This is a genomic window from Streptomyces canarius, from assembly GCF_014650735.1.
Lineage (GTDB): Bacteria > Actinomycetota > Actinomycetes > Streptomycetales > Streptomycetaceae > Streptomyces > Streptomyces olivaceoviridis.
This window is the reverse complement of sequence record NZ_BMVN01000001.1, coordinates 57672-288357: the sequence shown is the minus strand read 5'-3', so window position 1 is coordinate 288357 and position 230686 is coordinate 57672. Positions and strand designations below refer to the sequence as shown.

Here is a 230686-nt window from a genome sequence, read left to right as displayed (position 1 = left end):
GTCCAGTCGGTGAAGGACAGGTCGACGGTGCCGGTGGTGCCGTCGGTGTAGGTGACGGTCGCCTTGGTCTGCTGGTTGCCGTTGACGGCGCTGCCGATGAAGGACAGGGCGCCTGCCGGGCCGTCCAGCAGGATGGTCTGGCCGGACGCCGAGGCGTTGTCGGGGCGGCCGGCCGGTGAGGCGGGCCAGGTGAAGGCGAGACCGCCGGCCGTCGCCTGCTTGCCCGGGGTGAGGCCGGCCGCCGCGAGGGCCTGCCGGGAGTAGCTCCAGCCGCCGCCGTCGTAGTCGGCCTCGTCGTGGTCGCCGTCGTCGTCGGAGACGCCGGTGCTGTTGTAGGCGGCGAGCAGGGTGCCCGGGGCGGCCACGGTGAGCGCCACCGGCTGCTCGTAGGAGGAGTCGCCCGAGGTCACCGTGACCCGGACGTCGGCGAAGCCCTGCTCGGCGTCCCGCGCCGCCGTGAGCGTGATCTGCCGGGCGCCGTCGGTGACCGTGCCCTCGGCGGGCGTGGCCGTCACCCCGGCCGGGGTCTGGACCCGGAAGCGGACCTCGGGACCGGTGCCGCCGGTCAGTGACAGCGCGCGGATGCCGATGGTCGTGCTGTCACCGGGGGCGAGGGTGGCCGTGGTGGGCCCGACGCCGATCTGGTACGGCTGCTCGCCCTCCCGGAAGGACGGCGGCGGGCTGCTCGCGCCCCAGTCGTGGTCCGGGGTGGCGGACAGCGTGTAGTCGAGCCGGCCGCCGTCGCGGACGAAGGACGCGGGCAGCCACGGCCGGTCGCTGCTGCGGCCGTTCACCTTCAGGGACCGGACGTACGGCGCGTCGGCCGCCGCTCCCGTGGCGCGCACGGAGATGTCGTTGCCGTGCGGCCGGTCGATCTCGATCCGCTCGAACAGCGGTGAGGCGAGGACCAGTTCGGCACGGGACGGCACCTGCGGGTACATGCCGAGGGCGGAGAAGACGTACCAGGCGGACATCGCGCCGAGGTCGTCGTTGCCGGGGATGCCGCCGGGCTCGGTGGACCACAGCTGCCGCATCGCCGCGCGGACGGTCTCCTGCGTCTTGTAGGGGGCGCCGGCGTAGTCGTACAGGTAGGGGACGTTGATCGACGGCTCGTTGTCCAGTTCGGACTTGGTGCCGCCGTTGCCGGTGAAGGCCCAGCCGCCGTCGGCGTCGTGGAAGAAGTCGTCCAGCCGGGCGAGCGCCGCCTCCCGGCCGCCCAGCGCGGCGAAGAGGCCCGCCGGGTCGTGCGGGACCATCCAGGTGTACTGGGCGGCCGTGCCCTCGACGAAGCCGTTGCCGGTGTCCGGGGTGAAGCCGGTGACCCAGCTGCCGTCGGCCTTCCGGCCCGCGATATAGCCGCCGTCCGGCGCGGCGGCGACGTTGAAGTTGTTCTGCCACCACTGGGCGCGGTGGGCGAAGGTGCCCGCCGTGTCCTTCTCCCCCGCCGCGCGGGCGAGTTGGGAGATCGCGAAGTCCGCGGTGGACATCTCCAGGGTCTCGGCGGCCCCGCCCCAGGCGTTGGACACGCTCGGCATGTAGTGCAGCTTGAGGTACTTGTCGAGGGAGGGGCGCTGGCCCACCGACAGCACGGGCTTGCCGGCCGGGGACAGGTCCTGCGGTGTGGGGACGGTGGCCGCCCGCACGAGGGACTTCAGGGCGCCCTTGAGGTCGAAGTCCGTGCCGCCGAAGGCGCGGATGCCGGCGAGCGCGGCCGGCGAGGGGTCGCCGTTCATGACGTGGGTGCCGCTCGCGCCGTGCAGCCAGCGGTCCCAGACGCCGTCGTTCTGCCGGGCCAGCTCGTACAGGGACTGCGCGATGTCCGAGCCCGTGCGCGGGTCGAGCAGCGTCAGCAGCTGGACCTGGTCGCGGTAGACGTCCCAGCCGGAGAAGGTGCCGTACTGGGCGTGCCGCCGCCGGTCGACCGTGTGCACGCGTCCGTCGGCGCCCCGGTACCTGCCGTCGGCGTCGCTGATGACGTTGGGATGCAGCAGCGCGTGGTAGAGCGCGGTGTAGAAGGTGGTGCGCTCGGCGTCCGTGCCGCCGCCGACCCGGATGGCTCCCAGCCGCTCCCGCCAGGCCCGGCGGGCCGCCTCCCGGACGGCGTCGAAGGACCGCCCCCGCGGATTCTCGGCGGTCAGGTTGGCCTCGGCCGCCTCCGGGCTGACGTAGGAGATGCCGACCTTGACGTTGACCGGGCCGTCGCCGGGCGCGAACCGGACGTACCCTCCCGCGCCCTTCCCGGCGACCGGCCGCCCGCCGTGCGAGAAGCCGCCGGTGCCGCCGGACGCCTCGCGGGAGCCGGGGTCGAGCCGGTCGTCGTGCCAGGTACCGGTGGCCTGGAAGGCGCGGTCGAAGCGGGCGGTGAAGTAGAGGGTGTAGTAGGCGCGCTGGCCCTCGGGGTCGAGGTAGCCGCAGAAGTTCCCGGAGGTGACCGAGCCGGAGATGGTCCGGGTGTCCGGGTCGATCGTGACCGTCGAGTCCTGCGAGCCCACCTCGGAGTTGGCGGTGCGCACCAGCAGGGAGGCGGGCTTGCCGGCCGGGTAGGTGAAGCGGGCCGAGCCGGTGCGCGCGGTGGCGGTGAGGTCGGCGGTGACGCCGGAGGCCAGGCCGACCTTGTAGTGGCCGGGCTCGGCGGTCTCGTCGGCGTGGCGGAAGTCGGAGGCGTAGACGGCGTCCTTGGTGTCGCCCGCCGGGGAGGAGGTGACCTCGCCGGCGTACGGGAAGAACGGGATGTCCCCGCTGCCGCCGGCGCAGCCGGTGCCGGACATGTGGGTGAGGCTGAAGCCGCGGATGCGGGTGGCGTCGTACTGGTAGCCGCCCGGCGCCGCGGTTCTCGTGGCGTCGCCGCGGGTGTTCTCCGGGCTCCAGGAGAGCATGCCGAACGGCACGACGGCGCCCGGGAAGACATCACCGCCGTTCCTGGTGCCGATCAGCGGGTCGACGTACGGCGTCGGGTCCTTGACGAGGCCGGGGGGCGCGGCGGGCGCCGCCAGGGCGGGAGTTGCGGTGCCGGCGGTCGCGAGGAGCGCGGCCAGCAGCAGGGACGTGGGTCTGAAACGCATGACGCGGCCCTTCCTCCTAACGGACGGGTCGCGCACCACAGGTCGCACAAGCCGCAGGGACAGTAACGTGCGCCACCGGTACCGCGGAAGACCGCGTACGCGCCGGGAGGCGCACGCCCTCATCACCCGGCCGGACCAGCCACATGGCTTGACATCGTTGTCGGTTGGGGCGGTAGAGTCATGTGCACGACGATTGACAACGATGTCGCTCGCCATCTCGCCGCACAAGCCACGCGGTTACAGGCCATTTCCCTCCGGACAGGCAGCCCACCCCCCTCGCCTGCCCGGCTCGCGGACCCGGTGCGAACGCCACCGGGTCCGCCCAGAGCGGCTCGGCCGAGCCGGAAGGGGTTCATCGGCGTCGGCACGCCCGTGATCACGTCGACGCGGTCCGGCCTCGTGAACGCCGCGCTGTTCGAGGGAGAGGAACCGAGGCCGGGGTGCCGAGGCCGGCCCGCTCCGGACACCCGACGGAGACGAGCCCGCGGTGCGGGAGCCGGCCCGCGTCCGAGCCGCCGGGGCCGGCAGTCCCTCTCTTCCCCTCCCGCCGGGCCCGCGTCCGAGCCGTCGGAGTCGGCGGCCCCTCTCTCCCCCTCCCGCCCGCCTCGGTCAGCGGCCCGGAGCGGGGAACCCGGCGGGGAGAGAAGCACCGGAGTTCCGCTCTCGGGAGGTCTCCGTGGCACGGCTGCTGATGGACGGCGACGACCTCGTGGTGCGACTGTCCTGGGGCGAGCGGCTCCGGGCGCGCCGCCGGGAGGTCCGGCTGCCGGACGCGGTGATCAAGGACGCGTGGTCCGAGCCCGACTGGTGGCGCGCGCTGCGGGGAGTGCCGGAACACGGCCGGCTGCGGCCCGCCCGCCCCCTGGGCGAATGGCGGCATCCGCGCGGACGGGACTTCGTCGCGCTGCGGAGTGGGTACCCGGCCGTTGTCGTCGACCTGTGGCCCACCCCCTCCACCGCACACCTCTCACGGGTCGCGGTCTCGGTGCCGCCCGAGGAGGCCGGCGAGCTGCTCGGAAACCTGCGGCGGCACAGGGTGCCGGAGCGGCCGGCCCCGGCGTCCGGCCACACTTGACACAAGTCCACTCAGGTTTTATCCCGATTGATAAGGCAATTCGGCTCGAACGCGCAGCTCGCGGTGGGTGAGGAGGTGACCCGCACGGTGGAGCCGGACCTGTACGCGGTGCTCGGTGTGGCGCCGTCCGCCACGGCCGGGGCGATCGCTTCCGCCTTCCGCCGCAGGGCGTGGGAACTGCGGCCGGACACCCGGGTGGACGCGGTCACCGCGGCCCGGTTCGACGAGGTGCGTACGGCGTACGAGACGCTCCGGGACCCGGTGCGGCGCGCGGTCTACGACCGGACCCGCGAGCGGTCGTCCCGGCACCGGCACCGCGCCCCGTCCGGCGCCGCCGCGGCCGGCCCGCTGTCCCGCCTCCGGTACCTCTTCGTGCCGGGCGGCGCGGCTCCCGAGCCGCCGCTGCGCGCGGGACCGGTGCACTGGGAACCCGGTGAGCGGCCGTAGGGCACTCGGGCCGACGAGGAAGAGGGAGCACGCAGATGGCGCGTCCGGTCGGAATCGATCTCGGTACGACGAACTCGGTGGTCTCCGTCCTGGAGGGCGGCGAGCCCACCGTCATCACCAACACGGAGGGCGCACGGACCACGCCGTCGGTCGTCGCGTTCGCCAAGAACGGCGAGGTACTGGTCGGCGAGGTCGCCAAGCGGCAGGCCGTGACGAACGTGGAGCGCACCGCGCGCTCGGTCAAGCGGCACATGGGGGACCACTCGTGGCGGTTCCCCGACCAGGGGGACATCGACGGCAAGCGGTACACCGCGCAGGAGATCTCCGCGCGCGTGTTGCAGAAGCTGAAGCGGGACGCGGAGGCGTACCTCGGCGAGGACGTCACCGACGCGGTGATCACCGTGCCCGCGTACTTCGACGACGCCCAGCGGCAGGCCACCAAGGAGGCCGGTGAGATCGCGGGCCTGAACGTCCTGCGGATCATCAACGAGCCGACGGCGGCGGCGCTGGCGTACGGGCTGGACAAGGGCAACGAGCAGACCGTCCTCGTCTTCGACCTGGGCGGCGGCACCTTCGACGTGTCGCTGCTGGAGATGGGCGAGGGCGTCATCGAGGTGAAGGCCACCAACGGCGACACGCGTCTCGGCGGCGACGACTGGGACCAGCGGGTCGTGGACCACCTGGTCACGCAGTTCAGGAACAACTACGGCGTCGACCTGGCCAAGGACAAGATGGCCGTGCAGCGGCTGCGGGAGGCGGCGGAGCGGGCGAAGATCGAGCTGTCGTCGTCCAGCGAGACCTCGATCAACCTGCCGTACATCACCGCGTCCGCCGAGGGCCCGCTGCACCTGGACGAGAAGCTGACGCGCGCGCAGTTCCAGCAGCTCACCGCGGATCTGCTGGAGCGCTGCAAGGCACCGTTCCACAACGCGATCAAGGATGCCGGGATCAAGGTGTCCGACATCGACCACGTGGTCCTGGTGGGCGGTTCGACGCGGATGCCGGCCGTCACCGAGCTGGTGAAGGAGCTGACCGGCAAGGAGCCGCACAAGGGCGTGAACCCGGACGAGGTGGTGGCCGTCGGCGCCAGCCTCCAGGCCGGTGTGCTCAAGGGCGAGGTCAAGGACGTCCTGCTGCTCGACGTCACCCCGCTGTCCCTCGGCATCGAGACCAAGGGCGGCATCATGACCAAGCTGATCGAGCGGAACACGACGATCCCGACCCGGCGTGCGGAGATCTTCACGACGGCCGAGGACAACCAGCCCTCGGTGACCGTGCAGGTCTACCAGGGCGAGCGGGAGATCGCCGCGTACAACAAGAAGCTCGGCATGTTCGAGCTGACCGGCATCGCGCCCGCTCCGCGCGGGGTGCCGCAGGTCGAGGTGGCCTTCGACATCGACGCCAACGGCATCATGCACGTCTCGGCGAAGGACCTCGGCACCGGCAAGGAGCAGAAGATGACGGTGACCGGTGGTTCGGCGCTGCCCCGCGACGACATCGACCGGATGGTCCGGGAGGCGGAGCAGCACGCGGAGGAGGACCGCACCCGGCGGGAGGCCGCGGAGACGCGGAACCAGGCCGAGCAGCTCGTCTACTCCACCGAGAAGCTGATCAGGGAGAACGGCGACAAGATCCCGGCCGACGCGAAGTCCGAGACCCAGGCGGCGCTGGCCGAGCTGAAGGAGAAGCTGAAGTCGCAGGACACGGCGGCGATCCGGCAGGCCCTGGACCATGCCGCGCAGGCCGCGCAGAAGATCGGTACGGCGCTGTACGAGCGGTCGCGGAGCGAGCAGGCCGGGGGCGGGCAGGCGGGCCAGGGCGGCCAGGCCGGTGCCGGGGGTACGGCGGGCGCCGGCGGGGACGACGAGGTGGTGGACGCCGAGATCGTCGACGACGACAAGCCGGAGGCGGGCTGACGATGGACGGGGCGCGGACGCGGAGCTCGGACGAGGTGGAGCGCCTGCTGCGGGAGCGCACCGCCGATCTCCAGCGGGTGAAGGCGGAGTACGACAACTACCGCAAGCGGGTGCGGCGGGACCGCATGGCCGTGCGGGAGATCGCCGTCGCCAACGTGCTGACGGCGCTCCTGCCGGTGGTGGACGCCGTGGACCGGGCGTGCGCGCACGAGCCGCTGACCCCCGGCCTGAAGGACATCACCGACACGCTGCGGACCCAGCTGGGCTCGCTGGGGCTACGGGCGTTCGGGGAGGAGGGTGAGCCGTTCGACCCGGCGTGCCACGAGGCGATCGTGCACCGTACGGCGCCGGGCGCGCGGCGGCTGGTCTGCGCGGAGATCCTCCGCCCCGGCTACCGCCTCGGCGACCGCCTCCTACGCCCCGCCCACGTCACGGTGACCGGACCACCGTGACGCCGTTGGGCGGGCGGGGGTGAACCAGGCAACGGCGACCGGGGCCGCGGTGACCGCGTTGGACGGGGGGCGGGTACCGAACGGGTGACGGTGACCGGGGCCGCGGTGACCCCCGGGGTGGGGGCGAGGGTACCGAACGGGTGACGGCGACCGGGGCCGCGGTGACCCCGGGGATGGGGGCGGCCCGCACGCGGGGGCGACCGGGCCGCGGTGACCGCGTTGGGCGGGGGCGGGTACCGAACGGGTGACGGTGACGGGACCGTCGTGCCCCGAGGGTGGGGGCCGCCCGAGCGTGGGGGCCTGGAGGCGGGGCGGGCGGTTTGGAGGTGGGGCGGGGGTCCGGAGGCGGGGCGGGCGCCCGGAAGCGGGACGGGCGGTGCCAGAGGCGAAGCGGACCGTGCCCGAAGCGGAGCGGACGGTGCCCGAGGCGGAGCGGTGATCCGGAAGCGGGTGAGCGATCCGGCTGACGGGTGACAGCGGGCCCGCCGTGTGCACCCGGGGCGAACCCCGCTCGGCCAGCGGGACGCTGCGCCGCCGCGTTCTGCGTACGCGGATCCGGTCCGGCCGGTGGCCGTGGTGCCGCCGTGGCCGCCAGTCCGCGAGACCGGCCCGGCTGACGGACCGCCGTAGGCCCGCCTCCTCCACCGCCCACGGCCCCGGCACGGCCGACGGCATACGAACCCGCCGTAGCCAGCCGTGGACGCACCCCACTCGGCCAGCGGGACGCTGAACCGCCACATACCGCCCGTGCCGACCCGTCCGGCCGGTGGCCGTGGCGCCGCCGTGGCCGCCAGTCCGCGAGACCGGCCCGGCTGACGGACCGCCGTATGCCCGCCTCCTCCACCGCCCACGGCCCCGGCACGGCCGACGGCACACGGGGCCGCCGTAGCCATCCGGACGAACCCGCCGTAGACACACCACCTACGCCGCCCACGGCCCCCGGCCCCGTCGGCAGGCCGGAGGCCCCCGTGTCCATCTCGTGGACGGACCATAGCCACCCGGTGGAAAGCGGTGCTACAAATGCCACATGTCGGACACATCTGTCCGATTCAGGCGCTTCTCATGGCGCACTGTGATCGGCAAGAGCCCCCGCAGCGTCGCCGGACAGGTCTTCCTGCTCCAGGTGGCGCTGGTGATGCTGCTCGTGCTCTGCGCCGTCGTCGCCCTCGTGCTCCAGTCGAAACGGGACACCAGCACGGAGGCCAGGCGTCGGTCCATAGCCGTCGCGCAGACCTTCGCCCACGCCCCGGGCCTGCTGCGCGCCCTGAAGAGCCCCGACCCGGCCCGCGTCCTCCAGCCGCTGACGGAGGCGGGACGCAGATCGGCGGGCGTGGACTTCATCGTCGTCATGGACACCCACGGCAACCGCTACACCCATCCCATACCCAGCCGGATCGGCGGGCGGTTCGTCGGCGCCATAGGGCCGTCGCTGGCCGGGAAGGTCTACACCGAGAGCGTCCAGGGCCCGCTGGGCCACGAGGTCCAGGCCACCGTGCCCGTGGACGACACCCACGGCAAGGTGGTCGCCCTCGTCTCCGCCGGACTGAAGGTCAATCACGTCACCGGCGAGCTGCACCGGCAGCTGCCGATCATCCTCGCCGCCGGTGGCGGCGCGCTCCTGGTGTCGACCGGCGGCACGGCCCTGGTCGGCCGCAGGCTGCGGCGGCAGACCCGCGGCTTGGGCCCGGACGAGATGACCCGCATGTACGAGCACCACGACGCGGTCCTGCACTCGGTGCGCGAGGGCGTCCTCATCATCGGTGCCGACGGCCGGCTGCTGCTCGCCAACGACGAGGCCCGGCGCCTGCTGGAACTGCCCCCCGACGCCGAGGGCCGCACGGTGCGGGAGCTGCCGGAACTCGACCCGGCGACGGCGGAGCTGCTCGCCTCCGGGCGCGAGGCCAGCGACGAGGTGCACTTCGCCAAGGGGCGTCTGCTGGCGGTCAACCAGCGGCCCACGCAGTACGCGGGCGGCCCCCGGGGCACCGTCGTGACGCTCCGCGACTCCACCGAGCTCCAGGCGGTGTCCGGCCGCGCCGAGGCCGCCCGCGAGCGGCTGGAGCTGCTGTACGACGCGGGGCTGTGCATAGGCAGCACCCTGGACGTGGTCCGCACGGCCGACGAACTGGCGCGGGTCGCCGTCCCCCGGTTCGCCGACTTCGTCACCGTCGACCTGGCCGACGCCGTCCTGCACGGCGAGGAACCGGCGCCGACGGCGCACGACATCCGCCGGGTCGCCGTGAGCGGCATCCAGGACGACCACCCCCTCTACGAGCTGGGCCGGCTGATCGACTTCCTGCCCTCCACCCCGCAGGCGCGCGGCTACGGCGCCGGACGCTCCGAGCTGGTGACCGACCTGACCAGGGCCGAGGGCTGGAGGGCGCAGGACCCCGAGCGGGGCCGGCGGATCCTGGACTACGGCATCCACTCGCTCATCGCCGCTCCCATCCGGGCGCGCGGCGTCGTCCTGGGCATGGCCACCTTCTGGCGGTCCAAGCGGGAGCCCTTCGACGCGGAGGAGCTGACCTTGGCGGAGGAGCTGGTGGCCCGGGCCGCGGTCAGCATCGACAACGCCCGCCGGTACACCCGCGAGCACGCCCTCGCGGTCACCCTCCAGCGCAGTCTGCTGCCCCGGGCCCTGCCCGAGCAGAGCGCCCTCGACGTCGGCTACCGCTATCTGCCGGCGCAGTCCGGGGTGAGCGGGGACTGGTTCGACGTGATCCCGCTGTCGGGCAGCCGCGTGGCGCTGGCCGTCGGTGACGTGGTGGGGCACGGTCTGCACGCCGCCGCGACGATGGGCCGGCTGCGGACGGCGGTGCACAACTTCTCGACGCTCGACCTGCCGCCCGACGAGCTGCTCCAGCACGTGGACGACCTGGTCGGCCGCCTCGACCAGGACGAGCCCTGCCCGGAGAAGTCCGGCGAGATCGTCGGCGCGACCTGCCTGTACGCGATCTACGACCCGGTGACGCGCCGCTGTGTGATGGCCCGGGCCGGACATCTCGCGCCCGCGCTGGTCCGTCCCGACGGCAGCGTCACCTACCCCGATGTACCGGCCGGGCCCCCGCTGGGCCTGGGCGGCCTGCCGTTCCAGACGGCCGAGCTGGAGCTGCCCGAGGGCAGCCAGCTCGTCCTGTACACCGACGGTCTGATCGAGGACCGCAGGCGCGACCTGGACGAGGGCATGGAGCTGCTGCGCCGGGCGCTGGCGGGTCACCCCGGCCGGTCGCCGGAGGAGAGCTGCCAGGCGGTGCTGGAGCGCCTGCTGCCCGAGCGCCCCGGTGACGACGTCGCCCTGCTCGTCGCGCGCACCCGGGCCCTGCCGGCCGACCGGGTCGCCGACTGGGACGTGCCGCGCGACCCGGCCGCCGTGTCGGGGATGCGCGGGGCGGTCTCGGCCAAACTGGCCGAGTGGGGGCTGTCCGAGCTGGACTTCGGGACGGAGCTGGTGCTGAGCGAGCTGATCACCAACGCCATCCGGTACGGCTCCGACCCGATCCATGTGCGGCTCATCCATGACCGCACGCTGATCTGCGAGGTGGCCGACGGCAGCAGCACCTCACCGCATCTGCGGTACGCGGCGACGACCGACGAGGGCGGCCGGGGTCTGTTCCTGGTCTCCCGGCTGGCCGAGCGCTGGGGCACCCGCTACACGCCCCAGGGCAAGGTGATCTGGGCGGAGCTGGCGGCTCCGGACCTCACGCGGCTGATCGGGGACTTCGCGGACCTGGAGGACCTCGGGGACCTCGGGGACCTCGGGGACCTCGGGGACTGACGGTCCGGCCCGAGCCCTGCCGGGCGCCCCGGAGACCGCGCGGGAGCGAGAGGGAGCGGCACGGGTACGGCGAAGGGCCGTACCCCCGGTGCCGGGGATACGGCCCTGAACGGCCGGGGCCGTTACCGCCTACTTGCGGATCAGGTTGCGCAGCACGTACTGCATGATGCCGCCGTTGCGGTAGTAGTCGGCCTCACCGGGGGTGTCGATGCGGACGACCGCGTCGAACTCGACACCGGTGTCGGTGGTGACCTTGACCGTGCGCGGCGTACGGCCCTCGTTCAGCTCGGTGACGCCGGAGAACGAGAAGGTCTCCTCACCGGTCAGGCCGAGGGACTGGGCCGAGGCGCCCTCCGGGAACTGGAGCGGGAGCACGCCCATGCCGATGAGGTTGGAGCGGTGGATGCGCTCGTAGGACTCGGCGATGACGGCCTTGACGCCGAGCAGCGCGGTGCCCTTGGCCGCCCAGTCGCGGGACGAGCCGGAGCCGTACTCCTTGCCGGCCAGGACGACCAGCGGGATGCCGGCGGCCTGGTAGTTCTGCGAGGCGTCGTAGATGAAGGAGACCGGGGCGCCGTCCTGCGTGAAGTCGCGGGTGTAGCCGCCCTCGGTGCCCGGCGCGATCTGGTTGCGCAGGCGGATGTTGGCGAACGTACCGCGGATCATGACCTCGTGGTTGCCGCGACGGGAGCCGTAGCTGTTGAAGTCGCGGCGCTCGACGCCGTGCTCCGTGAGGTACTTGCCGGCCGGGGTGTCGGCCTTGATGGCACCGGCCGGGGAGATGTGGTCGGTGGTGACCGAGTCGCCCAGCTTGGCGAGGACGCGGGCGCCGGAGATGTCCTCGACCGGGGCCGGCTCCATGCCCATGCCCTCGAAGTACGGGGGCTTGCGGACGTAGGTGGACTGCGGGTCCCACTCGAAGGTGTTGCCCGTCGGGACCGGCAGCGACTGCCACTGGGCGTCGCCGGCGAAGACGTCCGCGTAGGACTTGGCGAACATGTCCTCGCCGATGGCGTTGGCGACGACGTCGTTGACCTCGGCCTCGGTCGGCCAGATGTCCTTCAGGTAGACCGGGTTGCCGTCCTGGTCGGTGCCGAGGGCCTCCCGGGTGATGTCCACCTTCATGGAGCCCGCGATGGCGTACGCGACGACCAGCGGCGGGGACGCCAGGTAGTTCATCTTGACGTCGGGGTTGATGCGGCCCTCGAAGTTCCGGTTGCCGGAGAGGACCGAGGTGACCGCGAGGTCGTGGTCGTTGACGGCCTTGGAGACCTCCTCCGGCAGCGGGCCGGAGTTGCCGATGCAGGTGGTGCAGCCGTAGCCGACGAGGTTGAAGCCCAGCTTGTCCAGGTACGGCGTGAGGCCGGCCTTCTCGAAGTAGTCGGTGACGACCTTCGAACCCGGGGCGAGGGTGGACTTGACCCACGGCTTGCGGGTGAGGCCCTTCTCGACCGCCTTCTTGGCGACCAGGGCGGCGCCGATCATGACGTACGGGTTGGAGGTGTTGGTGCAGGAGGTGATGGCCGCGACCGTCACCGCACCGTGGTCCAGCTCGTAGGTGGTGCCGTCGGGGGCGGTCACCGGGACCGGGTTGCTCGGGAAGCCGTTCGGGGCGACGGCCGGGGCGTCGGAGGCCGGGAAGGACTCCTTGCCCGCCTCGTCGACGTCGTCCACGTAGTTGCGGACGTCCAGCTTGAACTGCTCGGCGGCGTTCGCGAGGACGATGCGGTCCTGCGGGCGCTTCGGGCCGGCGATGGACGGGACGACGGTGGAGAGGTCCAGCTCCAGCTTCTCGGAGAAGTCGGGCTCGGCGGCCGGGTCCAGCCAGAGGCCCTGCTCCTTGGCGTAGGCCTCCACCAGGGCGACCTGCTGCGCGGAGCGGCCGGTCAGGCGCAGGTAGTTCAGGGTCTCGTCGTCGATCGGGAAGATCGCGGCGGTGGAGCCGAACTCCGGCGACATGTTGCCGATGGTGGCGCGGTTGGCGAGCGAGGTGGCGGCGACGCCCTCGCCGTAGAACTCGACGAACTTGCCGACGACGCCGTGCTTGCGCAGCATCTCGGTGATGGTGAGCACGAGGTCGGTGGCGGTGGTGCCGGGCTGGAGCTCACCGGTGAGCTTGAAGCCGACGACGCGCGGGATCAGCATGGAGACCGGCTGGCCGAGCATGGCGGCCTCGGCCTCGATGCCGCCGACGCCCCAGCCGAGGACGCCGAGGCCGTTGACCATGGTGGTGTGCGAGTCGGTGCCGACCAGGGTGTCCGGGTAGGCCTTGCCGTCGCGGACCATCACGACACGGGCCAGGTGCTCGATGTTCACCTGGTGGACGATGCCGGTGCCCGGCGGGACGACCTTGAACTCGTCGAAGGCGGTCTGGCCCCAGCGCAGGAACTGGTAGCGCTCCTTGTTGCGGCCGTACTCCAGCTCGACGTTCTGCTTGAAGGCGTCGTTCGTGCCGAACTTGTCGGCGATGACGGAGTGGTCGATGACCAGCTCGGCCGGCGCCAGCGGGTTGATCTTGGCCGGGTCGCCGCCCAGCTCCTTCACGGCCTCACGCATCGTGGCGAGGTCCACGACACAGGGCACGCCGGTGAAGTCCTGCATGATCACGCGGGCCGGCGTGAACTGGATCTCCTGGGAGGGCTGGGCCTGGGAGTCCCAGGTGCCGAGGGCGCGGATGTGGTCGGCGGTGATGTTCGCGCCGTCCTCCGTGCGGAGCAGGTTCTCCAGCAGGACCTTGAGGCTGTACGGCAGGCGGGCCGAGCCCTCCACCTTGTCCAGCCGGAAGATCTCGTACGACTCGTCGCCCACCTGCAACGTGCTGCGGGCGTCGAAGCTGTTCGCCGACACGACAGTCTCCTTCATTGATGTGCGCGTACCACCGTCAATCGTGCCGCCACGCCGACTTGGCCGAACCAGTAAGGTCAGGCTAAGTTAGGCATGCCTTACTGGAGTGGCGGCTACGGTGCGCCTCGGCAGATATCTCGATGTCGAGATAACTCTAGTACATGGGCGCGGTCCGGTCATGTCCGACCCGGCCCCGAGGCGCCGTACGTCACCCGCCGCAGCACGGTCGCGGTCCCTCCCGGCCGGCGAGTCCCCGTCGACCGAGGCGCGCACCCGCCGCACGCGGCCCGCGCCAAGCCCACTCTCAGGCGACATCGGTGGATTTGTCACGATCTTTACGGGTACACAGCGTGCGTTCGGCCCATCGGTCCTGACAGCCCGTCACCGGTGTCACCCGAATGGACCCCCTGACGGGCGCCATCTCATATCTGAGATAGCCTCAACCTCATGTCAGACGACTACCTCGTACGCATCGGCAAGCTCATCCGTGACGCCCGGCAACACCGGGGCTGGACACAGACGCAGCTCGCGGAGGCGCTCGGAACCAGCCAGAGCGCCGTCAACCGCATCGAGCGCGGCAACCAGAACATCAGCCTTGAGATGATCGCCCGAATCGGTGAAGCCCTGGACAGCGAGATCGTGTCGCTGGGCTACGCGGGTCCGATGCATCTGCGCGTGGTCGGCGGTCGCCGTCTGTCCGGCGCCATCGACGTCAAGACCAGCAAGAACGCGTGCGTGGCGCTGCTGTGCGCCTCGCTGCTGAACAAGGGACGCACGGTGCTGCGCCGGGTGGCCCGGATCGAGGAGGTGTACCGCCTGCTGGAGGTGCTCAACTCCATCGGCGTGCGCACCCGCTGGATCAACGACGGCGTCGACCTCGAACTCGTCCCGCCCGCCGAGCTGGAGATGGACGCGATCGACGCGGAGGCCGCCGTCCGCACCCGCTCGATCATCATGTTCCTGGGCCCGCTGCTGCACCGCATGGACGGCTTCAAGCTGCCGTACGCCGGCGGCTGCGACCTGGGTACGCGGACCATCGAGCCGCACATGATCGCGCTGCGCCGGTTCGGCCTGGACATCGCGGCCACCGAGGGCCAGTACCACGCCCGGGTGGACCGCTCCGTCCGTCCCGACCGGCCGATCGTACTGACCGAGCGCGGCGACACCGTGACCGAGAACGCGCTGCTGGCCGCCGCCCGGCACGACGGCGTCACGGTCATCCGCAACGCCTCCTCCAACTACATGGTCCAGGACCTGTGCTTCTTCCTGGAGGCGCTGGGCGTCAAGGTGGAGGGCATCGGCACCACCACGCTCACCGTGCACGGTGTGCCGAACATCGACGTGGACGTCGACTACTCCCCCTCCGAGGACCCGGTCGAGGCGATGAGCCTGCTGGCCGCCGCCGTGGTCACCGAGTCGGAGCTGACGGTGCGCCGGGTGCCCATCGAGTTCCTGGAGATCGAGCTGGCGGTCCTGGAGGAGATGGGCCTCGACCACGACCGGTCGCCGGAGTACTCCGCGGACAACGGCCGCACCCGCCTGGTCGACCTCACGGTCCGCCCCTCCAAGTTGGAGGCGCCGATCGACAAGATCCACCCGATGCCGTTCCCCGGCCTGAACATCGACAACGTCCCGTTCTTCGCGGCCATCGCCGCGTCGGCGCAGGGTCAGACCCTCATCCACGACTGGGTGTACGACAACCGGGCGATCTACCTGACCGACCTCAACCGCCTCGGCGGACGGCTCCAGTTGCTGGACCCGCACCGGGTGCTGGTCGAGGGCCCGACCCGCTGGCGCGCCGCCGAGATGATGTGCCCGCCGGCCCTGCGCCCCGCGGTGGTCGTACTGCTGGCGATGATGGCGGCCGAGGGCACGTCGGTGCTGCGCAACGTGTACGTCATCAACCGCGGCTACGAGGACCTGGCCGAGCGCCTGAACTCGGTCGGGGCACAGATCGAGATCTTCCGGGACATCTGAGCCTCTCGGGCGGCCCGCTCCACGTGGTCGTCAACCCACCCGGTGACGGACGGAGGGGGTCACCAAGCCGGTGCGGGCGGAACTCCCCGTACGGTGACGCCACTTGGTCCGGCGCCCGGTCCGCTCGGCGGGACAGGTCGTCTTCCTGACGGACCGTGTGAGGGGCCGGGCGGCCAGGAGCACCGGATTCCGGTGGCTCCGGCCGGCTCCGGTCACCACGCGTCGATGACCGGCGAGTCGGGTTCGTGCCGTCGCCAGGCCTCGTTGAGGCGCGCGAGCCGGTCCGCGGCGGCGATGCCGCACAGGAACGCGACCTTGCCGTCGGCAACCTCGCACGCCACGGCGCCCACGACCCGGTCGCCGAGCACGGCGAGGACGGCCGGGGAGCCGTTGACCGGCGCGATGTGGAACGCGGGCGAGCCGCCGGCCAGCCGCCGCTTCGCCGGCGTGGGCTTGAAGCCGGCCCGTACGAAGACGGCGACGCGTTCGCGCGAGGTGTACCGCAGCAGCCGCCTGGCCAGGCCGGCGCCGTCCGAGACCGCCGTCACGTCGTCGGTCAGCAGCGCCACCAGCCGTTCGGTACGCCCCGACACGGCCGCGGCGAGGAACTCCTCGACGACCCGGCGCGCGGACGCGGGGTCCACCTCGCCGCCGCCGCGACGCTCGGCGGCGACCCGGCGCCGGGCCCGGTGCACATGCTGCTGGCTCGCGGACTCGGTGATGTCGAGGATCCGCGCGATCTCGGCGTGGCCGTAGGAGAAGGCCTCGCGCAGGACGTAGGCGGCCCGCTCGACCGGCGAGAGGCGCTCCATGAGGGTCAGTACGGCCAAGGACACCGCCGCGCGCTGCTCGACGGTGTCGGCGGGGCCGAGCATCGGGTCGCCGTCGAGGAGCGGCTCGGGCAGCCAGGCACCGGCCGCGCGCTCGTGGCGGGCCCGCGCCGAGCGCAGCCGGTCGAGGCAGAGATGGGTGACGACCTTGGTCAGCCATGCTTCCGGCACCTCGATTCGGTCCCGGTCCGCGGCCTGCCAGCGCAGGAACGTGTCCTGCACGGCGTCCTCGGCGTCGGCGGCCGAGCCGAGCAGACGGTAGGCGAGCGAGGCCAGCCGGGCCCGGCCGGCCTCGAACCGGTCCACGTCTGTTCTATCCATGCCAAGCAGCCTATGCGGCGGCCCGCACTCCGGCCCGCTCGGGCGCGGTGGTCAGGCGGCGCCTGCGCCGCGGCATGCCGTAGGTCGGGTGGGCGACGCTCCACCCGGCCCCCCGGAGCACACCCGCCTTGAGCCGCGCGGCGGTCCGGCCGCCCAGGTACCAGGACGTCGACCGGGCGTCCCCGTCCACCATCTGGAAGATCGCGTCCCGCCGCCCGAGGCTGATGTGGTTGCCGTAGTACTTCAGTCCCACGGTCGGGACCCCACCGCCCGTCAGGCGCGCGACGATCGCGGCCGTTGCCTGCATGGTGGTGAAGCCGGCCGAGGCGCAGGACATCGGCAGCGGCCGGCCGTTGTCGCCGAGCGCGTAGGCGCAGTCACCGGCGGCGTAGACGTCCGGGTGCGAGACCGAGCGCATGGTGCGGTCGACGACGATCTGGCCGCTGCCGGTGACCTCCAGGCCACTGGCCGCCGCGAGGGGGTGTACGGCGAACCCGGCCGCCCACACGGTCACGTCGGCCGGGAGGGAGGTACCGTCGGCGGCGATCGCCCGGTCCGGCTCGACGGCTTCGACGCCGGTGTGCTCGTGGACGGTGATGCCGAGCCGGTCGAAGGCTCGGCGCAGATGGCGGCGGGCCTTCGGGGAGAGCCAGGCGCCCGGCTCGCCGCGGGCGGCGAGCGCGACCGAGAGGTCGGGCCGGGACTCGGCGAACTCGGTGGCGGTCTCGATCCCGGTCAGTCCCTCACCGACGACCAGCACGGTGCCGCCCTCGCCCAGGCCGGCGAGGCGCTCGCGCAGACGCAGCGCCGCGGACCGGCCGGTCACGTCGAAGGCGTACTCGGCCGCGCCGGGGACGCCATGGTGGGCCACGGAGCTGCCGAGCGCGTGCAGGAGCGTGTCGTACGCGACCTCGCCGTCGCCGTCCTCGCCCGTCACGGCGACGGTCCCGCGCTCGGGGTCGACGCCGGTGACGCGCGCCAGACGCAGCCGTACCCCGGTGCCGGCGAACACGTCGGACAGCCTGCGGAACGTGAGGTCCTGGCCGATCGCGAGCTGGTGGAGCCGCATCCGCTCGACGAAGTCCGGCTCGGCGTTGACGACGGTGATCTCGGTGTCGGCGGGGGAAAGCCGGCGGGCCAGGTTTCCGGCGGCGAAGGCCCCGGCATATCCGGCGCCGAGTACGACGATGCGGTGCTTCATGGCGTTGCTCCTCACTCGTTCGCGTGCCCCTTGAACGAGACCGCGTCCCTGTTTCTGACAGGAGCCGCGTGTGACGCGGGTCACCGCCACGGGGCAGCCCTCGGCGGCGCTCCGGAGGGTGGCCGGATCGGCCGGGGCGCCGCCGTTCGGGTGAGGTGTGACGGGGGCCGCGCCGCACGGAAACCAAGGAATACCGACGCATCGGCGCTTCGGGGCGGAGGGAATGGAACGGTGCGAAGTGGCAGCCTGCTGTCGGCCTCGCCAGACTGAAACCGGTGGTTCCTGATCAGGAACCGTCCGGCCGGCCATTGGCGATCCATACGTCCTCAGGAGATGTAATGGTGAAGCAGTCCTCCGAGGTCCCCATATCCCGGCCCGACGATCCTGCCGTCACCCTGAGCGACATCAGGTCCGACAGGGTGCGGACCGAGCGGAAACTCGCGGAAACACTGGCCGAGGTCACCGGCTGCGACGACGTTCCGGCCGAAAGTAACTTCTTCAACGACCTCGGTGCGAATTCCCTGGTGATGGCCCAGTTCTGCGCGCGGTTGCGGAAAATACCGGATCTTCCCTCGCCGTCCATGCGGGACATCTACCGGCATCCCACGATTCGGAGCCTGACGGCGGCCCTCGTACAGACCGCTCCCGTCGAAACGGCCGCGCCCTCGCCAGAACCCACGCGGTCCCCCGCTCCGGTGACGCGCACGAGCCCCGCCCACCATCTGCTGTGCGGGACGGCCCAGCTGCTGATCTTCCTGGTGTATTCCCTCGTCTGGGGATTCGTCACCGCCCGGGGGTACGAGTGGATCGCCGCCGGTTCCGGATTCGTCGGCATCTATGTGCGGGCGCTGCTGTTCGGCGGCATAGGTTTCCTCGCCCTGTGCATATTTCCGGTCATCGCGAAATGGCTGCTCGTCGGCCGCTGGAAACCGGATGAGTTCCCCATCTGGGGGCCGGCGTATCTGCGCTTCTGGTTCGTGAAGGTGCTGCTGCACGCGAATCCGATGGTGTTCTTCGTCGGGACCCCGCTGTACGTGCTGTACCTGCGGGCGCTGGGCGCGCGGATCGGCAAGGGCGTCACGATCCTCTCCCGAACCGTCCCGGTCTGCACCGACCTGCTGACGGTCGGCGCCGGGACGGTGATCCGCAAGGACGCGTTCTTCCTCTGCTACCGGGCGCACGCCGGGCGGATCCAGACCGGCCGGGTCACGCTGGGCCGGGACGTGTACGTCGGCGAGAAGACCGTCCTGGACATCGACACCTCGCTGGGCGACGGCGCGCAACTGGGCCACTCCTCGGCGCTGCACAGCGGCCAGGCGGTGCCGGACGGCGAGCACTGGCACGGCTCCCCGGCGGAGCCCACCCAGGTCGACTACCTGCGGGTCCCGCCGGCCAGGTGCGGCACCGCGCGCCGGTTCTGGTTCGGTGGGGTCACGCTGGCGCAGACGGTCTTCCTGTACCTGCCGCTCACCCTCGGCGGCGTGTACATGCTGTTCACCGAGGTCCCGGCGATCGGCAAGCGACTCAATCCCGAGACGGCGGTGCTGACCCGGCCGGAGCTGATCCCGGACGCGCTCGGCGTCTCGCTGGCCCTGTTCTCCGGCTTCCTCGTCCTGGGCCTCGTCGTCCAGTACATCGTTCCCCGCCTGCTGGGTCTGTTCGTCAAACCCGACCGGGTGTATCCGCTCTACGGATTCCACTACACCCTGCACCGGACGGCGGCGCGCATGACGAACATCAAGTTCTTCCCCTGGCTCTTCGGTGACAGCTCGTACATCGTGCATTACCTGCGCGGGCTCGGCTATGACCTGTCACGGGTGGAGCAGACCGGCTCCAATTTCGGCACCGAGATGCAGCACGAGACGCCTTTCATGGTCACGGTCGGCAGCGGAACGATGGTGGCCGACGGACTCTCCGTCATCAACGCCGACTATTCCAGCACGTCCTTCCGGGTGTCCCGGGTGGAGATCGGGCCGCGCAATTTCCTGGGGAACAACATCGCCTATCCCGTGGGGGGCAGGACGGGTGAGAACTGCCTGCTCGCCACCAAGGTGATGATTCCCCTCGACGGCGAGGTACGGGAAGGCGTGGGACTGCTCGGTTCGCCGTGTTTCGAGATTCCCCGCTCGGTGGACCGGGACGCCCGGTTCGACCATCTGCGGGAAGGCGACGAACTGCACCGCCACCTCGGCGCGAAGAACCGCTACAACCTGCGCTCGATGGCCCTGATGCTGTGCATGCGCTGGTTCCTCGTCTTCGCGCTCACCCTGTTCGGACTCGTCTCCGTGGACCTGTACGGCGTGGTCGGGCACGTGGTGATCGCCCTGTATCTGGCCATGACGCTCGCGTTCTCCACCGGCTATTACATCCTCGTGGAGCGCTGCCTGCTGAGGTTCCGCGCGCTCACCCCCCAATTGTGTTCCATCTACCACCCGGTTTTCTGGTGGCACGAGCGCGTGTGGAAAATGCCGAGCCACTATCTCAACATCTTCAACGGGACTCCCTTCAAGGCCCTGGTCTGGCGACTGCTGGGCGTGCGCATCGGCCGCCGGGTGTTCGACGACGGCTGCTACATGACCGAACGCACCCTGGCCACCGTCGGCGACGAGTGCACCCTCAACGCCGGGAGCAAGATCCAGTGCCACTCCCAGGAGGACGGCACGTTCAAGTCCGACGGCACCACGCTCGGCGTCGGCTGCACGCTGGGCGTCGGCGCCCATGTGCACTACGGCGTGACCATGGGCGACGGCTCGGTGCTGGCAGCCGACTCCTTCCTCATGAAAGGCGAGGAAGTCCCCCCGAACGCTCAGTGGGGCGGCAACCCGGCCGTGGACATGCCCGGGGCCGGCAACCGGCCCGGCGGCACGGTCCGGGCCCTGGAAGCGACCGACGCCCCCGCGTCCGTCACGAGGTGAGGAAGGCCATTCGATGGATACGCGCGTGGAAGCGGTGCGAGCGGACCGGGAGTTCTGGAGCCGTGTGCTGACCGCAGGCGGCAGCACCGCCGTGCCGCGGTGGGTCCGGGAGCCGGTGCCGGGAGCGTCGGAGCAGGAGACGCCGGTCCCGGACGACGTCGTGACCTCCGTGCGCGCACTGGTGCGGCGGTCGGGACTGCCGCTGAGCGCGCTGCTGCTGGCGGCGCACGCCAAGGTGCTGGCCGCGCTGTCCGGCGAGCGCGAGGTGGTCACGGGGTACGCCGCCGGAGTGCGCGGCGAGCCGCTGCCGTGCCGGCTGACCGTGCCCCCGGGGTCCTGGCGGGCCCTGGTGTCGGCCGCCGAGCGCGCCGAGGCGGAGGTGCTGGCGCACCGGGAGTTCCCGGTGCCGGAACTGCGGCGGGAACTGGGGATCACCGAGCCGTCGTACGAGGTCGTGTTCGGCCCCATGGACGCCGAGGAGGACCACCACGACGACGGTGTGCTCCAGGTGCGCTGGTGCGACCTGGGCGGCCGGCTGAGGCTGCGCGTGCGGTACCGCACGGACGTGCTGGACGCGGAGAGCGCGGACCGTATCGGCGGCTACCACCTGAAGGCGCTGCGGCTGCTGGCGGCCGATCCGGACGCCGACCACACCCAGCAGAGCCTGCTGTCGGCCGTGGAGGTGCGGGAGCAGCTGGAAGGGCTGGCGGGGCCGCACCGGGCGCTGCCGGACGCACGCGCGCACGAACTGTTCGAGCAGCGGGTGCGGGCGCATCCGCAGGCGGTGGCCGCGGTGCACGGCGAGCGGGAGTGGACGTACGGGGAGCTGAACGCGCGGGCCAACCGGCTGGCGCGGGCGCTGCTGGCCCGCGGGGTGGGCCGGGAGGACGTGGTCGCCGTCGTCACCGAGCGGAACCTCGACTGGCTGGCGGCGACGCTGGCGGTGTTCAAGGCGGGCGGGGCGTACCTGCCGATCGAGCCGCACTTCCCGGCCGGCCGTATCGCGGCGACGCTGTCGCGGGCGGGGTGCCGGCTGGTCCTCACCGAGTCCGGCAGCACCGGGACCCTCGACGAGGCGCTGGCCACCGTACCGGGCGCCGAGAAGCTGCCGGTGGAGACGGCGTACGCGGAACCGCACGCCGACGACGACCCCGGGGTGCGGGTCGACCCCGGTCAGCTCGCCTACATCTTCTTCACCTCCGGCTCCACCGGCGAGCCGAAGGGCGCGATGTGCGAGCACGCGGGCCTGCTCAACCACCTGTACGCCAAGATCGACGACCTGGGGATCGGCGAGGGGTCCGTGGTGGCGCAGACCGCCCCGCAGTGCTTCGACATCTCCCTGTGGCAGCTGGTGTCCGCGCTGCTGGTCGGCGGGCGGACCCTGCTGATCGGCCAGGACGTGGTCGTGGACGTGGAGCGGTTCGTCGACACGCTGGTGCGGGGCCGGGTCGCCGTGACCCAGCTCGTGCCCTCCTACCTGGAGGTCGTGGTCTCGTACCTGGAACAGCGCCCGCGAGCGCTGCCGGACCTGCGGTGGGTGTCGGTGACCGGCGAGGCGCTGAAACGGGAGCTGGCGCAGCGCTGGTTCGCGCTCCAGCCGGGCATCGGGCTGCTCAACGCCTACGGGCTGACGGAGACCTCGGACGACACCAACCACGAGGTCCTGGACGGCGTTCCCGACCGCGTGCTGCTGGGGCGCGCGGTCAACAACGTGCGCGTGTACGTCGTGGACGAGCAGCTCGCGCTGGTGCCCCTGGGCGCTCCCGGGCTGATCGCGTTCTCCGGGGTCTGTGTGGGCCGGGGGTACGTCAACGATCCCGAGCGGACCCGGGAGGCCTACCGGACGGACCCCTACCGGCCCGGGGAGCGGCTGTACCTGGGCGGTGACTGGGGGCGCTGGCACCCCGGCGGCAAGCTGGAGTTCCTCGGCCGCCGGGACAGCCAGGTCAAGATCCGCGGCTTCCGGATCGAGATCGGCGAGATCGAGAACACCCTGCTGCGGGTGGACGGGGTGCGCGACGGTGCGGTGGTCGTGGTCGAGAGGGGCGGCGGGAACACGCAGCTGATCGCCTTCCACTCCGGCCGGCGTCACGAGCCGGACGTGCTGCGCGAGGCGCTCGCGGCGGCGCTGCCCGCCTATATGGTCCCGGCGGCCTTCCACTGGCGGGAGAGCCTGCCGCTGACCGCCAACGGCAAGATCGACCGCAAGGCCCTGACCGCCGAGGCCGCGCGGACGGGTGCCGAACCCGACGCGGCGGAGAGCGCGGCCCGGGACGCGCTCAGCCCGACCGAGCGGCGGCTGGCGGCGGCCTGGGCCGGACTGCTGGGCGTGCCCGAGCACCGGATCGGCCGGACGGACCACTTCTTCGACTCGGGCGGCACCTCCCTGTCGGCCGTCAAGCTCAGCATCGCGCTGGACCGCGCGGTCTCCCTGCGGGACATCACCCGGCACCCCGTGCTCGCCGACCTGGCCGCCCTCCTCGACGGCGCCGCCCAGCAGCGCCCGGAGCTGCTCCAGCCGCTGTCGGAGGCGGACAGCGCCCCGGAGTGCGCGCTGGTCTGCTTCCCGTACGCGGGCGGCAACGCGGTGAACTACCGGCCGATGGCGGCGGCGCTGGCGGGCAGCGGCCCGGCGGTCCTCGCGGTGGACCTGCCCGGCCACGACCTGGCGGCGCACCGGGAGCCGTTCGCGTCGATCGCGGACGTCGCGGCGCAGGTCGCCGACGAGATCACGGCGCGCGGCCTGACCCGGGTCATGCTGTGGGGCCACTCCTCGGGCGCCGCGGCGGCCCTGGAGACGGCGAGGACGCTCCAGGAGCGCGGTGTGCGGGTCACGCGGGTGTTCCTCGGAGCGCAGCTGCTCGGCACGGCCGAGGACCGCGCTGCCGCCGTCGCCGAGCTGACGAGCCTGAGCGACGCGGAGATCGCCGCGCGGCTGGCCGCGGACGGCGGCTACACCGAGCTCGCCGAACTGAACGCGCGGCACGCCGAGCACATCGGTGCCGCCTACCGGCACGACTGCGTGTCCGCCCACCGCTACTTCCAGGCGGTCCTGCACGCCCCGCCGCCGGTGAGGCTGGCCGCGCCGGTGTCGGTGGTGGTCGCCGCCGACGACCCGCACACGGCCGGCCACGCCGACCACCACCGGGACTGGCTGCTCCTGGCGGAGCACGTGGACCTGCACGAACTGGCCGACGGGGGCCACTACTTCCTCCGCACCCGCCCGGCCGAGGCCGCGCACGCCGTTGTGAGCGCGGCCGTCCCCCTGGCCTCCACCTGACCCGTACGTCCACGCGACGGGCGACCGAAAGGAAACCGAGATGCCGTCCTCATCCCTGGCAGCACCGCTCGACGTGGAGCTGCGGCCGGACAAACCCGCGCTGGTGCGGGTGGACCGGCCCTCCGACGTCGCGAGCTGGGCGGCCGAACACCGCGAGGCGTTGCGGGCACAGGTCACCGAGCACGGGGCGCTGCTCGTGCGCGGGCTCGGCCTGAAGGACGCGGACCAGGTCGGTGCCGTCTTCGCGCGGCTGGCCGGGACGCTCATGCCGGAGCGGGAGGCCTTCGCCCCCCGGCAGGACCACGGCCACGGCCTGTACTCCTCCACGCCCTGGCCGGCCAACCAGCCGATGTGCATGCACCACGAGCTGAGTTATCCGCTGGAGGTGCCCGGCCTGCTGCTGTTCGCGTGTCTGACCGCGCCCGAGCAGGGCGGGGCGACCGCGGTCGCCGACGCCGAGCAGGTCCTTGAGGCCCTGCCGGCCGAGCTGACCGAGCGGTTCGAGCGGGAGGGCTGGCTGCTGACCCGCAGCTACAACGAGGAGATCGGGGCGTCCCTGGCGGAGTCGTTCGGCACCGACGACCGTGCCGGGATCGAGCAGTACTGCCGGGCCAACGCCATCGACTTCCACTGGCAGCAGGACGGGTCGCTGCGCACCGAGCAGCGCCGTCGCGCCGTCGTACGGCACCCGGTCACCGGCAGGCGGTGCTGGTTCAACCAGATCGCGTTCCTCAACGAGTGGACGCTGGCCCCGGAGGTGCGCGAGTACCTGGTGGACGAGTACGGCGCCGACAGCCTGCCGTTCAACACCCGGTACGGCGACGGCAGCCCGATCGGCGAGGACGTCGTCCAGCTGCTGAACGCCACCTACGAGGAGCACACCCGGCGCGACCCCTGGCAGGCGGGTGACCTGATGCTCGTGGACAACATCGGCTCCGCGCACAGCCGGGAGGCGTTCACCGGCGACCGGCAGGTGCTGGTCGGCCTGGCCGAGCCTCGGCGCCTGGCCGATTCCCTTCCGACCAAGGAGGCGAGCCGCCGATGACCGACATGCTGTCGACCGCCACCGAACCGGACACGCCCCACGCGGGATCCGTGCCCTCCTTCGCGATCATCTCCGGCAAGCAGGTGGAGCAGGCCCTCGGCGGGCGCGAGAAGGATCTGGTGGACCTGGTGGAGGCCACCTACCGGCTGCACGGTGCCGGGGACTCGGTCAATCCGCCGTCGTACTTCCTGCGCTTCCCCGACCGTCCGACGGCCCGGATCATCGCGCTGCCCGCCTCCATCGGCGGCCCGGCGCGGGTGGACGGCCTGAAGTGGATCTCCAGCTTCCCCGACAACGTGCGGACCGGGCTGCCCCGGGCCTCCGCGGTGCTGATCCTCAACGACCACGACACCGGCTACCCGTTCGCGTGCCTGGAGAGTTCCGTCATCAGCGCCACCCGGACCGCGGCCTCCGCGGCGCTGGCGGCCGACTGGCTCAGCCGCACCCGGAGCCGCCCCCGCCGCGTCGGGTTCTTCGGCACCGGGCTGATCGCCCGGTACATCCACACGTTCCTGGCCGGCTCCGGCTGGACCTTCGACGCCGTCGGCGTGCACGACGTGTCCCCCGACAGCACCGCGGGCTTCTGCGGCTACCTGCGCCAGGCGGGCGCCACCGGTCAGGTCACCGTCCACGACAGCGCCGAGGACCTCGTCCGCTCCAGCGACCTCGTGGTCTTCGCCACCGTCGCCGGCCGGCCCCATGTCACGGCCCCCGGCTGGTTCGCCCACAACCCCCTGGTGCTGCACGTGTCGCTGCGCGACCTCGCCCCCGAGGTCCTGCTCGCCTCGGCCAACTTCGTGGACGACGTGGAGCACTGTCTGAAGGCGGACACCTCCCCGCACCTGGTCGAGCAGCGCACCGGGAACCGCGACTTCCTCAACGGGACCCTGTACGACGTGCTGCAAGGACGGGCCGCCCCGCCCCACGACCAGCCGGTGATCTTCTCGCCCTTCGGCCTGGGCGTCCTCGACCTGGCCGTCGGCAAGTACGTCTACGACCAAGTGGCCAGGGCGGGAGAACTCCGCCTCATCGACGACTTCTTCCACGATCTGCGCCGGTACGGCTGAGGCCGTTGCCCTCAGCCGTGGGACCAGGAGGCCTGCCGTGCCCGTCATCTCCGCTCCCCACGCCTTCAACGAAGGAAGTCTCTTCGTCGACCTAGAGTCGATTTTCGGACACCGCCTCTACCTCAAGTGCGAGGGCTTCAACTTCGCCGGCTCCATCAAGTTGAAGGCCGCGAAGGAGATGGTGGAGAGCGCCGAGCGGGAAGGATCCCTGACGCCCGATTCCATCCTCGTGGAGTCCTCGTCCGGAAACCTGGGCGTAGCGCTCAGCATGATCGCCGCCAGCAAGGGCTACCGGTTCCTGTGCGTCACGGACCCCCGGTGCAACCTGTCGACGAAACTGCTGATGGAAGCCCTCGGCAGCCATGTGCACGTCGTGACCGACCTGGACGCGGGCGGCGGCTTCCTGGGCACACGGCTCGAATACGTCCGCTCGCTGTGCGCGTCCGACGACCGCTACGTGTGGCTCAGCCAGTACACCAACGCGGGCAACTGGCGGGCGCACTTCCGCACGACGGCGCCGGAGATCGCCGTCCACTTCCCGCGCCTGGACGTGCTGTTCCTCGGGACGGGCACCGCCGGGACGCTGATGGGCTGCGCCCGCTACTTCCGCAAGTGGCACCGGCCGGTGCGGATCGTCGCCGTGGACAGCGTGGGCTCGGTGGCCTTCGGCGGCACGCCCGGCCGCCGGATGATCCCCGGCCTCGGCATGAGCATGCGCCCCCCGCTGCTCGACGAGGAGTACGTGGACGAGGTGGTCCGGGTGGAGGAGGCGGACACCATCCGCACCTGCCACCGCCTGGCCCGACGGGGCTTCCTGTTCGGCGGCTCCACGGGCACCGTGGTGAGCGCCGCGACGGACTGGCTGGCCCGGCACGGCACCCGTGACCTCACGGCGGTGGCGATAGCCCCCGACCTCGGCGAGCGCTACCTCGACACCATCTACCAGAGCAACTGGCTCCAGGATCTTTACGGCGAGCACCTGCTGGACTCCGCCCAGGTGTACACCGCCTGGGAGGAGAACTCCGCGTCACGCGCGCCGGGGCGCCGCCGCAGAGCGTAGGCGGGAAGGGACGGTTCAGCGGCAGCACGGCGCCGCCCTCGCCAACCCGGGGGCGGCGTCGGCCGGCACATGACCGACCGGGTTCAGCCGACCGGTTCCGGGGTGCGGGCCCGCCACGGGATGCGGAAGGCGGTCGCCGTGACGATCAGGGCGCAGGCCGCCACCGTGGCCATGCCCACGGTCAGGTTCGCCGCGCCGGCGACGAAGCCGATCAGTGCCGGACCGGCCAGCAGGCCGATGGTGCCCATCGCGGCGACCAGCGCCAGCGCGTCCGCACCACGGCCGGCCGCCGCCACGTACACGCACGGGGTGACGGCCGCCGCGCCGAGGCCGACGCAGGCGAAGCCGAGCAGCGTGGGCACCACTCCCCCGGCGAGCAGCGCGAGGGCGAGGCCCACGGCCGCCACCGCGCTGCCGGCCCGCACCACGCGTCCGTCGCCCCAGCGGGTGCGCCAGCGGTCGGCCCAGGCGCGGGCCAGCAGCATCATCACGGAGACGACCGCGATGCCGAGCGGAGCGACCGTCGCCGACGCCTTCACGACGTCCCTCAGGTAGAGCGTCGACCAGTCGTTCATCGCGCCCTCGGTGATCGTGCCGAAGGCCATGGCGCAGCCCATCAGGAGGGTCGTGCCGGAGGGCAGGCCGCGGCGGCCACGGCGCTTCGGCCCGTCCGGGGCCGAGGGGTCCGGCTCCCGGTGCGTCAGCAGGCCCGGCCGGGCGCCGCCGAGCAGGAGCAGCAACAGGGCCCCGGCCACGGCGAAGTGCGCCGGGACGGAGGCGGTCAGGGTGGTCACGCCCGAGGCCAGCAGGGCGGCGGCGAGCAGCCCGCCGCTGAAGGTGGCGTGCAGCTGGGACATGGCCGTACGCCCGTGGGCGCTCTCCAGCGCGGCGCCCTGCGCGTTCATGGCCACGTTGAGGCAGCCGACCGCGACACCGTCGGCGCACACCGCCAGCAGCGCGAGCGGGTAGTCCGGTACGGCGGACAGGGCGGCCAGGACGGCGATCAGGGCCGCGGCGGAGACGAGCGACAGCAGGCGGGAGCCGAGCCGCCGCATCAGGACGGCGACCAGCGGGAAGGAGGCCGCCGCGCCGGCCCCGCAGGCCATCAGCAGCAGGCCCACCTCGCCGGCGCCCAGGTCCAGCCGGGTCTTCAGCGCGGGCAGCCGGGACACCCAGGTGCCGTACTGGAAGCCGAGGAAGCAGAACAGCGCCGCGATCGACCACTTGGCGCGCTGGAAGGAGGGTGCGGTGGGTGCGGTCGGCGCGGTCATCGGCTCGCCTTCCGCAGGGCGGCGACCCGAGCCGACATGTACACCGCGCCGCTGCCGTAGCCGGCCGGCACGCGCGCCTCGTGGTGGGGGCGGTAGCCGTTGGCCTGCCAGAAGGGTTCCCTGCCGGCGAGCGCGACCAGCGACATGGTCGCGAAGCCGCGGGCGCGGGCGGCGTCCGTGAGGTGCCCGACCAGACGGGTGCCCAGGCCCCGGCGCCGCAGCGGTGCGCTGACGACCAGGTCGTGCAGGTGGAGGTTGGTGGCGTGGTGGGCGACCTGTTCCGGGCGGGACAGGTCGGGACAGTGGAGCCGCGGGTACGGCAGGGCGAGGACGTAGCCCGCGATCCGGCCGTCGAGGTCCAGGACGAAGCTGGTGCCCGCCGGGGCCCGGGACCGCAGGCCGGACTCGCCCTCCGTGAGCGAGGTGTCCGTGTACGCCCCGGCCTCCAGGGCGGCGACCTGGGGCCAGTCGGCCTCGGTGATGCCCCGTATGAGGCCCGTCATCTCAGTGGTGTCCTTCCTCGCGGGTGCACTCGGTCGGCAGCGGGCGGATGCCGTTGAACCCCTGGGTCATGTAGCTGCTGGCGTAGGCGCCGGCGGCGAGGATCCGGACCGGGTCGCCGGAGCGGACGGACCGGGGCACGCGCACCGGGTACCGGCCGCCGCCGTAGGCGTCGTCGCTGTCACAGGTGGGTCCGGCGACGATCGCGGGGACGTGCTCCTGCGTCTCCCGCCCCGGGAAGACCAGCGGGTGGGTGACCTGGTCCATCTCGTACAGGCCGTTGTACTTGCCCGCGCTCAGGTACAGCCAGCGGGTCCGCCCGCCGTCCGGCTGCGTCCGTTCGGTCAGCCGGACCACGTGGGCGTGGATCACGCCGTGATCGGCCACCAGATGGCGCCCCGGCTCCAGCACGAAGTCGAGCGGGGCGGCGGCCAGCGCGTTCAGGCGTTCCATGCCCTCGCGGAGCACGGTGAAGATCTTGTCCAGCGGCGGGTCGAGGGGGTTGCCGCGCCGGTCGAGATAGCCGAGCGCGGGCAGCCCGCCGCCGAGGTTCACGTGGTCGGGTACGATCCCCCGCCCGGCCAGCGCCGTCAGGGTCCCGGCGAGGGTGTCCAGGGCCTGCTGCCAGGCCTCGCCGGTCATCTGCTGCGAGCCGACGTGCACGGACAGGCCCGCCGGGACGAGGCCGGCGGCGCGGGCCGTGCTCAGGACGCGGACGGCGTCGTCCGGTGCGCACCCGAACTTGCGGTTCAGGCCCCACAGGGCGCCGTCCCCGCTGGTGGCGAGGCGGCAGAACACGCGGGCGCGGGGCGCGTGCGCGGCGACGGCGGTGACGTCCTCGACGCTGTCGGTGGCGAACGTGCGGACACCCAGGCGGTGGGCCTTGGCGATGTCCTGGTCCGACTTGATGGTGTTGCCGTAGTGGATGTGGTCCGGGTGCGCACCGGCGCGCAGGGCTTGCTCGATCTCGGCGGGTCCGGCCGCGTCGAAGCCGGCGCCGGCGGCGACCAGTGTGCGGAGGACCTCGTCGACCGGGCAGGCCTTGAGTGCGAAGCGGACGCGGACTCCGGGCAGTTCTTCGAGCAGGGTGTCGTATTGGCGCTCTATGCCGGTGAGGTCGTAGCGGAGGCGGTCCTTGGTGCTGGTGCGGGTGGGTTGTGGTTGATCGCGCCGTTCCCCGCGCCCCTTCGGGGCGCTCATGTGCGGGCCGCCTTGATCAGTACCGGCCAGCATTCGGTCAAGTGGGCGAAGTCCTCGATATCCCGTTCGGCCTGGTCGAGTAACCCTCCCCGCTCCGCCCAGAGCCGGTCCGCGAACGCCGCGTACCGGCCGCCCAGTTTGCGGTACGCCGTGTCCACCCGGTCCAGGCGCCAGATGTTCTCGGCACGGTCCAGACCCGTGCTCTCGCGGAGGAGCTCAACGATCCGGTCCTGCCGGACTCGCTGCCGCTCGTCCAGCAGGCCGGCGCCCTCGGCCGCCATCCGGCCGTACACGTCGTGGAAGTACAGCATCGACAGCAGGAACTTCACGAACCGGCGCTGGTAGGCCGGGAAGCCGGTGTCGGTGCGGCGTTCGGGGGTGTGGAAGTTCTCGATGTGGCGGTTGTGGAGGATGCCGGGCAGGCCCGCGTCGTGGACGAGGTGGAGGAGGAAGTAGTCGCTGCCGATGGTGTCGGTGGCGGGAGGGAGGGGGACGCGCTCGTACACCGCGCGGTCGAAGGCGACGTTGCACATGTCGACGCGCATGGGGTCGACCAGGGTGAGGGTGGAGTGGTCCCCGGTGAAGGCGGCGGTGCCCGCGCCGGTGAAGGACTCCTCGACCAGCGCGCTTCTGCGGTCCTCCGGCCAGTCGCCGGGCGCCCAGAGGCCGACCACGTCGTGGTAGACCGCCTCGTCCAGGCGTCGTATCTCCTCGATGTCCACGGAGAGTTCGCCGATGAAGGAGGCTCCGGCCAGGGAGACCGGGCGGTGGGCCAGTGCCGGGTCGAGGTCGGTGCGGGTGACGGCGGCCGAGGCCGCGGCGGCGGGGCGGCCGAGCCAGGGCAGCTCGTGGTGGACGGGGAACACCGGTCGGCCTGCGTGGAGTTGGTAGGTGCTGTCGGAGTCGCGGCGGTGCACCGAGTCGCAGCCGAGGGCGGCGGCCAGCAGGAAGGCGCGGTTGGTGCAGGCGCCGTAGGAGACGGCGGGCGGGAGCATGAGGCGGAGCAGGCGGTCCGGCTCGGGCAGGCCCGCCTTCCGGATGACCCGGCGCAGGAAGTCCCGCTGGGCCGCCTCGTCGTAGTGGTGGACGCTCACGCCCTGGTGTGCGGGCAGGGCGGCGACCGTGCGGGTGTGCTCGGTCCGGGTGCGGTCGTCGGCGGAGTCCAGGATCAGCAGCTGGACGTCGGCGCCGAAGTGCCGGGCGGCGTGGGCGGCTTCGGCGTGCAGGGCGGTGATGGTGGCGGAGCAGGCCCGGTTGGTGGGCAGGGTGAGGCAGACGCGGTTCACCGGGCACCTTCCGCGGCGGCCCAGGAGTCGAGGCCGAGCAGCTTGCGCCCCAGGCCGTTCAGTGCGGCGGGGCCGTAGCGGAGGGCTTCGGGCGCGCGGGCGTCGCCGAGCAGGGTGGCGTTCCAGTCGGGGGTGGCGAGGGTGCGCCAGGACTCCGTGCGGGAGTCGCGCAGGGCCGTGTGCTCCTCCAGCGCGGGCATCATCGACAGGTACTGGACGGCTCGGACAGCGTGGTCGGAGAGGTTGGGCGCCACGCCGTGGGCGAGCAGTCCGTTGAAGATCAGCAGGTCGCCGGCCTGGAGGTCGGGGCGGACCACCGGGAACTCGGCGCGGTCGGTGTTCGGGCGGACCGGGTCGCGGCCGGCCGGCTGGGCGACGCGCCATTCCTCGAAGCGTCGGAAGAGTTCGGGCGCGCACTGGAAGCCGCCGAGTTCGGGGCGGGTGTCGGTGAGGGCGATGATGCCCTGCACGCGCTGCGGCAGGACGGCGAGGGTGGTGTCGACGTCCCAGTGCAGCTCGATGTCGAAGCCCTCGTCGGGGGTCTCGATCAGGGAGCGGGAACGGGTGCGGACGTTGGGCGGGTTGAGGTTGAGGCGGTCCAGGGTGACCCACAGTTCCGGGCTGTCCCAGACGTCCACGAAGGCGTCGTAGACGCGCTGGTTCTGCCGGCTGTCCCAGATGAGCTGGTGGTGGTAGGCCTCGACGAAGCCGTAGATGTAGAGATGGCGGTCGAGCTCGGAGCGGAACTCCGGCTCCTCGTACCAGGTGTCGGGGCGGTCGGGGTCGAGTCCCTGGAACTGCCAGGCGAAGTCCAGGAGTTCCTTGGCCTCGCCGGGCGTGATGGCCTCGCGCACGACGACGTAACCGTACGTCTGCCAGAAGGCGAAGTCCTCCTCGGAGAGCACGCGCAGCGACTGGGTCTTCTTCAGCTCGCGCAGCGGGGTCGGGGCGAGGTAGGTCTCGCCGTCCGCGCTGAAGTAGGGGCGGCCCGTCGCCGCGCGGTGCAGGAAGGGGTGGGGCGTCTGCATGCGATTCCTCTGGAACTGGAGCACGAAGTGGTGCGGTGGAGATCCGGGAAAAGAGCACGATCGAGTGGGCCGCCCGCTGCGGCGGGCGGCCGGTGAGCCCGTGGGTCAGCCCGCGACGACGGCTTCGGCCGCCGCGACACCGCAGACCCGGGCGGCGCCGTAGGTGGCGATGTGCAGGGCGCCGCGCGGCGGGGCCTGGGGCAGGCCCATCTCGACCACGACGGTGTCGGGCCGGGCGGCGAGCAGGGTGTCGAGCGCGGAGCGCATCCAGTCGTGCCGGTGTTCGTCGCGGACCACGGCGACGATCCGGCGGCCCTCGGCCGCGGCGAGGACGGCGGCACCGGCGCCGTCCCCGGTGAAGGAGCCGGAGGCGCTGCCGGGCAGCCGCCGCTCCAGTTCGCCGGCGACGCCCCAGGGGGTCTGGTCGCCGACGGCGATGTTCGGCGCGGGGTTGAACTGGGCGACGTACACCGGTGCGGTGACCGGTGCGGCGGCGCCCGTGCGGGTCACGCTCAGCGCGCGGCGGGCCGCGACCAGGCCGATCCGCGGGTCGGCCGGGGTCTTCTCCGCGTCGCCGCGGGCCGCGACGGTCCAGGCGGCCAGGTCGCGGACCCGGGCCGCCGCGTCGGCGAGCCGTTCCTCGGGCAGTTCACCGGAGCGTACGGCGGCCACGAGCGCGTCCCGGAGCTTCAGCACGGTGCCCTCGTCGCACAGTCCGCCGCCCACGCAGATGGCGTCGGCGCCGGCGGCGATGGCGAGGACCACGCCGTGCTCCAGGCCGTAGGTGCCGGCGATCGCCCGCATCTCCATGCCGTCGGTGACGATGAGGCCCTGGTAGCCGAGTTCGCCGCGCAGCAGGTCGGTGAGGACGCGCCGGGACAGGGTGCCGGGGCGGTCGGGGTCCAGGGCGGGGACGAGGATGTGGGCGCTCATGATCGCCCGGGTGCCGGCGGCGATGGCGGCGCGGAACGGGGGCAGTTCCCGCGCGTACAGGGTGTCGGCGTCGACGTCGATGCGGGGTACGGCGTGGTGGGAGTCGACGTTGGTGTCGCCGTGGCCGGGGAAGTGTTTGGTGCAGGCGGCGACGCCGGTGGACTGGAGGCCCTCGACCCAGGCCGCGGTGTGCCGGGCCACCAGGTCGGGGCTCGCGCCGAAGGAGCGGACACCGATGACGGGGTTGTCGGGGTTGGCGTTGACGTCGGCGGAGGGCGCCCAGTCGAAGGTGACGCCGCAGGCGGCCAGGCGCCGGCCGAGTTCGCGGGAGACGGCCCGGGTGAGGTCGGGGTCGTCGACGGCGCCGAGGGCGTGGTTGCCGGGGAAGGAGGAGCCGGTGCGCACGTCGAGGCGGGTGACGTCGCCGCTCTCCTCGTCGATGGCGACCAGCAGGTCGTCGCGTTCGGCTCGCAACTGCCCGGTGAGGGCGGTGACCTGCTCCTCGCTGACGACGTTGCGGCCGAACAGGGCGACGGAGGCGAGGCCCTCGCCGATGCGGCGGCGCACCCAGTCGGGCGCGGTGGTGCCGTCGAACCCCGGTTGCAGCACCGCGAGGGCGTCCCGGGTCAGGGCGTCGCCCCCGGCGGAGCCGCCGCCGGACGCGGTGGTGGCGATGGTGGTCATCGGGGGCGTCATCCCTTCACGGCGCCGTCGGTCAGACCGCTGACAGCCTTGCGTTGCAGGAAGATGAAGAGGATCAGGATGGGCAGCGCGAACAGGGACGAGGCGGCCATGGTGGCGCCCCAGTCGTCGCCGAAGGCGGTCTGGAACTGGGACAGCCACAGCGGCAGGGTCTGCTTCTCGATGTCCTTGTTGAGGATCAGGACGAGCGGGAACTCGTTCCAGGCGGTGACGAAGCCGAACAGCGAGGTCGCCATCAGACCGGGTGCGAGCAGCGGGAAGATCACCTTGACGAAGGCCTGGGTGCGGGTGCAGCCGTCGACCATCGCCGACTCCTCCAGCTCCTTGGGCACGGCGGCGACATAGCCGCGCAGCGTGAGGAGGGTCAGCGGCAGCACCATCATCGTGTAGAAGACGGTGAGCGGGACCAGACTGTTGAGCATGTCGTTGTCCCGGACGATCAGGTAGATGGCGATGATCATGACCTCCCAGGGGGCCATCTGCGCCAGCATGAACGTCACGATGAGGCCGCGCCGGCCCTTGAACCGCATCCGTGCGAGGGCGAAGGCGGCGAGCAGGGCGATGACGAGCGAGAAGACGACCGACAGGACCGTGACGGTGACGGAGTTGACGACCAGGGTCCAGAAGTGGTCGGCGTCGACGGCCTTCTTGAAGTGTTCGAGGGTGGCGTCGGTCGGGAACCACACCGGGTCCTCGGAGATGATGTCGCCGGTCGGCTTGAAGGCCGTGGCGAACATCCAGTACACGGGGAACACGAAGCCGACGAAGAGGACGACGGCGGTCGCGTTGGGCCAGAAGCGGCCGAGAAGCGAGCGCTTCACAGCTCGTCCTCCTCTTGCTTGAGCACCATGCGCAGGTAGTACGAGGTGATGACGAGCAGGACCAGGATGGTCAGGAAGGAGATGGCGGCGCCGACTCCGAAGTGCTGGTTGCCGACGCCTTCGACGTAGGCGTAGATCGGCAGGGTCTCGGTGAGGTGGTCGGGGCCGCCCTCGTTCATCGCGAAGATCTGCGGGAACGCCTTGAAGATCCAGATGACTTCGAGGAAGGTCGTGGCGTACAGGAAGGGCCGCAGGAAGGGCAGGGTCACCGAGGTGAAGCTCTTCCACGCTCCGGCGCCGTCCAGGGAGGCCGCCTCGTACAGCTCCCGGGGGATCGTGGTGGTCGCGGCGTAGAGGTTGATCGCCACGAAGGGTATGGACTGCCAGACGAGGAGCAGGGTGATCACGGCGAAGGTGGAGAACTGGGTCTGGAGCCAGTTGTGGTCGGCCATGGAGTGCCAGCCGAGCTTGTCCAGCACCCAGTTGACGACACCGAAGCGCTGGGCGAACAGCCACTGGTAGACGGTGGTGGCCGCGATGACCGGCATGGCCCAGGCGAGGACGAGACCGATCATCAGCAGCAGCCGCATCTTCGCGCCGAGGCGGGCCAGCAGCAGGCCGACCAGGGTGCCGAGCACCATGATCAGTACGACGTTGACGGCGGTGAAGAAGACGGAGCGCTCGACGACGCGCCAGAAGTCGCCGCCGCTCAGCACCTCCTGGTAGTTGTCGACGCCGTTCCACTCCGTGAGGTGCTGGATGAGCTGGCGCGGGTTGAGGTTCTGGAACGACAGCACGCCGTTCTTGACCAGGGGCCAGCCGAGCAGCACCGCGGTGGCCAGCAGCGCGGGCAGCAGGAGCAGGTAGGGGGCGGCGGCTCCGCGCCGGGACGGGGCGCCGGTGGTGCGGCTGTCACCGCGCGGCGGGGCCGGCACCCGGGCCTTGCGGACAGCGGGCTCCCCGGCCGTGTCCGTGCCTTCGGTCTGCACTGACATGAGTTGCCATCTCTTCCGTGGCCGTACGGACGACACTGGTGAGCCGGGGGCGCGAGCGCGGCGCCCCCGGCGCGGTCATCAGTTCTGCTGGGCCAGGCGCTTGTTGATCTCGCCCTCGACCTGCTTGGCGGCGTCCGCCGGGGACTTGCCGTTCAGCACGGCCGTCATGTACGACTTGATCGGGTTCGGGTTGTTCTCCACCGCGCCCCACTCGGGGATCAGCGGGGTGGTGCCACCGACGGCGGCACCGGGGGCGGCGGCCTCGGCGACGGCGTTGCCCTTGAGGTTGGTCTCCAGGGACTGCTTGTTCGGGATGACGCCGTTGAGCTTGGCCAGTTCGCCCTCGTACTGGTCGGACAGGGCGATCTTCAGGAACTCCTTGGCCAGGGCCTGCTTCTTGCTGCCCTCGGCGACGGCGAGGTTGGAGCCGCCGAGGAAGACACCCTCGGGCTTGTCCGCGCTCTCACCGGGGATGGTGAAGTAGCCGAGGTCCTTCTCGATGGCCTTGTTGGCGGTGACGGCCGTACCGGCCTCCCAGCCCATGCCGATGAAGGCGCCCGTCTTGCCCTTGGCGAAGACCTCGGCCTGCTGCGGGGTGGCCTCGTCCTTGTCCTTGGGGGCCTTGGAGTAGGAGGCGTACTTCTTGTAGATCTCCATGGCCTTGGCGACCTTCGGGTCACCGAGGTTGGAGACGTACTTGCCGCCGTCCTTCTTCACCAGGTCGGCACCCTGGCCGATGGTCAGGCCGTCGAAGAAGTACCAGTTCTGGCCGGGCAGGTAGATCGGCTCGGCGTCGGTCTTCTTGCCGATGGTCTCCAGGTCCTTGAAGAACTCGTCCCGGGTCTTCGGGGTGTCCTTGATGCCGGCCTTCGCCCAGATCTTCTTGTTGTAGATGACGACGCGGTTCGCGAAGTACCAGGGGGCGGCGTACTGCTTGCCGTCGTAGACGGAGGACTGCGAGACCGACGGCGTCCAGTCGGCGCCGATCTCCTTCTTCAGGTCGCTCAGGTCGGCGAGACCGCCGGTGGCCGCGTAGGCCGGGGTCTGGGTGTTGCCGACCTCCAGCACGTCCGGCGGGGTGGACTCGGAGAGCGCGGTGGTGATCTTCTGCTGGATCCCGTCCCACTTCTGCGTCTCGAACTTCAGCTTGGCGCCGGTCTTCTTCTCGAACGCGGCCGTGACGTCCTTGACCCACTGGTCCGGCGTGGAGCCGTCCATCGCCCAGACCGTCAGGGTCTGGCCCTTGAAGCTGTCCGGTCCCGCGTTCTTGCCGCTGTCGTCGCCGTCGTCCCCGCCGCACGCCGACACGGAGACCATCATGCCCGCGATCACGATCGCGGCCGCAAGCTTGCGCTTCACGCCACCCTCCTCAGGGATGCCACTAACCCCCCACGCCCTCGGCGGTGACCTGCGTACGACGCTGTTGCACGTAGGGCTCGGGACCTGGCCACTAATGGTGTAGACCAGTACGGTGGAGCTTGGCCTAGACCTTTTGGAGTGTCAAGGGCGGTTCGGAAAGCCGGTCCGGGCCGTTACGAGAAAGTCACCGGAGCGCGTCCGTCCGCATTCCGGCCCTTTCGCCCGGACCGTTCAGTTGGACTAGACCATAGGGCAGTTGGTCGCTATAACGGGAGCCCATCGACACAGCCGGGAAGGCAGGCATGACCACCGACGTCAGCAGCGCCCAGCCGCACAGGGGAGCGTCCGGCCGCACCGCGCGCGTGCCGAAGTACTACCGGATCAAGCAGCAGCTGCTCTCCATGGCCGAGGCGCTGCAACCCGGTTCGGCCATGCCCGCGGAACGTCTGCTCGCCGTCCGGTTCGACACCTCGCGGACCACCGTCCGGCAGGCGCTCCAGGAACTCGTGGGCGAGGGCCGGCTCGACCGGATCCAGGGCAAGGGCACCTTCGTCGCCCAGCCCAAGCTGTACCGCACACTGCAACTCACGTCCCACACCGAGGACATGAGGGCCCAGGGCCTCACGCCCGCCTCGCAGACGCTCGACATCGGGGAAGTGCCGGCGGACGAGAAGCTGGCGGGCCTGCTGGACATCGGGATCGGCGAGAAGGTGCTGCGCATCGAGCGGCTGCGGCTGGCCAGCGGCGACCCGATGGCGATCGAGACGACCCATCTGTCCGTACGCCGCTTCCCCGGACTGCGCCGGTCCCTCGCCACTTACCCGTCGCTCTACACGGCGCTCGCCGAGGTGTACGGCGTCCATCTCACCGAGGCCGACGAGACCATCGAGACCTCGCTGTCGACCCCGCGCGAGGCACAGCTGCTCGGCACCGACGTCGGGCTGCCGATGCTGCTGCTGTCCCGGCACTCGCGGGACGCGGCGGGCACCCCGGTGGAGTGGGTGCGCTCGGTGTACCGGGGTTCCCGCTACAAGTTCGTCGCCGCCCTGCGCCGGCCGGGCGCCCCGGTGGTCCGGCGCAGGACGGCTCCGCCGGACCCGGACGGGACCGGCCGCGCCTGACGGGACGCCGCGCCCGGCGTCACTCCTGGGTGAGCGTGACGGTCTGGTCCGTCATCGCGTGGAACGCCGGCAGCAGGAGGATGCCCGAGGGACGCAGCTCCGTGAGCGTGGCCTCCACCCGCGCCGTCCCCGCCTTCAGCGCCCCGGCCGTGACCTCGCCGGAGTTCTCCCAGCGGTGCTCGGCGCCGTCGCACCGGGCGGTGCCGCCGCCGACGCCGTGCCGGAGACGGGCGTCGCCCTGGCTGACCGAGGAGCTGACGAACACCGGGCCGGTGCCGCCGGTGCAGCGGTAGGTGCCGGACAGCGTCACCGTGCCGTCGGGCGCGATCCGGCCGACGGGGTCGACGGTGATCAGCTCGGAGGGGTTGGCGCAGGCCGGGGCGACGGCGGCGCACAGCAGGGCCGCGGCACCGAGGGCCGCGGCGAGGAGGGGGCGGCGGACGGGCATGGGGTACCTCCCGGTTCCAGGGGTTCGAGGGCTTCCACTGGTACCGGGCGGCCGGACCGGCGGACGTGACCGTCACCCCATCGGTGGCGCGTCATGAAACCGAACGGGCCGGGTCACGCGGGTTGCCGCCGGAGGGCGCCGGGCGACTACGGCAGTACGGCGAACCCGTCCAGCTCCACCAGCGCCCGCTCGTCCCACAGGCGTACGACCTCCACGACGGCCATCGCCGGGTAGTCGCGGCCCGCCGACTCCCGCCAGATCCGGCCGAGTTGCCGCGCGTGGGCGCGGTACGCGGCGACGTCCGTGGCGTAGACGGTGACCCGGGCGAGGTCGGCGGGGGTGCCACCGGCCGCGCGCAGGGCGGTGAGGAGGTTGCCGAGGGCCTGCGCGAACTGCTCGGGCAGCGTGTCGCCGGTGATCTTGCCGTCGCCGTCCAGGGCGGTCTGCCCGGCGAGGAACACCACGCGGGAGCCGGCCGCGACGACGGCGTGCGAGAAGCCCGTGGGCGGGGACAGCCCGGGCGGGTTGACGCGTTCGGTCGTCACCGTGCCTCCTTCTGTGCCGTGGCGTACAACTCCTTGGCGATAATGCCGCGTTGGACCTCGCTGGCGCCCTCGTAGATGCGGGGCGCGCGCACCTCGCGGTAGAGGTGTTCGAGGAGGTGGCCGCGGCGCAGGGCGCGGGCGCCGTGCAGTTGGACGGCGGTGTCGACGACGTACTGCGCGGTCTCGGTGGCGAGCAGTTTGGCCATCGCGGCGCGCCGGGGCACGTCGGCGGCCCCGGCGTCGTACGCCGCCGCCGCCGCGTACACCATGAGCCGGGCCGCCTCGGTGCGCAGGGCCATCTCGGCGACCTGGTGGGACACGGCCTGAAGGTCCATCAGCCTGCCGTGGAAGGCCTCGCGCCGGCTGGTGTGGTCCACGGTGGCGTCCAGCGCGGCCTGGGCCATGCCGACCGCGAAGGCGCCGACGCTGGGGCGGAAGAGGTTGAGGGTGCCCATGGCGACGGCGAAGCCGCGGTCGGGCTCGCCGAGCAGATCGGCGGCGGTGACGGGCACGGCGTCGAAGTCGAGGGCGCCGATGGGGTGCGGCGAGATCATCTCCAGCGGGTCGCCGGTGAGTCCGGGCCGGTCGGCGGGGACGAGGAAGGCGGTCACCCCGCGGGCGCCGGCGCCGGGCGTGGTGCGGGCGAAGACGGTGTAGAAGTCGGCCTCGGGGGCGTTGGAGATCCAGCACTTGGCGCCGGTGAGCCGCCAGCCGTCGCCGTCCGGCTCGGCCGCGAGGGTGAGCGCCGCCGCGTCCGAGCCGGCACCGGGCTCGCTGAGCGCGAAGGCGGCGATCGCGCTGCCGTCGGCGACCCGGGGCAGCCAGCGCTCCCGCTGGGCGGGGGTGCCGTGGGCGTGCACCGGGTGGGCGCCGAGCCCTTGGAGGGCGAGGGCGGTCTCGGCCTCGGTGCAGGCCTGCGCCAGGGACTCCCGCATCAGACACAGGTCCAGCGCACCGGAGTCGAACAGCCGCGCAAGCAGACCGAGCCGGCCCAGTTCGGCGAGGAGCGGCCGGTTGACGCGGCCGGGTTCCCCTCGGCCGGCGAGCGGGCGCAGCCGTCCGGCGGCCAGCTCGCGCAGCTCGGCGCACCAGGCGGTCTGCTCCGGTCCGAGTGAGAATACGGACACAGCCGGTCCTCCCTCCGGGGCGGGCCCGTGGCCGTCCCCACGCCCTTACCTACCCACCCCGTGACGTTATCGCGCACAGTTGACTGCCGTCACCAACACGATACGCTGGGGGTCCCCCTCCGGGGGAGCGCGAGCCCACCAGGAAGCCCGTTCGGACATCCGTCCCGGATGTCGCGGACCTCTGTCACGGCAAGGGGGCGGACCGCCATGCATCGCTCGGCCCACGTCGACACCTTCGCGCGCGACCATCTGCCCCCGCCGCACGAGTGGCCCGAGCTGCGGTTCGACCTGCCGGAGCTGCGGTACCCCGACCGGCTCAACTGCGCCGCCGAACTCCTGGACCACGCCGACCCGGCCCGCCCGGTGTTCCACACCCCGGACGGCCCCACCTGGACCTACGGGGAGCTGCGCGCGCGGGTCGACCGCATCGCGCACGTGCTCACCGGCACCCTGGGCGTGGTCCCGGGGAACCGGGTGCTGCTGCGCGGCCCGACCACGCCCTGGCTCGCCGCCTGCTGGCTGGCCGTGCTGAAGGCGGGCGCGGTCGCGGTCACCGTGCTGGCCCAGCAGCGCCCGTACGAGCTGGCGACCCTGTGCGAGATCGCCCGGGTCGGGCACGCACTGTGCGACATCCGGGTGGTGGACGACCTGGCGAAGGCCGCGATACCCGGGCTGCGCATCACGACCTACCGCGGTGACACCCCCGACGACCTGCTGCGCCGGCCGGCCCCCGCCGACCCCTACCCGGCGGTCGACACCGCCTCCGACGATGTCGCCCTGATCGCGTTCACCTCGGGCACGACGGGTCGCCCGAAAGGGTGCATGCACTTCCACCGGGATGTGCTGGCGATAGCCGACACGTTCTCACGGCACGTGGTGCGCCCCCAGGAGGACGACGTCTTCACCGGCAGTCCCCCGCTGGGCTTCACCTTCGGCCTCGGCGGGCTGGTGGTCTTCCCGCTGCGGGCCGGTGCCAGCGCCCTGCTCCTGGAACAGGCGGGCCCCCGGCAACTGCTCCCTGCGATAGCCGAGCACCGCGTCTCGGTCCTCTTCACCGCGCCGACCGCCTACCGCACCATGCTGGAGGAGCTGGACACGTACGACGTCTCGTCCCTGCGGCGCTGTGTGTCGGCCGGCGAGAACCTGCCGACGGCCACCTGGCGGGCCTGGCACGAACGCACGGGCCTGCGCGTCATCAACGGCATCGGCGCCACGGAACTGCTGCACATCTTCGTCTCCGCCGCCGACGAGCGGATCCGGCCCGGGACCACGGGCCTGCCGGTGCCGGGGTGGCAGGCGCGCGTCCAGGACGCCGACGGCAGACCGGTGCCCGACGGCGAGCCCGGCCTGCTGGCCGTACGCGGCCCGGTCGGCTGCCGTTACCTCGCCGATCCCCGCCAGCGGGACTACGTCCGGGGCGGCTGGAACATCACCGGCGACACCTACGTCCGCGACGCCGACGGCTACTTCCGCTACGTGGCCCGCGCCGACGACATGATCATCTCCGCCGGGTACAACATCGCGGGCCCGGAGGTGGAGGAGGCACTGCTGCGCCATCCGGACGTGACCGAGACGGCGGTCGTCGGCCGCCCCGACGAGGCCCGCGGCCAGGTCGCGATCGCCTACACGGTGCTGCGCGCCGGGGCCCCGCGCGACGCGGCGGCGCTGCGCGCGTTCCTCACCTCCCAGCTGGCGCCCTACAAGTGCCCGCGCGAGTTCGTCTTCCTCGACGCGCTGCCCCGCACGGCCACCGGCAAGTTGCAGCGGTTCCGGCTGCGCACCGCAGGTGACCAGCAGTGATGCCGACGACCTAAAATGATCAACGTGTCCGAGCAGCACGCCCCCAGGTCCCTCATCGTCACGCTCTACGGGGCGTACGGCCGCTTCATGCCCGGCCCGGTGCCCGTCGCCGAGCTGATCCGGCTCCTGGCCGCGGTCGGCGTGGACGCTCCCTCCGTACGGTCCTCGGTGTCCCGGCTCAAACGGCGCGGCCTGCTGTCGCCGGCCCGCACCGAGTCGGGCGCCGCGGGATACGAACTCTCCGCCGAGGCACGGCAGTTGCTGGAGGACGGCGACCGGCGCATCTACGCCGGCGCGCCCGTCGCGGACGAGGGCTGGGTGCTCGCGGTGTTCTCGGTCCCGGAGTCGGAGCGGCAGAAGCGGCACGTGCTGCGCTCCCGGCTGGCCGGCCTGGGCTTCGGCACCGCGGCTCCGGGGGTGTGGATCGCCCCGGCCCGGCTGTACGAGGAGACGGAACACACCCTGCGGCGGCTGCGCCTGGACGCGTACGTGGACTTCTTCCGCGGCGAACACCTGGGCTTCGCGGCCACGGCCGAGGCGGTGGGCCGCTGGTGGGACCTGGCCGCGATCGCCAAGGAGCACGAGCGTTTCCTGGACGCGCACGCGCCCGTGCTCCAGGCCTGGGAGCGGCGGCCGGACACCCCGCACCAGGAGGCGTACCACGACTACCTCCTCGCCCTCGACTCCTGGCGCCACCTCCCCTACACCGACCCGGGCCTGCCCACCCGCCTCCTCCCGGCGAACTGGCCGGGCGTCCGCTCGGCCCAGGTCTTCCGCCGCCTGCACGAACGGCTGCGCGACGCGGGCGCGCAGTTCGCGGGGCTGTGACCCCGCTTGTTGCCTAGCGGTCGAGGCTGAGGGAGAGCCGGGGGCGTGGGGCGTCCGTGCGGCCGGTGCGCGGGCGCCGGCTGCCCGCGCGGTAGGGGGCGGGCCAGACCGCGCCGGGTCCCTCGTAGCCCTGTTCGGCCGCCGCGTGCAGGGTCCAGTGCGGGTCGTACAGGTGCGGCCGGGCCAGCGCGCACAGGTCGGCGCGGCCCGCCAGGATCAGCGAGTTGACGTCGTCCCACGAGGAGATCGCGCCGACCGCGATCACCGGGACGCGGACCTCCTGCCGGATCCGGTCGGCGAACGGCGTCTGGTACGACCGCCCGAACTCCGGCCGCTCCTCGGCCACCACCTGCCCGGTCGAGACGTCGATGGCGTCGGCGCCGTGCGCGGCGAAGGCTCGGGCGATCTCGACGGCGTCCTCGGCGGTCGTCCCGCCCTCCGCCCAGTCGGTCGCCGAGATCCGGACGGTCATCGGCCGCTCGGCCGGCCACACCGCGCGGACGGCGTCGAAGACCTCCAGCGGGAACCGCAGCCGCTTGTCCAGGGAGCCGCCGTAGGCGTCGGTGCGGTGATTGGTGAGCGGGGAGAGGAAGCCGGAGAGCAGATAGCCGTGGGCGCAGTGCAGTTCGAGCAGGTCGAAGCCGGCCCGGGCGGCCCGCCAGGCGGCTGCCGCGAACTGCTCGCGGATGTCGGTGAGCTGGGCGCGGGAGAGTTGGCGCGGGATCTGGCTGCCCGGCTTGTACGGCAGCGGGGAGGGGGCCAGGACGGGCCAGTTGCCGCTGGGCAGCGGCTCGTCGATGCCCTCCCACATCAGCTTCGTGGAGCCCTTGCGGCCGGAGTGCCCGAGTTGTACGCCGATCGCGGCGCCCGGGGCCTGGCGGTGCACGAAGTCGGTGACGCGCCGCCACGCCTCGGCCTGCCGCCCGGCGTAGAGGCCGGCGCAGCCGGGGGTGATCCGGCCCTCCGCGCTGACGCACGCCATCTCGGTCATCACGAGGCCGGCCCCGCCGAGGGCCCGTGCGCCCAGGTGGACGAGGTGGAAGTCGCCGGGGACCCCGTCGGTGGCGGAGTACATGTCCATCGGTGAGACGACGACCCGGTTGCGCAGGGTCAGGCCGCGCAGCCGGAATGGCGTGAACATCGGGGGCGTGCCGGGCGGGCAGCCGAACTCGCGCTCCACGGCCGCGGTGAAGCGGGCGTCGCGCAGCCGGAGGTTGTCGTGGGTGACCCGGCGGCTGCGGGTGAGCAGGTTGAAGGCGAACTGGCGGGGCGGCTGGCCCAGGTACAGCCGCAGGTTCTCGAACCACTCCAGGCTGGCCCGGGCGGCCCGCTGCGTGGAGGCGACGACGGGCTTGCGCTCCTCCTCGTAGGCCGCCAGCGCGCTGGGCACGTCCGGCTGTTCCGTCAGGCAGGCGGCCAGGGCGAGGGCGTCCTCGACGGCGAGCTTGGTGCCGGAGCCGATGGAGAAGTGGGCGGTGTGGGCGGCGTCGCCGAGGAGGACGACGTTGCCGTGCGACCAGCGGTCGTTGACCACGGTACGGAAGGTGGTCCAGGCGGACTTGTTGGACCGCAAGGGGCGTCCGCCGAGCGCGTCGGCGAAGACCTTGGCGCAGCGTTCGACGGACTCCTGGGGGGTGAGTGCGTCGTATCCCGCCGCCCGCCAGACCTCCTCGCGCATCTCGATGATGACGGTGGACGAATCCGCCGCGTAGGGGTAGCCGTGCAGTTGCATCACGCCGTGTTCGGTCTCGGCGATCTCGAAGCGGAAGGCGTCGAAGGGGAAGTCGGCGGCGAGCCAGATGTAGCGGCAGCGGTGTTCGGTCACCTGGGGGCGGAACACGGGCGAGTGGGTCTCGCGGGTGGTGCTGTGGACACCGTCGGCGGCGATGACGAGGTCGTGGTCCTGCGAGAGCCGGTCGACGGGCGGCGCCTCGGTGGAGAACCGCAGCTCCAAGCCCAGGGAGCGGCAGCGGGTGTGCAGGATCTCCAGCAGCCGGTGCCGGCCGAGCGCGGCGAATCCGTGGCCGCCGGAGCGGTGCCGTATGCCGCGGCGCACGATGTCGATGTCGTCCCAGCGCACGAAGTCGCGCCGCAGGGCTTCGTAGACGACGGGGTCGGCGTGTTCGATGCCGCCGAGGGTCTCGTCGGAGAGGACCACGCCGAAGCCGAAGGTCTCATCGGGGGCGTTGCGTTCCCAGACGGTGACGTGGCGGGCGGGGTCGAGGCGTTTCAGCAGGGCGGCGGCGTAGAGGCCGCCGGGGCCTCCGCCGATGATCGCCACGCGCACCGGACCTCACCTCCCCCGCCACTTCGGCGGGCGCTTCTCCGTGAAGGCCGCGTGGAACTCCGCGTAGTCCTCGCCGTTCATCAGCAGGGCCTGGGTCGAGGCGTCCAGTTCCACCGCCGCCGCCAGGGGCATGTCGAGCTCGGCCGTGAGCAGCGCCTTGGTCTGGGCGTGGGCGAGGGCCGGGCCGTCGGCGAGGCGGCGGGCCAGCCCGGCGGCCGTCTCGTCCGCCCGGCCCTCCTCCGCCAGCTCGCTGATCAGGCCGATGCGCTCGGCCTCGGGGGCCCGCACCGGCTCGCCCAGCATCAGCAGGCGGGTGGCGTGGCCGAGGCCGACGACCCGGGGCAGCAGGTAGGCCGCGCCCATGTCGCCGCCGGACAGGCCGACCCGGGTGAAGAGGAAGGCGAAGCGGGCCGAGGGGTCCGCGATCCGGAAGTCGGCCGCCAGGGCGAGGACCGCGCCCGCGCCGGCCGCCACGCCGTGCACCGCCGCGATCACCGGGAACGGGCATTCGCGGATCGCCCGGACGACCTGGCCGGTCATCCGGTTGAAGTCGAGCAGCTGGGCCGTGTCCATGGCCAGCGTGGCGCCGATGATCTCGTCCACGTCGCCGCCGGAGCAGAAGCCGCGGCCCTCGCCGGCCAGGACGAGGGCGCGCACCGAGCGCTCCCGGGACAGCTCGGCGAGCAGGTCGCGCAGGTCGGCGTAGGCGCCGAAGGTGAGCGCGTTGAGCTTCTCAGGGCGGGCGAGGGTGACGGTGGCCACCCCGTCGGCGATCCCGACCCGCAGGTGGGCCCAGTCGGCGGTGCGGGGGGCGGAGCCGGTGAAGGGACTCATGACGTGCGGCCTCCTAGCGCGGCGGTGCCGTACGTTGCTCTACCCCATGAAGTTATCACCTGTTTGTGACTGTCGTCACCAGGGCGCGACACCGCAGCCGCATGCCTGTCGGTACGCCTGCCGCAGATGGCCGGATCCCGTCGCATCGGTCACCGGTTGTCGACAGCGCCGTAACAGTGCGGACGCGCGGGCGAGGCGGGCCGTTCACCTGGGTAGGCCGCCTGGTGCCGGGGCCCGAGGGGGTCCCGGACGAAGCCCGGCGACGGCCTTGGATGGCCGGGCCCGTACCATTCGTACAGTCGAAAGCAGGACAGCCTGCTCCATGAACGGACTCGCCTTGCACGAACGCCCCGCCGAACCGGCCTCCTGGCGCATCGCGCTGCCGCACACCGCAGCGGCGGTGCCCGTGGCGCGTGCCCTGGTGCGCACGGCCCTCACCGAGGTGGAGCACGTGGCCGACTGCGACACGGCGGAACTGCTCACGGCCGAGCTGGTGGCCAACGCGGTGGAGCACACCGCCGGGCGCGGCCCGATAGAGCTGGTGGTGGAGCTGGCGCCGACCGGTTGCCAGGTCGAGGTGCACGACCCGGACCCGGCGCCGCCCGGGCATCTGACCCGGCCCGTGATCGAGGAGCCCGACGTCTGGCAGGAGGGCGGGCGCGGGCTGCTGCTGATCCGCGCCCTCAGCTCGTCCTGCGGACACCGCCCCACCCCGTCGGGCAAGGCGGTGTGGTTCAGACTGCCTGTGATTCCCGCTCAGCGCCGGCCGGCGTGACCTCGGCGACCGGCGTGACCTCGGCGACCGGCCGCGCCAGCGTGGAGTGCCGGCGGCCGTAGACGCCGTAGACCAGCAGGCCCACCGCGAGGAACACGGCGAACTGGAGCCAGGTCCGCCAGCCCGTCTCGTACATCAGGTACAGGCAGAAGGCGACGCCGAGCAGCGGGGCCACCGGGTACAGCGGCACCCGGAAGCTGCGGGCGAGGCCCGGTTCGCGGCGGCGCAGGGCGATCACCACGATGTTGACGACGGCCATGACGGCGAGCGTGCCGATGGTGCACAGGTTCATCACGGCGTCCAGGGAGGCGAAGGCCGCCGGGAGAGCGAAGACCACCGCGACGATCAGGGTGCCGGCGACCGGTGTGGAGGTCTTGGGGCTGACCTTCTCGAAGACCCGCGGGATCAGGCCGTCCCGGGACATCGACATCAGGATGCGGGTCTGGCCGTACATCACGGCGAGGACCACGGAGGCGATGGCGACGACCGCGCCGAAGGCGATGACACCGCCGCCGACGGTGGAGCCGGTGACCTCGTTGACGACGTAGGAGAGGGCGGCGGGGTGCCCGGCGACCCGGTCGCCGCCGATGGCGCCGATCGCCGCGAGCGCGACCGCGCAGTACAGCAGGGTCACGAGGCCCATGCACACCATGATCGCGACCGGGATGTCCCGGCGGGGGTTCTTCGCCTCCTCGCCGGCGGTGGTGATCGCGTCGAAGCCGATGTAGGAGAAGAAGGCGGCGGTGGTGCCCGCGCCGATGCCGCCGAGGCCGGCCGGGGAGAACGGCGTGAGGTTGCCGTCCTTGAAGGCGCTGTAGCCGATGGCGCAGAAGGCGAGGAGGATCGCGAGCTTCACGGCGGCCATGGCCGCCGTGGCCCGGGCGCTCTCGCGCACCCCGCGCACCAGCAGCACGGAGGCCATGGCGATGACGAGCACGGCGGGGAGGTTGACGAGGCCGCCGTCGCCGGGGCCGGCGGACAGGACGGCCGGGAGCTGGAGGCCGGTGAGGCTGTGCAGCAGTTCGTTGACGTACTCGCTCCAGCCGACCGCGACGGCCGAGATGGAGATGCCGTACTCCAGCAGCAGGCACCAGCCGACCAGGAAGGCGGTGGACTCGCCGAGGCCCGCGTAGGCGAAGGAGTACGAGGAGCCGGAGACCGGGATGGCGCCGCCCAGCTCCGCGAAGGAGAAGGCGGTGAAGACGCAGGTCAGCGCGGCGAGGACGAAGGAGATGACGACGGCGGGACCGGCCTGGGCGACGGAGTCGGAGAGACCGACGAAGATGCCGGTGCCGACGATGGCGCCGACCCCGAAGCAGATGAGCTGGAAGAGGCCCATGGTGCGCTTCAGGCCGTGTCCCTCGCGGTCGGCTCCGGATTCGGCGACGAGCAGGTGCGGGGACTTGATGCGGGGAGCGGGCATGCGGGTGGTGCTCGTTTCTGGTGGTGCGGGCGCCCGTCGTAGGGGCGCGGCGTCGGCTCCGAGAAGGGGTGGCTCGGGCCGCCGGTCAGGATAAGGCCTGGTGAGGCGGGTCAGGCAAGGATGTCCCGGCCGAGGGTTGCGACCAGCACGGCCTTGATGGTGTGCAGGCGGTTCTCGGCCTCGTCGAAGACGATCGAGTGGGCGGACTCGAAGACCTCGTCCGTCACCTCCAGCGACGCCAGGCCGTGGGTCTCGTGGATCCGCTGCCCCACGGTGGTGCCGAGGTCGTGGAAGGCCGGCAGGCAGTGCAGGAACTTCACGTCCGGGTTGCCGGTGGCGTGGAGCACGTCCATGGTCACGGCGTAGGGGGCGAGGGCCGTGATCCGCTCGTCCCACACCTCCTTGGGCTCCCCCATGGAGACCCAGACGTCGGTGGCGACGAAGTCCGCGCCCAGGACGCCCTCGGCGATGTCCTCGGTGAGGGTGACGCGGGCACCGCTGGTCTCGGCGAGCACGCGGGCGCGCTCGACGATCTCCGGGGCGGGCCAGTAGGACTTCGGGGCGACGATCCGTACGTCCATGCCGAGCAGGGCGCCGGTGACCAGGTAGGAGTTGCCCATGTTGAAGCGGGCGTCGCCGAGGTAGGCGAAGGCGATCTTCCGCAGCGGCTTGGCGCTGTGCTCGGTCATGGTGAGCACGTCGGCGAGCATCTGGGTGGGGTGCCAGTCGTCGGTGAGGCCGTTGTAGACGGGCACGCCGGCATACGCGGCCATCTCCTCGATCTTGGCCTGGCTGTCGCCCCGGTACTCGATGCCGTCGAACATCCGGCCCAGCACGCGCGCGGTGTCCTTGACCGACTCCTTGTGCCCGATCTGCGAGCCCGAGGGGTCGAGGTAGGTCGTGTGGGCGCCCTGGTCGGCGGCGGCGACCTCGAACGCGCAGCGGGTGCGCGTCGAGGTCTTCTCGAAGATCAGCGCGATGTTCCTGCCCCGCAGGTACGGCGTCTCGGTCCCGGCCTTCTTGGCGGCCTTCAGCTCGGCGGCCAGCTCGACCAGGCCGCGGAACTCCTCCTCGGTGAAGTCGAGCTCCTTGAGGAAGTGGCGGCCGGCGAGGGCGGTCGGGACTGTCGCCATGGGGGCGCTCCAGAGGTACGACTACAGGGGACTCTGGAAGTCTATACGATCCTTCACATTTCTATGCGATCTCATACGGGGTCCCGCCCGACCGGACAGCTCATGCACCGGGGGCCGCCCCGGCCCCGGCCCAGCTCGCTGCCCGGGATCTCGATCACCTCGATGCCCTGCTTGCGCAGATGCGAGTTGGTGGTGGAGTTGCGCTCGTAGGCGACGACGACCCCGGGCTCGACGGCGAGGACGTTGCAGCCGTCGTCCCACTGCTCGCGTTCGGCCGCGTGCACGTCCTGTGTGGCGGTCAGCACCCGGATCTCCCCGAGGCCGAGCGCGGCGGCGATCGCGCGGTGCATGTGCTCCGGCGGATGGTCGGTGACCTTCAGCTCGCGTTCGCCGACGCCCGGTTCGATGGTGTACGACCGGAGCATGCCGAGGCCGGCGTACTGGGTGAAGGTGTCGCCGTCGACCATGGTCATCACGGTGTCCAGGTGCATGAAGGCGCGCCGCTTGGGCATGTCGAGCGCGACGATCGTGCGCGCGGAACCGGCCGCGAACAGCTTGTGCGCCAGCATCTCCACGGCCTGCGGGGTGGTGCGCTCGCTCATGCCGATCAGCACGGCGCCGTTGCCGATCACCAGCACGTCGCCGCCCTCGATGGTGGAGGGGTAGTCCGCCTGCCCCCGGGACCACACGTGGAACGTTTCGTCACGGAACAGCGGGTGGTGGCGGTAGATCGCCTCGAAGTGGACGGTCTCCCGTTGCCGGGCGGGCCAGCGCATGGCGTTGATGGAGACGCCGTCGTAGATCCACGCCGAGGTGTCGCGGGTGAAGAGGTGGTTGGGCAGCGGGCGGAGCAGGAAGTCGTCCAGCTCCATGACGTGGAAGCGGACCGAGGCCGGTTCCGCGTGCTCCGCCAGGAACTCCCGCTTGGTCATGCCACCGACCAGGGCCTCGGCCAGCTCGCCCGGGGTCATCCGGTCGAAGGCGGCGCGCAGGTGGTCGGTGGCGAGGGGGCCGTACTCCTTCTCGTCGAAGACCCGGTCCAAGACGAGCGCGCGGGCCTCGGGGAGCGCCAGGGTCTCGGCGAGCAGGTCCCCGAAGAGGTGCACCTCGACCCCCCGGTCGCGCAGGACGTCGGCGAAGCCATCGTGCTCGGCGCGCGCCCGGCGCACCCAGAGCACGTCGTCGAAGAGCAGGGCGTCCTTGTTGCTGGGGGTGAGCCTCTTGAGCTCCAGATCCGGCCGGTGCAGGATGACGCGGCGCAGCCGCCCGGCCTCGGAGTCGACATGGAATCCCATGTCTCCATCCTGACCACCGGGGCCCCGCTTCACCCTCTGCTCGGCGGTTTCCGCGCCCGCCGGTTTCCGCGCCCGGTGGCGGCCGGCGCTCCGGCGGAAGCGTTCCGGAAGCGGACGGTGACTGTCGGCGGAAGCGGCTGCGGGGCTTTGCTGGGGGTGTGAACAGCTCAGACCGTGCCGGTGGGCGGGAGTACCGGGCCCCGCTCGTCCGCGTCGCGCAGGAACGCCTCGGCCGCCGAGAGGTCGGTCCGCCCCAGCTCCTCGTCCCGGACGACGATCCGCAGCTCGGGGCAGACGGCCGGGTCCTGGCGCAGGCTCTCGGTGAAGGTCTCGACGATCAGCGACAGCAGCTGGGTGTGGTCGAGTTCGACGATGCGGGACAGGCCGGCGCCGATGAGCGGTATCGCCACCGGTCTGAACAGGCCGTGCAGGGCGACCGACGGCCACAGGCGTTCCAGGCTCAGCCGCAGGTCGGCCGGGGCGGACCGGGCGCGCAGGTCGTTGCCCAGCCGGGAGTAGGCGAGGGCGAAGACCCGGCGGTTGCCCACGGGGACCGGCACGGCGGTGCCGATCGGGTAGCGGGTGCGCCGGCCGCGCGGCTTGGCCCGGACGCTCTCGGTGGCCAGCGGGGTGACCTCCCTGAGCCCGCGGCGCAGCTGGTCGTCCAGCAGCCGGTGCCGGCCCTCGAAGAGGCGGTCGACGAGCTGCCCCTGCACGCTCTCCCGGCTGATGACGATGTCGTCGGTGGAGGTGTCGAAGGTGTCGGAGAACCCCACGACCAGGTTGGCGTCCTCCTGGTCGAACAGGTCGCCGCGCACCACGACGACGTCGACCCGCAGCCCGCGCAGGGTGTGGCGCAGCAGTTCGTCGCCGTGCCGCTCGCGCAGCCGGGCGTTCAGACGGGCGAGGGCGGCGGCGGCCTCCGGGTCGTCCGGGCGTTCCCGGGCGGTCTGCTCGGCCACCGGCAGGGCGAGGTCGTAGCGGCCCAGCGCGGTGTGGCCGGCGATCAGCTCCCGCAGCGCGGTCTCCCTGAGCTGGGTCAGCCGCCGGACCGGGGCGCGCGCGAACTCCTCGTCCCGCACCTCGGTCAGCGGCCGGCCGCGCCACAGCCGCAGGGCGTCGGTGAGCAGCCGGACGGCGGAGGCCGGTGCCGCGCGCAGCGCGTCGCCCACCAGGCCGGTGAACGCGGCGCTGTCCAGCTCGTCGTCGGCGAGGTCGAGCCGGTAGGTGCCCTCGGCGCCGCGCGCGGTCGGCAGCCGGCCGGTGCGCACGATCCGGGCACCGTGTCCGGGGCCGGCCCGGTCGAACGCGCGCCGCAGCTCCAGGATCCGTTTCTGCACCTCGTTGCGGTTGCGCAGGTCCTGGTGCGGCAGTTCCACGGTCGGCTGCCAGACGTCCTCGTACAGCCGGCGCGCGGTGACGGCCTCGCCGTCGGCGGCGACCAGCCGGAGCAGCAGCCGGGCGGTGAGCGGGGTGAGGCGTACGGCGGCGCCGTTCACGTCCAGCCGGACGGGGCCCAGAACGCTCACCCGTATGCACGGTGCACGGGTCTGCACGCGCCTCGCCCCCTCCGCCGCGTGACGTCCCGTCAACAGTGCCGTCAGCGTACCAAGGTGGCCTGGAGGGAAGCATGCGGTTGACCGGTCCCCGCCCTTCGCCGCGGCCCGGGTGGCCGCGGCTGCTGCGGTCGTGGCGCGAACGGCGGGTGTTCGCCGGCAGTGTGCTGGCGGCCTTCGGCGGGGTGTCGGCCGTCGTGCAGTTCGCCGGCCAGCTCTTCCCCGACGCCGTGTCCCGGCCCGGACTGGTGCTGGCCGGCTCGGTGACCCTGTGCCTGGCCTGGGGGCTCGTCCGGGCGCGTCCGCAGGCCGCCGTACGGCAGGAGTTCACCCGTCCCGGGATGACGGTGGTGGTCGAGGAGGGCGACCTCTTCGAACAGCCCGGCCAGCTGGTGGTGGGGTTCACCGACACGTTCGACACCGTCGTGGACGACGGTGTCGTCATCAACGACGCCAGCGTGCAGGGGCAGTTGCTCGCCCGCCGCTACGCCGGGGACGCCCGGCGGCTGGACGCGGAGCTGGCCGCCGCGCTGGCGGGGGTGACCCCGGTGGCGTGGGAGAGCGCGCGGGACAAGCCGCGGGGCAAGCGCGCCCGGTACCCGGTCGGCACGGTCGCCGTCCTCGGCACCCGGCCCGACCTGGTCTTCGCCGTCGCCTACAGCCGGATGGGCAACGACTGCGTCGCCTCCTCCAAGGTCCAGGACCTGTGGCTCGGCCTGGACCGGCTGTGGGACGCCGTCCACCGGCACGGCCAGCTCGAACGCCTCACCATGCCGTTGACCGGCGCGGGCCTGGCCCGGCTGCACGACCTGGACGAGGACAGCCTGCTGCGGCTGATCCTGCTGTCCTTCGTCGTGCACTCCTGGGAACGCCCGGTCTGCCGCGAACTGCACGTGCTGGTCCGCCCCGGTGAGCTGGGGCGGATCGACCTGCCGGAGACCGGCGCCTTCCTGGCCGGCCTGGCGGCGGGCGCCCGGCGCCATGTCTGACGCCGGGCGCCGGGCGGTACGGGCCCGTCCCCCGACCGTGGACGACCACCGGGCCCGTACCGCGGCTCAGCGGGCCGGCGGTGTCGCCCGCCCGGTGCGGCCGTACGCCGTCAGATGGCGGTACGGCCAGGTCTGGAGCCAGTCCGAGCGGGTGTCGTCGACCGCGCAGCCCGCCAGCTTCAGCCGCTCGGCGATCTTGCGCAGGGCGGTCTCCGTGCCGTCGAACCGGATGACGTTCCGGCCGGCGATGTCGGCGATCGGGCGCAGCTCTCCGACCTCCACCATCAGGGTGCGCTCCGGGTAGGCCATCAGCACCATGCCCAGCTCGATGAGCACGTTGGGCCGGGGCTGACCGGTGGGCTCGGTCTCGTACGGCGGTTCGTTGCGGCCGTACAGGTCCGGGTGGAGCTGGGCGACGTCGTCCGGGGTGAGCAGCACGAGGGCCGCCTGGGCCAGCTCGGGGGCCCCGGCGACGACCTCGCCGAGGAACGGCGCCGTCTTGCCGGTGGCGTTGACCAGGGCCTCCCACTCCAGCGGACGCAGATCGAGCAGGCGCAGCAGGTCGAACATCCGCAGGCGCACCTCCTCGTCCCGCCCGTGGACGACGAAGACGTTGCGGCGGCGGTCCGGGGCGGGGCCGTCCTGGTCCGGGCCGGTGCCGCGGGCGGCGGTGGGAGGGGCGCCGTAGTGGTTCTGCGTGCCCGAGTTGGTGGTGTTGTTGTTCCCGGTGACGAAGCTGTTGTGGCGCCCGAAGTCGTTCCGGCTCCCGTAGTCGCTGCTGTTGCCGCCCGTGGAGGTGTGCGTCATGCGGATCCCGCCCCCTGACCGCCGCCCGGGCCGCCGAAGTTCTGCGTGCCCGAGTTGGTGGTGTTGTTGTCGCCGTGCACGAAGCTGTTGTTGTGCCCGTAGTTGTTGAGGATGTTCGTCTGGCGGGCCTCGTGCTCCGTGAGGTCCACGTTGTGCTCGTACAGGAAGTCACGGACGACGTGGAGGAACTGGCGCTCCACGATCTGCGTGTACTTGATGGTGTCGGTCTCCTGGAAGAAGACGTGGAAGTGGGGGCTGGTCGCCATCTCCCGGACGCTGGTGACCGCCCCGCGGTTGAGCAGGGCGTCCGCGTAGCGGCCGAGGCCGAACTCGCTGGTGTCGGCCGGCTGAGGCACCCGGATCCTCTCCTTGGTCCACGGCAGCCGCGGGAGCAGCCGGGCGCCCGCCGCCTTGGCGGCGGCCGACCGGACCGTGGAGTGGGGCGTGCCGCGCATGGTGTGCCAGGCGAGCTTGAGCAGCAGCCGCTCGTCCAGGGCGGCGGGGAGCCGGTCCACCAGCTGGAAGCTCGCCCGGATCGGCGCCAGCACGTACGAGTAGAACTCGGTGTGCAGGGTGTTGCCCTTGAGGTCGAAGCCCACGAACGCCGTGGTGACCAGCTCCTGGTCCCAGGACCCCACCCGGATGCACAGATAGCTGCGTCCGGTGTCGTGGACGTCCCGCCAGTCGCCGTCGAGCTGCTCGGGCGTCGGCTCCGCCACACCCCGGAGCGTCGTGACGGCCGTGGTGAAGGTGCTGCGCTCGACGGCGAGGCCCTCGATCCGCTGCGCCGGGCGGGCCTGGGCGCGCAGCCGGGCGGTCATGCGGTCGGCGACGTAGGCGGTCAGTTCCTCGACGGTGAAGGGGACGACCTCCTTGCGTTTGGGCTCCTGGCCGGTGGCGCCGGGTGCCGCGGAGGGGCCCGCGCCGGGCCGGCCGTCGAACACCCCGAGCGGCGCGCCGATCAGCAGTTCCGCGTTGGACCACCGGCGCACCGGCGTGCCCGCGCCGACGAACGGCTTGTAGCCGCCGTAGCGGACCACCGTGCCGTCCGAGGACTGCTCCCGCTTGATCTTGTCGACCAGTTGGGACGTCAGCTCCGGGTGCTCGGGGTACGAACCGTCGAACCCCCGGCCGGCCTGCGGGGCGAGCCGGCGCGTCAGCGTCTGGAGGGTGACGACCCGCCGCAGGAAGGCGGTGACCCACAGCAGCCACAGCACGGCCAGCAGCGCGGTGAAGCCGCTGAGCGCGCCGGTGACCATGAGGACGAACGTGAGGGCGGCGCCCGCGGCGAACACGGCCAGCCGGATGCGCTGGAGCCGGCGCGCCGCCAGGGCGTGCGCGAGCACGGGCACCGCGTCGTACCCGTACGACGGGGCCACCACCCGGTACCGGTGGGTCAGCAACTCGCGGATGACACCGGCGCGGTAGACCGGGTCGAGGTAGGTGCCCGCGCACAGCAGCCGGGTGGCGTTGCTCGTCGCGTCCGCGGCCGGACGGGCCACGGCCGGCCGGTCCGGTTCCGGCGACGGAGCGGGCACGGTGAGGAAGTCACTCGCCATTGTCTTCTCGCTCCGCTCTGCTCAGCCGGTGGGGTTCATGGAGGCGTCGGTGATGACACCGTCGACCACGGTGTACCGGCCGCTGTACGACTTCTGCGTGCCGTCGGTCTGCCGGGCGAGGAGATCCACCCAGACCGTCTCGTCCTGGACGGACTGGATGGTGACGTAGTCCCGCTCGGTGGTGGCGAAGCCCGACACGAAGGAGCTGTAGGACGCGTCGAGGTTCTTGCCGCCCAGGTCCCAGGCGGTCTGGAAGTCGTGTTCGTTGATGGCCTCGAAGAAACGCGTCACCGTGCCGGAGGGGCTGTCGGCCGCCTCGGGGCTCTCGGTGCCGGCCGGGCTGGAAGCGGTGTCCGCGGGGTCGGCGCTGTCGGTGGACAGCTGGGTCGGCGTCTCGTCCGCCGTGGCGGCGCCCGGCGCCGGTGTGTCCGGGGACGACGGGTCGTAACCGCCGGAGTAGCCGCCCGAGTAGCTGTCGGAGTAGCCGCCGTCCTCCGAGCCCAGGTGGGGGACGATGCCCATGAGCAGGATCAGCAGAAGGGGGACACCACCGATGAGCAGTGCGTACGTCCGCTCCCTACCGCCGGCGGGTAAGAGGCTCGGCGGCTCGTAGGTGTGGTTCATGGGTCCTCGCAACTCCCGGCAGACGGCCGGGACCTCGCTCGTTCCGTCGGTATGACGACAGTCACTCTGCCCGACATCCGTCGGGCGGGCGCCGGTTTCGCGCTTCCGATGCGCTTCCGATCCCGACACGCGGGCGGGTGGGCCGGACAGGTGTTCAGATCGCGGTGCAGGGCACCGGCCACTGCCGGATGCGCGGGGGCAGGGCCACGGCCCAGCCCCCGCCCGTGAGCACCAGCCGCTCGGCCGTGAGCAGTCCCAGCGCCTCCCGCTCGGTCGCGTCCAGCTCCGCGACGGGCGTGGGCTCCAGCAGCCGGAGGAACGTGGCGTGCAGCGCGGGGTGGTCCAGGGTCAGGCGGACGGCGGTGCCCCGCTCCCTGCGGTCCAGGACGGTGACGAAGTCCGGGCCGCGCCGGTGGTAGAGGGTGCCGTGGGCATGACCGGTCCGCCAGGATGCCCACACGCCGGGTCCGCCGAGCGGTTCGGTGGGGGGCGGGAGGTGGTGCAGCAGGCGGGGGTCGTACGACGGTGTGCCGGTCGCCCGCCAGCTCACACCGAGGCCCAGGCCCTGGCACTCGCGCAGGAACCGCACCGCCTCCGCCGTCGCGCGGCCCGTGCCGCTCAGGTCCAGGGGCTCGGCGGCTTCGACCCGGCGCCCGGTGCGCCGGTGCGGAACGGTGCCGGTCAGCCCGCTCGGCCCGCTCGACCTGTCCTCCCCGGTCGGCCCGCTCATCCGGCCCCCTCGGGCAGCCGGACCGGCTCGCCCCAGGTCGGCAGGGAGACGTACGTGGCGCCGTCGCGGAACAGCAGGCCCAGCGAGAACGCGTGGTCGACCCATGCCTCCAGGGCCCGCGCCGGCACCGCGTGGCCGTCGGTGGTCAGCAGGCGGTGCAGCGCGGGAACGGTCCGGCCGTCCTCCAGCCGGCGCAGGGTCGCGGCCCGCCAGCCGGTGAAGCGGTGGGTGGCGGGCGGGCGGCCGTACCGGCGGTCGTGCACCAGCAGCCCCGCGCCGTCCTCCTCGAACAGCAGCCGGGAGTCCGCGTGCCCGGACCGCCAGGCGGCCACCGCCTCCGTCAGCCGCCGCTCCACCGGGCCGCCGATGCCCGCGGGCTCGGTGTCGAACAGGTAGACCAGATCGGTGAGTTCGTCCTCGGGCAGGTCGTAGACGTGCTGGTACATCGCGGCCGGGCGGCGCTCGCCGAAGCCGAGGCCGGGGTCGGTGAAGTGCGGGCTGAACCGTTCCAGCTGGATGCGGTGGGCGCCGCTCGGCGGCTGGAGGTGGACCAGCGCGGGCAACTGGTCGATGACGGGCGCGTAGTCGTCCGCGGTCTCGCCGGGGAAGCCGTACAGCAGGTTCCAGGAGCAGGTCAGGGCGTGGTTCTCGCACTCGCGCAGGGTGCGGACGTTACGGGCGCCGGTGACGCCCTTGTCCATGAGGTCCAGGACGCGGCTGCCCAGGCTCTCGATGCCGGGCTGGATGTGCACGGTTCCGGAGGCACCGAGGAGTGCGAGCTGGTCGGGGGTGAGGTTGGACTTGACCTCGTAGTGCAGCCGCAGGTCCCAGCCGCTCTCGCTCACGCGGGGCAGGAAGTCGCGGAAGTAGGCCATGTCGATGATGTTGTCGACGGTGACCACGTCGAGGAGGCGGTGGCGGCGCACCAGCCGGTCGACCTCCGTCCACAGTCGCTTCCCCGGCTTGGCGCGGAAGGCCATGGCCGTGCCGTTCAGCCCGCAGAAGGTGCAGTGGTGCTTCTCGCCCCACCAGCAGCCCCGGGCTCCCTCGACGACGAGCTTCGGATGGATGTGCTCCTGGACCGGGGAGGCGTCCAGGGCGGCCTGCCACTGGTCGTAGTCGGGCGAGGGTATGTCGGCCGGGGCCACGGTCCGCCGGGTTTCCGTGTTGGCCCGGGACACCGTGCCGTCCCACCAGCACAGGCCGGGGACGTCCGCCGGGGCGGTCCGGGCGTCCAGGTGGCGCAAGAGCGCGGGGAGGGCGTACTCGGCCTCGCCGCGGACCACGTGGTCGACGAAGGGGTGGTTGCGGTGCAGGGCGTGCCCCATCGGGCCGTCGCAGTTGCTGCCGCCGAGGACGACCGTCACCTCGGGGCGCCTGCGCTTGAGTTCGCGGGCGAGGGCGAGGGACGGCACGTTCTGCATGAAGGTGGTGGTGAACCCGACCACGTCCGGTCCGGCCGCCAGGATCTCGGTGGCGCAGGCGTCGACGAAGCCGGCCGCGTACGGGCGCATCGCGAGGGCCGTGTCGAGGGGGACGTCCCGCTCGGCCGCGTACTCCTTCAGCCGGGCCTCGCCCCAGCCGGGGTCGTCGTACAGGACGCCGGAGAAGACCCAGTCGCCGAGGCCGTGGAAGATGGCGTCGCTGCCGACCGCGACGTAGTCGCCCGGGCGGAGCCGGCCGCCGGAGCGCTCCAGCAGGAACTCCGCCCAGCGCAGCGAGCCGTGGAACTCGCTCACCTCGTCGCCGGGGCGCGCCCGCCGCACGATCTCCTGGAGCAGGCCCAGTTGCAGCGAGGGCAGGTCGAGCGGGTGCCACGGCATCGTGACCAGGTGGACGCGCATGCTCAGCGGGTCGGCCGCTTCTCCAGGATCGCCGGCCGGCGGGTGGTGCTCCCCTGGTCCTCGCGGACCACGGTCTTCTTGATCTCCACGCTCGCCACTCCCCTCATGGCACGCGAACGCCCTTGCGCCGCACGGCTGTCCACCATATGGACAGGTGTGTGCGCGACACAAGGGCGTAGTGCGACCGGCGCGTCGAGAAGGCGTGTGCCGGTGCCGCGAGGAGGGTGTGCCCGGCGGTGCCTACAGCCGCGGGTCCACCGGCTCCGACTCCAGTGCCAGCACGCCGAACACCGCCTCGTGCACCCGCCACAGCGGCTCCCCGTCGGCGAGCCGGTCCAGGGCCTCCAGGCCGAGGGCGTACTCGCGCAGCGCCAGGGACCGCTTGTGGTTCAGGAACCGCCGCCGCAGCCGGGCCAGGTTGTCCGGCCGGGTGTACTCGGGACCGTAGATGATCCGCAGGTACTCGCGGCCCCGGCACTTGATGCCGGGCTGCACCAGCCGCCCCTCGGAGGTGCGGACCAGCGCGTCGACCGGCTTGACGACCATGCCCTCGCCGCCCCGGCCGGTCATCTCCAGCCACCAGTCGACGCCCGCGCGGACCGACTCCGGGTCGCCGGTGTCGACGTACAGCCGCCGGGTGGTCTGGAGCAGTCCGGTGCCGTCGTGTTCCACCAGCCGGTCGATCAGGGCCAGTTGTCCGTCGTGCGGGAGCGCGGCGAGGCTGCGGCCCTGGACGGCCAGGAGCTGGAAGGGGGCCAGCCGGACCCCGTCCAGTCCCTCGGTGGTCCAGCAGTAGCGGCGGTAGGCGGCGGTGAACGCCTGGGCGTCGGCGGCGCGTTCGCGCTGCCGGGTGAGCAGGCCGCCCACGTCGGCACCGCGCGCCGCCGCGGCCTCCAGGGCGGCGAGCGCGCCCGGGAACACCGCGCCGGACGCGGCACCGACGGCCGCGTACTGGCCGCGCAGCAGCCCCGTGGCCTTCAGCGACCACGGCATCAGCTCGGCGTCCAGCAGCAGCCAGTCCGTGTCGAGTTCGTCCCAGAGGCCGGCGTCCCCGACCGCCGAGCGCAGCCGGCCGAGGATCTCCTCTGTCACCTCCGCGTCGTCGAAGAACGGCCGCCCGGTACGGGTGTAGAGCGAACCGGTGGGGCCCCGCACACCGAACCGCTTCCGTGCCGTCTCCGCGTCCCGGCAGACCAGGGCCACCGCCCGGGAGCCCATGTGCTTCTCCTCGCACACCACCCGTGCGACGCCGTCCCGCGCGTACTGCGCGAACGCCTCCTCGGGGTGCTCCAGGAAGTGTCCCTCAGCGGCACCGCCGCGGGCCTCGACCTGCGAGGTGGCCGTCGGCGCCATGGTCGGCGGCAGGTACGGCAGCAGGCGCGGGTCGGTCGCGAAGCGGCTCATGACCTCAAGGGCCGCCGCCGCGTTCTCCTCGCGGACGGCCACCCTGCCCGCGTGCCGGGTCTCCACGGCCCGGCGGCCGTGCACGTCCGCCAGGTCCAGCGGCCGGCCGTCGTGCCCGCCGGGCGCCTCGGTGCGCAGCGGCTTCGCCGGCTCGTACCAGACCCGCTCGGCCGGTACGTCGACCAGCTCGCGCTCCGGCCAGCGCAGCGCGGTCAGCTTGCCCCCGAAGACGGCACCGGTGTCCAGGCAGATGGTGTTGTTGAGCCAGGTGGCCTCGGGCACGGGCGTGTGGCCGTAGACCACCGCGGCCCGGCCCCGGTAGTCCTCCGCCCACGGGTAGCGCACCGGCAGCCCGAACTCGTCGGTCTCGCCGGTGGTCTCCCCGTACAGGGCGTGCGAGCGGACCCGGCCGGAGGTGCGGCCGTGGTACTTCTCCGGCAGGCCGGCGTGGCAGACCACGAGCCGGCCGCCGTCCAGGACGTAGTGGCTGACCAGTCCGTCAATGAACTCCCGCACCTCGGCCCGGAAATCCTCGCTCTCGCCCTCCATCTGCGCGATGGTCTCGGCGAGCCCGTGGGTGGGCTGGACCCTGCGGCCCTTGAGGTGGCGGCCGTACTTGTTCTCGTGGTTTCCGGGGACGCAGAGGGCGTTGCCCGACTTCACCATGGACATCACCCGGCGCAGCACGCCGGGGCTGTCCGGGCCGCGGTCGACCAGGTCGCCGACGAACACGGCGGTACGGCCCTGCGGGTGCACCCCGTCCACGTAGCCCAGCTCGGCGAGCAGCGCCTCCAGTTCGGCGGAGCAGCCGTGGATGTCGCCGACGATGTCGAACGGGCCGGTGAGGTGGGTCAGGTCGTTGTAGCGCTTCTCGGTGACGACGGTGGCGTTCTCCACCTCCCGTACCCCGCGCAGGACGTGCACCTTGCGGAAGCCCTCGCGCTCCAGGTGGCGCAGCGAGCGGCGCAGTTCGCGGATGTGCCGCTGGATCACCCGGCGGGGCATGTCGGCGCGGTCGGTGCGGGCCGCGTTGCGCTCGGCGCACACCTCCTCCGGCACGTCCAGCACGATGGCGATGGGCAGTACGTCGTACCGCTTGGCCAGGTCGATCAGCTGACGCCGGCCGTCCTGCTGCACGCTGGTGGCGTCGACGACGGTGCGGCGGCCGGCGGCCAGCCGCTTGCCGGCGATGTAGTGCAGGACGTCGAAGGCGTCCCGGCTGGCGCTCTGGTCGTTCTCGTCGTCGGCGACCAGACCGCGGCAGAAGTCGGAGGAGATCACCTCGGTGGGCTTGAAGTGCCGCCGGGCGAAGGTGGACTTGCCGGAGCCGGAGGCGCCGACGAGGACGACGAGGGACAGGTCGGTGACGGGGAGTTCCCGTCCCGGCTCGCGGGTTCCGTTCATGCGGCCTTCGCCTCCTTCTCGGTGTCGTCGCGGTGGAACAGGGCCATCTGGGTGGGTGGGCCGACCTCGGGGTCGTCCGGGCCGACGGGGACGAACCCGACGTCGTAGCCGTGGCGTCCGGCCACGGTCGCCGCCCAGGCGCGGAACTCCTCGCGGGTCCACTCGAAGCGGTGGTCGCCGTGCCGGGCGTGTCCGGCGGGCAGGCTCTCCCAGCGGACGTTGTACTCGACGTTCGGGGTGGTCACGACGACCGTGCGCGGGCGCGCGTGCCCGAACACGGCGTACTCCAGGGCGGGCAGCCGGGGCAGGTCGAGGTGTTCGATCACTTCGCTGAGCACGGCGGCGTCGTACCCCTTGAGCCGGTTGTCGGTGTAGGCGAGGGAGCCCTGGACGAGCCTGACGCGGGCCGCCTGCCGCTCCCCCATCCGGTCGAGCCGGAGCCGCCGCTCCGCGATGGCCAGGGCCCGTACGGACACGTCGACGCCGACGATCTCGGTGAACCGGGTGTCCTTCAGCAGCGCCCGCACCAACTGGCCCTGCCCGCAGCCCAGGTCGAGGACGCGTGCGGCACCGGACGCGTGCAGCGCGGCGAGGATCGCTGCCCGGCGCTGCTCGGCGAGCGGGGTCGGCTTCTCCTCCGCCTCGGTCTCCTCCGCGACGGCGTTGTCGATGTCCTCGACCTCGCTGTCGTCGGCCTCGGCCAGCCGCACCAGCTCCAGCCGCTCGCGCGCCTGGCGGGTCAGCGACCAGCGCCGGGACAGATAGCGGCTGGTGATCAGCTGCTGCTCCGGATGGCCGGCCAGCCAGCCCTCACCGGCGCGCAGCAGCTTGTCGACCTCGTCGGCGGAGACCCAGTAGTGCTTGGCGTCGTCCAGCACCGGCAGCAGGACGTACAGGTGGCGCAGCGCCTCGGCGAGGGTCAGCCGGTCCGACTCCAGCACGAGCCGGACGTACCGCGAGTCGCCCCATTCCGGGAACGCGGTGTCGAGCGGGACGGGGTCGGCGGTGACCGTCCAGCCGAGCGGTGCGAAGAGCCGTCGTACGAGGCCGGCCCCGCCGCGGGCGGGCAGCGCCGGGACCTCGACGCGCAGCGGCAGCGGGGCCGCCGCCCGCTCCGGGCGGGCGTTGCACACCCCGCGCAGGGCGCTGGAGAAGACGGTGCTCAGCGCGACCGCGAGGAGCGAGGAGGCCGCGTAGGGACGGTCGTTGACGTACTGCGCGAGGGCCGCGTCGGGGGCGCCGCCGCGGCCCTTGCCCCTGCCCCGGCGGACCAGCGCGAGCGTGTCGGTCTCCAGCAGCAGGGCGGCCGTGCAGCGTTCGGCGTCCGCCTCGGGGTAGAAGACGTGCGCCGTGCCGTACGACGTGGAGAACGCCTGCGCCTTGTCGGGGTGCTTGTGCAGCAGGTACCCCAGGTCGGTGGCCGGGTTCCCGGCCGTGCCGGTGGTGGAGATCGTCACGAACATGCTGTCGAGTCTCCCTGGCCGGTACCCCGCCGACCACAGGTTTTCCGCGCGGCTGCGGCCGGCCGGACCCCTGCGACGGTGGCCTGCGGGGCCCCGGCCCGGCCGCGCGGCCGGGCCTGCCCGCTCAGGACTCGTCGTCGACGATCTTCCGCGCTTTCGCCATGGCCCGCTGGTCGTCGGCGCGTCGTGCGTCCAGCGCCTTCTTGTTCTTGCTGATGGCGGTCTTCTGCGCGCGGCTCTCGACGGCGTGCACGGCCTGGATGAAGCCGGTGTCGAGCTTGCACCGGGCGTCCGCGGCGGCGGTCTTCTTCTCCTTCCGCGACGGCTCGTCACCGCGGAACCAGTCGGAGTCGGTGGACGCCTGGTCCGGGTCGGAGTAGCGGAAGCCCTTGTCCTTCATGCAGCCCGACCACGCGCGCTCGGCCTTCTTCCACGCGGGGTCCTTCCGCGCTTGCTTGTGCGCCTGGTACCAGTACTGCACGGGGAGCGAGTAGTAGCCGCTGAGCCGCACGCCGCCGATCTTCGTCGGCTTGGGCTCGGGGCCGTAGATCTTCCGGACCGCCTCGCCCATGCACCCCTTGGCGGGAATGGGGTGGCCGTGCGCCTGGTGGCTGTCGCCGGACTCGAACGTGCCGGTGAGGGCCGCGTACTGGTCGGCGGGCCACTCCATGGGCTGGTCGTCGGACTCGTCCCGCGCCGCGTTGTGGTAGCCGTGCTCGGCCGCCAGGTCGGGGTCGTCCACGCCGTACGGGCTGTCGTCCCCGACCTTGCTGCCGCCCGCGAGGGTGCCCTGCCGCACCGGGTAGGTCGACTCGACGGTCCTGATGTCGAGCGCCTTGAAACCGGTGAACCCGAGCCGGACCATGCACCGCTTGGCGAGGATCCACTGTGCCGTGCCGACGGCCTTGCCGTCGCGGGTCGTCGCGTCCGGTATGTAGGCGTTCAGCGGGAACGCCTTCATGGTGTTGAGGCGGCGGGCCTCGTCGCCGGGGTCGTCGTCACCGGCGAACTGGCACGCCGACACGGCGAGCAGGCCGGTGAGAGCAAGGGGGAGGATTCTACGCACGCGGTCATATGACCAGGCAAGGATCATGTGCGCTGTGATGGAAGCCACAGTTCCGGCACACGGTGTTCACAGGAGACCCATGTGATCTCCGTTACGGCCGCCCCGGCCCCGCGTCTGATGGAGTGAGCCCTCGTCAACTGACCACTGACAGAAGGGGGAACCATGACCAACGGCCAGGGAACCCGGGTACGCGGCAGAGCCGCCGTCGCCGTGGCGGCCGGTGCCGTCCTCGGTGCGGGCGTCCTCGCGACCGCTCCCGCCCAGGCGGCCACGGCACCGGCCGCGGCCTCCGCCCAGCGCTCCGCCGCCGCGGCGCCGCAGGTGTCGGCGCAGGGCGCGTACGCCATGAACCCGGCGACCGGCAAGCAGCTCTTCGGCAAGGCGCCGGACGGACGGCTGCGGACCGGCTCCACGACGAAGATCATGACGGCGCTCGTGGTGCTGTCGCAGCGGAACGTGGACCTCGGGAAGAAGGTGAAGATCAAGAGGGAGTACACCGACTACGTCATCGACCCGGTGACGCACGTTCAGCGCTATTCGAGCGCCAATCTGATCCTCGGCGACTCGATGAAGACCAGCGACCTGCTGTACGGCCTGCTGCTGCCGTCGGGCTGCGACGCCGCCTACGCGCTCGCGGACACCTACGGCACGGGCTCGACCACGGCCCAGCGGACCAAGTCGTTCATCGGCAAGATGAACGCCAAGGCGCGCGAACTCGGCCTGAAGAACACCCACTTCGACTCCTTCGACGGGGTGTCCAACGGGAAGAACTACTCCTCGCCGCGCGATCTGGCCAAGCTGGCCGGGGTCGCGCTGAAGAACAAGACGTTCAAGAAGGTCGTCGGCACGAAGGTCTACGACGACATGCGGTCGTACCGGCCCGGCGGCGGAACGCACGCCATGAAGCCGTGGAACAACTCCAACAAGCTCCTCACCTCCTACCGGGGCGCGTTCGGCGTGAAGACCGGCTCCGGTCCGGAGGCGAAGTTCTGCCTGGTGTTCGCGGCCACCCGTGGTTCGAGGACGGTCGTGGGCACGATTCTCGCGGACACGTCGGCGGACCAGCGTTTCAAGGACGCGGCGAAGATCCTGGACTACGGCTTCACCCAGCGCGGCTGAGCCGGCCCGGGGGGACCCACGGGTCCCCCCGGCACCCCGGCCGGGTCAGGTCCGACCGGGCCGCACGGGCAACCCTTCCGGCGCGAGAGCCCTCTCACCGGGCGGACAGACCGGGCAGGGACCGTGAAGGGGGACGCACCGTGCTCGTGACCGGCCGGAGGGGCGGACGGCGGGCGTGGGCGCCGGCCGCGCTGGGACTGCTCGCGCTGCTGACGGTGTCCTGCGACACCGGCGCACGGCGGCCGGCGTCCGCCGCGCACCCGACCGCGCCGGCCCGGGTCGCTGCCTATGACGCCGGCCGGCGGACCGGTAAGGAGATCCACGACTCCGGCGGCAAGAGCGCGGCGATCCGCGAAGTTGTCTGGGGCGGCTGTGTGCGCCGCTCGCTCACGGCCCGGCCACGGGAGGTCGTGGACCGGGACCGCGGTGCCTGGGTGCTCGGCTGCCGCCACGGGGTCCTTGGCGCACCGAACCGGCGTCCCGCCCGCCCCCTGACCCGTCGCGAGACGGCTCCCGGCCTCCTGACCGACTTCCGCTCCTGGGCCGCGCGGCACGGCGCGCAGGACTCCGCGTCGAGGGCGACCCGGGTCGTCCTGGTCCACCTCGGCGACCGCGACTACGACGTCGAACTCACCAGTGCCTACGACGCCGGCGACCGCGCGGCGGGCGCGGCGGACCTGGCCGACGCGTTCGCCGAGTGGTGGGACGGCGACGACGGGGAGACCGGCGTCGCCTGGAACCTGCTCCTCCTCACACCGGACGGCGAGCGCCTTCTGACCCGGGATCTGTGACCGGCCCACCCGGCTCCGGCCGACGCTCGGACATCGCTCCGGCGAGGATGCCGAGGGTCACGGCGGCGAGGCCGAGACCGACGACACCGGTGTTGACCCAGAAGTAGCCGGGGCTGCTGGGCCGGGTGCTGCCGTCGGCCAGGACACAGTCGAAGCGGAGCGGCACCCAGGAGGCCCGCTGGCCGACGAGCACACCGGGCGGGAAGTCGTCGCGGCACTCGTGGGCCGGTGTGGAGTCCGCGCCGGAGGAGGACTCGTGCACGGAGAGCGCGACCGATCCCGCGCCCAGGAAATAGAGGACCACCGCGGCCCAGCCCGCCATCCACGCCGACCAGCGCACGAGGTCCAGCCGCCAGTCCGGGCGCCTGCCGGGCATCGCCACGGACAGGAGCTTGACGATGACGGCGATCACCCAGGCGGGGATCGCGAGAACGGCCGGGAAGAGCAGGAAGCCGAAGAGGATGCCGAGCACGGAGTCGTCGTCCATCGGCTGATCCCAGCAGGACCGCACCCCCCGGACCGTGACGGAAGCCACAGTTCCGGTCACAGCCTCGTCACAGGGGGTGGGGGGCTGGGGACGAGGGGCTAGGGGGCGGGGTGTTGGACCCGGGTGGGGCCTTGGGAGGGGTGGCGGTGTTGGGCGGGGCCTGGGAGGGGGTGGGCTATGGGGCGGGCTCTGAAAGGAGGCGGGGCGCGGCTATTGGGCGGGCCTCGGGAGTGGTGGCTCGCGGGCTGGGCCCCGGACGCATGGGACGGGTGCCCGGGAGGAGGGACCGATGGGCGGGGCCCGCCGGCCTGGCACCCCGGTCGGGTGGGCCGCTGGACCGAACCCAGGGCGGGTGAACCGCTGGCCAAGCCCCGGAACTGGGGGCCGACGGGCTGGGCCCGCGAGCCGAGCACCCCCGCCGGGAGCCGACCGATGGCCGGGACCCTGGCACCGGGCCGGTGGACCGCTGGACCGAACCCAGGGCGGGTGGACCGCTGGACCGAACCCGTGGGGCGCGGCGTTGGTCACCGCGCTGGGGACAGGACCGGCGGGCTGGGCGTCGGGAGCGCGCGGCCGGGGCTCCGGAGGCGGCCCCAGGGCGAGGTCCCGGGGCTCGTGGGGCTGGGCCCCGGGACCAGGGGTGAGGCGTCGGGTGGTTACGACAGCTGGGACTGGACCTGGCTGGAGATCAGCTCCAGGTGGTCCAGATCGCCGAGGTCCAGCACCTGGAGGTAGATCCGCTGGGAACCGATCTCGGCGTACCGGCCGATCTTGTCGACGACCTCCGCCGGGGAACCGGCCAGCCCGTTGGCCTTCAGCTCGTCCACCTCACGGCCGATCGCGGCGGCGCGCCGGGCCACCTCCTGGTCGTCCTTGCCGACGCAGACGACGAGCGCGTTGGAGTACGTCAGGTCGTCCGCGTCGCGGCCCGCCTCCACCGCGGCGGCCCGCACCCGGCCGAACTGCCGCTCACTGTCCTCGATCGAGGCGAACGGGATGTTGAACTCGTCGGCGTACCGGGCGGCGAGCCGCGGGGTCCGGGTCGCGCCATGGCCGCCGATCAGCACCGGGACCTTCTTCTGGGCGGGCTTGGGCAGCGCCGGCGAGTCGGTGAGGTCGTAGAACGCGCCGTGGAAGTCGAAGGTCTTGCCGGCCTCGGTCGCCCACAGCCCGGTGACGATCGCGAGCTGCTCCTCCAGCCGCGCGAACTTCTCCTTCGGGAAGGGGATGCCGTACGCCTTGTGCTCCTCCTCGAACCAGCCCGCGCCGAGGCCGAGTTCGACCCGGCCGCCGGACATCTGGTCGACCTGGGCGACCTGGATGGCGAGCACGCCGGGCAGGCGGAAGGTGCCGGCGGTCATCAGCGTGCCGAGACGGATGCGCTTGGTCTCGCGGGCGAGCCCGGCCAGGGTGATCCAGGCGTCCGTCGGGCCGGGAAGGCCGTCCACGCTGCCCATGCGGAGGTAGTGGTCGGAACGGAAGAAGGCGTCGAAGCCCAGGTCCTCGGTGGCCTTGGCCACGGCGAGCAGGGTGTCGTAGGTGGCCCCCTGCTGGGGCTCGGTGAAGATTCGAAGGTCCATACACCTATCCTGCACGGCGCCGCCCGCGTCAACCGCGCCGGTACCGTCCGGCACGGCTGTCCCCGGTCGGGTGAAATTCCTCCGCCCCACGCGCGGGGCCCGCTCCGGGCCAGTGACCGGCCCCGGTGATGATCGTTGGGCCGTCGGAGCCGGACCGTCCGGCGCCCGCGCCGGCCCCGGCGGGCCGGGGGCCGAGGAGGCTGTCATGTCCGAAGAGTCCGTTCCCCAGCAGGGAGGCCCCGCCGGCCGGCCGAAGGGGTTGCTGGAGCAGATGGAGGAGCTGATGGCGGCACTGAACGCGGACCTGTCGGCCCTGGCGGACCTCCAGGCCGGGGGGCCGGCGCCGGGCACGGCCGACGAGACGGAATGAGGCGGACGGCCGAGGCAGTGCGCGGGGTGGCGCCTCAGCGCGCCGACCGCCACGAGCACTGACCCCCGCACACGGCCGGGGCCGACCAGCGGTCAGGACCGACCCGAGCCGGATACTCCCGCCCTGAGCCGAGCCCGGCCAACGGCGCCCCGCCGCCCCGCCGCCCCGCCGCACCCCGCACCCCGCACCCCGCACCGAACAGCCGTCAACGCGCACCACGCCACCCGCCGCTCGCGCACGGCCGTAACCCACACGCGGGCCGCACCACACGCATCCACCCGCATCCACCGCCCCTGCCGTGCCGCCCCGCAGGGGAACCCCGCTCACACGCCCGACGGGCTGTCCTGGATGTCGCCTGGCACTACCTCCTCCCGGGCCGCCAGCTTGCGCAGCATCTCCAGGACGCGGTCGCGGGACTCGTCGGCGGCGTCGATCGCCTCCATGCACTGCCAGTACGTCGTCTCGTCGGCCGCGGCGCTGGCCATGCCGACCAGGGCTATGCCGACCTCGCCGAGCAGCCCGCCGAGGCAGAGCAGCGTCTCGCGGGCGTCGTCCAGCTTCGTGAGCTGGGCGGCGCGCAGGTCGCCGGGGTCGAGTTCGGGCGGGTCCAGGACTCCGCAGCCCCGGCCCGCCAGCTCCGTCAGTCCCAGTGCCTCGCCGCGCAGTTCCGGCGGGCCGGAGACCGCGAGGCGGCTCCCGATCGCCTGGGCGAGGGCCTGCGCCTGCCAGACCTCCGCCATCATCTCCGCCGCGTCGGCGCCACCCGCCAGCGCCCGCCTGCTCGTGAGAATGAGCCGTACCGCATCCATACGGTGCCCCCGTCCCTCCGCCGCGTCACCTCGCACGGCTGCCCGAACTCCCTTGTTCACTACCCAGCGTGAGGGACCCTGGGGCGAAAAGCCAGAGGAAGACCGAAATCTGTGGACAACAATTCGGATTCGGCCGAGGATTTGACTCCGGAGAGTAATAACGGAGTTCAGTGCTCCGATTGTTGGTCCCGGCCCCGGTCCCGGTCCTCCGCGCCGGGCAGCGGGAACCGGCGTTCGTTGCGGTCGATCTTCGCGGCCAGCGCGGCGAGCGGATCGACGCCGAGGACCTCGCAGAGCTGGAGCAGATAGGCCAGCACGTCGGCGACCTCGTCCGTCACGCGGTGGGCGGTCCCGGGGTCGTCCATCACCCGGGCGGACTCCTCGGGCGTCAGCCACTGGAAGATCTCGACCAGTTCGGAGGCCTCCACCGAGAGGGCGGCGACGAGATTCTTGGGCGTGTGGTAGGGCTGCCAGTTCCGCGCGGCGGCGAACTCGGCGAGTCTGCGCTGGAGTCGGGCCAGGCCGGGATCGGGGTGTTCGGTCACGGGTTCAGGTGTACTACCGTGACACCGGGGGTCCTGGCGGCCCACGAGGCGTCGCTCACCGCGGCCACACAGCGGATGTGCCCCCGCTCGCCCATCCGCGCGGCCGTCCGCAGCAACTCCCGGCGCTGGCACGGGTCCAGGCCGCGGTCGAGGCCGTCGGCGAGGACGGTGAGGGTCCGCAGCGCGTCGGGCACCTCGCCGGGGGTGTCCACGTCGAGCACGCCCGGCCCGGTCAGCAGCACCAGGGTGAGCGCGAGGTAGCGCAGTTCGCCGTCGCCCAGCCGGGCGAGTTCGCTGCGGAAGCCGTCGCCGCGGTCGAGCAGCGCCCGTACCGTGCCGTCGGCCAGCGGCTCGGCGACCAGGTCGGTCACCCGCCCGGCGCAGCCCGCGCGCACCGTCTCGACCAGCAGGCCGTGCCGCCGGCCGCACTCCGCGCGCGTGCGCCACAGCACGTCGGCGAGGTTGTCGCAGCCGCGCAGCAGCCGGCCCGAGCCGGTGGGGACGGGGGCGCGCATGTGCTCGGGGCGCGGATCGCAGGGGAAGACGGAGCGCAGGGCGACGACCATCTGCTCGGCCGCCGCGAGCACATGGCGCTGGCCGTCCGTCTTGCCGGCCACGCGCAGCGGCAGCAGGGCGGTGCCCAGGAGGTCGTCGGGGAGCGGGGCGCGGGTGACCGGGGCGGAGCCGGCGGTGTGCCAGGCGGCCTGGACGGTCCGGCGTCCGGGGTCGCGCAGGGCGGTCTCCAGCAGGACGACTCCGCGCGCGGTCAGCCGCTCCCCCACGATCCGCAGGTACGGTTCGGCCTGGACGGCGAGGTCGAGCCGGACCGGGCCCTCGGCCCCGTCGGCCGTACAGCCGATCCGGAATCCCCGCCGCCCCTCGGCGTCGGGGCGGGCCCGCTCCGGCACGCAGGCGACCGGGTCCGGGAACGCCTCACCGAGCGGGGCGCCGCCGCCGAGCCGTGCCAGCGCCTCGTACGCGGCGAGCGCGGTGGTCTTGCCGGCCCCGCTGGGCCCCGCGAACACGGTGACCGCGCCGAGTGGGAACCCGGCCCGCCGGTGCCCGGCGAAGGCCGACAGCCGCAGTTCGGTGATCCGGGAGCGGATGTCGAGGGGCGGACGGTCGAGGGGCGGGCGGGAGTGCGCGGGGACGGTGGCGGCGGACGCGTCGGCCGCCGGCGGCTCAGCGGACACGGAGGGCACGGCCATATGCGGACCGTACGGCTCCGCCCGTACGCCGAACCGTTTCACTGCCGGGACGTTCCTACGATCGGGGGACCTGACGGCAGCCGGCATCCCGCGCAGACCAGGAATGTCGCGGAAGATGTCGGTCTTGTGGTCGTTGTCGGTGCTCACCGTTACTCTGCCGGGGTGTACGAGGAGTTCGAGAGGGGCGATCCCGCGGCGCGCAGGCGTGCGGCGATCGCCGCGGAGAAGGACCGGCTGGCCCGCGACCGTGAGCGGCGCGAATCCCGCGACCGCACGGCGGTCAGCGGCTTCCTGCGCCGGAAGTGGGCCTGGCTGGGCGTGACCGGGGATGCCGTCACCGCCGTGCACGGCCTGCTGGACGAACTCTCGGCCGTACCGGGTCTGCCCGAGGAACCGCGCGCCGTACTGCGGGCCGCGGCCACCGGCGCGCCGGACCGCGAGGCACTCCTCCCGGCGGTGCGCAGGGCGCTGGAACACGCGGCTCCCGAAGAGGTGCTGGCGCACATACGGGCGCTGTGGGAAGCGGACGTTCCCTGGCTGACCGACGCGGGAGCGGAGCGCTGCCGGGTGATCTGCTCCAGCGCACCGAGCCTGCTGCTCGTCAGCGGCCGGGCGCGCGCCGTCTCCGGCGGTCCGGCCTTCTCGCTCTTCGCCGCTGCCGCCACCCGCGGCGCCGTCCCCGTGCCCACGCGCCATCTGCCCGCCATCCTGCCCTGGGCGCCGCTGCCCGTCCTGGACGACCTGGTGGACCACGGCGGTCTGCTGCCCGAGGACAGGCCGTGGGCGGACCGGGACCCGGACGAGGCGCTCTACCTGCGCGCGCGCCTCGTGCCGGACAAGGTCGCTGCGCAGGACGCGGCCACCCTGGAGTGGACCGACCACCTGCGGCGCGAGGCGTTCCTGGGCGGTGCGCGCCTGGAGCGGCTGGACCCCGCGGATCTGTGGGACCTGTTGTACGACGTCGTCGCCGACGGGGACATCACGCGGATCGACGAGCTCGACGCCCTGCTGCCCCGCACCCAGCAGATCCAGCTCCGGGACCTCAGGTCCGGGGCGATCAACGGGGAATGGCCGCGCGAGACGGTCGCCGACACGGGGCTGTGGCTGCTGATGGCCAACCTGTGGCAGCCGCAGGAGAGCGTCAGTCCGCAACTGAGCCCGTTCCACGCGCTGGTGGCACTGAACCGGGCGTACGACCTGCTGAAGGCGGGCCGGCTGGAGGAGGCCGGGCAGCAGGCGGCACGGTTCGAGAAGGGCGGCACCGGCCGGAAGGCCGGTACCGGACTGCGCCAGGAGGCGCTCGCCATCAGGGCGTACGTCGCCGCGGTGGAGGGCGACCTCGCGGAGGCCGAGGCGCTCGCGGAGGCCGCCGCCGGACTGGGTGAGCAGGCGGAGGCCGATCTGGCGCTGGTGCGCCGCTGGCGGGCCACGCCGAGGAACAGCCGCGACCGGGTCACCAACCCCTTCATCGAACTCGGCCTGGACCATGGCTCGTTCCGGTGGGAGAAGCACTGCCGGGAGCTGTTCCGCGAGGCTGAGGGCGACCACACCGAGCAGGCCCGGATCAACGACGCGGAGGAACGCATCCGCGCCGCGCAGGGCACCGACGCCGGCCTGTCGGTGTTCTTCCGCATCCCGCTGGAGCCCGACCGCTATCTGATGCCGGACTCGGTTCCCGTCACGCTCGTACCGCCGCTGGCGGCACTGCCCCGGCGCACGCCCGTGGTGAGCGGCGCGGAGCTGGAGCGGATCCGGGCGCGCGCGGCCGTTGAACTCCTCGACGACCTGCGCAGCACGCCCCCACGTCTCGACCGCCACGACCGACGGGCCTGATCAGCGCCCGGCCGTTCTCCACACCCTCTCTGCGAGGTAATCGTCCGCAATGTCCCCCAGTAAGAACCCCTCTCGTTCGACCGGTTCCCGAGGCCGGTCAGCCGACCAGAAGGCCGCGCCGAGGAAGGCCGCCGCCAGGAAGAGGGTCGACAAGGCCGACCGCCCCGGGCGCATCTGCCCGGCGTGCGGCGGTGTGCAGCCCGGGGCGGAGGGGCGCGCCAAGAGCCCCAAGTCCACCGGTCTGCGCATACGCCAGGCCGGCCGCGCGGCCACCGCCCGGCCGGCGCCGGCCGCGGCCACCGAACGACCGGACTCCGCCGCGGCACCCGTCGAGCCCACCGCACCGCCCGCGCCCGCCGAGGCCCCGGCACCCGCGCCCGCCGAGGCCCCGGCGCCGGCGCCCGCCCGGGTGCCGGTGGACGCGCCCACGCTGATCAAGGGCATCGTCGAACGCGTCCCCGCCGCGCTCGCGGAGGCCGCGGCAGGCGACGCGCCTCCGTCGAGCGCGCTCACCGCGGCCGTGCGCAAGGCGGTCCTGGACGAGTTCCGCACCCGCGCGGCCTTCACCGGCCGCGTGGCCGAGATGGACGCCCTGCTGTGGACACAGCCGGACCACGGCGGCCCGGCCGTCCGCGCCTCGATGGCGGACCATCTGAAGGCCCTCGGAATCCGGCGGCTGGACACACCGGACCAGGCGGAAGCGTTCGTCGTGACGGAAGGGACGGGCGAGGCCTTCGAACTGCTGCGCCCCGCCTATGTCGACGAACTGACGGACAAGGTCATCCTGGCCGGTCAGCTCCGGCGGATCGCGCCGGACGTCGCACAGCACACCACGGGAGAAGACGCATGACGGCCACCGGTATCGACTTCGGCACCACGAACTCGGTGGCCGCGCAGTGGACCGGTGGCGAGTTCGCCGAGGTGCTGGAGATCGGCGGCCACGGACTGGACGCCACCTGGCGCCGTCCGGGCTTCGAGCGCCTGTACCCGTCCGTGGTCGGCACCAGTTCGCTGCGCGCCGGCACCCTGTTCGGCTGGGAGGCCAAGCTGCGTTCCGAGCGCGCCGTGGAGGCGTGCAAGCGGATGCTGCGCGAGGAACCGCTCGTCACCATCGGGGGCGAACGGTTTGCCGCCACCACCGCCGCGGCGGCGGTGTTCCGGTCGATGGTCGTCGCCGCACAGGACGAGGCGGCCACGGACATCGACGAGGCGGTCATCACCGTACCGGCCAACGCCACCGGCGCGGCCCGCTTCCGTACCCGGGAGGCGGCCCGTGCGGCGGACATCAGGGTGCGCGCCCTGCTGAACGAGCCGACCGCCGCGGCCATCGCCTACGCCCACTACCTGGAGGAGGAGGGCGAGTTCCTGGTCTTCGACTGGGGCGGCGGCACCATGGACGCCACCCTCCTGCTGCACGACGACGGCTTCTTCGACGAGAAGGCCAGCCGTGGTGTCAACCGGCTCGGCGGTCTGGAGATCGACGAACGGCTGCGCCGCATGGTCCTGGAGCGGTCCCCCGCGCGGCGGGCGTGGACGGAGTCGGAGAAGCGGCAGTTCCGGCTCGACATCGAACGCAGCAAGATCCTGCTGTCCCAGCAGGAGTCGGTCAGCGTGCTGACCCCGGACGGCGCGTCGGTGGAGATCGGCCAGGACGAGTTCTCGTACGAGATCCAGGACCTGATCACCCGGGCGCTGGAGCCCGTCGAGGAGTGCCTCGCCCAGGCACAGCTCGACCCGGAGGACCTGACCGCCGTGCTGATGATCGGCGGCAGCAGCCAGATCCCGGCGGTACGCGCCGCGGTCGCCGAGGCGCTCGACCGCGATCCGGTGTCCGTCGAGGCGTTCGACCCGATGACGGCGGTGGCCGAGGGCGCGGCCATCTGCGCCGCCGCCATGGCCGGGGAGCTGAGCAGCATCATCCGGGTCGTCAACACGCACGCGCTCGGCACGGTCACGACCGGAGGCGACGGCAACAGGCGGTTCAGCACCCTGATCCCGCGCAATCTGCGGCTGCCCCAGCAGCGCGTGAAGTCGTACGAGCCCAACAAGGACCACGTCACCAAGCTGACGGTCGAGGTCTGGGAAGGGGCGCCGGACCGGCCGGTCGAGCACCCGGACAACGTCAAGCTGACGGAGCTCCAGCTGACGTACCCGGAGCCCTGCCGTGACCGGAGCGAGGGCGTCTTCGACCTGGAGTTCACCTACAGCAAGGAGGGGCTGCTGTCGGTGAAGGCGACCCTCCAGCGGACCGGCGAGGTCGTGCTCAACGGTGAGGTCAAGGTGTTCGGCGACGGCGCGGTGGAGCCGGAGGTGACCAAGGAGCTCGAACGGCTGCTGGCCCTGTCCCCGGCTTCGCGGCCGGTGCCGAAGCCCACGCATCCGCAGACCCCGGCGGGCAGGCCGCGGCAGCCCGGCGAGTCCACCGAGCCGCTGGTCGTGGACGGCTCCAACCTCGCGTGGAACGGCAGGCCGCCGCGTACGCAGGGTGGCCGACCGAGCTTCGCGGCGCTCCAGGCGGCGGTGACCGCGCTCCGGTTCAAGCATCCGCAGCGCGACATCCACGTGGTCGTGGACGCCTCCCTGCGGCACCAGGTCAGCGCGGAGGAACGGCCGCTGGTGGAGCAGGCGGTCGCGGAGCACCACGTGGTCCAGCCGCCGGCCGGCACGGAGGGCCGGGGTGACGCGTTGGTCATCAGCATCGCCGAGGAGGTGGGCGGCATCATCGTCTCCAACGACAACTTCGCCCCGTTCCAGAAGGACAGCCCCTGGCTGCTGAGCAAGGGACGCGTCATGGGCGCGACGCAGTCGCACGGCGTGTGGGTGTTCACCGCCCGCACCCCGAACCCCGCGGCGGGCGCCGTACGGCACTGAGAACGCGCGTCCCACCGGCCCCGGCGCCGACCGCCCGCTCGCTGATGGCCGCGGGCGCCACGGGGCGCCGGCGGACGCCGCCGGACGCCGCCGGACATCGGATCCAGACAGCCGCACCACGCACCGCCGGGGCCGCATCGCGCAGCCCGGGGCCGCATCGCGCGACGCAACGGGCTTCAGCATCACGGCCGGGGCTCCGGAGGCGCGTCCGGGGCCCCAGTGTCACAGTCGGGGCCCAGCAGCACGTCCGGCGCTCCGGTGTCGCGGCCGGGGCGCAGCGTCACAGCCGGGGCCCAGCGGCGCGGCCAGGGCTCCAGCCTCGCGGCCGAGGCCCAACATCGCAGCCAGGACCCAGCGGCGCAGCCAGAACTACCGCAACGCGTCCGGCACTCCAGCAACGCCGCTGGCGCCCCCGCCGCCCAGCCGACACCCGGGGCGGGCACCGTGAGGCGCAAGCCGGGGTGGCGGCGCTCAGCCGCCCGAGATCGCCGCGCCCTTCATGAGTCCGCTGACCTCCGTCCCGGGCGGGGTGAGGAGGAAGACGTTGCGGTCCACGCGGTGCATGCCGCTGCCCAGGCCGAAGACGACGCCCGTGCTGAAGTCGAGGACGCGCTTGGCGACGTCGCCCTCCGCACCGGACAGGTCGAGCAGCACCGGCGCCCCGGCCATCAAGGTCTCGGCGACTTCCCGGGCGTCCGCGAAGACGTTGACACGCAGGACCACGAACCGGCGCCGGGTCTCGGTCTCGGCGTCGGGCAGCGAGCGGTGGTTCACCGCGGACGGCCAGGCGTCCCGGCCCCGCAGCGGCACGACCTGGGCGAGCCCTTCCCACTGTTCATCGGTGACGTCGTAACGGCTCACCGGCTCCCCCTGATCTGACTCGCACTCAATCCCTGCACCAGCCAATTCTTACGCCAAGTCACCCGTTCGGCCCAACAACGACACGGTGCGCGACCGCACCGGCCGTATCTCGCGCGTCACATCCCGCGCCAAATGCACTGATACATCCGCTTCTTACCGGGCTCATACCCGACTCTTCATCGGCCCGCGCACCCCGCTCACCCCTCCCCGCTAGCGTCGCGTGCCGTGCACTTGGCAGAGACACAGCAGGTGACACCCGGCCGGCGGACATCGTCGGTGGTGTCCGCCGATCCGGGGGCCCGCGCGGCGGTGCCGGACGGCCCCGCGCAGTGGCACCGCGTACTGACGCTCCTCGCCGACGTGAGCCTGTTCATCGGCACGCGCTCGGTGTGGACCCAGGCGGCCACGCACCGGCTGGTCCTCGCGGGGGTCATCTCGGTCTGCTACGCCTCGATCCTGGTGACCGGCGCGCTCGCCCTCACGGTCCGCCGGACGCGCTCGCTGGCCCGCCTGGACCTGGTGGTGCTGGCGACCGCGGTCACCCTCGCCCTGTGCGCCTGGGCGCTGAACCACGGCGGCGGCGACGAGGCGGTCCTCACCACCCAGGCCGCGCGGGAACTCGTCGCCGGGAACCCGGTGTACGAGCAGCCCTGGCCCTGGCTGTTCCACGCCGAGGGCGTCGCGCTGACACCGACGATGGACGGCGGATACGACTTCACCTACGGCTATCCCCCACTGGCCCCGCTGCTCACCGCGCCCCTGCTGTGGCTGGGTCACGGCGGCGCCCCGGCGACGGCGGCGGCGACGGTCGCGCTGGTCGTGGGCGCGGTGGTGTTGTGGCGTCTGCTCCCGGTGCCCTGGCGCTCGGCGGCGACGATGGTCTGCCTCGGCTTCGGCTTCCTGCCGACGTACGCCCGCCAGGGCTATCCGGCGATCATGGGTCTGGCCCTGCTGCTGCCGGTGGTGGTGCGCTGGCCCCGGCTCGGCGCGCGCGGCCGGCTGGGCGCGGCCGGGATCGCACGGGCCGCGTGTCTCGGCGCCGCGTGCGCCGCCCAGCAACTGCCGTGGTTCGTCACGCCGTTCCTGCTGGCCGGGATCTACGCCGTGCGGCGCGGGGAGCTGGGCGGCCGGGTGGCGGCTCGGGTGGTGCTGCGGATCGCGGGGACCGCGGTGCTCACCTGGCTGCTGATCAACGTGTACTTCGTCGTGAGCGAGCCCGGCCGGTGGCTGCGGGGCATCGCCCTGCCGCTGACCCAGGGCGCGGTGCTGCACGGCCAGGGGCTGGTGGACGTCTCGCTGTACTTCACCCACGGCAGCGACCGCCTCGGCTGGTACGGCCGGGCGAGCGTGCTGCTCGCCGCCGCCCTGCTGGCGGTGTTCGTGCTGTTCGTCCGGCGGCTGGGGCCGGCCGCGACGGTGCTGCCCTGGTGCGCGTTCTACCTGGCGACCCGCTCCCAGGACGGCTACTACCTGATGATGACCCCGCTGTGGCTGGCGGCGGCGGTCACCGCGCCCCTGCCGGAGTTCGCCCAGGCCTGGCAGCCGCGGCCCCGCCCGTTCACCGGCCCGCGCCGCCGGGCGGCACTGGCCGTGGCCGCGGTCGCGCTGATCACGCCCGCGCTGGTGAGCGCGGCCCTGGCGGCGACGGGGACCCCGCCGCTGCGGATGGACGTCACGGCGGCCCGGCACACCTCGGCACGGGCCCTGTCCCGGCTGACCCTGCGGGTCACCAACACGGGCGGCACCGCCCTCACCCCGCACTACATGCTCAGCGTCGGCCAGGGCATGAGCCGGTACTGGTCGCTGGCGCGCGGCCCGGCGACGATTCCCGCGAACCGTACGGTCAGCGTCGAACTCTGGGCGCCGTCCGGCGATTTCCAGGTGCCGGCGAAGCCGGGCATCGGGCTCCGGCTGCGCGCCTTCACGGCGGACCCGCAGACGCTGTCCACCCGGGACGTGCGCCGGGCGGAGCTGGGCCTCAGTCCGCCGCGCGGGTGAAGCGGAGCGCGGCCGTGATCGTGGTCAGGCCGCGGATCAGGCCGAGCTGGTTCCAGCCCATGTCGAACTGCTCGCGGTCGACGCCGAACTCCGTCTCCAGGGTCAGCGCGCCGGCGCCCACGCCGGTCAGGCGGGCGGTGAGGGACAGCGGCCGGCTGACGCCCCGGACGGTCAGCTGTCCGGCGACCCGGACCGTGTCGCCGTCGAGCCGGTCCGCGCCGCGCACGGTGAAGGTGATCTGCGGGTGGCGCTCGGCGTCGAAGAAGTCGGCCGAGCTCAGGTGTACGTCCCGCTTGGCGTTCTTCGTGTCGAGGGAGGCCGCGTCCAGGGTCACGGTGCCGGTGGCCGAGCCGTCGGGCCGGACCTCGCCGGTGCCGCCGACGCCGGTGAAGGTGCCCTTCACGGTGACCAGGCCCCACATGGTCTTGTGCCGCAGGCCCACGGTGGACGCGGTCGGGTCGAGCTGCCAGCGGCCTGGTTCCACGGCGACGGTCATGGTCGTACTCCAGTTGATTCAAATTTGGATGACGGGCCTCACGCTAGCCCCTCATCCAAATTTGAACAACAAGCACCCGTCCGCACTCGTACAAATTTGGACAACAGGTAGACTCGACACATGTCCGCCTCCGACGCGCACACCGCCGACCAGCCCTCCTGTCCCCTCGCGCACGGCGACGGGCTGCTCCCGGACGAGCTGCGCGCCTGGATGGTCCTGCTGGCCGCGACCGGCGCCGTGGAGCAGCGGCTGCGGTCGGTCGTGAAGGAGACCCTCGACGTCTCCCACGACGAGTTCCTGATCCTGTGCCTGCTGGCCGAACAGCCGCGCACCGGACTGCGGATGACCCAGGTCGCCGATCTCCTCGGCCGCCCCAAGACCCGCCTCACCTACCAGATCGCCTGTCTCCAGCGGGCCGGTCTCGTCAGCCGCAGCTCCGTGTGCGGCGACAAGCGGGGCGTGCAGGTCACCCTCACCGACAAGGCCCGTGACCTGCTGCGCGAGACCTCCGCCCTGCTCGCCGGAACCGTCCGCCAGGCCCTCGCCGACTCCATGGGCCCCGAGCAGCGTGCCGCCATGTGCTCCCTCGTCCCGGACCTGGAGACCGGGACCCGCTGAGCCGCCCGGCCCGGAGAGACACGGGTCACCACCGCAAGAAGAGAAACCTCACAGCCCGTGCTCCGCCCTGGCTCCGACGCCCTGCCCTAGCATCCGAGCCATGACGGTCCTGCCTGACGACGGGCTCTCACTGGCCGCCGAGTTCCCTGACGCGACACATGAGCAGTGGCAACGCCTGGTCGAGGGCGTCCTGCGCAGGTCGGGCAAGGAACTGAACGGCGCGGCAGCCGAGGACGCCCTGTCCACGACGCTGGAGGACGGGCTGCGCACCCGGCCCCTGTACACCGCGCGCGACAGCGCGCCCGACCCCGGCCTGCCGGGCTTCGCCCCCTTCGTGCGGGGCAGCCGCCCGGAGGGCACCAGCACGAGCGGCTGGGACGTACGGCAGCGGCACACGGCGCTCGCCGGCGGGACGGCCGACGCCGTGCTCGCCGACCTGGAGAACGGCGGCACCTCCCTGTGGCTGGTGCTGGGCGAGGGCGGCATCCCGGTCTCCGAGCTGGGTCGCGCCCTCGACGGCGTCTACCTCGACCTGGCACCGGTCGCCCTGGACGCGGGCCGCGACACCGAGGCCGTCGCCGAGGCACTGCTGCGGTTGTACGACGACAAGGGCGTCGAGCCGAAGGCCGCCCGCGGCACCCTGGGCGGCGACCCGCTCGGGTACGAGGCCCGTACGGGCACCGCCCTGGACTTCGCCCCCTTCGCCGCCCTGGCGGTCCGCTGCGCCGAGCGGTACCCGGGCCTGCGCGCGCTGACCGTGGACGCGCTGCCCTACCACGAGGCGGGCGGCTCGGCCGCGCAGGAGCTGGGCGCCTCGCTGGCCACCGGCGTGGCCTACCTGCGGGAGCTGACCGAGGCGGGGCTCGGCGTCGACCGGGCCGCCGCCCAGCTGGAGTTCCGCTACGCGGCCACCGCCGACCAGTTCCTGACCATCGCCAAGCTGCGCGCGGCCCGCCGGCTGTGGGCGCGGGTCGCCGAGGTGTGCGGGGCGCCGGCCGCGGGCGCGCAGGTGCAGCACGTGGTGACGTCGCCGGTGATGATGACCCGCCGCGACCCCTGGGTGAACATGCTGCGCACGACGGTCGCGACGCTCGCCGCGGGGGTGGGCGGCGCGGACTCCGTGACCGTGCTGCCGTTCGACCACGCGCTCGGCCTCCCGGACGCGTTCGCGCGCCGGATCGCCCGCAACACCTCCTCCATCCTGATCGAGGAGTCCCACCTGGCCCGGGTCGTCGACCCGGCGGGCGGCTCCTGGTACGTCGAGCGGCTGACGGCCGAACTCGCCGAGGCCGCCTGGCAGTTCTTCCGGTCGATCGAGCGCGACGGCGGCCAGGCGGCCGTCCTGCGCTCCGGCCGGCTGCGCACCGACCTGGCGACGACCTGGGCCGAGCGCTCCAAGCGGCTCGCCAAGCGGCGCGAACCCATCACCGGCGTCAGCGAGTTCCCGCTGCTGGCCGAGAAGCCGGTGGAGCGCGCGCCCGCGCCCGAGCCGCCGTCCGGCGGGCTGCCGCGCGTGCGCCGCGACGAGGCGTACGAGGAGCTGCGCGCGCGTTCCGACGCCCACTTGGCGGCGACCGGCGCCCGGCCGCGCATCTTCCTCGCCACGATCGGCTCCGCCGCCGAGTACACCGCCCGCTCGGCCTTCGCCGCCAACCTCTTCCAGGCCGGCGGTATCGAGCCGGTCACCGAGGGCCGCTTCGAGGACAGCGGCGCCACCGAGGCCGTGCTGTGCTCCAGCGACGCGCTCTACGCCGAACAGGCCGAGGAGACCGCGAAGGCGCTGCGCGCGGCCGGTGCCCGGCACGTGTTCCTGGCGGGCCGGGGCGACCACGCCGGCATCGACTCGTACGTCTTCGCGGGCTGTGACGCCGTGGACGTCCTGTCCGCGACCCTCGACCGCATGGGAGTGTCCTGATGGGAATCCCCGACTTCTCCGGCATCGAGCTGGGGACCCCCGCCGCCGACGCCACCGAGGGCGAGTGGCGCGCGGCCCTGGAGCGGGCCACCGGGAGCGCCGAACCGCTGTGGGAGACCCCGGAGGGCATCGGGGTCAAGCCGCTGTACACCGGCCGTGACCTGGAGGGCCTGGACTTCCTGGGCACCTACCCGGGCATCGCGCCGTACCTGCGCGGCCCGTACCCGACGATGTACGTCAACCAGCCCTGGACGATCCGCCAGTACGCGGGCTTCTCCACCGCCGAGGAGTCCAACGCCTTCTACCGGCGCAATCTGGCGGCCGGCCAGAAGGGCCTGTCGGTCGCCTTCGACCTGCCCACGCACCGGGGCTACGACAGCGACCACCCGCGCGTGACCGGTGACGTCGGGATGGCGGGCGTGGCCATCGACTCGATCTACGACATGCGCCGGCTCTTCGACGGCATCCCGCTGGACAGGATGACGGTGTCGATGACGATGAACGGCGCGGTGCTGCCGGTGCTGGCGCTGTACATCGTGGCGGCGGAGGAACAGGGCGTACCGCCCGAGAAGCTGGCCGGGACCATTCAGAACGACATCCTGAAGGAGTTCATGGTCCGCAACACCTACATCTATCCGCCGAAGCCGTCGATGCGGATCATCTCCGACATCTTCGCGTACACCTCGCAGCGGATGCCCCGCTACAACTCCATCTCCATCTCCGGCTACCACATCCAGGAAGCGGGCGCGACGGCCGACCTGGAGCTGGCGTACACGCTCGCCGACGGCGTCGAGTACATCCGCGCGGGCCGGGAAGCGGGCCTGGACGTCGACGCGTTCGCGCCCCGGCTGTCGTTCTTCTGGGCGATCGGCATGAACTTCTTCATGGAGATCGCCAAGCTGCGCGCGGCCCGGCTGCTGTGGGCGAAGCTGGTGCGGCAGTTCGACCCGAAGAACACCAAGTCCCTCTCCCTGCGCACCCATTCGCAGACCTCGGGCTGGTCGCTGACCGCGCAGGACGTGTTCAACAACGTCACGCGTACGGCCGTGGAGGCGATGGCGGCGACCCAGGGCCACACCCAGTCGCTGCACACCAACGCCCTCGACGAGGCCCTGGCGCTGCCGACCGACTTCTCGGCGCGCATCGCCCGCAACACCCAGTTGCTCATCCAGCAGGAGTCGGGCACCACCCGGGTCATCGACCCGTGGGGCGGCAGCGCCTACGTGGAGCGGCTGACGTACGACCTCGCCCGCAAGGCGTGGGCGCACATCCAGGAGGTCGAGCAGGCGGGCGGCATGGCGCAGGCCATCGACGCGGGCATCCCCAAGCTGCGCGTGGAGGAGGCGGCGGCCCGCACCCAGGCCCGCATCGACTCCGGTCGGCAGCCGGTGATCGGCGTCAACAAGTACCGCGTCGACAGCGACGAGCAGATCGAGGTCCTCAAGGTCGACAACTCCTCGGTGCGCGCCCAGCAGATCGAGAAGCTGCGCCGGCTGCGGGCGGAGCGGGACGAGCAGGCCTGCCGGGACGCGCTGGACGCGCTCACCCGGGCGGCCGACGGCACGGAGAACCTGCTGGAGCTGGCCGTGCGCGCGGCCCGCGCCAAGGCGACGGTCGGTGAGATCTCCGACGCCCTGGAGAAGGTGTACGGGCGGCACGCGGGCCAGATCCGTACGATCTCCGGCGTGTACCGCAACGAAGCAGGCCAGTCCCCGTCCGTGGACCGCACCCGGGCGCTGGTGGACGCGTTCGAGGAGGCCGAGGGGCGCCGGCCCCGCATCCTGGTCGCCAAGATGGGCCAGGACGGCCACGACCGCGGCCAGAAGGTGATCGCGACCGCCTTCGCCGACCTCGGGTTCGACGTCGACGTCGGCCCGCTGTTCCAGACGCCGGACGAGGTCGCCCGGCAGGCCGTCGAGGCGGACGTGCACGTGGTCGGGGTCTCCTCGCTGGCGGCCGGTCACCTCACGCTCGTCCCGGCGCTGCGCGAGAAGCTCGCCGAGGAGGGCCGCGAGGACATCATGATCGTGGTCGGCGGGGTGATCCCGCCGCAGGACGTGCCGACCCTGCGGGAGATGGGCGCGGCGGAGGTGTTCCTGCCGGGGACCGTGATCCCGGACGCCGCCCACGACCTGGTGAAGCGCCTGTCGGCCGACCTCGGCCACGAGCTGTAGGCCGCGATGGCCGCGATCGATCTGGACACCTATGTGAAGGGTGTGCTCGACGGGAAGCGGGCCCTGGTGGCCCGCGCCATCACGCTCGTCGAGTCCACCCGGCCCCAGCACCGGGCGCTGGCACAGCAGTTGCTCACCGAGCTGCTGCCGCACAGCGGCCGGGCGCGGCGGATCGGCATCAGCGGGGTGCCGGGTGTCGGCAAGTCGACGTTCATCGACGCGTTCGGCACGATGCTGACCTCGCTGGGCCACCGGGTGGCGGTCCTCGCCGTCGACCCGTCCTCCACCCGCACGGGCGGCTCCATCCTGGGCGACAAGACCAGGATGGAGCGCCTGGCGGTCGACCCCGCGGCCTTCGTCCGCCCCTCCCCCAGCGCGGGCACGCTGGGCGGGGTCGCGAAGGCCACCCGGGAGTCGATGGTGGTGATGGAGGCGGCGGGCTACGACGTGGTCCTGGTCGAGACCGTCGGCGTCGGCCAGTCCGAGACGACGGTCGCCGAGATGGTCGACTCCTTCCTGCTGCTGACGCTGGCCCGCACCGGTGACCAGTTGCAGGGCATCAAGAAGGGCGTCCTGGAGCTGGCCGACGTGATCGCCGTCAACAAGGCGGACGGCCCGCACGAGCGCGACGCGCGGGCGGCGGCACGGGAGTTGGCGGGCGCGCTGCGCCTGATGCACGGCAAGGACGCCTTCTGGACCCCGCCGGTGCTGCATTGCAGCGCCCGCGAGTCGACCGGCCTCGACACGGTCTGGGAGCGTCTGGAACAGCACCGCACCCTGCTCGACTCCACCGGCCGGCTGGCCGCCAAGCGCCGGGACCAGCAGGTCGGCTGGACCTGGGCGATGGTCCGCGACGAACTCCTCGGCCGGCTGCACGCCGACCCGGCGGTCCGCGCGACGGCGCCGGACCTCGAACAGCAGGTCAGGGAGGGCCGCTTGACGGCCACACTGGCGGCGGAACGCATCCTGGCGGCTTTCGAGGGACCTACGGCGCCGGTGATCTCTTCCGCGGAATGAACTCGCGTTGTCCGGTCCGGTGAATCAGGGGAAGGGCACAACGCGAACAAGCGCGCGAAGATGTGGACGTCAGTTGTTGAAGTTGTGCGTGGGGCTGCCGGTAACCGGTGAGGACCGGCCATACCGCAGCACGCGGGTTTCGATCACGCCGGTTGCCCATCGCGCGGGCAGCCGGCGGCACCCCTGGCCGCCGTCGCGGTGATCGACACAGCCCCCTCCTCCCCCAGTCACTGGCGGAAACCGCAGGTCAGAGAAGCTCTACGCACACGATCACGTCGCGTGGAAGCCGCACCCGGGAGCGGATGGGCCGCTGGGGCGCGCGGTGGCGCAAAGGCGCCCATGGGCGGCCACCGGTGGGTGGACCAAGCCTCAAAAGCTTGAGCACAAATTCCACACATCCTCTCTTCAGATCGGCGCCGATGGTCTAGATTGACCGTGCTTCAGCTGTTCGGACATGAGGCGACCATTAACGATCTTCAATTCCGGCGCTACGGAAAGCCGGAAGTCGCGTCCCCGGCGCCAGACGTATTCATGATCAATTCCGGGAGCCCGAAACAGGACCTTGGGTGCGGGGAGCACCGGGGGTTCCGAGACAGCCGGAACGGCATGCGCCGGGACGGCCTGCGCGGGGGGCGGGGGCCTCCGGGGAGGGACAGTGCGGGAGGCGGGGGCTCCCGAGGGGGAGGAACAGTGTTGGGCGAACACGTCGAACCACTGGGACCTGGGGGGGTTCTGTGCGGCAAGGGGGACTTGTCAGCCCGTTCCCGTCGGCGCGCGAGCGTCTGGCGAACGGGGCAATCAGCCGGCCCACGATCGACTGGGAACAGCGGTACCGCCGTACCGTGATCATCAGCGACACCCTGGCCACCGCCTTCGTGGTGGCGGCGATCGGCAACTTCTTCGGGGCCCGGGACGCGGCCAACTGGCATGAGAAGTGGGGGATACTCGCCTTCGGCACCGAGGTGCTGGTGCTGGGGGCCCTCGCGGTGAGCCGGGCCTGGGTCCCGGCCGTGCTCGGCCAGGGGGCCGAGGAGTTCCGGCGGCTCGGACGCTCCCTGTTCATGGCGACCGTCGTACTCGCGCTCGGCGGGATCGCCCTCACCTCACGCAACATCAAGCTCTGGATCTTCGTCGCGATCCCCGCGATCGCGCTCGTCGCCATGACCGCGCGGTACCTGCTGCGCCTGTGGCTGCACAAACAGCGCAAGGAAGGGCGGTGCCTGCGACCGGTGCTCGCCGCCGGGAGCGTGGCCACCGTGCGCGACCTGATCAACCGGACCCGCAAGCTCCCGCACCTCGGCTGGCGCGTGGACGCGGTGTGCACGACGGACGGTCTCGGTCCCGACGGTGACGAACTGGACGGAGTGCCGGTCGTCGGCCAACTGGCGGACGTCGCCAAGCACGTCAGCCACGACGGCTACCGTGTCGTCGCGGTCACGCCGGACCCGCACTGGTCACCGGACCGGCTCCAGCGGCTGGCCTGGAACCTCGAGGGCAGCGACGCCGAGATGGTCGTGGCCCCCGTGCTGATGGAGGTGGCCGGTCCGCGGCTGCACGTCGACGCGGTGCTCGGCATCCCGCTGCTGCGGGTCAGCATGCCGGCCTTCACCGGGGGCCGCCGGGCGGTCAAGGGCGTCGTCGACCGGATGGGCGCGGCGCTCCTGCTGCTGCTGTTCGCACCGCTGATGGTGTTCGTCGGGCTGCTCGTGGTGGCGGACAGCCGGGGCGGCGCGTTCTACCGCCAGCGCCGGGTCGGCAAGGACGGCCACGAGTTCACCATGTACAAGTTCCGCACCATGGTCGTCGGGGCCGACGGGGCACGCGCCCGGCTGGCCCACCGCAACGAGGGCGCCGGCCCGCTGTTCAAGCTCCGCCGGGACCCGCGCGTGACCCGGGTCGGAACGGTGCTGCGCCGGTACTCGCTGGACGAGCTCCCGCAGCTGTTCAACGTGCTCACCGGATCGATGTCGCTCGTCGGCCCGCGGCCTCCGCTTCCGGAGGAGTGCGCCGCGTACGACCCGGACATCCGGCGGCGGCTGCTGGTCAAGCCCGGACTCACCGGCTTGTGGCAGATCAGCGGACGCAGCGACCTGTCGTGGGAGGAAGCGGTCCGCCTGGACCTGCGGTACGTGGAGGACTGGTCGCTCGCCCTGGACACAGTGATCTTGTGGAAGACGCTGCGTGCGGTGCTCTACGGGCAGGGCGCCTACTGATGCGCGGGGGCCGTCGTGCGGCCGGACGTGCGGACCGCAGGCCACGGGGCCTGCCTGGGGGGAGGAACGCGTCATGAGAGTCAGCGTTTTCGGGCTCGGCTACGTGGGCTGCGTGTCGGCCGCGTGCCTGGCCAGCATGGGGCACGAGGTCATCGGGGTGGACGTCAACCAGGTGAAGGTCGACCTGGTCAACGACGGCAAGGCCCCGGTGGTCGAGGAACGGATCGGCGAGCTCACCGCCGAGGTCGTGCGGACCGGGGCGTTGCGCGCCACCGGTGACGTCCGCGAGGCGATCGGGAACAGCGAGGTGTCGCTGGTCTGCGTGGGCACGCCGTCGGAACCCAACGGCAGCCTGTGCACCACGTACCTGGAGCGGGTCACCGAGCAGATCGGCGCGGCGCTGGCCGAGCGCGGCGGGCGGCACACCGTCGTCTTCCGCAGCACCATGCTCCCGGGCACCTGTCTGAACCTGCTGGTACCGATCCTGGAGAAGTACGTCGGCGGCACGGCCGGCGTGGACATCGGGGTCGCGGTCAACCCGGAGTTCCTGCGCGAGGGCACGAGCGTGCGGGACTTCTTCGACCCGCCCAAGACCGTCATCGGCGAGCTCGACCCGGCGAGCGGCGACGCGGTGCTGGCGCTGTACGACGGTCTGCCCGGGGAGGTGTTCCGGGTCCCGGTCCCGACGGCCGAGGCGATCAAGTACGCGGACAACGCGTTCCACGGCCTCAAGATCGGCTTCGCGAACGAGCTGGGCGCGGTGTGCCAGGCGCTCGGGGTGGACTCGCACCAGGTGATGGACGTCTTCCTGGCCGACCGCAAGCTGAACATCAGCCCCGCCTACCTGCGGCCCGGCTTCGCCTTCGGGGGCTCCTGCCTGCCCAAGGACCTGCGCAGCCTGGTCCACGCGGCGCAGCGGGCCGACGTCTCGGTGCCCATCCTCGCCCACGTGCTGCCCTCCAACTCCGACCATCTGCAACGCGCGGTGGACCTGGTCGAGCGCACCGGCAAGAGACGCATAGGCATGTTCGGGCTCTCCTTCAAGCCCGGTACCGACGACCTCCGCGAGAGCCCGCTCGTCGAACTGGCGGAGAGGCTCTTCGGCAAGGGGTACGACCTGCGGATCTACGACGCCAACGTGAACCTCTCCCGGCTGATCGGCGCGAACCGCGAGTACATCGAGAACCGGCTGCCGCACCTCGCGCAGCTGCTCGCGAACTCCGTCGGCGAGGTGCTGGAGCACGCCGAGGTGTGCCTGGTCGGGACCAGGGACCCGGCCGTGCTGTCGGCGCTGCCCCAGGGCGACGGCCCGGTGCTCGTCGACCTCGTCCGCCTCCCCGACGCCGAGGCGCGCCGGGCCGAACCGGGGTACGTGGGCCTTGCGTGGTGACGCGACCGGCGACGCCGGGCCGGCCCGGCGCGCGCTGATCCTGGTGGAGAACCTGTCCGTGCCGTTCGACCGGCGGGTGTGGCAGGAGTGCACGACACTGCGCGACGCCGGCTGGGAGGTGCACGTCATCTGTCCCCGGGGGACCAAGCGGGACACGGAGGCGGAGGCGGTGATCGACGGGGTGCGGATCCACCGCTACCCGTTGCGCGCGGCCACCGGAGGTCCGGCCGGCTACCTGCGGGAGTACGGATCGGCGCTCTGGCACACGGTCCGGCTGGCCCGGAAGGTCGGCCCGGTCGACGTGGTCCACGCCTGCAACCCGCCCGACCTGCTGTTCCTGCCGGCCCTGTGGCTGAAGCGGCGCGGGGCGCGGTTCGTGTTCGACCAGCACGACCTGGTACCCGAGCTGTACCTCTCCCGGTTCGACCGCGGCAAGGACCTGCTCTACCGCGCCGTGTGCGCGCTGGAGCGGCTGACGTACCGGGCCGCGGACGTCGTGCTCGCCACGAACGAGAGCTACCGGGGCGTCGCGGTGCGCCGTGGCGGCCGGCGGCCGGAGGACGTGTTCGTGGTGCGCAGCGCCCCCGACACCGACCGGTTCCACCCCGTACCGCCCGAGCCGGAACTGAGGCGCGGCGCGCCTCATCTGCTGTGCTACCTGGGCGTCATGGGCCCGCAGGACGGCGTCGACTACGCCTTGCGGGCCCTGGCGAAGCTGCGCGACGAGCTCGAGCGGACCGACTGGCACGCGGTGTTCGTCGGCGCCGGCGACACCTTCGACGCGATGGTGGAGCTGTCCCGGCGGCTCGGTCTCGCGGAGCGGGTGGAGTTCACCGGGCGCGTTCCGGACGCCGACCTGGTGCGCTACCTGTCCACCGCGGACGTGTGCCTCTCCCCCGACCCGCTCAATCCGCTCAACGACGTGTCCACCATGAACAAGGTCCTGGAGTACATGGTGATGGGCCGGCCGATCGTCTCGTTCGACCTGAAGGAGGCGCGGGTCTCCGCCGGTGACGCCGCCGTCTACGCGCGCGCCAACGACGAGGCCGAGTTCGCGGGGCTCATCGCGCTGCTGCTGGACGATCCGGAGCAGCGGGCCCGGATGGGCAAGCTCGGCCAGGAGCGGATCAGCGGGCCGCTCTCCTGGCGGAACTCACAAGCGTCACTGCTCGCCGCCTACGACGCCGCCTGCCGCGACCACGCTCCGGTGTCGGCGGGCGACCCGGGCCGGGCAAGGAAGAGGCCGCGCCGTTGAGCGATGACACGATACGCCTGGTCACGATCGGGCGGATACTCCGGCGGCGCCGGCGGTTCCTCGCCGTCCTCGCCGTGGTGGGGGCACTCGTCGGCTACGGCGCCTCCGTGCTGTTCCCGCCGCGGTACACGACGTCGGCCTCGGTCCTGCTGCCCGGACAGTGGGAAGAGCGCGAACTGCTCACCCAGGTGGACATCGCGACCAGTTCGACGGTGGTCGACCGCGCCGCCGCCGCGCTCCACTGGCCGGGCGTCAGCGGCGCCGAGCTGCGGGACCACGTGTCCGCCAAGGCCGCCGACGGGAACATCATCACGATCTCGGGCACGGCCGGCACCCCGGAGCGCGCGCAGCGGCTCGCCGACCAGGTGGCCGACCAGTTCGTCAGGTTCGCGGCGCGGATCGCGGGCGGCACCACCGACTCCAAGGCGGCCACGGGGCCCGAGGCGCTGCGGAAGCAGGTCGAGGAGACCAACCGCCGCATCAGCGAACTGGCCGACGCGGCCGACCCGGGACAGACCGTGGAGAGCGTGCAGGCCCGCACCGAGCTGGAGAAGCTGCGCACGTCGCTGGAAGAGGCCATGACGAAGCTGGAGCAGGCCGGCCCGGCGGACCCCGTGGCCGGCATGGTCGTCATGGGGCCGGCGGCCCGCCCGACCGGCGAGGCGCCACCGACCAGGACGCAGCTCGTCGTCGCCGGGGCGCTGCTGTTCTTCGTGCTCGCGGTCATCGGCCATCTCGTCGCCGCGCGGGCGAACCGCCGGTTGCGCACCGAACCGGAGATCGCCGCGGCGCTGGGCTCGGCGCTCCTCGGCACCGTCGACGTGCCCGCCGATCGGCACGGTGGGCACCGGCCGGAAGTCCGCGGCCCACGAGCCCGGATCCGCCGGCTCCTCGGCATCGACACCCGGTGGGACCTCCCGGCCCCGCAGGCATCCGGCGACGAGGCCGGCCGGCGGATCCGCTACCGGCGGGTGTGCGCCCGACTCCGCAGCCAACTGTCTTCTCCGAGGCGGCTGTTGGCCGTCGTACCGGACGGCGACGAGATCGCCCGCCGGGCCGCCGAACAGCTCGCCGCCGAGGCCAAGAACGACCCGCAGCTACGGGTGGTGCGGGTGTCGGTGGACCGGCCGGTCGTGCCGGACCGCGAAACCGAGTCCGGCGCCCTGGTCGTCCTCAGCGCGGGGAGCTGGACCGCGGAGGAACTCGCCGGTATCGCCGAGGCGTGCGCGGACGGCATGCACGAGGTCGTCGGCATCGTCGTCGCCGGCATGGTCCGGACCCGTCCGACGAGGACGGACGGCCGCCCGTCGGACGAGGCCACGTTGGCGCTCGCGGTCCGCGGCCACGCGACGGGAGGGTCAGCGTGACGACGAGCACGGCACCGGAGTCGTCGGCCACCACCCCGCTCCTCGACCTACAGGCGCTGGTGGTCGCGGTCCGCAGGCGCCGCCGCCTGTGGTGCGCCATGGCGCTCCTCGGACTGCTGGCCGGGGCGGCCGTGGCGGCCCTGATGCCACCGCCGCCGACCGCGGTCACCGAGCTGCTGGTCGCGCACAAGGAGGACCAGCCCAACGACACCGGAACGCTGATCCGCACCGACGTCGAGGTGTTGGGAACCACGCGGATCGCCGAGAAGGCCCTGCGGTCCCTCCACTCCTCCGAGGACCCCGAGGACTTCCTGCGGGACTACCGGGGCACCGGCGTCACCAACAACCTGCTGAAGATCACTGTGACGGGTGGCAGCGACGCGCAAGCGGTGGCCCGGGCCGAAGCGCTGGCCGACGCGTTCATCGCGGACCACGTGCAAAGGATGCGGGCGACCGCGAACGCCGAGGCCAAGGCCCTGCTCGACCAGCGTGACCGGATGAAGGACGAGCTCGCCCAGGTCAACAAGGACATCGGGGGCCGGTCACCGGAGACGGAGACCGGCCCGCAGGAATCGGCGGGCATCGAGTCGCTCTTCGCCCGCCGGGCCGAACTCACGACCCGGATCGCCGACTTCAACCAGCGCGCCGAGGAGGCGCGTGTCGGCACGCCCGAGGTCGTCGCCGGCACACAGATCGTGGACGCCCCGCGCCCGGTGAAGCACTCCCTGCCCAAGGCCGCCGCCACCGACGCCGCGATCGGGCTCGTCCTCGGCCTCGTCCTCGGGCTCGCCCTCGCCGCGGTCGGCGTCGTGGTCGCGGACCGCCCCGTGCTGCGCCGGGACATCGCGGCGAACCTCGGCGCCTCGGTCATCGCGGAACTGCCCCGCCGGTCGGGCAGGCGCCGGCAGCGCCGGCGGACCCGGGTGGCACGCGAACGGCTCACCGCGCACCTTGCCCGCACCGTGCGCGGCTCCTCGGAACCGGTGTCGCTGCTGGAACTCGGCTGCGCGCGCGGCACCAGCGTGATCGCCCTCGACCTCGCCAGGGCGATGGCGGCGGAGGGAGCGGTGACCGTCATCGACGGTCTGCCCAGCCCGCAGCTCGCGGACCGCCGCCCGAAGCCCGGCGACCCGACCGTGGTCAGCGGCGAGCGTGCCGCGGCCGTGTCGCCCCAGGAGCGCCGGCTCGGCGTCGGCTCGGTGGCGCCGGGCACGGCGTGGACCGACCTGCGGTACCTCGGCACACAGACCGTGCTCGTCGTGCGGGCCGGCCACGGCAGCGCCGCATGGCTGCACACCGTGGCGCGGCAGCTCGCGGACCAGCACATCGCGGTGATCGGTGTGGTGCTGATCGACCCCGATCCACGGGACCGCACCGACGGCACGTTGTGGGACGGGCTGCACACCGCGCTCCGCGGACGCAGCGAGCGGCCGGCCCAGCAGCCCGGCCGGCGGCTGACGGAGCGGCAGCCGATGTGGGCCGCACGGGGCGCGGACAACGACCAGGAGGCCCGGTAGCACATGTGCGGCATCGCAGGTACGTACCGCTGGCCGGACGGCAAGCTCGTGACCGACCGGCTCACCGACACCCTCGCCCACCGCGGTCCGGACGGGGCGGGCCGGTACAGCCACCCCGCCGGCGACGGCGAGGTGCACCTCGGGCACCGCCGGCTGGCCGTCATCGACCTGTCCGGGACCGGCGCCCAGCCGATGGTCTCGGGCGGCCTCGCCCTGACGTACAACGGCGAGCTGTACAACGCGCCCGAGCTGCGCGCCGAACTGGCAGCCGCCGGGGTGCGCTTCCGCGGCACCTCCGACACCGAGGTGCTGCTGGAGGCCTGGCGGCGCTGGGGCACCGACTGCCTGCCCCGGCTGCGCGGCATGTTCGCGTTCGGGATCTTCGACGAACGCACCGGTGACCTGGTGCTCGCCCGGGACCAGCTCGGCATCAAGCCGCTGTTCCTGCTCCGGCGCGGCGAGGGGCTGGTGTTCGCCTCCGAGCTCAAGGCGCTCGCCGCCGTGACCGGCGGGCCGCTGGAGGTGGACCATGCGGCGCTGGTGGCCTCCCTGCTGTACTACTGGGTGCCGGACTCGCGGTGCGCGTTCCGCGAGGCGGAGAAGCTGCCGCCGGGGAGCTGGCTGCGGTGCCGGGCCGACGGCTCGGTGCAGCGCGGCCGGTTCTGGAACCTGAAGGACGTCGCCGCCGAGGGCCGGGAGCGGGCCCGGGCCGGGGAGCGGCCGGACATCGCCGCCGTCGTCGAGGAGTCGGCCCGGCGCCACCTGCTCTCCGACGTACCCGTGGCGACCTTCCTCTCCGGCGGGCTGGACTCCAGCTACCTGACCGCGCTGGCGGCCCGCGACCGGCCCGGGATCCCCGCCTACACGATCGGGTTCCGCGCCGAGGACGCCAGGTTCGAGGCGATGCCGGACGACCTGCGCTACGCCCGGCGGGTGGCCGAGCGGTTCGGCGTCGACCTGCGGGAGATCGAGATCGCCCCGGACGTGCTCGACCTGCTGCCGCGGATGACGTACCACCTGGACGAGCCGATCGGCGACCCCGCCGCGATCAACACGTTCCTGATCTGCTCGGCCGCCCGGGAGGCCGGGGTCAAGGTGCTGCTCTCGGGGATGGGCGCCGACGAGCTGTTCGCCGGGTACCGCAAGCACCTGGCCAACCTGCTCGCGCTGCGCTACCAGCGCGTCCCGCGGCCCCTGCGGCGCGGGGTGTCCACGGCCGTGGACCGGCTGCCGGTCGCGACGAGCCGCCGGGGGTACCGCTCGGTGCGCTTCGCGAAGCGGTTCCTCTCCTTCGCCGATCTGCCGGAGGAGACCGCGTTCCGGCGCAGCTACACGATGTACGACCGGGACGAGCTGCTCGCCCTGGTCGATCCGGACCTGGCCGGGGCGGTCGGGGACGTGCTGACCGAGCACGCGGACGTCTACCAGGACAACGAGCTCGACGACTTCGTCAACCGCATGTGCCTGGGGGACGCCCGGATGTTCCTGCCGGGCCTGAACCTCGCGTACACGGACCGCTCCAGCATGGCCGCGTCGACCGAGGTGCGGGTGCCGTACGTCGACGTCGAGGTGGTCAAGGCGGCGTTCGCGGTGCCCGGCGACCGCAAGATCGTCGGACGGCAGGGCAAGGCCGTCCTCAAGGAGGCGGCCGTCTCGGTCCTGCCCCGGGAGATCGTGTACCGGCCCAAGGGCCTGTTCAGCGCCCCGCTGCGCGCCTGGATGAGCCGGGACCTGGCGCCGCTGGTGCGTGAGGTGGTCAACGACGGGGAGCTCGTCCGTTCCGGGTTCCTGCGCCGTGACGCGCTGACGCGGATGGTCGCCGAGGACGCCGCCGGGCAGCGGGACTTCTCCAAGCATCTGTGGCACGTACTGACGCTTGAGTACTGGTATCGCGACGCGACCTCTGGGTCCGGCCAGAGCACTCGGCACACGGCTTAGGAATCAGAGGAGTTCGGGTGAAACAGGTTGTGCAGAACTACAAGAGCGGCGAGCTGGCGGTGCTCGACGTGCCGGTGCCGGGGTGCAAGCCGGGCGGTGTGCTGGTCCGCAGCGCCTACTCGCTGATCTCGACCGGGACCGAGCTCATGAAGGTGTCCGAGGCCGGGATGTCGATGCTGGGCAAGGCCCGCTCCCGGCCGGACCAGGTGGCCAAGGTCATGCAGAGCGTGGCCACCAACGGGGTGCCCGCCACCTACCGCAAGGTGATGGGCAAGCTGGACTCCTACACGCCGCTGGGCTACTCGCTGTGCGGGGTGGTCGAGCAGGTCGGCGCCGGGATCGACGAGGTGAAGGTCGGCGACCTCGTGGCCTGCGCGGGCAACGAGCACGCGCTGCACGCCGAGCTGAACTGGGTGCCGAAGAACCTCTACGTCCCGGTGCCGGACGGCCTCGCGCCCCGGCACGCGGCCTTCGGCACCGTCGGGTCGATCGCCATGCAGGGCGTCCGTCAGGGCGGGCCGCAGCTCGGCGAAGTGGCACTGGTCATCGGCCTCGGGCTGATCGGGCAGCTGGTGGTGCAGCTCCTGGCCGCCTCGGGCGTGCGTGTCGTCGGGGTCGACCCCGACCCGGTGCGCTGCGAGCTGGCCGGGCGTCTGGGCGCCGCGGCCTGCGGAGACCCCGCGTCCGCGGCCGTGGAAGCCGCCGTCGCCGAACTCACCGGCGGCCTGGGCGTGGACCAGGTGTACCTGGCCGCGGGCGGCGGCAGCAACCAGCCCGTCGAGCTGGCCGCCCGGCTCTGCCGGGACCGCGGCCGGGTCGTCGACATCGGCAAGTGCCGCCTGGACCTGCCGTGGAACGCGTACTACGAGAAGGAGCTGGACGTCCGGTTCTCCCGCAGTTACGGGCCCGGGCGCTACGACCCGGAGTACGAGCTCCAGGGGCGGGACTACCCGATCGGCTACGTGCGCTGGACCGAGCGCCGCAACCTGGCGTGCTTCCTCGATCTCCTCGCCCGCGGCAGCGTCGACGTCGAGCCCTTGATCTCCCACGTCGCCGACTTCGACGACGCCGTCGAGACGTACCAGCGCCTGAAGGACGGCGACCTGAAGGCGGTGGCCGTGCTGTTCCGGTACCCCCGGCAGGAGGGGGAGGCGGCGAAATCGGCGGCCCCGGCGGTGGCCGTGCCCACGGTGAACGTGCGGCGCGGTCCGGCCCGGGTCGCCAACACGTCGGTGCGGCTGGCGTTCGTCGGCGCGGGCAACTACGCGACGTCGATGCTGCTGCCGCACCTGGCGCAGCGCGACGGCGTCGAGCTGGCGACCGTCGTCACCACGACGGCGCTGTCCGCGGCCAACGCGCAGCGGAAGTTCGGCTTCGCCGAGGCGACGACCGATCTCGACGCCGTGCTCGGCGACCAGTCCATCGACGCGGTGTTCGTCGTCACCCGGCACAGCTCGCACGCCGAACTGACCCGCAGGGCGCTGCTGGCCGGCAAGGCCGTGTTCGTCGAGAAGCCGTTGGCGCTCACCGAGGAGGAGCTGGCCGGGGTGCTCGCGGCGGTGGAGGAGTCCGGCAACGACCGGTTGCAGGTGGGCTTCAACCGCCGGTTCGCGCCGCTGCTGCGGGAGGCCAGGACGCGGTTCGGCGCCCGGACCGGTCCGGCGCACCTGCGGTACCTGGTCAACGCGGGCCGCCTCGACCACAGCAGCTGGTACCTCCAGCAGGGCACCGAGGGCTCGCGGTTCGCCGGGGAGGGCGGGCACTTCATCGACACGGCGAGCTGGCTGCTCGACGCCGACCCGGTCTCGGTGTACGCGGTCGCCTCGCCCGGGAACGAGGACCTCCAGGTCGTGCTGCGCTACCCGGACGGGTCCACCGCCGCCATCAGCTACGTCACCAGCGGCCCGGCCGGCTTCCCCAAGGAGACGCTGGACCTGGTAGCGGACGGCAAGGCGCTGCGGCTCGACGACTTCGTCCGCGCCACGGTGTACGACCGCAAGCGGTGGGTCAGTTCGCGGCTGCCCAAGGCCCGCGACAAGGGCCAGAACGCCGAGCTGGCCGCGTTCGTCAGGGCCGTGCGGACCGGCGGGCCGATGCCGGTGCCGCTTGAGTCCCTGGTCGCCACCACGGCGGCCACCCTCGCCGTCCGGACCGGCCTGGCCGGCGGTGCGCCGGTGGCGTTGGAGCGGGCACGATGACCATGAGCGCGGGCTGGTACCTGCGGCGGCTGTCCCGGATGGGACCGCGGGAGGTCGCGGGCCGGGCGGGCGACGCGGTGCGCAGACGGCGGTGGCGCTCGGCGCCGCCGGACTGTCCGCGCGTGACCGGCGCCCGGTTCACCGCGGTACTGCCCGCGGGGACGATCACCGCGGTGCCGCCGGACGCCGCCAAGCGGCTCGTCGCCGAGGCGGACCGGCTGATGGACGGGCACGCCGAGTATTTCGGGGTGGTCCGCGACGACCTGGCCGACCCGGACTGGTGGTACGACCCGAGGACCGGGCGCCGCGCTCCGCGGGGCTACGCCTTCGACGTGCCCTACCGGGACGAGGACGCGGTCGGGGACATCAAGCAGATCTGGGAGCTGTCCCGGCACCAGTACCTCACCGTGCTCGCCGCCGCCTACGCGATCACCGGGAACGAGCGGTACGCCGAGCGCGTGGCCGGGCACCTGCGGTCGTGGTGGGCGGCCAACCCGCCGCTGCGCGGGGTGCACTGGACCAGCGGCATCGAGCTGGGCATCCGGCTGCTGTCCTGGGTGTGGATCCGCCGGCTGCTCGACGGCTGGCCGGGCGCGGCCGGGCTGTTCGAGGGCGACCCGGTGGCGCTGAGCCAGATCTGGCACCACCAGCGCTGGCTGGCGGCCTTCCCCAGCCGGGGGTCCTCGGCGAACAACCACGTCATCGCCGAGGCCGCCGGGCAGTTCGCCGCGGCCTGCGCGTTCGGCTGGTTCCCCTCCTCGGCGCGCTGGCGGGCCGACGCGCTGCGGTCGCTGGAGCGGCACCTGCGCGGCAACACCTTCCCCTCCGGTCTCAACCGCGAGCTGGCCTCCGAGTACCACGGCCTGGTGCTGGAACTCGGCCTGGCCGCGGTGGCCGAGGCGGACGCCGCGGGCGTGCCGGTGCCCGCGTCCGTCCGGCTGGTGCTGCTGCGGATGACCGACGCGCTCGCGGCCGTCGTGGACAGCCGGCTGCGACCGCCGCGCCAGGGGGACGCGGACGACGGGCACGGTCTGGTCGTGGACGGCGCGGGCACCGACCGCTGGGCCTCGCTGCTGGCCACCGGGGACGCCGTGTTCGGCCGGCTCGCCTGGTGGCCGGTGGTGACCGGCACCGATGTGCGCACCCCGCTGCTGGCCGCGCTCCTCGAACCCGCCGGACCGTCCGTGTCCCGCCCGGCGAGCCGGCCGGCCCACTTCGCCGACGCGGGCATGACGATCCTGCGCGGTCCGGCGGAGATCTGGTGCCGCTGCGACGGCGGTCCGCACGGCTTCCTGTCCATCGCCGCGCACGCCCACGCGGACGCGCTGTCCGTGGAGGTCCGGCACGACGGGGTCGACGTGCTCGCCGACCCGGGGACGTACTGCTACCACGGGCAGCCCGAGTGGCGGCGGTACTTCCGGTCGACGCTCGGCCACAACACCGTGCAGCTGGACGGCGGTGACCAGTCCGTCTCCGGCGGCCCGTTCCTGTGGACCCGGCACGCCAAGAGCCGCGTCCTGGCCGCGGACACCTGCGGCGCCTCCTTCGGGGGGACGGCCCGCTGGTGTGCCGAGCACGACGGTTACCGGCCCTCCACGCACCGCCGTCGGGTGGAACTGACGGCGGCGACGCGGGAGTTGAGGGTGGTCGACGAGGTGCGCGGTCCGCGCCGGGCCGTGCGGCTGGCGTTCCACCTCGGCCCGGCGATCAGCGCGGACCTGGTGGGCAACCGGGCGGAGCTCACCTGGAGCCGGGACGGCGAGGACCGCTCCGCGCTGCTCGTCCTGCCCGGGGACCTGTCCTGGCGCGCGCATCGCGGCGAGACCGAGCCACCGCTGGGCTGGTACTCCGCAGGGTTCGGGCGCAAGGAACCCGCCACCACGCTGGTCGGCACCGGTGTCGCCGACGGCGTGCGGGGGTTCACCACCGTACTGACGTTCCGCGGCTAGGGGGGAGGGGACCCGTGGGGATCACGTGCCGGCGTTGGGCGTTGCCGGCGGCACCGCTGGCGTTGACCCTGCTGGCGGCGACCGGCTGTACGAGCTCGCCGGACGCACCGGGGAAACCGGCCGCCGCGCCGTCCGGGTCCGGGGCCGCGTCCGCCGTGGCCCGGGTGTGCGCCGAGCCCGCGGCCGGGCCCGCGAAGGCGCCGGCGGGCGCGGTGACGGTCGACCCCGACGTGGTCGGTGACCTGGCCGAGAAGACGAAGAACAACCCGCCGGGCACCACGTTCTGGCTGCGACCGGGCACGCATCGGCTCGATCCGGAGCGCTACGCCCAGGTCATGCCCAAGAAGGGGGACCGCTACCTCGGCGCGCCGGGCGCGGTGCTCGACGGCGGGAAGAAGAACGCGTACGCGTTCAGCGGCACCGCCCCCGATGTCACCATCCGCTACCTGACCGTGCAGCGCTTCGTCGCACCGACCGACGAGGGCGTGGTCAACCACGACATGGCCGACGGGTGGGTGATCGAGCACGCCACGATCCAGGACAACGACGGCGCCGGGCTGATGGCCGGCGCCCGCCAGCAGGTCCGCGCCAACTGCCTGCGTGACAACGGCCAGTACGGGATGAACGCGTACAAGACCGGCAACACCATCCGCGACCTGGTGGTCGAGGGCAACGAGATCGTCGGCAACAACACCGGCGACTGGGAGCGGCGCAAGCCCGGCTGCGGCTGCACCGGAGGCATCAAGTTCTGGGCCGTCGACGGCGCCGAGATCCGGGGCAACTGGGTGCACGGCAACCGCGGAGCCGGGTTGTGGGCGGACACCGACAACAACGACTTCCGCATCGAGGACAACCTCGTCGAAGAGAACGACGGCGCCGCGCTGATCTACGAGATCAGCTACAACGCGGTCATCCGGAACAACACGATCCGGCGGAACAACTGGGTCGAGGGCCGCACGTCCGCGACGCGCGGCGACGACTTCCCGTACGCGACCGTCTACCTGTCCGAGGCCGGCGGCGAACCACGGGTCGCAGCCCGCACGGACAAGATCGACATCTACCGGAACGTGCTGGAGAACAACTGGAACGGGATCACCCTCTGGGAGAACGCCGACCGGTTCTGCAACAGCCCGGCCAACACCTCCTCCGGTGACTGCACGCTGCTGGTGAAGGACAAGGACCGGTGCGTGAAACCGGCGATCGACAAGGCACCGCTGTACGCCGACTGCCGGTGGAAGACGCAGCGCGTGGACATCCACGACAACCGCTTCGTCCTGGACAAGTCCGTCGTCAAGTGCACGGAGAAGTGCGACCGCATGGCGGTGCTCGCCAACTACGGCACCTATCCGGACTGGTCGCCGTACAAGGGCAGGCGGGTGGCCGAGGCGATCACCTTCGAGCAGCACAACCGCTGGCACGACAACGCCTACCGCGGACCGTGGCAGTTCGTCGTCCGGGACCCGAGCCAGGTGCTCGACCGGTGGCAGTGGCAGGGCCCGCCGTACCGGCAGGACGCGGGCAGCACCTTCGCGACGCAACGGGCCGGTGGTTGAGATGGACCGTGCCCCCGCCACCCCACCGAAGGCCGTCGGGATCGTCTGGCTGCTGCTGGGCCTCAACACGCTCGGCTCCGCCGGGGCGAAGACCATCGTCCAGCTGCCCCGCTCCCTCATCCAGCTGGTCACCATGGGCTCGCTCGTCGTCGCGTTCGCGCTGGCGCTCGCGCTCAATGTGCGGCTGCGCATCAGACCCAGCGCCTTCGTGTTCCTGCTCACCCTGCTGCTGGTGCCGAGCGTGATCTCCAGCGTGCACCTGGAGTCCGGGTTCGGCGCGCTGTTCCGCTGCACCCGGCTGGCCCTCTTCGTCGGCACGCTGTGGCTGGTGAGCCGCTGGTGGGACGGCAGTGTGGCGTTCGTCCGCCACCACATCCGCATGTACTTCGCGGTGCTCGTGTCGGTGGCCGCCGGCCTCGCCATCTCACCGGGCGCGGCCATGCCCGACCTCTACGGCGGGCGCCTCGTCGGCGCGCTGTGGCCGCTCACCCCGCCGCAGATCGGGCAGTACACCGCGGTGATCACCGGGCTGACCGTGCTGCTCCTCCTGGGCCGCCAGGTCGACAGGACCAGCGCGGCGGTGGTCATCGTCCCGTCACTCGTCCTCCTCGCCCTCACCCACACCCGCACGGCCACCGTCGGCCTGCTCGCCGGGCTGGCGCTGGCGGTCGGCTCGCTCCTGCTGACCAGCGCCGCCGCCCGCCGCTTCTTCACCTGGACGGTGCTGTGCGCCACGGTGGCCGCCGTGGGGTTCGCCTCCGCGCTCCAGGCATGGTTCCTGCGCGGGCAGAGCAAGGAGAACTTCTCCAGCCTCACCGGCCGGGCCAAGGTGTGGGACGCCCTGCTGGCGGCACCCCGGACGACCGGGGAGCGGTTCTTCGGCGTGGGCCTGGGCGACAAGTCGTTCGGCGGGCTGCCGATCGACAACAGCTGGCTGGCCGTCTACAACGAGCAGGGTCTGATCGGCGTCTGCCTCGTGGCGGCCGTCCTCCTCGTGCTCGGCGGCGTCGCGCTGCTGCGCCCGCCGTCGCTGCCGAGGGCCTGTGCGATCTTCCTGATCAGCTACGTCGCGATCTCGTCGTACACCGAGGCCGGCCTCGGCGACGCCTCGCCGTACCTGCTGCACCTGGCCCTGGCCGCCTCGCTGCTCGCGGCCCCCGCCGCCGCCACACCGCTGCCGGCACCCCCACTCCCCCGACCAGGTGTCCCGCGCTGGGCCCGGGACCGGGAGGTGAGCTGACCATGCACGTCCTCGTGGTGCACAACCGCTACTCCTCGGCGCAGCCGAGCGGCGAGAACCGGGTCGTCGACGAGGAGGTGGAACTGCTGCGCTCGGCCGGCCACCGGGTCGAGGTGTTCGAGCGGCGCAGCGACGACATCGCCGGCCGGTCCCTGCCCGGCAAGGTCGCGGTGCCGCTGCTCGTGCCGTGGAACCCGGCGGTCCGCAGGGAGCTCACCGCCAGGCTCCGCGCCGATCGGCCGGATGTGGTGCACGTCCACAACGTCTTCCCGCTCCTGTCGCCCGCGGTCCTCGCCGCCTGCGCCGACGCCGGCGTGCCCGTGGTCGCCACGCTGCACAACTACACCCAGATCTGCCCGCCCGGCACGCTGCGACGGGACGGCCGGCTGTGCACCGAGTGCGTCGGCCAGGCGGCGCCGCTGCCCGCCGTCCGGCACGGCTGCTACCGGGGCTCCCGTCTCGCGACGGTGCCGCTCGCGGTGAGCCTGTCGGTCAACCGGCGGCGGTGGTGGTCCGGCGTGGAGCGGTTCTTCTGCATCTCCGAGGCGCAGCGCGACGTCCTGGTGCGCGCGGGCATGCCGGCCGGGCTGCTGACGGTGAAGCACAACTTCGTCCCCGACCCCGGCGCCTGCCGGGTGGGCGACGGGGAGCAGGTGCTCTTCCTCGGCCGGCTCGCGGAGGCCAAGGGGGTGCGGCTGCTCATGGCCGCGTGGGACGACATCGCGGCGGACGGCGGTGTGGGCGTGCCGCTCGTGCTCGCCGGCGCGGGACCGCTGGAGCGGGAGGTGACCGCGTGGGCGGCGGGCCGGGACGACGTGCGCTACGCCGGTCTGCTCGACCCGGCCCAGGTCCGGCAGACCGTCGCGCGGTCGGTCGCCGTGGTGGCTCCGTCGGTGGCCATGGAGACGTTCGGCCTGGTGGTCGCGGAGGCGATGGCGGCGGGGGTGCCCGCTGTCGCCGCCGGTCACGGCGCCTTCGTCGAACTCGTGGAGGACGGGGTGACCGGGCTGCTGCACCGGCCGGGCGAGTCCGCCTCGCTCGCGGAGTGCGTACGCCGGATCGCGGCCCGGCCGGAGCTGGGCCGGGAGATGGGCGAGGCGGCCCGGCGCCGTTACGAGAAGGGCTTCAGCCCGGCCGTCGGGCTCCAGCGCCTGGAGGAGGAGTACCGCGCCGCGATCGCGGGGCGGACGCAGTCAAGGGGGGACGGAATCAATGGGGGGCACTAGATGACACGATGCCGACTCTGCGGCTCGGCGACACTGGCGAGCGTCGTCGACCTGGGGGCGACGCCGCCGTGCGAGAGCTTTCTCGCCGCGGACCAACTGGACCGGCCGGAGCCCGCGTACCCGCTGCACTTGCGGGTCTGCACCGACTGCTGGCTCGCGCAGATCCCACCGCTGATCACGCCGGAGGAGACGTTCACGGAGTACGCGTACTTCTCCTCGTACTCGACGTCCTGGGTGGAGCACGCGCGCACGTTCGTCGCCGATGCCGTGCGGCGGGTGGGCCTCGGCCCGGACGCCTTCGTGGTCGAGGTCGCGAGCAACGACGGATACCTGCTGAAGCACGTGGTGGACCGGGGGATCCGCTGCCTGGGCATCGAGCCGTCGGAGAACGTCGGCGCCGCGGCACGCGACGCGGGTGTGCCCACGCTCACGGAGTTCCTGAGCCCGGACACCGGCGCGGCCGTGCGCGACGAGCACGGCCCGGCGAACCTGGTCGTGGCCAACAACGTGTACGCGCACATCCCCGACGTCGTCGGGTTCACCCGGGGGCTGCGCGCCCTGGTCGCCGACGACGGCTGGGTCTCCATCGAGGTGCAGCACCTGCTGACCCTGATCGAGGAGAACCAGTACGACACGATCTACCACGAGCACTTCCAGTACTACACGGTCGCCTCCGCGATCCGGGCCCTGGCGAGCGGCGGACTCGCGCTCGTGGACGTCGAGCTGCTGCCCACGCACGGCGGTTCCGTCCGGCTGTGGGCCCGGCCGGCCGAGGTGGCCGGCGAGCCGGCCCGGCGGGTGGCCGACGTGCTGGACCGGGAGAAGGCCGCCGGGCTCCAGGAGCTGTCCGGGTACGCCGAGTTCTCCGCCCGGGTGGCCAAGGTGCGCCGGGACCTCCTCAAGTTCCTGATCGAGGCGGCCGAGCGCGGCGAGACGGTCGTCGGCTACGGCGCCCCGGGCAAGGGCAACACCCTGCTCAACCACTGCGGCATCCGTCCCGATCTGCTCGCGTACACGGTCGACCGCAACCCCTACAAGCACGGCAGGTTCACCCCGGGCACCCGCATCCCGATCCTGCCGCCCGAGCGGATCGCCGCCGACAAGCCGGACTACGTGCTCGTCCTCCCGTGGAACCTGCGGGCCGAGCTCGTCGAGCAGCTGTCCTACGTGCACGACTGGGGCGGCCGGCTGGTCTTTCCCATCCCGGAACTGAGCGTTGTCGAGGTCGCGTCCCGAGAGGTCACAGCATGAAGGTCGTTCTGTTCTGCGGCGGTTACGGGATGCGGATGCGCAGCGGTGCCGCCGACGACGTGCCCAAGCCGATGGCGATGGTCGGCCCCAGACCGCTGATCTGGCACGTCATGCGCTACTACGCGCACTTCGGCCACACGGAGTTCATCCTGTGCCTCGGGTACGGGGCCCACCACATCAAGAACTTCTTCCTCACCTACGAGGAGACGACGTCCAACGACTTCGTGCTGCGGGGCGGGCGGACCGAGCTGCTGTCCACCGACATCTCGGACTGGACGATCACCTTCGCGCAGACCGGCATCGAGTCGCCGATCGGGGAGCGGCTGCGCCGGGTGCGGCACCACCTGGACGGCGACGAGATGTTCCTCGCCAACTACGCCGACGTGCTCACCGACGCCCCGCTGCCCGAGATGATCGAGAACTTCGCCCGGCGCGACGCCGGTGCCTCGATGATGGTGGTGCCGCCGCAGTCGTCGTTCCACTGCGTCGAGCTGGGCGAGGACGGCCTGGTGGGGGGCATCACGGCGGTGAGCGAACTGCCGCTGTGGGAGAACGGCGGCTACTTCGTGCTCCGCCAGGAGGTCTTCGACCACATCCCCGAGGACGGGGACCTGGTCGCCGACGGCTGCGCCGAACTGGCCAAGCGCGGACGGCTGGTGGCGCACCAGCACCGCGGTTTCTGGAAGCCGACCGACACCGTGAAGGAGCGGGCCGCGCTCGACGCCGCCTATGCCCGGGGCGACCGTCCGTGGGCCGTGTGGGAACGGGACAGCGCGGGGGTGACCGCGTGATCCGGCTCGGGGCGGGGCGCCTGGGCAGGATCGTCGCGGTGGGCGCGCACTGCGACGACATCGCCATCGGCGCCGGCGGCACGCTGCTGACGCTGTGCCTCGCGCGGCCGGGTGTCCGTGTCGACGCGCTGGTGCTCTCCGGTGGTGGCGGCGAGCGGGAGCAGGAGGAGCGGGCCGCGCTCGCCGCCTTCTGCCCCGGCGCCGACCTGCGGCTGACTGTGCACAAGCTGCCGGACGGCCGGATGCCCGTGCACTGGGACGAGGCCAAGTCCGCCGTCGAGGAACTGCGCGAGCGGACCGACCCGGACCTGGTCCTGGCCCCGCGCACCGACGACGCGCACCAGGACCACCGCGGCCTGGCGCGGCTGGTACCGACCGCGTTCCGCGACCACCTGGTCCTCGGCTACGAGATCGTCAAGTGGGACGGCGATCTCGGCCGGCCGTCCGCCTACCAGCCGCTGTCACCGGAGATCGCCGAACGGAAGGTACGGCTGCTCCAGGAGCACTACCCCTCGCAGCGGCACCGGCCCTGGTACGACCGGGAGGCCTTCCTCGGCCTGGCCCGGATCCGCGGCATCGAATGCCACGAGCGCTACGCCGAGGCGTTCGCCGTCACCAAACTCACGCTCGACCTGGGGGAATGAACCTTGCGCGTACTGCTCACCGGACACCAGGGCTACCTGGGCACCGTCATGGCCCCGGTCCTCACGGCCGCCGGACACGAGGTCGTCGGCCTCGACGCCGGCCTGTTCGCCGACTGCGTCCTCGGCCCGGCGCCCGCCGACCCGCGGGGGCACCGGGTGGACCTGCGCGACGTCACGGCCGACCACCTGGCCGGGGTGGACGCCGTGATCCACCTGGCCGCGCTCTCCAACGACCCGCTGGGATCGCTGGCGCCGGAACTCACCTACGACATCAACCACCACGCGTCCGTACGGCTGGCCCGGCTGGCCCGCGATGCCGGGGTGGCGCGCTTCCTGTACGCGTCGACCTGCTCCGTCTACGGTGCCGCCGGCGGCGACGAGCTGGTGGCCGAGGACGCCCCGCTGCGCCCGGTGACGCCGTACGCGGAGTCCAAGGTGCGGGTGGAGGACGACCTGCACTCCCTGGCCGACGGCGACTTCACCCCGGTGTACATGCGCAACGCCACCGCCTTCGGCTACTCGCCCCGGCTGCGCGCCGACATCGTGCTCAACAACCTGGTGGGCCACGCGCTGCTGTCCGGCGAGGTCCTCGTGCTCTCCGACGGCACCCCCTGGCGCCCGCTGGTGCACGCCGCCGACATCGCACGGGCCTTCACGGCCGCGCTGGACGCGCCCCGGGAAGCCGTGCACGACCGGGCGTTCAACATCGGCAGCGAGACCAACAACGTCACCGTCGCCGAGATCGCCGCGCAGGTCGCCGAGGCGGTGTCCGGCGCGAAGGTGGTGATCACCGGGGAGACCGGTGCCGATCCGCGGTCGTACCGGGTGGACTTCTCCCGGTTCCGCGCCGCGGTGCCCGGCTTCGACTGCGAGTGGACGGTGAAGCGGGGCGCGCTCGAACTCGCCGACGCCTACCGGACGTTCGGCCTGACCCGGGAGGACTTCGAGCAGCGCTTCACCCGCCTCGCCGTGCTGCGCGCGGCGTCCGAGTCCGGCGCCGTCGACGACACCCTGCGGTGGCGCCCGTGACCGGGACCGGCGAGGAGATGTACGCGCTGGTGGAGCGGATGTACCCGCTGTGCCGGAGCATCACCGGCGACGGTGTGCGCGCCACCTTGGACATCGTCGGGGAGTACATCCCGCTCCAGAGGCACGAGGTGCCGACCGGCACACAGGTGCTCGACTGGACCGTGCCGCAGGAGTGGAACATCCGCGACGCGTACATCGCCGACAGCGCCGGGAACCGGGTCGTCGACTTCGCCGCGTCCAGCCTGCACGTGCTCGGCTACAGCGTGCCGGTGTCGGCGACCATGCCGCTGGCCGAACTGCGCGGACATCTGCACACCCTGCCGGAGCATCCGGCCTGGGTGCCGTACCGCACCAGTTACTACAAGCCGGACTGGGGGTTCTGCCTGGCCCAGGAGACCCTGGACGCGATGGAGGACGGCGACTACGAGGTCCGCATCGACTCCACCCTCGCGGACGGCCACCTCACCTACGCCGAGCACGTGGTCCCCGGGCAGGTACCCGACGAGGTGCTCGTCTCCTGCCACGTCTGCCACCCGTCGCTGGCCAACGACAACCTGGCCGGCATCGCCGTGGCGACGTTCCTGGCCCGCGCGCTGGCCCGGCAGACGCCGTACCACACCTACCGGTTCGTCTTCGCGCCCGGCACCATCGGCGCGATCACGTGGCTGGCCCGCAACGCGGAGCGGGTGGACCGGGTCAGGCACGGCCTGGTGCTGGCCTGCGCCGGCGACCCCGGGCACCTGACGTACAAGCAGAGCCGGCGCGGCGACGCGGCGATCGACCGGGTGATGCGGCACGTCCTGACCGCCTCCGAACGCCCGCACCGCGTCACCGGGTTCACTCCGTACGGCTACGACGAGCGGCAGTACTGCTCGCCCGGGTTCAACCTCGGCGTGGGCTCGCTCACCCGGACCCCCTACGCGGGCTATCCCGAGTACCACACCTCGGCGGACGACCTGGACTTCGTCTCCCCGGAGGCGATGGCCGACACGCTCGCCGTCTGCCGCGAGGCGTTCGCCGTCCTGGACCGCGACCGGCGGTACGTCAACCTCAGCCCGCACGGCGAACCGCAGCTGGGCCGACGGGGGTTGTACGACGCGCTCGGCGGGCGCAGCGACACCAAGCAGGCCCAGCTGGCCATGCTCTGGGTGCTCAGCCTCTCCGACGGCGAGCACAGTCTGCTGGACGTCGCCGAGCGGTCCGGGCTGCCGTTCGGCACCGTCGCCGCCGCGGCCGACGCCCTGCACGGCGCCGGGCTGATCAAGGCATGACGCCGATGACCACCGAGGGGGAGAAGACGACACCGGCGACCCGGGCCGGACACGCCCGGAGGTCCACCAGGCGGGCCGTCGCCGGCCGGCTGTCCTGGGGGCTCGCCGACCAGGCGGCCTCCAGCATCAGCAACTTCGCGGTGGGCATCTACGTGGCCCGCTCGCTGGGCGTGACCGCGTTCGGCGTGTTCAGCCTCGCCTGGGTGACCTACGGCGTCGTGCTCAACGTCTCGCGCGGCCTTGCCACCGACCCTCTCGTGGTGCGCTTCAGCGGCGTGCCGGACGCGTCCTGGCGCGGGGCGGTGGCCCGGTCGTCGGGTACCGCGCTCGGCGTGGGAGCCGCCATCGGCGCGGCGTGCCTGGTGGTCGGGCTCGGTCTCGGCGGCCGGGTGGGTCCCGCGTTCGCCTGCCTCGGCGTCCTGCTGCCGGGGCTGCTGTTGCAGGACGCCTGGCGGTTCTCGTTCTTCGCCGCCGGCGCCGGGCGGAAGGCCTTCGTCAACGACCTCGTGTGGTGCGTCGCGCTCGTCCCGGCCATGGTCCTGGCGGCCCACGTGGGCAGCGTGGCCGCGTTCGTGCTCGCCTGGGGAGCCTCCGCCGCGGTGGCCGCCGCGTACGGCTGCCTCCAGTCCGGGATCCGGCCCGAGGTGAGCGGAGCACGCGCGTGGCTGCGCGAGCACCGCGACCTCGGCTACCGGTACCTGGTCGAGAACGTCAGCCTCAGCGGCGCGAGCCAGCTGCGGGCGTACGGGCTCGGCGCGATCGTCGGCGTCGGCGCGGTGGGCGCGGTACGGGGCGCCGAGCTCCTGATGGGTCCCTTCCTCGCCGTACTGATGGGACTGTCCCTGGTGACCGTCCCGGAGGCGGCACGGGTGCTGCGGCAGGCCCCGCACCGCCTCGGCACGTTCTGCCTCCTGCTGGGCGGCGGGCAGGCCGCCGGCGCGCTGCTCTGGGGCGGGTCGCTGCTGCTGGTGCCGGACCGGCTCGGCGACCTCGTGCTGGGCGGCGTCTGGCACTCCGCCTCGCAGCTCATCGCGCCGATCACCCTCAGCGTCGCGGGCGCCGGCCTCGGCACCGGCGCCGCGGCCGGGCTGCGCGCGCTCGGCGCGGCCCGGCGCAGCCTGCGCTCCCAGCTGTTCGCCTCCGCCTGCTACGTCGGCGGCGGGCTCGGCGGGGCGGCCGCCGCGAGCACGGTCGGCTCGGCCTGGGGCGTCGCCGCCGCGACCGTCAGCGGCTCGGCCGTGTGGTGGCTGCACCTGCGGTCCGCCCTGCGCGAGCAGCACCACGACTCCGTTCCCGAAGTGAGGACCTCATGACCGACCGACCCAGGCTGAGCATCGGCCTGCCCGTGTACAACGGCGAGGAGTACCTGGCCGAGTCGCTCGACGCCCTGCTCGGCCAGACCTACGAGGACTTCGAGCTGGTCGTCTCCGACAACGCCTCGACCGACGGGACCCAGGACATCTGCCGCGCGTACGCCGCGAAGGACTCCCGCATCCGGTACCTCCGCCTGCCCCGGAACATCGGCGCCACCCCGAACCACAACCATGTGTTCGCCGAGTGCCGCGGCGAGCTGTTCAAGTGGGCCTCGCACGACGACCTGTACGCCCGGGACCTGCTGCGGCGCTGCGTCGAGGCGCTGGACGAGCGGCCGGACGTGATCCTCGCGCACGCCGACCAGGCGGTCATCGACGGCGACGGCCAGGTGAAGGTCCCCTACGCGTACACGCTCGCCACCGCCTCGCCGCACGCGCCGGAGCGCTTCCGCAGCATGCTGTTCGAACCCGGCGGCGACGACTTCTACGGGGTGATCCGGGCCGACGTGCTGCGCCGGGTGAGACCGATGGACAGCTACCACCACGCCGACCGCACGTTCGTCGCCGAGATCGGCCTGCACGGGCCCTTCCACCAGGTGCCGGAGCTGCTGTACTTCCGCCGCGACCATCCCACCCGCGCCGAGCGGGCGAACCCGTCCAAGCGCTCCCGGTGCGTCAACCTGGACCCGCGCCGGGCCGGCCCGCTGCACCCGACGCCCCGGCTGCTCGCCGAGTACGTCTGGGGCTTCGTCTCGGCGATCCGGCGGGCGCCGTTGTCCCCGGCCGACCGGCGCGCGTGCTACCGCCACCTGGCCGCGTGGATGGCCAGCCGGGCCCGGCCGGGCGCCGGCGAGCGGGTCGAGGACCGCGCCCCGGTCGACCCGGCCGAGCTCACCGTCTCGGTCGACGCCCTGGTCGCCGGCCGTGAGCGGAGGCCGGCGTGAGGAGCGCGCCACGCGTGGGGCTGTTCGGCCTGCTCGGCTCCGGCAACCTCGGCAACGACGGGTCGCTGGAGGCCGTGCTCGGGTACCTCCGCTCCCAGCACCCGGACGCGGTCGTGGACGCGCTGTGCGGCGGACCCGAGGCCGTCACGGCCCGGTTCGGCATCCCCGCGACGCGGCTGCACTGGTACCGCGGGGAGTACCGGACCGCGTCGCGTGCGGGCGCGGTCGCGTCGAAGGGCCTGGGCAAACTCGTCGACGTCTTCCGCACCGCCGCCTGGGTGCGCCGGCACGACGTGGTGATCGTGCCGGGCATGGGCGTCCTGGAGGCGACGCTGCCGCTGCGGCCGTGGGGCTTCCCGTACGCGCTGTTCCTGCTCTGCGCGAGCGGCCGGCTGCTGGGCACCCGGGTCGCGCTGGTCAGCGTCGGCGCCGCGACGATCGGCAGCCGGCCGACCCGGGCCCTGGTGCGCTGGTCGGCGCGGCTGGCGGCGTACCGGTCGTACCGGGACGCCCAGTCCCGCGACGCGATGCGGGCGATGGGCGTGGACACCGCGCGCGACGAGGTCTACCCGGACCTCGCGTTCGCCCTGCCGACTCCGGGGGCGAACGCGCCCTCGGGCCCGCCGGGGCCGGTCTGTGTCGGTGTCATGGACTTCCACGGCGGCGACGACGACCGCTCCCGGGCCGAGCAGATCCACCGGCGCTACCTGGACGGGACCATCCGGTTCGTCCGCGCGCTGGTCGAGGAGGGCAGGGCGGTCCGGCTGCTCACCGGCGACGCGTGCGACGCGCCGGTGGTCGCCGCGATCCTCGACGCGGTCGACTCGCCGCTGGTCACCGCCGCCGAGACGGCCTCGCTGGCCGACCTGATGAAGGAGACGGCGGCTGCCGACTCCGTGGTGGCGATCCGGTACCACAACCTGATCTGCGCGCTGAGGACCGGAACGCCGACGCTCGCCGTCACCTATGCCGCGAAGAGCGAGGCGCTCATGGAACGGATGGGCCTCGGCGCGTACTGCCACCCGGCGCGCGAGCTCGACGCCGACCGGCTGCTCGCCCAGTTCCGGGCGCTGGAGAAGCGATCGGCCGAGCTGCGGCGGACCCTCGTCGAGCGGAACCTGGCCGCCGTCCGGCAACTCGACCACCAGTTCACCGCTTTGGCCACGGCCCTGTTCCCGGCGACCGGCCACGCGCACTCCCCCGCCCGGCAGGAGGCTCCATGAAGGCGACCGAAGTCCCCGAGATCGCAGGCGCGTACGTGTTCGCGCCGACGCCGTACGCCGACGAGCGCGGCTTCTTCTGCCGCACCTTCGACGCCGACGTGGTCCGCTCGGTGGGCCTCGACCCGTGCGCCTTCGTCCAGGACAGCGTGTCCCGCTCGGTCCGGGGCGTGCTCCGCGGCCTGCACCTGCGCTCCGGCGCCGGCGAGGCCAAGCTGGTGCGGTGCTCGTACGGGAGGATCTTCGACGTCGTCGTGGACCTGCGGCCTCACTCGCCGACGTACCTGGGCCGGGCCTTCTTCGAGCTGGCCGGCGAGACGCAGGCGACCGTGTACGTCCCGGCGGGGTGCGCGCACGGCTTCCAGGCGCTCACCGACACCGCCGACACCTCGTACCGGATCGACCGCCCGCACGATCCGGCCGAGGACGTGACGATCGCCTTCGACGATCCGGAGCTCGCCATTCCGTGGCCGCTGCCGGTCACATCGATGTCCCGGCGGGACCGGGAGGCGCCGAGCCTCGCCGAGGTCCTGAAGCACACGGAAGGATGAAGCCGGCTTGGAGAGCGAAGAGTTCCACCTGCCCAGGTCACGGGCGGCGAACGAGCGACTGCACGCCCTGGTTCCCGGGGGCGCGCACACCTACGCCAAGGGCGACGACCAGTACCCCGAGAACCTGGCCCCGGTCATCAGCCACGGCCGGGGCGCCCACGTGTGGGACGTCGACGGCAACCGCTACGTCGAGTACGGCTCCGGCCTGCGGTCGGTGAGCCTCGGCCACGCCCACCCGCGCGTGACCGAGGCGGTGCGGCGGGAACTCGACCGCGGCGGCAACTTCGTCCGGCCGTCCATCGTGGAGGTCGAGGCCGCGGAACGCTTCCTGGCGACGGTGCCGACCGCCGAGATGGTGAAGTTCGCGAAGAACGGCTCCGACGTCACCACCGCCGCGGTGCGCCTCGCCCGCGCCGTCACCGGGCGCCCGCGGGTGGCGATGTGCGCCGACCACCCGTTCTTCTCCGTCGACGACTGGTTCATCGGCACCACACCGATGTCCGCCGGCGTCCCGGAGTCGACCACCGAGCTCACCGTGGCGTTCCCCTACGGCGACCTCGCCGCCACGGAGGAGCTGCTCACCCGGTACCAGGACGAGGTCGCCTGCCTGATCCTCGAACCCGCCACCCACACCGAGCCGCCGCCCGGGTACCTCGCCGGCCTGCGCGAGCTGGCCGACCGGCACGGCTGCGTCCTGGTCTTCGACGAGATGATCACCGGTCTGCGCTGGTCCGAGGCGGGCGCCCAGGGCCTGTACGGCGTCGTCCCCGACCTCTCCACGTTCGGCAAGGCGCTGGGCAACGGGTGCGCCGTCTCCGCGCTGGCCGGGCGCCGGGAACTGATGGAACGGGGCGGGCTGCGCCACTCCGGCGACCGGGTGTTCCTGCTGTCCACCACGCACGGTGCGGAGACCCACTCCCTGGCCGCCGCGATGGCCGTGCTCACCACCTACGTCGAGGAGGGCGTCACCGCGCGCCTGCACGCCCTCGGCGAACGGCTGGCCGCCGGAGTCCGCGAGGCCGCCGACGCCCTGGGCGTCGGCGACCACGTCGTCGTCCGGGGCCGGGCCAGCAACCTGGTCTTCGCCACCCTCGACGGGAGCGGGCAACCGTCACAGCAGTACCGCACCCTGTTCCTGCGCCGGCTCCTCATGGGCGGGGTGCTGGCCCCGTCGTTCGTGGTGAGCAGCGCGCTCAGTGACGCGGACATCGACCACACCGTCGACGTGGTGGCCCAGGCGTGTGCGGTGTACCGGAAGGCACTGGACGCCGGTGACCCCACCCCCTGGCTGGGCGGACGCCCGGTGAAGCCGGTGTTCCGCCGCTTGGCGTGACGCGGCTTGGCGTGACGTCAGCGACGCTCTCGCCGATCGGCGTCTGCCGTCCGCTCGGCCGTCCGCTCGGCCAGTCGGTCGGCCGTCCGGTCGACCAGCCACGCGGTCGCCGGTGTCACCGCCAGCGCGGTGCACCAGCCGCCGAGGACGTCGGTCGGGTAGTGCGCGCCCAGGGCGACCTGCGCCCAGCCCATGGGGGCGCCGGCCACCAGCGCCGCGGCGAGCACGAGTGACGTGCCGGCCGTCCCGCCGAGGCGGAGCCGGCCGGCCGCGAGCAGGGCCACCGCGCAGGCGAGCGCGGTGGCGAAGGCGGTGTGCCCGCTCGGGTAGGACAGGTTGCCGTCGCCGTGGATGGTGCGTCCCACCACGTGCTTGAGCAGCGTCGCCGCCCCGACGGCCACACCGGCGCCGGCGACGACGAGCACCGCTCCCCGAGGACGCCGAAGCAGCAGGCAGCCGGTCACGGCGGCCCCGACCAGCATCACCGCTCCCCCGGGCTCCCCCAGGAAGTCCAAGGCCAGGGCGACGTACCGCCACGGTGGCCGCACGCTGTCCGCCGTCGGCCGGACGACCCACCGGTCCACCGTGCCAGGCTCACCGTGGCCGGCGTACAGGACCCCGAGGACGACGACCACCAGCGCGGCGAGGACCGCGACCGGCCCGAGCGGCACGCGCAGCGACGGTGGCAGCACCGCGGGCGCCGACCGGTCCGTCACACGCCAACTCCCCACGAACGAGCCCCCCGTCGTGTCCGACTCGGCCCGCACGGGAGCCACCGGCCACCCTAACCAACAACGCGGCCGGGGCACACCGGATCCCGTCCGCCGGAGACAGGCCGGACTCAGGAGTTGCCGAAGGCGTCCCGCAGCCGCATCTCGTTGAAGCCGTTGCCGTCGTAGTCGTCCGAGTACGTCAGCGCGAGCCGGCCGGTCGGGGCGAGGGCCACGGCCGGGCCGCCCTGGCCGCCGCCGGTCACCACGTTCATCCGGTAGGCGGGCAGCCTGCCGGTCGTCGTGCCGTCCGCGTTGAAGCCGCGGGCCCACACGTCGTCCTTGCCCGCGTACACGGTCCCGCCGATGTTCACGTCGAAGGCCTCCTTCCACGCGACCACGAAGCTGCCGTCGTCGGCGACCGCGACATCGGCGACGTCCTGGTCGGAGATCGGCCGCTGGCCGTCGACGTACGGGCCGCTGCTGGTGCCGTCCTCGGTGGCCCGCTGTTCGGCCGCCGCGGCACCGCCGGTCGCGGAGAACACGCGGTCGTAGATCCGCTGCGGGCGCACCGGCGTGCCGGTGCCGGTGGTGTACTCGTCCGTCCACGCCACGACGAACCGGCCGTCGCCCGCCGACGCCACCGCGGGAACGGTCTGCTGGCCGTCGGTGAGGGAGTTGGCCACCTTGCGGGCCACGGCGAAGCCGCCCGAGGTGTTCAGCTTCGCGAGACCGATGTTGAGGCCGCCGTTGCCGTCCGCGTCCTCCTCCCAGACGATCGCGGTGTTCCCCGCGTCGTCGATCGCCGCGTCCGGTCGGCGGTTCGACCCGGCAGCACCCGAGTTGATCGTGCTGACCTGGACGTCCTGGTAGCGCAGCGCACCGGTCCCGGACCAGCTGCTCGCGTAGACCTGGTTGAGCGTGGCGCCGTCGGCCGTGCTCTCCCAGGCCACGGTGTAGGAGCCGTCGCCGGCCACCGCGACCGTCGGCCGCAGCTGGTCCCCGCTACCGGAGGCGTGCGGGCGCGGCAGGGCGGTCACCGTGCCGTCGGGGGCCACCTTGACCACGGCGATGTCGGCGTACTTGTTGCCGTCGTCGTCCTTGGCCCACGCGACGATCGCGTTGCCCTGGTCGTCCACGCCGACGTCGGGCTTCTGGTGCGACCAGGTCGTGTTGCCGGCGGTGCCGCCGTTGCTCAGCAGCTTCTCGTTCCACAGCGCGACGCCGTCCTTGTACATGCGGATGTACACGTCGGTGCCCAGCTCGGTGTCCGAGGAGTCGTGCCGGTCGCCCTGCTCGTACACCACGGCGGTGTAGACGGACGAGGTGCCGCCGGAGGCGACGGCGCTGTAGTGCTGGTCGCCGTCGGTCTGCACGTTGACCCGGGAGTAGTGCTGGGACGTCGAGCCGTACTTCGACGCGTCGATGTCGACCGCACCCGAACGCACCTTGTCGAAGTTGGCGACGTAAGCCTGGTAGACCGTCGGGTCGTCGATGCGCAGCAGCGTCTCGTCGTTCGTCTTCAGCGAGCCCGCGGTCCAGTTGTGGGAGCCCGTGTACACGTGCTGGACCTTGGTGCCGTCGGACTTCGTCCACTCCGTCAGCAGGTACTTGGAGTGGGTGGTGCCGTGGTTGCAGGAGGCGGTCGCCGAGGACTTGTAGCGGCATCCGCCGGGGCGGTTGCCGTAGGCCGCGACGTCGAGCGCGGTCAGGTCGTTGACGCCGTCGTTGCCACCGCCGTTGCTGAGGTCGCGGACGTTGGCGTCGACGCTGCACCCCTGGGACCGCTTCGCCTGGAGGGCGTCGTAGACGGCCGGGCGGGTGGTCCGCTGGTCGAGCTCGGCGGCCGAGATCCTGATCTTGCCGTCGACCGAGCAGTCGACCTTGTCGATGAACGAGGCGAGGATGTCGGCGTTGCCGTAGTGGGTGGCGTCCGAGGCGGTGTTACGGGGGAAGAAGAACGCCTCGACGGGAGAGTTCGGGTCGCCCGTGGTGTAGTCGTACGTGGTGTGCAGGCTGTCGCCGGCGTGCTTGATCTGGTCGTTGAAGTGCGCGCGGTACCGGGAGGCGAGGGCCGCGTTGCCGGACACGACGACCGCGTTGTTGATCTCGCCGTCCTGGCCGCCCGCGAGGTTCTGCGAGCTCTGCCAGACGACGTTCGTACGGCCGTCGGTGAGCGCGTCGAACACGATGTACTTGTCGTGGTCGATCGCGTTGGTGTCGCCCGAGCCGTTGCCCAGGCAGCCGCGGGAGCACCAGGTGAGGCTGGAGTTGCCCGTCAGCGTCAGACCGTCCAGGTTGCTGCTGGCCCGGTTCGCCGACTCCGAGATGATGCGCAGCGTGACGCCGCGGCTCTGGGCGGCGGCGAGCTTCCCCTGGAGATCCGAGCTGTTGAACCAGTACATGCCCATGTAGAGCGTCGAGTTGGGCGCCGCGAGATCGATGAGGCTGCCGACCGACGTGTTGATCGAGGAGTCGTAGGTCGTGGGCGTCGGGTAGTTGAACACCGCGGTGTAGTTCCCGGAGACGACGGTCTCCGCCTGAGCGGTGGCCGGGGCGAGCAGTGCCGCACCGAGCGCGAGAGGGGCGGCGAGTGCCGCCGAGCGCCGTATCTGTCTACCCATCTGTTTCCTTCGGTTCAACGGTGTGTTGGGGACGAGCCATCCTATGACGCGTCCATTTCACGTCCCTGACGTGCGGTAGACGAAGGGCGACGCACCCCACTGGTACGCCGGCACCCGGACGTTCTCGGGCGCGAAGCAGTCCAGCGTGGGCGCCACCGCGGCCCGGCTCATCCCGGCCCGCCGGGCCGACGCCATGTCCGACCAGTTCGCGAAGGGACCGAACGCGGCCAACGGGTGGGTCTCGCTGAAGGACCTCACCACGGTGACGTACAACGGCAAGCACCTGGTCTACGCGGCGAACGTGCCGGGGTCGTCGTACGGCTCGATGAGGACTCCACACCGACGACCGTGCCGTCGCTCTGGCCGGCGCCCGGCACATCGGGACACCGGCCGGAACCAGCGCCGCGCGAGGCGCCACTGGAGGCCGCCCGAACCGGGGCGGCGACAGGCACCACGGACGGATGCCTGCGACTGAAACCGTCGAAGCGTCGAGCAACCCGAATGATAAAGAGCCGGTGGACGGCGTCAATACCTCTCGCATGAATCGCTGCCAACACCGAAAGTCTTCGCACCCGTACGCGTCGAACAGCGCACACCACACCGTCAAATGGTCGGCCGGTACGCCTCTTGACCCCGGAACCGAGCGAGGTGCGGACGGCGTCGGCACTCGGTCCACCTTGCCCCAAGTGATCAGTATCCGCACGGTCGCGCTGGTCCCGGCCCTGACCTCCCGCACCCACCGACGCCGACACCCGGGTTCGCCCTCCGACTCACCGCGTTCCGAAAGTTTCGTGCGGCAATCGGAAATTTCTTCTGCGGGGAGTATTGACGATCCACGGTCACCACCTCAATCATCCCTGTCTGGGAAACCGGCCCCGGTTCGTGATTCCGTGCCCTGTCGGCTTGGACGATCCGTGCCGCACGGCAGATCCACGACCAGCCGCACGAACAGATCCGCGCACCACAGCACCTGCGCCACCCCGTTTCGATCCGGTGAGGTCCGCACCAGCGCATCCTGGCTCTTCGCGCAGTCGGAGAGGTCCGCGACGCCGCGTGACGGTCCCCCGGCTGAGCCGCGATGGAGTAGCCCATGCCTGTGTCGACCCATGACCGCGGTGTCCGGTGATTCCGTGCTGCCGGGGATCCGGCCCGCCCCGTCCGTCTGCCGCGTCGGAGCGGACGACGCAATCCCCAGCGCTTCAGTCCATCCGTGATTTCGACCCCGGAGGCACAGTCATGGGCTTGTACGCCCTTCCCAGATCCGGTATCCGCCGGACGATCCGCGGCCTGCTGCTGACGCTGGTCGTCGGCGTCCTCGGTGCGGTCACCGCACTGGCCGCGCCGCCGACCGCACACGCCGCCGAGAGCACGCTCGGCGCCGCGGCGGCACAGAGCGGCCGCTACTTCGGCACCGCCATCGCCTCGGGCAAGCTGGGCGACTCGGCGTACACGACGATCGCGGGCCGTGAGTTCAACATGGTGACGGCCGAGAACGAGATGAAGATCGACGCCACCGAACCGCAGCGGGGCCAGTTCAGCTTCTCCGCCGCCGACCGCGTCTACAACTGGGCGGTGCAGAACGGCAAGCAGGTGCGCGGCCACACCCTGGCCTGGCACTCCCAGCAGCCCGGCTGGATGCAGAGCCTCAGCGGCAGCACACTGCGCCAGGCGATGATCGACCACATCAACGGCGTGATGGGCCACTACAAGGGCAAGATCGCCCAGTGGGACGTCGTGAACGAGGCCTACGCCGACGGCAGTTCGGGAGCCCGGCGGGACTCCAACCTTCAGCGCACCGGCAACGACTGGATCGAGGTCGCCTTCCGGACCGCGCGCGCCGCCGACCCGGCGGCCAAGCTCTGCTACAACGACTACAACATCGAGGACTGGACCTGGGCCAAGACCCAGGCCGTGTACTCCATGGTCCGGGACTTCAAGCAGCGCGGTGTGCCGATCGACTGCGTCGGCTTCCAGTCGCACTTCAACAGCGGCAGCCCCTACAACAGCAACTTCCGCACCACCCTCCAGAACTTCGCCGCCCTCGGTGTCGACGTGGCCATCACCGAACTCGACATCCAGGGCGCCTCGGCCTCGACCTACGCCAACGTGACCAACGACTGCCTGGCCGTCTCCCGCTGCCTCGGCATCACCGTCTGGGGCGTGCGCGACACCGACTCCTGGCGATCGGGGGACACGCCGCTGCTGTTCAACGGCGACGGCAGCAAGAAGGCTGCCTACACCGCCGTCCTCAACGCGCTCAACGGCGGCACCTCCACGCCGCCCCCTTCGGGTGGCGGACAGATCAAGGGTGTCGGTTCGGGCCGTTGCCTGGACGTGCCCAGCGCCAGCACCACCGACGGCACCCAGCTCCAACTGTGGGACTGCCACAGCGGCACCAACCAGCAGTGGACGTACACCGACGCCGGCGAGCTGAGGGTCTACGGCGACAAGTGCCTGGACGCCGCCGGAACCGGCAACGGCACCAAGGTCCAGATCTACAGCTGCTGGGGCGGCGACAACCAGAAGTGGCGCCTCAACTCCGACGGGTCCATCGTCGGCGTCCAGTCCGGCCTGTGCCTCGACGCCGTCGCGAGCGGAACCGCCAACGGCACCCTGATCCAGCTCTACTCCTGCTCGAACGGCAGCAACCAACGCTGGACCCGCACCTGACGGGACCTGCCGCACACGAAAGGTTCAAGCGGCGACGGCCTACGGTGCGGCTGCTCCCGCCCCTCCGGTAGGACATCGTCGTGGTCCCGGGTCGCCGCCGTGGTGGCGGCGACCCGGGATTCGCCATGTTCGCCGCGGTGAATCCGGTACCCGCCGAGGCGGCGACGGTGGAGCCGGCCGGCGCCCCCACGGGGTTCCCGTGCGGCGATCCCCGACCTCGGCCGGGAGGGCCACGGCCTGGTCGTCCTCCGGGAGCACGCCCTTGAAGGAGTCGTGCCGACGCGGCGCGACGCAGAAGACCTCGGCCGGATCGCCCGCTTCGCGGTGCGTCAGAACTGCCTGGCGCGGACCCCGCCAAGGCCGGGAGCACCCCGCGCCCGCATTCCCGGCACTGATCGAAGCCGCAGGTCAGGACCCCTTGGCCGCCGGTTCGAGGATCGCCACGCACTCCACATGATGCGTCATCGGAAACAGATCGAACGCCCGAAGCGTCCGCACCCGGTAGCCGCCCTCGCGGAAGTACCCCAGGTCCCGGGCCAGCGCAGCGGGATCGCAGGCGACGTAGGCGATGCGGCGGGCCCCGAGGGAGGACAGGTGGGCGACCGTGTCGCGGCCGGCGCCGGCGCGGGGCGGGTCGAGGACGATCAGGTCCACCTCGGTGATGCCGGTGCGCGGCAGGACCGACTCGACCTTGCCCTGCTCGACGCGGACCCGCGGGAAGTCGGCCAGGTTGTGCCGCGCGTCCTCCACCGCCCGCTTGCCGGACTCGATGCCGAGGACCGCGCCCTTCTCGCCGAGACGGTCGGCGAGCGCGCCGGCGAAGAGGCCGACACCGCAGTAGAGGTCCAGGGCCGTCTCGCCCTTGCGGGGCAGCAGGCCCTGCATGACGGCGGTGACGAGCGTGTCCGCCGCCTTCGGGTGGACCTGCCAGAAGCCGCCGTTGCCCACCCGGTGCGTACGGCCGTCCGCGCGTTCGCGGACGAAGGGGCGGCCGTGGACGCGGTGCACTCCGCCGGACTTCTCGTCCACCCGCAGGACCGACACCGGCCGGTCCAGTTCGACCAGCGGGAGGCGGGCGCCGGGGCGCGGGGTGAGGATCACCTGGCGGTCCTGGGATCCGGTCGCCGCGACGGCCTCGACCGATTCCATGCCGGTCCAGTCCCGCTTCTCGATGCCCAGCTCGCTGACGCCCTCCGCCGCGATCAAGCAGTGGTCGATGCGCTCGACCTCGTGCGAGCGGTGCCGGCGCAGACCGGCGTGGCCCTCGGCGTCGACGGCGTACTGGACGCGGGTGCGCCACTGCGGGACCTGTCCGGCGGGCAGCTTGTCGCCCTCGGCGGGGACCACGGTGCCGTCCCAGCCCGCCTCCTCGGGGGTGAGGCCGGCGAGTCGCTGGAGCTGTTCCGCGATCACCTCCGCCTTCAGCCGGCGCTGGGCGCCCGGCTTGGCGTGCTGCCAGTCGCAGCCGCCGCAGCGGCCGGGGCCGGCGAAGGGGCAGGGGGCCTCGATGCGGTCCTTGGACGCCTCCAGGATCCGTACGGCGTCCGCGCGCAGGAAGCGGGCGCCTTCCTCCCCCTCGGTCACCCTCGCCACCACCCGCTCGCCGGGCAGCGCGTGCCGGACGAACAGCACCTGTCCCTCGGGGGTACGGGCGATGCAGTGGCCGCCGTGGGCGACGGGGCCGATCTCGACCTCGTACTCCTCGCCCACCAGAGACTTGGTCGGTTCTGTCTGCATGGTGGGGTGACTCCAGACCGGGAAATCGGGGAAAGGGGGCGGCCCGCACCGGCGGGCCCGACAACAGCCCACCAGTCTACGGCCTTCCCGCCCCGCCTCGGACCTCGCCCGAGGGCCCCGTCGACGCCGACTCGGACGACGCCGACTCGGATTTCGGCGAGGGCCCCCGGTTCCCGACGGCTCAGTCCTTGCCCGACGGCTCCTTCGGCCGCACCAGCGCCGGACCGCGCCGGACGGCGCCCGGTGCGTTCCACTCCTGCCGCTTGCGGGCGCGGGCCCGGGCGGCCTCGGAGGAGGCCAGCTGGTAGGGGACAGAGGTGACCATCACGCCCGGCGTGAACAGCAGACGGCCCTTGAGGCGCAGCGCGCTCTGGTTGTGCAGCAGGTGCTCGTACCAGTGGCCGACCACGTACTCGGGGATGATCACGGAGACCGCGTCACGCGGGGACTCCTTGCGCAGGCCCTTGACGTACTCGATGACCGGCCGCGTGATCTCGCGGTACGGCGAGTCCAGGACCTTGAGCGGTACGTCGATCCCGCGCCGCTCCCACTCCTCGCGCAGCGCCTTGGTCTCGGCCGGGTCGACGTTGACGGTCAGCGCCTCCAGGGTGTCCGAGCGCATCAGCTTGGCGTAGGCCAGGGCGCGCAGCGTCGGACGGTGGATCTTCGAGATGAGCACCACCGAGTGCACCCGCGACGGGCGGACCATGTCGTCGGCCGGGCCCTCGGGCGCGGCGATCTCCTCGGCGACCCGGTCGTAGTGCTTCCGGATCGCGGTCATCGTCGCGTAGAAGATGCACATGCCGAGCAGGGCCACCCAGGCGCCGTGCGTGAACTTGGTGACCAGGACGACGACGAGCACCAGGCCGGTGAAGAAGGCGCCGAACGCGTTGATGGCCCGGGAGCGGACCATGTGGCTGCGCTTGGCCGGGTCCTTCTCGACCCGGAGGTGGCGGTTCCAGTGCCGGACCATGCCAGTCTGGCTGAGCGTGAAGGACACGAACACGCCGACGATGTAGAGCTGGATCAGGCGGGTGGAGTCGGCGCCGTAGATGAAGACCAGCAGCATCGCCGCGCCGGCGAGCAGCACGATGCCGTTGGAGAAGGCGAGCCGGTCGCCGCGGGTGTGCAGCTGGCGCGGCAGGTAGCGGTCCTGCGCGAGGATCGAGCCGAGCAGCGGGAAGCCGTTGTACGCCGTGTTGGCCGCCAGGAACAGGACGAGCGCGGTGGCGGCGGCGAGGAGGACGAACAGGAAGCTGCCCTTGCCGAAGACCGCCTCGGCGACCTGGGAGATCACCGGGTTCTGGACGTAGCCGGAGCCGAGCGGGACGCCGTTGTGCAGCAGGTCGGTGGCCGGCCTCTCCGCCATGCGGACCTTGGTGGTCATGGCGAGCGCGATGATGCCGCAGAACATGGTGACGGCCAGCAGGCCCATCATGGCGAGCGTGGTGGCCGCGTTCTTCGACTTGGGCTTGCGGAAGGCCGGGACGCCGTTGGAGATGGCCTCGACGCCGGTGAGGGCGGCACAGCCGGAGGAGAAGGCGCGCAGCAGCAGGAAGACGAGCGCGAAGCCCGCGAGACCCTGGTGCTCGGCCTTGATGTGGTAGTCGGCCGTCGGCGCCCGCATGGTGTCCCCGAGGACCAGACCCCGGAAGGCACCCCAGGCGATCATGATGAAGACACCGCCGACGAAGACGTAGGTCGGGATCGCGAAGAGCTTGCCCGACTCCTTCACGCCCCGCAGGTTCATCAGCGTCAGCAGCACGATCACGGCGGCCGCGCAGAACACCTTGTGCTCGACCACGAACGGGATCGCGGAGCCGAGGTTCTCGATGCCGGAGGAGATGGAGACGGCGACGGTCAGGACGTAGTCCACGAGCAGGGCGCTGGCCACGGTGAGGCCGGCCTTGGGGCCGAGGTTCGTGGTCGCGACCTCGTAGTCGCCGCCGCCGCTCGGGTAGGCGTGCACGTTCTGCCGGTAGGAGGCGACCACGGTGAACATCAGCACGACGACCGCGACCGCGATCCAGGGGCTGAAGTGGTACGCCGACACGCCCGCGATGGACAGGACCAGCAGGACCTCCCCCGGCGCGTAGGCGACGGAGGACAGCGGGTCGGAAGCGAAGACGGGGAGTGCGATGCGCTTCGGCAGGAGCGTTTCGCCCAGCCGGTCACTGCGCAGTGCGCGCCCGATCAGGATCCGTTTGGGCACGTCGGTCAGTTTGGACACGAGAGAGGATCGTAAGCCTTCGAACTGGCACCCGCCCACCCGGCGTGCTGGATCTGCCTCACGAGTGAAATCGGGGGCGCACGGAACTACGGAATCCGTGCTTCGTGTGCCCGTCGTGCCTAGATGGCAAACCCCGCCTGTCATCGCACTTCGGAGGTTCCATGCCCGCGACCGCGGAGCTGATCGGGGCGCTGCTCGCCCTCGGCGGCCTCGGAATCCTGACCCTGTGCAGCGTGCGCAGCATCACTCGCCGACGGCTCCGGCCACCACCCGCGGCACGGGGGTGCCCACCGCGCGGCGCCCGTGTGTAGCTTTGGGCGTCGGTCTGAGACCCTGATGCTGAGCAGTAGCTTTTGGACACCGGAAGGACGGTCGTGCACATCGTCATCATGGGCTGTGGAAGAGTGGGTTCCGCTCTTGCCCAGACCCTGGAGCAACAGGGACACACGGTCGCCGTGATCGACCAGGACCCCACCGCCTTCCGTCGGCTGGGCCCGGGATTCGGGGGCCGCAGGGTCACCGGTGTCGGCTTCGACCAGGACACCCTGCGCGAGGCGGGCATCGAGGAGGCCGGCGCCTTCGCCGCCGTCTCCAGCGGCGACAACTCCAACATCATTTCCGCGCGCGTGGCACGCGAGATGTTCGGCGTGGAGAACGTGGCCGCCCGCATCTACGACCCCCGCCGTGCCGAGGTCTACCAGCGCCTGGGCATCCCCACCGTGGCCACGGTGCGCTGGACCGCCGACCAGATGCTGCGTCGGCTGCTGCCCTCCGGGGCCGAGCCGCTGTGGCGCGATCCCACCGGCGGGGTGCAGCTCGCCGAGGTGCACGCCTCCCCGAAGTGGGTCGGCCACAAGATCAGCAAGCTCCAGGAGGAGACGGGCGTCCGGGTGGCGTTCCTGACCCGCCTGGGCGAGGCGATCCTGCCCACCTCGCAGACGGTGTTGCAGGAGGGCGACCTCGTGCACGTGATGATGCGGACGGACGACGTGGACAAGGTCGAGGCGGCGTTCGCCGGTGGCCCGGAAGAGGAGGGCGGTCACTGATGAGGGTCGCCATTGCCGGGGCCGGCGCCGTCGGCCGCTCGATCGCGGGCGAGCTGCTGGAGAACGGCCACGAGGTCCTGCTGATCGACAAGGCGCCGACCGCCATCTCGGTCGAGCGCGTCCCGCAGGCGGAGTGGCTGCTCGCCGACGCCTGCGAGATCACCTCGCTGGACGAGGCGGCGTTGCAGCGCTGCAACGTCGTGATCGCCGCGACCGGCGACGACAAGGTGAACCTGGTCGTCTCGCTGCTCGCCAAGACGGAGTACGGCGTTCCGCGCGTCGTGGCCCGGGTGAACAACCCGAAGAACGAGTGGCTGTTCAACGAGGCCTGGGGCGTCGACGTCGCCGTCTCCACCCCGCGTCTGATGTCCGCCCTGGTCGAGGAGGCGGTGAGCGTCGGCGACCTGGTCCGGCTGCTCCGCTTCAGCCACGGCGACGCCAACCTCGTCGAGCTCACCCTGCCGGAGGAGTCGGCGCTGGCCGGCACCCAGGTCGGGGACGTGCAGTGGCCGGAGGACACCTCCCTGGTCACGATCATCCGCGGCACCCGGGTGCTGACGCCCTCCAAGGAGGACTCCCTGGAACCGGGCGACGAACTCCTCTTCGTGGCCGCGCAGGCCCGGGAGGAGCAGCTGGAGGACCTGCTGTCGGTGCGGCGGGAGGACTGACCGCGCGACGACGAAGGGCGCCCTTGTCGCCAAGGGCGCCCTTCGTCGTCGTCAACCCGCCCGCATCCCCGGCGGAGCGTGCCAAGCCCTCCCGCCGCCACCGGCCCAGCCTCACGCCCGCACCGGTTCAGCCTCCCGGCGGGGCCTTCCCAGTCCTCTCGGCGGGGCCTTCCCAGTCCTCCCGGTGATGCCGGTCCAGCCCCCGGTGGAGCCCGCCCAGCCCTCGCGGCGGCACCGGCGCAGCCTCCCGGTGGGGCCTGCCCAGCCCTCCCGGTGATGCCGGTTCAGCCCCCGGCGGCATCGGCCCAGCCCGCCGCCAGCACCGGCCCAGCCACCCGGCGGGGCCTCCCCAGCCCTCCCGGTGAGGCCGGTCCAGCCTCCTGGTGATGCCGGTTCAGCCCCCGGTGGAGCCCGCCCAGCCCTCGCGACAGCGCCGGCGCAGCCTCCCGCCGGCACCGGCCCAGCCCTCCCGGCGGTACCGGCCTAGCTCTCCCGGCGGTGTCGGCCGCCGGCCGCCTCGGCAGCGGCCTTCCTCTCCTCGGCCGCCTTCTCCTCCGCCTCCATCTCCGCGAACACGTCGATGGGCGCGGGCGCCTTGGCGAGGAAGACCCAGGTCAGCCACACCGCCAGCAGGAACGGCGGGATCTTCAGGATGACCAGGACCCAGCCGAGCTGGGCGGTGTCGGCCCACCAGTACAGCGGGAAGAGGATCGCGCACTTGGCGAGCAGGATCAGACCCCAGGCCCAACTGGCCTTGGCGTACGCCTTCTTGCGGCCGGGGTTGCGGGTGCGCCAGGAGAGGTTCTCCTTGAAGACCGGGCCGAGCACGACACCGATCAGGGGCACACCGGCCAGCGTCGTGATGATGTAGGCCAGCGCCAGGCCCAGCGTGTACAGCATGCCGGGGAGGTAGAAGTCCTTGGCGTTGCCGGTGAACATCGCGAACACGACACCGAAGGCCACGCCGAAGACACCGCTGAAGGCGTGCTTGACGGTGTCCTTCATCGCCAGCCGGACCACGACCAGGATCAGCGACAGCGCCAGCGCGGCGATCGCCGCCATGTGCAGGTTCTTGTTGACCGTGAAGATCGCGACGAAGAGCAGGCCCGGCAGGACCGTCTCGACCATGCCGCGGACCCCGCCGAAGGCCTCGAACAGCGCCGCCTCGGTCACCGCGCGGGCGTCGTCGGGCTGAGTCTGGTCGGTGTCTTGGGTCGGCTTGTCGAGGGACGTCACCGGCTACTCCCGTCCGAGGGGTCGCAGTTCGTATTTCGGGTTGAACAGCACCCGGCGGCCCCGGCTCATCGAGATCCGGCCCGATGCGATCAGCTTGCGCCCCGGTTCTATCCCCACGATGGAGCGCCTGCCGAGCCACACCACGTCCAGCGCGGCGGAGCCGTCGAACAGCTCGGCCTCCAGGGCCGGGACGCCGGCGCGCGGGCGCAGGGTGACCGTGCGCAAGGTACCAGTTACGGTGACGATCTGTCGGTCGTGACAGTCACCGATCTTCGTGCACCCGGCCGTCTCCGCGTCCTCGCGCAGCTCCTCGGACTCCAGGTCCTCCTGCGACGAGGAGAGCCGGTCGAGCATGCGCCGGAACCGGCCGGCCTGCTTTTCGGATCGAGGAACAGCAGTCATACCTGAAGCGTACCGGGGTGCACCGACAGGGCCGTAGCGCAGCTCACTCCCGCAGCGGCGGCTCCTCCCCCGGGGCTGCTCTTCCCCGCCGGGCGGTTCACATCTCGAACCGGTACCCCATCCCCGGCTCGGTGATGAAGTGCTTCGGGTGCGACGGGTCCGACTCCAGCTTCCGCCGCAGCTGGGCCATGTACACCCGCAGGTAGTTGCTCTCGGTCCCGTACGACGGCCCCCACACCTCCTGGAGCAGCTGCTTCTGGCTGACCAGCCGACCGGTGTTGCGGACCAGCACCTCCAGCAGGTGCCACTCGGTCGGGGTGAGCCGTACGTCCTTGCCGCCCCGGTTGACCTTCTTGGCGGCGAGGTCGACGGTGAAGCCCTCGGTCTCCACGGTCGTCACGTCGTCCTCGCCCGGCCCGGCCGGCTCGGCCCGGCGGACGGCGGCCCGCAGCCGGGCCAGCAGCTCGTCCATGCCGAACGGCTTGGTCACGTAGTCGTCGGCGCCCGCGTCGAGCGCCTCGACCTTCTCGTCGGAGGAGTGGCGCGCGGACAGCACCAGGATCGGCACCCGGGTCCAGCCGCGCAGCCCCCTGATCACCTCGACGCCGTCCATGTCGGGCAGGCCCAGGTCAAGGACGATCACGTCGGGGTGGCGGGAGGCGGCGAGTTCGAGCGCGGTCCTGCCGTCGGGGGCCGCGTCGACCTCGTACTTGCGTGCCTTGAGGTTGATCACGAGGGCGCGCACGATCTGCGGCTCGTCGTCGACCACGAGCACCCTCGTGGAGGTCTGGGGGGACCCCCCAGCCGGGCTCACCATGTGGCCTGCCTTTCCGGTTCGGTACGGGACTCCCCGGCGGGGAGGGGCTCGGGACGCGCTCCTGCGGCGCGCAGGCTCAGCACCATGGTGAGCCCGCCGCCCGGCGTGTCCTCGGCGGTGAGGGTGCCGCCCATGGCCTCGGCGAAGCCCCGGGCGACCGCGAGGCCGAGCCCGACGCCGGCACCGCGCGGAGCGTCACCGTACCGCTGGAAAGGCTCGAAGATGCGGTCCTTGGCCTCGTCCGGGACGCCCGGGCCACGGTCCACCACGCGCACCTCCACGCGGTCGGCGATGGCGCTCGCGGCCACCAGGACGCGCCGCCCGTGCGGGCTGTACTTGACGGCGTTCTCCACCAGGTTGGCCACCGACCGCTCCAGCAGCCCGGGATCGACGGCGACCATGGGCAGCGTCTCGGGCACGTCGAGCTCCACGCTGTCCTCGGGTACGCCGCCCAGCGCCATCGGCACGACCTCGTCGACGTCGATCTCGCGGATCAGCGGGGTGACCGTGCCCGTCTGGAGGCGGGACATGTCCAGGAGGTTGCCCACGAGGTGGTCGAGCCGGTCGGCGCCCTCCTCGATGCCCTCCAGCAGCTCCGCCTGGTCCTCCTCGGACCAGGCGACGTCGTCGGAGCGCAGGGACGACACGGCGGCCTTGATGCCGGCCAGCGGGGTGCGCAGGTCGTGGCTGACGGCGGCCAGCAGGGCGGTGCGGATGCGGTTGCCCTCGGCGAGTGTGCGGGCCCGGTCGGCCTCCTCCTTCAGGCGCCTGCGGTCGAGCACGACGGCGGCCTGGGCGGCGAACGCGGCGAGCACCCGGCGGTCCGCCGCGGGCAGCACCCGGCCGGTGAGCGCGAGCGCCATGTGGTCGCCGACGGGCACGTCGACGTCGGCGTCCTCGGGGCGCTCCAGCGGCGGCCCGAAACCGGCGCGGCCCGCGCACGTCCACGGCGCCACGTCGCTCGCGCGCTCCAGCAGGGCCGCCGACTCCATGGCGAAGGTCTCGCGGACCCGCTCCAGCAGCTCCTCCAGGCCCGTCTCGCCCCGCAGCACGTTCCCGGCCAGGAAGGAGAGGATCTCGGACTCGGCGCGCAGCCGGGCGGCCTGGTGGGTGCGCCGGGCGGCGAGGTCGACCACCGAGGCGACCGCCATCCCCACCCCGAAGAAGATCGCGATGGCGACGATGTTCTTGGGGTCGGCGACGGTCAGCCGGTGCAGCGGCGGTGTGTAGAAGTAGTTCAGCAGCAGGGAGCCGAAGGCCGCCGAGGCCAGCGCGGGCAGCAGGCCGCCGAGCAGGGCCGCCGCGACGGTGACGGCCAGGAACAGCAGCATGTCGTTGGCGAGGCCGAGGTCGACGGTGTTCAGCAGCACCGCGAGGATCGCGGGACCGGCCAGACCGACCGCCCAGCCCCAGATGATCCGGGCCCGCCCGAGCCGGCCGCCCCGGGCCACGGGCAGTCCCCGGCCCTTGGCGACCTCTTCGTGGGTGACGATGTGCACGTCCAGGTCGGGGCCTGATTCCCGGGCGACCGTGGCGCCGACGCCGGGCCCGAAGACGTACTGCCAGGCCTTGCGGCGGGAGGAGCCGAGCACGATCTGGGTGGCGTTGACCCCGCGCGCGAAGTCGAGCAGGGCGGCCGGGACGTCGTCGCCGACCACGTGGTGGAACGTTCCGCCGAGGTCCTCGACCAGGGTGCGCTGGACGGCCAGCTCCTTCGGGGAGGCCGAGGTCAGCCCGTCGCTGCGGGCGATGTAGACGGCCATGACCTCGCCGCCGGCGCCCTTCTCGGCGAGCCGGGTGGCCCGGCGGATCAGGGTGCGCCCCTCGGGGCCGCCGGTCAGGCCCACCACGATCCGCTCCCGGGAGCCCCATATCGTCGACACCCGGTGCTCGCTGCGGTAGGCGTTGAGGTACGCGTCGACCCGGTCGGCCACCCACAGCAGCGCCAGCTCGCGCAGGGCGGTGAGGTTGCCGGGGCGGAAGTAGTTGGACAGGGCCGCGTCGACCTTGTCCGGCTGGTAGATGTTGCCGTGGGCCATGCGGCGACGCAGGGCCTGCGGGGACATGTCGACCAGCTCGATGTCGTCGGCCCGCCGTACGACCTCGTCCGGGACGGTCTCCCGCTGCCGCACCCCGGTGATCGACTCGACCACGTCGCCGAGCGACTCCAGGTGCTGGATGTTGACGGTGGAGACGACGTCGATGCCGGCGGCCAGCAGCTCCTCCACGTCCTGCCAGCGCTTGGCGTTGCGGGAGCCGGGAATGTTGGTGTGGGCCAGCTCGTCCACGAGGGCGACGGCGGGCGCCCGGCGCAGCACGGCCTCGACGTCCATCTCACCGAAGACGGCACCCCGGTACTCCAGCTGTCTGCGCGGCACCTGCTCCAGACCGTGCAGCATCACCTCGGTGCGCGGCCGGCCGTGGCTCTCCACCAGCGCGACCACGCAGTCGGTGCCCCGCTCGACCCGGCGGTGCGCCTCGGAGAGCATCGCGTAGGTCTTGCCCACGCCCGGTGCCGCACCGAGGTAGATCCGAAGCTTGCCGCGTGCCATGGCCCCATTGTCTTCCCGTGCGTGTCGCCTGCGCAGCGTCGACCCTACGGCCCGCGATCACGGCGAACGGGACGGGGAGCGGGGGCAGTGGGCAACTTTGACGCAACCCTGATGAGACCCCGCCGGGCGGCGCGGCTCAGTCCTCGGTGATCTCCCCGTCGCGCAGCTCCAGCACCCGGTCGGCCAGGTCCAGCAGGGTCGCGTCGTGCGTGGCGACCAGCGCCGTGACCCTCCCCCAGTGCCCCGAAGGGCCTGGGAGGTGCCCCGAGCCGTGGACGACGGCCCGCAGCAGCTCCATGACGGCGTGCCCGGTCTCGGCGTCGAGCTGGCCGGTGGGCTCGTCCGCGATGAGCAGGGCGGGCCGGTTGGCGAGGGCCCGTGCGATGGCGACCCGCTGCTGCTGGCCGCCGGACAGCTCGCCGGGCCGCTGGGCCGCGTGCCCGGCGAGCCCCACGAGGGAGAGCAGCAGCTCGACCCGCTCCTCACGCTCACGCGGGTCGGCACGACGCAGCCGCAGCGGTACGCCGACGTTCTCGGCGGCGCTCAGGATCGGGATGAGCCCGAAGGACTGGAACACGAACCCGACCCGGTCCCGGCGCAGCCGGAGCAGCTCGCTCTCGCCGAGCCGGGCGAGGTCCCGCCCCTCGACCTCCACCCGGCCCTGGTCGGGGGTGTCCAGCCCGCCGACGATGTTCAGCAGGGTGGTCTTGCCGGACCCCGACCGCCCTTTCAGGGCCACGAGTTCGCCCCGGGGCACCTCGAAGGACACCCCGCGCAACGCGTGCACGGCGGCGGCCCCCACCCCGTACGACTTGTGCACGCCCTCGACCCGCACCATGGTCTCGGTGACCACACGCCCGCTCATACCGCCTCCCCCGGTCGACCGCGCATCAGTATCACCGGTCAGGATCGCGTCCCGTAAGGGGCGCGGGGAACCGCGCGAGCAACGACGACGGACCCGCACCCGGCACCGGCCAGGCGCCCCGACGGCGCGCCCCCGCAGGAGAACGGGCCGCACCCCCTGAGGGGCACGGCCCGTGTATCGCTGCCGAAGCCGTCAGCGGACTTCGGTGATCTCGGGTCCCCGCTGCAACTGCCCCATCCCGCCGGAGAACCGCGAGCCCTCCTCCTGCTGGACCCCCTCGGGGACCATCTGCGCGTCGTTCGGCAGCTTGAGGACGATCGGGTCGCGCGGGGCCATCGGACCCTCGCCACGGACCACGACGGTGTCCCGGAAGATCTGCTCCAGCAGCCCGGCGGCCTGCGGCTGCACCGCGCCCTGGCCGGAGATCACCCCGCGCAGGAACCATCGCGGGCCGTCCACGCCGACGAACCGGACGACCTGGAAGCCGCCGGTGCCGTCCGGAAGCTGCACCGGAACCTGCGCGCGCAGCTCCCAGCCCAGCGGGCCCTCGACCTCGTCGACGATGCCACCCTGCTGGGTGATGCCGGACGCGATCTCCTCGCGGACCTCGCCCCAGATGCCCTCGCGCTTGGGCGCGGCGAACGCCTGGAGCTGGATGGCGCTGTCGCGCAGCACGACGGTCGCGGCGACGATGGCGTCACCGGCGACCTCGACCCGCAGCTCCATGCCGTCGACGCCCGGTACGAACAGACCGCCGAGGTCCACGCGGCCCTCGGCCGGGTCGCGTACCTCGCTGCCGTCCCACGGACCGTCGGGCCGGGGCCCGGGCTCAAGCCGGACGCGCTCGCGCTCGGCCTCCTCCTCGTCCGCCTCGGTGTCGACGCTGTCGACGACCTGCTCGGCCTCGCCGGCCGCGTCCTCGGCGGCACCCTTCTTCTTGCGACGTCCGAACACGTCACTGTCCTTCCCGGTCGGATACGACCGCAGCGTATCGATTCCCACCCGTCGGACCGCCCTCGGCGGCCTGACCGCTTGTGCCGCTCTCGCCGCCCACCGCGGCATGGCCACCGGTGGACCCGAAGCCCCCCTCGGCGCGCGCCGAGCCGGGAAGTTCCGCGACCTCCTGGAAGCGGACCCTCTCGACCTGCTGGACGACCAGTTGGGCAATCCGGTCGAAGCGCTCGAACCGCACGCTCTCGCGCGGGTCGAGATTCACCACGATCACCTTGATCTCCCCACGGTACCCGGCATCAACCGTCCCCGGGGCATTCACGAGGGCGACACCGCAGCGGGCGGCGAGACCGGAACGCGGATGCACGAAGGCCGCGTACCCCTCCGGCAGGGCGATCGACACACCCGTGGGCAGAACGGCCCGTTCTCCGGGCGCCAGCTCGCACGCCTCGGTGGTACGCAGATCGGCTCCGGCGTCCCCGGGATGCTCGTACGCCGGAAGCGGTACGTCCGCGTCGACGCGCCGGATCAGGACGTTCAGCGGGTCTCGGCTCACGGGTTCACCTCGAAGGCGCGGCTGCGGCGGATCTGGTCCGGGTCGCTCATGGCGGCCTGGATCTCCGCGGGGCGGCCGTGGTCGATGAAGTGGTCCACCTTGACCTCGATGAAGAGGGCGTCGGCACGGACGGCAACCGGCCCGTCGGGGCCGCCGATGCGCCCGGTGGCGGTGGAGTAGATCTTCCACCCGGCGACGGCGGTGACCTCGGCCTCCAGGTACAGCGTGGTGCCGACGGGCACGGGCCGGACGAAGTCGGTCTCCAGCCGTCCGGTGACGGCGATGGTGCGCAGCAGCCAGTTCAGCGAGCCGAGGGTCTCGTCCAGGGCCGTGGCGAGCACTCCGCCGTGCGCGAGGCCCGGGGCGCCCTGGTGGGCGGGCTGCACGGTGAACTCGGCCGTCAGCGAGACGCCCTCGCCGGCGCGGGCCTCCAGGTGCAGTCCGTGCGGCTGCCCGGGGCCGCACCCGAAACAGTGTTCGTAATGGGCGCCGAGGAGTTCCCCGGGCGCGGGTGCGTCGGGGTGCCGTACCGGTTTCCCCGCGTCGGCGGGGGGCTGAAGAGCTGCGGAACTACCACTCACAGCCGCAGACCTTACCCGCCCGCCCGCCACCCGCCACCGCCCCGTTCGACAGCGCTCCGCGCCGACCGCCCAACCCGCTCGACAGCGCTCCGCGCCGACCGCCCCGGCTCCTGGCGTATGCGGTTCCCGTGCCAAGCTTGGCTTCATGCAGCTCTCCGCCACCCCGTACGAAGAACGCCTCACCGCCCCCCGCTCGTGGTGGCTGATCAGCTTCCTGGTGGGCGTCTCGTTCGCCCTGATCCTGCTGCCCTTCGGCACCCTGCCGCTGCTCGGCGGACTGGTCGGCGGTACGGCCGCGGCGGCTGTGGTGGCCAGCGCCTACGGTTCCCCGCGCATCCGGCTCGTGGGCGACTCCCTGATCGCGGGCGAGGCGAAGATCCCGGTGGCGGCGCTGGGCGAGGCGCGGATCCTGGACGCGGAGGAGGCCCGCGCCTGGCGGACGTACAAGGCCGACACCCGGGCGTTCCTGCTGCTGCGCGCCTACATCCCGACGGCGCTGCGCGTGGAGGTCACGGACCCGCAGGACCCGACGCCGTACCTGTACCTGTCGACGCGGGAGCCCGAGAAGCTGGCCGCGGCGATCGAGGCGGCGCGCAAGGCGCACGCCTAGAGTCCGTCGGGCAGTTCCCGCAGTCTCAGCGGTTCCGCCGGCTTCTCCAGCGGCGGCAGTTCCGGCAGTTCGTCCCAGGGCACCTGGATCTTGCGCAGGTCGGCCCGGATGCGGGTCGCGAGTCTCTTGGTGTCCCGGCGGTTCATGACCGCCCCGACCGTGGCCCCGACCATGAACGGCATCAGGTTGGGCAGGTCGCGCACCATCCGCTTCATGATCTGCTGGCGGAGCCGGCGCTTCATGTGGCCGCCCATGGCCGTGTCGTACGTCGACGGCTTCATCACGTCGATCCCGCGCTCCCCCGACCAGGAGGACAGATACGCGGCGGAGCGGGCCCTGAGGTTCCCGGGCGGGCGTACGCCGTAGACCTCGTGCAGTTCGGCGATGAGCTTCAGCTCGATCGCGGCGACCCCGGTGATCTCCGCGGCCAGTTCGGTCGGCATGGCCGGCGGCACCGGCAGCATGGCCGCGGCTCCGATCCCGGCTCCGACCGTGGAGGTGCCGGCCGCCGCACCCGCCACCAGCTTGTCGGCCAGTTCCTCGGGTCCGAGGCCGGGGAACTGCCCGCGCAGGGCCGCGAGGTCGCGTACGGGGATGCGCGGGGCGATCTCGATGATCCGGTCCGCGAGGTACGCCAGTCCCGCGCGAGCCCGGCTGCCGCCCATACGGGCGCCTTCCCGGGCCAGATCCCGGGCCTTCTCACGGATGACCGCCGCCCGGCGGCGGGCGACGGGTGCGGGGTGCTGCGCCGGCACGGGAGGGTTCTCCCGGTCGGCCGCCGGTTCGAGCGGGGCTCCCGTCACAGGAGAGCCCCGCTCGCCGTCACGCGCGCCGTGCGGGCCGCCGAACGGCCCTTGGTCCGCTTTCCGCAAGGGGAAGCGGCGCTTCCGGGGAGGGGTCGAGCCAGACACGGCCGACCCGTCCTCAGTCGCAGTCGCGGCAGATCGGCTGGCCGTTCTTCTCCCTGGCCAGCTGGCTGCGGTGGTGCACCAGGAAGCAGCTCATGCAGGTGAACTCGTCCTGCTGCTTCGGCAGTACCCGGACGGCCAGCTCCTCGTTCGAGAGGTCGGCGCCGGGCAGTTCGAGGCCCTCGGCGGCCTCGAACTCGTCGACGTCCACCGACGAGGTGGACTTGTCGTTCCGCCGGGCCTTCAGCTCTTCAAGGCTGTCCGAGTCGACGTCGTCGTCGGTCTTGCGTGGAGTGTCGTAATCGGTTGCCATATCGCTCTCCCCCTCTGGGTGTCTGCGGTGTCTCCAGCGCACGTAACGCGTGAGAGGCCGGACTTGTGCCCGACCTGAGGCGGAGATTTTGCCTCACATCAAGGTCTGTTACTCAATCGACACCCAACCCGATCCCTCAAGAGTGATCGGCTTGGATGGCGGTGAGGACCGTACACGGTTCGAATGCCGCACCTCAAAGGCGCCTCACCGTGTACTTCCCGTGATCAAGAGCCCTGAAAACCCGGACTTTCCCGGCTTTCCACCTTCTGTCATGATCACCGTGCGTACATGGCCGGAAATCCGCCCATGTGATCGATCACACAGGAAGAACCACGTACGGCGGTCGAAAAATTCCGCGCAAAGCGAACATCCTCCGCGTGTGTCGGTCCCTGATCACAGCGGCAGGGTGACGCGCATCACCAGACCGCCGCCTTCCCGGGGCTGGGCCAGAATGTGACCGCCGTGCGCGCGGGCCACGGACCGGACAATGGACAGACCGAGCCCCACCCCCTTGTCACTGCCCGTCCGCTCGGTACGCAACCGCCGGAAGGGCTCGAAGAGGTTGTCGATCTCGTACGCCGGAACGACCGGCCCGGTGTTCGTGACGGTCAGCACCGCCTGCCCGTGCTGGATCTCGGTGTCCACCTCGACCCAGCCGTCCTCCGGCACGTTGTACCGCACGGCGTTCTGGACGAGGTTCAGCGCGATCCGCTCCAGCAGCACGCCGTTGCCCTGCACCACGGCGGGCTTGCGCTCGCCGCGGATCTTCACGCCCTTGTCCTCGGCCTCGGCGTGCACCTGGTCGACGGCCTGCGTGGCGACCTCGGCCAGGTCGACCGGCTTGCGCTCGACGATCTGGTTGTCACTGCGGGCGAGCAGCAGCAGCCCCTCGACCAGCTGTTCGCTGCGCTCGTTGGTGGCGAGCAGGGTCTTGCCGAGCTGCTGGAGTTCCATCGGCGCGTTCGGGTCCGACAGGTGCACTTCGAGGAGCGTGCGGTTGATCGCGAGCGGGGTGCGCAGCTCGTGCGAGGCGTTGCCCACGAAGCGCTGCTGGGCGGTGAAGGCCCGCTCCAGCCGCTCCAGCATGTCGTCGAAGGTGTCGGCCAGCTCCTTCAGCTCGTCGTCCGGGCCGTCCAGCTCGATCCGGCGCGAGAGGTCCGAGCCGGCGACCTGGCGGGCGGTACGGGTGATCCGGCCGAGCGGGGAGAGCACACGGCCGGCCATCGCGTAGCCGAACGCGAAGGCGATCACGGCGAGGCCCAGCAGCGCCAGCAGGGAGCGGCTGAGCAGGTTGTCCAGGGCCGCCTGGCGCTGCTGGTCCACGCAGTGGGCGATGGCCTCGTTGAAGTCCGACAGCGGCACCGGGCCGGAGTTGATCGCGGTGACCGCGGGGCAGTTGTCGCTGGCGACCTTGATCGCCGAACCGCTGACGATCTTGAACAGCGGCTGGTTGCCGGTGCTGATCGCCTGTGCGGCCAGCAGATAGATGATCGACAGCAGCAGGATGCCGGCGATCAGGAACATGCCGCCGTAGAGCAGCGTCAGCCGTATGCGGATGGTCGGGCGCAGCCACGGGAAGGGCGGCTGCGGCCTCCTGGGGTCCCAGGTGGGCTTCGGGGGTGCCTGGGGCGGCGCGGGTGTCGTGGCCACGGGGATCAGATCCGGTAGCCGGAGCCGGGGACGGTGACGATGACGGGCGGCTCGCCCAGCTTGCGGCGCAGGGTCATCACCGTCACGCGCACCACGTTGGTGAACGGGTCGGTGTTCTCGTCCCAGGCCTTCTCCAGCAGCTGCTCCGCCGAGACGACCGCGCCCTCGCTGCGCATCAGCACCTCCAGCACCGCGAACTCCTTGGGCGCGAGCTGGACCTCCTTGCCGTCGCGGAAGACCTCACGACGGTTGGGGTCGAGCTTGATGCCGGCGCGCTCCAGGACCGGCGGCAGCGGCACGCTGGTCCGCCGGCCGAGGGCGCGCACGCGCGCGATCAGCTCGCTGAACGCGAACGGCTTGGGCAGGTAGTCGTCGGCGCCGATCTCCAGGCCCTCGACGCGGTCGCTGACGTCGCCGGAAGCGGTGAGCATGAGCACGCGCGTGGGCATGCCCAGCTCGACGATCCTGCGGCAGACGTCGTCGCCGTGGACGAGCGGGAGGTCGCGGTCGAGGACGACCACGTCGTAGTCGTTGACGCCGATGCGCTCCAGGGCGGCCGCACCGTCGTACACGACGTCGACGGCCATGGCCTCCCGGCGCAGTCCGGTGGCCACCGCATCGGCGAGCAGCTGCTCGTCCTCGACGACGAGTACGCGCACGTCGCTTGTCCTTCCTGTGTCCACCCGCGAGGACGCGCCGTGGGCGCGTGCGGGCAGGGGTGTCCGTGGATGTGACCCCCATCCTGCCCTTTTCGGCCATAAGTCGGCTGTAAGGCGGTGTCCGGGCCGCAGGAACGGGGGTCCGGGGCGGGAATACGAGAATTTCTGCTCCGGTTGAGGTTTCCCTGGAGGGGAGCGGGGGGAGGACGGCTTTACACCCCGCGATCACGCTCTGCATGTGCCGCAGCACCATGCGGTACTTCGGCCTCCGCTTCGCAGAGCGGGCGTGGGTGTCCGGCACCGTCGCCGCCCGGCCGGGCAGCGCTGGGCACCTGCGAGAGACGTGATCGCCCCTTTCCTACGGCACACCCCCGTGCCACCGACCCACGACCCAGGACGAGGGGGCGCAGCATGGACGCTTTCACCGCAGGACTTCTCCAGCGCATAGAGGCGACCGAGTCCGACCTGTCGCGGGCTCGCGACGAAGGCGACGACTTCCTCGTCGAGGTGGAGCAGGCAGAGCTCGACGACCTGCGACGCCTCGCCGCCGAACACGGTGTGGAGGTCGGCGCGACGTCACGCGTCTGATCGGCCCGGCAGCACAAGGAGGGACCCCGGCGAATCCAGCGCCGGGGTCCCTTCGCGTGCCCGCTTCCCGAGGTCAGTCGTGCCAGGCCCCGAAGTCCTCCAGCAGCCGCTGGAGGGGCTCGAAGACGCCCGGCGACCCGGCCACGGTCAGATCCCGCGACGGCCGCTCCCCGGGCCGTCCACCGGTCAGCGCACCGGCCTCCCGGGCGATCAGGTCCCCCGCCGCGAAGTCCCACGCGTGGAGCCCCCGCTCGTAGTACCCGTCGAGCCGGCCGCAGGCCACGTCGCACAGGTCCACCGCCGCCGAACCGCCGCGCCGGATGTCCCGCAGCACGGGGATCAGCCGGGCGGCGATCTCGGCCTGGCGGGCGCGGACCTCGGTGACGTAGTTGAAGCCGGTGGAGACCAGGGCCTGCTCCAGCGGGGGCGCGGGGCGGCAGGCGAGCGCCCGCTCGCCCTGCCACGCGCCCGTGGCCCAGGCGCCGCCGCCGCGCACCGCGTGGTACGTCTCGCCGCGCATCGGAGCCGCGACGACCCCGACGACGGTCTCGCCGTCCCGCTCGGCGGCGATGGACACCGCCCAGGTCGGCAGGCCGTACAGGTAGTTGACCGTGCCGTCCAGCGGGTCGATGACCCAGCGGATGCCGCTCGTGCCCTCGACGGAGGCTCCCTCCTCGCCGAGGAAGCCGTCGTCGGGGCGCTGCCCGGAGATCAGATCGGTGATCAGCTTCTCCGCCGCGATGTCCATCTCGGTGACGACGTCGATGGGGCTGGACTTGGTCTTCGCCACGGCAAGGTCGGCGGGGCGGCCGTCGCGCAGCAGTTCGCCGGCGCGACGGGCGGCCTCCTGGGCCAGTTCGAGCAGGTCCCGGTGCAGGGCGTCGGTCACGGGTCTCCTCACGCGTAGGGGCTGTCGGCGCCCGCGGCGGCGGGGCGCGGGGCGCGGGCCGGGCAGCAGCCGACCGGGCAGACGTGGTGGCTGGGGCCGAGCGCGCCCAGGGCACAGGGGGTGACCTCCTGGCCGCGCTCCACGGCGGCCCGCTCCAGGATCAGCTCGCGGACGGCCGCGGCGAACCGCGGGTCGGCGCCCACGGTGGCCGAGCGGCGCACCGGCAGGCCCAGTTCCCCGGCCTTGGCCGTCGCCTCGGTGTCGAGGTCGTAGAGGACCTCCATGTGGTCGGAGACGAAGCCGATGGGGGCCATGACGACGGCCGGGACGCCGGCGGCGTGCCGCTCCTGGAGGTGGTCGCAGATGTCCGGCTCCAGCCAGGGGATGTGCGGGGCGCCGGAGCGGGACTGGTAGACCAGCCGCCAGGGGTGGTCGACGCCGGTTCGCTCGCGGACGGCGTCGGCGATCAACTGGGCCACGTCCAGGTGCTGCTCGACGTAGGCGCCGCCCTCGCCGTGGGCCTCGACGGGACCGGAGGTGTCGGCGGCGGAGGTCGGGATGGAGTGGGTGGTGAAGGCGATGTGGGCGCCCGCGCGGACGTCCTCGGGGAGGTCGGCGAGGGAGCGCAGTACGCCGTCGGTCATCGGTTCGACGAAGCCGGGGTGGTTGAAGTAGTGCCGCAGCTTGTCGATCCTCGGCGGCTCCAGGCCCTCGGCCTCCAGGGCGGCCAGCGCGTCGGCGAGGTTCTCCCGGTACTGGCGGCAGCCCGAGTAGGAGGCGTAGGCGCTGGTGGCCAGGACCAGGATCCGGCGACGGCCGTCGGCGACCATCTCGCGCAGGGTGTCCGTCAGGTACGGCGCCCAGTTGCGGTTCCCCCAGTAGACCGGCAGGTCCAGGCCGTGGCCGGCGAAGTCCTCGCGCAGGGCGTCCAGCAGGGCGCGGTTCTGGGCGTTGATGGGGCTGACCCCGCCGAACAGGAAGTAGTGCTGCCCGACCTCCTTGAGGCGTTCCTTGGGGATGCCGCGCCCGCGCGTGACGTTCTCCAGGAACGGGACCACGTCGTCCGGGCCTTCGGGGCCACCGAAGGAGAGCAGGAGCAGGGCGTCGTACGGGGTGGGATCGAGCGCGTCTGGCATGGGTCGATCCTGCCACCCGGCACTGACAGCGGGGAAACAGCGGGGTGAAGAGTCGGATTCCAGTCGGTTCAGGGCGGTTTATCCAATTGTCATATCGGGTGCTTTAGGGTCCCCTAACTCGTAAGCTGTATCAGCCGCATTCGCGCCTTACCGAGCCGCTTCGGAGACCACGTGCCCAGCCCCTACAGAGCCCTGTTCGCCGAGCCCGGCACCAAGGCCTTCTCCGCCGCCGGATTCCTCGGGCGGATGCCGCTGTCGATGATGGGCATCGGCGTCGTCACGATGGTCTCCCAGCTCACCGGGCGCTACGGCCTCGCGGGCGCCCTGTCGGCCGCCATCGCGCTGTCCGCCGCCGCGATCGGTCCGCAGATCTCCCGGCTGGTGGACCGGCACGGGCAGCGCCGGGTGCTGCGCCCCGCGACCCTGGTGGCCCTGCTCGCGGCGGCCGGGCTGCTGCTCGCCGCACACTTCCGGTGGCCGGACTGGGTGCTGTTCGTCTGCGCGGCCGGGATCGGCTCGGTGCCGAGTCTGGGCGCGATGATCCGGGCCCGCTGGGCCGCGCTGTACCGGGGCACCCCGAAGCTGCACACCGCCTACTCGTTCGAGTCGGTCGTGGACGAGGTGTGCTTCATCTTCGGCCCGATCATCTCCATCGGCCTGTCCACGGCCTGGTTCCCGGAGGCGGGCCCGCTGCTCGCCGCCTGCTTCCTGGCGGCCGGCGTCTGCTGGCTGACCGCCCAGCGCGCCACCGAGCCGGAACCGCATCCGCGCGAGCGGCGGGGCGGCGGCAGCGCCCTGCGCGCGCCGGGGCTCAAGGTGCTGGTGGCGACCTTCGTGGCGACCGGCGCGATCTTCGGAGCCGTGGACGTGGTCACCGTCGCCTTCGCCGACGAGCGCGGCCACAAGAGCGCCGCGAGCCTGGTCCTGGCGCTGTACGCGGCCGGCTCGTGCGCCGCGGGCGTGGTCTTCGGACTGCTGCGCCTCAGCGGTGCGCCGGAACGTCGCTGGTTGCTGGGCGTGGCGGCGATGGCCGTGAGTATGATCCCCCTCCTACTGGTCGGAAACTTGCCGCTTCTGGCCGTGGCGCTGTTCGTGGCGGGGCTGTCCATCGCGCCGACGATGATCACGACGATGTCCCTGATCGAAGAGCACGTACCGCGCGCGCAGCTCACCGAGGGCATGACCTGGGTGAGCACCGGCCTCGCCGTCGGCATCGCGGCCGGCTCCTCCGTGGCCGGCTGGGTGATCGACGCGGCTGGAGCACGGGCCGGGTACGGGGTTCCGGCCGTGTCCGGGGCCGTCGCGGTCGCGGTCGGTTTCCTCGGGTACCGCCGGCTGCGCAGGCCGGCCACGGGTCGGGGAGGCACCGTTGAGCAGCACAGCGAACGGGAAGAACGGCACCTGGCGTAACTGGGGCGGCAATGTCTCCGCCCGGCCCGTCCGGCAGGTCACGCCGGCCTCGGTGGAGGAGCTGGCCGGCGCGGTGCGCCGGGCCCGGGAGGACGGCCTGAAGGTGAAGGCGGTCGGCACCGGGCACTCCTTCACCTCGATCGCCGCCACCGACGGTGTGTTGATCCGCCCTCAACTGTTGACCGGTATACGCACCATCGACCGGGCTTCCATGACGGTCACGGTGGAGGCGGGCACCCCGCTCAAGAGACTCAACGCCGCTCTCGCGCGCGAGGGCCTCTCGCTCACCAACATGGGCGACATCATGGAGCAGACCGTCTCCGGGGCCACCAGCACGGGCACGCACGGCACCGGCCGAACGTCGGGTTCCATCGCCGCCCAGATCAAGGCACTGGAACTGGTCACGGCCGACGGCTCGGTGCTCACCTGTTCCGAGAAGGAGAACCCGGAGGTCTTCGCGGCGGCCCGCATCGGCCTCGGCGCCCTGGGCGTCGTCACCGCGATCACCTTCGCCGTGGAGCCGCTCTTCCTGCTCACCGCGCGCGAGGAACCCATGCCCTTCGAGCGGGTCCTCGCCGAGTTCGACCAGCTGTGGGCCGAGAACGAGCACTTCGAGTTCTACTGGTTCCCGCACACCGGCAACACCAACACCAAGCGGAACAACCGCAGCGCCGGCCCCGGGCAGCCGGTGGGCCGGTTCGCGGGCTGGTACGAGGACGAGTTCCTCTCCAACGGCGTCTTCCAGGTGGCCCAGTGGGTCGGCCGCGCGGTCCCGGCGACCGTTCCGGCGATCGCGCGGATCTCCAGCCGGGCCCTGTCCGCGCGGACGTACACGGACATCCCCCACCAGGTCTACACCTCACCGCGCCGGGTGCGCTTCGTGGAGATGGAGTACGCCGTCCCGCGCGCGGCCCTGGTGCGGACGCTGCGCGAGCTGAAGTCCCTGGTCGACCGCTCCGGGCTGCGCGTCAGCTTCCCGGTCGAGGTGCGCACCGCCCCGGCCGACGACATCACCCTGTCCACCGCCTCCGGCCGGGACAGCGCCTACATCGCCGTGCACATGTTCCGGGGCACGCCGTACCAGGCGTACTTCACGGCCGCCGAGCGGATCTTCACCGCGCACGAGGGACGTCCGCACTGGGGCAAGGTGCACACACGCAACGCGGAGTACTTCTCCCGGGTGTACCCGCGCTTCGGCGAGTTCACGGCGCTGCGGGATCGTCTGGACCCGGACCGGCTGTTCCAGAACGACTATCTGCGGAGGGTTCTGGGGGCGTAGGCGTCGTGGCGGACGCGCTGGGGGCACTGGGCGTGGGGGCCGGAGTGGCCGGGTCGCCGCTCGGTTCCCCGCTCCGCTCGGGGTCCGGCTGCCCGGTCGGCCGGCCGCTCGGTGAGGTGCCGGGCGCCGCGGGCGCGCCGTGGCTCGCACCGTCGCCGGTGGACGGCGTGCGCTCCGGGGACGTGGTACGGGAAGGGGCGGGTGTCCCGTCGGACGTGGCGCCGGAGGAGCCCCGGCCGGTGACGGCGTCGCTGACCGTCGTACCCGTACCGCCGCTGAAGCTGCTGCCGGAGACCAGCTCGTACGCCGTGATGCCGGCCAGCGTGACCCCGAAGACCAGGGCGGCGGCGACCAGCGGGCGGCGCCGGCTCCCGGCCCGCGCGCGGTAGACGGTGCCCTCGGTGAAGCCGTCCGGCGCCGGGGACGCCTGCCGCCCACGCGCCCGCGCTTCCCGCTCCTCCAGCGGCCGGGCCGCCACCGCGGTCTTCTCCCGGAGCTGCTCCCCGGTCCGCTTGAAGAAGTGCTGGAAGACCGAGCCGCCGCAGGTGGCGACGACACTGACGACACCGGCGCCGAGGATCGTGCCGTACACGCCGAAGTACGAGGCCAGTTTGGCCGCCACCACCGCCGCGAGAGCGCTGCCCGCGACCTGGGGGACGTTCAGGTCGATCCGCTTGCGACCCGTATCGGGCGTCTCACGCATACCCGGAACTTGCCTGCCTTTCCCGCACCTCATGGAGCACTTGCCGCAGTCGGCGACATTGGTCGACCGACTGCACGAGAAAGGGACGTACGGACGAAACCATTAGTTCCGTTTCTGGCGATTGCGTGAAGTTCGCCACGTTCATGATCCACAAAACCGGTTGCGGACGGCCAAGTCGCACCCGTCGCCAGAAGTTGGGCGGCGCGCCAATCCACGCACGTGGTCCAAATGGAGTACTGTTGCGAGCCCTGGGTCCGGTCTCCCGTCAGGGTGCCCGCGGCCTTGCAGGATCGCCGGGAGGGGGCTAGTTGCACAGGGTGACGCAGTTGGTCACTTAGCGTTGCGAACAGGTAACCGTGCCATAACGGCGGTCCCGGGCCCGTGCCCGACACGCCGGGCAACTCGGCAAGGTTGTGGCAGGCTGCACCCGGGCAGGCCACACTCGACTAGCGGAAGCAGCGACGCACGTGACGTCGGCAGGCACCACCCGGGAGGTCCCCATGCCCGAACTGCGTGTCGTGGCCGTCTCGAATGACGGCACACGGCTGGTGCTGAAGGCTGCCGACTCTACGGAGTACACGCTTCCGATCGACGAACGGCTCCGCGCCGCCGTCCGCGGCGACCGGCCCCGCCTCGGCCAGATCGAGATCGAGGTCGAGAGCCACCTGCGCCCGCGCGACATCCAGGCGCGGATACGAGCCGGTGCCACGGCGGAAGAGGTCGCGCAGCTCGCCGGCATCCCCGTCGACCGGGTACGGCGCTTCGAGGGTCCGGTGCTGGCCGAGCGCGCCTTCATGGCCGAGCGGGCCCGCAAGACCCCGGTCCGCCGCCCCGGCGAGAACTCCGGCCCGCTGCTCGGCGAGGCCGTGCAGGAGCGGCTGCTGCTGCGCGGCGCCGAGAAGGACACCGTGCAGTGGGACTCCTGGCGCCGCGACGACGGCACCTGGGAGGTACTCCTCGTCTACCGGGTCGCGGGCGAACCGCACTCGGCGAGCTGGACGTACGACCCGCCGCGGCGGCTTGTCCAGGCCGTCGACAACGAGGCACGCTCGCTGATCGGCGAGTCCGACGACCTCGCCGTACCGGAGCCGAGCTTCCCGTTCGTCCCGAGGATCGCCCGGCTGCCGCGCGAGCGCACCATGGACCGCGCTCTCGACCGGAGCGACCGGGAGCGGCCCAGCCTGCCCGCGCCGTCGTCGGAGCCGGCCGAGGAGAGCACGGGCGAACGCGACTCGCTGACCAGCCTGCTGGAGGCCGTGCCGAGCTTCCGGGGCGACCTGGTGGTCCCGGAACGCCCGTCGGAACCCTCGGAGGACACCGAGGAGGAGCCCGCCGCCGAGGAGCCGCCGGCACCCGCCGCGTCCGCCGGCTCCGCCTACGCGGACGTCCTCATGCCGCGCTCCGTGGGCAGCCACCGCGACCGGCTCGTCGGCGCGACCGACCGCCAGGCCGAGGCCGACGGCGTCCGCCCCGGCCGCCGCGCCGCCGTACCGAGCTGGGACGAGATCGTGTTCGGCACGCGCCGCAAGAAGCAGGAGTAGGACGGTCCTACCGACCGGATGAGGGGGCACGCGCGCGTGCCCCCTCATCCGGCTGCCCGGTTACTGCGGATCCGCCCCCACCGCCACCGGCCGGGACGGGTCCGCGGACCACTCGGACCAGGAACCGACGTACAGGGCCGCCGGAATGCCCGCCACCGCCAGCGCGAGGGCCTCGTGGGCGGCGGAGACGCCCGAACCGCAGTACACGCCCACCTCGGCGTCCCCGGACACCCCCAGGGCCTTGAAGCGGTCCCTCAGCTCCGCCGCGGGCAGGAAGCGGCCGTCCGGGCCCACGTTCTCCGTCGTCGGTGCCGACACCGCGCCCGGGATGTGCCCGCCGACCCGGTCGATCGGCTCCACCTCGCCGCGGTACCGCTCCCCCGCACGCGCGTCCAGCAGCACACCCGTGCGGGCGAGGGCCGCGGCGCCGTCCGCGTCCAGCAGCCCCGCCGCGCCCGGCGCCGGCTCGAAGTCGCCCTCGGCCGGGACCGGCGTCCCGGTGGACAGCTCGCCCTCCCAGGACGGCAACCCGCCGTCGAGCACCCGCACGTCCGGGTGACCCGTCCAGCGCAGCAGCCACCACGCGCGCGCCGCGGCCCAGCCCTGCCCGCCGTCGTACACGATGACCGGCCGGCCCGCCGACACGCCGGCGCGGCGCATCGCGGCACCGAACTCCGTCAGGTCGGGCAGCGGATGCCGGCCGTGCGCGCCGGGCGCGGCGGCCAGCTCCCGGTCCAGGTCGACGAAGACCGCGCCGGGGATGTGACCGGCCGCGTACTCGGCCCGTCCGTCGAAGGCGGGCGCGCCCGCCGCCTTCGCCGTGCTCAGCTGCCAGCGCACGTCCAGCAGCACCGGGGGGTTGCCGCCGGTCAGCTCGTGCGCGAGTTCGGATGCGGTGATGATGGCTCTCATGGCGTCCATCCATACGCCAGGGGTGGCCGCGGCGTCCAGGTCCCGCTACTCTGCTCGGCCGGACACGCTCGATCACCCGCTGTACGTGATCGAGCACGTGCTGTACAGCCGACGGACACCCGCCGGCCACCGTCAGGAAGCGACGAAAGACGGCAGATCGGGCATCCTCCCGGACGTACGGCCGAGCGGCGCGGTACGGCCCCAGGGCACCGCGGAGGATGCGGGCACCGGCACGGGCGTACGCGCCACCAGCGCGGACACCCTTCCGGGGAGCGGAAGCGACACGGCCACCACGAGGGGCCGGGGAGAGAGTGATCGATGACCGAGGCACGGGAGCCGGCCGGTCCGCACGCGCGGCGCGTGCCCGGCACGCCCTGCTGGGTGAGCCTGATGGTGCACGCGCTGGACGCCACCGAGGAGTTCTACGGTGAGCTGTTCGGCTGGGAGTTCCTGCCGGGCCCGCAGCAGCTCGGGCCCTATGTGCGGGCGCTGCTGGACGGGCGGGAGGTCGCCGGCATGGGCCAGTTGCCGGCGGACCGCCGGCTGCCGGTCGCCTGGACGCCGTACTTCGCCTCGGAGGACGTGGACCGGACCGCGGACACCGTGCGGTTGTGCGGCGGCACGCTGGCCGTCGGCCCGCTGGACGCGGCCGAGGCCGGGCGGATGGCAATCGCCTCCGACCCCTCCGGGGCGGTGTTCGGGATCTGGCAGGGCTCCGCGCATCTCGGCACGTCGATCACCGGCGTGCCCGGCACGCCCGTCTGGAACGAACTGGTCACCTACGAGACGGAGAGCGTCGCCAAGTTCTACAGGAGCGTGTTCGGCTACGAGGAGGAGCCGGTGGTCTCCGCCGACTTCGACTATCTGACCCTGTGCCTCGACGGCCGTCCGGTGGCCGGGCTGCACGGCGTGGGCCACGGCCTGCCCCGGGACCGGGGGCCGTACTGGCGGACGTACTTCGAGGTCGCCGACCTCGCCGAAACGCTACGGCAGGTCACCGGCCTCGGCGGCCGGATCCTCAAGCCGGCCCACGACAGCCCGCACGGGCGGCTGGCGACGGTGGCGGACCCGGAGGGCGCCGAGCTCTCGGTGGTCCAGGGTCCGCGCTGAGCCCTCAGGGGGTGCCGGAGGACAGGATGGGCAGCACGTCCGGGGACAGGGCCGCCGCGCGGGCCGTCGCCGCTGTCATCCGGCGCCGGTGGTGGCGCCGGCACAGCACCTCGTAGCCGACCTGGCCCGCGGACTGGTTGACGTCGCCGACGACCACCTGGGCGCCCTCGACCACCATCTCGCCGTCGATCGTGCGGGCGTTGTGCGTGGCGCGGGCGCCGCACCAGCACAGCGCCTCCACCTGGAGCACCTCGATCCGGTCGGCCAGCTCCACCAGCCGCTGGGAGCCGGGGAACAGCTTGGAGCGGAAGTCGGTGGTGATGCCGAAGGCGAACACGTCCAGGCCGAGATCGTCCACCACGCGCGCGAGCTGGTCGATCTGCTCGGGGGCGAGGAACTGCGCCTCGTCCGCGATCACGTAGTCGGCCCGGCCGCCCCGCGAGAGGTGGTCCACGAGGAAGGCGTACACGTCCTGGCCGTCCTCGACCTCCACCGCGTCGGTGACCAGGCCCAGCCGGGAGGACAGCTTGCCCTCGCCGGCGCGGTCGTCCCGCGTGAAGATCATGCCGGTCAGGCCGCGCGCGGAGCGGTTGTGCTCGATCTGGAGAGCCAGCGTCGACTTCCCGCAGTCCATCGTTCCGGAGAAGAACACCAGCTCGGGCATGAGGAGTTGAGCACCTTTCGGCGAGTCGCTGAAGAGGGGGGACGGTTCAGGAGCGTACTTCGAGCAGCGGGACGAGCTGCTCGGCAGGGGTCATCGAGCCGTGGTTGCCGACCAGCGCCGACTCCTTGGGCTCCCGCTCGGAGGCGATGATCAGGACGTCGTCGTGCGCGGCGGCGACCACGTCCCCGATCCGCGGGTACACGCGCTCGTCGCACTCGCCGGGCCGCCCGAACCAGCCGGCCGCGATCGCCTCGTCCCGCGAGGCCACCCAGAACTGCTCCCCGAGCACCTCGCGCCACACCGTCAGCACGTCGTTCTCGGCACCCGGCACCGCGTACACGTGCCGGGCCCGGCCCTCGCCGCCCAGCAGGGCGACACCGGCGCGCAGTTCCCAGTCCTCGTCGAAGTCGATGCGGTGCCGCTCGTCGAACGGGATGTCGACCATGCCGTGGTCGGCGGTGACGTAGAGGGCGCTGCGCGGCGGCAGTTGCTCCGCGAGGCGCTGGACGAGCCGGTCGACGTACATCAGCTGGCCGCGCCAGGTGTCGGAGGCGATGCCGTAACGGTGCCCGGAGCCGTCCAGTTCGGCGTAGTACGTGTACACCAGAGCGCGGTCCGCGGCGGCCAGTTGCCCGGCCGCCAGGTCCATGCGCTCCTCACCGGTGAGCCGTCCGTGGAAGCTGCCGCCGCTGAGCGCCACCTTGGTGAGCGGGGTGTGCTCGAAGGCGGGCGAGGACACCTGCGCGGCGTGCACCCCGGCCTGGTGGGCGAGCTGGAAGACGGTGGGGTACGGCTGCCAGGTGCGCGGTTCGGTGTACGGCTGCCAGCGGAGCTGGTTCATCAGCGCGCCGGTGTCCGGGTTGCGCACGCTGTAGCCGGGCAGGCCGTGGGCGCCGGGCGGCAGGCCGGTGCCGACGGAGGCGAGGGAGGTCGCGGTGGTCGCCGGGTAGCCGGCGGTGAGCGGGCGGCCGGTGCCGCCGCGTGAGCTGCCGAGCAGGGAGGTCAGGAACGGCGCCTCGTCCGGGTGGGCCTTCAGCTGCTCCCAGCCGAGGCCGTCGATCAGGAAGACGCAGACCCGGTCGGCGGGGGTCAGTTCCCCGATCGTGGCGGTCAGGCCGGGCACGCCCATGCCGGCGGCCAGGGTGGGCAGCAGGTCGGCGAGGGAGCCGCTGCCGTACTCGGGCAGCGGCGCGGTGTCCAGGGCGAGGGGTTCCGGGTGGTCCCAGGCGGAGAGCTGGGACATCAGCGCGTGACGTCCGCGGTCGCCTCCGAGATGGCCTGCGCGAAGGCGAGCGCCTGGCGCAACGTCTCCGGGCCGTCCCCGGCCTCGCTGACGCGCAGGCTGAGGTCGTCCGCCGTGGAGCTACCGGTGTAGCCGTGGTCGGCGTCGCAGTTGGGGTCGCCGCAGGCGGCGGGCTCCAGGTCGATGCGGCTGACCGCGCCCCAGCCGATGGTCAGCACGACCTCGCGGGGCAGCGTGCCCGGCGTGTACTGCTCGGGGTTCGCGACCACCCGGCTGACCACGACCGAGGAGATCCGGTCGAGCTTCACGGACTCGGTGGAGGTGGTGGCGTACGGCGTGGGGGACGTGCTGTCGGCGGCCTGCTCGTCGGTGTGGCTGACGATGAAGCGGTTGCCGGTCAGGACCAGCACGGTGACGTGCCGGCGCACCTCGTTCTGGTCGAACGTGGTCTCCTGGTGGACCAGGTACGACCGGATGGGCTCGCCGCCCACGGCGGCCTCCACCGCCTCGGCCACGAGGGCCGGGTAGTAGCCGCTGCGCTCGATCGCCGCGCGCAGCCCCTGGGTCGTCGTACTGGTCTTGGCCATGGCGTCCATCCTAATCCGTGGGCAAGGGGGGTCCGGGCCAGTCGCGCGGACCGGCGGCGGTCTGTGCGTCCGCGCGCGGGGGCCTCGGCACGAACCCCGGCCGGATCTCCGGCCCTTCGGCGGCGATCAGGCAGGAGACGGCCGCCCGTCCCCCGGCGTCCGCCTCGAACGCGACGACGAGGGGCGCGTCGTCCGCCGGGCCGCGCGCGAGACGTGCGGTCTCCTCGGGCGTGGGCGGACGGAAGACGGGGTCCTGGAAGCTCGGCGGGCAGGAGACGAAGCGCGGGTCGGTGAAGATCACTTCCAGGCCGTGGTGACGGGTGAGGTCGTACCCGGCGGCCAGGCGCAGCCGTCCCGCGTCGCAGGCGATGACCTCCCCGTCCCACCAGCTGCCCTCGGGCGGCTTCCGTCCGGTGATCTCCATGTGGCCCCCCGGTCCCGTTCAGTAGGCCGGCAGGGTGCGCGGGCCGAGGTCGTCACGGGCGGGCGGCGGCGCGAGCCGTACGGTGGCGCCGAGCACGCTGGCTCCGTGGGGGGCGACGACGACCGGCTCCAGGGTGACCGCGACCACCTCCGGGTGGTCGTCGACCAGCCGCGACACCCGCAGCAGCAGTTCCTCCAGGGCCGGGGTGTCCACCGGGGTGGAGCCGCGCCAGCCGAACAGCAGCGGTGCCGTCCGGATCGACCGCACCAGCGAGGTCGCCTCCCGGTCGGTGACGGGGACCAGCCGGTGGGCCATGTCCCCGAGCAGCTGTGAGGCGGCCCCGGCCAGGCCGAAGGACAGCACGGCCCCGGCCGCCGGGTCGATCACCGCGCGTACGACCGTGTCGACGCCGCGCGGCGCCATGCCCTGCACCACCGGCCGCAGTTCCTCCGGCTGCCCGAACAGCTCGGTCAATTCGGCGTACGCCCGCAGCAGTTGCTCCTCGTCCGCGAGGTCGAGGCGGACGCCGCCCAGGTCGGCGCGGTGCCTGAGGTGCGGGGCGGTGGCCTTGAGGGCGACCGGGTAGCCGAGCGCGCGGGCGGCCTCGACGGCGGCGCCCGGGGTGAGGGCGGGCAGGGCGCGGCGCACGGGTATGCCGTACTTGGCGAGCAGCCGACAGGTCTCCGCGTCGGAGATGGTGAGCCCTTGCCCGCGCGCGAGCAGCTCGACGATCAGCCGGGCGGCCCCCTTCTCGTCGATGTCGTCGTACTCCGGCACCTTCCCGGGATCGGCCGCCTCCCGCCGCCACTGCGCGTACTTCACGGCTTCCGCGAGGGCGCGGACGGCGCGTTCGGCGGCGGGGTAGGCGGGGATCAGGTGGGTGCCCTCGGGCGGGGTGGTCAGCGGGGCGGGGGCCGCCGCCCCCTCGGTGCCGGGCGTCCTGTCGACGGCTCCCGGTGCGGTGCTCGCCGCCGCCGACAACGCTTCCGCCAGTCCACCGAGCTCCACGTGCACCACGAGCACCGGCTTGCCCGGCACCGCCGCCGCGGCCGACCGCAGCGCCTCCGCCAGCTCCGGGTCCCCCGGCGAGCTCTCCCCGATCGCGGGGATCGCCGTGACGACGACGGCGTCGTTCGTGCCGTCGGCCAGGGCGGCGGCGAGCGCACGGTGGAAGTCCTCCGCCGTCGCCCCGGTCGTCAGGTCGACCGGCCGCGCGGGCCGCAGTCCCTCGGCGAGGCACCGGTCGTACGTCAGCACGCCCAGCGACTCCGAGTTGCCGAGGATGGCCACGCGCGGTCCGGCGGGCAGCGGCTGCCGCGCGAGCAGCAGGCCCGCGTCGACCAGCTCGGTGATCGTGTCGACCCGGATCACACCGGCCTGCCGCAGGAGTGCGGAGACGGTCTCGTACGGCAGCCGGGTGGCCCGTACCGCGTGCCCCTGCGGTGCCGTGCCGGTCCCCTGCACCACCACGAGCGGCTTCGCCGCCGCCGTCCGCCGGGCGAGGCGGGTGAACTTGCGGGGGTTGCCGATGGACTCCAGGTACATGAGGACGACGTCGGTCTCGGGGTCGTCGTACCAGTACTGGAGGACGTCGTTGCCGGAGACGTCGGCGCGGTTGCCGGCGGACACGAAGGTGGAGACGCCGGTGACGCCGGTGACGCCGCCGCCGCGCCGGTGCAGCCGGGAGAGCAGGGCGATGCCGATGGCGCCGGACTGGGCGAACAGCCCGATGCGGCCGGGGCGGGGCATCTGCGGGGCGAGCGAGGCGTTCAGCCGGACGTCCGGGGCGGTGTTGATGATCCCGAAGGCGTTCGGGCCGATGATCCGCATGCCGTACGCGCGCGCGGCCCGGACGAGGGCCCGCTGCCGCTCGCGCCCCTCGGGCCCGCTCTCGGCGTATCCGGCGGAGAGCACGACCAGCCCCTGGACGCCGTGCTCCCCGCACTCGGCGACCACGGCGGGCACGTGCGCGGCCGGTACGGCGACGACGGCCAGGTCGACATGCCCGTCGATGTCCCGCACCGAGCGGTGCGCGGGCACCCCGTCGACCTCCTTGAGGTCGTCCGGGAAGACCGTGTTCACGGCGTACAGGGCGCCGGGGTAGCCGGCGTCGCGGAGGTTGCCGAGGACGCCGCGGCCCACCCCGCCGGGGGCCCGGCCGACGCCGACGACCGCGACGGAGCCGGGGGCGAGGAGCCGGCGTACCGAACGGGCCTCGGCGCGCTGCTCCCGCGCGCGCTGCACGGCGAGTGAGCGGTCGGTGGGTTCGAGGTCGAACTCCAGGCGGACGACGCCGTCCTCGAAGCTGCGCTTCTGGGTGTAGCCCGCGTCCGTGAACACCTTGATCATCTTGGTGTTGGCGGGCAGCACCTCGGCGGCGAAGCGGCGGATGCCCCGCTCGCGCGCGACGGCCGCGATGTGCTCCAGCAGAGCGGAGGCGACCCCGCGGCCCTGGTGGGCGTCCTGCACCAGGAAGGCGACCTCGGCCTCGTCGGCGGGCGCGGACGCGGGCATGCCGTCGGTGCCGATGCGGTCATAGCGTACGGTGGCGATGAACTCGCCGCCGATGGTGGCCGCGAGTCCCACCCGGTCCACAAAGTCGTGGTGCGTGAAGCGGTGGACGTCCTTGGCGGAGAGCCGTGGGTACGGCGCGAAGAAGCGGTAGTACTTCGACTCGTCCGAGACCTGCTCGTAGAAACTGACCAGGCGGTCGGCGTCATCAACGGTGATGGGCCTGATGCGCGCGGTGCCACCGTCGCGCAGCACCACGTCCGCCTCCCAGTGGGCGGGGTACTGGTGCCGGTCCTGCCGGCCCGCCGAGGTCTGCATGGGCCCCAGAGTACGGCTCGCGTCCGACAACGTCGCGAGGCAGTCTGTGGAGGACGAGAAGCCGGACCGAGGCCGCGGTCCGGTGCCGCACCGGAGGGGACGAAGGTCCGCTCCGGACAGGCTTCACGATATGGGAAACTGGTCTAGACAACCTGAACACCGAAGGGCAGCAACACATGGCTGAGCGCCGCGTCAACGTCGGCTGGGCCGAGGGCCTCCACGCCCGCCCCGCTTCCATCTTCGTCCGAGCCGCCACGGCCGCAGGCGTCCCGGTGACGATCGCCAAGGCCGGGGGCAACCCCGTCAACGCGGCCTCCATGCTGGCCGTCCTGGGCCTGGGTGCCCAGGGTGGCGAGGAGATCGTCCTCGCCTCCGACGCCGAGGGCGCCGACGCCGCCCTGGACCGTCTGGCCAAGCTGGTCTCCGAGGGCCTGGAAGAGCTGCCCGAGACCGTCTGAGCGACCACCGCGCAGAGCGCCGGAGCCGCGTTCGCCTTTCGGGGCGGCGCGGCTCCGCCGTATGCGGACGCACTCGACCCGATGTTCCGTCGATTCACCACCCGTCGGCCCCCGGTGAACTCCGGGGAATTACGGCACGATGAATTCGGGCAGCAGGAAATACCCCGACGGGAAATGCCTCTTCTTTGTATACGGTGCGCTTGTTAATGCCGCGGGCCCGACATGTTTACGGCATGTTGCGAAGTCCTCACGCGCTCCCCGGCGGGGGAAAACCGCAATCGGTGCGCGCCTGTCGCACGCTCGGCGTGCAGCGCCGTGAGCGCCCGCGCGCGTTCCGCATCGCCACGTGCCACCGCGTCCACGATGGCGCCGTGCTCCGTCCAGGACTCCACCGGGCCGATCGGCGCCTCCACCGTGTACATCCAGGCGATCTTGTGCCGCAACTGGGTGAGCATCGAGGTCAGCGAGGTGCTGCCGGAGGCCTGGGCGAGCGTCTCGTGGAACCAGCCGCCCAACGAGCGCAGGTCCTCGTTGCTGCCCCTGCGGGCCCGCTCCTGGCCCAGTCGGACCAGGCCGCGCAACACCTTCAGGTGTGCCTCGGTGCGCCGCTGGGCGGCCCGCGCGGCGCCCAGCGGCTCCAGCAGCGTCCGCATCTCCAGCAGGTCGGCGGCCTCCTGCTCGGTCGGCTCGGCCACGCACGCGCCCGCGTGCCGGCGCGTCACCACGAAGCCCTCGGCCTCCAGGGTGCGCAGGGCCTCGCGCACGGGGACGCGCGAGACGCCGTAGCGGCGGGCCAGGACTTCCTCGGTGAGGCGGCTGCCGCGCTCGTAGACACCCGCGACGATGTCGTCCCGGATGGCCGTGCACACCGAGTGCGCCGGAATACGCATGACCGACCTCCGTCTTAATCCCCGTGAAACGTCGACGATGGACGCGTGTTCCGAGACTCTATTCCAATGAGCCGGAATTTCCGACGGCGGACCCTAATCCATGGCTATTTTTTGGACAGCGGATCCGGCGGACACCGTGAAAAACGGCGAAAGCCCCGGCTCGGTGAGCCGGGGCCTCGGACAGCCGTGCGGTCGGTGTCAGACGGGAACGCCGTGCTTGCGGAGGTAGGCGACGGGGTCGACGTCCGAGCCGTACTCAGGGGTCGTGCGCGCCTCGAAGTGGAGGTGCGCGCCGGTGACGTTGCCGGTGGCGCCGGACAGGCCGATCTGCTGGCCCGGGACGACCTGCTGGCCCACCGTGACCCCGATGGACGACAGGTGCCCGTACTGGGTGTACATGCCGTCGGCCATGCGGATCACGACCTGGTTGCCGTACGCGCCGCCCCAGCCCGCGGAGACGACCGTGCCGGAGCCCACCGCGTGGACGGCCGTGCCGCTGGCCGCGTGGAAGTCGATACCGGTGTGCGAACCGGAGGACCACAGGGAACTGCTGGCCTGGTAGGCGGTGGAGACGTACGAGTGCGCGATCGGGGCGACGAAGGTGTTCAGCCGCTTGCGCTCGGCCTCACGGGCGGCCCGGGCCTTGGCGGCGCGGACCTCCTGGGCCCGCTTCGCCGCCGCCTTCGCCGCGGCCTCCTCGGCCGCCTTCTGCTCGGCGGCCTGCTGCTGCGCGGCGGCCTGCGCGTCGATCTCGTCGGCGACGTCCTCGGACACGGCGACGACCGGGGTGAGGCCGGTCTGCTCCGTGGAGTTCCCGGCGGCGAGCGCCGGGGAGGCGGCGAGGGTGCCGATCACACCGGTGGTGGTGAGGGCCGCGACGCCGGCCGCCTGAACGGTGGTCCGCTTGACCCGGCCGGGCTTGCGGTGCTTCCCGGTGGCGCACATGAACGCCATGAAGTGGCTGGTCCTTTCCTTCCCTCTCGCCTACCGGGTTAGCTGACGGGTTCGGAGCAGGAAGGTCTCCTACGGGCCCCCTCGCAGTCGCGCGGACGCCCGATTCACCCCAGGGACGATGGGTCCCCGGCTCCCCTGGCTCGCGCCGTACGGGGACTCGGCGATGACTGTCCGGTGCCGCGGGTGCGGCGCACTGCCTGACGAACAGCCCGGACGAAACTACGCAAGCACGCTGTCAATCCTCAAACACATCCCGGATTTTGTAGCGCATCCCACAGGGCAGACAGGCAACCTCCGCCCCAAAACGGGCATCTGGCGGACGGAGTGGAACAGCGTGGGGCCCTGACGACCCGTAGGTCGTCAGGGCCCCACGCGCGCGTGCCGTCGTCCGGCCGCCACCGCGGTCGCGGCTACTCGGCCGCCACCACGGTCACTTCACCGATGCCCAGCGCCTCCACCGGCGCCTTGATCTGCGACGCGTCCCCGACGAGGACGGTCACCAGGCGGTCCACCGGGAAGGCGTTCACGACGGCCGCGGTGGCCTCCACCGTGCCCGTGGCCGCCAACTGCTGGTACAGCGTCGCCTGGAAGTCGTCGGGCAGGTGCTGCTCGACCTGGTCCGCCAGCGTGCTCGCCACGGCCGCCGCGGTCTCGTACTTCAGCGGCGCCACACCGACCAGGTTCTGCACGGCGACGTCCCGCTCGGCGTCGGTCAGACCGTCCGCCGCGACCGTGCGCAGCACCTTCCACAGGTCGTCCAGCGCCGGGCCGCTGTTCGGGGTGTCCACGGAGCCGCTGATGGCGAGCATCGCCGCGCCCGTGCCGTCCGGCGCGGACCGCAGGACCTGCCCGAAGGACCGCACGCCGTAGGTGTAGCCCTTCTCCTCGCGCAGCACGCGGTCCAGGCGGGAGGTGAGGGTGCCGCCGAGGCAGTACGTGCCGAGCACCTGGGCGGGCCACACCCGGTCGTGCCGGTCGGGACCGATCCGGCCGATGAGCAGTTGGGTCTGGACCGCGCCGGGCCGGTCCACGATGACCACGCGCCCGGTGTCGTCGGCGGTCACCGGCGGCACCGGCCGGGGCTCGCCCGGGGTGCCGGTCCACGCGCCCAGGGTGTCGCCCAGCAGCGCGTCCAGGTCGGCGCCGGTCAGGTCGCCGACGACGACCACGGTGGCCGTGGCGGGCCGCACATGACGGTCGTAGAAGGCGCGTACGGCCGCCTCGTCGATCTTCTCGACCGTCTCCTCGGTGCCCTGGCGCGGACGGGACATGCGCGAGGTCGCCGGGAACAGCTCCTTGGAGAGTTCCTTGGCGGCCCGGCGGGAGGGGTTGGCCAGCTCGTGCGGGATCTCGTCCAGGCGGTTGCGGACCAGCCGCTCGACCTCGCTCGCGGCGAAGGCGGGCGCGCGCAGGGCGTCGGCGAGCAGGCCGAGGCCCTTGGCCAGGCGGGAGGCCGGGACCTCAAGGCTGAGCCGCACGCCGGGGTGGTCCGCATGCGCGTCGAGGGTGGCGCCCGCGCGCTCCAGCTCGGCGGCGAACTCCTCGGCGGAGTGCTTGTCGGTGCCCTCGGAGAAGGCCCGCGCCATGATCGTGGCGACGCCGTCCAGGCCGGCCGGCTCGGCGTCCAGCGGCGCGTCCAGCAGCACCTCGACGGCAACGACCTGCTGGCCCGGGCGGTGGCAGCGCAGCACGGTCAGGCCGTTGTCCAGCGTGCCGCGTTCGGGCGCCGGGAACGCCCACGGCTTGGCCTCGCCGGGCCGCGGCTGGGGGTGGAAGTCCATGGTGGCGAGCTCGGTCACTTGGCCGTCTCCTCGTTCTCGGTCTCGTCGCGGCCCGCCTCTACGGTCGCTTCCTGCTCCGGGTCCTCGGGGACCGCGGCGTCCGGGACGGCCTCCGGGGACTTCGGCTCGTAGACGAGGACCGCGCGGTTGTCGGGCCGCAGGCGGGCCTTGGCGACCTCCTGGACCTCCTGCGGGGTCACCTCCAGGACGCGCTTGACGGCGGTCAGGGCGAGCTGCGGGTCGCCGAACAGGACCGCGTACCGGCACAGTTCGTCGGCGCGGCCGGCGACCGTGCCGAGCCGGTCCAGCCACTCGCGCTCCAGCTGGGCCTGGGCGCGCTCCATCTCCTCGGCCGTGGGGCCCTCCGCGGCGAACCGGGCCAGCTCCTCGTCGATGGCGGCCTCGATGACCGGCACCTCGACGTCACCGGAGGTCTTCACGTCCAGCCAGCCCATGGAGGGAGCACCGGCCAGACGCAGCAGGCCGAAACCGGCCGCGACGGCCGTCCGGTCCCGGCGCACCAGCCGGTTGTACAGGCGGGAGGACTCTCCGCCGCCCAGGACGGTCAGGGCGAGGTCGGCCGCGTCGCACGCGCGCGTGCCGTCGTGCGGGAGCCGGTAGGCGGCCATCAGGGCGCGCGCCGGGACCTCCTCCACGACGACCTCGCGCAGCTGCTCGCCGATGACCTCCGGCAGGGAGCCGTCGCGGGGGGCGGGCTTGCCGTCGTGGGACGCGATGGAGCCGAAGTACTTCTCGATCCAGGCGAGCGTCTGCTGGGGGTCGATGTCGCCGACCACGGAGAGCACCGCGTTGTTCGGCGCGTAGTAGGTGCGGAAGAACTGGCGGGCGTCCTCCAGGGTGGCCGCGTCCAGGTCCGCCATCGAGCCGATCGGCGTGTGGTGGTAGGGGTGGCCCTCGGGGTAGGAGAGCGCGGTCAGCTTCTCGAAGGCGGTGCCGTACGGCACGTTGTCGTAGCGCTGGCGGCGCTCGTTCTTGACGACGTCCCGCTGGTTCTCCATGGACTCGTCGTCCAGAGCGGCCAGCAGCGAGCCCATGCGGTCGGCCTCCAGCCAGAGCGCCAGCTCCAGCTGGTGGGCGGGCATGGTCTCGAAGTAGTTGGTCCGCTCGAAGCTGGTGGTGCCGTTCAGCGAGCCGCCGGCGCCCTGCACCAGCTCGAAGTGGCCGTTCCCCTTGACCTGCGCGGAGCCCTGGAACATCAGGTGCTCGAAGAGGTGAGCCAGGCCGGTACGCCCCTTGACTTCGTGGCGTGAGCCGACGTCGTACCAGAGGCAGACCGCCGCCACCGGGGTCAGGTGGTCCTCGGAGAGCACCACGCGCAGACCGTTGGCCAGGCGGTGCTCGGTCGCTGTCAGGCCCCCGGAGCCTGCCTCGGCTGTGGTCGTGTGACCCATGGGCATGTACGTCCCTTCGCGAGCGGAGGCGGTTGATGGAAACCGCGGTTTTCCTGCCGTTCCTGCCACTGTATGCAAAGCGTGCGGGGCCTCGGCGAAGTTCCCGCGGGGCGTACGCCCACAGCGGATCCCGCGACCCGTCCGGGAGCCGGTCCCGGCTCCCGGCGGGGCCTTGGGAACCGGGTCGCGGCACGGGTTGTCACTGCCTCGGTCCACAATGGTCGGCGTCAGTTCCGTCCATCCTTTCAGCAAGGAGCCGGCAGCGATGGCCCGCCGCAGCACGAAGACCCCGCCGCCCGACGATTCGTTCGAGGAGAGGATCCTCGACATCGACGTCGTGGACGAGATGCGTGGCTCCTACCTGGAGTACGCGTACTCGGTCATCTACTCGCGCGCCCTGCCGGACGCCCGTGACGGCTTGAAGCCGGTGCACCGCCGCATCGTGTACCAGATGAACGAGATGGGCCTGCGCCCCGAACGCGGCTATGTGAAGTGCGCCCGTGTCGTCGGCGAGGTCATGGGCAAGCTGCACCCGCACGGCGACGCGTCGATCTACGACGCCCTGGTGCGCATGGCGCAGCCCTTCTCCATGCGCGTGCCGCTGGTCGACGGCCACGGCAACTTCGGCTCGCTGGGCAACGACGACCCGCCGGCCGCCATGCGGTACACCGAGTGCCGGATGGCCGAGGCGACGAGCCTGATGACCGAGTCGATCGACGAGGACACGGTCGACTTCGCGCCGAACTACGACGGCCAGGAGCAGGAGCCGGTGGCGCTGCCCGCCGCATTCCCGAACCTGCTGGTCAACGGCTCCTCGGGCATCGCGGTCGGCATGGCGACGAACATGGCGCCGCACAACCTGCGCGAGGTCATCGCCGCCGCCCGCCACCTGATCCGCAACCCGAACGCGGACCTGGACGCGCTGATGAAGCACGTCCCCGGCCCGGACCTGCCCACCGGCGGCCGGATCGTCGGCCTGGACGGCATCCGGGACGCGTACGCGACCGGCCGCGGCACCTTCAAGATGCGCGCGACGGTCTCGGTCGAGACGGTCACCGCCCGCCGCAAGGGCCTGGTGGTCACCGAGCTGCCGTTCACGGTCGGCCCCGAGAAGGTCATCGCGAAGATCAAGGACCTGGTCAACGCGAAGAAGGTCCAGGGCATCGCCGACGTCAAGGACCTCACCGACCGCGAGCACGGCCTGCGCCTGGTCATCGAGATCAAGAACGGCTTCGTGCCGGAGGCGATCCTGGAGCAGCTGTACAAGCTGACCCCGATGGAGGAGTCCTTCGGCATCAACAACGTCGCCCTGGTCGACGGCCAGCCGCTCACCCTGGGCCTGAAGGAGCTGCTGGAGGTCTACCTGGACCACCGCTTCGACGTGGTCCGGCGCCGCAGCGAGTTCCGCCGCGGCAAGAAGCGCGACCGGCTGCACCTGGTCGAGGGCCTGTTGACCGCGCTGGTCGACATCGACGAGGTCATCCGGATCATCCGGTCCAGCGAGAACTCCGCGCAGGCCAAGGAGCGCCTGATCGAGCGCTTCTCGCTGAGCGAGGTGCAGACGCAGTACATCCTCGACACGCCGCTGCGCCGGCTCACCAAGTACGACCGGATCGAGCTGGAGGCGGAGAAGGACAAGCTCACCGCGGAGATCGAGGAGCTGACCCGGATCCTGGAGTCGGACGCGGAGCTGCGCAAGCTGGTCTCGGCCGAACTGGCCGCCGTGGCGAAGAAGTTCGGCACCGACCGGCGCACGGTTCTGCTGGAGTCCGCGGGCGCCCCGGCGGCCACCGTCCCGCTCCAGGTGGCCGACGACCCGTGCCGGGTGCTGCTGTCCTCCACGGGGCTGCTGGCCCGTACGGCGACCGACGAGCCGTTCCCGGAGGCGGCGGGCGCCAAGCGCGTCAAGCACGACGTGATCGTCTCGGCGGTGCCGGCGACCGCGCGCGGGGTGATCGGCGCGGTGACCTCGGAAGGCCGGCTGCTGCGGATCAACGTGGTCGACCTGCCGCAGTTGCCCGAGCCGGCGGCCGCGCCGAACCTCTCCGGAGGGGCCCCGCTGGCGGAGTTCGTCTCACTGGAGGACGACGAGACGGTGGTCTGCCTGACCACGCTGGACGAATCGTCCCCGGGTCTCGCGCTCGGCACCGAGCAGGGCGTCGTCAAGCGCGTGGTGCCTGACTACCCGTCCAACAAGGACGAGTTGGAGGTCATCACGCTCAAGGAGGGCGACCGGATCGTCGGCGCGGTGGAGCTGCGCACCGGCGAGGAGGACCTGGTGTTCATCACGGACGACGCACAGCTGCTGCGCTTCCAGGCCTCCATCGTGCGCCCGCAGGGCCGCCCGGCGGGCGGCATGGCGGGCATCAAGCTCACCGAGGGCGCGAAGGTGATCTCCTTCACGGCGGTCGACCCTGCCGTCGACGCGGTGGTGTTCACGGTCGCGGGCTCGCGCGGCACGCTGGACGACTCGGTGCAGACGACGGCCAAGCTCACCCCGTTCGACCAGTACCCGCGCAAGGGCCGGGCGACGGGCGGCGTGCGCTGCCAGCGGTTCCTGAAGGGCGAGGACTGCCTGTCGCTGGCCTGGGCGGGCCCGACGCCCGCGCTCGCGGCGCAGAAGAACGGCACCCCGGCGGACCTGCCGGAGCCGGACCCGCGCCGGGACGGCTCGGGCATGTCGCTGGGGAAGACGGTGGCGGTGGTGGCGGGACCGGTGCTGTAGCCGGGCTCCGGGCGGGCTCCCTGGGGCTCGCCCGGTGGCTCTAGGCGGGCGGATCCTCCACGTCGGCGTCCGCTTCGTCCGGGCCCTGTACGTAGCGCAGGACGCCCCACATGCCGTGTTCGTCGGCGTGTGGGGCGTCGTCGCCCCTGCACGCCTCCAGTTCCTTGCCGAGAGTGCCGGCGTCGATGCCGGCGCCGATCAGCACGAGCTGGGTGAGGCGGTCCTCGCGGGCCGCCCAGGGCTCCGGGTAGAAGCGCAGGAACCGGCCGACGGCGTGCACGGCGTAGCGGTTGAGCGGGTCGTACGCCCCGAAGTCGACGTATCCCTTGATCCGGTACAGCCCCTCGGGCCGGCTGTCCAGGAACCGCATGAGCCGACGGGGCTCCAGGGGCACGTCGGAGCTGAAGGACAGGCTGTCGTAGCCGGTGTGCAGATGTCCGGTGTGGTCGTGCCCGTCGGGGGCGTCAGGGTCGTCGGCGTCGGCGTCGCGGTCGGTGAGGTCGTCGAAGGACAGCTGCCCGAGGCGCTCCTCGCTCGGCCGGCAGTCGAAGAGGAACTCGGGGTCGATCCGGCCGTAGGTGGCGGGGACGACGGCGGCGCGGTCGGTGAGCGCCCGGACGGCCGCCAGCGTCCGCTCGGCGTCGTCCGCTCGGTCGAGTTTGTTGACGACGACCAGGTCGGCGAGCGCCAGGTGCCGGTCGATCTCGGGGTGCTTCGCCCGCGTGTCGTCGAACTCGGCGGCGTCGACGACCTCCACGAGGCCGCCGTAGACGATGCCCGGGTGCTCGCTGGCGAGCACCATGCGCACGAGTTCCCGGGGCTCGGCCAGCCCGCTGGCCTCGATGACGATCACGTCGATCCCGGCGTCGGGCGCGGCGAGCCGGTCCAGGTAGAGGTCGAGTTCGCTCGCGTCGACGGCACAGCACAGACAGCCGTTGCCGAGCGAGACGGTCGAGTCGCCCAGGGCGCCGGCGACGGCCATCGCGTCGATCTCGATGGCCCCGAAGTCGTTGACGACGGCCCCGATCCGGCTGCCTCCGCTGCGGTGCAGCAGGTGATTCAGGAGCGTGGTCTTTCCGGAGCCCAGGAAACCGGCGAGCACGACGACCGGGATCTGCTGCGGACTGCCGCCGCGTGCCGAGCTGTTCCTCAACGGGCGACCTCTCTGACGTATCTGACGTATCTGACGTACCAGAGCGCACCGGATCGCGGCCCGATGCGCGGACGGGCATGGACTGGGCGTCAAGGATACGAGCGGGACGGGACACGAAGGGGCGCGGCCGTCGGTGGGGGCGGGTTACAGCGGGGGACGCGGGGAGGCGGCGGGTGGCACGGGGAGGCGGCGGGGGACGCGGGGACGCGGTGAGTGGCACGGGCGCCATGGCGGGCGGCACGGGCGCCATGGCGGGCGGTGCAGGGAGACGCTGCGGGCGACGCAGGGACACGACGGGCGGTGAAGAGACACTGCGGGCGGTGCAGGGAACGGTGGTCGGCGCGGTGACGCGGTGGGCTGTGCAGGGACGCGGTGGGCTGTGCGGGGAACGGTGGTCGGCGCGGTGACGCGGCGGACGGCACGGCGCCACAGCGGGCGCGGGGACACCGTGGGCGGCACGGGGACGCGGCGGGTGGCATGGGCGTCATGGCGGTCCGCCGCGCTCACTCGGCGGCGGGCACCTCAGCCCCCGGCTCCGGGCCCACGTACCGCGCCACCGGGCGGATGATCTTCGAGTCGGCGGCCTGTTCCAGGATGTTGGCGCTCCAGCCCACGACCCGTGCCGCGGCGAAGGTGGGGGTGAACATCTCCCGGGGCAGGCCGCACAGTTCCATGACCACGCCGGCATAGAACTCGACGTTCGTGTGGAGTTCGCGGCCGGGCTTCAGCTCGGCGAGGATCGCCTCCACACGGCGCTCGACCTCGACCGCGAAGTGCGCCCGCGGGCCGCTGAAGCCGAGGGCGATCTCGCGCAGCATCCGGGACCGCGGGTCCTCCGTGCGGTAGACGGCGTGCCCGAAGCCCATGATCCGGTCACCGGCGAGCACCCGCTCGCGGATCCAGGCGTCGATCCGGTCGGGCGTGCCGATCGCGTCCAGGGTGTCCAGGGCCCGGCTGGGCGCGCCTCCGTGCAGCGGCCCGGACAGTGCGCCGACGGCACCGGTCAGGCAGGCCGCCACGTCGGCGCCTGTGGAGGCGATGACGCGTGCGGTGAAGGTTGACGCATTGAATCCGTGATCAATGGTTGAGATGAGGTATTGCTCGATCGCACGCGCCCGGCGCGGGTCCGGTTCCGAACCCGTCAACATGTACAGGTAGTTGGCCGCGTACGAGAGGTCCTCGCGCGGCTCGACCGGGTCGAGACCGCGGCCCAGCCGGTACAGCGCGGTGAGCAGGGTGGGTACGGCCGCGCAGGCGGCCACGGTGTCGGCGCGGCGCCGGTCGGCGTCGGTGTCGTACACCGGCCGGAAGCCCTGTGCCGCGCCGAGCAGGGACAGGGCCGTGCGCAGTCCGGCCAGCGGTCCGGAGCCCCGCCCGGCCGCGGCGATGGCCGGCAGGGCCGCGCGGACGTCCTCGGGCAGGCGCCGCAGCGCGGCGGTCTGGGCGGCGAAGGCGGCACCGACCCGGGCGTCCGGCAGGGTGCCGTGGACCAGGAGATGCCAGACGTCCTCGAAGCTCCGGGTGCGCGCGAGGTCGACGGCCGGGTACTGGCGGTAGTGGTAGAAGCCCTCCCGGCCCCGGACGTCACCGACCTCGGTCTCGGCGACGACGACGCCGGCGAGACCGCGCGGGACGTCGATGAGCGGGGCGGCGGGCATGTTGACGACCATGAACTCCTCCTTGGATTCCATCCATTACTTGATCCGACTGTCCATGCTTGACTAATTTCTTGTCAACGTTGATTCGATCAATATATGCTCATCAAGATGTGCAGAGACGACTACGGTGACCCCCATGCGCGATCACGACACCGCCCCCCACCGTCCCGGGCGCCGGCTGAGCACCAAGGAGACCGCCGAACTGCTCGGCGTGAAGCCCGAGACGGTCTACGCGTACGTGAGCCGCGGCCTGCTCACCAGCAGACGCGAACCCGGCGGCCGGTCCAGCACGTTCGAGGCCAAGGAGGTGGAGGCGCTCGCCCGCCGCAACCGGCGCGAGGCGGCCGGGAGTCCGGGCTCCGGCGGGGACCTGTCCGTCCGCACCCGGATCACGCTCATCGAACAGGACCGGTACTTCTACCGGGGCGTGGACGCCGTCGACCTGGCCACCCGCCACTCCTACGAGGAGGTCGCGGAGTGGCTGTGGACCGGCCGGCTGAGCCCCGGGGTCACGTTCTCCGCGCCCGGGCCCACCGTCGAGGTCGCCCGCCGCGCGGTGGACGCCCTGTCCGAACACGCCTCCCCGGTGGACCGGCTGCGGGTCGCCGCGATCGCCGCGGCGGCCGAGGACCCGCTGCGCTTCGACCTGTCCGAGGACGCCGTGCTGAACACGGCGCGCGTCCTCATCCCGACCCTCGTCGCCGCGCTCCCGCCGGTCCGTCCCGGCCACAAGGACGGCGGGCCGCTGGCGCAGCGGCTGTGGGGACGGCTGACCGGCCACCCGGCCGACGAGGCGTCCCTGCGCGTCCTGGACACCGCGCTCGCGCTGCTCGCCGACCACGACCTGGCCGCGTCCACGCTGGCGGTCCGGGTCGCCGCCTCGGCCCGGGCGCACGCGTACGCGGCCGTCTCGGCCGGGCTCGGCGTGCTGGAGGGCCCGCTGCACGGCGCCGCCAGCGGCCTGGCCCACCGGATGCTCCTGGACGTGCTCGACCAGGGCACGGCGGTCCCGGTGATCGCCGACGAGCTGCGCGCGGGCCGCCGTGTCCCCGGTCTCGGCCACCGGCTGTACGCCGGCGAGGATCCCCGCGCGCGGGTGCTGTTCGGCCTCCTGGAGCAACTCCCGCGCGCGGAGTCCGCCCTGCTCGCGGCCCGTGACATCGTCGCGACGACCGCCCGGCACACCTCGCTGCACGCCAATGTGGACCTGGCCCTGGCGGTGTTCACCGCGTCCAGCGGCATGCCGGCCACGGCCGGTGAGACGATCTTCGCCGTGGCGCGGACCGCGGGCTGGATCGCCCACGCCCTGGAGGAGTACGGCGAGCGTCCGCTGCGCATGCGACCCAGCGGCCACTACGTCGGTCCGCGCCCGCCGCGGCCCCTCCCGGAGTAGGACACGGGCGGGCCGGAAGTCACCCCGGGCAAAGTCAGGTTAGGCTCACCTCTGTGAGTAGGTGTGCGACCGTCTCCCGGAGCCTCGACGAGCCGGTGTCCGGTACGGCGGCGACGGCGACGACGTGGCTGCTGCTGGAACAGCCCGGCCCCTGGGGCGCCAAGGCGCTCACGTCCAGCCATCTGGACCCCGCGCTGGGCCGGGCGCTGGAGGCCGCCGCCGACGGAACCGGCGTGCGGATCGCTCTCATCCGGCGCCCCGGCCGCCACGCCGACCCCGGTACGCCCCCGATCCGGCAGGTGTACGCCGCGCACACCGTTCCCGGGCGCGTGTGGCTGCACGGCGCCACCACGCGCGATCCGCGGCGGCTGCTCGACCTCGACTTCGCCGGCCTCGGAGCGGGCGACCACCGTTCCTTCGGCGCGGTGCTCGGCGGACGGCCGCACCGGGGTGATCCGCTGGCGCTCGTGTGCACCAACGGCAAGCGCGACCGCTGCTGTGCCCTCCTGGGCCGCCCGCTCGCCACGGAGCTGGTCGCCTCGGGGGTGCGCGGCGTCTGGGAGGTCACCCATCTGGGTGGACATCGGTTCGCGCCCACGGTGCTGGTCCTGCCGTACGGCTACGCCTACGGCCGGGCCGAGGCGCACACCGTCAAGGAGGCCCTGCACGGCGTCCGGGAGGGACGTGTGGTCGTGGAGGGGTGCCGGGGGTGCTCCGCATGGGAACGCCCCGGCCAGGCGGCGGAGCTGGCCGTCCGGTCGGCCGCGGGCGAGTACCGGGCGGGTGTGCTCAGCGTCGTACGGACCGACGGCACGGCTTCGGGCTGGGAGGTCACCGTCCGGCACGCCGACGGCCGGCGGTGGCGGGTCACCGTGGCGCAGGGCACGTCGCTGCCGCCCCGCCCGGAGAGCTGTGGCGCGGCGGTGCTCGGTGCGCCGGCGCGGATGGACGTGGTCGAGGTGCGCGAGCTGAGGCCGACGGCGCTGGCGAGCTAGCCGGGCGCGGGTGCCGCCCGGGGCTGTGGGTGGCGCCGCCCTGGGGGCGGGTGCCGCCTGGACATGCGCGCCGTTCTGAGCATAGGCGCCGTCCTTGGCATGGCTGACGTCAACCCTTGATCAACGCATGGATCAAGAGATGCACACCACACCCGCTGGGGCGCGTCCGGCGGCCCCACGTACCGTCATGGGTATGAGCCCCACTCCCCCCGCCCGCCGGCTGCGCCTCGGTCTGCCTCGGCGGATGTTCTCCCAGCTGCTGCTGATGCAGGTGGCGATCGCCGCGGGAGTAGCGGTGCTCGCGACCGGGCTCTTCCTCGCCCCGCTGAGCAAGCAGCTGGACCAGGAGGCGATGCGCCGCGCGCTGGCCATCGCCGAGACCGCGGCCCAGGACCCGCAGATCGCCGAGGGCGTCCTGACCACCCCGCCGACCAGGAACGGCCCGGTGCAGAAGGAGGCCGAGCGGATCCGGCGGGCCACGCACGCCGAGTACATCGTGGTGCTCGACCGGAACTGGGTGCGCTGGTCGCACCCCACGGCCTCGGAGATCGGCCGGCGCGTCTCCACCGACCCCACCGACGCCCTGGCCGGCCAGGAGGTCATGGAGATCGACAGAGGCACTCTGGGCCGCTCGGCACGCGGCAAGGTTCCGCTGTACGACGCCGATCACCGCATCGTCGGCGCGGTCTCGGTCGGCATCGCCTACGACAGCGTGCGGGCGCGGCTGATCAGCGCGATCCCGGGCCTGTTCGCGTACGCCGGCGGCGCGCTCGCGGTGGGCGCGCTGGCCGCCTGGCTGATCTCGCGCCGGGTCCAGCGGCAGACCCGGGACCTGGCCTTCTCCGACATCTCGGCGCTGCTGGCGGAGCGCGAGGCGATGCTGCACGGCATCCGGGAGGGTGTGGTCGCCCTCGACCGGGGCGGCCGTATCCGCCTGCTCAACGACGAGGCACGGCGGCTGCTGGGCATCGGCGACGAGGCCGTCGGGCGGACCCCGGACGAGGCGCTCGGCGCGGGCCGTACGACGGATGTGCTGGCCGGCCGGGTGACCGGCACCGACCTGCTCACCGTGCGCGGCCACCGCGTCCTGGTCGCCAACCGCATGCCCACCGACGACGGCGGCGCGGTGGCGACCCTGCGCGACCGCACCGAACTGGAACAGCTGGGGCGCGAACTAGACTCCACGCGCGGGCTGATCGACGCCCTGCGCGCCCAGGACCACGAACACGCCAACCGCATGCACACCCTGCTGGGGCTGCTGGAGCTGGAAATGTACGACGACGCCGTGGAGTTCGTCGGCGAGGTGGTCGGGGACCACCGGGCCACCGCCGAGCAGGTCACGGAGAAGATCCAGGACCCGCTGCTGGCCGCGCTGCTGGTGGGCAAGGCGACCGTGGCGGCCGAGCGCGGGGTCGCCCTGTGGGTGTCGGAGCACACCCGGCTCCCGGACCGGCTGATCGATCCCCGGGGGCTGGTCACGGTCGTCGGCAACCTCGTGGACAACGCCCTCGACGCGGTCGCGGGCACACCGCACGCGCGCGTGGAGGTCGAGTTGCGCGCGGAGGGCCGTACGGTGGTCCTGCGGGTACGTGACACGGGCCCCGGGATACCCGAGGACCAGCGGGAGCTGATCTTCACGGACGGATGGTCCACCAAGAAGCCGCCCGCGCACGGCAAGCGGGGCATCGGGCTCTCCTTGGTGCGCCGACTCGCCGAACGGCAGGGCGGGAGCGCGGCCGTGGGCGCGGCGGCCGGCGGTGGCGCGGAGTTCACCGTGGTCCTGCCCGAGGCGCTGACCGAGCCGGAACTGGAACCGGCGGTGCCCGGGGGGTCTGTGGAGACCGCTGCCGTCGCCGAGGAGGAGGCGCGATGATCGAGGTCCTGGTCGTGGACGACGACACCCGCGTCGCCCGGGTCAACGCCGCCTACGTGGAGAAGGTGCCCGGCTTCCATGTCGCCGGCGAGGCGCACAACGCGGCCGAGGCACTGCGCCAGGTCGAGGTGCTGCCCCGGCTGGACCTCGTCCTGATGGACCACTACCTGCCCGACGACACGGGTCTCGCGGTGGTCCAGGAGATGCGCCGGCGCGGCCACCAGACCGACGTGATCATGGTGACGGCCGCGCGGGACGTGTCGACCGTGCAGGCGGCCATGCGGCAGGGCGCGTTGCAGTACCTGGTGAAGCCGTTCGCCTTCGCCGGTCTGCGGGCGAAGCTGGAGGCGTACGCCGAGCTGCGGCGCACCCTGGACGGCGGCGGGGAGGCCGAGCAGGCGGAGGTGGACCGCATCTTCGGGGCCCTGTCCGCCCCGTCGGAGCCCGGGTTGCCGAAGGGGCACTCCCCCACGACGGCCGAGCTGGTGCGCCAGGCGCTGCTGAACACCGAACGCCCCCTGTCCGCCCAGGAGATCGCGGAGCGGACGGGGGTGAGCCGACAGACCGCCCAGCGGTATCTGAAGCTCCTGGAGCGCACGGGCCGGGCCCGGTTGACCCTGAAGTACGGCGACGCGGGCCGCCCGGAACACCGTTACGTGTGGGCGACCCGCGCCTGAGCGCGATTCACACGGACGCGGCGGCGGTCACTTGACCGCCTTGACGAACTCCGTCGTGTACGTCTTGCTCAAGTCGACCTTCGCGTTCTTGATGTTGGGGTTGAACGCCTTGAGGACCTTCTCGACGGTCTCGGGGCCGCCCTGGGGCATCACGCCGTCGTCGGTGAACATCGGCAGGGTGCTCTTGATGGCCTGCGCGTACAGCGCCTTGTTGCCCTGGGAGTAGTCGGCGGGCATCTTGGCGGCGATCTCGTCGGCGCTGTGCGTGGACATCCACTTGAGCGTCTTGACGAATGCGTTGACCATCTTCTGGACGGTCTCCTTGTGTCCGTTCACCCAGTCCGTCTGCATGTACAGACTTGACGAGGGGTACGGGCCGCCCAGCGCTTCCTGCGAGCCCTCGGGGGTGCGCATGTCGATGAGGATCTTGCCGGCCTTCTTGTCCAGGATCGTCGCGACGGTCGGGTCGGTGGTCATGCCGCCGTCGATCGCCCCCTTCTGGAGCGCCGCGATGAACGTGGGTCCGGCACCGACCGCGACCGGCGTGAAGTCACTGATCTTCACTCCGTTCTTGACCGCCAGGTACTTGGTGAGGAAGTCGGTCGAGGAACCGAGCCCGGTCACACCCAGCTTGCGGCCCTTGAAGTCCTTGGGCGAGGTGAGGTCGCCGGCGGCCTTGTTCGAGACGACCTCGACCTCGCCGGGCGCGTGCGAGAACTGCACGACCGACTCCACCGACTTGCCCTTCACCTGGAGGTCCAGGGTGTGGTCGTAGAACCCGACCGCTCCCTGCACCTGCCCGGAGACGAGCGCGGTCTCGGCCTGGACCCCGGCGGGCTCGCTGAGGAGCTGGACGTTCAGCCCCTCCGCCTGGAAGTAGCCGAGGCGCTGGGTGAGCATCGCGGGCAGGTAGATGACCTTGTCCAGACCACCGACCATGATCTTGACGGTCTCCCCCTTTCCGCCGCCCCCACCGCTGCCGGTGTCGGCCGTGGAGCTCGCCGCGTCGTTGGCACAGGCGGTGAGCGAGGAGAGGGCGAGCAGTCCGGTGGCGGCCAGGGAGGCGTATCTGGCGGTCTTGCGCATGCGGGTTCACGTCCTTGTGAGAGGGCGGTGCGGGAAGGAGCGGGGGTGGCGAGGGGGCCGGTCAGTCGTCGGAACCGGTGGGCTTCCAGCGGAAGATGCGGCGCTCGGCGAAGGTCAGCAGCCCCTCGGCGACGAGGGCGACAACGGCGAGGATGACCATCGCGGCGTACACGCCGGCGGCGTTGAAGGTGTTCTGCGACTGCGAGACGAGCAGGCCGATGCCCTTGGTCGCGCCGATGTACTCGCCGACGATGGCGCCGATGAGCGCGAAGCCGAAGCTGACGTGCAGGCTGGTGAAGATCCAGGAGGTGGCCGACGGGATGACCACCTGGAGGGTCACCCTGCGGTCGCTCGCGCCCAGGATGCGGGCGTTGGCCACCAGGTTGCGGTCCACTTCGCGGGCGCCCTGGAAGGCGTTGAAGAACACCGGGAAGAAGACGAGTACGACGGCGGAGGCCACCTTGGAGGACGGTCCGAGACCGAACCAGATCAGGAAGATGGGCGCCAGCACGATCCTGGGAATCGAGTTGAGCACCTTGATGTATGGACCAAGCACCTCGGCGAGCAATCTGATCCGCCCGAGCGCAATGCCGAGCAGCACACCGGCGACCACGCCGATGACCCAGCCGAGCAGGGCCTCGTACAGCGTGTACCAGATCTGCTCGCCCAGGGAACCGAGCGCTGTCCCGTGGGTCACCCAGGTCCAGATCTGGTCCCAGATCTTCGAGGGCATCGAGAAGTTGAACGGGTCGATGACCTTGGCGCGGGACAGTACCTCCCACAGTCCGAGGACGGCGACCAGGAGCACCACGCGCACGGCGTTGACGAAGAGCTTGCGCCGGCGCGCGGCCTGCGCGCGGGTCTGCGCGCGATCGGGTGTCTTGACGGTGTCCACGACCGGGGTGCTGAGGACCTCAGGCGACATGGGCGGCACCCCTCTCACGGGTGATGCGGACCTCTTCGCCGAGGGACTCCCAGATCTCGCGGTAGATCTCGATGAACCGCGGCTCCAGGCGCACCGACTCGACCTTGCGCGGGCGGGGCAGGTCGATGTCGAAGACCTGCTTCACGGTCGCGGGTCCGGCGGTCATCACGACGACCTTGTCGGCCAGCGCGATGGACTCCTCCAGGTCGTGGGTGACGAAGACGACGGAGGCGCCGGTGCCCTCCCACAGTTCCAGCAGCTCGTCCGACATCAGCGCGCGGGTCTGCACGTCGAGCGCCGAGAACGGCTCGTCCATCAGCAGGATCTCGGGGTCGTTGACGAAGGTGGCCGCCAGGGCGACCCGCTTGCGCTGGCCACCGGAGAGCTGGTGGGGATAGCGGTCCTCGAAGGCGGCGAGCCCCACCCGGGCCAGCCAGTCGCGAGCCCTCTGCTTGGCCTCCGCCTTGGGCACGCCCCGGAAACGCGGGCCCGCCATGACGTTCGACAGCACGGTCCGCCAGGGGAAGGTGGCGTCCTGCTGGAAGACGAAGCCGACCTTGTCGCCGACCCCGTCGACCGGTTCCCCGGCCACCAGCACCTCGCCCTCGGTGGGCTCCTCCAGGCCGCTGACCAGGGTCAGCGTCGTGGACTTGCCACATCCGGTCGGTCCTACGACGGCCACGAACTCGCCGCGCTCCACGGTGAGGTCCAGGCCGCGCACCGCCGTGTGCAGTCCCCCGGACGGGGTTCTGAAGGTCTTGCTCGCGCCCCGCAGCTCGATGGCGGGGCTGGTGTGTGCGCTCATGGGCCGGGACGGTAGGTGTGGCCCCGGCCACGGCAGGAGTCTTGTGAGCACAAGCCGTTCTTTTGCTCGCAAGAACCTGTTGTGCTCGTTTTGCTCGCGCTAGAACTGCGGAGCCGAAACACGGGCTGAACGCTCGCCGGCCTTGTAAGGAGAGGCCTGATGATTGACGTCCTGGTGGTCGACGACGACTTCCGTGTCGCTGAGATCAACGCCAAGTACGTGGGAAAGGTTCCCGGCTTCCGGGTGGCCGCCCGCGCGCACAGCGCCGCTCAGGCCCTGGCCGCCGTGGAACGCGGCTCCATCGACCTGGTACTGCTCGACCACTACCTGCCGGACCAGACCGGCCTCGAACTCGTGCACCGCATGCGCGAGCAGGGTCACGGCACCGACGTCATCATGATCACGGCGGCCAGCGATGTGACGACCGTCCAGCAGGCGATGCGTCTGGGCGCCCTGCACTACCTGGTCAAGCCGTTCACCTTCGCCGCGCTGCGCACCCGCCTGGACTCCTACGCCGCCCTGCGCCGCACGGTCGACCGGGTGGGCGGCCGGGGCCTGACGGGCCAGGAACAGGTCGACCGGATCTTCGGCGCCCTGCGCACCGCCCCCGCTCCTCCCGCGCCCGGCCTGCCGAGCGGCCACTCCGAGCCCACGACCGACCTCATCTGCGGTGTCCTGCACCGCGCCGACCATCCGCTCTCGGCCCACGAGGTGGCCGCCCGCACGGGCCTGAGCCGCTCCACCGCCCAGCGCTATCTCCGCCACCTCGAACAGGCGGGCCGTCTCCGCCTCTCCCTGAAGTACGGCGACACCGGCCGCCCGGAACACCGGTACGCCTGGGTGGCGCCGTAACGGGGCCCCGGCCCGGCTACACGGCCCCGGCCCCGGTCAGCGAACGCACCTCCGTCTCGGCGTACTTGGCCTCGTCCGGAACCTCGTCCGAGGTCACCGTGCCCAGCCAGCCGGCGAGGAAGCCGAGCGGGATGGAGACGATGCCCGGGTTTTCCAGCGGGAAGTACTGGAAGTCGACGCCGGGGAACAGGGATTCCGGGCTGCCGGACACCACCGGGGAGAGCAGCACGAGCCCGATCGCCGGGAGCAGCCCCCCGTACACCGCCCACACCGCGCCCCGCGTGGTGAAGCCGCGCCAGAACAGGGAGTAGAGCAAGACCGGCAGGTTCGCCGAGGCGGCGACCGCGAAGGCGAGGCCGACGAGGAAGGCGACATTGAGATCACGGGCCAGCAGGCCGAGCCCGATCGCCACGACGCCGATGCCGACCGCCGCGCACCGGGCCACGGCCACCTCGCTGCGGTGCTTGCCGCGCCGTCGGCGCAGCGACGCGTACAGGTCGTGGGCCACCGAGGCCGAGGAGGCGAGCGTGATGCCCGCGACCACCGCGAGGATCGTGGCGAAGGCCACGGCGGCGACCACCGCGAACAGCACGGTGCCCCCGGTCGAGCCCGCTCCGCCGCCGAGGTCGAGGGCGAGGAGGGGCACCGCGGTGTTCCCGGCCGCGTTGGATCCGCGTACGGCCCCCGGCCCCACCACCGCCGCCGCCCCGAAGCCGAGGACGATCGTCATCAGGTAGAAGCTGCCGATCAGGCCGATGGACCACACCACGGAGCGGCGGGCGGCCCGCGCGGTCGGCACGGTGTAGAAGCGGGCCAGGATGTGCGGCAGCCCGGCCGTGCCCAGCACCAGCGCCAGCCCCAGGCTGATGAAGTCCAACCGGGCGTTCCAGTCCCCGCCGTACTTCAGCCCCGGCGCGAGGAACGCCCTGCCATGGCCGCTGCGCTCCGCCGCCGTGAGCAGCAGCCGGTCGACATCGCCGTGGAAGCGCAGCAGGACCAGGACGGTCAGCACGACCGTCCCGCCCAGCAGCAGGACCGCCTTCACGATCTGGATCCAAGTGGTGGCCCTCATCCCTCCCAACGACACATAGATCACCATGAGCGCGCCGACACCGATGACCGTCCATGCCTGGGCCGCGCCGCTCGTCCGCCCCAGCAGCAACGCCACCAGACTGCCCGCGCCGACCATCTGCGCCACCAGATACAGCACGGACACCGTCACCGAAGACGTTCCCGCGGCGATCCGCACCGGCCGCTCGCTCATCCGGGCGGCCACCACGTCGGCCAGCGTGAACCGCCCGCAGTTGCGCACCAGTTCGGCCACCAGGAACAGCACGACCAGCCACGCGACGAGGAACCCCACCCCGTACAGCAGCCCGTCGTACCCGTACAGCGCGATGAGCCCGCTGATCCCCAGGAAAGAGGCCGCCGACATGTAGTCGCCCGCGATGGCAAAACCATTCTCCATCGGGGAGAACAGCCGCCCGCCCGCGTAGAACTCCTCCGCCGAACCGTGCCGCCTGCGGCTCACCCACGTCGTGATCGCGAGGGTGACCGCCACGAACCCGCTGAACAGCAGCAACGCCAGTGTTTGATGATCACCGGTCACGAGGCCCCTCCCTGCGCTCCGCGGGCCAGCTCCTGGGTGTCCCAGCGCAGCTCCAGCGCGGCCCGGTCCCGGCGCAGCCGCGCGTGCCGGGCGTAGGCCCAGGTGAACAGGAACGTGGTGAGGAACTGCCCGAGCCCCGCGAGCATCGCCACGTTCACCGCCCCCACCACGGGCCGGGCCATGAGTCCCGGCGCGGTCGTGGCGGCGACCACGTACGCCACGTACCACACCAGGAAGGCCGTGACCCCGGGCACCACGAACCGCCGGTACCTTCCGCGCACCTCCTGGAACGCCTCGCTCCGCTGCACCTCGACGTACACATCGCGGGTGCGCGCCACCGCCGCGCCGGGCTCGGCACGCGCGGGCGGCACGGCCGGCGCCGGCATGCCCGCACCATCCAGCTCGCCCCAGCCCGAGGCCGACGTGTCGTACCAAGGGTCCTCGGGCGCCACGTCACGGGAGGGCGCGCCGTCGTCTTCCTGATTCCCGGCCGATCTCTCGGGACCGTCTCCGGCTCCACGAGGACGACCGTTGCTTGACTGCATGCCCAAGGATGGACAGAACAGGAAGTTCCCTGACTCTTCTTCCTCCGGCTCTTCACCCCATCAGGTGATTCACCCCGTGGGTGGCCGCACCAGCCCCTTGCTGTAGGCATACCGCACGGCCTGTGCCCGGTCCTTGAGACCCGTCTTGGCGAAGAGGTTGTTGATGTGGGTCTTCACGGTCGCGGTCGACACATGCAGCCGCCGGGCGATCTCCTGATTGGTGAGACCTTCGCCGATCAGCACCAGGACCTCGGTCTCGCGCGTGGTCAGCCCGTCGGGTGCCTCGCCGGCCGCGGGCACCGGCACGGGCTCGGCCTGCGACAGCCTCTCCAGCAACCGTCGCTGGACACTCGGCGACAGCCCCGCGTCCCCCGAGAGCACACTGTGCACGGCACGGACGATCTCGTCTCCGCCCGCGTCCTTGGTCAGGTAACCCCGGGCGCCGGCCCTGAGCGCGGGGAACAGCGAATCGTCGTCCGCGTACGTGGTGAGCACCACGACCTGCGTGCCCGGGTACCGCGCCCGGATCCGTCGGGTGGCCTCCACGCCGTCGCAGCGGGGCATCCTGAGGTCCATCAGCACGACGTCCGGGGCGAGTTCCCCAACCAGCCGCACCGCCTCCTCCCCGTCTCCCGCGGCCCCGACGACCTCCACGCCGGGCAACAGCCCGAGCAACATCACGATGCCTTCACGGACCACGGTCTGATCGTCGGCCACCACCACCCGCGCGGGCTTCCTCTCCCCTTCCGTCTCCGTCATACGGGCACCTTCAGCGTCACCACGAACCCCTCCTCGTCCGGTCCCGCGTCCAGCGAACCGCCCAGCAGTTCGGCGCGCTCACGCATGCCCAGCAGACCGTACCCACCTCCGGATCCGTTCAGCTCGCTCGCTTCGCCGCCCGAATCCCGTACATTCAGCGTCACTTCATGCTCGCTGTAGCCGAGCCGCACGGTCACTCTGGCGCCCTGCGCGTGCTTGCGGACGTTCGTCAGCGCTTCCTGGGCGACCCGCCGCACGGCCTGGGACGCCTCGGCCGGCAGGGGTCTGCGTTCACCTGTGACGGTGACCTCGGCGCCGTCGGCCGTGCTGACGAGTTCGGCGAGGAAGTCCTCCAGCGGGGTCAGCTCGCCCCGCAGCGCGGACAGCGCCTGCCGGGTCTCGGCGAGGCCGTCGCGGGCCATGCCCCGGGCGGCCACCACCCGTTCCAGGATCCGCTCGCGATCCGCGCCGTTCTCGATCAGCAGCCGGGCCGCCTCCAGGTGCACGAGCTGCGCCGAGAGACTGTGCGCCAGCACGTCGTGGATCTCCCGTGCGATGCGGGCACGCTCGGCCAGTGCGGCGGACTCGGCCTCAGCCGCGCGGGCGGCGCGCTCCTGGGCGAGAAGACGCTGCGCACTGCCCCGGGCTTCCGCGTCCAGCCGCAGGACATACCCGGCGAGGGCCATGCCGGCCACGGTGGCGGCCGTGGTCAGCCAGACGTCGTTGGTGAACGCGGAGTACGAGGCCAGCGCCACCGACGCCACGGGGACCGCGGCCCCTAGCGGCAGCCGCTCCAGCGCGCCGACTCCACAGCCGCACCAGATCACGAGCGCCGGCCCTGTGAACCCCGTGGCCTCCGCGGCGACCGCGATGCCCAGGAGCACGCCCATGAGCGCGAGGGAGGGCACCAGCCGGTGCTCGTAGGTGGTCCGGAAGAAGGTCCAGGAGACGAGGCCGGCGACAAGGATCGCCGCCGCTGCCGCGAATGCTTCCCACAGAGCGACGTGCCTCTGGCTGAAGGCACCCCACAGGAGCACGGCCAGCACGAGCAGTCGGACGGCCCAGACGAGCATGTGCCGGGGACGGATGGTTCCCGAACGGCCGAGCGCTTCGCGTGAGGGCCAGCGTGTCCAGGCGTTCTCCGTCACACGCGCTCCTTATACGCCGACCGCTCGTCACCGTACGCCGGAGCGGGGTGGCTCGTGGCGGGGCGGCTCGTGGCGGGCTGGCTCGGGGCGCCGACGGACTGGGCCCGCCAGGTCAGGATCCCGCCGCGGACCAACAGGGTGCCGGCGAGGCCGAGCATCAGCGCGGAGCTGTCCTGGTGCACGCCGAGAGCGGAGCCGAGGGCGAAGACGCCGGCTCGCAAGGCTATGCCCACGATCCATACAGCGCCGCTCGCCTTGCTGCTCTTGGTCCACACAACGCCGTTCGGCGCGGTCCAGATACGGGTGGTCCAGCCCCAGCCGACGCCGGTGACCAGGCCGATGAACAGATCCATCACGAGCAGTACGGCGGATTCGGCGCGGTGGTGGGCGTCGAGGATGCCGGGCTCGCGCAGTGAGACGACGGCCAGGATCACGGGCAACAGCCACCAGCGCCGGTCCGTGTCGATCGCCCGGGCGCGGAACTGCCGCGCGATCACTATGGCGACCACGGCAACGGTCACCAGCACGTTGACGAGCCCGGCCATCTGGACCTCCGTGAGCGAGAGGGCGTATCGGAAGCGAGTGCCGCCGACGCCTTCGAAGGTACGGAAGTCCACAGGGTAGGGGATCGGAGTCCGGGTGGATCACGGGTGGAACCTGGAACCGGCCCACCTCCACCCAGGGGTGGAGAGGCCTTCGGGGGCGGATGGGGGGCTGATGGGGGTGAGATGGGGGCGACGCGGTGCGGGACGGCAGACCAGGGCCGACGGGGCCAGTGGCGGGCTGGCGGGCTGGCGGGCTGGCGGGCTGGCGGGCTGGCGACAGCGGACACCCTGCCGTCCGCGCCGGCTACTCACACCGTCCGGCCCAGGCTCACCCCGGAATGCCCCGGCGAGCACCCGCTCGGCTGCGACCCGGAAAACCCCGACTGCCGCTCCGTGCCCGCCTGCCCGGCGGGACCCGCTGCCAAGCGAGCCCCGCCTACGCCACCGCGCCTCCCAGCAACAGGCGCCTGCCCACACGGAAGCCCGCCCCGACCGAGGCAGCCCCCACCCCCGGGCAACCACCCCCGTCAGCCGAGCCCCCGCCCCGACCGCCAAAGCCCAGCGCAGCGGCTACGCGTCGATGCGTGACCGGTCCAGCGTCGCCGCCGAGCTGGAGATGAACTCCTTGCGGGGTGCCACGTCGTTGCCCATCAGCAGGTCGAAGACCTGTTCGGCGGCCTCCAGGTCGGAGAGGTTGATGCGGCGCAGGGTGCGATGGCGCGGGTCCATCGTGGTTTCGGCGAGCTGGTCGGCGTCCATCTCGCCCAGACCCTTGTAGCGCTGGATGGAGTCCTTGTACCGGATGCCCTTGCTCTGGAACTCCATGAGCTTGTCGCGCAGCTCGCGGTCGGAGTACGTGTAAACGTACTTCTCCTGCCCCTTCTTCGGCTGGATCAGCTCGATGCGGTGCAGCGGCGGCACCGCGGCGAAGACCCGGCCGGCCTCGACCATGGGCCGCATGTAGCGCTGGAACAGCGTGAGCAGCAGACAGCGGATGTGGGAGCCGTCCACATCGGCGTCGGTCATCATGATGATCTTGCCGTAGCGGGCCTGGTCGATGTCGAAGGTGCGGCCCGAGCCCGCTCCTATGACCTGGATGATCGCGCCGCACTCGGCGTTCTTGAGCATGTCGGTGACCGACGACCGCTGCACATTGAGGATCTTGCCGCGGATCGGCAGCAGGGCCTGGAACTCGGAGTTCCGCGCCAGCTTCGCCGTGCCGAGCGCGGAGTCGCCCTCGACGATGAACAGCTCGCTGCGGTCGACGTCGTCGCTGCGGCAGTCGGCGAGCTTGGCCGGCAGGGACGAGGACTCCAGGGCCGTCTTGCGACGCTGGGCGTCCTTGTGCTGACGGGCCGCGACCCGGGTGCGGGCGGCCGCGACCACCTTCTCCATGACCACCCGGGCCTGGGCGGCGGCGTCGCGCTTGGTGGCCGTGAGGAACGCCTTCAGTTCCTTGCTGATCACGCTGTTCACGATGCGGCGGGCCGCCGAGGTACCGAGGACCTCCTTGGTCTGGCCCTCGAACTGCGGCTCGGCCAGCCGGACGGTGACGACGGCGGTGAGGCCCTCCAGTGCGTCGTCCTTGACGATGTTGTCCTCGGCCACGCGCAGCATCTTCTTGGCGCGCAGCACATCGTTCATCGTCTGGGTGAGGGCCTGCTCGAATCCGGCGACGTGGGTGCCGCCCTTGGGGGTGGCGATGATGTTGACGAACGACCTGACGGTCGTGTCGTAGCCCGTGCCCCACCGCATCGCGACGTCGACACCCAGCTCACGGGTGACCTCGGTGGGGGTCATCTGACCGTGTTCGTCCAGAACCGGGACGGTCTCCTTGAAGGTGCCCCTGCCCGAGAAGCGGAGGACGTCGCAGATCGCCTTGTCGTTCGCCAGGTACTCGCAGAACTCGCTGATACCGCCGTCGAAGCGGAACGACTCCTCGCCCTTGCTGCCGCCCTCGCCGAGGCCGAACTCGTCACGGACGACGATGGTCAGGCCGGGCACCAGGAACGCGGTCTGCCGGGCACGCTGGTGCAGGTTCTCCAGGGACAGCTTGGCGTCCTTGAGGAAGATCTGCCGGTCGGCCCAGTAACGCACACGCGTGCCGGTGCGCGTCTTGGGGATCTTCTTGGCCTTGCGCAGACCGCTCTTGGCCTCGAACTTCGCGTCGGCACCCTCGGCGGAGAAGGCTCCGGGCACGCCGCGCCGGAAGCTGATGGCGTGGGTGTGGCCGCCACGGTCCACCTCTACGTCGAGGCGGGCGGAGAGGGCGTTGACCACGGAGGCACCGACGCCGTGCAGACCGCCGGAGGCCGCGTACGAGCCGCCGCCGAACTTGCCGCCGGCGTGCAGCTTGGTCATGACGACCTCGACGCCGGACAGGCCGGTCTTCGGTTCCACGTCCACGGGGATGCCGCGGCCGTTGTCGCGCACCTCCACGGAGCCGTCGTCGTGGAGGATCACCTCGATGTGGTCGCAGTAGCCGCCCAGGGCCTCGTCCACCGAGTTGTCGATGATCTCCCACAGGCAGTGCATCAGACCGCGGCTGTCGGTCGAGCCGATGTACATGCCGGGGCGCTTGCGCACGGCCTCAAGACCCTCAAGGACGAGCAGGTGCCGCGCGGTGTAGTTGGAACCGTCCCGGTCTGCTCCTGCCAGCAGCGCTGTGGACGGCACGGACGTATCGGCGGTCACGCGGTTCGCTCCTCGCTGAATTTCAGATGGCCCCCCTTTGGGTAAGGGGGCGGCTTCGTTCGCCGCACAGAGGGTACCGAGCCCTGGTGGAGCCGGTGTAACGCCACCCTCGTCGGCACCTCACACTAGTCCAGGCTCGCATACCTGTTCGATCCCTCGTTGGAGTGAAGCACACATCACGTTCCCTTCGAGGCATGAACCATTTAGGCTCCGGGCACGTCCTCATGAACAACCGGCAACCCGGCCGGGAGGACCGAGACAGCAAGACAGCGCGAACCCGTACGCATACAAGAGACGCAATACGGCACATTCGCCGCCAACCGGCAGCAGACAGCCGCCCCGGAAAGATTTTTTCGAGGAAAAGCCACGAGCGGGAACGTTTTCGGGCTGGTTGGATGTTGACCCTGGTACGACAGCTCGTCGAGCTAGAGAAGAGGCGACGTGACTACTGTTCTGACCCCCGCGAGCCCGTTGACGGCCGCCGATCGCTGCGACCGCTGCGGCGCCCAGGCATACCTGCGCGTCGTCCTGCTCAGCGGCGGAGAACTGCTCTTCTGCGCCCACCACGGTCGCAAGTTCGAGCCGGAACTCAAGAAGATCGCCGCTGAGATACAGGACGAGACGGAGCGGCTGACGTCCGCTCCGAACACCGCTTCCGAAGAAGAGCGCTGAATCTCGCACCACGACGAGCCAGCCCCGGCACAGGCCGGTGCACGGGCGGCCGCTCCTCACCAGGAGCGGCCGCCCGTGCTCGTACCCGCGGACGCTCGCTCACGAGCGCCCGGAAGGCTGGGTCCCCGCGGTCGGCCGCAGGGCTCGTACGATCTCGGAGACGCGCGTGTAGACCCCGGGAAGTCCCGGCCGTCCGCAGCCGCTCCCCCACGACACAAGGCCGATCAGCCGTCCCCCGGCCACCAGAGGGCCGCCGCTGTCCCCCTGGCAGGCGTCGGGGCCTCCGCCGGCCTCACCGGCGCAGAGCATGGTGGCGGCCCGGTAGGCGCCGTCGGGGCCCCCCGGATAGGCGCGAGCACACATCTCGTCGGGCAGGACGCGTACACGTGCGGCATGGAGCCGGTGCGCGTAGGACCCTGCGCCGGTCGTGTCCCCCCACCCGGACACCAAGGCCCGAGTGCCCGGTGCGTACGCCGGATCAGCCGCGCCCGCCATGGCGACGACCGTGCTCTGCGGCAGCGGTCCGGCGAGCCCGAGGACCGCGAAGTCCCCTGAATTGGTCGTGCCGTCGTACGCGGGATTGAGCCGGATCTCCCGTACGGCGATCTCGTCGCCCTGCCCCGAGAGCAGGTCGGTGCGGCCCGTGATGACCTTGAGGTCACGCACACGGTTCGGCGGTGTCCCGAGGACCTCCTCGGACAGACAGTGGGCCGCGGTGACCACGGTGGTGCGCCCGACGGCCACGGCGCCGCAGAACTGGCCCGCCCGCATACCTCCGAACCGGTCACGGCTGGCCAGCGCCACCGTCCACGGAGCCTGGGAGACGTCGATCGGGAACCCTCCGACCACTACGCTGTCGGAGACGGCGGGAGCCGCGCTCACCAGAGGTATCGCGGTCACGGTGGCCGCCAGGGCCAGCGGCCGGATCAGTGCCCGGACAACGGAACGGCGCATGCATGCTCCTCACTCTGGGTCCTCCTGGGACACCCAGAGTGATCCACGCCACCAAAGCGCGCAGCACGAAGGCCCGGCTCCCGCGAGGGACCGGGCCTTCGCCGTCGTACGACCGCGACCTAGTCGAGGTAGTCGCGCAGCACCTGGGAACGCGACGGGTGGCGCAGCTTCGACATGGTCTTGGACTCGATCTGGCGGATGCGCTCACGCGTCACGCCGTACACCTTGCCGATCTCGTCGAGGGTCTTCGGCTGACCGTCGGTGAGACCGAAGCGCATGGAGACGACGCCCGCCTCACGCTCGGACAGGGTGTCCAGGACGGAGTGCAGCTGCTCCTGGAGGAGCGTGAAGCTGACCGCGTCGGCCGGGACGACGGCCTCGGAGTCCTCGATGAGGTCACCGAACTCGCTGTCGCCGTCCTCGCCCAGCGGGGTGTGCAGCGAGATGGGCTCACGGCCGTACTTCTGGACCTCGATGACCTTCTCCGGGGTCATGTCGAGCTCCTTGGCCAGCTCCTCCGGGGTGGGCTCGCGGCCCAGGTCCTGGAGCATCTGACGCTGCACGCGCGCGAGCTTGTTGATGACCTCGACCATGTGCACCGGGATACGGATGGTGCGGGCCTGGTCGGCCATGGCGCGGGTGATCGCCTGACGGATCCACCAGGTGGCGTACGTGGAGAACTTGTAGCCCTTGGTGTAGTCGAACTTCTCGACCGCGCGGATCAGACCGAGGTTGCCCTCCTGGATGAGGTCCAGGAAGAGCATGCCGCGGCCGGTGTAGCGCTTGGCCAGGGAGACCACCAGACGGAGGTTGGCCTCCAGGAGGTGGTTCTTGGCACGGCGGCCGTCCTCGGCGATGATCTCCAGCTCGCGCTTGAGCTTCGGGGCGAGCTTGTCGGCGTTCGCCAGCTTGTCCTCGGCGAACAGACCCGCCTCGATGCGCTTGGCCAGCTCGACCTCCTGCTCGGCGTTGAGCAGGGGGACCTTGCCGATCTGCTTCAGGTAGTCCTTGACCGGGTCCGCGGTGGCACCGGCCGCGGCGACCTGCTGCGCGGGCGCGTCGTCCTCGTCCTCGTCGGACAGGACGAAGCCGGCGCTCTCGGCACCCTCGGGCTCGTCGGCGACCTTGGTGTCCTCAAGAACCTCGTCCTCAAGGAGCTCGGCGTCGTCCTTCTTGGCCGTGGTCTTCTTGGCGGCCGTCTTCTTCGCGACGGCCTTCTTGGCGACCGTCTTCTTGGCGACCGTCTTCTTGGCGACGGCCTTCCTGGCGGGTGCGGCTTCTTCGGCGGAATCGGCTGCGGCCGTAGCGGCGGGCGCCGCGGGGGCGGCCGTGGTCGTGGTGGCCTTACGGGTGGTCACCGTCTTCGCCGCGACCGTCTTGGTGGCGGTGCGCTTGGCGGGGCTCTTCGCTGCGACGCTCTTACGGGTGCGCTTGGGCTCTGCGGCACTGACCATCAGCGTCACACCCTCTTCCTCAAGGATCTGGTTGAGGCTGCGCAATACGTTCTTCCACTGAGTGGCCGGAATCTGGTCAGCTTCGAAGGCCCGACGCACATCGTCGCCGGCGATCTGCCCCTCAGCCTTTCCCCGCTCAATGAGCGCCATGACAGAGACGGACTCGGCGATCTCCGGCGGGAGCGTACGGGATGTGCTGGCCGACACGAACAACCTCTCGGAACGTTGGAAAACGGCTTCCGGCACCGTCCAGTGAGGACAGGAGCCGACCACCGGCCTGGGGATGGGCCGACGGCGCGGGCGGGGGCCGGGAAGATGCACAGCGCCTGGTTCGGCGTCCGTATTCCCTCCGCGGCTGTCACCTCTTAGGTCATCGCGCTGTCTCCACGAGCGTTACGCCCAATCTGCGTGGCCCGAGTCACACCCCGTAAGCAGTCAAAGACGGTCAAACATGTGCAAACGAGATCGCCTTTGGCCTTCGAACCAATCCGCACCCACGACCAGAGGTTCCCGTCACCGCCGGACCCGGCCGGACTCCAGACGGTCCGGCCGGGTCCGGCGGCGGCCGGTACCCGGGCCTGGTGCCACCGCGAGTACCACGAGAGCGCCGCACACCTGCGACCGCACCGCGTTCCTCGCGAGATCAGTGCTCGCGCGGGGCGGGAACCACGCGCTCCACCTCGGGGTGAATGGTGAGGAGCTGGCGCATGGCGGTCTCCGCCGCCGTGCCGTCGCCGGTGCCGAGCGCGTCGACGATCCGCGCGTGCTGCGCGAGGGACGCCTCGTTCGGCCGGTCACAGCCGGTGACCGGGCCGCCGGAGACCTGGAGGGCCGCCGAGACGATGCCGGACAGGTGCTCCAGCATGCGGTTGCCCGCGATCTGGATCAGCAGCGTGTGGAACTCGGTGTCGGCGCGCGAGTAGGTGAGCGCGTCGCCCTGGGCCAGCGCGTGGCTCATGATCTCTACCATGTCGCAGAGGCGCTGCTGCACCTCCTCGCGTCCGTGCCCTGCGGCGAGACGGGCGGCGAGCGGCTCGATCGTCCAGCGCAGCTCGCTCAGTTCCCGGCGCTGGTCGTCGCGCTGCGGCCCGAAGGCCCGCCACTCGATGATGTCCGGGTCGAGAAGGTTCCAGTCACTGACGGGACGCACGCGCGTGCCGACGTTCGGGCGGGCGCTGACCAGGCCCTTGGCCTCCAGGACGCGGAGGGACTCGCGGACGACGGTGCGGGAGACCTCGAAACGCTGGCCGATCTCCTCCGGCACCAGCGGGCGGTCGGCGCCCAGGTCACCGGAGACGATCATCTGTCCCAGCTGCTGTACGAGTTGGCCGTGCAGTCCGCGTCCGCGGCTGCCCGAGGCCCGCCTGCCGACACGGCCCAGCTCGGGGTCCCCGCCGTCCCAGGCAGGTGCGCCGACGCGGTCGGTCACCGGGGCCTCGGCGTAGGGGTAGCGGTCGAGTTCGCCCGGGCCGGCCAGACCGGAGTCTGTGGAGCGGGCGGCGGTCATCATGGTGTGCGCAAGGGTACTCACGGATCCTTTGTCGGCGCCGCCTTCAACTCCCTTGAGGTCTTTGGTGAAAAGCACACGAAAGGGTGATCGCTCACGGCGTCGCAATTGACGCCTTATCGAAAAGAAATGGGCCTTCTTCGGGGAGTTGTGCACACAGCGAGAACGAAAGCGTACGGACGGTTGTCATCGGAACCGGGTGCGCAGTGCTGTGAGCAGGTACGCGCACAGCAGTGCAAGGAGCGACAACGCCAGCGCACCCCCGACAGGTTGGGCGAGGACCCGCACAGCCGCGACCAGGTACCGCTCCCCTCCGAAGGGCCACCGCAGCAGGAAGACCTCCCGCATCCGCACCGGGAAGTCCGCCGCCATCCGTACGGCCGGACCCTGCATCGCCTTGTGCACGAGGGGCACGACGAGGACGGGCACGGCGAGGACGGCGGCCAGTCCGGCCGTCGCGGACCGGAACACACCGGCCGCCAGCACACCGGCCCAGGCGCAGCCGACGACCAGCCCGAACCAACTCGCGGTCAGCGAAAGCCAGTCCGCGGGAACTTGCGTCAGCTCCCGTCCGTAGACGATGTAGAGCACTTCGGCGTCGCAGCCCACGGTGAGGAAGGCGAGCAGCATCGCGGTGGCTCCGGAGACGAGCAGTTTCGCGGTGAGCAGCCCCAGCCGGCGGGGGACGGTGCCGCGGTCCGCCGCCAGGGCGGGATGGCGGAATTCGTCCCCGAAGGCCAGCGCACCGAGCAGTCCCGCCGCGAGCGCCGCGGGCGGCAGCGGCAGCTCCCGCGGCCACGCCGCGAACAGCCGCGCCTGCGGGGTGTGACCGAGCCGCGCCAGGAGTACGGCGATGAGCGCGGACACCACCAGTACGGCACCGCAGGTGAGGAAACCGGTGCCGATTCCGCCGGCACGCCGGATCTCGTAGCGCAGGGGGCGAAGGGGGCTGCGGGCGGGGCGGACGGAGATGGGGGGCGGGAGGGCGGAGCCGGCGGGGAAGGGGCGGACACCGTCGGGCCGGGCAGCCCGGCCGGTCCGCTGCTGCCGGGCGGCCGGATTCCTGGCTCCAGGCAGGAGGGTACGGGTGCCGGCGACGGTCGCCGGGGGCGTGCGGGTACGTCCGGTCTGCGGTTCGGAGGCCGTGGCGACTCCGCCGAGGCCGGAGTCCGGGATGGCCGCCGGGTCGGTGTACCGGCCGCCGGTGGCCCTGGCGGGCGCATCACCGGCGTCGGCACCGGCCGTGTTCTTCTCGCCGGACGCGGTGACTCCGCCGTGGCCACGGGTACCGGCGGCGGCTGCGCCGGCCGACGGCGCGTCGTGCGCCGTAGCGCCAGAGACGATCAGCGGACGTTCCGCCGCGCCGCCTCGGCCGAGACCGCGGCCGGACGCAGTCCGCTCGCCGCCGGCGGTCCGCCCGCGTTCCCGCGCCGCGAGCCCGGGAGACAATGGGTCTTCGCCGACCGGGGAGAGGCCGCGCACGGCCCGCTCAGGCGCCTGCGCCGAGGAGTCGAGGGCGTGTCCCCGCCGTCCCGAAGGCTGCCCGGCGATGGTCGTGCCGACCGACGAGTGCCCCGGCGCCGCGGTGTCCGGCTCGGGCGCGGATCGGTCGGAGGTTGTCGCGCGGGTCTCGCCCGTTGCCGCATCGGTCGCCGGGGCGCGTGACTCGACCGGCGGCTCCGTGGCGCGCGAGTCCGCCGCGCGGAGGGCAAGCGGCGCGGTCTCCTCGGACACCGGCCTCGCGCGTTCGGGCGCCGTCGGCGACTCGTCCACCGTTTCACCCGGGTTCTCGGGTGAGTCGCCGAGCGCGGCCGAGCCGGGTTCCAGCGCGGAGCCCTCGGCGCGCTCCGGCGCCGGGCAGCCCGGCACGGTACGTCGGCGACGCGCCCACGAAGGGCCCGCCGACGCCTGCTTCGGCTCCTCGTACGGGGCGTCGGGCGCCGCCGGTTCCGATTCCGCGGGGGTGTGGTCCTGCCGGGTCTCCCGGTCCGCCGGTGATGAGTCCGGGACCGCCGGGAGGGGCTCGGTGGAACACACCCCCGCGTCGCTCTCAGTACCGGCTCCTGGCCCCATGTCACCCACCTCGTCTGCCAGTTGGTGGACGAGGATGCCGTGACGGAACGCGATCTCGCCGACGTCGGCGGTCGTGGTGCCGTACACCGACAGGCGGTTGCCGCCCTCGCGTACGACCTCGACGGAGCGGCGAGTGGTGCGCGCGTCTTTGGCGAGCAGGACCGCGAGGCGTACGGCGTGGGGGCTGCGGACGGCCACGCGGGGGCGAAGCCGGTGGCGGGCGAACGCCCTTGCTTCCTGGTCCGCGACGACTCTGCCGGCATCGAGCGTGACGACCCGGTCGGCGGTGCGTGCGGCCTCCTTGGTGTCGGCCGTGGTGAAGAGCACCGTGCCGCCCTGGACGGCGTGGGCCCGCAGCATGCTGTGCAGCCACTGGGCCTCACGGGCGGAGAGGCCGTCGGCGGGTTCGTCGAGGACGAGCGTGTGCGGGTCGGGCAGCAGGGCGCAGGCCAGGCCGAGTCTGCGGTCCATGCCGCGCGACAGCGTGCCGAGGCGTTCCTCGCGGAGGCTGACGAGACCGACCGCTTCGAGGACCTCGTCGGCCCGCCGCGCGGGGACTCCCGACGCCGCGCACAGCATGCGCAGATGGCCGCGGACCGAGCGGGACGGGTGGCCCGGTACGTCGCCGAGGAGTACGCCGACTTCCCGCGACGGATGTGCGATCCGGTGCAGGGGCCGTCCTTTGAAGTAGGTGATGCCGCGCCCGGGTTGGAGCTCAAGCATGAGTTTGAGCGCCGTCGTCTTGCCCGCACCGGCGGCCCCGAGGAGCGCGGTGACTTGCCCGGCGCGCGCTTCGAAGGAGATGTCGTCGACAGCGGGCGGGTGCGCCTTGCGGGGATTGCTGGTCAGTCCGAAGGCCTGGATCACCTGAAGCAAGATAGCGCTACATGTCCGGTTTTCCCGGTATAAGGCGACTTGCGAAAACATGCCGCGTGGTCTAGCCCCGATCTTGTCCGCCGTTCGATGGACTCGGGCCTCAGTACGGGCAGTCGGTACGCCGGTCGCCCAGGCGGGCCCGCCGCCCCCGCCTCACACATCGGGGCGCAGCATCGGCGGGTTGAGCAGGGTGGCGCCGCCCGCTCGGAAGAGCTGGGCCGGCCTGCCGCCCTGGCGTGTGGTCGTACCGCCTGTGGGAACGAGGAAGCCGGGTGTTCCGGTGACCTTGCGGTGGAAGTTGCGCGGGTCGAGGGCCACGCCCCACACCGCCTCGTACACCCGGCGCAGCTCTCCGACGGTGAATTCGGGCGGGCAGAAGGCGGTGGCCAGCGACGAGTACTCGATCTTGGAGCGCGCGCGTTCCACTCCGTCGGCGAGGATCTGCGCGTGGTCGAAGGCGAGTGGCGCCACGGGTTCGCCGTCGCGGCCGTATCCACCCTGCTGGAGCAGTTCCTCGACCGGGGCCCAACGCGCGTTGCTGGCGTCACCGCCGGCGCGCGGTGCGGGCAGGTCGGGCGCGAGCGCGAGATGCGCGACGCTGACCACGCGCATACGCGGGTCCCGCTTGGGGTCGCCGTAGGTGGCGAGCTGCTCCAGGTGGGCTCCGTTGTCCTGAGCCGGGACCGAGGCATCGTGGGCGCACAGCCCGGTCTCCTCGGCCAGCTCGCGCGCCGCCGCCTGGGACAGATCCTCGTCGGCCCGTACGAAGCCGCCGGGCAGCGCCCAGCGCCCCTGGAACGGGGGCTCGCCCCTGCGTACCGCCAGCGCGCACAGGGAATGGCGGCGCACGGTCAGCACGACCAGATCCACGGTGACGGCGAAGGGCGGAAAGGCTGACGGGTCGTAGGGCATGCCGCGATCATAGTCGTCTTCCTGACGATAAACACTCCCTTCGCCGGTCGCACCGGTGGCGATTCCACTTGGCTCCGCAACAGGGCGCGGCACCGGCTCTCCGTCCGTCGATCCAGTGCCGTCCTACGAGGTCACCGCCTGTTCCGCGGGTGTCACGCTCCCAGTTGCAGGCCGTCCGCCGCCTCTTCCACCATGGCCAGTCCCAGTCGGCTGATCCGCACGGCGAAAGGGGCGCCCGCGACGCGCAGGCCGCTGAGTCCGAGTTCGCCGAGCGGGGCGCTGCGAACGGGGCGCAGGGTGACGGTGCGGGCGGGGGCGTCGGGACGGATGCCTGCGAGGACGGTGAGTAGCACGACCACGGACGCCGCGGCGGTGGCCGCCGGACGGCAGGCGGCGGGGTGCGGGAGGGGCGCGGTGCCGGCGGAGCGGTGTTCCCCGGCGAACATCTCGGGCAGCCGGTGACCGAAGTGTTCCGCCGCTTCCAGCAGCCCGTTCAGCAGTCCGGCCGCCTCCTTCTCGTATCCGGCCGCCGCCAGTCCGGCGACCGCGAGTGCCGTCTCCTGGACGCGCACGGCTCCGGTCCGGTGGCCGAACGGATTGTGGCCCGCCTCCTTGGTGCCGAGGCCGCGCAGTCCCCAGCCCGCGTCCATGGCGGGGGTGGCGAGCAGTCGGGCGAGGTGTGCGGTGTGCACCTTGTCGAGCAGGCCCGGGGCGAACATGCCGGCGCCGAGCAGCCCGGTGTCGAGGAGGTGGACGGTGGTGGCGGCCAGGTGGGGCACGGGCCGGCCGTCCGGTGTCAGGGCCATGGCCGGGCGTCCACCACTGCGGTCCTCCACCCAGAAGTCGGCCCGGAAGGCCGACCGCAGGATCTGGGCCCACTGGCGCAATTCCGTGGCGCCCGGTCTGTCGTAGGCGTCGAGAAGGTCGGCACCGAGCAGGGCGGCGCGATGCGCGTGGGCCTGGGTCTCGCAGCGGGCCGGTCCTGCGGGGTGCGGGTCGGAGAGGTAGGTGCCGTCGCGGACGGTGGTCCGCAGCCAGGTCAGGCAGCGCTCGGCCGAGGGGAGCAGTTCCTGTGTCTCCTGTTCGGGCAGCCCCCAGCGGCGGGCCTCGGCGAGCAGGACGGGGAAGAGCAGTGTGGCCTCCGTCGCGGTGCAACTCGGCGGGAGATGCGGGCCGGCGTCGCGTCGGGGGCCGGGGATCATGCCGGCCCGGGGACCCGGACCCGGGAGCTGGGTACGGGCCAGGGTGCGCAGGGTGCCCGCGGCGAGGCGAGTGCCCAGGGGCAGCGTCATGCGGGCGGCGGCGAGCGCCTCGGCCGGAGCCATTCCGCAGCGCCAGGGGGCGCCCGCCGCGAGGTAGGTGTCGGAGGGGTGTACCGGGTCGCGCAGGAGCAGTGCCTGGAGGTCGGCGACGGCCGAGTGCAGCAGTGGGCCCACCCGGGGGTCGTCGCCGGCCGCCCGGGCGGGTGCCACAGGGTTGGTGGCGGCGCGTCCCGCGGCCCTCAGGGGGCCGGCGCCCTCGGGCCGGACCCGCAGTTCCACGGCTGCCGTCCCGCCCGGTGGCAGTTCCAGCTCCCAGCGCAGCAGTCCGGCGGACGCCAGGGCGTCGGCGGGCGGCGGGTCAGCGGTGACGTAGGCGGCGGCGTCGGCCTTGGCCCAGCGCAGACCCGAGTCGCGGACGCTGGCCGGGAGTTCGGGGCCTGCCGCCCCGGCGGCGATGGCGCCGAGTTCCGCCAGGTCGGTGCCGAAGGCGACCTCGACGGGCAGGCGCAGCGGAAGCGGGGCCGCGCTGCGGAGTGTGATCCTTTCGGTTCCGTCGGCGTGGCGTGTCCGTTCGACGACGACATCGGGGTCGGGGCCGGCCGCTGCTGAAGTGCGCAGCGTCCCCACGAAGCGGGCGCTGTCGGCTCCGGTCATCCTGGCCTGCACCGGCAGCGGTTCGCGGCCTGCCACGCGGACCTGGCACCGGGACAGCAGCCGCCTGCCGCCCCGGTAGTACCCGTCCAGTCCCCGGCCTGCCAACTGCCCCGACTCACCGGAGATGGCGAGGCCGGGCAGGGCCACGCACATCAGCGCGGTGTGTGTGGGCGGCAACTCCGGCACCGGGCGGCTCACCGGAGGTGTACGGGGCGGCGCAGCCGCGGCGGGACGACGGGGCCGGGAAGTGACGGCGGACGGGGGGCTGCCCTGGGCGGCCGGGGCGAGGGGACGGACGTCCGCGCAGGAGGTCGGTCGAAAGTCGGCTGCCCTCGGTGAGCGAGGGCCTGCGCCGTCCGTCAGGAACGGCTCGGGCCTGCTTCGGGGCGGACGTTCGCCGGCGGTGGAGGGCGGAGTCGGCTGCTGGTGCATGGGCTGGCTTCTTCTGCGCTCGGTGTGCCTCGGACGTGCTGGGCGGCCGGTGGGTCGCCCCGGGGACAGAGGGTGCGGCGGCTGGACCGTCCAGGCTTTCCGCCACTCAGGTGAACGGCAGGGGACTCGTCCGGGTCACGGCTCTCCCGATGAAGCCGACCGAATGGTGGCGGGACCGGTCGGCGAGGGGAGCCGTCAGGGCACCTGGTGCCGACGCGACCGGTCCGCGGGGGCCGTCAGAGCACCCGGAGCCGATCGGCCTCGATGCCTCGCCAGGAGTGAGCTCCCGGGACACCCGGAGATGCCTCCGCTCAGGCCCGGTGAACGGGTGGCCGTTCCCCTGCGGGCCGGCACCTGTCCGGGCTCACACCGGTCGGCGCTCATCCGTTCTCCTCGGGCTGCGGACGCCCGGTGTCCGAGCGGGCGCCACCGGTGGAGGCGTCGCCTGGACCCGCCGCACGCGTGCGCGTGGTGATCGGGTTGCGGGTGCCGGGCCTGGAGGTCCCGGTGGCGGACGGCCGGGGGCGGGTGTCGGCCGGCCTCCGTCGGCCTCCCTTCGCGCGAGCCGTCTGACGGCCGTCGTCGCCGTCCGCGTCGCGCGCACGGCGCCGTCGTTGCCTGCCCGTCCGGGAGCCGGGCTCGGCGCTCTGGTCGTCCGCCTGGATGCCGGCTGCGGGTGCCGGAGCCGGGGTCTGCGGGGATTCGGTGAGGGCGGTCCGCGGTGCCGGGTCCGTTCGCTCCGTGGTCCCCGGCGCTGTGTGCCGTGCGCTCTCCGTGCGCAGGCAGCGGCGGACCGCCTCGGGGTCGAGTCCCTCGTTGCAGGCCTGGTGCAGCAGGCGGGCGAAGAGGTAGTCGGGATCGGCGGCCAGGGCCATGGCCAGCGCTTCCCGTGCCTCCAGTTCGTCCCCCATGGACCAGGCGACCCAGCCCGCGAGGGTCAGTGGTGCGGCGGCGTGCTCGCCGTAGGGACCGACGCAGCGGCGGGCCAGGGCGCGCCAGAGCCGGAGCGCGGGACCGGCCTCGCCCCCCTCCATCCAGGCGGCGGCCCTGTCGCGGGTCGTACGGTCCTGGAGCCCGAGGATCAGGGTGGCCGCCTCGTCGTCCGCGAGGAGGTTGTCGTCGCGCACGTCCGCCGGATGCGCGCCGGAGACCGGAGCCGCAGTGCCGTAGCGGCGAATGATCCGCTCGGCCAGGTCCAGGGTCTCCTGCGCCACCTCCTGACGGGCCGTCTCGTCCAGGAGGCGGGGCACCAGGCTCATGCCGGCTGTGTCCAGGGCGACCTCCTGTTCCAGCGCCGCGCTGGTCTCCCACGGCTGCAACCGGGCGCGCAGCTCCCGCAGTGTGCCGCGCACCTGGATGCCGGCGTAGGTGGCCGCCGCGGCGAGCACGGACGTGCCGGGAAGGCCCATCGGCGAGCCGTCCTCGGGGCAGCAGCCCTTGACCGGGCAGCAGTACGACCAGAACCGGCCGTCGGAGATGCACAGGGCTTCGATGACCGGCACGTCGAGGTTGCCGCACTCGGTGCGCATCAGCTGTGCCAGCCTCTCCAGCCGCAGTTTGACGTCCCGGCCGGACTCTCCCGGGCCCGGTTCCTGGCAGACGTAGGCCACCATCCGCTCGGGCCGGGCGCCGCGCCGCTCACTGCCGGTGACCAGACCGCGGGCCAGCTGCCGGGCGGCGGCCTCCCAGTCCTCCTCGGTCGCGGGGATGCCGAGCCGGGCCCGGCCGCCGAACCTGCCCCGGCGGCCCGCGTGGTCGTGCAGGGCGACGAGCACCATGCTGTCCTCCGGGCGGTAGCCGAGGAGGTAGGGCAGGGCGTCGGCCAGCTCGGCCGGGGTGCGCAGCGTGACCTGCGTGGCGTGGTCCGCGGATGCCGCCGGTTCCTGCCCCGAGATGTCGTTGCTTTCGAACGGTCCGGTGGTTTCGCTGTGATTCGTCATGCGCCGACGATCTCGCGGATCCCGAGATTCCGGTTGAGCCTGTGGATAACTCGAATCAGGGACACGACAAAGCCTCCCGCGTTGTCCACAGCCTTGGCTCGGGCCCGCCCGTTTGTCGGTGCCGTCCTGTTGTATGGGACGCATGGAGCACACGAGCAACGCGGATCTCCGGGCGCAGGCGGACGCCGTCCTCGCCCGGCTCGTCGGAGATGCCACGGGCGCGGCCCGGCTGCGCGAGGACCAGTGGCGGGCGATCGAGGCACTGGTCGCGGACCGGCGCCGGGCCCTGGTCGTACAGCGCACGGGATGGGGCAAGTCCGCGGTGTACTTCGTGGCGACCTCGCTGCTGCGGGCCAGAGGAAGCGGCCCCACGGTGATCGTCTCGCCGCTGCTCGCGCTCATGCGGAACCAGGTGGACGCCGCCGGCCGGGCCGGTATCCACGCCCGGACCATCAACTCCGCCAACACCGAGGAGTGGGAGGCCGTCCAGGCCGAGATCGCGGCGGGCGACGTCGACGTGTTGCTCGTCTCGCCGGAGCGGCTGAACAACCCGGACTTCCGTGACCAGGTCCTGCCCAAGCTGTCCGCGGCCACCGGTCTGCTCGTCGTGGACGAGGCCCACTGCATCTCCGACTGGGGTCACGACTTCCGTCCCGACTACCGCCGGCTGCGCACCATGCTCGCCGACCTCCCGCCCGGGGTCCCCGTGCTGGCCACCACCGCCACGGCCAACGCGCGAGTGACCGCGGACGTCGCCGAGCAGCTCGGCACGGGGGGCACGTCCGATGCCCTGGTCCTGCGCGGGCCGCTGGACCGGGAGAGTCTGAGCCTCGGCGTGCTGCGGCTCCCGGACGCCGCGCACCGGATGGCCTGGCTCGCCGACCATCTGGACGACCTGCCGGGCTCCGGCATCATCTACACGCTCACCGTGGCCGCCGCCGAGGAGGTCACCGCCTTCCTGCGGCAGCGCGGGCACGCCGTCGCCCCGTACACGGGCAAGACGGAGAACGCCGAACGGCAGCAGGCCGAGGACGACCTCCTCGCCAACCGCGTCAAGGCCCTGGTCGCCACCTCCGCGCTCGGCATGGGCTTCGACAAGCCGGATCTCGGTTTCGTGGTCCATCTCGGCTCGCCCTCCTCCCCCATCGCCTACTACCAGCAGGTCGGCAGGGCCGGCCGTGGTGTCGACCACGCGGAGGTACTGCTGCTGCCGGGCAGGGAGGACGAGGCGATCTGGCAGTACTTCGCGTCGCTGGCCTTCCCCGCCGAGGATCTGGTCCGGCGCACCCTGGACGTCCTGGCCCGGGCGGACGGCCCCCTGTCGCTGCCCGCGCTGGAACCGCTGGTCGAGCTGCGGCGCTCACGCCTGGAGACCATGCTGAAGGTCCTCGACGTGGACGGAGCGGTGCGTCGCGTCAAGGGCGGCTGGATCGCGACCGGACAGCCGTGGTCCTACGACGCCGACCGCTACGCGTGGGTGGCCCGGCAGCGCGCGGCCGAACAGCAGGCGATGCGCGAGTACGCGACCACCGCCGAGTGCCGGATGGAGTTCCTCCAGCGCCAACTGGACGACGAGGGCGCCAAACCCTGTGGCCGCTGCGACAACTGCGCCGGACCGCGCTTCACCTCCGGTCTGTCCCCGGCGGCCCTCGACGCCGCGCGGAGCGACCTGGGTCGCGCCGGAGTGGAAGTGGAGCCCCGCCGCATGTGGCCGACCGGCCTGCCGGCCATCGGCATCGACCTCAAGGGACGCATCCCGGCCGGAGACCAGGCCTCGCCCGGGCGGGCGCTGGGACGCCTGTCCGACATCGGCTGGGGCAACCGCCTGCGTCCGCTGCTCGCGCCCCAGACGCCGGATGCCGCGGTCCCCGACGACGTGGCACGAGCTGTGGTGGACGTCCTGGCCGACTGGGCCCGAGGTCCCGGCGGCTGGGCCTCCGGTGCGTCCGACGCCCCGCCCCGGCCCGTGGGCGTCGTCACCGTGGCCTCGCGCAGCCGGCCCCGGCTGATCCACTCCCTGGGCACCCGGATCGCCGAAGTCGGCAGACTGCCCCTGCTCGGCTCGGTGGAGTACGCCGGGGACGCTCCCCGCACGCCACGCAGCAACAGCGCGCAGCGACTGAAGGCCCTCGACGGCGCGTTGACGGTGCCGCCCGACCTGGCGTCGGCACTCGCCGCGGCGAACGGTCCGGTGCTGCTGGTCGACGACTTCACGGAGACGGGTTGGACGCTCGCGGTCGCGGCGCGCCTGCTCCGGAAGTCCGGGGCGCGCGGAGTGCTGCCGCTGGTCCTCGCGGTGCAGGGGTGACAGAGGTGCCGCCGACCACTTCTCGCCGTGCAGAGGTGACCGACATGCCCCGGACCGCGTCTCACCGTCCGGGGTCAAGCGACGTGTCGCCATTACGTCTCGCCGTCCACGGGGAAGCGAAGTGTCGCCACCGCTTCTCGCCGTCCGGCGAGACCCGCCTGCCGCCGTCCGCTCTCGCCTCCCACGGACTGAGCGACGTGTGGCCGCAGAACTCCACGGCTCAGGGAGGACCTCACTGCTCAGGGAGGACCGCGCGGCTACTCACGGTGGCCCGGCAGACGGCGGCCGGGCACCTCAGGCGTCGTCAGCCGAACCTTTGGGTAGGGATATAAGCCACGCACCACCAGATAACAGTCGGCGGTGCCAATTGCTCGTTGCCGCAGCCAAGTTCGACAGGAAGAATTGAGGTCCGCTCCCCGCACGGCTCGTCCGTGATCCGGTTGGGCTCCGCTGCGGTGCGCGCTCCCCCGAATCCGACCTCGCCCGCAGTGTGGGCGCGTAGCCGAAGGGAGGAACGTGACCTTCGGATTCGCCTCGTCCTCGGCGGCCTCGTTGTCGATGTCCACGTCCGCCGCTTCCGCCAGTCGCCTGCTGGAGCCGGCCGAGTGGGCCGCTGCCGGAATCCCTCTGCTGCGCAACCCCCGTGAGGTCGTCAGCGGGCTGCATGCCCGCCATCACCCGGAGCCGCTCACGGCGATCGTGGCGGTTCTCGACCCGGACGAGCGGCTGCGGGCCAGCGCCTCGTTCACACGCCGTCCGGCTGCCGCCGACGGCTGGATGTTCCGCAACGCGCTGCTGGCCCAGCTGCGCCGGGTGATTCCGCACGACCTCCGTCGCCGCACTCCCGTGCGCACGGCCGTCCTGCTCTACTGCCGCGAAGGTGACGCGCGTTGGACCGAGGAGGACGGCGCCTGGATGTGGGGACTGCGCGATGCCTGCACGCTGCACGGGCTGCGCTGCGGGGCGTACATCACGCTGACGCATGACGGCTGGCAGGTGCTCGGCGAGGGGCGCGGCGGACGCCGGCCCAACGCGCACTCGGCTCCCGAGCCTTTCGCCACGGCGGAGGCTCCGCCGCTCATACCGCGCACCGGTGGCCCGGTCTCAGAGGTGCTGCGCCGGGCTGCGGCTCGCTGAAGTTCACCGAGCAGCGCTGCGTCGGCGGTACGACGGTTCATGCCGCCGACCTGGCTGTACGAACGCCACGAACACCCCGAACGCTGCGACAGCCGGGGTGCCCGATCGCCGCGACCGACCGGGCTCGGCTGCACAAGCACCACAACAGCCGGGCAGCGCAAACGGAACGGCCGGCCGGGCTGCCCAAAGCACGTGGCCGACCGGTAGCCGGCGCCCGGTGTGCGATGCCCGAGCCGGGCCCTCGGCTGTCGCGAGCGGTGCCGAGAACACACGTGGGCTCAGGCGTCGGTCCGGGGGTACGAGATCGGCTCCGGCCGGATCAACTCCGGTAGCAGCCCCGGCGCGGTCGCCTCGGCCAGGGCCACGGCACGGCCATGGCCACACAGGGAGAACGCTCCCGCCGGCCCGGCATGCGCCCGCGCTGTCGCGACCCGGTCAAGCGTGCCGGCCCTCCGTGTCCCGCTCTCAAGCGGTCCCCCGGAGAGCCGCCCCGCCAGCGGTGCTGCCGCGGCCCGCACGCGGGCATGCCAAAAGCCGCACCGTGCGGACTCCGCCGGAGCGGCCACCTCGGCACCCCGGTGACCCGGGGTGCCGGACACGGCTCAGACGCCGGCACCCAGCACCGAGTTGATCTGCTGCGGGTCGCCGCAGACGATCAGCAGGGCACCGGCCCGGGAGTGGGCCAGCGGAAGGGCGGTGGCAGCGATGGAGGCGGGTCCTCCGTTGACGGCCACGACGACCACCGGGCGGGACGCGGCGCGGGAGGCGACGGCGGCATCCGCGTAGAAGACGTCGTCACCGGCGTCGTGCTGCGCCCAGTAGGACGTCTCGCCGAAGGACAACTCGTGCTCGGCCCACGGGTGCTGGGCACCAGTGGTGATCACGAGCACGTCGCCGGGGGCGCGGCCCGAGTCCAGGAGCAGGTCCACGGCCTCCTCGGCGGCGTCGAGCGCCCCCTCGGCCGAAGCCGGGATCAGCTGGATCTGTGGGCTCGCCGCGGTGGCGGCGGGAGCGGCCGGGCCAGGCTTGGCCGGAGCCACGTCACGCGGCGTGCGCTGCACCGGCGGCGTGGGCCGCAGAGGGCCGGGACGACCGGGGCGGGACGGAGCCGCGGGACGGGGGCCGGGTACGGGGCGTGGGGTCGGCGCGGTACGGCCGCTGGCCGGAGTGGCGCGGGGACCCTGGGCACTCTCGTGAATCTGAGGCTCCTCGGGAATGAGAGGCATGAGCTGATATTTATCAAACGTTGGTGCGGCGCGGATGGCCGGGTGGCACATCAGTGCGAGCGGAACCGTCAGAAATCGAGAACGAGCTGACCCTCGATTTCCGGAACGCTTCCGTCCGCCCAGCTGCGGACCTTCTTGAGGTGCCGCCACTGAGGCAACGCATCAAGATACGCCCACGACAATCGGTGGTGCGGGGTGGGCCCCCACTCCTCCAGTGCGGCCTTGTGCACGGGCGACGGATACCCGGCGTTGTCCGCGAATCCGAAGTCTGCATGGTCGATACCCAGTTCGGCCATCATTTTGTCGCGCTGGACCTTGGCGATCACCGACGCCGCCGCGACGGCCACACACGATCGATCGCCTTTGATCACCGTGCGTACCTGCCAGGGGTCGCCGAGGTAGTCGTGCTTCCCGTCGAGGATCACGGCGTCGGGGCGGACCGGCAGCGTGTCCAGAGCGCGGACCGCGGCGAGCCGCAGCGCGGCCGTCATCCCCAGGTCGTCGATCTCCTCCGGAGAAGCATGCCCCAGTGCGTAGGCCGTCACCCATGACTGAAGGATCAGAGCGAGTTCCGTACGGCGCTTGACCGTCAGCAGCTTGGAGTCGGTCAGCCCCTCGGGCGGGCGGCGGAGTCCGGTGATCGCCGCGCAGACGGTGACGGGCCCGGCCCAGGCGCCGCGCCCCACCTCGTCGACACCGGCAATGACCTTCGCTCCGGTCGTGGCGCGCAGGGAGCGCTCGACGGTGTGAGTAGGTGGTTCGTACGGCATGGCGCCCTTAGCGTACGCCGCCGGGATCGCCTCGCGACACCCCGGTCGTCCGGTCGGCACCGGGAGTGCCGACGCGGCGGGTCAGGTCTCGTAGGGCCGCAGCAGCGGAAGCATCAACTGGTCGATCATCTCTTCGAGATCCCGATCGCTCCATTCGCTCGCGCACATCTTTGATCGGTACATCATCATGGCCGGGACGGCATCGAAGACGTATCCGTTGGCCGCGTCCGGCCGGACCTCCCCTCGCTCTATGCCACGAGTGATGACCTCCCGGAGCAGTGTGACGGTCGGCTCCACCACGGTCCCGAAGATCACCCCCTCGAAGCGCCCCGCTTGCACATGATCACACTCGTGAATTACTGAACGCAGCGCGACTCCGGGCCGCGAGTACATGATCCGCCGCACCTGCCGGCACAGGGTGAGCAGGTCCTCGCGCACGCTCCCGAGGTCCGGGGCCTTCTCGACCCGGGGCAGTCCGGACACCAGGGCGTCGGCGACCAGATCCTCCTTGGAGGGCCAGCGACGGTAGACCGCGGCCTTGCCGGTCTGGGCGCCGGCCGCGACGCCTTCCATGGTCAGCCCCTTCCAGCCGACCGTACTGAGCTGCTCCAGAGCGGCGTCCAGGATCGCGCGTTCCAGCACCGCACCGCGCCGACGAGGGGAAGCCGTCCGGTCAGGGGCGGCCGTCCAGCGCGAGGTAACCATCAGTGTTTCTCCAGCATGCAAGGGAAGCGGGGGTTCCGGGGGAAGTGGCGCCGCGCCGCAGCAACAGGGGGACGCGGAACGTGGCGCACGATTCAGTGAACGCTTGCGTTCACTGTTGGGGACTCACTACCGTGGACGCGAAAGTGAACGCGAGCGTTCACTATAGCCTGTATGGGGGACCCACAGTGACGACCTCTCAGCTGCTCAAGGACGATCAGAAACCGGGCGTGGCCCGCCGGGAGGGGCATCCCGGCATCGCACTCACCGTCATCGCGGCTTGCCAACTCATGGTGGTACTCGACGCGACGATTGTGAATATCGCGCTCCCGCACATTCAAGAGGCCCTCAGGTTCAGCACCACCGACCTGACGTGGGTGGTCAGCTCCTACACGCTCACCTTCGGTGGTCTGCTGCTGCTCGGTGCGCGGGCCGGTGACATTCTCGGCCGCCGCCGGGTGTTCATGGCCGGCATCCTGCTGTTCACCTTCGCGTCGCTGCTGGGCGGTCTGGCCCAGGAACCCTGGCAGCTGCTCGCCGCGCGGGCTCTTCAGGGCGTGGGTGGCGCGATCGCATCGCCCACGTCGCTGGCGCTGATCACCACGACGTTCCCCGAAGGTCCCGAACGGAACCGGGCCTTCGGGGTCTTCGCCGCCGTCTCGGCGGGCGGCGGCGCCATCGGCCTGCTCGCGGGCGGCATGCTCACCGACTGGCTCGACTGGCGGTGGGTGCTGTTCGTCAACGTGCCCATCGGTGTGCTGATCGCCTCGCTCGCACCGCTCTACATCAACGAGTCCGAGCGGCATCCGGGACGCTTCGACCTCACCGGCGCGCTGACCTCCACGGTCGGCATGGCGTCGCTGGTGTACGGGTTCATACGCGCCGCGGAGGACGGTTGGCGGGACGGCCTCACCCTGGGCTCCTTCGGCGCGGCCGTGGTCCTCCTGTTCGCCTTCGTCTTCACCGAGATGCGGGCGAAGGAGCCGATCACCCCGCTCAGGATGTTCGCCGACCGGAACCGCTGGGGCACGTACGTGATCATGCTGTGCCTGGCCGCGGCGATGTTCGGCATGTTCTTCTACATCGTGCTGTTCGTGCAGAACGTGCTCGGCTACAGCGCCATCAAGGCCGGTCTCGCCTTCCTTCCCGTGACCGCCGCGATCGCGGTGGGGGCGGGCCTGTCCCAGCGCCTCCTGCCGGTACTGGGCCCCAAGCCGTTCATGATGGGCGGTTCCGCGCTGGTGGTCATCGGGCTGGTCTGGCAGACCTTCATCCGGCCCGACAGCACCTACGTGGGCGGGGTGCTGGGCCCCATGCTGGTGTTCGGCTTCGGCATGGGCCTGAACTTCGTGACGGCCACCGTCACCGCCGTGTCGGGCGTCGCCCCGCACGAGGCGGGAGCGGCTTCCGGGCTCCTCAACGCGATGCAGCAGGTCGGCGGTTCGCTCGGGCTGTCCATCCTGACGACCGTCTTCGGATCGGCCAGCACGGACGAGGCGAAGAAGCAGCTGCCGAAGTTCCTCGCCGACGCCTCGCCGGAGCAGAAGGCGCAGTTCGCCAAGACGCACCAGCTGCCCGCGCCCTGGGGCCACGACGTGCTCGCCCACGGCATCTCCACGGCCTTCATACCGGCCGCGGCGATGGCCGCGCTCGCCTTCCTCACCGCGTGGCTGGTGCTCAGGGTCCGCAAGGGCGACCTCGACTCCCTCGCGGGCACGGCGGGACCGCACCTCGGCTGATCCAGGCCCGGCCGCGCGATGCCGCGGCCGACCGGATCGTCGCCTGGGGACCGACGGCGCACGCGAAGATCCGGTCGGCCGCACCACGGCCACCAGCGCCCTGGACAAGGCGAGGAACAGGAAGAACAGAGCCGGAACCAGCTTCGGCACAGGCGCCGGCAGGGCGAAGGCCATCTCCCACCCCTCCGTCCCTCCTCGTCACGGTCACGGCTCCGCCCGCCCACCCGACCACGAACGAGGTGGACGGCGGATACCGGAAGAACGGGCGGCGGTCACGCAGAGTTCCCGAGGGGCACGGAGAGTCTCTGATCGTCGACGTGAAGCCGGTGAAGGCCGCCAGGCGGAAGGCATCGGACGGAAGCCGTCAGCTCCCCGTGGGCACCCAGTCCGGCAGTGCCTCGGTGTGCCGCACCCACTCGGCGGGCGGCGCCCCTGTGTCGGCCGCGGCCAGCACGCCTCCCACGATCGCGCAGGTCGTGTCGACGTCGCCACCGACCTGGGCGGTGGTCCAGAACGCCGATGTGTAGTCACCGAGGCAACGCGCGGCGGACCAGAGGGCGAAGGGAACGGTGTCATGGGCCGTCGTACGGCGTCCGCAGCCCAGGACGGCGGCGACGGTGGCGGCGTCGGCGTAGTCGAGCATGTCGCGGGCGCGGCGCAGGCCCTGGCCGACCGCGCTCTTCGGGACGAGCGCGACGACGCCGTCGAGCAGTGCCTCCGGGGCGGGCGGACCGTCGGGCGAGCCCACCATGGCTGCCGCCGCGGCCACGGCCATGGCCCCGACCACGGCCTCCCGGTGCTGGTGCGTGGTGTAGGCCGAGATCTCCGCCTGATGGGTCGCCTGCTCGGGGTCGTCCGCGTACCAGGCGCCCAGAGGCGCGATCCGCATCGCCGCGCCGTTGCCCCAGGACCCCTGGCCGTTGAAGAGCCCGGCGGCCAGCCGGCGCCAGTCCTCGCCTTCCCGGACGAGGCGCAGCAGCCGGTTGACGGCAGGGCCGTAGCCCCGGTCGAAGTCGTGGTGCTCGGCGAAGGAGCGGGCGAGCGCGTCCTGGTCGATGCGGTGATGGGTGGCGAGAACGGCGACCACGGAGCAGGCCATCTCGGTGTCGTCCGTCCACTGCCAGGGGCCTGCGGGCGGCTCGCGGCGCTTCAGCAGGGGGTGGTTCGCGGGAACGAAGAACTGGGAGCCCAGCGCGTCCCCCACGGCCAGTCCGCGCAGGCTCGCCAGGGCGCGTTCCAGGCGTACGAGGGAAGAGGAGTCAGCGGTCATCGCCCTGCCACTCTATCCGTTCGCCCAGTACGGCATCGGTTCCCGCCAGCGCTCGAAGGGCCGGTCGAGTGTGTATTTGCCGTCCTCTCCCAGGACGAGCATCCGGATCTCGGCGTTCCCGGGGTTGGACAGCGACTCGAATTCGGCGACCGTCCAGTGGAACCAGCGCATGCAGAACAGCCGCATCGCCAGCCCGTGGGTCACCAGAAGGACGTTCGGCGGGTGGTCGGGGGCCTCGAAGCTGCGGAACAAGCTCTCCAGGAAGCCGCCGACCCGGTCGTACACGTCGGCGCCGGACTCGCCCTGCGGGAACCGGAAGAAGAAGTGGCCGTACGCGTCGCGGTAGGCCTTCTGCAAGCGCACGTCGTCGCGGTCCTGCCAGTTGCCCCAGTCCTGCTCGCGCAGTCTGGGCTCCTCCCGGACGCGTATGAGATCGGGGTCGAGGTGGAGGGCGCGGAGCGTCTCGTGGGTGCGGCGGTAGGGGGAGACGTACACGCTCACGCGTTCCCGGCCGAAGACCTCGCGGAGCCGCTTGCCCGTCTCCTCGGCCTGCCGCCAGCCGCGCTCGGTCAGCGCGAGAGCGTGGTCGGGCTCGCGCTCGTACACGGAGTCGTCGGCGTTGCCCGTGGACTCGCCGTGCCGGACAAGGACGATGCGCCGTGGTCGTGCCATGCCGAAACCCTAGTTCGAACCACGGAGAGTCGAGCACTCATGGGGCCTTGTACGGCGTAGGTCACATGCCTGTCGTGTCCGGGGCCGCTTCCGCACGAGCCGTACCGAGGCGGTTTCAGGCGGTGCGCCGGTTCGTCGGACCACTACGTCAGACCGTCCACGACGGCTCCAGGTCCACGATGTCACCGGAGAGCGCCGCGATGTCCGCCTCGGTCTGGGCACGCAGGGCGAGGCGCTCCACACGCTCCGTGCGGTACTTTCCGTGCTCGGCCGCCGACCGCCACATCGACAGGATCAGGAACTCCTGCTCCGGGGCCTCCGCGAACATGCCGCGGATCATGCCGGGCGAGCCCGCCATCGCGGGATTCCAGACCTTCTCCTGCATGAGCGTGAAGTGCTCCACACGCTCCTCATGGATCCGGCACAGGGCCACGCGGATCAGATCGGCGTCGGTGAACCGCGGCTCGAATCCCGTCTTCACGTCGAAGCGGTACTCGAACAACTTGACCTGGGCGTCCTTGAACGTGCCGGACTGGGCGGCGGCCAGGCGGTCGTGGGAACGGGCCATGAAGGAGTCGTAGAAGGCACGGCTCTCCCAGAAGGTGAAGATGTGCGCCACCCCCGCCCGCTGCCGGCTCCAGCCCCCGCCCTGTCCCCGAAAACCCGGCTCCCCCGGAAGCCCCGCCCATTTTCGCTGTCCCCGCTCGAACCCCCGGCGGTCCACCACGGTGCAGCGAATCCACTTGACCAGCACGGCGCCATCGTAAGGCCACCGGGCGTGGCGCCGGTCACGCTCCGGCGGAGATCGCCCGCGCGCACGCCCCCGCGCGCGTGGGACGATGGGCGGCAAGGGACCCCGACCGACGGGAAGTTGGGGTCGAGCGAGCCACAGGGGGAAGGGAAGGCCTGGTGACCGGCTTCAGCAAGGGAATCCGCAAGGTCGAGGTCGCGCTCAAGTGGGACCCCAGTCCGGCGGGTCGGCCGCCGACGGATCTCGACATCGTCGCCGCGACGTTCCTGTCGGGCGACCCGTACGGGGATCCGGCCTATCTGGTGCACTTCGACAGCCGCTCGCCGGACGGCACGATCCTCCTCAACCGGGACAGCACGGACGGCAAGGGCTTCGGCTGGGACGAGGTGATGACGCTCGAACTGGACCGCCTCAGCGACCGCTACGCGCGCGTGGTGGTGGGTGTCGTCATCCAACAGCGGCCCGGGCACAGGACGTTCGCCCACGTGCTGAATCCCGCCGTACGCATCCGTGAGGGGTACACCGTGCTCGCCGAGGACGGCTTCGCGTCGGTCCTCGGGTCGACGGCCGCCACGATCGCCGAGTTCGTCCGGGACGACTCGGACGAGTGGACGTTCCGTCCCGGCGTGCGTGGCTTCGACGAGGACCCGGCCACCTTCACCCGGGTGATGGGCAGGGCCCACCCGTCCTGAGCGTCCCGGGACCCGTACGGGTAAGGGGCGCCGGCCCTGGCCGGCGCCCCTTACTTCAGGAACGGCGTGTCATCAGCTGCAACCGCTGGTCGAGCCGCAGCCCTCGCAGATGTAGCAGGAACCGGCCCGCTGCATCTTCGTACCGCAGGAGAAGCACAGCGGGGCGTCCGCCTGGATGCCCAGCTGCATCTCCACCAGCTCCGCGCTGGTGTGCGCCTGCCGCGGCGCGGGCTTGGCCGCCTCGGCCTTCGGCGCGGCGACCGCCTTCAGCTCCTGGGCACGGGGGGCGGACTGGGCCAGGCCCTCGACGTCGACCTCGTCCTCGGCCGGCTCGTAGGAGCCGGTCTCCAGGTGCCGCTGACGCTCCTCGGCGGAGTGGATGCCGAGCGCGGAGCGGGTCTCGAACGGCAGGAAGTCCAGCGCCAGACGGCGGAAGATGTAGTCGACGATCGACTGCGCCATCCGGACGTCCGGGTCGTCCGTCATGCCGGCCGGCTCGAAGCGCATGTTGGTGAACTTCGAGACGTACGTCTCCAGCGGCACGCCGTACTGAAGACCGACCGAGACGGCGATGGAGAACGCGTCCATCATGCCCGCGAGGGTGGAGCCCTGCTTGGACATCTTCAGGAAGACCTCGCCGAGACCGTCGTCGGGGTAGGAGTTGGCCGTCATGTAGCCCTCGGCGCCGCCGACGGTGAAGGACGTGGTGATGCCGGGACGCCCCTTCGGGAGGCGCTTGCGGACCGGGCGGTACTCGACCACCTTCTCGACCGCGGCCCGAATCGTCTCCTCGGCCTTCTCGGTGACCTCGGCCTTCTCCTTCTCCTTGGTCTTCGCGGAGAGCGGCTGGCCGACCTTGCAGTTGTCGCGGTAGATCGCGAGCGCCTTGACGCCCAGCTTCCATGCCTCGAAGTAGATCTCCTCGACCTCCTCGACGGTCGCCGTCTCCGGCATGTTGACCGTCTTGGAGATGGCGCCGGAGATCCACGGCTGGATCGCCGCCATCATGCGGACGTGACCCATCGGGGAGATGGCACGCTCGCCCATGGCGCAGTCGAACACCTCGTAGTGCTCGTGCTTGAGGCCGGGGGCGTCGATCACGTTGCCGTGCTCGGCGATGTGGGCGACGATCGCCTCGATCTGCTCCTCCTGGTAGCCCAGGCGGCGCAGGGCCTGCGGGACGGTGCCGTTGACGATCTGCATCGAGCCGCCGCCGACCAGCTTCTTGAACTTCACCAGCGCCAGGTCGGGCTCGACACCGGTGGTGTCGCAGGACATCGCGAGGCCGATCGTGCCGGTCGGCGCGAGGACGGACGCCTGGGAGTTACGGAAACCGTTCTTCTCACCGAGACGCAGGACGTCCTGCCAGGCCTCCGTGGCGGCGGCCCACACCGGGGTGTCCAGGTCGTCCATGCGGACGGCGATGCCGTTGGCGTCGGCGTGCTGCTTCATGACGCGGTTGTGGGCGTCGGCGTTGCGGGCGTAGCCGTCGTAGGTGCCGACGACCGCGGCCAGCTCGGCGGAGCGGCGGTAGGCCGTACCCGTCATCAGGGAGGTGATGGCGCCGGCCAGGGCGCGGCCGCCGTCGGAGTCGTAGGCGTGGCCGGTGGCCATCAGCAGGGCGCCGAGGTTGGCGTAGCCGATGCCGAGCTGGCGGAACGCGCGCGTGTTCTCGCCGATCTTCTGGGTCGGGAAGTCCGCGAAGCAGATCGAGATGTCCATCGCGGTGATGACCAGCTCGACGACCTTCTGGAAGCGCTCGGTCTCGAAGGACTGGCTGCCCTTGCCGTCGTCCTTCAGGAACTTCATCAGGTTCAGCGAGGCCAGGTTGCAGGACGTGTTGTCCAGGTGCATGTACTCGCTGCACGGGTTCGACGCGGTGATCCGGCCGGACTCGGGGCAGGTGTGCCAGTTGTTGATGGTGTCGTCGTACTGGATGCCCGGGTCGGCGCAGGCCCAGGCGGCCTCGGCGATCTTGCGGAACAGGGCCTTGGCCTCGACCTCTTCGATGACCTCACCGGTCATGCGGGCACGCAGGCCGAACTTGCCGCCGTTCTCGACCGCCGTCATGAACTCGTCGTTCACGCGGACCGAGTTGTTGGCGTTCTGGTACTGGACGGACGTGATGTCGTCGCCGCCCAGGTCCATGTCGAAGCCCGCGTCGCGCAGGACGCGGATCTTCTCCTCTTCCTTGACCTTGGTCTCGATGAAGTCCTCGATGTCGGGGTGGTCGACGTCGAGCACGACCATCTTGGCGGCGCGGCGGGTGGCGCCACCGGACTTGATGGTGCCGGCGGAGGCGTCGGCGCCGCGCATGAAGGAGACCGGGCCGGAGGCATTGCCGCCGGAGGAGAGCAGCTCCTTGGAGGAGCGGATGCGGGAGAGGTTCAGGCCGGCACCGGAGCCGCCCTTGAAGATCATGCCCTCTTCCTTGTACCAGTCGAGGATCGACTCCATGGAGTCGTCGACGGACAGGATGAAGCAGGCGGAGACCTGCTGGGGCTGCGGGGTGCCGACGTTGAACCAGACGGGGCTGTTGAAGCTGAAGATCTGGTGCAGGAGGGCGTACGCCAGCTCGTGCTCGAAGATCTCGGCGTCGGCGGGCGAGGCGAAGTACTTGTAGTCCTCACCGGCCTTCCGGTACGTCTTCACGATGCGGTCGATCAGCTGCCTGAGGCTGGTCTCGCGCTGCGGGGTGCCGACGGCGCCCCGGAAGTACTTGCTGGTGACGATGTTGACCGCGTTCACCGACCAGAAGTCGGGGAACTCGACGCCACGCTGCTCGAAGTTGACCGAGCCGTCGCGCCAGTTGGTCATGACGACGTCACGGCGCTCCCACGACACCTCGTCGTACGGGTGCACTCCGGGGGTGGTGTGGATGCGCTCGATCCGCAGTCCCTTGGTGGCCTTGGCGCCCTTTGCTCGGGAACCTCGTGCCGGACCGCTCGCCGTCTCTGTCATGCCGCCTCCCTGTACGGGCAAAAACGCCCTGAAGTGCCCATTTGTTCCTATGGGCACGTGTTTCTGTAGTGCGTTGCGGGCACCCTCAGCTGCCACCCGCAACAGGTCTTCGTTCGCCGCCTCCCGGCCGGAACCCGGTTCTCCTCCCGGTTTCCGGCCCTCCGGTCAGTCGGCGGCGCGGGCGGGCACGGGGACCTGAGTGGTCCCGCCGGGCCCGCGATCGTCTTCCTGGCTCCCCGTTCCCGCGTCTTCCCCGTTCGCGGCGGGGCCTCCCGTCGTCTCCCTCAGCTCCGCGATGGCGGCCTCGAAGTCGTCGAGCGAGTCGAACGCCCGGTAGACGGAGGCGAACCGCAGGTAGGCGACGAGGTCGAGCTCCTGCAACGGACCGAGTATGGCCAGACCCACGTCGTGGGTGGTCAGCTCGGCGCTTCCGGTCGCACGCACCGCCTCCTCGACCCGCTGGCCGAGCTGGGCGAGCGCGTCCTCGGTGACAGGCCGTCCCTGGCACGCCTTGCGCACACCGTTGATGATCTTGGTGCGGCTGAAGGGCTCGGTGACCCCGGACCGCTTGACCACCATGAGCGAGCACGTCTCCACGGTCGTGAAACGACGGGAGCAGTCAGGGCACTGGCGGCGCCTGCGGATGGACGTGCCGTCGTCGGTCGTACGGCTGTCGACCACACGGCTGTCGGGATGCCTGCAGAAGGGGCAGTGCATGTTCTCCAACCCTCCTCACAGCAGACTCGTCAGCCTCGCCGGACCCACAGGCCCCGCGAAGCAGCCCTAAGCATAGGCGATCGTCGAGGCGTCTCAGACCCGGGGGACCACAACTTCTGGGCTGCGGTAGCCATCCAACCACTAGATGTGGGGATTGGCTCATACAGCGAGGCAGATACGCGTGTCGCGCCGGAAGGGCGTCCCCGAGCGCCGCCGGCGACCGGCGGGGACACGCGGGCGCCGGGCAGTGCCGCCGGAACGTCTTGCGGGGATACCGTGGGCGCCACAAGGAGGAGGCGTGGCGCTCCCGCGCAGAATGGACCCCGGATCCCGGACTGCGGGATTCCGGATGGCAGACTGGGGCACGGCCCACGAGGCCGGCACGCCCCGGCGGTGAAGAGTACAACAATGGGCGCTTTTGTCCGCCAAGTGTCGCGTTAGCAATACACCCAGACACACGATCGCGTCAGGCGAATCGCACTTTTTCACTCGAACGTGTGTTTGGCGCAACCTTTCGAAAGCAACTACCGTTGTCCAGCAGGGAGACCATCGAGAGGGGCCGACGTGACCACCACCGCAGACAGTGCCACCATCACCGCCCAGGACCGCTCCTTGGGCCGAGTCGAGCCGGTACACGCGATGAACGAAGCCACGAATCCCGAGGGACACAAGCGCTCCCTGCCGGGGCGACCTCCAGGCATCCGGGCGGACAGCTCCGGCCTCACCGACCGGCAGCGCCGGGTGATCGAGGTCATCAGGGACTCCGTACAGCGGCGCGGTTACCCGCCGTCGATGCGGGAGATCGGCCAGGCCGTCGGCCTCTCCAGCACGTCCTCGGTCGCCCATCAGCTGATGGCGCTGGAGCGCAAGGGCTTCCTGCGCCGCGACCCGCACCGCCCGCGCGCGTACGAGGTGCGCGGATCCGACCAGGCCGTCACCGTGCAGCCCACGGACACCGCCGGCAAGCCCGCCGCGTCGTACGTCCCGCTGGTCGGCCGCATCGCCGCCGGTGGCCCGATCCTGGCGGAGGAGTCCGTCGAGGACGTCTTCCCCCTCCCCCGCCAGCTTGTCGGCGACGGCGAACTGTTCGTCCTCAAGGTCGTCGGCGACTCGATGATCGAGGCGGCGATCTGCGACGGTGACTGGGTCACCGTCCGCCGCCAGCCGGTCGCCGAGAACGGCGACATCGTCGCCGCCATGCTCGACGGCGAAGCCACCGTCAAGCGCTTCAAGCGCGAGGACGGCCACGTATGGCTCCTCCCGCACAACGCGGCCTACGAGCCGATCCCCGGCGACGACGCGACCATCCTCGGCAAGGTCGTCGCCGTACTGCGCCGCGTGTGACAGCCGCGGCGAGCGGGCCGGCAGGCTCGCTCCCTGACCGGGCCCCGGAACCCCTGCGCCGGTTCCGGGGCCCTGCGTATGTCCGGAGCCGTGCATGCGTATGTTCGGGGCCGTGCGTGCGTCCGTCCGCGGCCCTGCGTATTCCGGCAGCCTTATGGGGCCCGGGCAGCCGTGGGGCCGGACCGCATCGGGTAGTCCGGCCGGCGCCGGGCGGACTACCCCGCGATCACTTGGCCGCCGCCGGCTGTGCCTCGGCCTGCTTCGCCACCGCGTCGATCGCCGCGAGCGACTTGCGGACCTGGTTACGGTCCGTGGTGTACCAGAAGTCCGGCAGTGACGCCTTCAGATAGCCGCCGTAGCGCGCGGTGGCCAGCCGCTGGTCCAGTACGGCGACCACGCCCCGGTCGCCGGACGCCCGGACGAGACGGCCGGCGCCCTGTGCCATGAGCAGGGCGGCATGGGTCGCGGCCACCGCCATGAAACCGTTGCCTCCCGCCTCTTCCACCGCCTTCTGGCGCGCGCTCATCAGCGGATCGTCGGGCCGCGGGAACGGGATCTTGTCCATGACGACCAGCTGGCAGCTGGGGCCCGGGACGTCGACGCCCTGCCACAGCGACAGCGTGCCGAAGAGACACGTCTCCGGGTCGGCCGCGAAGTTCTTGATCAGTTCACCGAGCGTCTCCTCGCCCTGGAGCAGGATGGGGAACTCGGGGATCCGGGAACGCAGCTCCTCCGCGGCGAGCTGAGCGGCCCGCATGGACGAGAACAGGCCGAGGGTGCGCCCGCCGGCCGCCTGGATCAGCTCGGTCAGCTCGTCCAGCATGTCGGAGCGCTCGCCGTCACGCGCGGGGCGTGCCAGGTGCTTGGCGACGTACAGGATGCCCTGCTTGCGGTAGTCGAAGGGCGAGCCGACGTCGACGCCCTTCCACTTCGGCAGATCCTCGCCCTCCGTGCCCTCCGGGCCGAGCCCCAGGGAGGCACCGACGCCGTTGAAGTCGCCGCCCAGCTTGAGCGTCGCCGAGGTGAGGACCACGGCCCGGTCGGCGAACAGCTTCTCCCTGAGCAGACCGGAGACCGACATCGGGGCGACACGGAGGGACGCGCCGAAGCGGTCGTGCCGCTCGTACCAGACGACGTCCCACTCCGAGCCGTTCACGACCCGCTCCGCCACGTCGTGCACCGTCTCCACCGAGGCCAGCGCCTGCTTGCGGACCGCGTCCTCGTCCTGGACGGACTTGTCGCGCGTCGCGCCGATCGCGGAGATCACCGTGCGGGCGGCGTCCCGCAGCGCCATCAGGGCATAGCCGAGGTCTTCCGGGATCTCCTCCAGGCGGCCCGGCAGCGCGAGTTCCATGAGCCGCTCGAAGCCCTCGGCGGCGGTCTGGAGCTGATCGGCGGCCTTCTCGTTGACCAGCTTGGCGGCACGGCGCACCGCGCGGTTGACCTGACCGGGCGTGAGCTCGCCGGTGGCGACGCCCGTGACACGGGAGACGAGTTCATGTGCCTCGTCGACGATCAGCACCTCGTGCTGGGGCAGCACCGGGGCACCCTCGATGGCGTCGATGGCCAGCAGCGCGTGATTCGTGACCACGACCTCGGCGAGCTTGGCCCGCTCACGGGCCATCTCCGCGAAGCACTCTGCGCCGTACGCGCACTTCGACGCGCCCAGGCACTCCCGCGACGACACGGAGACCTGAGCCCAGGCGCGGTCCGAGACGCCCGGGGTGAGATCGTCCCGGTCGCCGCTCTCCGTCTCGTCGGCCCAGTCCCGCAGCCGCAGCAGGTCCTGGCCCAGCTTGCTGGTGGGCGCCGCGGCCTCGAACTGGTCGAAGAGCCCCTCCTCCTCGTCCTGCGGCATCCCCTCGTGCAAGCGGTGCAGGCACAGGTAGTTCGACCTGCCCTTGAGCATCGCGAACTCCGGGCGGCGGCGCAGCAGCGGGTGCAGGGCGTCGACCGTGCGCGGAAGGTCCCGCTCGACGAGCTGGCGCTGCAAGGCGAGCGTGGCCGTCGCGACGACCACGCGTTCTCCGTGCGCGAGCGCGGGCACGAGATAGCCCAGCGACTTTCCGGTGCCGGTGCCGGCCTGGACCAGCAGGTGGGATCCGTCGTCGATCGCCTCGGCGACCGCTTCGGCCATGGTCACCTGGCCGGGGCGCTCCGTGCCGCCGACGGCGGCGACGGCGGCATGCAGGAGTTCGGGGAGGGAGGGCTTCGTCATAGCCTGACCACCCTACGACCCTGCACTGACAAACGGGGGGTCGTTACGGGGGTAGGGGGAGGGCTCACGAGCGGGGCTCCTGGGTGACGGTGGGGCGGGGGCGGGACGGGGGTGGGTGGGTGGGGCCGCGTCCGGGGATTCCGCGTCGGGCCGGGGCGGACGGGAGCTGGTGGTCGGTACCGGGGCGCAACCGCCCCGGTTCGGAGGCACGGTCACCCCGGCTCGGAGGCACGATCACCCCGGCTCGGAGGCGTCGGCGCCCCGAAATTCTTTCTTCGACGCGGGAACACCACGGATCCGCCACTCGTATCTATCTGTGAGCGTGCGATCACGAGGTGCTACAGAACACCGCGCAGGACTCGGTCGCGGATCACGAGGGCGGCCCGCTTGTCGGGCAGGTCGACCTCCGCCGCGAACCGGAAGCCCGCGCTCAGGAACGCTGCGATGGAGGGGGTGTTGCGAAGATCGGGTTCTGCCACGACACGTGCGCACGGGGGACGCCGGTCGAGGATCAGGTCGGCCACGGCTCGGACCAGGACGGATCCCAGCCCTCGACCCCGGTCGGCGGCGTCACCGACGAGGAGGTGGATCCCGGTGTCGTGCGGGCGGACCGGGTAGTGACGAGCCAGCGGATCCAGGTCCGCACGGTAGATCTCCCAGTAGCTCATGGGGATGCCGTCGAGTACCCCGAGGCACGGCATGCTGCGCCCGTCGCCGTGGAGTTGCGCCCGCAGGTGGTCCTCCGTCCGGTTCCGGGGCCCGGCCAGCTCCCAGAACTCGGCGACGGCGGGGTCGTTCATCCAGCGGTGGACGAGCGGGAGGTCCTGATCAAGGCGTACGGGCATCAGCTGGAAGGAGCCGACCGGGGTCACGACCGGGCCCCACGTGGCGAGTCGGCCGAGGAGGCCGGTCGTCGCCCCGGCGCGGAGGGCGACGAACTCCGGGGGCAGGCACAGCTCCAGCGTGTCCTCGCTGTCCGGGTCGTCGTCCTCGACGGTGAAACGTCCGAAGGGAGAGTTCCGGGGCCCCGCGGTGACCGCGCGGGGAGTGGCGCTGTCCGGTTGGGCGGGGACGGAGCCGGTTCCGGCGCTCGCGTCGGTGGGAGGCACGGTGCGCTCCTCTCAGGAGACGTGGTGGGTCATGTTCCCGGACGGGAGACGGTGTGCGGTTCGCCGAGGGCGATCCGCCCAGGTGGTGCGCGCAGGTACGTCGCTCATGCATGAAGGGGGTTGGCGATGGTGACGTAGACGGACTGGGTGTCGACCGGGCCGACGAGTTCGTCGAGACCGTGCAGCCGGGTCAGCAGGTTGGCCTTGCAGCGCAGGACGGGTGAGTCGAGGAGGCGGCCGGGCAGGGAGGTGCGCAGCGGGGCGGGCCCCGAGGCGAGGCAGGTGAGGAAGCGGCGGAAGGCCGCGAGCAGCAGCCGCTCGTCGGCGAGGTGCTGGGAGCCGAAGGCACCGATCAGACCGAGCACGTTGTTGACGGCGAGGTAGTAGGCGAAGCGCTCGTCGGCGACCTCGTCGGCGACGAAGGTGTCGCTGTGCTCGCCGATGCCGGGCAGCCGGGCGGTCAGTTCGGCTCGCCGCGACTCGCGGAAGTAGTACCCCTGGTTGTCTCGGTAGCGCCCGCCGGCGGGCCAGCCCTCGCCGTCCAGCAGGACCAGCGTGTTCTGCTGGTGCGCTTCGAGGGCGATGCCGGCCTCGCCGTCCAGCCAGAGGACGGGCCGCACGACCTGCTCCAGGTAGCGCAGGAACCACTCGACGGCGACGGCGCCGACGGGTCGGCCGGTGCGTGCGGCGAGGCGGGCGGCGAGTCGGGCCAGCCGGGACCGCATCGGCCGAGTGGGATGGCACGGCGCGGTGCCGGCGGGCGGCTCGGGGAACGGGCGCGGGGCGACGAGCCCGGCGACGCAGCCGACGTCGTCGGCCGGGGTGAACGAATTGTGCCGGATCACCACGTCGAGTCCCGGCAGGGGCAGGCCGTCCGGGCCGTCGACGGCGAGCCAGGCCGGGTCACGGACGATGTCGAAGCCGGGGTGTGCGGTGTGCCACTCGCGGGCGAGGCCGGTGCGCAGGAGCCGGTGCACCTCGACTCCGCGGTGGAGTTCCTTGCGGAGGTTCTCCCGGCGGGAGTTGGTGATGCGCAGGGCCAGCGAGAGCTTGAGCATCGCGGGGGCACCGGATCGGTGCACGGTGCGTACGGAGGAGGTGGGGTACCAGGGAGCGCCCAGGGGACCGAGGTCGCGGAGGAGCCCGGAGTCGAGCAGCGCGGCGACGGGCGCCCGGTGCCGGACCTCGCGGGCCTGCCAGGGGTGCAATGGCAGGGCGGTGTAACCGTCGGGCAGCGGCAGTCCGGTGCCGGCGAGGCGGCGGACGAGGTGCCCGGCGGGCACGGGACGGCCGCGCTCGGTCCAGGCGGAGTCGGTCGCGAGGAGAGAGGGGGCGACGGCCAGCCAGTGCAGGGGGAAGGAGCCGCGCGACTCCGGTGAGTACCGCTCGGCTTCCGCTTCGGTCAGGCCCTCCCTGCTCTTCGGGGTCGGATGCAGCGGGTGCCCGAGCAGGAGGGCCTGTTCGGCGCTGAGGAAGCGGTCGGGGGTGTCGGCGGGGTGTTCCCGCCGGTGCCGGATGAAGGTGGCGGTACGGCGGACGGAGTCGGCGACTCCGGCCACGAGATCGGGGCCGCCGGCTTGATCATGGACGCCGGTGTCAGGAGGGGAGCCGGTGCCGTTGGGACTGGTGCCGTGGGAGCCGGTGCCGTTGGGACTGGTGCCGTCACCGGGACCCGGGGAGGTGCGAGGTGAGGGAGCGGTGGTGTCGGTCGGCTCGGTGGCCGGTTCCCTCGCGAGGAGGGCCGCGAGAGTGAGGGCGTCGATGGGTGGCGCCGAGTCGGGCGCGTCGGCCAGGCGCGGCAGGCCGAAGCGGTGCCAGCCCGTCGGGGACCAGTGGCGGACCGGCGCGATCAGGGTGGTGCCGCTGGCCGGCAGGGGGATGCGGAGGCTGCCGGTCGTGGGAGCGGTGAGCCCGGTCTCGCGGGTCCAGCACCGCAGGAGGTTCTCGACGGCGGCGGCCTGGGCCGCCGCGCGGGGATCGGGGTCCTCCAGCGGATCGGGGTCCTCCAGCGGATCGGCGACGGAAGCTGTCCACCGGACGGGATCCGTCTCCCGCTTCAGCTGCCGCGGGACCGACTCGGTGAGCGGTGCGGCGGAGGACGGGGCGCCGGAGCCTCCCTGGTCGTCGGGGGCGGGGGTGGCGTTCATGACGCTCCTCTGGGGGCTGGAGTGAGGTGGTGCGGGCCCGTTCCGTCGTCCGCTCGGGCGCCGTTCCCTCGGGGTCGGCGGTCGGGGGGCGGGATGACCTGAGGTTGCGGTCGGCGGTGGACGTCGGCCTGGACACCCGGAAAGGGGGGTGAACGAGTATGGGAAGCGGTGCGCGCCCAGAGGTCGGCGCCGGGGGCCGGGACCGGCGCGGGTGGTGTTCAGCCCGCGCGCTGGGCCGGGCAGGGCTGGCGTTGCTGGTGTGGGCCATGGGATTCCTGGTGGCGGACGGCCGCGGCCACCGCGTCGGTCAGCCGGTCGAGTACGGCCGTCGCCTGTTCGTCGCTGATCGTGAGGGGCGGAAGCAGCCGGACCACGGACGCGTGCCGGCCGCCGAGTTCGACGATCAGTCCGCGCTGGAGGCACTCCCGCTGCACGGCGGCGGCGAGTTCGGGGGCTGCCGGATACGGGGTGCGGGTGGGCTCCGGCCGGGCCGCCGTGCCGCTGAGGTCACCCATGCCACCGGCACCGACGTCGGCGACGACAGCGGTGTCACCGACGTCACCGGCAAGGGGCGCCGGGCGAGAAGCGGTGTGGTCGGCGTCCGGGTTCACCAGCTCGACCCCGATCATGAGTCCGCGCCCTCGGACGTCTCCCACGCAGGGGAACCCGTGCGTGAGTTCGGCGAGTCGGGTCAGCATGCGGGTGCCGAGGGCGGCGGCGCGTTCGGCGAGGGCGTTCTCGCGGACGTAGGCGAGGGTGGCGGTGCCCGCGGCCATGGCGAGCTGGTTGCCGCGGAAGGTGCCGGCGTGGGCCCCGGGCTGCCAGACGTCGAGGTCGTCGCGGTAGACGATCACGGCGAGCGGGAGGCTGCCGCCGATGGCCTTGGACAGGACCATGACGTCGGGGGTGACGCCGCTGTGGTCGACGGCCCAGAAGGCGCCCGTGCGGCCGACTCCGGTCTGGATCTCGTCGGCGATCAGCGGGATGGACCGGTCCGCCGTGAGCCGGCGCATGCGGCGCAGCCAGTCGTCCGGGGCGGGGATCACTCCGCCTTCGCCCTGGACCGGTTCGAGGATCATCCCGGCCGGCAGCGGGACGCCGGATTTGGGGTCGTCGAGGAGGGACTCGGTCCAGCGGGCGGCGAGTTCGGCGCCGTGCGGGCCGCCGACGCCGAAGGGGCAGCGGTAGTCCTGCGGGTAGGGCAGGCGGGCGACCTGGACGTCGGGGGCGCCGCCGGAGGCGGCCAGGGCGCCGGCGGTCATGCCGTGGTAGGCGCCGGTGAAGGCGAGGACGCCGGTACGGCCGGTCGCGGTCCTGACCAGTTTGAGGGCGGCCTCGACGGCGTCGGTGCCGGCCGGTCCGCAGAACTGGACGCGGGAGCGGTCGGCCAGGCCGGGTGGGAGTGTGCGGAACAGCTCGGTGACGAAGGCGTCCTTGACGGGGGTCGCCAGGTCGAGGACGGAGAGGGGGGCGCCGGAGTCGAGGACCCGGCGGATGGCTTCCAGCACGACCGGGTGGTTGTGGCCGAGGGCGAGGGTGCCGGCACCGGAGAGGCAGTCCAGGTAACGGCGGCCGTCGGCGCCCTCGATGGTGAGTCCTCGCGCCCGGACGGGCACGATGGGCAGGGCCCGGGCATAGGTGCGTGCCGAGGACTCACGCGCCGACTGGCGTCTGAGGATCCCCTCGTGCACGGCTCGCGCTTCTCCGGACGTGCCTCCGGCCATCGACTCCGTAACAGCCACGGCGCGCTGTCCTCCCCGCTGCTCAAAGGCGAGTTGATCCTCGGGGACCGGACACTGGCAGCAGGCCCCACCGGCTACAACAGCGGACCGTTCGGGCGGTTACGGGCTCGTCTGGAGATCCTTGGCCGGACGGCGCGCGGACGAGCCCCTCCGGCGCCCCGCCGGACAGCGCTTCCGCCCGCGCCGCCCCCAGTGGGGCACGGCCACCCGTGACAGGTCATCAGCCGGCGCGGATCATCGTGGGCGACGAGGCGGACCTCGGACTCACCGACGCTCGTTCCCTGTTCAGACAGCCTGTGACGCAACCGTTGCCCTCCCGTCGGAACTCCCCCACGGCGACGGCATAGTGTGTGATGCCGTTCCCAGAAGGTCGTGAGACCGGCATGAACCTTCCATGAGTTCGACCGCCGGTGTCGGGGCCGAAGCGCCGAATTCCTTTCACAGCAGGGGGAGTCACAAACATGCGATCCATACGGCCGTCGTTCACCGCTCGGCGAGGGAGGGGTGGTCGCCGGACCTCCACCTCGCTGACGGCGGTCGCTCTCGTGTCGGTGCTGGCGCTGACCGCCACCGCCTGCGCCGGCGACGACAACGCCGACGGCAAGCCGTCCGCGGTGAGCACCGGCGACAGCAAGATCACGATCCCGGACGACCTGAAGCAGAGGCTGAAGGAACACGGGATCGATGTCGACAAGTGGAAGAACGGCGCCTGGAAGAACTGGAACCGGGACGACTGGCTGCGCGAGGCCAACGACTTCATCAACCCGATCATCAAGGGCCTGTGGGACCCGGACCGGATGCGTGGCGCCGACGACCCGGACCAGGGCGTCGACGACAACGACATCTCCGGTGACCAGGGCGTGACGGACCCGACGCCGCAGCCGGTGCAGGCACGTGCGGTGACCCCGCCGTACCACACCAGCGCGGCCACCTCGGGCAAGCTGCTGTTCGACGCTCCCGAGGGCACGATGGTGTGCTCGGCGACGGTGGTGACGGACCCCGCGCACCCGGGCAAGTCCAACCTCGTCTGGACGGCGGGTCACTGTGTGCACGCGGGCAAGAAGGGCGGTTGGTACCGCAACCTCGCCTTCGTGCCGTCGTACAACGACCAGGGCAAGTCGGCGGCCGAGCTGGAGAACGCCAGCCGGTCCGAGATCGCGCCGTACGGCGTGTGGTGGGCCGACGCGGCGAAGACCTCGCAGCAGTGGATCAGCAAGGGGGGCGAGACGGGCGGTGACGGCGCGTCGTACGACTTCGCCGTCATCCATGTGACGCCCGAGCAGGGCAGCGGCGGCAAGTCGCTGGAGGAGACCGTCGGCGGGGCGCTGCCGGTGAACTTCGACGCGCCGGCCGTGCCCCAGGTGAAGAGCATCACGGCGACCGGCTACCCGGCGGCGGCGCCGTACGACGGTCAGCTGCTGTACCAGTGCCAGGACAAGCCGGGCCGGCTGTCCATCGAGCAGTCCGACCCGACGATGTACCGGATCGGCTGCACGATGACCGGTGGCTCCTCCGGTGGCGGCTGGGTGGAGACGGGCGCGGATGGCAAGCCCGCGCTGGTGTCGAACACGTCCATCGGCCCGGTGCGTTCCGGCTGGCTGGCCGGTCCCCGGCTGGGTGAGGTGGCCAAGAGCCTGTACGAGTCGGTGAGCAAGCAGTTCGCCGGGCAGTGACCTGGCGGTGGGCATGACGAGGGCCCGTCACCCGAGGGGGTGACGGGCCCTTGTGACGGGGTGGGTCAGGCCGCGGAGACCGGGACGTACGGCGCGAGGTCCGCCGCCAGCTCCTCGTGCACCCGGACCTTGAGCAGGGTGCCCTCCGCGGTGTGCTCCTCGGAGATCACCTCGCCCTCGGTGTGGGCGCGGGCGACCAGCTTGCCGTGGGTGTACGGCACGAGCGCCTCGATCTCGACCGAGGGACGGGGCAGCTCGTTGTCGATCAGGCCGAGCAGCTCCTCGATGCCCTGGCCGGTGCGTGCCGAGACGGCGATCGAGCGCTTCTCGACCCGCAGCAGCCGCTGGAGGACCAGCGGGTCGGCCGCGTCCGCCTTGTTGACCACGACGATCTCGGGCACGTCGGTGGCGCCGACGTCCCGGATCACCTCGCGTACGGCGGCGAGCTGCTCCTCCGGGTTCGGGTGCGAGCCGTCCACCACGTGCAGGATCAGGTCGGAGTCGCCGACCTCCTCCATGGTGGACCGGAACGCCTCGACCAGGTGGTGCGGCAGGTGCCGGACGAAGCCGACGGTGTCCACCAGGGTGTAGAGCCGCCCGCTCGGGGTCTCGGCCCGGCGGACGGTCGGGTCCAGGGTCGCGAACAGCGCGTTCTCGACCAGGACGCCGGCGCCCGTGAGGCGGTTGAGCAGGGAGGACTTGCCGGCGTTGGTGTAGCCCGCGATGGCGACGGACGGCACCTTGTTGCGCCGGCGTTCCTGGCGCTTGATGTCGCGGCCGGTCTTCATCTCCGCGATCTCCCGGCGCATTTTGGCCATCTTCTCGCGGATACGGCGCCGGTCCGTCTCGATCTTGGTCTCACCGGGGCCACGCGTGGCGAGGCCGCCGCGACCGCCACCCATCTGCCGGGACAGCGACTGACCCCAGCCGCGCAGCCGCGGCAGCATGTACTGCATCTGCGCGAGCGCGACTTGCGCCTTGCCCTCACGGGACTTGGCGTGCTGGGCGAAGATGTCCAGGATCAGGGCCGTACGGTCGATGACCTTGACCTTGACGACGTCCTCCAGCTGGATCAGCTGGCCGGGGCTCAGCTCACCGTCGCAGATGACGGTGTCCGCGCCCGTCTCGATGACGATGTCGCGCAGCTCGGCGGCCTTGCCGGAGCCGATGTAGGTGGCCGCGTCGGGCTTGTCGCGGCGCTGGATCACACCGTCGAGCACGAGCGCGCCCGCGGTCTCCGCGAGGGCGGCCAGCTCCGCGAGGGAGTTGTCGGCGTCCTGCGCCGTGCCGGTGGTCCACACGCCGACGAGCACGACGCGCTCCAGGCGGAGCTGGCGGTACTCGACCTCGGTGACGTCCTCCAGCTCGGTGGACAGGCCCACCACGCGGCGCAGGGCCGCGCGCTCGGTGCGGTCGAACTGGTCGCCGTCCCGATCGCCGTCGATCTCGTGGCTCCAGGCGACGTCCTCTTCCATCAGGGCATCGGCCCGAAGACCCTCGGGATAGGCGTGCGCGAGGCGCTTGGTGTCCTGGGAAGGGGAAGAAGAGGAGGTCATTGGATCCTTACGTCGATGAGATACGTCGGTGGGAGTGCCGTCACGGCCTCGGCACGGCGTGCGGTAGCCCGCGCCGCCCGTGATGTCCAACGCATGAGTACCCCGGGAGATTCCCGTGTCCCGTGCGCGCCCACCTCTAGATGGTCGCACGGTACGGCACGTCTCGTCACCGGGTTATCGCCGGGCGTCACCGGGTCACCGCCGGGCCCGGGGCGGGGTGGGCTGGGCCGATGCCGCCTGCTTCCAGTCCGGGTGGCCGGGCATCGGCGGGGTCTTCTCGCCGTACAGCCAGGCCTTGAAGAAGCCGCTCAGGTCGCGGCCGGCGATGGCCGAGGCCAGCCGGACGAAGTCGGCGGTGGTGGCGGTGGCGTCCTGGTGCTCGCGGACCCAGATCCGCTCCAGCCGCTCGAAGGCCGGCCGGCCGATCTCCTGCCGCAGGGCGTAGAGCGCGAGGGCGGCGCCGTCGTAGATGCTGGGCCGGAAGATGCTGATCTTCTGGCCCGGGACGGGCGGCTTCGGCCGGGCGGGCGGGCCGCCGGCCTCCCGCCAGCGGTCGGAGGCGCCGTAGGCGGCCTTCATCCGGTCCTCCATCGGCCGGTGCGCCGTCTCCTCGGCGTACAGCGCCTCGTACCAGGTGGCATGGCCCTCGTTCAGCCAGACGTCGGACCAGCTACGGGGGGTGACACTGTCCCCGAACCACTGGTGGGACAGCTCGTGCACCATGATCGACTCGATGTACCACTGGGGATAGGCGGGCTCGGTGAACAGGTCCTTCTCGAAGAGCGAGAGGGTCTGCGTCTCCAGTTCGAAGCCCGTGGAGGCCTGGGCCATGAGCACGCCGTAGGTCTCGAACGGGTACCGGCCGACCTTGCTCTCCATCCAGGCGATCTGGTCGGGCGTCTTCGCGAGCCACGGTTCGAGGGCCTTGCGGTCGCTCGCGGGTACGACGTCACGCACGGGCAGGCCGTGGGGGCCCTCGCGGCGCGGCACGGCCGAGCGGCCGATCGAGACCTGGGCGAGTTCGGTGGCCATGGGGTGCCGGGTGCGGTAGGTCCAGGTGGTGGTGGTACCGACCCGGTCGGCACCGGCGGGCAGGCCGTTGGCGACGGCGGTGTAACCGTTCGGGGCGGTGATCCGGAAGGTGAACATCGCCTTGTCGGACGGGTGGTCGTTGCACGGGAACACCAGGTGGGCGGCGTCGGCCTGGTTCGCCATGGCGAGGCCGTCGGAGGTGCGCACCCAGCCGCCCTGCTGGTCCTTGCCGTAGACGGGGTCACTGGTGTGGCGCACGGTGATCCGGGTCAGGCTGCCCTCGGTCAGGGGGTGCTCCGGGGTGACGACCAGGTCGTCACCGGCGCTGGTGAAGTCCGCGGGACGTCCGTCGACCTCGACCGACCGCACGGTGCCGTGCGCGAAGTCGAGGTTCAGGCGCTCCAGGTCGTCGGTTGTCCAGGCGTCGATGGTGGTGACGGCCTGGAGCGGCTTGTCGTTGGTGCCGGGGTAGGTGAGGGAGAGGTCGTACGAGGCGACGTCGTAGCCCGGGTTGCCCAGGTAGGGGAAGAGCCGGTCGCCGACGCCGAGGGGTTCGGGCGGCGCCGCGGCGGCCAGGAGGCAGACGGAGACGGCGGCGGCGAGCAGGGCCGCCTTCCGGTGCCGGGAGGCCTTGGGCGTGGTCCGGGGGAGGGCGGTCCGGGGCCGGGAGCGGGGGGTGAGCAGCATGGACCACCGCTACCAGTGGCTGCCCGCCCCGCGGTGGCGACGCGCGACCGGCCCACCCGAACGGGTAGGCCGGACACCGTCGCCGGGACGCTCGTGGACGCCGTCGTCAGGACGCCCTCGGCTGGTGCTGCGCCCTCCGTACGTCGTACACCCCCGGTACGTCCCGCATGGCGCGCATCAGGGCCGGGAGGTGGGCCGCGTCGGGCAACTGGAGGGTGTAGGTGTGCCGCACCCGCTGCTGGCTGGGCGGTTCGACGGTGGCGGAGACGATCTCGACGCCCTGCACGGCGATCGCCTCGGTGAGGTCGGCGAGCAGATGGGGGCGGCCGAACGATTCAGCGACCAGGGAGACCCGGCACTCGGCGGTGTCCCCCCAGCGCACGCCGATCTCCGCGCGCCCCCTGCTCTTCATGTGCGCCACCGCCGCGCACTCCACGCGGTGCACGGTCACCACGCCCCCGCGCACCGCGAACCCGGTGATCTCGTCCGGCGGTACGGGCGTGCAGCACCCGGCGAGCCGTACGGCGGCACCGGGCCGGTCCACGAGGACCTCGGCGCGCCGGGAGCGCGGGGCGTGGGCACCGTCGGCGGGGTGCGCCGGCGCAGCCCCCGGAGCGGCTGAGGAGCGGGGTGAGGAGGGACCTACGGGGTGGGTGCCGGACGGCCCGGCGGGACGGGCCGCGGCGGAGTCTGCGGGACGGGTTGCGGAAGGGGCTGCTGAACGGGTCGCGGAGGGGTCCGCGAAGCGGGCGGTTGCAGGTGCGGGGCGGGCGGTGGTGGCTGCGGGGTCGGTCGAAGGGGCCTCTCCCGCCCGTGACGACGCCGTGCGGGGCTCGGCGGCGGCCTCGAAGGGCCCGGCGGTGGCCCGGACGCCTCCGGCGCAGGTGTCGCCCGACTCGCCCGACTCGGCCGGGTCGGTGCCGCCGGCGGGGTGGGTCGCCAGCCAGCGCTGGATGGCGATGCGGGCGGCCGGGGTGTGCGCGTGCTCCAGCCACTCACGGGAGGGTTCGGAGGCCGGGTCCTGGCCCATCAGCAGCTGGACCGTGTCGCCGTCGCGCAGGACCGTGCTGAGGGTGGCCAGCCGGCCGTTGACGCGGGCGCCGATGCAGGCGTGCGCGTCCTCGCCGTACTGCGCGTAGGCGGCGTCCACGCAGGTGGCGCCCTCGGGCAGGCCGAGCGCACCGCCGTCGGGGCGGAAGACGGTGATCTCGCGGTCCTGGGCGAGGTCCTCGCGCAGGGTGGACCAGAAGGTGTCGGGGTCGGGGGCGGCCTGCTGCCAGTCGAGGAGGCGGGAGAGCCAGCCGGGGCGGGTGGGGTCGACGCGCTCACCGTCGGCCGGGGCACCGGAAGACGGGGCGTCGGCCGTGGCGGTGTCGGACGCGGGAGTGTCGGCGGCGGGTGCGTACGGGTTGCCGAGGGCCACGACACCGGCCTCCGCCACCTTGTGCATCAGGTGGGTGCGGATGAGGACTTCGACCACCTGGCCGTCGGGGCGGGCGACGGCGGTGTGCAGGGACTGGTAGAGGTTGAACTTCGGTACGGCGATGAAGTCCTTGAACTCCGACACCACCGGCGTCATGCACGTGTGCAGTTCGCCGAGGACGCCGTAACAGTCCGCGTCCTCGTTCACCAGCACCAGCAGGCGGCCGAAGTCGGAGCCGCGCAGCTGTCCGCGTTTGCGGGCCACACGGTGGACGGAGACGAAGTGCCGGGGGCGGATGAGGACTTCGGCCGGGATGCCGGACTCGCGCAGCACCCCGCGCACCTCGTCGGCGACCTCGGCGAGGGGGTCGCCGGGGCGGGCGGCGTTCTCCGCGATGAGTTCTCTGGTGTGCTCGTACTCCTCGGGGTGGAGGATGGCGAAGACCAGGTCCTCCAGTTCGGTCTTCAGGGCCTGCACGCCGAGGCGTTCGGCGAGCGGGATGAGGACGTCACGGGTGACCTTGGCGATCCGCTCCTGTTTCTCGGGGCGCATCACGCCGAGGGTGCGCATGTTGTGCAGGCGGTCGGCGAGTTTGATCGACATCACGCGCACGTCGTTGCCGGTGGCGACGAGCATCTTGCGGAAGGTCTCGGGCTCGGCGGCGGCTCCGTAGTCGACCTTCTCCAGTTTCGTGACGCCGTCGACCAGATAACGGACCTCCTCCCCGAACTGTTCCCGCACCTGATGCAGCGTCACCTCGGTGTCCTCGACCGTGTCGTGCAGCAGGGAGGCCGTCAACGTCGTGGTCTCGGCGCCGAGTTCGGCGAGGATCAGGGTCACGGCGAGCGGGTGCGTGATGTACGGCTCACCGCTCTTGCGCATCTGGCCGCGATGCGAGGACTCCGCCAGGACGTAGGCGCGGCGCAGGGGTTCGAGGTCGGCGTCGGGATGGTGGGCGCGGTGCGCCTCCACGACATGGCTGATCGCGTCGGGCAGTTTGCCGCGGGTCGTGGGGCCGAGCAGCGCGGCCCGGCCCAGTCGGCGCAGATCGATCCGGGGCCTGGACTTTCTGCGCGCCGCCGCGGGCGCCACGGACGCTGTGAGCGCTTGTGGCGCTGTGGGCGCTACCGGGCCAGCGGTCGCAGGATTCGTGGCCTCCGCACTCATGGGCACCTCCGGCTCGTGGACCGGCGGACGGGGCCCCAGGGCGTACGCGGCTCAGGGATGGCGACGTTCCCCCGTCCGTGCCGGTGCTTGATGCTACCGAGCCCATCACGTGCGACAGACCGCCTCTCGCCGAGCGTGAAACGGATCACCCATTCGAGCGACGGATTTGAGGTTTAGGGTCGTGGGTCAGCCGAACGCGTGAGCCAGCCACTCGGCGTCGATCTCGCCCTCGGCGACGATCACGGCGGGGCCGGTCATCTCGATCTCGCCGTCCGGTCGCTCGGTGATGACGAGGCGGCCCCCGGGCACGTCGACGGTGTATGTCGCCGGGGTGCCGGTGACGGCCGGGTCGGCGCCGTCCCGCCGGGCGGTGGCCACGGCGACGGCGCACGCGCCCGTACCGCACGAGCGGGTCTCGCCGGAGCCTCGCTCGTGCACGCGCATGGCGACGTGGCGGGGGCCGCGGTCGACCACGAACTCGACGTTCACACCGTCCGGGTAGGTGGCCGCCGGGCTGACCGGCGGCGCGGTGTACAGGTCGCCGGCGTGCGCCAGGTCGGCCACGAAGGCCACCGCGTGCGGGTTGCCCATGTTCACGTTGCGCGCGGGCCAGCTGCGCTCACTGACGGTGACCGTGACGTCTCCCTCGGGGAGGCGGGCGCGGCCCATGCCGACGGTGATGTCGCCGTCCTTCGCGATGTGGACGGTCTTCACCCCCGCGCGCGTGGCGATCGTGAGGTCCCCTTCGGCCACATGTCCGGCGTGCTGGAGGTAGCGCGCGAACACACGGACGCCGTTGCCGCACATCTCGGCGACCGAGCCATCGCCATTGTGGTAGTCCATGAACCACTCGGCCTCGGCGGCCATCCCCTGCGCCTCCGGGTGAGCCGCGGACCGTACGACGTGCAGCACGCCGTCGCCTCCGATGCCCGCCCGGCGGTCGCACAGGGCGGCGACGGCGGCCGGGGGCAGGTCGAGGGCGTTCTCGGGGTCCGGAACGATCACGAAGTCGTTCTCGGTGCCGTGGCCCTTGAGGAAGGCGATCCTTGTGCTCATTCCTCGATCGTACGGGGTGGGTACGTCAGTGCCCGTTCCGGCGGGTCTAGCGCAGGCGGGCGACGCGCCACACCGCGAGCACCACGACCACGGCCACCAGGAGCACGTACCCGAGCACCACCCGCCAGTCGGGGCGGCGGCCGGAGCCGCGCGGGGGCAGGCCGGGCCAGGTGTAGCCCACCCGGCGGGCGGCCATCATGCCCCAGCCCGCCGCGCAGGAGCAGATCAGCAGGCCGAGCATGGCGATGACCGCGCCGCTGTCGCCGAAGTCGAAGGCGAGGGGGAAGGCGAACATCAGGGAGCCGACGGCGGCCAGGCCCACGATGGGGGCGAGTTGCCAGATGCGCAGCCGGCGCTGCGGGCGCAGTTCGACCTCGACCTCCGGCCCGCTCGGGTACATCTCCTCGGGCGCCGGTCCGTCGGCGGTCACACCGCCGACGGTGTCGTCGGGCCCGTCATCGGCCAGAGGGTCTTCGGGGAGGCGGTCGCCGGAGAGGTGGTCGTCAGAAAGGCCGGGGTCGGACAGGCGGTCGTCGGAGAGGCGGTCCTCCGGGAGCAGGTCCCCGGGGAGCCGGTCGCCGGACAGGGCGGTCTCCGTGAGACGGTCCTCGCGGAGGCCGTCGTCGGGGACAGCGGCGTCGAGCACGCCGTTCTCGCGCGGACGGCTGTCGGCATGCCCGTTCACCCGTGGGCGGTCCCCGCCGGGGCGCGGACCGCCCCGGCCCGGATCGTCACCCTCTGTGGTGACGTGCTCGGCACTTCGTGCGGTGTCGCGAGGGCCGGCCTCCATCGCCACGCGCCCTCCCAACTAGGCTCCACTTGGTCGATCGAAGCTCGATGATGGCACGGCGCCCATGGCCGCGATGACCGGCGGCGCATCCCGATGCCATGACGTGATCAGGCTGTAACCGGTCGTTCGACCAACGCCAGGGCCTGCTGCGGAAGTTCCCGGCGATCCACCGCGGCCCCACTCAACCAGTGCACCCGGGGATCGCGCCTGAACCATGAATCCTGGCGGCGCGCGAAGCGCTTGGTGGCACGGACGGTCTCGGCCCGCGCTTCCGCTTCGGTGCACTCCCCGGCGAGTGCCGTCAGCACCTGCTGGTAGCCGAGCGCGCGCGACGCCGTGCGCCCCTCGCGCAGGCCCTGCGCCTCCAGTGCGCGCACCTCCGCCACGAGACCCGCCTCCCACATGCGGTCGACGCGCCGCGCGATGCGGTCGTCCAGTTCCGGACGAGCCACGTCGACACCGATCTGGACGGTGTCGTAGACGGAGTCATGACCGGGCAGGTTGGCCGTGAAGGGCTGGCCGGTGATCTCGATCACTTCGAGGGCGCGGACGATACGGCGGCCGTTGCTCGGCAGGATCACGCGGGCGGCCTCGGGGTCGGCGGCGGCCAGCCGGGCGTGCAGCGCGCCCGAGCCGCGCAGCGCCAGTTCCTCCTCCAGGCGGGCCCGGACCTCCGGGTCGGTACCCGGGAACTCCAGGTTGTCGACGGCGCCACGGACGTACAGACCGGAGCCGCCGACCAGGATGGGCCAGCGGCCTTCTGCGAGCAGTGCGTCGATCCGCGCGCGGGCCAGCTTCTGGTACTCGGCGACCGACGCGGTGACCGTCACGTCCCAGATGTCCAGCAGATGGTGTGGGACGCCGCCGCGCTCCTCGGGCGTCAGCTTGGCGGTACCGATGTCCATCCCTCGGTACAGCTGCATGGAGTCGGCGTTGACGATCTCGCCGCCGAGCCTCTGGGCCAGGAAGACGCCGAGATCGGACTTTCCGGCCGCGGTGGGTCCGACGACGGCGATGACGCGGGGGGCGGGGGGTGCACTGCTCACCGCACCAGTCTCGCAAACCTTCCGGCGAGGCCTCGAACGAGTTACGTGACGGCGTACATCCCGGGTCGTTGCCCGTGCGAGGTGCCGCCCGCCGGGCTGCCGGGGGCGGTGACCCGGGCGGCGCAACCTTACGCACCGGGTGACGCGGGAATTCGCCCGCACGAGTACCGTATGGAGTGGATATGGGCGTGTTTGCACGGCTTCTCGGCCGATCGAAGGCGACTCCGGAGGCGTCGGCCACGGCGGTGAGCGCCGGCACGGAGCCGGAGGAGACCGAGACGGAGCAGGCGGAGGCGGCGGAGGCGAGGGGAACCGGACCGGCGGAGACGGAGGACGCGTCCGGTGACGGGCACCAGGACGGGGCCGTGCGCTCGGACTCCGGTACGGACGACGCGTCCGACGGTGCCGGGATCCCCCGCCAGCAGTCCGCGGACGAGGCCGCCGACAGCGAGGCCGGCGAGGGCGCCCGCAGATAACTGTCCCGCGAGGGAAGGTGGACCATGGGTCTGATGGACAACATGAAGGCCAAGCTGGGCCCGGCCAAGGACAAGGTGTCGGACCTCGCTCGGCAGCACGGGGACAAGGTCCAGCACGGGATCGACAAGGCCGCGAAGGCCGTCGACCAGCGGACCAAGGGCAAGTACAGCGACAAGATCCAGGCGGGCACGGGCAAGGCCAAGGAGGCCATGGACCGCCTCGCGCACAAGGGCGGCCCGGAGGCGGCGCCCCACGACCCGATGACCCCGACCCGTCCGACCCACCCGGAGGGCCCGCCACCGGCTTCGTGAGGGCCGACGGTCGTTCCTGGCGACTACGCGCCCGGGGCGTCCCGTGATCCGCGGGGCGCCCCGGCGGCGTGCGCTGTCCGCCGAGAGCCGGTTCCTCCGCCCACCCCTGCGACGGCGGCGTGGATCAGCGTGCGCGGGAGCGGGGTCGTACGTCGGCACGCGCGGTGTCGGCGCCGGTACGTCGCACGCGCGCGGGCAGGCTCGTACGTACGTCGAGCAGGCGTGGGAGAGCCGCACATCCGCACGCGGAGGCAGAGCCGGCCGGTGATACCGCGTCCGCACGCGCGCGTGCAGCGGTCGTACGGCCGCCCAGACCTCGGCGCGGGCTCAGGACCAGGACGCGACCATGTACCCCACGCCGTACGGCGCGTCCTCGTACAGCAGTGCCCCGCCGAGGTTCGCGTTCTCGGCCGCGCCGGCCAGGATCTGCCAGGGCGCGCGGCCCGCGGCCTTCAGTTCGCGGGCCAGGGCCGGGTCCAGTGCCCGCAGGGCGGCCAGGTCCGCCGCGCCGAGTGCCCGGGCGGCCTCCGCGTCGAAGGGCGCCGCCCGCTCGTCCAGGTAGCCCGGTGCCTTGACCGTGCGGCAGGCGCTGCCGTCCCCCATCACCAGCAGGGCCACCCGCCCGGCCCGGCCCGCCAGCTCCCGTCCGGTCTCGGCGCACCGCTCCGGCTCCAGCGTGTCCGCGACGCCGAGTCCCTCGATCGGGGCGTCGGACCAGCCGGTCCGCTCCAGCAGCCAGGCGCCGACGGCCAGGGAGGTCGGCAGCGGGCGCTCCGGGGCGGGGTGAGCGGCGGGCCCCAGGTGTACGTCCAGGTCGACCCCGAATCCGCGGAAGGTGCCCGGGGTGCCCTGCGGGAACGGGCCGCGCCCGCCCTCCTCGGCGGTGCCGACGACCACCAGCAGGCCGGGGCGGGCGGCGGCGAGCACGCCGAGCGCGTCCGTGCAGGCCGCGCGGGCGGCGTCCAGTTCTGACGCGGCACCCGCGGCGACCTCGGGCACGAGCAGTGGTGGGCAGGGGCAGACTGCGGCGGCGACAAGCATGATCGGCAGCGTAACCCCGCGAGCGGGGCGCGTGTCACTCCTCGATCAGCACGTCCGCCGGGCCGGTCACCGTCAGGACGAGCACCACGAGCTTGCCGCCCGCGTCCTCGGCGTCGCCCACGGCACACTCCAGGCCCGGCTGGACCGGATGGAACGGGACGGCGTGATCACCGGCACGGGTCCTCCCTGTCCCCCACCGCGCCCGGCCACCCGGACGCTGATCACGTACTCGCCGAAGAGGTCGCACGTGTGGCAGGAGCGTGCTGCTGCCTGCCGCCCCGCGGTGCGCCAGGACCTCAGTCGCAGCCGCAGGCGCTTCCCGTGGCCGCCGGCAGCGGCGCCGGGACGCCGATCTTCGGCAGGCCGAGCATGACCCCCGCCGGCTTGGCGGCCGCCGCGGCGGTGCGCTTCTCCCAGGCGTCCCCCGCGCGCGTGCGGCGCACGCCGAGGACGGGGCCCTCGGCGAGGAGGTGGTGCGGGGCGGCGTAGGTGACCTCGACGGTGACGACGTCGCCGGGGCGCACCTCCTGGTCCGGCTTGGTGAAGTGGACGAGGCGGTTGTCGGGGGCGCGGCCGGAGAGACGGTGGGTGGCGCCGTCCTTACGGCCCTCGCCCTCCGCGACCATCAGCTCCAGCGTGCGGCCGACCTGCTTCTTGTTCTCCTCCCAGGAGATCTCCTCCTGGAGGGCGACCAGCCGCTCGTAGCGCTCCTGGACGACCTCCTTCGGGATCTGGTTCTCCATGGTCGCGGCGGGGGTGCCGGGGCGCTTGGAGTACTGGAAGGTGAAGGCCTGCGCGAAGCGGGCCTCGCGGACGACGTGCAGCGTCTGCTCGAAGTCCTCCTCGGTCTCGCCGGGGAAGCCCACGATGATGTCGGTGGTGATCGCGGCGTGCGGGATGGCCGCCCGCACCTTCTCGATGATTCCCAGGTAGCGGTCCTGGCGGTAGGAGCGGCGCATCGCCTTCAGGACCGTGTCCGAGCCGGACTGGAGCGGCATGTGCAGCTGCGGCATCACGTTCGGCGTCTCGGCCATGGCGGCGATGACGTCGTCGGTGAAGTCGCGCGGGTGCGGGGAGGTGAAGCGGACCCGCTCCAGGCCCTCGATGGTCCCGCAGGCGCGCAGCAGCTTGCTGAACGCCTCGCGGTCGCCGATGTCGGAGCCGTACGCGTTGACGTTCTGGCCGAGCAGCGTGATCTCGGAGACGCCCTCGCCGACCAGGGCCTCGATCTCCGCGAGGATGTCGCCGGGGCGGCGGTCCTTCTCCTTGCCGCGCAGGGCCGGGACGATACAGAAGGTGCACGTGTTGTTGCAGCCGACGGAGATCGACACCCAGGCCGCGTAGGCGCTCTCGCGGCGGGTCGGCAGCGTGGAGGGGAAGGCCTCCAGGGACTCGGCGATCTCGACCTGCGCCTCCTCCTGGACGCGGGCGCGCTCCAGCAGGACGGGCAGCTTGCCGATGTTGTGCGTGCCGAAGACGACGTCCACCCAGGGCGCCTTCTTCACGATGGTGTCCCGGTCCTTCTGCGCGAGGCAGCCGCCGACCGCGATCTGCATCCCGGGGCGCGAGGCCTTCTTCGGCGCGAGCCGTCCGAGGTTGCCGTAGAGCCGGTTGTCGGCGTTCTCGCGGACCGCGCAGGTGTTGAAGACGACGACGTCGGCGTCGCCGTCCGAGCCCTCGGGGGCCCGCACGTACCCGGCGTCTTCGAGCAGCCCGGCCAATCGCTCGGAGTCGTGGACGTTCATCTGGCACCCGTAGGTGCGGATTTCGTAACTCTTGGATCCTTGAACGTCCACTGCGGGGCTCCGGTCGCTGCTGCTGGTCATGCGTCAAGGGTAGGCGGTCCCGGAGGGGGCGATCGCTGCCCTGCCGGCCGGCGGCCTCGGGCCCGGCCTCCCGGGCACTGCGGCGGGCTGTCCGCGACGAGTCCCCGTACGGTCTCGGCGAATCGCCGGACGAGACCGGTCTCCGTTCCCCACATCCAGGCCATCGCTGCGCGCAGGGGCTCGACGGCCAGAAGCGGGACCCGGGCGAGGTCGGGCCGGGCGTGGTGGCGGGCCAGGCCCGCCGGGGCGAAGCGGACGGCCTCCCCGGGCGGCGCCTGCTCCAGCATTTCCTCGGCGTTGTCGTCGGCCGGTCCCCCGCGCGGTGTCGAGCCGTCGGGCCTCGGGTTCACCGCCCACCAGTCCGCCCAGGGGCGCGGTGCGCGCGCCGTCCAGGTGAGGGGTTCGTCCTTGACGCTGCCGTCACCTCCTCGCCCCGGTCGGGGCGTTTCGGTTCGACGCGGACGCCGGGCCGGCGACGCGCGAACTCGCCCTGGGCGGTGAGCCCCACCGGCGTCGCCGGCCTCGAACCCACCCGCAGCACCCGGGTGCCCGACCGCCGGTGGCGCTCCGCGAGCACCCGGATGCGGTCGGCCCGGCGCAGCGTACGGCGGGCCTCCGCCACGACGTCCCGCCCGGCCGCGGTGGCCGTCACCCCGCCGGTGTGTCGTCACGGACGCTGTCCAGGTGGCCCTTGAGCGCGTCCATGGAATCGTTGCCCAACGGCAGGCGCAGCGGCGTCCTGCCGCTGTCGAGGGCGGTGAGAACGGCCGCGGCGGCCTTGACGGGATCACCGGGTGCTTGCCGTGCACACCCCCGAGCCGCCGGCCTGGGAGCCGGTCGGCCGCGACGTCGGCTTCGACGCCTGACCCGGCCCGGCCGGCGCCTGTCCGGGCCCCGACGCGGTCATGGGCCGGCCGGGCGCAGCAGAAGGTTTTCGCCAAAGGGTGACCAAAAAGGCCGGGCAGGCGTGTGCAAGAGGGCGCGCGACCTGCTTAGGTGTGACCCACAGCGTG

At 72.2% G+C, this 230686-nt stretch carries 179 protein-coding genes, 2 pseudogenes and 1 riboswitch (1 of these 182 running past the window's edge); of the genes and pseudogenes, 75 read left to right on the top strand and 106 right to left on the bottom strand.

Translation table 11 applies throughout. The annotated features are described in order from the left end of the window. Positions 1 to 3062, bottom strand: the 5' portion of a protein-coding gene (locus IE294_RS01150; RefSeq protein WP_189881318.1) for a GH92 family glycosyl hydrolase. It extends 208 nt beyond the left edge of the window; the window shows 3062 of its 3270 coding nt (coding positions 1–3062); it begins with the start codon at positions 3060 to 3062; its stop codon lies beyond the left edge, outside the window. A 676-nt stretch (positions 3063 to 3738) separates the two neighbouring features. Here IE294_RS01150 and IE294_RS01145 point away from each other — a divergent pair. The 5 genes from IE294_RS01145 (at position 3739) to IE294_RS01125 (ending at position 10727) form a co-directional block, all read left to right on the top strand. After that, positions 3739 to 4137, top strand: a complete 399-nt coding sequence (locus IE294_RS01145; RefSeq protein WP_189881317.1) for a hypothetical protein — start codon at positions 3739 to 3741, stop codon at positions 4135 to 4137. A 75-nt stretch (positions 4138 to 4212) separates the two neighbouring features. Then, a complete protein-coding gene (locus IE294_RS01140) occupies positions 4213 to 4584 on the top strand; it encodes a J domain-containing protein (RefSeq protein ID WP_229916973.1) in 372 nt (123 codons plus the stop codon). Positions 4585 to 4619: 35 nt separating this feature from the next. Then, positions 4620 to 6500: a molecular chaperone DnaK gene (gene dnaK / locus IE294_RS01135; RefSeq protein ID WP_189881316.1), complete on the top strand. Its 1881-nt coding sequence runs from the start codon at positions 4620 to 4622 to the stop codon at positions 6498 to 6500. Positions 6501 to 6502: 2 nt separating this feature from the next. Beyond that, positions 6503 to 6952 (top strand): nucleotide exchange factor GrpE, encoded by a 450-nt coding sequence (gene grpE / locus IE294_RS01130; protein ID WP_189881315.1) that lies wholly within the window; start codon positions 6503 to 6505, stop codon positions 6950 to 6952. A gap of 1027 nt (positions 6953 to 7979) precedes the next feature. After that, positions 7980 to 10727, top strand: coding sequence for a SpoIIE family protein phosphatase (locus IE294_RS01125; RefSeq protein WP_229916972.1), 2748 nt, complete (start codon positions 7980 to 7982; stop codon positions 10725 to 10727). A gap of 129 nt (positions 10728 to 10856) precedes the next feature. On the opposite strand, the gene acnA is transcribed toward IE294_RS01125, so the two are convergent. Then, on the bottom strand, positions 10857 to 13574 hold the full coding sequence (gene acnA / locus IE294_RS01120) for an aconitate hydratase AcnA (RefSeq protein WP_306433291.1): 2718 nt from the start codon (positions 13572 to 13574) through the stop codon (positions 10857 to 10859). Between the two features lie 444 nt (positions 13575 to 14018). Between acnA and IE294_RS01115 the strand changes: the two genes are divergently transcribed. After that, entirely contained in the window at positions 14019 to 15548 is a 1530-nt protein-coding gene (locus IE294_RS01115) for a helix-turn-helix domain-containing protein (RefSeq protein ID WP_014675621.1), read from the top strand. Between the two features lie 212 nt (positions 15549 to 15760). On the opposite strand, the gene IE294_RS01110 is transcribed toward IE294_RS01115, so the two are convergent. Then, on the bottom strand, positions 15761 to 16699 hold the full coding sequence (locus IE294_RS01110) for a sigma-70 family RNA polymerase sigma factor (protein ID WP_189881312.1): 939 nt from the start codon (positions 16697 to 16699) through the stop codon (positions 15761 to 15763). A 10-nt stretch (positions 16700 to 16709) separates the two neighbouring features. Further along, positions 16710 to 17900: an NAD(P)/FAD-dependent oxidoreductase gene (locus IE294_RS01105; RefSeq protein WP_189881311.1), complete on the bottom strand. Its 1191-nt coding sequence runs from the start codon at positions 17898 to 17900 to the stop codon at positions 16710 to 16712. A 338-nt stretch (positions 17901 to 18238) separates the two neighbouring features. On the opposite strand from IE294_RS01105, the gene IE294_RS01100 reads away from it, so the two are divergent. From IE294_RS01100 to sbnA, 5 genes are read left to right on the top strand one after another with little or no spacing between them, the layout of a single operon-like run. Continuing rightward, a complete protein-coding gene (locus IE294_RS01100) occupies positions 18239 to 20815 on the top strand; it encodes a Pls/PosA family non-ribosomal peptide synthetase (protein WP_189881310.1) in 2577 nt (858 codons plus the stop codon). Between the two features lie 13 nt (positions 20816 to 20828). Then, positions 20829 to 24095: a non-ribosomal peptide synthetase gene (locus IE294_RS01095; RefSeq protein WP_189881309.1), complete on the top strand. Its 3267-nt coding sequence runs from the start codon at positions 20829 to 20831 to the stop codon at positions 24093 to 24095. A gap of 40 nt (positions 24096 to 24135) precedes the next feature. Then, on the top strand, positions 24136 to 25140 hold the full coding sequence (locus IE294_RS01090; RefSeq protein ID WP_189881308.1) for a TauD/TfdA family dioxygenase: 1005 nt from the start codon (positions 24136 to 24138) through the stop codon (positions 25138 to 25140). After that, the gene (sbnB, locus tag IE294_RS01085) at positions 25137 to 26207 is read left to right on the top strand and encodes a 2,3-diaminopropionate biosynthesis protein SbnB (RefSeq protein ID WP_189881307.1); all 1071 of its coding nucleotides are present in this window, start codon (positions 25137 to 25139) and stop codon (positions 26205 to 26207) included. The genes IE294_RS01090 and sbnB overlap by 4 nt, the downstream gene beginning before the upstream one ends. A gap of 37 nt (positions 26208 to 26244) precedes the next feature. Then, positions 26245 to 27267 carry a 2,3-diaminopropionate biosynthesis protein SbnA gene (sbnA, locus tag IE294_RS01080; protein WP_189881306.1) on the top strand — a complete coding sequence of 341 codons (1023 nt, stop codon included), beginning with the start codon at positions 26245 to 26247 and terminating at the stop codon, positions 27265 to 27267. 83 nt (positions 27268 to 27350) lie between these two features. On the opposite strand, the gene IE294_RS01075 is transcribed toward sbnA, so the two are convergent. The 9 genes from IE294_RS01075 to IE294_RS01035 all read right to left on the bottom strand — a co-directional run bounded on the left by IE294_RS01075 (position 27351) and on the right by IE294_RS01035 (position 37363). Further along, the gene (locus tag IE294_RS01075) at positions 27351 to 28538 is read right to left on the bottom strand and encodes an MFS transporter (protein ID WP_189881305.1); all 1188 of its coding nucleotides are present in this window, start codon (positions 28536 to 28538) and stop codon (positions 27351 to 27353) included. Continuing rightward, the gene (locus IE294_RS01070; RefSeq protein WP_189881304.1) at positions 28535 to 29041 is read right to left on the bottom strand and encodes a GNAT family N-acetyltransferase; all 507 of its coding nucleotides are present in this window, start codon (positions 29039 to 29041) and stop codon (positions 28535 to 28537) included. Before IE294_RS01070 ends, IE294_RS01075 begins: the two co-directional genes overlap by 4 nt. Position 29042: 1 nt before the next feature. Further along, a complete protein-coding gene (locus IE294_RS01065; protein WP_189881303.1) occupies positions 29043 to 30239 on the bottom strand; it encodes a type III PLP-dependent enzyme domain-containing protein in 1197 nt (398 codons plus the stop codon). Continuing rightward, positions 30236 to 31525, bottom strand: a complete 1290-nt coding sequence (locus IE294_RS01060) for a DUF6271 family protein (protein ID WP_189881302.1) — start codon at positions 31523 to 31525, stop codon at positions 30236 to 30238. The genes IE294_RS01065 and IE294_RS01060 overlap by 4 nt, the downstream gene beginning before the upstream one ends. After that, the gene (locus IE294_RS01055) at positions 31522 to 32553 is read right to left on the bottom strand and encodes a phytanoyl-CoA dioxygenase family protein (RefSeq protein ID WP_189881301.1); all 1032 of its coding nucleotides are present in this window, start codon (positions 32551 to 32553) and stop codon (positions 31522 to 31524) included. Before IE294_RS01055 ends, IE294_RS01060 begins: the two co-directional genes overlap by 4 nt. A gap of 105 nt (positions 32554 to 32658) precedes the next feature. Then, complete coding sequence (locus IE294_RS01050; protein ID WP_189881300.1) at positions 32659 to 34170, bottom strand: glycoside hydrolase family 3 protein; 1512 nt, start codon at positions 34168 to 34170, stop codon at positions 32659 to 32661. Between the two features lie 8 nt (positions 34171 to 34178). Then, the gene (locus tag IE294_RS01045; RefSeq protein WP_189881299.1) at positions 34179 to 35009 is read right to left on the bottom strand and encodes a carbohydrate ABC transporter permease; all 831 of its coding nucleotides are present in this window, start codon (positions 35007 to 35009) and stop codon (positions 34179 to 34181) included. Then, the gene (locus tag IE294_RS01040) at positions 35006 to 36004 is read right to left on the bottom strand and encodes a carbohydrate ABC transporter permease (RefSeq protein WP_189881298.1); all 999 of its coding nucleotides are present in this window, start codon (positions 36002 to 36004) and stop codon (positions 35006 to 35008) included. Before IE294_RS01040 ends, IE294_RS01045 begins: the two co-directional genes overlap by 4 nt. 78 nt (positions 36005 to 36082) lie before the next feature. Beyond that, positions 36083 to 37363: an extracellular solute-binding protein gene (locus tag IE294_RS01035; protein ID WP_189881297.1), complete on the bottom strand. Its 1281-nt coding sequence runs from the start codon at positions 37361 to 37363 to the stop codon at positions 36083 to 36085. 302 nt (positions 37364 to 37665) lie between these two features. On the opposite strand from IE294_RS01035, the gene IE294_RS01030 reads away from it, so the two are divergent. Then, positions 37666 to 38484 carry a GntR family transcriptional regulator gene (locus IE294_RS01030; RefSeq protein WP_189881296.1) on the top strand — a complete coding sequence of 273 codons (819 nt, stop codon included), beginning with the start codon at positions 37666 to 37668 and terminating at the stop codon, positions 38482 to 38484. Positions 38485 to 38503: 19 nt separating this feature from the next. Here IE294_RS01030 and IE294_RS01025 read toward each other — a convergent pair whose 3' ends face one another. The 3 genes from IE294_RS01025 to IE294_RS01015 form a co-directional block, all read right to left on the bottom strand. Continuing rightward, positions 38504 to 38932 carry a DUF6299 family protein gene (locus IE294_RS01025; RefSeq protein ID WP_189881295.1) on the bottom strand — a complete coding sequence of 143 codons (429 nt, stop codon included), beginning with the start codon at positions 38930 to 38932 and terminating at the stop codon, positions 38504 to 38506. Positions 38933 to 39078: 146 nt separating this feature from the next. Then, positions 39079 to 39477 carry a RidA family protein gene (locus IE294_RS01020; RefSeq protein WP_014675599.1) on the bottom strand — a complete coding sequence of 133 codons (399 nt, stop codon included), beginning with the start codon at positions 39475 to 39477 and terminating at the stop codon, positions 39079 to 39081. Beyond that, a complete protein-coding gene (locus IE294_RS01015) occupies positions 39474 to 40604 on the bottom strand; it encodes an acyl-CoA dehydrogenase family protein (protein WP_189881294.1) in 1131 nt (376 codons plus the stop codon). Before IE294_RS01015 ends, IE294_RS01020 begins: the two co-directional genes overlap by 4 nt. A gap of 207 nt (positions 40605 to 40811) precedes the next feature. Here IE294_RS01015 and IE294_RS01010 point away from each other — a divergent pair, with 207 nt between their 5' ends. Both IE294_RS01010 and IE294_RS01005 read left to right on the top strand, forming a co-directional pair. After that, entirely contained in the window at positions 40812 to 42404 is a 1593-nt protein-coding gene (locus tag IE294_RS01010) for an AMP-binding protein (RefSeq protein ID WP_189881293.1), read from the top strand. Between the two features lie 15 nt (positions 42405 to 42419). Beyond that, positions 42420 to 43232, top strand: coding sequence for a PaaX family transcriptional regulator (locus IE294_RS01005; RefSeq protein ID WP_189881292.1), 813 nt, complete (start codon positions 42420 to 42422; stop codon positions 43230 to 43232). A 13-nt stretch (positions 43233 to 43245) separates the two neighbouring features. On the opposite strand, the gene IE294_RS01000 is transcribed toward IE294_RS01005, so the two are convergent. Then, entirely contained in the window at positions 43246 to 45519 is a 2274-nt protein-coding gene (locus tag IE294_RS01000) for a bifunctional salicylyl-CoA 5-hydroxylase/oxidoreductase (protein WP_189881291.1), read from the bottom strand. A 6-nt stretch (positions 45520 to 45525) separates the two neighbouring features. Further along, positions 45526 to 46353 carry an enoyl-CoA hydratase family protein gene (locus tag IE294_RS00995; RefSeq protein WP_189881290.1) on the bottom strand — a complete coding sequence of 276 codons (828 nt, stop codon included), beginning with the start codon at positions 46351 to 46353 and terminating at the stop codon, positions 45526 to 45528. A gap of 322 nt (positions 46354 to 46675) precedes the next feature. On the opposite strand from IE294_RS00995, the gene IE294_RS00990 reads away from it, so the two are divergent. Continuing rightward, positions 46676 to 47128 carry an ATP-binding protein gene (locus IE294_RS00990; protein WP_189881289.1) on the top strand — a complete coding sequence of 151 codons (453 nt, stop codon included), beginning with the start codon at positions 46676 to 46678 and terminating at the stop codon, positions 47126 to 47128. Here the strand turns inward: IE294_RS00990 and IE294_RS00985 are convergent. From IE294_RS00985 to IE294_RS00970, 4 genes are all read right to left on the bottom strand, one after another. Next, positions 47088 to 48551: an amino acid permease gene (locus tag IE294_RS00985; RefSeq protein ID WP_189881288.1), complete on the bottom strand. Its 1464-nt coding sequence runs from the start codon at positions 48549 to 48551 to the stop codon at positions 47088 to 47090. The two genes, IE294_RS00990 and IE294_RS00985, sit on opposite strands and share 41 nt — an antisense overlap. 110 nt (positions 48552 to 48661) lie before the next feature. Further along, positions 48662 to 49684, bottom strand: a complete 1023-nt coding sequence (gene argF / locus IE294_RS00980; protein ID WP_189881287.1) for an ornithine carbamoyltransferase — start codon at positions 49682 to 49684, stop codon at positions 48662 to 48664. A gap of 71 nt (positions 49685 to 49755) precedes the next feature. After that, complete coding sequence (locus tag IE294_RS00975; RefSeq protein ID WP_189881286.1) at positions 49756 to 50979, bottom strand: arginine deiminase; 1224 nt, start codon at positions 50977 to 50979, stop codon at positions 49756 to 49758. A 167-nt stretch (positions 50980 to 51146) separates the two neighbouring features. Then, positions 51147 to 52508, bottom strand: coding sequence for an AfsR/SARP family transcriptional regulator (locus tag IE294_RS00970; protein ID WP_229916971.1), 1362 nt, complete (start codon positions 52506 to 52508; stop codon positions 51147 to 51149). A 101-nt stretch (positions 52509 to 52609) separates the two neighbouring features. Here IE294_RS00970 and IE294_RS00965 point away from each other — a divergent pair, with 101 nt between their 5' ends. Further along, on the top strand, positions 52610 to 53524 hold the full coding sequence (locus IE294_RS00965) for a macro domain-containing protein (RefSeq protein ID WP_229916970.1): 915 nt from the start codon (positions 52610 to 52612) through the stop codon (positions 53522 to 53524). Between the two features lie 66 nt (positions 53525 to 53590). Here the strand turns inward: IE294_RS00965 and IE294_RS00960 are convergent, their stop codons facing one another. The 8 genes from IE294_RS00960 to IE294_RS00925 form a co-directional block, all read right to left on the bottom strand. Further along, positions 53591 to 54331 carry a TIR domain-containing protein gene (locus tag IE294_RS00960; RefSeq protein ID WP_189881285.1) on the bottom strand — a complete coding sequence of 247 codons (741 nt, stop codon included), beginning with the start codon at positions 54329 to 54331 and terminating at the stop codon, positions 53591 to 53593. Beyond that, the gene (locus tag IE294_RS00955; protein ID WP_189881284.1) at positions 54328 to 55890 is read right to left on the bottom strand and encodes an AbeC-like domain-containing protein; all 1563 of its coding nucleotides are present in this window, start codon (positions 55888 to 55890) and stop codon (positions 54328 to 54330) included. The genes IE294_RS00960 and IE294_RS00955 overlap by 4 nt, the downstream gene beginning before the upstream one ends. A 21-nt stretch (positions 55891 to 55911) precedes the next feature. Beyond that, positions 55912 to 56514 carry a hypothetical protein gene (locus tag IE294_RS00950; RefSeq protein WP_189881283.1) on the bottom strand — a complete coding sequence of 201 codons (603 nt, stop codon included), beginning with the start codon at positions 56512 to 56514 and terminating at the stop codon, positions 55912 to 55914. 154 nt (positions 56515 to 56668) lie between these two features. Next, entirely contained in the window at positions 56669 to 57244 is a 576-nt protein-coding gene (locus tag IE294_RS00945; protein ID WP_189881282.1) for a DUF5825 family protein, read from the bottom strand. Further along, positions 57241 to 59088: a RiPP maturation radical SAM C-methyltransferase gene (locus tag IE294_RS00940; protein ID WP_189881281.1), complete on the bottom strand. Its 1848-nt coding sequence runs from the start codon at positions 59086 to 59088 to the stop codon at positions 57241 to 57243. The genes IE294_RS00945 and IE294_RS00940 overlap by 4 nt, the downstream gene beginning before the upstream one ends. Positions 59089 to 59328: 240 nt before the next feature. Beyond that, positions 59329 to 61896, bottom strand: a complete 2568-nt coding sequence (locus tag IE294_RS00935; protein ID WP_189881280.1) for a polynucleotide kinase-phosphatase — start codon at positions 61894 to 61896, stop codon at positions 59329 to 59331. Beyond that, positions 61893 to 63359, bottom strand: a complete 1467-nt coding sequence (locus IE294_RS00930) for a 3' terminal RNA ribose 2'-O-methyltransferase Hen1 (RefSeq protein WP_189881279.1) — start codon at positions 63357 to 63359, stop codon at positions 61893 to 61895. Before IE294_RS00930 ends, IE294_RS00935 begins: the two co-directional genes overlap by 4 nt. 124 nt (positions 63360 to 63483) lie before the next feature. Next, entirely contained in the window at positions 63484 to 64425 is a 942-nt protein-coding gene (locus tag IE294_RS00925; RefSeq protein ID WP_189881278.1) for a hypothetical protein, read from the bottom strand. Positions 64426 to 64587: 162 nt separating this feature from the next. Between IE294_RS00925 and IE294_RS00920 the strand changes: the two genes are divergently transcribed. Both IE294_RS00920 and IE294_RS00915 read left to right on the top strand, forming a co-directional pair. Further along, positions 64588 to 65544, top strand: a complete 957-nt coding sequence (locus IE294_RS00920; RefSeq protein WP_189881277.1) for a D-alanyl-D-alanine carboxypeptidase family protein — start codon at positions 64588 to 64590, stop codon at positions 65542 to 65544. Positions 65545 to 65684: 140 nt separating this feature from the next. Continuing rightward, entirely contained in the window at positions 65685 to 66335 is a 651-nt protein-coding gene (locus IE294_RS00915; protein WP_189881276.1) for a hypothetical protein, read from the top strand. Here the strand turns inward: IE294_RS00915 and IE294_RS00910 are convergent. Both IE294_RS00910 and IE294_RS00905 read right to left on the bottom strand, forming a co-directional pair. Then, positions 66295 to 66822, bottom strand: coding sequence for a hypothetical protein (locus IE294_RS00910; RefSeq protein WP_189881275.1), 528 nt, complete (start codon positions 66820 to 66822; stop codon positions 66295 to 66297). The two genes, IE294_RS00915 and IE294_RS00910, sit on opposite strands and share 41 nt — an antisense overlap. A gap of 656 nt (positions 66823 to 67478) precedes the next feature. Beyond that, on the bottom strand, positions 67479 to 68402 hold the full coding sequence (locus tag IE294_RS00905) for an LLM class F420-dependent oxidoreductase (protein WP_189881274.1): 924 nt from the start codon (positions 68400 to 68402) through the stop codon (positions 67479 to 67481). Positions 68403 to 68607: 205 nt separating this feature from the next. On the opposite strand from IE294_RS00905, the gene IE294_RS00900 reads away from it, so the two are divergent. Further along, positions 68608 to 68772, top strand: coding sequence for a hypothetical protein (locus tag IE294_RS00900; RefSeq protein WP_189881273.1), 165 nt, complete (start codon positions 68608 to 68610; stop codon positions 68770 to 68772). Positions 68773 to 69095: 323 nt separating this feature from the next. Here IE294_RS00900 and IE294_RS00895 read toward each other — a convergent pair whose 3' ends face one another. From IE294_RS00895 to IE294_RS00885, 3 genes are all read right to left on the bottom strand, one after another. Beyond that, positions 69096 to 69581 carry a DUF6099 family protein gene (locus IE294_RS00895; RefSeq protein ID WP_189881272.1) on the bottom strand — a complete coding sequence of 162 codons (486 nt, stop codon included), beginning with the start codon at positions 69579 to 69581 and terminating at the stop codon, positions 69096 to 69098. A 167-nt stretch (positions 69582 to 69748) separates the two neighbouring features. Beyond that, positions 69749 to 70126 carry a nucleotide pyrophosphohydrolase gene (locus IE294_RS00890; RefSeq protein ID WP_189881271.1) on the bottom strand — a complete coding sequence of 126 codons (378 nt, stop codon included), beginning with the start codon at positions 70124 to 70126 and terminating at the stop codon, positions 69749 to 69751. After that, on the bottom strand, positions 70123 to 71334 hold the full coding sequence (locus IE294_RS00885; protein WP_189881270.1) for an AAA family ATPase: 1212 nt from the start codon (positions 71332 to 71334) through the stop codon (positions 70123 to 70125). Before IE294_RS00885 ends, IE294_RS00890 begins: the two co-directional genes overlap by 4 nt. A 162-nt stretch (positions 71335 to 71496) precedes the next feature. Between IE294_RS00885 and IE294_RS00880 the strand changes: the two genes are divergently transcribed. From IE294_RS00880 to IE294_RS00870, 3 genes are read left to right on the top strand one after another with little or no spacing between them, the layout of a single operon-like run. After that, positions 71497 to 73167 (top strand): hypothetical protein, encoded by a 1671-nt coding sequence (locus tag IE294_RS00880; RefSeq protein ID WP_189881269.1) that lies wholly within the window; start codon positions 71497 to 71499, stop codon positions 73165 to 73167. A 49-nt stretch (positions 73168 to 73216) separates the two neighbouring features. Next, positions 73217 to 74017 carry a hypothetical protein gene (locus IE294_RS00875; RefSeq protein ID WP_189881268.1) on the top strand — a complete coding sequence of 267 codons (801 nt, stop codon included), beginning with the start codon at positions 73217 to 73219 and terminating at the stop codon, positions 74015 to 74017. Beyond that, positions 74014 to 76038, top strand: a complete 2025-nt coding sequence (locus tag IE294_RS00870; protein ID WP_189881267.1) for an Hsp70 family protein — start codon at positions 74014 to 74016, stop codon at positions 76036 to 76038. The genes IE294_RS00875 and IE294_RS00870 overlap by 4 nt, the downstream gene beginning before the upstream one ends. 471 nt (positions 76039 to 76509) lie before the next feature. On the opposite strand, the gene IE294_RS00865 is transcribed toward IE294_RS00870, so the two are convergent. Then, positions 76510 to 76899 carry a cell division protein SepF gene (locus IE294_RS00865; protein ID WP_189881266.1) on the bottom strand — a complete coding sequence of 130 codons (390 nt, stop codon included), beginning with the start codon at positions 76897 to 76899 and terminating at the stop codon, positions 76510 to 76512. A gap of 276 nt (positions 76900 to 77175) precedes the next feature. On the opposite strand from IE294_RS00865, the gene IE294_RS00860 reads away from it, so the two are divergent. Next, the gene (locus IE294_RS00860; RefSeq protein WP_189881785.1) at positions 77176 to 78897 is read left to right on the top strand and encodes a hypothetical protein; all 1722 of its coding nucleotides are present in this window, start codon (positions 77176 to 77178) and stop codon (positions 78895 to 78897) included. Here IE294_RS00860 and IE294_RS00855 read toward each other — a convergent pair. Continuing rightward, on the bottom strand, positions 78878 to 79393 hold the full coding sequence (locus IE294_RS00855) for a YceI family protein (RefSeq protein ID WP_189881265.1): 516 nt from the start codon (positions 79391 to 79393) through the stop codon (positions 78878 to 78880). The genes IE294_RS00860 and IE294_RS00855 overlap by 20 nt on opposite strands. Before the next feature lie 120 nt (positions 79394 to 79513). On the opposite strand from IE294_RS00855, the gene IE294_RS00850 reads away from it, so the two are divergent. From IE294_RS00850 to IE294_RS00730, 25 genes are all read left to right on the top strand, one after another. Beyond that, entirely contained in the window at positions 79514 to 80011 is a 498-nt protein-coding gene (locus IE294_RS00850; protein WP_189881264.1) for a MarR family winged helix-turn-helix transcriptional regulator, read from the top strand. A gap of 100 nt (positions 80012 to 80111) precedes the next feature. After that, positions 80112 to 81926: a methylmalonyl-CoA mutase family protein gene (locus IE294_RS00845; RefSeq protein WP_189881263.1), complete on the top strand. Its 1815-nt coding sequence runs from the start codon at positions 80112 to 80114 to the stop codon at positions 81924 to 81926. Then, positions 81926 to 84100, top strand: a complete 2175-nt coding sequence (gene scpA, locus IE294_RS00840; protein ID WP_189881262.1) for a methylmalonyl-CoA mutase — start codon at positions 81926 to 81928, stop codon at positions 84098 to 84100. Before IE294_RS00845 ends, scpA begins: the two co-directional genes overlap by 1 nt. A gap of 6 nt (positions 84101 to 84106) precedes the next feature. Then, positions 84107 to 85117 carry a methylmalonyl Co-A mutase-associated GTPase MeaB gene (meaB, locus tag IE294_RS00835; RefSeq protein ID WP_189881261.1) on the top strand — a complete coding sequence of 337 codons (1011 nt, stop codon included), beginning with the start codon at positions 84107 to 84109 and terminating at the stop codon, positions 85115 to 85117. 734 nt (positions 85118 to 85851) lie between these two features. Beyond that, complete coding sequence (locus IE294_RS00830; protein ID WP_189881260.1) at positions 85852 to 87330, top strand: sugar transferase; 1479 nt, start codon at positions 85852 to 85854, stop codon at positions 87328 to 87330. Positions 87331 to 87403: 73 nt separating this feature from the next. Next, complete coding sequence (locus tag IE294_RS00825; protein WP_189881259.1) at positions 87404 to 88720, top strand: nucleotide sugar dehydrogenase; 1317 nt, start codon at positions 87404 to 87406, stop codon at positions 88718 to 88720. After that, on the top strand, positions 88710 to 89975 hold the full coding sequence (locus tag IE294_RS00820) for a glycosyltransferase family 4 protein (RefSeq protein WP_189881258.1): 1266 nt from the start codon (positions 88710 to 88712) through the stop codon (positions 89973 to 89975). The genes IE294_RS00825 and IE294_RS00820 overlap by 11 nt, the downstream gene beginning before the upstream one ends. After that, a complete protein-coding gene (locus IE294_RS00815; RefSeq protein WP_189881257.1) occupies positions 89972 to 91342 on the top strand; it encodes a Wzz/FepE/Etk N-terminal domain-containing protein in 1371 nt (456 codons plus the stop codon). The genes IE294_RS00820 and IE294_RS00815 overlap by 4 nt, the downstream gene beginning before the upstream one ends. Continuing rightward, positions 91339 to 92859 (top strand): Wzz/FepE/Etk N-terminal domain-containing protein, encoded by a 1521-nt coding sequence (locus IE294_RS00810; RefSeq protein ID WP_189881256.1) that lies wholly within the window; start codon positions 91339 to 91341, stop codon positions 92857 to 92859. Before IE294_RS00815 ends, IE294_RS00810 begins: the two co-directional genes overlap by 4 nt. Positions 92860 to 92862: 3 nt before the next feature. Continuing rightward, complete coding sequence (gene asnB, locus IE294_RS00805) at positions 92863 to 94797, top strand: asparagine synthase (glutamine-hydrolyzing) (protein ID WP_189881255.1); 1935 nt, start codon at positions 92863 to 92865, stop codon at positions 94795 to 94797. A gap of 17 nt (positions 94798 to 94814) precedes the next feature. After that, positions 94815 to 96995: a bi-domain-containing oxidoreductase gene (locus IE294_RS00800; RefSeq protein ID WP_189881254.1), complete on the top strand. Its 2181-nt coding sequence runs from the start codon at positions 94815 to 94817 to the stop codon at positions 96993 to 96995. Further along, positions 96992 to 98944, top strand: coding sequence for a heparinase II/III family protein (locus IE294_RS00795; RefSeq protein WP_189881253.1), 1953 nt, complete (start codon positions 96992 to 96994; stop codon positions 98942 to 98944). Before IE294_RS00800 ends, IE294_RS00795 begins: the two co-directional genes overlap by 4 nt. Before the next feature lie 14 nt (positions 98945 to 98958). Further along, positions 98959 to 100497: a right-handed parallel beta-helix repeat-containing protein gene (locus IE294_RS00790; RefSeq protein ID WP_189881252.1), complete on the top strand. Its 1539-nt coding sequence runs from the start codon at positions 98959 to 98961 to the stop codon at positions 100495 to 100497. Between the two features lies 1 nt (position 100498). Then, positions 100499 to 101737 carry an O-antigen ligase domain-containing protein gene (locus IE294_RS00785; RefSeq protein WP_189881251.1) on the top strand — a complete coding sequence of 413 codons (1239 nt, stop codon included), beginning with the start codon at positions 100499 to 100501 and terminating at the stop codon, positions 101735 to 101737. A 2-nt stretch (positions 101738 to 101739) separates the two neighbouring features. After that, positions 101740 to 102963, top strand: coding sequence for a glycosyltransferase family 4 protein (locus IE294_RS00780; protein ID WP_189881250.1), 1224 nt, complete (start codon positions 101740 to 101742; stop codon positions 102961 to 102963). Beyond that, the gene (locus IE294_RS00775) at positions 102964 to 104214 is read left to right on the top strand and encodes a class I SAM-dependent methyltransferase (RefSeq protein WP_189881249.1); all 1251 of its coding nucleotides are present in this window, start codon (positions 102964 to 102966) and stop codon (positions 104212 to 104214) included. After that, positions 104211 to 105005 (top strand): glycosyltransferase family protein, encoded by a 795-nt coding sequence (locus IE294_RS00770; protein WP_189881248.1) that lies wholly within the window; start codon positions 104211 to 104213, stop codon positions 105003 to 105005. Before IE294_RS00775 ends, IE294_RS00770 begins: the two co-directional genes overlap by 4 nt. After that, positions 105002 to 105649: a PIG-L deacetylase family protein gene (locus IE294_RS00765; protein WP_189881247.1), complete on the top strand. Its 648-nt coding sequence runs from the start codon at positions 105002 to 105004 to the stop codon at positions 105647 to 105649. The genes IE294_RS00770 and IE294_RS00765 overlap by 4 nt, the downstream gene beginning before the upstream one ends. A gap of 3 nt (positions 105650 to 105652) precedes the next feature. Further along, the gene (locus tag IE294_RS00760; RefSeq protein WP_189881246.1) at positions 105653 to 106678 is read left to right on the top strand and encodes an NAD-dependent epimerase/dehydratase family protein; all 1026 of its coding nucleotides are present in this window, start codon (positions 105653 to 105655) and stop codon (positions 106676 to 106678) included. Next, on the top strand, positions 106666 to 107949 hold the full coding sequence (locus IE294_RS00755; RefSeq protein WP_189881245.1) for a DUF4910 domain-containing protein: 1284 nt from the start codon (positions 106666 to 106668) through the stop codon (positions 107947 to 107949). The genes IE294_RS00760 and IE294_RS00755 overlap by 13 nt, the downstream gene beginning before the upstream one ends. Then, positions 107946 to 109262 (top strand): MATE family efflux transporter, encoded by a 1317-nt coding sequence (locus IE294_RS00750; RefSeq protein ID WP_189881244.1) that lies wholly within the window; start codon positions 107946 to 107948, stop codon positions 109260 to 109262. Before IE294_RS00755 ends, IE294_RS00750 begins: the two co-directional genes overlap by 4 nt. Further along, positions 109259 to 110206: a glycosyltransferase family 2 protein gene (locus tag IE294_RS00745; RefSeq protein WP_189881243.1), complete on the top strand. Its 948-nt coding sequence runs from the start codon at positions 109259 to 109261 to the stop codon at positions 110204 to 110206. Before IE294_RS00750 ends, IE294_RS00745 begins: the two co-directional genes overlap by 4 nt. Positions 110207 to 110220: 14 nt before the next feature. Next, the gene (locus IE294_RS00740; RefSeq protein WP_189881242.1) at positions 110221 to 111429 is read left to right on the top strand and encodes a polysaccharide pyruvyl transferase family protein; all 1209 of its coding nucleotides are present in this window, start codon (positions 110221 to 110223) and stop codon (positions 111427 to 111429) included. Next, complete coding sequence (locus tag IE294_RS00735; RefSeq protein ID WP_189881241.1) at positions 111426 to 111977, top strand: dTDP-4-dehydrorhamnose 3,5-epimerase family protein; 552 nt, start codon at positions 111426 to 111428, stop codon at positions 111975 to 111977. Before IE294_RS00740 ends, IE294_RS00735 begins: the two co-directional genes overlap by 4 nt. A 7-nt stretch (positions 111978 to 111984) precedes the next feature. Next, positions 111985 to 113310, top strand: coding sequence for a glutamate-1-semialdehyde 2,1-aminomutase (locus IE294_RS00730; protein WP_189881240.1), 1326 nt, complete (start codon positions 111985 to 111987; stop codon positions 113308 to 113310). Positions 113311 to 113327: 17 nt separating this feature from the next. Here the strand turns inward: IE294_RS00730 and IE294_RS00725 are convergent, their stop codons facing one another. The 3 genes from IE294_RS00725 to IE294_RS00715 all read right to left on the bottom strand — a co-directional run bounded on the left by IE294_RS00725 (position 113328) and on the right by IE294_RS00715 (position 116815). Beyond that, the gene (locus IE294_RS00725; protein ID WP_189881239.1) at positions 113328 to 114026 is read right to left on the bottom strand and encodes a phosphatase PAP2 family protein; all 699 of its coding nucleotides are present in this window, start codon (positions 114024 to 114026) and stop codon (positions 113328 to 113330) included. 125 nt (positions 114027 to 114151) lie between these two features. Then, a complete protein-coding gene (locus IE294_RS00720; protein WP_189881238.1) occupies positions 114152 to 116644 on the bottom strand; it encodes a phospholipase D-like domain-containing protein in 2493 nt (830 codons plus the stop codon). 57 nt (positions 116645 to 116701) lie between these two features. Then, positions 116702 to 116815 (bottom strand): non-reducing end alpha-L-arabinofuranosidase family hydrolase, encoded by a 114-nt coding sequence (locus tag IE294_RS00715; protein ID WP_306433307.1) that lies wholly within the window; start codon positions 116813 to 116815, stop codon positions 116702 to 116704. A gap of 55 nt (positions 116816 to 116870) precedes the next feature. Here IE294_RS00715 and IE294_RS00710 point away from each other — a divergent pair. Then, a pseudogene (locus IE294_RS00710) lies at positions 116871 to 116972 on the top strand (non-reducing end alpha-L-arabinofuranosidase family hydrolase); the annotation flags it as partial. A gap of 908 nt (positions 116973 to 117880) precedes the next feature. Continuing rightward, entirely contained in the window at positions 117881 to 119314 is a 1434-nt protein-coding gene (locus tag IE294_RS00705) for an endo-1,4-beta-xylanase (protein ID WP_189881236.1), read from the top strand. 408 nt (positions 119315 to 119722) lie between these two features. Here the strand turns inward: IE294_RS00705 and IE294_RS00700 are convergent, their stop codons facing one another. Both IE294_RS00700 and IE294_RS00695 read right to left on the bottom strand, forming a co-directional pair. Next, positions 119723 to 121051 (bottom strand): class I SAM-dependent RNA methyltransferase, encoded by a 1329-nt coding sequence (locus tag IE294_RS00700; protein ID WP_189881235.1) that lies wholly within the window; start codon positions 121049 to 121051, stop codon positions 119723 to 119725. Positions 121052 to 121232: 181 nt separating this feature from the next. Then, positions 121233 to 123281 carry an APC family permease gene (locus IE294_RS00695; RefSeq protein ID WP_189881234.1) on the bottom strand — a complete coding sequence of 683 codons (2049 nt, stop codon included), beginning with the start codon at positions 123279 to 123281 and terminating at the stop codon, positions 121233 to 121235. A gap of 374 nt (positions 123282 to 123655) precedes the next feature. Between IE294_RS00695 and IE294_RS00690 the strand changes: the two genes are divergently transcribed. Together IE294_RS00690 and IE294_RS00685 are read left to right on the top strand one after the other, a co-directional pair. Further along, positions 123656 to 124327, top strand: a complete 672-nt coding sequence (locus IE294_RS00690) for a potassium channel family protein (protein ID WP_014675526.1) — start codon at positions 123656 to 123658, stop codon at positions 124325 to 124327. After that, the gene (locus IE294_RS00685; RefSeq protein WP_014675525.1) at positions 124327 to 124995 is read left to right on the top strand and encodes a potassium channel family protein; all 669 of its coding nucleotides are present in this window, start codon (positions 124327 to 124329) and stop codon (positions 124993 to 124995) included. Before IE294_RS00690 ends, IE294_RS00685 begins: the two co-directional genes overlap by 1 nt. Positions 124996 to 125478: 483 nt before the next feature. On the opposite strand, the gene IE294_RS00680 is transcribed toward IE294_RS00685, so the two are convergent. From IE294_RS00680 to IE294_RS00645, 8 genes are all read right to left on the bottom strand, one after another. Continuing rightward, complete coding sequence (locus tag IE294_RS00680; RefSeq protein WP_189881233.1) at positions 125479 to 126231, bottom strand: DUF3159 domain-containing protein; 753 nt, start codon at positions 126229 to 126231, stop codon at positions 125479 to 125481. Between the two features lie 3 nt (positions 126232 to 126234). Next, positions 126235 to 126633 carry an OB-fold nucleic acid binding domain-containing protein gene (locus tag IE294_RS00675; RefSeq protein ID WP_079082424.1) on the bottom strand — a complete coding sequence of 133 codons (399 nt, stop codon included), beginning with the start codon at positions 126631 to 126633 and terminating at the stop codon, positions 126235 to 126237. A gap of 97 nt (positions 126634 to 126730) precedes the next feature. Beyond that, positions 126731 to 127450, bottom strand: coding sequence for a response regulator (locus IE294_RS00670; protein WP_189881232.1), 720 nt, complete (start codon positions 127448 to 127450; stop codon positions 126731 to 126733). Next, the gene (locus IE294_RS00665; protein WP_189881231.1) at positions 127444 to 130002 is read right to left on the bottom strand and encodes an ATP-binding protein; all 2559 of its coding nucleotides are present in this window, start codon (positions 130000 to 130002) and stop codon (positions 127444 to 127446) included. The genes IE294_RS00670 and IE294_RS00665 overlap by 7 nt, the downstream gene beginning before the upstream one ends. Before the next feature lie 136 nt (positions 130003 to 130138). Further along, complete coding sequence (locus IE294_RS00660) at positions 130139 to 130867, bottom strand: ABC transporter ATP-binding protein (protein ID WP_189881230.1); 729 nt, start codon at positions 130865 to 130867, stop codon at positions 130139 to 130141. Positions 130868 to 131059: 192 nt separating this feature from the next. After that, a complete protein-coding gene (locus tag IE294_RS00655; protein ID WP_189814049.1) occupies positions 131060 to 131821 on the bottom strand; it encodes a DUF3710 domain-containing protein in 762 nt (253 codons plus the stop codon). A gap of 1 nt (position 131822) precedes the next feature. Continuing rightward, a complete protein-coding gene (gene dut, locus IE294_RS00650; RefSeq protein WP_189881229.1) occupies positions 131823 to 132374 on the bottom strand; it encodes a dUTP diphosphatase in 552 nt (183 codons plus the stop codon). Beyond that, a complete protein-coding gene (locus IE294_RS00645) occupies positions 132371 to 132955 on the bottom strand; it encodes a PaaI family thioesterase (RefSeq protein WP_189881228.1) in 585 nt (194 codons plus the stop codon). The genes dut and IE294_RS00645 overlap by 4 nt, the downstream gene beginning before the upstream one ends. A gap of 145 nt (positions 132956 to 133100) precedes the next feature. Between IE294_RS00645 and IE294_RS00640 the strand changes: the two genes are divergently transcribed. Then, entirely contained in the window at positions 133101 to 133565 is a 465-nt protein-coding gene (locus IE294_RS00640) for a DUF3093 domain-containing protein (protein ID WP_058082212.1), read from the top strand. Here the strand turns inward: IE294_RS00640 and IE294_RS00635 are convergent. The 4 genes from IE294_RS00635 to IE294_RS00620 all read right to left on the bottom strand — a co-directional run bounded on the left by IE294_RS00635 (position 133562) and on the right by IE294_RS00620 (position 137095). Continuing rightward, a complete protein-coding gene (locus IE294_RS00635) occupies positions 133562 to 134476 on the bottom strand; it encodes a hypothetical protein (protein WP_189881227.1) in 915 nt (304 codons plus the stop codon). The two genes, IE294_RS00640 and IE294_RS00635, sit on opposite strands and share 4 nt — an antisense overlap. A gap of 13 nt (positions 134477 to 134489) precedes the next feature. Then, positions 134490 to 134786 (bottom strand): DUF4193 domain-containing protein, encoded by a 297-nt coding sequence (locus IE294_RS00630; protein ID WP_003997302.1) that lies wholly within the window; start codon positions 134784 to 134786, stop codon positions 134490 to 134492. Between the two features lie 393 nt (positions 134787 to 135179). Next, positions 135180 to 136436, bottom strand: coding sequence for a sensor histidine kinase (locus IE294_RS00625; RefSeq protein WP_189814053.1), 1257 nt, complete (start codon positions 136434 to 136436; stop codon positions 135180 to 135182). A 5-nt stretch (positions 136437 to 136441) separates the two neighbouring features. Beyond that, positions 136442 to 137095, bottom strand: a complete 654-nt coding sequence (locus IE294_RS00620) for a response regulator transcription factor (protein ID WP_007387794.1) — start codon at positions 137093 to 137095, stop codon at positions 136442 to 136444. A gap of 411 nt (positions 137096 to 137506) precedes the next feature. Here IE294_RS00620 and IE294_RS00615 point away from each other — a divergent pair, with 411 nt between their 5' ends. Beyond that, positions 137507 to 137683, top strand: a complete 177-nt coding sequence (locus tag IE294_RS00615) for a hypothetical protein (RefSeq protein ID WP_189881226.1) — start codon at positions 137507 to 137509, stop codon at positions 137681 to 137683. A 73-nt stretch (positions 137684 to 137756) separates the two neighbouring features. On the opposite strand, the gene IE294_RS00610 is transcribed toward IE294_RS00615, so the two are convergent. Together IE294_RS00610 and IE294_RS00605 are read right to left on the bottom strand one after the other, a co-directional pair. Continuing rightward, a complete protein-coding gene (locus tag IE294_RS00610; RefSeq protein WP_189881225.1) occupies positions 137757 to 138572 on the bottom strand; it encodes an inositol monophosphatase family protein in 816 nt (271 codons plus the stop codon). 8 nt (positions 138573 to 138580) lie between these two features. Further along, entirely contained in the window at positions 138581 to 139708 is a 1128-nt protein-coding gene (locus IE294_RS00605; RefSeq protein WP_189881224.1) for a ferrochelatase, read from the bottom strand. 171 nt (positions 139709 to 139879) lie between these two features. Here IE294_RS00605 and IE294_RS00600 point away from each other — a divergent pair, with 171 nt between their 5' ends. Beyond that, complete coding sequence (locus tag IE294_RS00600) at positions 139880 to 141118, top strand: MFS transporter (RefSeq protein WP_189881223.1); 1239 nt, start codon at positions 139880 to 139882, stop codon at positions 141116 to 141118. Beyond that, on the top strand, positions 141078 to 142397 hold the full coding sequence (locus IE294_RS00595) for a D-arabinono-1,4-lactone oxidase (RefSeq protein ID WP_189881222.1): 1320 nt from the start codon (positions 141078 to 141080) through the stop codon (positions 142395 to 142397). Before IE294_RS00600 ends, IE294_RS00595 begins: the two co-directional genes overlap by 41 nt. On the opposite strand, the gene IE294_RS00590 is transcribed toward IE294_RS00595, so the two are convergent. Next, complete coding sequence (locus IE294_RS00590) at positions 142321 to 143100, bottom strand: hypothetical protein (protein ID WP_189881221.1); 780 nt, start codon at positions 143098 to 143100, stop codon at positions 142321 to 142323. The genes IE294_RS00595 and IE294_RS00590 overlap by 77 nt on opposite strands. A gap of 500 nt (positions 143101 to 143600) precedes the next feature. Between IE294_RS00590 and sepH the strand changes: the two genes are divergently transcribed. Continuing rightward, positions 143601 to 144641, top strand: a complete 1041-nt coding sequence (gene sepH, locus IE294_RS00585) for a septation protein SepH (protein ID WP_189881220.1) — start codon at positions 143601 to 143603, stop codon at positions 144639 to 144641. Between the two features lie 60 nt (positions 144642 to 144701). Here the strand turns inward: sepH and IE294_RS00580 are convergent, their stop codons facing one another. After that, complete coding sequence (locus tag IE294_RS00580; protein WP_189881219.1) at positions 144702 to 145553, bottom strand: sulfurtransferase; 852 nt, start codon at positions 145551 to 145553, stop codon at positions 144702 to 144704. Positions 145554 to 145871: 318 nt separating this feature from the next. Between IE294_RS00580 and IE294_RS00575 the strand changes: the two genes are divergently transcribed. Continuing rightward, the gene (locus IE294_RS00575) at positions 145872 to 146663 is read left to right on the top strand and encodes a VOC family protein (RefSeq protein WP_189881218.1); all 792 of its coding nucleotides are present in this window, start codon (positions 145872 to 145874) and stop codon (positions 146661 to 146663) included. Between the two features lie 4 nt (positions 146664 to 146667). On the opposite strand, the gene IE294_RS00570 is transcribed toward IE294_RS00575, so the two are convergent. The 5 genes from IE294_RS00570 to IE294_RS00550 are packed head-to-tail and all read right to left on the bottom strand — an operon-like array spanning position 146668 to position 152410. Continuing rightward, on the bottom strand, positions 146668 to 147327 hold the full coding sequence (locus IE294_RS00570) for a thymidine kinase (protein ID WP_189881217.1): 660 nt from the start codon (positions 147325 to 147327) through the stop codon (positions 146668 to 146670). A gap of 46 nt (positions 147328 to 147373) precedes the next feature. Continuing rightward, positions 147374 to 148570: an alkaline phosphatase family protein gene (locus IE294_RS00565; RefSeq protein WP_189881216.1), complete on the bottom strand. Its 1197-nt coding sequence runs from the start codon at positions 148568 to 148570 to the stop codon at positions 147374 to 147376. Next, positions 148570 to 149166 carry a DUF5998 family protein gene (locus IE294_RS00560; RefSeq protein WP_189881215.1) on the bottom strand — a complete coding sequence of 199 codons (597 nt, stop codon included), beginning with the start codon at positions 149164 to 149166 and terminating at the stop codon, positions 148570 to 148572. The genes IE294_RS00565 and IE294_RS00560 overlap by 1 nt, the downstream gene beginning before the upstream one ends. Position 149167: 1 nt before the next feature. Continuing rightward, positions 149168 to 149581, bottom strand: coding sequence for a hypothetical protein (locus IE294_RS00555; RefSeq protein WP_189881214.1), 414 nt, complete (start codon positions 149579 to 149581; stop codon positions 149168 to 149170). A gap of 18 nt (positions 149582 to 149599) precedes the next feature. Continuing rightward, positions 149600 to 152410, bottom strand: coding sequence for a bifunctional acetate--CoA ligase family protein/GNAT family N-acetyltransferase (locus IE294_RS00550; RefSeq protein WP_189881213.1), 2811 nt, complete (start codon positions 152408 to 152410; stop codon positions 149600 to 149602). 176 nt (positions 152411 to 152586) lie between these two features. Here IE294_RS00550 and IE294_RS00545 point away from each other — a divergent pair, with 176 nt between their 5' ends. Continuing rightward, the gene (locus IE294_RS00545) at positions 152587 to 152868 is read left to right on the top strand and encodes an HPr family phosphocarrier protein (protein ID WP_014675499.1); all 282 of its coding nucleotides are present in this window, start codon (positions 152587 to 152589) and stop codon (positions 152866 to 152868) included. A 203-nt stretch (positions 152869 to 153071) separates the two neighbouring features. Here IE294_RS00545 and IE294_RS00540 read toward each other — a convergent pair whose 3' ends face one another. The 4 genes from IE294_RS00540 to IE294_RS00525 all read right to left on the bottom strand — a co-directional run bounded on the left by IE294_RS00540 (position 153072) and on the right by IE294_RS00525 (position 157911). Beyond that, the gene (locus IE294_RS00540; protein ID WP_189881212.1) at positions 153072 to 153758 is read right to left on the bottom strand and encodes a GntR family transcriptional regulator; all 687 of its coding nucleotides are present in this window, start codon (positions 153756 to 153758) and stop codon (positions 153072 to 153074) included. 198 nt (positions 153759 to 153956) lie between these two features. Next, the gene (locus IE294_RS00535) at positions 153957 to 154712 is read right to left on the bottom strand and encodes a M23 family metallopeptidase (RefSeq protein WP_189881211.1); all 756 of its coding nucleotides are present in this window, start codon (positions 154710 to 154712) and stop codon (positions 153957 to 153959) included. Positions 154713 to 154724: 12 nt separating this feature from the next. Next, a riboswitch (cyclic di-AMP (ydaO/yuaA leader) is annotated at positions 154725 to 154885 on the bottom strand. A 237-nt stretch (positions 154886 to 155122) separates the two neighbouring features. Then, entirely contained in the window at positions 155123 to 156511 is a 1389-nt protein-coding gene (locus IE294_RS00530; RefSeq protein ID WP_189881210.1) for a M16 family metallopeptidase, read from the bottom strand. Next, positions 156508 to 157911 carry a M16 family metallopeptidase gene (locus tag IE294_RS00525; protein WP_189881209.1) on the bottom strand — a complete coding sequence of 468 codons (1404 nt, stop codon included), beginning with the start codon at positions 157909 to 157911 and terminating at the stop codon, positions 156508 to 156510. The genes IE294_RS00530 and IE294_RS00525 overlap by 4 nt, the downstream gene beginning before the upstream one ends. Before the next feature lie 259 nt (positions 157912 to 158170). Here IE294_RS00525 and IE294_RS00520 point away from each other — a divergent pair, with 259 nt between their 5' ends. Beyond that, the gene (locus tag IE294_RS00520; protein WP_189881208.1) at positions 158171 to 160630 is read left to right on the top strand and encodes a DNA gyrase/topoisomerase IV subunit A; all 2460 of its coding nucleotides are present in this window, start codon (positions 158171 to 158173) and stop codon (positions 160628 to 160630) included. Between the two features lie 40 nt (positions 160631 to 160670). Here the strand turns inward: IE294_RS00520 and IE294_RS00515 are convergent, their stop codons facing one another. Then, on the bottom strand, positions 160671 to 161783 hold the full coding sequence (locus IE294_RS00515; RefSeq protein ID WP_189881207.1) for a CobW family GTP-binding protein: 1113 nt from the start codon (positions 161781 to 161783) through the stop codon (positions 160671 to 160673). Between the two features lie 503 nt (positions 161784 to 162286). Beyond that, positions 162287 to 163453, bottom strand: a complete 1167-nt coding sequence (locus IE294_RS00510) for a citrate synthase/methylcitrate synthase (RefSeq protein ID WP_189881783.1) — start codon at positions 163451 to 163453, stop codon at positions 162287 to 162289. Between the two features lie 124 nt (positions 163454 to 163577). On the opposite strand from IE294_RS00510, the gene IE294_RS00505 reads away from it, so the two are divergent. The 4 genes from IE294_RS00505 to IE294_RS00490 all read left to right on the top strand — a co-directional run bounded on the left by IE294_RS00505 (position 163578) and on the right by IE294_RS00490 (position 168379). Further along, positions 163578 to 164834, top strand: coding sequence for a citrate synthase (locus IE294_RS00505; protein WP_189881206.1), 1257 nt, complete (start codon positions 163578 to 163580; stop codon positions 164832 to 164834). A 53-nt stretch (positions 164835 to 164887) separates the two neighbouring features. Next, positions 164888 to 165829: a ferredoxin family protein gene (locus tag IE294_RS00500; RefSeq protein WP_189881205.1), complete on the top strand. Its 942-nt coding sequence runs from the start codon at positions 164888 to 164890 to the stop codon at positions 165827 to 165829. A 193-nt stretch (positions 165830 to 166022) separates the two neighbouring features. Beyond that, a complete protein-coding gene (locus IE294_RS00495; RefSeq protein ID WP_189881204.1) occupies positions 166023 to 167702 on the top strand; it encodes an ATP-binding protein in 1680 nt (559 codons plus the stop codon). Further along, complete coding sequence (locus tag IE294_RS00490) at positions 167699 to 168379, top strand: DUF7342 family protein (RefSeq protein ID WP_189881203.1); 681 nt, start codon at positions 167699 to 167701, stop codon at positions 168377 to 168379. The genes IE294_RS00495 and IE294_RS00490 overlap by 4 nt, the downstream gene beginning before the upstream one ends. 27 nt (positions 168380 to 168406) lie before the next feature. Here IE294_RS00490 and IE294_RS00485 read toward each other — a convergent pair whose 3' ends face one another. The 3 genes from IE294_RS00485 to IE294_RS00475 form a co-directional block, all read right to left on the bottom strand. Further along, positions 168407 to 169465 carry an ABC transporter substrate-binding protein gene (locus IE294_RS00485; RefSeq protein WP_189881202.1) on the bottom strand — a complete coding sequence of 353 codons (1059 nt, stop codon included), beginning with the start codon at positions 169463 to 169465 and terminating at the stop codon, positions 168407 to 168409. Between the two features lie 61 nt (positions 169466 to 169526). After that, entirely contained in the window at positions 169527 to 170390 is an 864-nt protein-coding gene (locus tag IE294_RS00480) for an ABC transporter permease (protein WP_189881201.1), read from the bottom strand. Continuing rightward, entirely contained in the window at positions 170380 to 171195 is an 816-nt protein-coding gene (locus tag IE294_RS00475) for an ABC transporter ATP-binding protein (protein ID WP_014675484.1), read from the bottom strand. The genes IE294_RS00480 and IE294_RS00475 overlap by 11 nt, the downstream gene beginning before the upstream one ends. Before the next feature lie 159 nt (positions 171196 to 171354). Here IE294_RS00475 and IE294_RS00470 point away from each other — a divergent pair, with 159 nt between their 5' ends. Continuing rightward, positions 171355 to 172047 carry a response regulator gene (locus IE294_RS00470; protein ID WP_189881200.1) on the top strand — a complete coding sequence of 231 codons (693 nt, stop codon included), beginning with the start codon at positions 171355 to 171357 and terminating at the stop codon, positions 172045 to 172047. Positions 172048 to 172063: 16 nt separating this feature from the next. Here the strand turns inward: IE294_RS00470 and IE294_RS00465 are convergent, their stop codons facing one another. The 6 genes from IE294_RS00465 to IE294_RS00440 all read right to left on the bottom strand — a co-directional run bounded on the left by IE294_RS00465 (position 172064) and on the right by IE294_RS00440 (position 179347). After that, on the bottom strand, positions 172064 to 173656 hold the full coding sequence (locus tag IE294_RS00465) for a monocarboxylic acid transporter (protein ID WP_189881199.1): 1593 nt from the start codon (positions 173654 to 173656) through the stop codon (positions 172064 to 172066). Continuing rightward, complete coding sequence (locus IE294_RS00460) at positions 173653 to 174201, bottom strand: DUF485 domain-containing protein (RefSeq protein ID WP_189881198.1); 549 nt, start codon at positions 174199 to 174201, stop codon at positions 173653 to 173655. The genes IE294_RS00465 and IE294_RS00460 overlap by 4 nt, the downstream gene beginning before the upstream one ends. Positions 174202 to 174270: 69 nt before the next feature. After that, a complete protein-coding gene (locus IE294_RS00455) occupies positions 174271 to 174960 on the bottom strand; it encodes a response regulator transcription factor (protein ID WP_189881197.1) in 690 nt (229 codons plus the stop codon). Beyond that, positions 174957 to 176108 carry a sensor histidine kinase gene (locus IE294_RS00450; protein WP_189881196.1) on the bottom strand — a complete coding sequence of 384 codons (1152 nt, stop codon included), beginning with the start codon at positions 176106 to 176108 and terminating at the stop codon, positions 174957 to 174959. Before IE294_RS00450 ends, IE294_RS00455 begins: the two co-directional genes overlap by 4 nt. Further along, positions 176105 to 176653, bottom strand: a complete 549-nt coding sequence (locus IE294_RS00445; protein WP_189881195.1) for a DUF1453 family protein — start codon at positions 176651 to 176653, stop codon at positions 176105 to 176107. Before IE294_RS00445 ends, IE294_RS00450 begins: the two co-directional genes overlap by 4 nt. 570 nt (positions 176654 to 177223) lie before the next feature. Then, positions 177224 to 179347, bottom strand: coding sequence for a DNA gyrase/topoisomerase IV subunit B (locus IE294_RS00440; protein WP_189881194.1), 2124 nt, complete (start codon positions 179345 to 179347; stop codon positions 177224 to 177226). Positions 179348 to 179788: 441 nt separating this feature from the next. On the opposite strand from IE294_RS00440, the gene IE294_RS00435 reads away from it, so the two are divergent. After that, positions 179789 to 180019: a DUF7455 domain-containing protein gene (locus tag IE294_RS00435; RefSeq protein ID WP_146463514.1), complete on the top strand. Its 231-nt coding sequence runs from the start codon at positions 179789 to 179791 to the stop codon at positions 180017 to 180019. Between the two features lie 99 nt (positions 180020 to 180118). On the opposite strand, the gene IE294_RS00430 is transcribed toward IE294_RS00435, so the two are convergent. From IE294_RS00430 to IE294_RS00400, 7 genes are all read right to left on the bottom strand, one after another. Continuing rightward, positions 180119 to 180973 carry a serine protease gene (locus tag IE294_RS00430; RefSeq protein ID WP_189881193.1) on the bottom strand — a complete coding sequence of 285 codons (855 nt, stop codon included), beginning with the start codon at positions 180971 to 180973 and terminating at the stop codon, positions 180119 to 180121. 119 nt (positions 180974 to 181092) lie between these two features. Continuing rightward, on the bottom strand, positions 181093 to 182634 hold the full coding sequence (locus IE294_RS00425; protein ID WP_189881192.1) for an RNA polymerase sigma factor: 1542 nt from the start codon (positions 182632 to 182634) through the stop codon (positions 181093 to 181095). Between the two features lie 436 nt (positions 182635 to 183070). Then, a complete protein-coding gene (locus tag IE294_RS00420; protein ID WP_189881191.1) occupies positions 183071 to 183958 on the bottom strand; it encodes a FadR/GntR family transcriptional regulator in 888 nt (295 codons plus the stop codon). A 162-nt stretch (positions 183959 to 184120) separates the two neighbouring features. Then, the gene (locus IE294_RS00415; protein ID WP_373315768.1) at positions 184121 to 186874 is read right to left on the bottom strand and encodes an ABC transporter ATP-binding protein; all 2754 of its coding nucleotides are present in this window, start codon (positions 186872 to 186874) and stop codon (positions 184121 to 184123) included. A gap of 162 nt (positions 186875 to 187036) precedes the next feature. Beyond that, on the bottom strand, positions 187037 to 187795 hold the full coding sequence (locus IE294_RS00410; RefSeq protein ID WP_189881189.1) for an NUDIX hydrolase: 759 nt from the start codon (positions 187793 to 187795) through the stop codon (positions 187037 to 187039). A 152-nt stretch (positions 187796 to 187947) separates the two neighbouring features. After that, complete coding sequence (locus tag IE294_RS00405; protein WP_189881781.1) at positions 187948 to 189864, bottom strand: glycogen debranching N-terminal domain-containing protein; 1917 nt, start codon at positions 189862 to 189864, stop codon at positions 187948 to 187950. Between the two features lie 659 nt (positions 189865 to 190523). Continuing rightward, on the bottom strand, positions 190524 to 192083 hold the full coding sequence (locus IE294_RS00400) for a DUF4192 domain-containing protein (RefSeq protein WP_189881188.1): 1560 nt from the start codon (positions 192081 to 192083) through the stop codon (positions 190524 to 190526). A 142-nt stretch (positions 192084 to 192225) separates the two neighbouring features. Here IE294_RS00400 and IE294_RS00395 point away from each other — a divergent pair, with 142 nt between their 5' ends. Together IE294_RS00395 and IE294_RS00390 are read left to right on the top strand one after the other, a co-directional pair. Beyond that, positions 192226 to 194391, top strand: coding sequence for a RecQ family ATP-dependent DNA helicase (locus IE294_RS00395; RefSeq protein WP_189881187.1), 2166 nt, complete (start codon positions 192226 to 192228; stop codon positions 194389 to 194391). 516 nt (positions 194392 to 194907) lie between these two features. Beyond that, a complete protein-coding gene (locus IE294_RS00390) occupies positions 194908 to 195528 on the top strand; it encodes a hypothetical protein (RefSeq protein ID WP_189881186.1) in 621 nt (206 codons plus the stop codon). A gap of 602 nt (positions 195529 to 196130) precedes the next feature. Here IE294_RS00390 and IE294_RS00385 read toward each other — a convergent pair. The 3 genes from IE294_RS00385 to IE294_RS00375 all read right to left on the bottom strand — a co-directional run bounded on the left by IE294_RS00385 (position 196131) and on the right by IE294_RS00375 (position 198229). After that, on the bottom strand, positions 196131 to 196754 hold the full coding sequence (locus IE294_RS00385) for a hypothetical protein (protein WP_189881185.1): 624 nt from the start codon (positions 196752 to 196754) through the stop codon (positions 196131 to 196133). A 68-nt stretch (positions 196755 to 196822) separates the two neighbouring features. Next, positions 196823 to 197524 (bottom strand): ribonuclease HII, encoded by a 702-nt coding sequence (gene rnhB, locus IE294_RS00380; RefSeq protein WP_189881184.1) that lies wholly within the window; start codon positions 197522 to 197524, stop codon positions 196823 to 196825. 81 nt (positions 197525 to 197605) lie between these two features. Then, positions 197606 to 198229 (bottom strand): TetR/AcrR family transcriptional regulator, encoded by a 624-nt coding sequence (locus IE294_RS00375; RefSeq protein ID WP_189881183.1) that lies wholly within the window; start codon positions 198227 to 198229, stop codon positions 197606 to 197608. A gap of 185 nt (positions 198230 to 198414) precedes the next feature. Here IE294_RS00375 and IE294_RS00370 point away from each other — a divergent pair, with 185 nt between their 5' ends. Beyond that, complete coding sequence (locus IE294_RS00370) at positions 198415 to 199965, top strand: MFS transporter (protein ID WP_189881182.1); 1551 nt, start codon at positions 198415 to 198417, stop codon at positions 199963 to 199965. Between the two features lie 364 nt (positions 199966 to 200329). Here the strand turns inward: IE294_RS00370 and IE294_RS00365 are convergent, their stop codons facing one another. From IE294_RS00365 to IE294_RS00355, 3 genes are all read right to left on the bottom strand, one after another. Next, the gene (locus IE294_RS00365) at positions 200330 to 201235 is read right to left on the bottom strand and encodes an ADP-ribosylglycohydrolase family protein (RefSeq protein WP_189881181.1); all 906 of its coding nucleotides are present in this window, start codon (positions 201233 to 201235) and stop codon (positions 200330 to 200332) included. A 12-nt stretch (positions 201236 to 201247) separates the two neighbouring features. Further along, complete coding sequence (locus tag IE294_RS00360; protein ID WP_189881180.1) at positions 201248 to 201907, bottom strand: histidine phosphatase family protein; 660 nt, start codon at positions 201905 to 201907, stop codon at positions 201248 to 201250. 148 nt (positions 201908 to 202055) lie between these two features. Next, positions 202056 to 202661, bottom strand: a complete 606-nt coding sequence (locus tag IE294_RS00355; RefSeq protein ID WP_189814103.1) for a YdbC family protein — start codon at positions 202659 to 202661, stop codon at positions 202056 to 202058. Positions 202662 to 202816: 155 nt separating this feature from the next. On the opposite strand from IE294_RS00355, the gene IE294_RS00350 reads away from it, so the two are divergent. After that, entirely contained in the window at positions 202817 to 203350 is a 534-nt protein-coding gene (locus IE294_RS00350) for a TerD family protein (protein ID WP_189881179.1), read from the top strand. A 72-nt stretch (positions 203351 to 203422) separates the two neighbouring features. Here the strand turns inward: IE294_RS00350 and IE294_RS00345 are convergent, their stop codons facing one another. Together IE294_RS00345 and nrdR are read right to left on the bottom strand one after the other, a co-directional pair. After that, positions 203423 to 206311 (bottom strand): vitamin B12-dependent ribonucleotide reductase, encoded by a 2889-nt coding sequence (locus IE294_RS00345; RefSeq protein ID WP_189881178.1) that lies wholly within the window; start codon positions 206309 to 206311, stop codon positions 203423 to 203425. Between the two features lie 165 nt (positions 206312 to 206476). Further along, positions 206477 to 207028 (bottom strand): transcriptional regulator NrdR, encoded by a 552-nt coding sequence (nrdR, locus tag IE294_RS00340; RefSeq protein ID WP_189881177.1) that lies wholly within the window; start codon positions 207026 to 207028, stop codon positions 206477 to 206479. 564 nt (positions 207029 to 207592) lie between these two features. Between nrdR and lexA the strand changes: the two genes are divergently transcribed. Then, entirely contained in the window at positions 207593 to 208372 is a 780-nt protein-coding gene (gene lexA / locus IE294_RS00335) for a transcriptional repressor LexA (RefSeq protein ID WP_058082171.1), read from the top strand. 226 nt (positions 208373 to 208598) lie between these two features. On the opposite strand, the gene IE294_RS00330 is transcribed toward lexA, so the two are convergent. From IE294_RS00330 to IE294_RS00315, 4 genes are all read right to left on the bottom strand, one after another. Then, complete coding sequence (locus IE294_RS00330) at positions 208599 to 210590, bottom strand: ATP-dependent DNA helicase (protein ID WP_189881176.1); 1992 nt, start codon at positions 210588 to 210590, stop codon at positions 208599 to 208601. A 338-nt stretch (positions 210591 to 210928) separates the two neighbouring features. Continuing rightward, on the bottom strand, positions 210929 to 211699 hold the full coding sequence (locus tag IE294_RS00325) for a GNAT family N-acetyltransferase (protein ID WP_189881175.1): 771 nt from the start codon (positions 211697 to 211699) through the stop codon (positions 210929 to 210931). Positions 211700 to 211803: 104 nt separating this feature from the next. Beyond that, positions 211804 to 213846, bottom strand: a complete 2043-nt coding sequence (locus tag IE294_RS00320) for an IucA/IucC family protein (RefSeq protein WP_189881174.1) — start codon at positions 213844 to 213846, stop codon at positions 211804 to 211806. A gap of 218 nt (positions 213847 to 214064) precedes the next feature. Continuing rightward, positions 214065 to 215570 carry a diaminobutyrate--2-oxoglutarate transaminase family protein gene (locus tag IE294_RS00315; RefSeq protein ID WP_189881779.1) on the bottom strand — a complete coding sequence of 502 codons (1506 nt, stop codon included), beginning with the start codon at positions 215568 to 215570 and terminating at the stop codon, positions 214065 to 214067. Between the two features lie 479 nt (positions 215571 to 216049). Between IE294_RS00315 and IE294_RS00310 the strand changes: the two genes are divergently transcribed. Further along, positions 216050 to 217261 carry a trypsin-like serine peptidase gene (locus IE294_RS00310; protein WP_189881173.1) on the top strand — a complete coding sequence of 404 codons (1212 nt, stop codon included), beginning with the start codon at positions 216050 to 216052 and terminating at the stop codon, positions 217259 to 217261. Positions 217262 to 217326: 65 nt separating this feature from the next. On the opposite strand, the gene hflX is transcribed toward IE294_RS00310, so the two are convergent. The 6 genes from hflX to miaA all read right to left on the bottom strand — a co-directional run bounded on the left by hflX (position 217327) and on the right by miaA (position 226018). Further along, positions 217327 to 218817: a GTPase HflX gene (hflX, locus tag IE294_RS00305; RefSeq protein WP_189881172.1), complete on the bottom strand. Its 1491-nt coding sequence runs from the start codon at positions 218815 to 218817 to the stop codon at positions 217327 to 217329. Between the two features lie 195 nt (positions 218818 to 219012). Next, positions 219013 to 220536 (bottom strand): M1 family metallopeptidase, encoded by a 1524-nt coding sequence (locus IE294_RS00300; RefSeq protein WP_189881171.1) that lies wholly within the window; start codon positions 220534 to 220536, stop codon positions 219013 to 219015. A gap of 106 nt (positions 220537 to 220642) precedes the next feature. Further along, entirely contained in the window at positions 220643 to 223126 is a 2484-nt protein-coding gene (locus IE294_RS00295; RefSeq protein WP_189881170.1) for a RelA/SpoT family protein, read from the bottom strand. Between the two features lie 186 nt (positions 223127 to 223312). Further along, complete coding sequence (dapF, locus tag IE294_RS00290; RefSeq protein WP_189881169.1) at positions 223313 to 224182, bottom strand: diaminopimelate epimerase; 870 nt, start codon at positions 224180 to 224182, stop codon at positions 223313 to 223315. Positions 224183 to 224228: 46 nt separating this feature from the next. Then, the gene (locus IE294_RS00285; RefSeq protein WP_189814192.1) at positions 224229 to 224708 is read right to left on the bottom strand and encodes a hypothetical protein; all 480 of its coding nucleotides are present in this window, start codon (positions 224706 to 224708) and stop codon (positions 224229 to 224231) included. 371 nt (positions 224709 to 225079) lie between these two features. Beyond that, positions 225080 to 226018 (bottom strand): tRNA (adenosine(37)-N6)-dimethylallyltransferase MiaA, encoded by a 939-nt coding sequence (gene miaA, locus IE294_RS00280; protein ID WP_189881167.1) that lies wholly within the window; start codon positions 226016 to 226018, stop codon positions 225080 to 225082. Between the two features lie 182 nt (positions 226019 to 226200). Between miaA and IE294_RS00275 the strand changes: the two genes are divergently transcribed. Both IE294_RS00275 and IE294_RS00270 read left to right on the top strand, forming a co-directional pair. Next, positions 226201 to 226494, top strand: a complete 294-nt coding sequence (locus IE294_RS00275; RefSeq protein ID WP_229916969.1) for a hypothetical protein — start codon at positions 226201 to 226203, stop codon at positions 226492 to 226494. A 24-nt stretch (positions 226495 to 226518) separates the two neighbouring features. Then, positions 226519 to 226806 (top strand): antitoxin, encoded by a 288-nt coding sequence (locus IE294_RS00270; protein WP_014675440.1) that lies wholly within the window; start codon positions 226519 to 226521, stop codon positions 226804 to 226806. 327 nt (positions 226807 to 227133) lie between these two features. On the opposite strand, the gene IE294_RS00265 is transcribed toward IE294_RS00270, so the two are convergent. Beyond that, a complete protein-coding gene (locus IE294_RS00265; RefSeq protein ID WP_189881166.1) occupies positions 227134 to 227847 on the bottom strand; it encodes a class III extradiol dioxygenase subunit B-like domain-containing protein in 714 nt (237 codons plus the stop codon). A 97-nt stretch (positions 227848 to 227944) separates the two neighbouring features. On the opposite strand from IE294_RS00265, the pseudogene IE294_RS00260 reads away from it, so the two are divergent. After that, positions 227945 to 228060: pseudogene (locus tag IE294_RS00260) on the top strand (Lrp/AsnC family transcriptional regulator); the annotation flags it as partial. A gap of 83 nt (positions 228061 to 228143) precedes the next feature. Here IE294_RS00260 and miaB read toward each other — a convergent pair. Together miaB and IE294_RS00250 are read right to left on the bottom strand one after the other, a co-directional pair. Then, complete coding sequence (miaB, locus tag IE294_RS00255) at positions 228144 to 229673, bottom strand: tRNA (N6-isopentenyl adenosine(37)-C2)-methylthiotransferase MiaB (RefSeq protein WP_189881165.1); 1530 nt, start codon at positions 229671 to 229673, stop codon at positions 228144 to 228146. A gap of 346 nt (positions 229674 to 230019) precedes the next feature. Beyond that, a complete protein-coding gene (locus IE294_RS00250; RefSeq protein WP_189881164.1) occupies positions 230020 to 230325 on the bottom strand; it encodes a LysR family transcriptional regulator in 306 nt (101 codons plus the stop codon). Positions 230326 to 230686: the final 361 nt, after the last annotated feature.

What these genes read in the sequence shown, in the direction of transcription:
- dnaK (WP_189881316.1), top strand. Translation starts at nt 4,620, where the DNA reads ATGGCGCGTCCGGTCGGAATCGATCTCGGTACGACGAACTCGGTGGTC.
- grpE (WP_189881315.1), top strand. Translation starts at nt 6,503, where the DNA reads ATGGACGGGGCGCGGACGCGGAGCTCGGACGAGGTGGAGCGCCTGCTG.
- IE294_RS01125 (WP_229916972.1), top strand. Translation starts at nt 7,980, where the DNA reads ATGTCGGACACATCTGTCCGATTCAGGCGCTTCTCATGGCGCACTGTG.
- IE294_RS01115 (WP_014675621.1), top strand. Translation starts at nt 14,019, where the DNA reads ATGTCAGACGACTACCTCGTACGCATCGGCAAGCTCATCCGTGACGCC.
- IE294_RS01110 (WP_189881312.1), bottom strand. Translation starts at nt 16,699, where the DNA reads ATGGATAGAACAGACGTGGACCGGTTCGAGGCCGGCCGGGCCCGGCTG.
- IE294_RS01105 (WP_189881311.1), bottom strand. Translation starts at nt 17,900, where the DNA reads ATGAAGCACCGCATCGTCGTACTCGGCGCCGGATATGCCGGGGCCTTC.
- IE294_RS01100 (WP_189881310.1), top strand. Translation starts at nt 18,239, where the DNA reads ATGGTGAAGCAGTCCTCCGAGGTCCCCATATCCCGGCCCGACGATCCT.
- IE294_RS01095 (WP_189881309.1), top strand. Translation starts at nt 20,829, where the DNA reads ATGGATACGCGCGTGGAAGCGGTGCGAGCGGACCGGGAGTTCTGGAGC.
- IE294_RS01090 (WP_189881308.1), top strand. Translation starts at nt 24,136, where the DNA reads ATGCCGTCCTCATCCCTGGCAGCACCGCTCGACGTGGAGCTGCGGCCG.
- sbnB (WP_189881307.1), top strand. Translation starts at nt 25,137, where the DNA reads ATGACCGACATGCTGTCGACCGCCACCGAACCGGACACGCCCCACGCG.
- IE294_RS01075 (WP_189881305.1), bottom strand. Translation starts at nt 28,538, where the DNA reads ATGACCGCGCCGACCGCACCCACCGCACCCTCCTTCCAGCGCGCCAAG.
- IE294_RS01070 (WP_189881304.1), bottom strand. Translation starts at nt 29,041, where the DNA reads ATGACGGGCCTCATACGGGGCATCACCGAGGCCGACTGGCCCCAGGTC.
- IE294_RS01065 (WP_189881303.1), bottom strand. Translation starts at nt 30,239, where the DNA reads ATGAGCGCCCCGAAGGGGCGCGGGGAACGGCGCGATCAACCACAACCC.
- IE294_RS01055 (WP_189881301.1), bottom strand. Translation starts at nt 32,553, where the DNA reads ATGCAGACGCCCCACCCCTTCCTGCACCGCGCGGCGACGGGCCGCCCC.
- IE294_RS01050 (WP_189881300.1), bottom strand. Translation starts at nt 34,170, where the DNA reads ATGACCACCATCGCCACCACCGCGTCCGGCGGCGGCTCCGCCGGGGGC.
- IE294_RS01040 (WP_189881298.1), bottom strand. Translation starts at nt 36,004, where the DNA reads ATGTCAGTGCAGACCGAAGGCACGGACACGGCCGGGGAGCCCGCTGTC.
- IE294_RS01030 (WP_189881296.1), top strand. Translation starts at nt 37,666, where the DNA reads ATGACCACCGACGTCAGCAGCGCCCAGCCGCACAGGGGAGCGTCCGGC.
- IE294_RS01025 (WP_189881295.1), bottom strand. Translation starts at nt 38,932, where the DNA reads ATGCCCGTCCGCCGCCCCCTCCTCGCCGCGGCCCTCGGTGCCGCGGCC.
- IE294_RS01010 (WP_189881293.1), top strand. Translation starts at nt 40,812, where the DNA reads ATGCATCGCTCGGCCCACGTCGACACCTTCGCGCGCGACCATCTGCCC.
- IE294_RS01005 (WP_189881292.1), top strand. Translation starts at nt 42,420, where the DNA reads ATGATCAACGTGTCCGAGCAGCACGCCCCCAGGTCCCTCATCGTCACG.
- IE294_RS00995 (WP_189881290.1), bottom strand. Translation starts at nt 46,353, where the DNA reads ATGAGTCCCTTCACCGGCTCCGCCCCCCGCACCGCCGACTGGGCCCAC.
- IE294_RS00990 (WP_189881289.1), top strand. Translation starts at nt 46,676, where the DNA reads ATGAACGGACTCGCCTTGCACGAACGCCCCGCCGAACCGGCCTCCTGG.
- IE294_RS00985 (WP_189881288.1), bottom strand. Translation starts at nt 48,551, where the DNA reads ATGCCCGCTCCCCGCATCAAGTCCCCGCACCTGCTCGTCGCCGAATCC.
- argF (WP_189881287.1), bottom strand. Translation starts at nt 49,684, where the DNA reads ATGGCGACAGTCCCGACCGCCCTCGCCGGCCGCCACTTCCTCAAGGAG.
- IE294_RS00975 (WP_189881286.1), bottom strand. Translation starts at nt 50,979, where the DNA reads ATGGGATTCCATGTCGACTCCGAGGCCGGGCGGCTGCGCCGCGTCATC.
- IE294_RS00965 (WP_229916970.1), top strand. Translation starts at nt 52,610, where the DNA reads ATGCGGTTGACCGGTCCCCGCCCTTCGCCGCGGCCCGGGTGGCCGCGG.
- IE294_RS00960 (WP_189881285.1), bottom strand. Translation starts at nt 54,331, where the DNA reads ATGACGCACACCTCCACGGGCGGCAACAGCAGCGACTACGGGAGCCGG.
- IE294_RS00955 (WP_189881284.1), bottom strand. Translation starts at nt 55,890, where the DNA reads ATGGCGAGTGACTTCCTCACCGTGCCCGCTCCGTCGCCGGAACCGGAC.
- IE294_RS00950 (WP_189881283.1), bottom strand. Translation starts at nt 56,514, where the DNA reads ATGAACCACACCTACGAGCCGCCGAGCCTCTTACCCGCCGGCGGTAGG.
- IE294_RS00945 (WP_189881282.1), bottom strand. Translation starts at nt 57,244, where the DNA reads ATGAGCGGGCCGACCGGGGAGGACAGGTCGAGCGGGCCGAGCGGGCTG.
- IE294_RS00940 (WP_189881281.1), bottom strand. Translation starts at nt 59,088, where the DNA reads ATGCGCGTCCACCTGGTCACGATGCCGTGGCACCCGCTCGACCTGCCC.
- IE294_RS00935 (WP_189881280.1), bottom strand. Translation starts at nt 61,896, where the DNA reads ATGAACGGAACCCGCGAGCCGGGACGGGAACTCCCCGTCACCGACCTG.
- IE294_RS00930 (WP_189881279.1), bottom strand. Translation starts at nt 63,359, where the DNA reads ATGTTCGTGACGATCTCCACCACCGGCACGGCCGGGAACCCGGCCACC.
- IE294_RS00920 (WP_189881277.1), top strand. Translation starts at nt 64,588, where the DNA reads ATGACCAACGGCCAGGGAACCCGGGTACGCGGCAGAGCCGCCGTCGCC.
- IE294_RS00910 (WP_189881275.1), bottom strand. Translation starts at nt 66,822, where the DNA reads ATGGACGACGACTCCGTGCTCGGCATCCTCTTCGGCTTCCTGCTCTTC.
- IE294_RS00905 (WP_189881274.1), bottom strand. Translation starts at nt 68,402, where the DNA reads ATGGACCTTCGAATCTTCACCGAGCCCCAGCAGGGGGCCACCTACGAC.
- IE294_RS00900 (WP_189881273.1), top strand. Translation starts at nt 68,608, where the DNA reads ATGTCCGAAGAGTCCGTTCCCCAGCAGGGAGGCCCCGCCGGCCGGCCG.
- IE294_RS00895 (WP_189881272.1), bottom strand. Translation starts at nt 69,581, where the DNA reads ATGGATGCGGTACGGCTCATTCTCACGAGCAGGCGGGCGCTGGCGGGT.
- IE294_RS00885 (WP_189881270.1), bottom strand. Translation starts at nt 71,334, where the DNA reads ATGGCCGTGCCCTCCGTGTCCGCTGAGCCGCCGGCGGCCGACGCGTCC.
- IE294_RS00875 (WP_189881268.1), top strand. Translation starts at nt 73,217, where the DNA reads ATGTCCCCCAGTAAGAACCCCTCTCGTTCGACCGGTTCCCGAGGCCGG.
- IE294_RS00870 (WP_189881267.1), top strand. Translation starts at nt 74,014, where the DNA reads ATGACGGCCACCGGTATCGACTTCGGCACCACGAACTCGGTGGCCGCG.
- IE294_RS00855 (WP_189881265.1), bottom strand. Translation starts at nt 79,393, where the DNA reads ATGACCGTCGCCGTGGAACCAGGCCGCTGGCAGCTCGACCCGACCGCG.
- IE294_RS00850 (WP_189881264.1), top strand. Translation starts at nt 79,514, where the DNA reads ATGTCCGCCTCCGACGCGCACACCGCCGACCAGCCCTCCTGTCCCCTC.
- IE294_RS00845 (WP_189881263.1), top strand. Translation starts at nt 80,112, where the DNA reads ATGACGGTCCTGCCTGACGACGGGCTCTCACTGGCCGCCGAGTTCCCT.
- scpA (WP_189881262.1), top strand. Translation starts at nt 81,926, where the DNA reads ATGGGAATCCCCGACTTCTCCGGCATCGAGCTGGGGACCCCCGCCGCC.
- meaB (WP_189881261.1), top strand. Translation starts at nt 84,107, where the DNA reads ATGGCCGCGATCGATCTGGACACCTATGTGAAGGGTGTGCTCGACGGG.
- IE294_RS00825 (WP_189881259.1), top strand. Translation starts at nt 87,404, where the DNA reads ATGAGAGTCAGCGTTTTCGGGCTCGGCTACGTGGGCTGCGTGTCGGCC.
- asnB (WP_189881255.1), top strand. Translation starts at nt 92,863, where the DNA reads ATGTGCGGCATCGCAGGTACGTACCGCTGGCCGGACGGCAAGCTCGTG.
- IE294_RS00795 (WP_189881253.1), top strand. Translation starts at nt 96,992, where the DNA reads ATGACCATGAGCGCGGGCTGGTACCTGCGGCGGCTGTCCCGGATGGGA.
- IE294_RS00785 (WP_189881251.1), top strand. Translation starts at nt 100,499, where the DNA reads ATGGACCGTGCCCCCGCCACCCCACCGAAGGCCGTCGGGATCGTCTGG.
- IE294_RS00780 (WP_189881250.1), top strand. Translation starts at nt 101,740, where the DNA reads ATGCACGTCCTCGTGGTGCACAACCGCTACTCCTCGGCGCAGCCGAGC.
- IE294_RS00775 (WP_189881249.1), top strand. Translation starts at nt 102,964, where the DNA reads ATGACACGATGCCGACTCTGCGGCTCGGCGACACTGGCGAGCGTCGTC.
- IE294_RS00770 (WP_189881248.1), top strand. Translation starts at nt 104,211, where the DNA reads ATGAAGGTCGTTCTGTTCTGCGGCGGTTACGGGATGCGGATGCGCAGC.
- IE294_RS00750 (WP_189881244.1), top strand. Translation starts at nt 107,946, where the DNA reads ATGACGCCGATGACCACCGAGGGGGAGAAGACGACACCGGCGACCCGG.
- IE294_RS00745 (WP_189881243.1), top strand. Translation starts at nt 109,259, where the DNA reads ATGACCGACCGACCCAGGCTGAGCATCGGCCTGCCCGTGTACAACGGC.
- IE294_RS00735 (WP_189881241.1), top strand. Translation starts at nt 111,426, where the DNA reads ATGAAGGCGACCGAAGTCCCCGAGATCGCAGGCGCGTACGTGTTCGCG.
- IE294_RS00720 (WP_189881238.1), bottom strand. Translation starts at nt 116,644, where the DNA reads ATGGGTAGACAGATACGGCGCTCGGCGGCACTCGCCGCCCCTCTCGCG.
- IE294_RS00715 (WP_306433307.1), bottom strand. Translation starts at nt 116,815, where the DNA reads ATGAGCCGGGCCGCGGTGGCGCCCACGCTGGACTGCTTCGCGCCCGAG.
- IE294_RS00705 (WP_189881236.1), top strand. Translation starts at nt 117,881, where the DNA reads ATGGGCTTGTACGCCCTTCCCAGATCCGGTATCCGCCGGACGATCCGC.
- IE294_RS00700 (WP_189881235.1), bottom strand. Translation starts at nt 121,051, where the DNA reads ATGCAGACAGAACCGACCAAGTCTCTGGTGGGCGAGGAGTACGAGGTC.
- IE294_RS00685 (WP_014675525.1), top strand. Translation starts at nt 124,327, where the DNA reads ATGAGGGTCGCCATTGCCGGGGCCGGCGCCGTCGGCCGCTCGATCGCG.
- IE294_RS00675 (WP_079082424.1), bottom strand. Translation starts at nt 126,633, where the DNA reads ATGACTGCTGTTCCTCGATCCGAAAAGCAGGCCGGCCGGTTCCGGCGC.
- IE294_RS00670 (WP_189881232.1), bottom strand. Translation starts at nt 127,450, where the DNA reads ATGGTGAGCCCGGCTGGGGGGTCCCCCCAGACCTCCACGAGGGTGCTC.
- IE294_RS00665 (WP_189881231.1), bottom strand. Translation starts at nt 130,002, where the DNA reads ATGGCACGCGGCAAGCTTCGGATCTACCTCGGTGCGGCACCGGGCGTG.
- IE294_RS00660 (WP_189881230.1), bottom strand. Translation starts at nt 130,867, where the DNA reads ATGAGCGGGCGTGTGGTCACCGAGACCATGGTGCGGGTCGAGGGCGTG.
- IE294_RS00640 (WP_058082212.1), top strand. Translation starts at nt 133,101, where the DNA reads ATGCAGCTCTCCGCCACCCCGTACGAAGAACGCCTCACCGCCCCCCGC.
- IE294_RS00630 (WP_003997302.1), bottom strand. Translation starts at nt 134,786, where the DNA reads ATGGCAACCGATTACGACACTCCACGCAAGACCGACGACGACGTCGAC.
- IE294_RS00615 (WP_189881226.1), top strand. Translation starts at nt 137,507, where the DNA reads ATGGACGCTTTCACCGCAGGACTTCTCCAGCGCATAGAGGCGACCGAG.
- IE294_RS00605 (WP_189881224.1), bottom strand. Translation starts at nt 139,708, where the DNA reads ATGCCAGACGCGCTCGATCCCACCCCGTACGACGCCCTGCTCCTGCTC.
- IE294_RS00590 (WP_189881221.1), bottom strand. Translation starts at nt 143,100, where the DNA reads ATGCGTGAGACGCCCGATACGGGTCGCAAGCGGATCGACCTGAACGTC.
- sepH (WP_189881220.1), top strand. Translation starts at nt 143,601, where the DNA reads ATGCCCGAACTGCGTGTCGTGGCCGTCTCGAATGACGGCACACGGCTG.
- IE294_RS00580 (WP_189881219.1), bottom strand. Translation starts at nt 145,553, where the DNA reads ATGAGAGCCATCATCACCGCATCCGAACTCGCGCACGAGCTGACCGGC.
- IE294_RS00575 (WP_189881218.1), top strand. Translation starts at nt 145,872, where the DNA reads ATGACCGAGGCACGGGAGCCGGCCGGTCCGCACGCGCGGCGCGTGCCC.
- IE294_RS00570 (WP_189881217.1), bottom strand. Translation starts at nt 147,327, where the DNA reads ATGCCCGAGCTGGTGTTCTTCTCCGGAACGATGGACTGCGGGAAGTCG.
- IE294_RS00565 (WP_189881216.1), bottom strand. Translation starts at nt 148,570, where the DNA reads ATGTCCCAGCTCTCCGCCTGGGACCACCCGGAACCCCTCGCCCTGGAC.
- IE294_RS00560 (WP_189881215.1), bottom strand. Translation starts at nt 149,166, where the DNA reads ATGGACGCCATGGCCAAGACCAGTACGACGACCCAGGGGCTGCGCGCG.
- IE294_RS00555 (WP_189881214.1), bottom strand. Translation starts at nt 149,581, where the DNA reads ATGGAGATCACCGGACGGAAGCCGCCCGAGGGCAGCTGGTGGGACGGG.
- IE294_RS00550 (WP_189881213.1), bottom strand. Translation starts at nt 152,410, where the DNA reads ATGCAGACCTCGGCGGGCCGGCAGGACCGGCACCAGTACCCCGCCCAC.
- IE294_RS00545 (WP_014675499.1), top strand. Translation starts at nt 152,587, where the DNA reads ATGGCTGAGCGCCGCGTCAACGTCGGCTGGGCCGAGGGCCTCCACGCC.
- IE294_RS00540 (WP_189881212.1), bottom strand. Translation starts at nt 153,758, where the DNA reads ATGCGTATTCCGGCGCACTCGGTGTGCACGGCCATCCGGGACGACATC.
- IE294_RS00535 (WP_189881211.1), bottom strand. Translation starts at nt 154,712, where the DNA reads ATGGCGTTCATGTGCGCCACCGGGAAGCACCGCAAGCCCGGCCGGGTC.
- IE294_RS00525 (WP_189881209.1), bottom strand. Translation starts at nt 157,911, where the DNA reads ATGCCCATGGGTCACACGACCACAGCCGAGGCAGGCTCCGGGGGCCTG.
- IE294_RS00520 (WP_189881208.1), top strand. Translation starts at nt 158,171, where the DNA reads ATGGCCCGCCGCAGCACGAAGACCCCGCCGCCCGACGATTCGTTCGAG.
- IE294_RS00510 (WP_189881783.1), bottom strand. Translation starts at nt 163,453, where the DNA reads ATGGTCGTCAACATGCCCGCCGCCCCGCTCATCGACGTCCCGCGCGGT.
- IE294_RS00505 (WP_189881206.1), top strand. Translation starts at nt 163,578, where the DNA reads ATGCGCGATCACGACACCGCCCCCCACCGTCCCGGGCGCCGGCTGAGC.
- IE294_RS00495 (WP_189881204.1), top strand. Translation starts at nt 166,023, where the DNA reads ATGAGCCCCACTCCCCCCGCCCGCCGGCTGCGCCTCGGTCTGCCTCGG.
- IE294_RS00490 (WP_189881203.1), top strand. Translation starts at nt 167,699, where the DNA reads ATGATCGAGGTCCTGGTCGTGGACGACGACACCCGCGTCGCCCGGGTC.
- IE294_RS00485 (WP_189881202.1), bottom strand. Translation starts at nt 169,465, where the DNA reads ATGCGCAAGACCGCCAGATACGCCTCCCTGGCCGCCACCGGACTGCTC.
- IE294_RS00480 (WP_189881201.1), bottom strand. Translation starts at nt 170,390, where the DNA reads ATGTCGCCTGAGGTCCTCAGCACCCCGGTCGTGGACACCGTCAAGACA.
- IE294_RS00475 (WP_014675484.1), bottom strand. Translation starts at nt 171,195, where the DNA reads ATGAGCGCACACACCAGCCCCGCCATCGAGCTGCGGGGCGCGAGCAAG.
- IE294_RS00470 (WP_189881200.1), top strand. Translation starts at nt 171,355, where the DNA reads ATGATTGACGTCCTGGTGGTCGACGACGACTTCCGTGTCGCTGAGATC.
- IE294_RS00460 (WP_189881198.1), bottom strand. Translation starts at nt 174,201, where the DNA reads ATGCAGTCAAGCAACGGTCGTCCTCGTGGAGCCGGAGACGGTCCCGAG.
- IE294_RS00455 (WP_189881197.1), bottom strand. Translation starts at nt 174,960, where the DNA reads ATGACGGAGACGGAAGGGGAGAGGAAGCCCGCGCGGGTGGTGGTGGCC.
- IE294_RS00445 (WP_189881195.1), bottom strand. Translation starts at nt 176,653, where the DNA reads ATGGCCGGGCTCGTCAACGTGCTGGTGACCGTTGCCGTGGTCGCCATA.
- IE294_RS00430 (WP_189881193.1), bottom strand. Translation starts at nt 180,973, where the DNA reads ATGCGCCGTTCCGTTGTCCGGGCACTGATCCGGCCGCTGGCCCTGGCG.
- IE294_RS00410 (WP_189881189.1), bottom strand. Translation starts at nt 187,795, where the DNA reads ATGCCCTACGACCCGTCAGCCTTTCCGCCCTTCGCCGTCACCGTGGAT.
- IE294_RS00405 (WP_189881781.1), bottom strand. Translation starts at nt 189,864, where the DNA reads ATGTGCGTGGCCCTGCCCGGCCTCGCCATCTCCGGTGAGTCGGGGCAG.
- IE294_RS00400 (WP_189881188.1), bottom strand. Translation starts at nt 192,083, where the DNA reads ATGACGAATCACAGCGAAACCACCGGACCGTTCGAAAGCAACGACATC.
- IE294_RS00395 (WP_189881187.1), top strand. Translation starts at nt 192,226, where the DNA reads ATGGAGCACACGAGCAACGCGGATCTCCGGGCGCAGGCGGACGCCGTC.
- IE294_RS00385 (WP_189881185.1), bottom strand. Translation starts at nt 196,754, where the DNA reads ATGCCTCTCATTCCCGAGGAGCCTCAGATTCACGAGAGTGCCCAGGGT.
- rnhB (WP_189881184.1), bottom strand. Translation starts at nt 197,524, where the DNA reads ATGCCGTACGAACCACCTACTCACACCGTCGAGCGCTCCCTGCGCGCC.
- IE294_RS00375 (WP_189881183.1), bottom strand. Translation starts at nt 198,229, where the DNA reads ATGGTTACCTCGCGCTGGACGGCCGCCCCTGACCGGACGGCTTCCCCT.
- IE294_RS00365 (WP_189881181.1), bottom strand. Translation starts at nt 201,235, where the DNA reads ATGACCGCTGACTCCTCTTCCCTCGTACGCCTGGAACGCGCCCTGGCG.
- IE294_RS00360 (WP_189881180.1), bottom strand. Translation starts at nt 201,907, where the DNA reads ATGGCACGACCACGGCGCATCGTCCTTGTCCGGCACGGCGAGTCCACG.
- IE294_RS00345 (WP_189881178.1), bottom strand. Translation starts at nt 206,311, where the DNA reads ATGACAGAGACGGCGAGCGGTCCGGCACGAGGTTCCCGAGCAAAGGGC.
- nrdR (WP_189881177.1), bottom strand. Translation starts at nt 207,028, where the DNA reads ATGCACTGCCCCTTCTGCAGGCATCCCGACAGCCGTGTGGTCGACAGC.
- IE294_RS00330 (WP_189881176.1), bottom strand. Translation starts at nt 210,590, where the DNA reads ATGACGAAGCCCTCCCTCCCCGAACTCCTGCATGCCGCCGTCGCCGCC.
- IE294_RS00320 (WP_189881174.1), bottom strand. Translation starts at nt 213,846, where the DNA reads ATGAACGCCACCCCCGCCCCCGACGACCAGGGAGGCTCCGGCGCCCCG.
- IE294_RS00315 (WP_189881779.1), bottom strand. Translation starts at nt 215,570, where the DNA reads ATGGCCGGAGGCACGTCCGGAGAAGCGCGAGCCGTGCACGAGGGGATC.
- IE294_RS00310 (WP_189881173.1), top strand. Translation starts at nt 216,050, where the DNA reads ATGCGATCCATACGGCCGTCGTTCACCGCTCGGCGAGGGAGGGGTGGT.
- hflX (WP_189881172.1), bottom strand. Translation starts at nt 218,817, where the DNA reads ATGACCTCCTCTTCTTCCCCTTCCCAGGACACCAAGCGCCTCGCGCAC.
- IE294_RS00300 (WP_189881171.1), bottom strand. Translation starts at nt 220,536, where the DNA reads ATGCTGCTCACCCCCCGCTCCCGGCCCCGGACCGCCCTCCCCCGGACC.
- IE294_RS00295 (WP_189881170.1), bottom strand. Translation starts at nt 223,126, where the DNA reads ATGAGTGCGGAGGCCACGAATCCTGCGACCGCTGGCCCGGTAGCGCCC.
- dapF (WP_189881169.1), bottom strand. Translation starts at nt 224,182, where the DNA reads ATGAGCACAAGGATCGCCTTCCTCAAGGGCCACGGCACCGAGAACGAC.
- IE294_RS00275 (WP_229916969.1), top strand. Translation starts at nt 226,201, where the DNA reads ATGGGCGTGTTTGCACGGCTTCTCGGCCGATCGAAGGCGACTCCGGAG.
- IE294_RS00270 (WP_014675440.1), top strand. Translation starts at nt 226,519, where the DNA reads ATGGGTCTGATGGACAACATGAAGGCCAAGCTGGGCCCGGCCAAGGAC.
- IE294_RS00265 (WP_189881166.1), bottom strand. Translation starts at nt 227,847, where the DNA reads ATGCTTGTCGCCGCCGCAGTCTGCCCCTGCCCACCACTGCTCGTGCCC.
- miaB (WP_189881165.1), bottom strand. Translation starts at nt 229,673, where the DNA reads ATGACCAGCAGCAGCGACCGGAGCCCCGCAGTGGACGTTCAAGGATCC.